We start from the raw sequence: 230686 nt of genomic DNA on the forward strand, positions 1-230686 counted from the left end.
CGTTGCCGTCGCTGCCCAGGGCCAGGGAATGAGAGCCTCCGGCGCTGACCTGCAGGTAGGTGAAGTCCGCTGGCAGGTCCGGGTATGTCTTCCGGTCGGGCTTCCTCACCATGACCGGCGCATGCCGCTCGCTTGTTGTCCCGTCGCCGAGCCGGCCATGGTCGTTTAATCCCCAGGCGTAAACGTTGCCGTCGCTGCCCAGGGCCAGGGAATGATCGCCTCCGGCGCTGACCTGCAGGTAGGTGAAATCCTTGGGCAGGTCCGGGTACGTCTTCCGGTCGGGCGTCTTCACCCTGACCGGCGCAGACTGGCTGTAGCTGGTTGTCCCGTTGCCGAGCTGGCCATTGCTGTTGTGTCCCCAGGCGTAGGCGTTCCCGTCGCTGCCCACGGCCAGGGAATGCCAGGTTCCGGCGCTGACCTGCAGGTAGGTGAAGTCCGCTGGCAGGTCCGGGTACGTCTTCCGGTCGGGCGTCTTCACCCTGACCGGCGCATGCCGCTCGGTGGTTGTCCCGTCGCCGAGCCGGCCATACTCGTTGTATCCCCAGGCGTAGGCGTTCCCGTCGCTGCCCACGGCCAGGGAATGAGAGTATCCGGCGCTGACCTGCAGGTACGTGAAATCCTCTGGCAGGTCCGGGTAGGTCTTGCGGTCGGGCGTCCTCACCATGACCGGCGCATGCTTGTCGTCTCTCGTCCCGTCGCCGAGCTGGCCATACTCGTTGTCTCCCCAGGCGTAGGCGTTCCCGTCGCTGCCCACCGCCAAGGAAAAACCATAGCCGCCGTTTGTTGATGCGCTGACCTGGCTGAACCTGATGTCTCGGCTGGCGTTGTCGGGCGGGGTGATGGTGGCGGGTTCCCTGCCCAGCTGGCTGCCCTTATCAGGGCTGATGCTCCACTTGGTGTTCCGGCCTGCGGGTGTCCAGTGGGCGGTCAGGGTCAGGTCCTTGTCGACGGGCCTGCTGAAATCGTAGGCGACCTGACCGGTGAACCATCCGTCGAACAGGAAGCCTTCCCGCACAGGGTCGGGGGAGGGGCGTTTCGCCCTCCCGTACGGGGCGGGGACAGTCTGGTCCGCTGGTTTCGGGCTTCCGCCGCCCGTGTCGAAGCGGACGGTAAATGCGGATCCTGGTTCCGCAGCTCGTGCCAGCGGCTGGTCGACCGTGTACGCAAGGCTCCTGGCGAAAGGCTGCCCGTCCTGCCTGCCAGTAATAAGCATGGCGGCCTGTCCCGGCTTGCGGGCAGGCATGTCCGCCTGCCAGGAGCCGTTGCTCCTGCTGAGCGTCAATGCGTGGCCGTCCAGGCTGGCTGATTCCAGGATGGGCGCTGTGGCGGTGCTGACTCTTGCTGGTTTGTCTGGGTTGTTTTGAGGGTTCATGCTCCATGTGAGCATGCCGCCCTGCCTGCTGATGGCGGCGATCCCGCCGCCGGTGCTTGCAGCCTGCACGTACTGCTGTCTCCCGTCGTCCGCACGCTTGGGGGTTTCGCCGGGCTTCCAGGCCCAGACAAGACCATTGGAATCAACCAACGCTGCTTGTGTAGCGTCACTGCTTATTGCTGCGACGGCAGAATGGTCGGGCACAATCAGCAATTCTGGCTGGGTTTGTCCGTTATCCAGATAACTGGTCTGGCCGGTTGAGTCCAGAAGCACAAAGCCATGATCCGTGGCTGATATCTGAACAATTCGGTGAGCAATCTTGACGAGTTGGATCTGAGCGGTATCAATGGCATCCGGCTTCCAAGTCCAGATTCTGCCCTTGCTGTCCATGGCGAGCAGGCGATCAGCATTGCCAGCCACCGTGATTGCTGGGGCCTGCTTGGGCAGACTTATGGCCTTTCCTGTCGGCTTCCCCATGCTGGTCCATGTGCGTATACGGCCATCCTGATTCACTGCTATGAGCTGGTCAGAAGCCATGGCAATGCTGGTGTACGTCGTGGAATCTGCGTCAAGCAAGGCAGGCGTATCCCCGCCTTTGCTCCAGGTGTAGATGCGGTGGTCCCTGCTCAAGGCCGCGAAGCCGTTATGGCCAACTATTCCAGTCATGAATCGCACGTCACCGCGTTCGCCCTGAGGTGACGGCACCTGAACAGACATTTCAGCCTTTGATGTCCAGATGTACAGGCGGCCATCGCCGGTCACGCCGATCAGCTTGTCGTCATGGGCTTCCAAGGTGCTGAACGAGGGTGAGTCCGCACTCGGGGGTGTGATGGTGATGCTGGTGCCGCCGGAAGCCGGACCATGGTCGGGGCTGAGCGCCCAATCAGTCACCTGGGTCCACTTGGCCTTCAAGGTGATGTCCCTGGTGATCGGGGTGCGGAAATCCATCATCGCGTCATGCTCGGACCAGCCGTCGAAACGGTAGCCGGCGTGCTTCGGATTATCGGCAGGAGGCGACGCCAAGGAGCCATCCGGCACAGTTACACGTTCCGCTTTGCTCCCATTGGCAGGATCGAATACGACCGTGTGAGAATCAGCAGCAGACTGGGTCCCAGCAGGTGAATAAGAGCTGGATGGCGAGATTCCCAAGGGTTGGGAAGAACCTCCTGGGGTTTGAACAGGCGAGGGAGAAATAGATGAAGTGGTCAGCGGCGAGGGGGAAGGCAGGCTTGTTGGTTGTAGATGGCTCAGGGAACCGTTATCTGCCTGAGCGGTATAGCGACCCCCCCCCCCCTGTTGACATCTGAGCCGGAGGCGAAGACGGTGCCGGTGGCCATGCCGGTCAGCAGCAGGGGTATCAGCACCAATGCTGACATGAGCGACCGCAGGCCAAACCTATGCGTACGAGAATCGGCAGACGTCGACGACGAAACCACAACAAACCTCCCCAAAGGATTCAAAACGCTTGGCTGACCCAGTCCCCCGCAAACATGGGCAGCGCATGAGCAAATCCTATCACGGGGCCATATGAGCGTCGAATCCCCCGGCAATTCACCCAGGCTCAGCTGGCAGCCACGCCGCCTACTGCGGGCAGGGTGCCGACCATGAGCATGATGGCCACGAAGATGGCCAGGCCGATCCGGTAGATGACGAATCCCCGGTAGGAGAAGCGCGAGACGATCTTCAAAAAGGCGATGATGACGATGTATCCCAGCAGGAAGCTGACCACGGTGGCGCAGATGGTAGCGCCCCAGCCGGGGAAAGCGGCGTCCGCATTGATGTTCTTCAAGGATTTGACCGTCTCGAGGATGCCGGCGCCGAAGACGGCGGGGATGGCCATGAGGAAGCTGACCCGGGTGGCGGACTCGCGGGTGTAGCCCAGGGCGCGGCCGAAGGTCATGGTGCCGCCCGAGCGGGAGACCCCGGGGATCAGGGCCAGCATCTGCCCGATGCCGAAGAGCAGGGCGTCCCGGGCGCTCATCTGGCGGATCTCCTTGTTCTGGCGGCCGTGGCGGTCGAAGTAGTCCAGCAGCAGGCCGAAGACGATCAGCACCACCACGGTGATCCAGAGGTTGCGCAGCTTGGTCTCGATGATCTTCTGGAAGAGCAGGCCCGCCACCACGATGGGCAGTGTTCCCAGAATGATGTACCAGCCCAGGGCCGCGTCATGGTCCTTGGAACCCATCCGCTCACGCCAGGAGGAGCCGTCCTTGCCGGCCAGGCAGCGGAACCAGTGGGTCAGTATGCGGGCAATGTCATGCCGGAAGTAAAGCAGGACCGCCAGCTCGGTGCCGAATTGGATGATGGCTGTGAAGGCCGCGCCCGGGTCCTGGCCCAGCAGACCGCCCACAATGCGGATATGGGCGCTGGATGAGACGGGGAAATACTCCGTCAGGGCCTGCACCAGGCCGAACAGAATGGCTTCGAAGAAATTCATGGACCCCTCTTGCTATGTCGGACAACAATGGCAAGCATAGCCACCGCGCAGGGCAGGCAGAGCCAAGGGCCGGGCATGTCTCGCAGAATGCCCACAATGGGTCTTGTCGGAATCGACGACTCGACGAATAGGGGTGTGGATCATCATGGCCAAGACCTACAGAAAATCCAGGGGCGGGGCCCCGGCGGGATTCTTCGAGTGCGAGGGGCGCGGGCTGCAATGGCTGGGCCAGGCCCAGGCGCAGGGCGGTCCCCGGGTGGTGGACGTCTACGACTGGGGCCCGGACTACCTGGACATCGAGGAGGTGACCTCCGCCGCCCCTACGCCCGGCGCGGCCTACCGCTTTGGCGCCCAGCTGGCCCACATGCATGATGCCGGGGCCGACCACTTCGGTTCCGCGCCCGAGGGCTACACGGGCACCTGCTACTTCGGACCCCTGCAGGATCCGCTGCCCATGGACGTGGGCGCCTGGGAAGACCCGGCCACCTACTGGGCCAAGGGGCGGCTGGAGCCCATGGTGGGCATGGCCATGGATCGGCGCGCCCTGAACCGCGATGACATGAAGATGACCGAAGAGGTGATCCAGGCCCTGCCGGAGCTGCTGGGCGCTGCCGCCAATGACAAGCCCGCCCGGGTCCACGGGGACCTCTGGAGCGGGAACGTCATGTGGACCAGGAACGACGGGAACACCGAGGCCGTCCTGATCGACCCTGCGGCCCACGGCGGCCACCGCGAGGAGGACCTGGCCATGCTGCAGCTGTTCGGCATCCCCTACCTGGGGCAGATTCTGGACGGCTACCAGAGCGTGCATCCCCTGGCGGCCGGCTACCAGAACCGGACCACGCTCTGGCAGCTCTACGCCATCGCCGGGCACTGCGCCTTCTTCGGAGGCGGCTATGTGAGCGAGTACCGGGACATGTGCAGGTCGCTGCTAGGCTGACTCAGCCGACTCAGCTGAAGATGTCCTTGAGCTTGCCGAAGATCCCCTTGCGGCCCCCGACTCCGGCAGGCTTGGCACTCTGCGGGACCTGCTTGGCTTCGGAGTCGTGGCTGTTGGCGAAGTCCTCAATCAGGCGGCGCTGATCGTCATCCAGCTTGGTGGGGATCTGGACCAGCACGTGGACGATGATGTCGCCGCGCTCCTCCCGGTTGCCCAGCCTGGTGACGCCCAGGCCCTTGATGGTGATCTCCTGGTCAGGCTGGCAGCCGGCGGGGATGTCCACCTGGCGCTGGCCGTCGAAGGTCTCCAGGTCGACCTGGTGGCCAAGCACGGCCCAGGTCATGGGCACGGCGATCCAGCAGTGCAGGTCCTGGCCGCTGCGGGTGTAGTGCTTGTCGGGCTTGATGGTGATGTCCACATACAGGTCGCCTGCGGCACCGCCGCCCTCGCCCACCTCGCCCTGGGAGGCCAGCCGCAGCCGGGAGCCGTCAGCCACCCCTGCGGGAACGTTGACTCCCACCTCGCGGCGGGTGGGCACACGGCCGTGGCCGTTGCAGACCGGGCAGGGGTGCTCGATGATGGTGCCGTGGCCCTCGCACCGCTCGCAGGGGGCCTGACTCATCATCTGCCCCAGCAGGGTCCGTACCACCTTCTGGGCATAGCCCTTGCCGTTGCAGACCGGGCAGGTCACCGGGGAGGTCCCCTTCTGGGCCCCCGAGCCGCCGCATTCCTGGCAGAGGCCGTAGGTGCTGATGGGGGCGCGTACCACGCCCCCGAAGATGGCGGTCTTCATGTCCACGGAGACCTGGGCCAGGGCGTCCCGGCCCGGCTGGGTGCGCGGAATGGGCCCCTGGGTGGTGCCTCCGAAGCCGCCGCCGAAGAACTGGTTGAAGACGTCACCCATGTCGAAGGGGCTGCCCCCCTGGGAGGCCTGGGGATCGTTGGGGTCCACGCCCGCGTCGTACATGCGCCGCTTCTCGGGGTCGGAGAGCACCTCGTAGGCGCTGTTGACCTCCTTGAACTTGTCTTCGTATTCAGGCCCGGCGATGTCCGGGTGGTACTTGCGGCTCATCTTGCGATAGGCGCGCTTGATGTCCTGATCGCTCGCGCCGCGCTCGACTCCCAAAACCTCGTAGTAATCTGCCACCGATCATCCTTTTCGTTTGATGCCCTCTCGACCCATAGTTGCATGGGCCCACGATACCTATGACTTATGTCCTTGCCCTGACGGTCACGGCTCCCCGTCGCCGGCCAGGAAACCGGTCAGATAGGAGGCCACGGCACGAACCGCGCTCATGGTCGCCGGATAGTCCATATGGGTCGGGCCGATGGAACCCACGAAGGCCACGGGCTCGTCCGCTTCGGAGCCGTCCGTCTGCCTGGACCGGGCATGCCCGTATCCGCTGGTCACCACCGAGGCGTGGGCCAGCTCCGGGGTCCGGGTCTCGGTGCCGATGGCCACGCTGACTCCGTTGCTTTCACGTGAGAGCTCGCTCTGGGCCCGCATGAGCCGCATGAGCACCACCTGCTCCTCCAGGGCGTCCAGCAGCGAGCCCAGGTCCCCCAGGGAGACGGCCTGGCTGTGGGTCAGCTGGGAGGTGCCGGCCATGTAGAGGCCGCTGGTCTGCTCCCGCGTGGCCATCTCGTCGAAGACCGTGGCCACCAGGCGCAGCATGGACTTGTCTCGGCCTTCGGTCAGGGAGTCGGCCAGCATGCGGCAGCGGTCGGCGGCGCGGTCCAGGGGCAGGTCCTGGCATTGTCTGTTGATCTTGTCGGACAGGTCCGCCAGGGCGTTCGGGTCCTCCTGCAGGGGCCCGTGCAGGGTGCGCTGGACCACCCGGCCGGTGTCGGTGATGACCACCATAAGCACGGTCCCCCGGCTCAGTCCTATAAGCTCGGCCCTGCGGAGGTTCGAGCTGGCCAGGGAGGGCGAGGCCACCACGGCGATCTGCCCGGTGATCTGGGCCAGAAGCCGGGCGGCGTGCTGCAGGGTGTCCTCCAGATTGACCGACCCGGACAGGAAGGCGTTGATCCCCCGGCGTTGTGCGGCGGACAGGGGCACGATGGTGGCCAGCCTGTCGACGAAGTAGCGGTAGCCCTTCTGGGTGGGGATGCGGCCGGCCGAGGTGTGGGGCTGGACCAGGTAGCCCTCGCTCTCCAGGGCCGCCATGTCGTTGCGCACGGTGGCGGAGCTGACTCCAAGCTGATGATTTCTGGTGAGCGAACCCGACCCTACCGGCTCGCGAGAACGAATATAGTCCTCGACGACCGCGCGCAGCACCAGCATGCGTCTGGTATTAGGCAATGTCGCTCCTTCCGTCATGGTTTCATTATTAGCACTCGGGCCATGAGAGTGCCAAAACGTCGTGCGAAGAGCCGAATTGTGTCGTCTCAAACCGATACGATGGAAACGCATTGTGAAGGTAATCGAACATTTTCGACACAAGTCGAACATGAAGACCTCTAGATTGGAAGGAAACAGCACCATATGGCAGATTTCACATGGTCCGAACTCGATGAGCGGGCTGTCAAAATGGCCAAGGTCCTCTCGGCCGACGCGGTCGAGAAGGCCGGAAGCGGCCATCCCGGCTCCCCTATTTCGCTGGCGCCCATCGCCTACGCGCTCTACCAGCACTTCATCCGGCACGACCCCAACGACCCCGACTGGGTTGGGCGCGATCGGTTCATTCTTTCCGGCGGCCACGCCTCGCTGACCCAGTATGTGCAGCTCTACTTCTCCGGGTACGGACTTACCCTGGACGATCTGAAGCGCTTCCGCACCGCCGGCACCAGGACCCCCGGCCACCCCGAGTACGGCCTGACCCCCGGCATCGAGATGACCACCGGCCCGCTGGGCCAGGGTCTGGCCTCGGCCGTGGGCTTCGCCTATGGACAGCGTTACGAGCGCGGTCTGCTGGATCCGGATGCACCCGAGGGGCAGTCCCCCTTCGACCATAAGGTCTGGGTCATCTGCGGCGAGGGCGACGTCGAGGAGGGCGTCTCCTCCGAGGCCAGCTCCCTGGCCGGCGACCAGCGCCTGGGCAACCTGACCGTCATCTTCGATGCCAACCACATCCAGATCGAGGGCGACACCCGCATCGCCCTGGGCGAGGACATCCTCAAGCGCTACCAGGCCTACGGCTGGTACACCGACGAGTTCAGCTTCATCCAGCCCGACGGCTCCTACAAGGAGGACGTCGAGGGCCTGGCTGCCGTCCTGGAGAAGGCCGAGCAGGTCACCGACCGGCCCAAGTTCATCAAGGTGGACACCCTGATGGCCTGGCCCACCCCCGGCAAAACCAACGATCCTTCAGCCCACGGCTCAGCCCTGGGCGCCGAGGCCGTCGCCGGCCTGAAGAAGACCCTGGGCTACGACCCTGAGCAGAGCTTCCAGATCGACGAGGAGGCCCTGGCCCACGCCCGCGAGGTCGCCCAGCGCGGTCTGGCCGCCCACAAGGACTGGGACGAGAAGTACCAGGCCTGGCGCAAGGCCAACCCCGACAAGGCTGCCCTCTACGACCGCATCCATGCCGGCAAGCTGCCAGAGGGCTTCGACAAGGCCCTGAACGACCTGGAGGCTGGCTTCGAGCCCGGCTCCAAGGTGGCCACCCGCAAGGCTTCCGGCGCAGTCATCAACGCCCTGGCCCCCATCATGCCCGAGCTCTGGGGCGGATCCGCCGATCTGGGCGGCTCCAACAACACCAACATCAACGGTGCTGTCTCCTTCGCCCCGGAGGCCGACAAGACCGTCCAGTGGCCCAAGGCCAGCAAGTACGGCCGTCAGCTGCACTTCGGCGTGCGCGAGTTCGGCATGGGCGCCATCACCAACGGCATCCTGCTGGGTTCGGACACCAGGCCCTACAACGGGACCTTCTTCCAGTTCAGCGACTATGAGCGCCCCTCGGTGCGTCTGGCCGCCCTGATGGACATCCCCAACCTGTATGTGTGGACCCACGACTCCGTGGCCCTGGGCGAGGATGGCCCCACCCACCAGCCCATCGAGCACCTGACCGCCGTGCGCGCCATCCCCCAGATGGAGGTTGTGCGCCCCGCCGATCAGTACGAGACCGCTGAGGCCTACCGCGCCTTCTTCGAGAAGGACAACACCCACCCCACGGCCATGATCCTGACCAGGCAGGGCGTACCCACCCTGGAGGAGACCAAGGCCAAGGCCCGCGAGGGCGTGCGCAAGGGCGCCTACGTGCTGGTCGACACCGAGGGCCAGCCGGATGTACTGATCATGGCCACCGGCTCCGAGGTGCAGCACGCTGTGTCCGCCTCCAAGACCCTGGCCGAGCAGGGCGTCAAGGCCCGCGTCATCTCCGTGCCCTCGCTGGAGTGGTTCGAGGAGCAGGACGACGACTACAAGGAAGCCGTTCTGCCCGCCTCCGTCAAGGCCCGCGTCTCCGTTGAGGCCGGACTGGCCACGCCCTGGTACAAGTACCTGGGCAGCTATGGCAAGCCCGTCTCCATCGAGCAGTTCGGCCTGCAGGGCAGCGGCGACGAGAACATGCGCGACCTGGGCATCACCGCCGATCATGTGGTCGAGGCAGCACAGGCCTCCCTGGAGGAAGTCCGTCGGGCCCGCTGAACCCGGCATCGTGATCAATCGGGGGCCGTCCGCGACGCCGGCCCCCTCCCTTGCAGGCACGCCCGAAACGCGGGTCTGCGGGAATACAGCAACAGACTTCCCGGTAGTGCATAGTGAATGTGATTCCATCGGGAACCCAAATAAGGAGTGACAAGATGGCAGAAAATGCAAACACCCAGCGCACCAGCGATTCAGGTGTCTCGATCTGGTTGGACGATCTGAGCCGCACCCGCATCGAGTCGGGCAATCTGCAGCAGCTGATCGCAGAGCGCAATGTGGTGGGCGTGACCACCAACCCCTCGATTTTCCAGAAGGCCCTGAGCCAGGTGGGTCCCTATGACGAACAGCTCAAGCAGCTGGGCCGCATCCCCGTCGAGGAGGCCGTCCGCGAGCTGACCACCACCGACGTGCGCAACGCCACCGACATCTTCCGCGAGGTTGCCGAGAAGACCGACTATGTGGATGGACGCGTTTCCATCGAGGTCGATCCTCGTCTGGCCCACAACACCGAAGAGACCGAGAAGCAGGCCGAAGAGCTTTGGAACAAGGTCGATCGTCCCAACGCCATGATCAAGATCCCCGCCACCCTGGAGGGCCTGCCTGCCATCACCGCCACCCTGGCCAAGGGCATCTCGGTCAACGTGACCCTGATCTTCTCCCTGGAGCGCTACAAGCAGGTCATCGATGCCTTCATCGAGGGCATGGTCCAGGCCGACAAGAACGGCCATGACCTGAAGCGCATGGGCTCGGTCGCCTCCTTCTTCGTCTCCCGCGTGGACACCGCGGTCGACAAGCTGCTGGAGGCCAACGGCTCTGACGAGGCCAAGTCCCTGGAGGGCAAGGCCGCTGTGGCCAACGCCCGCCTGGCCTACGAGCTCTTCGAGAAGGCCTTCGACAGCGATCCCCGCTGGGCCGACCTGGAAGCCAAGGGCGCCAAGCGTCAGCGTCCGCTCTGGGCCTCCACCGGCACCAAGAACGCCGCCTACTCCGACTGCAAGTACGTGGACGAGCTGGTGGCCCCTGACGTGGTCAACACCATGCCTGAGAAGACCCTGAACGCCCTGGCCGACCACGGCAACGGCGCTCCCTCGGTCAAGGGCACCTACGAGGAGAGCCACCAGGTGATGCAGAAGCTGGCTGACCTGGGCATCAGCATCAAGGACGTGACCGACAAGCTGGAGGCCGATGGCGTCGCCGCCTTCATCGACTCCTGGGATTCGGTCCTCGCCGACGTGCAGAAGGGCATCGACCGCGTCAACGGCTGAGCGCCTGACTGTCAGTCGCTGATTGACAGTCGCTGCCAATAAAGATTGTGCCCCCGTCCGGCTCAAACCGGACGGGGGCACAATTTGTATCAGTTACTCGGCCTTGGTCTCCTCGACCACCTGCTGCAGGGTGGCAATCAGGGCTGGGCTGTCGTTGGGCATGTTCAGCCTGGTCAGGGTGCCGCCGGCGGACTCGATGGCCTTGGCCAGCTCCATGTCCACGTCGTAGCAGATCTCCAGGTTGTCGGCGATGAAGCCGATGGAGGCGGAAACAATGGTCTTCATGCCGCTCTTGGTGATCAGATCCTTGGCCACGGTGACGAAATCAGGCCCGATCCAGGGCTCCTCGGTGCGGCCTGCCGACTGCCAGGCCAGTACGTACTGGTCCTCATTGAGACCGGCTGCCCGGGCCACGGCATTGGACAGACCGATGACCTCATCCTTGTAGGGGTCCCCTCCCTGGATGATGCGCAGGGGCAGGGAGTGGGCGCTGAAGATCACCTTGGTGTCCGGCCGGTCGGTCAGATCCTTCTTGGCCACCAGCTGGTCGCTCCAGAAGTGGATCAGCTCCTGGTGGTTCCACCAGGACCGGACCGGCAGGTATTCCATGCCCGGATGGGCCTCGATGGCCTTGCGGGCGCGGTTGTGGTAGTCCTCGCTGGAATAGGAGGAGTACTGCGGGGCCAGCGGCAGACCGATGACCCTGGTGATGCCATCGGCGGCAATCTGGTCGACCGCATCCTTGATGAAGGGGGCGATGTATTTCAGCCCCTCGTAGACCTTATAGGCGCCGGGATGGGCCTTGTCCAGCGCAGCCTGGAGACCGTCGCGCTGGGCCGTGGTGATCCTGGCCAGGGGCGAAGGCAGGCCGATGGCCTTGTAACGGCCGACCAGCTGGTCCATGAGCGGCTTGGGCGGCTCCTGCCCATGGCGGATGTTGGTGTAGTACCCCCTGATGTCGGACTCCTGGTAGGGGGTGCCGTACGCCATGAGGAGGACTGCTGTAGGTTCAGTCATTAGCAACTTCTTTCTGTGAAAATGGAATGCAGTATGTCAGGCCGATATTGACCAGGGCTATGACGATGACCACCAGGAACATGTTCCTGTAGGAGGCCAGCCCGGCCTGTCCGCCCACCTTGCCCAGCTCAATGGCTGAGGCGAAGAGCAGCGGGGCGATGGTGGTGCCGATCTTCTTGCAGGCCGACAGCCCGCCGATGGCCTGCATACGGTTCTCGGGCCCGGCCAGCCTTCCGGCGATGACTTGGAGCGGCGAGGACATCATGGAGCCCATGCCCACCCCCATAAGGAAGGACAGGACCATGAAGAGCTGCAGGTTGTGCAGGGTCAGGGTGATCACCAGGGCCATCAGGCCTATCAGCGACGACGAAAAGACCAGCGTGGTCCGGTAGCCGAACTTGTCGACCAGGAGACCGCCCAGCCAGGACCCGACCACGGAGCCGAGCCCGACGCCGACCATGACCATGCCGGCCGAGCGGACCGGGAGCCCGAAGACGGAGTGGACATAGGTCGGAATGTAGACGAAGAGGGAGAAGAACATGCCTCCCAGCGTTCCCAGCAGCAGGGTGAGCCCGTAGGAGGGCAGCTTCAGCAGGCGGATGGGCAGGAAGGGCATGGTTTCCTTTGAACCGCCCAGATTGCGCTCATGCACCAGGAAGACCGCGCCGGCCACCACTGTGACCAGGAGGCACCCGATGATCAGGGCCAGATAGGCGGTTCCGTACTGGAGGAAGGTGATCGCCACCATCAGCAGGGCCAGGGCGATGCTGAAGGAGCCCAGGCCCAGGTAGTCGGTCTTCCAGGCGCGGTCGGTCTTCGAGTCGCCCATCATGAACCAGGCCAGAACAAACAAAATGGCCAGGAAAGGCAGCATCATGAAGTAGTAGGCCCGCCATCCGTGGGTGATGCCCAGGAGCATGCCCGAAAGGACCGGGCTGACCATGGCGGAAAGGCCGGCGATGATGCCCACCGTGGAGACCTTCCTGCCCTGGTTGTTCCTGCGGGCGCGCTGCAGCAGGACGTTCATGGACAGGACCATGATGCCGCTGTCTCCCAAGGACTGGATGAACCGGCCCAGCAGCATGACCGCGTAGTTGGGCGAGACCGCCGTCATCAGACATCCAAGGAACCAGAAGGCCAGCTCCCAGAGGAAGACCTTCCTGGTCCCGTGGGCGTCGGAGAGGTTGGAGGTGATGGGGGTGCCCACCACCAGGCCCAGGGTGTAGAGTCCGACCACCCAGGAGGAGCCCATGGTGGTCAGGCCGAAGGTCCGTGTGATGGACGGCAGCATGGTCGGCACCGCTCCCCCATCCAGCTGGGTGATGAAGACGATGACCATGAAGAACCATATGGGCGTGGAAAGGATCGATCTTCTCTCTCTTGTCGACATGTGTTACTGTCCCAACTGGTCCGTGAGCAGCCTGTCGATGCGCTCGGGATCGGTCTGGGTGCCCACCAGGAAGTAGGGGAATTCGCCGTAGATGGAGCTGGCTTCGATGTAGCGCATCTCGGTGACGATCTTCTTGAATTGGACAGGGTCGTCGGCGAAGAGCGTGACGCCCCACTCATAGTCGTCCAGGCCGATGGAGCCCGTCAGGATGATGGAGACCTTGCCGGCATAGGAGCGACCGATCTTGCCATGGTCGTGCATGTAGGCCTTGCGCTGGTCGTAGGGCAGCGTGTACCAGTTGGCGCCGGGGACGCGGGTCTTCGACATGGGATAGAAGCAGATGTAGGGCTTGTCGGGCGTCTTGGGCTGCAGGCTGGCGTTGACGTAGGACCAACCACGGTCTGTTGTCGGTTCGCCCGAATAGAGGCCCACCTCGGTGACCGATACATAGGAGATGGTCGGCTCAAGATAATCGGAGATGCGCAGCTTCTCCAGGGAGGTCTCGACCTCCTGCAGTTGATCCAGGGTCTCCCTGAGGACCATCAGGCCCAGGTCGGCCTTCTGCCCGTTGACCTGGCACCAATAATGGCTTCCCTTGCCCTGGGACTGGACCTCGACCAGTTGTGCGGCCAGGGTCTTGAACCCATCCAGGCATTCCCGGCGCTCGTCCTGGGGCACCCGGCGCCACTTGCCCCAATCGATCTTCCAGAAGAGGTGGAGGCAGAACCAGCCCTCCAGGCTAGGTGCAGCTTGCTCAGCCATGAGCACATCCTTTCGCTTGCTTAGCTTGCACGACAACGTGTGATATGCCGCTAATTCGGCACACAATTACCCACTCTATCCGTCAGCCGGCTGAATCGCTGGATTATCCATGCATTGTGAATGACATATTGTGGTAATAGTCAAGGACTATGAGCATTGCACCAAAGTGGCCCGGATATGAAAGACCCCGGTCGATGCCGGGGTCAGGTATTTTAGATATTGGTTGCCGGAATCAGGCCAGCTTGTACTTGGCAATGAGGTCCAAGGCGATGATGATGGCCACCCAGATCAGGGCCACGATAATGGTCAGCCTGTTCAGGTTCTTCTCGGCTGCGCCCGAGGTACCGGCATTGGAACCGATTCCGCCACCGAACATATCGGACAGGCCGCCGCCCTTGCCCTTGTGCAACAGAATCAGCATGGTCAGCAATATGCTGGCGAGGATGACGACGACTTGAAGCACGATCTTGACAATGGTCACGGCACATACCTCCATGTAAGGAACTGGGAACAAGTATACATACACCCGTCGAAAAGCGCATCAGCCTTTGGCGGCCAGTCGCACAATACGTGCGAACTCCTCCACATCCAGGGAGGCGCCGCCCACCAGGAAGCCGTCCACGTCCGGCTGGGTGATCATCTGGGAGGCATTCTTGGAGGTGACCGAGCCGCCGTAGAGGATGCGTACCGCTTGGCCGGCAGACTCTCCGAACTTGCTTGAAATATGGTCGCGGATGGCCCGGGCGGCCTGCTGGGCGGTATCCGGGGTGGCCACCATGCCGGTGCCGATGGCCCAGACCGGTTCGTAGGCCACGATCAGGTTTTCCATGTCCTCCTTGGCCAGGTCTCGGGTGACGTCGTTGACCTGACCCACGGCGAAGTCCAGCTGGATGCCCTGGCGACGCTCCTCATAACTCTCTCCCACACAGAGGATGGGCTTCATGTCCGCAGCCAGGACGGCCCGGACCTGGTCGACGATGTTGGCGTCGTCCTCAGGATGGTACTTGCGCCGTTCGGAGTGGCCCACGATGACGTAGCTGCAGCCCAGCTGAGCCAGCATATCCGCGGACACATCCCCGGTGAAGGCCCCCTGGGCGGTGACGGAGACGGCTTGGGCCCCATACTCGATGGGCAGGTTGTCGGCCTCCACCAGCACCTGGACGGAACGCAGGGCGGTGAAGGCGGGCATCAGAGCCACCTGGCAGCGTCTGCGATCGAAGTGGGCGTCGCGCAGGAGCCAGGCCAGCTTCTGTACGAAATAGGTGGCTTCCAGGTGGTCGAAGTTCATCTTCCAATTGCCGGCCACCAGGGGAATGCGTGCCATACCAGACCTTTCCATCCGCGCAACAACAATGCCGGGCCGCCGGATGCGAAACCCGGTGACCCGGCATTGCACGTCTGTATGCCGATTTTACTCCAGCACCTTCAGGCCCGGAAGCTCCTTGCCCTCAAGGAACTCCAGAGAGGCGCCGCCGCCGGTGGAGATGTGCGAGAAGCCGTCCTCGGGGAAGCCCAGGTTGCGCACCGCCGAGGCGGAGTCGCCGCCGCCGACGATGGTGAAGGCTCCGGCCTTGGTGGCGTCGACCAGGCCCTGGGCCACAGCCCGGGTGCCATCGGCGAATGCCGGGAACTCGAAGACGCCCATGGGGCCGTTCCAGACCACGGTCTTGGAGTCCACGATCTTGTCGTGGAAGAGCTTCTGGGAGTCGGGACCGATGTCCAGACCCATCTTGTCTGCGGGGATGCCGTCGGCAGGAACCACCTGGTGGGGCGAATCCGCCTTGAACTCGTCAGCCACCACGATGTCGGTGGGCAGGACCAGCTCCACGCCCTTCTCGCGGGCGGTCGCCATGTAGCCCTTGACGGTGTCGACCTGATCCTCCTCCAGCAAGGAGGAGCCGACCTCATAGCCCTCGGCCTTGAGGAAGGTGAAGACCATGCCGCCGCCGATGACCAGCCGGTCGGCCTTGCTGAGCAGGTTCTCGATGACGCCCAGCTTGTCGGAGACCTTTGAACCGCCCAGGACAACGGTGAAGGGCCGTTCGGGGTTCTCGGTCGCCTTGGACAGGGCCTTGACCTCCTTCTCGACCAGCAGACCGGCTGCGGAGGGCAGGAACTTGGCCACGGAGTAGTTGGAGCCCTGGGCGCGGTGGACCACGCCGAAACCGTCGGAGACGAAGACATCGCCCAGGTCAGCGATCTTGCGGGCGTAGGCATCACGCTCGGCCTCGTCCTTGCTGGTCTCCTCGGGGTTGTAGCGCACGTTCTGCAGCAGGACCACGTCGCCGTCGTTCATGGCGGCCACCTTGGCATGGGCATCGGGACCATAGGTGTCCTCGGCCAGAGGAACCTGCACGCCCATCAGCTCGCCCAGGCGGGCGGCCACGGGGGCCAGGCTCAGCTCGGGAACGACCTTGCCCTTGGGGCGACCCAGGTGGGCCATGAGGATGACCTTGGCGCCCTGGCCACGAAGCTGCTCGATGGTTGGCAAGGCGGCGCGGATGCGGCCGTCGTCCGTGATGGTGGTGCCGTCCAGCGGCACATTGAAGTCCGCGCGGACGAGCACGCGCTTGCCCTTGAGATCACCGAGGCTCTTCAGTGTTTTCATGCGTATCCTTTCTGACTGCGGGTCCATGCGCCCGCTCCCCTGCCATGGTACTCAGGCAGACCGACCTGTGTGAGCTATCTCACTCTTGTTTGGCCTCTTCCTCGGCCTTCTTCTTCTCGACCTTGGTGGCCAGCTGCAGCAGACGGCGAATGCGTCCGGCGATGGCGTCCTTGGTGACCGGCGGATCTGCCAGGCGACCCAGCTCTTCAAGGGAGGCTTCACGGTGGTCCAGACGAAGCTGGCCGGCCGCACGCAGGTTCTCGGGGATGTCGTCGCCCAGAATTTCGAAGGCCTTGGTGACCTTGGCGCTGGCCTCGACGGCTGCCTTGGCCGACCGGCGCATGTTGGCATCGTCGAAGTTTGCCAGGCGGTTGGCCTTGCCGCGGGACTCGCCATCGCTGCGCTTACCTGTCCACTCCCTGGAGGATTTGGGGGCGCCCATCAGATTGAGCATGCGTTCGATCACATCCGGGTCACGCAAGGTGACGCGCTCGGAGCTACGCACCTGGCGGGCCTTGGCATTGATGCCCAGACGGCGGGCGGCGCCTACCAGGGCCAGGGCGGCTTCGGATCCGGGGCAGACGATCTCCAGGTAGGAGGCCTTGCCTGGGTCGGACAGCTCGCCGTGGGCCAGGAAGGCCCCTCTCCAGGCGGCCTTGACCTGGGCGATGTTGCCGGAGACGATGTCGGCGGGAAGACCACGAACCGGATGCTTGCGGCGGTCCAGCAGACCGGTCTGCAGGGCCAGGGCACCGCCCGCCCGCAGCACGCGGACCGAGTAGCGGGTCAGGTTGCCGGTGGGGGCCTGACGATTGACCTGGATCAGATCGGAATCATGTCCGTAGACGTCCCTGATGGTGTTCTGCAACCACTGCGCTGCCGGCAGGGAATCGAATTGCGCTTCCACCACGATGTGACGCTGAATGATGTGCAGACCGCCGCCGAAGCGGATCATCGCCGCCGATTGTGCTTTCTTGGCAGAGGGGGGTTCGTTGTCAATCGCGGCCAGCTCGCTTTTGACATCATCAAGTAGGGCCAAGAGCCGTCCTCCTACGAAAAAATACTGAAAAATGAATACTTCCAGGCCGCGCGACACACCTGCCGTGCAAACCACCGGATTACTGTGATACCGAATATCTTGGACAAATTGCGCCTTTGGCTATCCGCGGGAACGGTGCGGCAGCTCGCGGGCCGAGACGGTCACCTCCATTCCCCGGGACCGCAGACGGGCGGCCAGAGCGTCGGCCATGGCCACCGAGCGGTGCTGTCCGCCAGTGCAGCCAAAGGCGATGGTCACATAGTGCTTGTCTTCGCGTGCATAGCCGCTGAGCGCGGTCAGAATGGCCCTGGTATAGGCATCAAGGAACTCCTTGGCACCCTTGCTGGCCATCACATAGTCACGGACCGGGCCGTCGTGGCCGTTCAGGTCGCGCAGCTCGGGGACCCAGTAGGGGTTGGGCAGGAAGCGTACATCGGCCACGAAGTCGGCATCGATGGGCAGGCCGTACTTGAACCCGAAGCTCATGATGTGCACGCCCACGGTGGTTGGGCCGGAGCCCAGGACCATTTCGTACAGGCGGGTGGAGAGCTGATGGATGCTCAGGTTGGAGGTGTCGATGACCATGTCGGCACGCTCCTTGAGCCCGGCCAGCAGGCGGCGCTCCTCCCGGATGCCGTCGATCAGGCGGCCCGAGCCCTGCAGGGGGTGGGGACGGCGGACGGACTCATAGCGCTTGACCAGCACCTGGTCGGAGGCATCCAGAAAGAGGATGCGGCAGCGCACGCCCAGGTCGTCCAGGTGGCTGAGCACGGCCGACAGGTCGTCGAAGTAGGAGCGGGAACGGACGTCGATGACGGCGGCCAGGCGGTGCAGGGAGCTCCCTGCCGAGGTCATCATGTCGACCAGGGGCACCAGCAGGCGCGGGGGCATGTTGTCGACCACATACCAGCCCATGTCCTCCATGGAGTCGGCGGCGCGGGAGCGGCCTGCGCCGGACATGCCCGTGATCAGCAGCACCTCGAAGCCTGCGAAGGGCGGTTTTTCCGTCGTCATCGTCATGCCTCCCTCAAGGCTTGGTCCATCGCGGCCACCGGAACAGCGGCCAGGGGTCGGTCGGTCATCAGCGCCACCTGACGCACGGCTTGATAGAGCAGCATCCGTTCACCACTGATGGCCCGGGCGCCCGGCCGGCGGCAGAAGGCCTTCATGAGCGGGGTGGGCCGGGGGTCATAGACCACATCCAGCAGGACCGGGCCCATGCGACCGTCGTCATCAGCCGTATTGAGCAGATCGGCCAGGGGGTCGGCTGCACCCGAAGGCAGGGTGGAGACGACAGTCCGGGCCCCGATCAAGGCCTTTTCGGCTGCCTCGACCTGATCCATGGCGGTGACGGTGGGCTCAGGCAGGTCCAGCCGGGAGGCGAGATCCAGCATGTGGTCGCAGTGCTTTGGGTTGCGGGCCAGCAGGTCCACACGTTCGATCCCCAGCACCTTCAAGGCACAGAAGGCGGACTCGGCTGTGTTCCCGTTGCCGATGACCAGGGCCCGCGCTCCCCCATACGGTTGGTCGGGAAGCTGGTCCTGTCGCCCCTGACCGGCTGCCTCCAGCAGGGCGGCCAGATCATCAGGGTTTTCATCGACCCGGCAGCGGTCGGCTGCCTCCAGCAGGGCGGCAACAATCCCCTCCACATCGGTGTTGTACAGGGACAGCCCATTGGCGGGGCCGCCCTGCCCAAAGACTGCGGTGTTGGCTACGCCCAGGGTCCTGGACCAGTGGTCGCTAAAACCACCCAAGGGGCCGACAGCGCTCTTCAAGGGCATGGTCAGGCTGAGACCGGACCAGGAGGGGTCCAGGCCATGGATAAAGTCCGGCAGGCCGTCAGCGTCCATGCGCACACGGTCGTAGCGCCAGCCGTCCAGGCCCAGTGCTGCATAGGCTGAGCGATGCAGGAGGGGCGAAAGGGAATGGCTGATGGGGTCGCCCAGGACGGCACAACGACGATCAGGCCCATTCATATCTGCAATCACGCACCAATCAAGATCAGGGCATGGCCCTTTGCCAGCCTCCCGAGCCATTTTATCGCTGGCTGTCCCCGGCCTGATCCTGGCCGCTGTGCAGGGCCTGGTAGATGGCCTCGGCCTTGGCGGAGCCGATGCCCTTGACGGCCTCCAACTCCTCCTGGGTGGCCTGGCGCATGCGCTTGACCGAACCGAAGTGATTGAGAAGCTTCTTCTGATAGGTGGGGCCGATGCCCGGAATCTCGTCCAGGGCCGACCGGAGAGCACCCTTGCGCCGGGTCTGCCGGTGGTAGGTGATGGCGAACCGGTGGGACTCGTCGCGCACACGCTGCAGCAGGTACATGCCCTCGGACTGGCGTTTGAGGATGATGGGATAGTCGTCGTCAGGCACCCAGACCTCCTCCAGGCGCTTGGCCAGCCCGCACAGGGCCACATCGTCCACCCCGCAGTCGTGCAGGGCCCGGGCAGCGGCGGTCACCTGGGGTTTGCCGCCGTCGACCACGACCAGGTTGGGCTTGTAGGCGAAGTGGCGGGCCGCGGTGTTCTGCTGGACGATGGCACCCTCCTCCTGCTCCACCAGTTCGGGTGCCTTGTCGCTGGCCTTTCGCTCGGCCTCCAGGCTGTCGCCGCTGTCACCCGCAATGTTGCCGTGGCGGAAGCGCCTGGTCAGGGTCTCGTAGATGGCGCTCATATCGTCCACAGCGCCCTTGCCGTCCTCGCCGCGGATGGCGAATCGACGGTATTCGGACTTCTTGGGGACAGCGTCCTCGAAGACCACCATGGAGGCCACCTGGAACTGGCCGCCCACGGTGTTGGAAATGTCGTAGCACTCGATGCGCAGCGGGGCGCGGTCCAGTCCAAGGGCCTTGGCCACATCGTTCATGGCCTGGGTGCGGGTGCCCATGTCGCTCATGCGGCTGAGCTTGCTGCGCTGCAGGGCCTGGCGGGCGTTGGCATTGGCCCGGTCCATCAGGGACTTCTTCTCCCCCCGGCTGGCCACTCTGATGGTCACCGAGGACCCGCGCAGCTCCCGCAGCCACTCCTGCAGGTCGCCGGTCCGGTCGGGCTGGATGGGGACAATGACCTCCGGGGGCACCGGCGAGATGGGGGCCAGCAGGTCAGCACGTCCGGTCTGGTCCTGATGGCGATGCCGGCTCCTGGTGGCCTTGGCCCGCGCTTCGGCATCCAGGGCCGTGACCTTCTGGGTGGAACCCATGGCGTCCCTGTCCTGGCTGATGGAGACAGGGATGTCGGAATTCTCTGGAAGCTTGTGTAGCTCGCTGTCATTCTCATTCATAAGATCCGAGTAGACCTGCACCAACAGGTCGCTGATCAGCTCGCTGTCGGAGACGTCCTCGACCCGCTCCACGCTCCAGTTGCGTTCGCCGCGGATGGCTCCCGAGCGCACGAAGAAGGCATGGACCGAGGCCTCCAGTTCGTCCGAGGCCACACCGAAGACGTCCACATCCACGTTGGAGGCGAAGGCCACGGCATTCTGCTCGATGACCGTGTCCAACATGGCGATCTGGTCGCGCAGGCGGGCGGCCTTCTCGAAGTCCAGCTCCTTGCTGGCCTTCTGCATGCTCCTGGTGAGCCCGGCCCGGTAACTTTTGCCCAGCCTGCCGGTGATGACCCCGGTCAGCTCCGTGCACAGACGCCGGTGGTCGCTGGCGCTGATCCGGCCCACACAGGGTGCCGAGCACTTGCCGATGGAGGCCAGCAGGCAGGGGCGGCCGCTGAGCTTTGCCTTGCGGAAGACGCCGGGGGTGCAGGTGCGCACCGGGTAGGTCTTGAGCAGGGCGTCCAGGGTGTGCTTCATGTCCCAGACCTTGGCGTAGGGGCCGAAGTAGCGGGTGTCGTGCCGCTTGCGCACGCGAGTCATCCATACCCTGGGGAACTCCTCCCCCACGGAGACGGCCAGGTAGGGGTAGGTCTTGTCGTCGCGCAGCTTGACGTTGAAGCGGGGATCGAACTCCTTGATCCAGGTGTATTCCAGGGTCAGGGACTCCAGGTCGGTGCCCACCACGGTCCACTCCAGGCTCCGGGCCGTCAGCACCATGGTCTGGGTGCGCGGATGCAGGTTCTCCAATGGCTGGAAGTAGTTGGTCAGACGGTTGCGCAGGTTCTTGGCCTTGCCCACGTAGATGACCCGGCCGTCGCCGTCCCGCCACTTGTAGACCCCAGGCTGGGCGGGGATGTCCGAAGTCTTGGGGCGGAAGAGGTCACGGCTGTCTCCCAGCAGGGGCGCGCCGTTCTTGTTGACGCCCGTCGTGGTGCCGGTGGCGGACTCCTCCTCCAGAGCCTGGGCGGTGCGTCGCCATACCTGCGGCGTGTGCCGCTCGAAGCAGCTGCGGGTCATGATCGAGTGGCCCTGGCTACCTTGGCGGGATCCAGCATGGGCTTCAGATACTTGCCGGTCCAGCTGTCCGGATTGGCGGCCACCTGCTCGGGAGTGCCCTGGGCCACCACGGTGCCGCCGCCGTCGCCGCCCTCGGGGCCCAGGTCGATGATCCAGTCGGCGGTCTTGATCACGTCCAGGTTGTGTTCGATGACGATGACCGTGTTGCCTTTGTCGACCAGACCGTGAAGAACCTTGAGCAGCTTGCGCACATCCTCGAAGTGCAGGCCCGTGGTGGGCTCGTCCAGGATGTAGACGGTCTTGCCGTCGGAGCGCCGCTGTAGTTCGGTGGCCAGCTTGACCCGCTGTGACTCGCCTCCGGACAGGGTGGGCGCCGGCTGGCCCAGGCGGATGTAGCCCAGGCCCACGTCAACGAGAGTGTCCAGATAGCGGGCGATGGAGGGATAGGCCTTGAAGAAGTGGGCGGCCTCCTCGATGGGCATATCCAACACGTCCGAGACGGTCTTGCCGTTGTAGGTGACCTCCAGGGTCTCCCTGTTGTAGCGCTTGCCGTGGCAGGTCTCGCACTGCACGTAGACGTCGGGCAGGAAGTTCATCTCGATCTTGATGGTTCCGTCACCGTGGCAGGTCTCGCAGCGGCCGCCCTTGACGTTGAAGGAGAAGCGGCCCGGACCATAGCCGCGCACCTGGGCCTCGGGGGTCTTGGCGAAGAGCTGGCGGATCTTGTCCCAGACGCCGGTGTAGGTGGCCGGGTTGGAGCGCGGGGTGCGGCCGATGGGGTTCTGGTCCACGTGGATGACCTTGCGCACCTGGTCCACACCCTCCACCCGGGTGTGCTTGCCGGGCACGATGCGAGCGTTGTTGAGCTGGTCGGCCAGGACCGGATAGAGGATGGAGTTGACCAGGGTGGACTTGCCGGAGCCGGAGACGCCGGTGACCAGGGTCATGACCCCCAGCGGGAAGGAGACCTTGAGGTTCTTCAGGTTGTTCTCGCGAGCCCCCACCACGATCAGCTGCCGGGTCTTGCTGGTCCTGCGGCGGCGCTTGGGCACCTCGATGGAACGGCGACCGGCGATGTAGTCGGCGGTAATTGAGCGGGAGGCCTTGACCAGGTCCTGCGAGCGCCCGGAGAAGATGACCTCCCCGCCATGCTCGCCGGCCCCCGGGCCGATGTCGACCAGCCAGTCGGCCTGGCGGATGGTGTCCTCGTCGTGCTCGACCACAATCAGGGTGTTGCCCAGGTCGCGCAGACGCTGCAGGGTCTTGATCAGCCGGTCGTTGTCCCGCTGGTGCAGGCCGATGGAGGGCTCGTCCAGCACGTACATGACGCCCACCAACCCGGAACCAATCTGGGTGGCCAGGCGGATGCGCTGGGCCTCGCCGCCGGAGAGGGTGGCCGCCGCCCGGGACAGGGTCAGATAGTTCAGGCCCACGTCGTTGAGGAAGCGCAGACGGGAGCGGATCTCCTTGAGGACCTCCCCGGCGATCTTGGCCTGTGCGCCCTCCATGTGCAGGCCCTCGATCCACTTCAGGCTGGCGGACACGGCCATGTCGCAGACCTGGGCGATGGACAGGCCGTCCACGGTCACGGCCAGGACCTCGGGCTTCAGGCGCTTGCCCTGGCAGACCTGGCAGGGCACCTCGCGCATATAGGACTCGTAATACTGCTTCATGGGCTGCGAGTCGGTCTCGTCGTGGCGGCGCATCAGGGTGCGGACCACGCCCTCGAACCCGGTGGTGTACTCGCGCAGGCGGCCCCAGCGGTTCCGGTAGGAGACGTCCACCTTGAAGTCGTGCCCGTACATGACGGCATGGCGGACCTCCTCCGGCAGATCCTTCCAGGGGGTCGAGGTGGAGAAGCCCATCTCCTTGGCCAGGCCGTCCAGCAGATGGCCGTAGAAGCGCTGCTGGCTCTTGGTGCCGCTCCAGGGCTCCACGGCCCCGTCCTTGAGGCTCTTCTCCGGGTCGGGCACCACCAGCTCGGGGTCGATCTCCAGGTTGAATCCCAGCCCGGTGCAGGCCGGGCAGGCCCCGTAGGGGGCGTTGAAGGAGAAGGTTCTGGGCTCAATCTCGTCCAGCTCCAGCTCGTGGCCGTTGGGGCAGGACCGCTTCTCGGAGAAGGGCTGGCGGCGCTCGGGGTCCTTGGCGTTTAGATCCACGAAGTCAGCAACTACAGTCCCCTTGGCCAGTCGCAGGGCGGTTTCCACGGAGTCGGTCAGCCGCTGGCGCATGCCCTCGCGGATGACCAGCCGGTCCACCACCACCTCGATGGTGTGCTTCTTCTGCTTGGTCAGCTTGATGGAGTCGGACAGCTGGTGCATGTCCCCGTCGATGATGGCCCGGGAGTAGCCGTCGGAGCGCAGGAGCTCAAGGGTCTCCACGAACTCGCCCTTGCGGCCCTTGACGATGGGGGCCAGCAGCTGGAAGCGGGTCCCCTCCGGCCTGGACATGAGGGTGTCGACGATCTGCTGCGGCGACTGGGCGCGCACCTCGGCCCCGCAGACCGGGCAGTGGGGGATGCCTGTCCTGGCGAAGAGCAGACGCAGGTAGTCGTAGACCTCGGTGATGGTGCCCACGGTGGAACGGGGGTTGCGGTTGGTGGTCTTCTGATCGATGGAGACGGCAGGGCTCAGGCCCTCGATGAAGTCCACGTCGGGCTTGTCCATCTGGCCCAGGAACTGGCGGGCATAGGCGGAGAGGGACTCCACGTAGCGGCGCTGGCCCTCGGCGAAGAGGGTGTCGAAGGCCAGGGAGGACTTGCCGGAGCCCGACAAGCCGGTGAAGACCACCATCCGGTTGCGGGGTATGGACAGGTTGACGTTCTTGAGGTTGTGGGCCCGGGCGCCTTGGATGACGATCTTGCGGTCGTTGGGCACCATGGACAGGTCCGCCACCAGGGACCCCTTGGATTCGATCATGCGCGGGTTTTCGATGGCCGCGTCCACTGTCGACTTAGGCTTGTTCTGCTGCTTCACGTGCTTCCCATCCGCTTCCCTGAAGACCCATGGCCAAGGCTGAGGCCAAAGCCTGACCATACTATCGCCGGGACCGAATAATTCGAACAGGTGTTCGATGACGGCTTAGATGGACGGGCCGGGCGAATCCAGGGGCGGACGGCCGCAGCCGTTGAGGAAGCAGTCGTGCTGGTGGTCGTTGATCATGCCGGCCGCCTGGAGGAAGGAGTGGACCGTCACCGGTCCCAGGAAGCGCAGGCCCAGGTCGCGCATGTCCTTGCAGACGATGGCCGACAGGTGGTCGTAGCGCGGTATGGAGGGATCGTCCGGATAGTCATGGTTGATGGTCTGGCCGCCGGTGAAGGACCAGCAGTAACGGTCGAATTCCTCCCCAGGAAATTGCCGGGCGATCAGGGCGGCATTGGCCACGGTGGCTTCAATCTTGCGTCGATTGCGAATGATGGCCGGGTCGGCCACGAGACGGTCGATCCGGCCTGCGTCGAAGGCGGCGACCGCTTGAATATCAAAGTTGTCAAAATCCTTGAAGAGGGCCTGGCGGCGGTGCAGGACCAGCTGCCAGCTGAGCCCGCATTGGAAGATCTCCAGGGAGAGCATGGCGAAGAGCCTCTGGGACCCATGCAGAGGGCGGCCCCACTCATGGTCGTGGTAGCTGCGCATGAGCGGGTCGTCCACCTGTGCCCAGTCGCATCGATATAAGGGTTCGGTCATTCGCACTCCCCTATCCAGTGTTTGGGTTCAGGCTAGCACCGACGGACGCCCGGACCGGGTGGTCAATACCACTGAGTCGGGTGGGCCGATTTAGAGTTGGAGCAGAGGCCGGTCGCCCATGCCCGGGGCAATCCCCACGGCGGCAGTACGGTTGCGGCCGGCAAGGAGAGGAAGCATGTGCCATGACTGACAAGGACAATCCGCGCAGACTCTGGACCGACGACGAGGACCCGGTCGAGAGGGCCAAGCGCACCTCCCCTGCCATGCAGGGCAGCCAGTCGAATTCAGATTCGTCGTCCAAGTCTTCCACAGCGGCGGGGTCGGCAACGGCAGCTGGGAATTCGGGGAATAGCAGTTCGGCATCTTCGGCTGCAACAACTCCAAATTCATCCAACTCAAATTCATCCAGCTCAGGTTCATCGCCTTCGGGTGCGGCAACCAAGCAGTCCGGTGATTCGTCGAAGAAGTCGTCGGCTGGGGATACCGGTGCCAAGGAGACCGTCAACGGAGGCGGGACTCGTTCTGATCGCAGCGGCAATGAAAATGAAGCAGCGCAGGGATCCTCCAAGGGACGCGGCTGGAAGCTTTTCGAGGACATCCTGCTCTGGGTGGCCTGGGTGGCCATGGTGGGCTTCAACGGCTATGCGGAGGTCTACCACTTCAATGGCACGACCGTGGGCGGCCTGGCCCGCAAGGTCGACCTGTGGATCATGCCTGCCGGATACGTCTTCGCCATCTGGGGGGTCATCTACATCGCCCTGGCCATCTGGCTCTTCCGCTTCTGCCTGGCCGGCCCCAGCCGCAAACGCCTGGGCTTCCTGCCCTTCACGCTGAGTGGACTGTTCTTCGTAGCCACCTGCTGCCTGAACATCGCCTGGCTGGCCCTGTGGCACATGGAGCGCAACTTCTGGGCCCTGGTCATCATCCTCATTCTGACCGTGCTGGCCTGGATGCTCTACGCCCTGGTGCGCAGGGATGCCACCGAGGCCGGGACCCCCACCGCCGCCAAGGCCCTGGACTGGATTCCGCTGTCCATCTACGCCAGCTGGCTGAGCGTGGCAACACTGGTCAACGCCGGATACATGGTGGTCGCCGGGCATAGGGTCGGCAATGCCGTGCAGGGATTCGCCACCATCATCGTGGTCGGCGCCCTCCTGGCTGTCGCCTACCTGATGAACAGGCATGGCAAGGACTGGGTCTTCGGCCTGGTGGTCATCTGGGCCTGCCTGGGCATCGGCATCAGGATTTTCTCCTTCGCGGCCGCCATGGGCGTGCTGGTCATCGCTCTGACCGCCGTGGGCGCCTTCCTGGTCTACTTCCCCTGGAGCAGGTTCAGGCTGGTCCGCCGCTGATCCGTCCATGATTCATTCTTTGCCCCGTCAGCCGAGACGCACTGGCGGGGCTTGCTTCTTGCTACCATGGTCCCTTGCAAGTTTTGAATCCAAGAGGAAAGCGGGGTCGGAGGCGGCATGGCTATTGAGGCGCAGGGACTTGAGATCCGGATAGGTGCCCGACTACTCCTGCAAGCCACCGACTTCCACGTGACCAAGGGTGATCGGATCGGCCTGGTGGGCCGCAACGGCGCAGGCAAGACCACACTGACCCGGGTCATTACCGGCGACATGCTCCCCTCGGCCGGCAAGGTGCGGGTGACCGGACAGCTGGGATACCTGCCCCAGTCAACCCATGCGGGAGACTCCGAGCAGAGCGCCCTGGACCGGGTCATGAGCGCCAGGGACATCGCCTCCATCATCCAGCGGATGCGCAAGGCCGAGACCGAGATGACCAGTCCTGATCCCAAGATCATGGAAAAGGCCATGAAGCGTTACGACAAGGCCCAGCAGGACTTCGAGAACGCCGGTGGTTATGCGGCCCAATCCCAGGCCATCGTCATGGGCGAGAGCCTGGGGCTGAGCCAGGAGACCCTGCAGCAGGCACTGGGCACCCTCTCCGGCGGTCAGCGCCGACGGGTCGAGCTGGCCAGAATCCTCTTCTCCGATGCCGACACCCTGATTCTGGACGAGCCCACCAACCATTTGGATGCCGACTCCATCGAGTGGCTCAAGGGCTACCTGCGCCGGTTCGAGGGCGGCTTCCTGATCATCTCCCACTCCACCGAGCTGTTGGACGAGACCGTCAACCGCATCTGGCACCTGGATGCCCAGCGTTCCTGCATCGACATGTACACCATGGGATGGAAGGCCTATCTGCACCAGCGGGTGGTGGACGAGGAACGCCGACGCCGCGAACGCGAGGTGGCCGAGAAGAAGGCCGATCGCCTGATGCGGCAGGGCATCCGCCTGCATGCCAAGGCCACCAAGGCCGTGGCCGCCCAGAACATGATGCGCCGCGCCCAGCGCCTGCTGGCTGACACCCAGGAGGCGGAAAAGGCCGAAAAGGTGGCCGACCTGCGCTTCCCGGATCCCGCCCCCTGCGGCCGCACGCCCATCACGGCCGAGGACCTGTCCAAGGCATACGGATCCAACATCGTCTTCGCCGGAATCAACCTGGCCATCGACAAGGGCTCCAGGGTGGTCATCCTGGGATACAACGGCGCCGGCAAGACCACCACCCTGCGGCTGCTGGCCGGCATCGAACAGCCCGACACGGGCAAGGTGACCTTGGGGCACGGGGCCAAAATCGGCTACTTCGCCCAGGAGCACGACACCCTGGATAACGATGTCAGCGTTCTGGAGAACCTGCAGCATGTGGCCCCTGACCTGGACAACACCCAGGCGCGGACCATCCTGGGCTCCTTCCTCTTCTCAGGGGACGACGCCATGAAGCCCACCAAGGTGCTTTCGGGCGGCGAGAAGACCCGTCTGGCCCTGGCCACCCTGGTGACCAGCCGGGCCAACGTCCTTCTGCTGGACGAGCCCACCAACAACCTGGACCCCGCCTCGCGCGACGAGATACTAAAGGCCATCGCCAAGTACGAAGGGGCCATCGTGCTGGTCACCCACGACGAGGGGGCGGTCAAGGCGCTCAACCCAGAGCGGGTGCTGCTCATGCCCGACGGGGATGAGGACCTCTGGAGCGACGACTACCTGGATCTGGTGGCCGAAGAGTAGGTAGCCACAATGGCGAAAAGCGGGTCAGTCGTCCTCCCCCAGGACCTCCACGCCCTTGACCCCTGGAGTCTGGCCGATGGATTCCACCAGCTCGGTCACATCCCCCTTGCCCAGCAGGTTGACGGTGACATCGGCCCCCTTCCAGGTGTCCCGGTGCAGCTCATGGATGGTCAGCACCCTGGACTCGAAGCCCATGCGGGTGGCCAGCAGCAGGGATTCGCGCAGACAACCGTGGCCGTCCTGGTATACGATGCGCAGGACCGTGTTCTGCCTGTTGCGCAGGAACCATTTGAGGATGGGCGCAATGACCAGGACGGCCAGAAAGTAGAAGACGACCGCCAGGATGGCGATGGCGAAGAGCTGGACACCGCAGGCCATGCCCACGGCCGCGGCCACCCAGATGGCGCTGGCCGTGGTCAGACCCTTGACCGAATCGTGGTTGAAGAAAATCACTCCGGCGCCGATGAAACCGATGCCCGAGGCCACTCCAGCCGCGATTCGCGAGGCATCCCAGGAGTAGTTGCCCACAGCGGCCTGGATGCCGTAGAGGGAGACCATGGTGAACAGGCAGCTGCCCAGGCCAACCAGAATGTGGGTGCGGATGCCGGCGTCGTGTTTGAGGAACTCGCGCTCGAAACCGATCAGGCCACAGAGAATCACAGTAAGGACCACCGCCATAATCTGGCCTTGATTCGGCATTGCGAATCCCTGCATGATTTCCTTCCCTGCCCTCGTAAATAGGCAGACTTTATAACGCTTGCAGGACAAGGCCATCGGATAGAGTGGAGCCAGCACGTGGCCGGCCGCGCCGCCGCCGCACGTGGACCTTTTGAATGAGGGGTGTGATGCCATGAAGCCGTCACCAGATGAACGCCGCGAAGCCCGGCGGACCCTGGCCACCAGCGCCTATTCCGCTGACATGATCCGATCCCTGGAGCAGCCGTTTTTGGATGACGGGGTGCCCCTGATGCGCATTGCCGCCGGATCCCTGGCCTCCGTGGCCGACGTCATGCTGACCCAGGCCGGGCTGGAACCGGCAGGAGCCAGGATCGTCCTGCTGGCAGGGGCCGGCAACAATGGCGGCGACGGGCTCTATGCCTCGGCCGACCTGGCCGGGCACGGGGCCGATGTGACTGTGGTGGCCACCGGGCGCAGCCTGCACCAGGGTGGGCTGGATGCCCTTCTGCGCGCCGGCGGGATGGTCACGGCCCTGGATCCCCAGGCAGTCATCCCCGGCTGCGAGGCACCGGCAGGACCGGACCAGGCTTCCGAGGAGCTGGACCAGGCCCTGGAGCTGTGCCGACAGGCTGATCTGATCATCGATGCCATGACCGGTATCGGTCTCAAGGGGGCGCTGCGCGGCATTCCCGCCGCTCTGGCTGCAGACCTGGGCATGGAGGGCGGTCTGCCCGACAGACCCGCCTGGCACGATCCCGCCGGACAGGATGGGCCCCTGGTGCTGGCTGTGGATACGCCCTCCGGCGTGGACATTGATGAAGGCACCCTGACCGGGGCCTACATACCGGCGGATGTGACCGTGACCATGGGGGCCATGAAGCCCTGCCTGATGCTTCCCCCGGCCGCCTACGTCTGCGGCAGAATCGTCCTGGTGGACTTCGGCTTCGACACCTCGGCCCTGGTCCCCAGCGTCTCCTGCATGAGCGTTGAGGACTGCGCCGGACTTTTGCGGGCGCCCAGGGTGGATGACACCAAGTACACCAGGGGCGTGGTCGGTCTGGTCACCGGGTCCGCCCTCTACCATGGCGCGGGGCTGCTCTCCAGCAAGGCTGCGGCCAGCGGCAACGTGGGCATGATCCGTTACTGCGGCCCCGAGCAGGTGGGCGACCTGATCCTGCAGGAGCTGCCCGAAACGGTCCTGGGCCGTGGACGGGTCGAGTCCTGGGTGCTGGGCTCGGGCGTGCCCACCCGGCAGGCCCAGGAGGCCGCCGGTCCTGAAGGCCAGGACGGTCAGCGGGATCTGATTGCCGACATACTCAATCGACAGGCCGCGGACCTGGACGAGGACGAGGCGGCAGCCGACCCGCCGGTGGTGGCCGATGCCGGAGCCCTGGATCTGCTGCCGGACCGGCTGGGACCGCGCACCGTACTGACCCCGCACGCCGGCGAGATGGCCGCCCTGCTCAACTCGCACGGTGAGAACGTGGACGGCGACCAGGTCATGGCCGAACCCCTGCGCTGGGCTGTCCGCGCCTGCCAGCTGACCGGAGCCACCATTTTGCTCAAGGGGGCCATCACATTGGTCGTCGGCGAGGACGGCACCGACCGCCCTCGGGTCATGACCACCGGCTTTGGCCCGGCCTGGCTGTCCACGGCCGGATCAGGGGATGTACTCTCCGGCACCATCGGAGCCATGCTGGCCCAGAACGCCGGACCAATCCAGGATGATGCCACGCTGATGGTGGATCTGACGGCTGCTGCGGCCTTCCTGCACGGGCTGGCCGGTTCCCTGGCCAGTGGCGGCAGGCAGACCGGCTGGGAGCAGCCGCTGATCTTCGACCCCCGCAAGCCCCAGGACTTTGCGGATCTGGTGGCCGAGGACAATCGACCGGGGGGCCAGGGGACCCTTACAGGACGCATGGGGCAGCCGATCCGTGCCGGGCAGGTGGCCGATGCCCTGCCCAGGGCCATAGGGCTGGTCATGTCCAGAGCCGACGGGGTTGCCGAACAGTTCGACCGATCCATCCAGGATGGGGACGATGCCTCTCTCTTCTTCGAGAACAGCTCGCTTTGGTTCTAAGCGCGTCATCGGGAAAGGAGTCGATTCGATGACCTCGCAGCTCATTGTCATGCGTCACGGGGAAAGCGTCTGGACCCAGAAGTCGGTCAACCGTTTCGCCGGTTGGGTGGACGTGCCCCTGACAGATCGCGGACTGAAGCAGGCCCGTCATGCCGGACAGCTGCTCAAGGAGTCAGGCCTGCTGCCCGACCTGGTCTTCACCTCCCTGCTGACCCGCAGCATCGTCACTGCAAACACAGTGCTGGATCTGGTTGATCGGGCCTGGATTCCGGTGGAGCGCACCTGGAGGCTGAACGAGCGCCACTATGGTGCCTTCCAGGGACAGACGCGACCGGCCATGCTGGAACGCTACGGCCAGCAGCAATTCAATATCTACCGGCGTTCCTACGATGTTCGGCCGCCGGCCATCGAAACCGATTCACCCTATTTTCAGGGACGGGATCCTCGCTATGCCCCGACCATGGGCGACGGGCTGGACAGCCGAAATCCGGCCGAGATCCGTGCCGAGTGCCTCCAGGACCTGCTGACTCGTCTGCATCCCTACTGGCGCAGCCGGATAGCCCCCAACCTGGCCCAGGGTCGGACTGTGCTCATCGTCACCCACGGTTCCGTGGTCCGCAGTCTGATCAAGGTTCTTGAGCACGTTGACGACAAGGACATAAGATCCATCAATGTGCCCACCGGTGTGCCCATGGTCTATAGCTTCGAGACCGATGGGGACGGCAACCCCCAAGTCCAGGGTCCGGGTCGCTATCTGGATCAGGAGGCTGCGAACCAGGGCATGGCTGAAACCGCGGCTCTGGGCCGATAGGGCCTTGGGTATAGATTGGCTTGTATGACACTGCTCCAACTGCGCTACATCGTCAAGATTGTCGAATGCGGCTCCATGAACGAGGCCTCGCATGAGCTCTACATCTCTCAGCCGGCCCTGAGTTCATCGGTCAAGGAGCTGGAGAACGAGCTGGGCATCGAAATCTTCACCCGCCATTCGCAGGGGATTGCCCTGACCGTGGACGGAGCGGAATTTCTGACCTACGCCCGTCAGATTCTGGACCAGACCGACCTGCTTGAGGCCCGCTACCGACAGGTCAGGCCCCGTAAGCAGCTCTGCCGGGTCTCCACCCAGCACTATATGTTCGCAGTCGAAGCCTTCGTGGAGATGATCAACTCCATCGATTCGGACGAGTACGAATTCACCATACGGGAGACGCGCACCAGGGACATCATCGACCAGGTGGCCACCCTCCAGTCCGAGATCGGCATCATCTACGAGTCCGACTTCAACAAACGGGTGCTGTCCAAGATGCTCCGGGAGAAGCACCTGGACTTCCATCCGCTCTTCAGGGCGGACCTGCATGTCTTCATCGCACGAACCAACCCCCTGGCCGATCGGGCCATGGTGACCATGAAGGACCTGGAGCCCTACCCCTTCCTGCAGTACGAGCAGGGCGAGGAAGGTTCCTTCTATTTTGCCGAGGAGGCGGTCTGGCCCGACTACTCCCCCAAGCAGATCACCGTGAGCGACCGGGCCACCATGCTCAACTTCATCGTGGGGCTGAACGCCTACACGGTCTGCACCGGCATCGACAACGAGGACCTGAACAACGAGAAGATCGTCAGCGTTCCCCTGGAGTCGGACGAATCCATGCTGGTGGGCTGGATTGTCAACAGCCGGACCAAACTGTCCCATGCCGCTGAACTCTACTTGGCCAAGCTGCGCCAGGTGGTCTCCAACCACGGATATTCGCTGATTGAACAGGAGTCAGGCGAGTAGCAGCAAGGCAAGCATCAGCCGCTTCTTAGCGATAATTATTGAATTTCGTTGCTGGTTGCCAGTTGCTTGTGACAGCTATCTCAGTGGTCGTGGCTTACTCTATTTTCAGCGCTTTCCCTTGTGCTCCTATAGATGGCATCTTCCCCTTGTTGCCCACATCCTGCGATTTGAGTCCCAGGGCCTTGAGCAAGGCCCGGTCCAGATGTTCGAGTCCGCCCTGGCTCTTTGCGGCTGCGGTCAGATCCCAGACCTTGCCGTTGATCATGATGGTGGGTGTCGAAAACTCCCCCTTGGCGTCCTTGGCGTCCTTGCGGGTGATGGCGTAGGCGTTGACCCTGTCCACCCATGGCCTGTAGGTGCCCTGGGCGAAACGGTCCGCCAGGGATCTGGGCACGCCTACCCCCACGGCCTGGTCTGCCAGTCGTGCGTCGGAGACGGCCTGATAGGAGCTCTCATCGGGCTGGAAGTCGGCCGCAAAGACGGCGGCGGCGAAGGCCGGCAGATGATCCGGATCCTCCTGGGCCACCATGGCCAGGGCGTTGTCCACGCGGCTGGAGTACTGGTCGCTGGATGCCGAATCCAGGAAGTTCAAAAAGTTGTAGGTGACGTTGATCTGACCGGCGCCGATCATGCGCTGCAGCTGGGGATCGATGACCCGGCCCACCTTGCCGCACCAGGGGCACATGGGATCCATGAAGATCTCAAGGGTCGGCGCATCGGCAACCTTCTTCCTGCTGCCGACACCCTTGGCTGAAACGGTCAGCCCTCCCTGGTCGTCGGCCACCGATGGCTTGACTGTGACCTCTTGCAGGGCCTTGTATGCCTTGGCATCCCCGCTGGGACCCTGGCTGACCTGCGCACTAGAGGCTCCGGATGAAAGCTCTTGGGCTGACTGGTCGCCTGCTGAATGATCAGCCCACAGCATGTATATGCCTGCAGCAAGCACCAGCACAAGGGCCACCGCCACCAGTATCAAAGGAACCCTCCGTGAGCGCTGCGCAAGCGCAGTTTCTTCAGGCTCGCTCACCTGAGGCTGGCCTGTCTCTGCCGGCTTCTCCTCAGTCGAAATTCGTCCGCCGACAGGCTCCGCGGCATCCGAAGATTTCACCGTGTCGGTTCTTGTGGCCGAGACGGCAGGCTTGGCCGCATCCACCGCGTCGACCCCAGTCTGGCCCGGTTCCTCATGACCGTTCTGCTCCAGCGGTTTCGTCATGATCCATGGCCTTCCTTGCGATGATGATCCGTCGGCCTGCCCGTCGGACCTTTACCAATCTACACGAGGGTCGGCCGACAGAATGGCCGTCCGAAGATTGTGCGCCAATGTGGCCTGCTTGTACAATCGGCACGCTGAATATGAGCCGGTCCCTTGTCTAGGCCCCGTAACGCTCCAAGTAGTCCCTGGCGGCATCGGTCGTGTGCTGGTCCAGAATGGGCGACCCGTCCGGGCCCTGCATGGAGGCAGCGGCATCGAAGATCTGGCGGACATTGACGATGCTGATGACCGGGAAGTGGAATTCGTCCATGATGGACTCCACAGCCGAGCCCTGGCCCTGCCCGGTGCGCTCCATCCGGTCCACGGAGAGCACCAGGCCGACGATGGTCACCTTGGCCTGGGACATGATCTTGGGCACCACCTGGCGGACCGCGGTCCCGGCGGTCATGACGTCATCCACCAGCAGCACCCTCATGCCATCCCTTAACTGGGTGCCGACCATGAGCCCCCCGTCGCCATGGTCCTTGACCTCCTTGCGGTCAAAGGTGTAACCGACCGGCATGCCGTGCGCCCCGCTCAGAGCGATGGCGGTGGAGACGGCCAGGGGAATCCCCTTGTAGGCCGGACCGAATACCGTGTCGATGTCGGCGGGCAGGGTCCCCTGGCTCACGGCCTGCACGATGGTCCGGGCGTAGAACTCCCCCAGCAGGGCGATCAGCCGTCCGTCGTTGAAGGCTCCGGCGTTGATGAAGTAGGGCGAGCGCCGTCCCGACTTCAGGGTGAAGTCACCGAACTTGAGGGCTCCGCTCTGGAGCAGGAAGCTGGTGAAACCCTCCTGGATGCGGCGGGTCTGTTCCTGGGCATCCCCGTCATGCTCGGCTGTGTTTTCCGCTGCGAATGCGCTCATCGCCAGCACTCCCCTTTCCTGAGCAAATCGGCCAGATCGGGCCGCTCGTCCAACAGATCGTCCAGCTCCCGGGCCACCCGCATGGGCGCCACAGGATCCACCAGGGCCGCAGCCCCCACCTCCACGGCGTTGGCACCCGCATATAGGAATTCCAAGGCCGTGCGTCCCGAGTCGATGCCCCCGATTCCGATGATGGGAATCTCGGGCAGTGCCTGACGCACGCGCCAGACGAAGGACAAGGCTATGGGCAGGATGCAGGGGCCTGAGACGCCGCCGGTGCCCTGGGCCAGAATGGGCCTGCCCGTATTGATGTCGATGCGCATGCCCACCAGGGTGTTGATCAGGCTGAGGGCATCCGCTCCCCCATCGACGGCCGCCCGGGCCATCTCCACGATGTCGGTGACGTTGGGGGTCAGCTTGACCACCATGGGCTTGTCGGTCAGAGCCCGCAGCCGGGTGATCAACCGGTTCAGGGCCTTGGCATCGGTGCCCACGGACATCCCCCCATGGGAGACGTTGGGGCAGGAGACGTTGATCTCCAGCATGTCCGCCGGGGAGTCGGCCAAGCGTTCCACGACGGTGGCGTAGTCCTGGTCGCTGTGGCCGGCCACATTGGTGACCACGTTGGCTCCCAAAGCCTTGAGCCTGGGAAGCTCATCCACCAGGTAATGGTCCACACCCGGGTTCTGCAGGCCCACGGAGTTGACCATGCCTGCTGGACTCTCGGCGGTCCTGGGCGTGGGGTTGCCCTCCCAGGGAACCGGCGAAACCCCCTTGGTGGAGATGGCGCCCATCTGCGAGACGTCGTAATAACCCCCGCAGGCATCCAGGTTGAAGGTGCCCGAGGCAGTGCCCACCGGGTTCTTCCAGGGCAAGCCGGCCACAACGGTGCCATGACGCCAGGTGTGCGGCTCAAGAGGATCCATGATTGTCAGCCCGCTCATCGTGTCTCCTTCTTGCCCTCGCCTGCATCCCAGATCAGACGGTCGGCGGCAAAGACCGGGCCGTCCTTGCAGACCTTGAGCCTGCCGTCCAAGGTGTCGACCACGCAGGCCACGCAGGTCCCATAGCCGCAACCCATCCGGGACTCCATGCAACACTGGCCAGACAGGCCGGCCTTACGTGCCCAGGCGGCCACGGCACGCATCATATGCAAAGGTCCGCAGGTCAGGATGATGGTCCGCTGGGGATCGATGCCGCCGCGAACCCGGTCCAAGAGGGTTATGACATCCCCGGACGCATTGTCGATGGACTCAAGCCGGTCGGTCAGCGAGCCCATGATGGCATCGGCGAACCGGTGGTCCCTGTAGCCCAGCAGGGCGGTTGTGCGCACACCGGACCGGCCTTTCAGGCACTGGGCTGCTCGGATCAGCGGGGGGACGCCCAGGCCGCCGCCCACCAGCAGATAGTCGGCCGGCTTCCCCAGGTCGAAGCCATGGCCCAGGGGCCCCAGCAGGTCCACAGCCATGCCTGGCTGCAGGCGGGAGAATTCATCGGTCCCCTGGCCCACGACGGCAAAGATGATCTCGATCTGCCCGCCCTCCAGGACCCGGCTGATGCCGAAGGGCCTGGGCATCATGGTCATGCGGTCTGCCGGGTAGAGGTTGATGAAGGCTCCTGCCGGGGCGTGGGCTGCCAGGTATGGGTCGCGGATGGTCATTCGCCATACCTGCCGGTCCAGGGGCTCCATGCCGGTGACCTGGGCGGTACGCCGTCCGGGCAGCCGGCCTGCCTGTTGGGCCTGCTCCTCCACCTGGCTGGTGGATATGAAGAGGTTGGGTTTCATCGGGCCTCCTTGATCGCCTGATTGAGATCGTCCTTCATGGCCTGCGCTGCTCGGCGGGCATCGCGGGTGACCATGCCCAGGGCCGCCTGCACGCTGAGCTGTGGGCTGTAGTCCGGATCCTTCCGCCAGGCTGCGATGATTCCCCGGGAGGAATTGACCACAGCGCCGCCACCTGACCGGTCGAACATGGGCGCCACGTCGGCCGCCGAACCGCCCTGGGCTCCGTAGCCGGGGACCAGGAAGAAGGTGTGGGGCATGGACCGGCGCAGAAGGGCGCCGTCCTCGGGGTGGGTGGCGCCGACCACGGCTCCAAGCCGGGAGTAGCCCGATTGGCCTATGGAATGCTGCCCCCAGGATTCGACCAACTCGCCCAGGCGCTGATAGATGGTGACGCCGCCTGAGTCGGTATCCAGGCCCAGCTCCTGGATCTGGCTGCCCGAAGGGTTGGAGGTGCGTACCAGGGCGAAGAGGTCGCCTTGGATGTGCTCGGCCGCCTGCAGGAAGGGTTCCACCCCGTCGGAGCCCAGGTAGACGTTGATGGTCAGGGCATCCTCGTACCAGGGGAATCTCCCACCTGTCCGGGCCGACCCGTCCGCATCCTGCTCAGGGGCGAAGGGCAGGGGAAGCCCGTCCAGGTGGGCGGCATAGGCCTGAGCCGTGGAGCCGATGTCACCGCGTTTGACGTCCCCGATGACGTAGAGGCCACGGTCGGCAGCGGCCCGGCAGGTGCCGGTGTAGGCCCTGACGCCCCAGGGTCCCAGGGCCTCGTACATCGCGATCTGGGGCTTGACTGCGGGTACCAGGTCGGCCACCCCCTCCAGAATGGCCAGGTTGAAGCGCAGATAGGCGCTGGCCAGGTGGTCCGCCCAGACGGCCTGGGCCTGCTCCTCCTGGTTCTGCTGCGGATCCTTGGGGGCCAGACCCATCTGGGCCATGCTCCCAGCGGCACGTTGTCTGGCCTGTTCGATCAGCTGGCTGGGCAGCAGTTCCGGTCGCGGATCCAGGCCGACCACGGTCGGATTCTGCTTGTCCTGAATGAGCGCAGTCAGTCGGTCCATGCTCGGATCCTTTCCCTGGTGCTGACGCGGCTTGCGGGGAGGCGGGAGAAGACCAGACGCCCCGCCTTGATGGTGGCCATGACCCGTCCGGCCAGTTCCGCGCCGGCGAAGGGGGTGTTGCGTGCCTTGGAGTGGAAGCGGCTGGGATCAACCTCCCACTTGGCCTCAGGGTCCAGGATGACCAGGTCGACAGGCGGTTGGCCGGCCTCGCTGTGCTGATCGACCTCCAGTTGAAGGTGACCGGTGTCGGCCTTATTGACCTTCTTGGCCATGTGCGAGGGCAGGTCTTCGGGCAGGAGCCGCCGCATGCCCATGAGCTCGGCCGGGGCCAGGGACATGAGCTCGATCAGGCGGTCGTGGCCGATGAGCCCGCTTTTGACCAGGACCTGGTTGCAGACCGCGTAGGCAGTCTCCAGGCCGATGATGCCGTTGGGGGCGTCCTTGAGCCCCAGCGCCTTCTCAGCGGCGGTGTGCGGGGCATGGTCGGTGGCGATCATATCCACAGTGCCATCGGCCACGGCTTCCAGGGCCGCCTGTTGGTCGGCGCGGAAGCGCAGCGGAGGGTTCATCTTGGCCATGCTGCCGCAACGCAGCAGATCCTCGTCGCAGAGAGCCAGATAATGGGGCGCGGTCTCGCAGGTGACCGGCATCCCACGGGCCTTGGCGCGGCGGACGGCCTCGAACCCGCCGGCGGTGCTGACATGCTGCAGATGCACCCTGGTGCCGGTGCGTTCCGCCAGGGCGATGTCCCGATTGATGATGGCGGTCTCGGTTGAGGCGGGGATCCCTTCCAGCCCCAGTTGGCGGCTGACCGCCCCCAGGTTGACCTGCCCGCACTCGTGGTGCTCACAGTGATCCAGGATGGGCAGGTCGACAGACCGGGCATTGGCGGCCACAGCCTCCAGGGTCCGGTCGGTCACGGCCGAGCCGTCATCGCTGATGGCCACTACAGGGTGTACCCATCCGTGACCAGGCAGGTGCCCCGACCAGTCGTCTGGGTTTGAGGCCTGACGGCCGGCCCGGTCCAGAGTGGCCGCCACGCAGAGGGCGTAGTCCACCGGCAGATGCAGTCCGTGGTCCCGCTCATAGGATTCCAGATAGTCGATGACCGTGCGCCCATCGGCCATCCGTGCTCGGCCGTCCATGGCGGGCTGGGTGTTGGGCATGAGCAGTATCAGCCCGTAGCCTCCGGCCGCTGCGGCAGCTGTGCCGGTCACCATGTCTTCCTTGTCGGTCTGTCCAGGGTCGCGCAGGTGGACATGGGGGTCGACCAGGGCCGGAGCCAGCACCAGCCCCGAGGCGTCCATCCGATCCACCTCTGCCGACATGGCACCGGTCTCGTCGATCAGCGCGCTTTCGACGGCCTGGGGAAGCACCAGATCGACCGTCCTGCCGCTGCGCCAATCAGTCAACCCCAGCAACCGCATGTCAGTCTTCGGCCTTCTCGTCGCAGTAGTCGCAGCGGTAGACCCCGGCAGCATCCAGGTGGAAGCGCTGGTCCACGCCGGTCTCCACCGTGGTCACACAACGGGGGTTGACGCAGGTGATGACGTTGACCAGGTGGCTTGGGCGGTCAGGCTGATGCTTGCTGACGATCCTGCCCTGCCGGACCACATCGACGGTGGCCTCGGGCGCGATGAAGCCCAGGGCGGTCAGATCCAGGTCCCCGGTCTGCTCGATCTTGATGATGTCCTTGGACCCGTACTTGCGGCTGTCCGTATTCATGATCAGGGCCAGCCGGGTCTTCGCCGGGTCCACACGCAGGTAGTGCAGGACCTTCAGGGCCGTGCCCGCACGAACGTGATCGATGATGATGCCGTCAACAATGCTGGTGACCTTCATGCCGCCACCTCCTTCCGCTCGCGGTAACCGGGCAGCTCGTCGCCCAGCAGGGCGCTCTCCAGGGCCATTCTGACCAGCATGCCGTTGCGGACCTGCTGGAAGTAGGCCGCACGCGGATCATCGTCCACTTCCACGGCGATCTCATTGACCCTGGGCAGGGGATGGAGGATGGCCATGTCGGGGCGCGCACCCCTAAGCTTGTCGGCATCCAGAATGTAGGTGTCGCGCAGACGCAGGTAATCGTCCTCGTTGAAGAAGCGCTCCTGCTGGACACGGGTCATGTAGAGCACGTCCAGGTCCCCGATGACCCCGTTCAGGTCCCCGGTCTCCCGGTAGGTGCAGTCGGCCGAGGAGCGGATCCTCTCCAGGACGTATTCGGGGGTGCGCAGCTCGTCGGGGCTGATCAGGACGAAGTCCACGTGGCCCAGGCGGCAGAGGGTGGTGATCAGGGAGTGGACCGTGCGGCCGAAGGTCAGATCCCCGCACAGGCCGATGGTCAGGTGGTTCAGCCGACCCTTTCGGGCGCGGATGGTGGCCAGGTCGGTCAGGGTCTGGGTCGGATGCATGTGCCCGCCGTCACCGGCGTTGATGACCGGGACCGTGGCTGCCTGGGAGGCCACCAGGGCGGCACCCTCCTTGGGGTGGCGGATGGCCACGATGTCGGCATAGTTGGAGACGGTCTTCAGGGTGTCGCTGATGGACTCCCCCTTGGAGACGCTGGCCAGCTGGGCACCGGCGAATCCGATGACCTGGCCGCCCAGACGGAGCATGGCGGTCTCGAAGCTGAGCCGGGTGCGGGTGCTGGGTTCATAGAAGAGCGTGGCCAGGACCCGGCCGTCGCAGGTATGGGCCACCTGACGGCGATGGGTGTCGATGTAGGCCGCCCGATCCAGCAGATCCAGGATCTGGGTCATGGGAATGTCGTCGAGGGTTACCACACTTCGCCCACGAAGCGGAACGACGGCGGAAGAGGTGTTGGATGCGTGATCAACTTGTTGGGACAACGGCTCACCTTCCTCAAGGTGGCCACCTTATGTGACCTGAACAAGCATACGACCCCGGATGGACCCAGGGTCAACCGCCGTAGAAGAGCCGTTCCATGACCTGCCTGCAGCGGCGCATGGCCGCCAGCAACTCGTTGACGAAGTGCTGGCCCCGGTGGGCCGGGTAGCCCAGGCAGACCGCGATGCCTCCCAGCACCTGCCCGTCGTCAGGCAGGATGTCCGCCTGCGATACCCTTCCGGACCAGAGGAAGTTGGCGTTGCGGGCTGCCGTGCAGAGCACCCAGCTGCGGCGCAGTGCCTTGGCATCCTTGGCCTCGATAAGTCCCGACGCCTCCAAGGCACCCAAGGCGGTCAGCGTGCCGGTGACCTGCAGCTCAGGCAGGTCGTGGGCGTGACGCAGCTGGAGGAGCTGGACCGTCCATTCCACGTCAGACAGCCCTCCCCGGCCCAGCTTCAGGTGTCGGTCCCGGCGCACGCCACGCGGCAGCCGCTCAGCCTCCATCCGGGCCTTGAGACGGCGGATCTGCCCCAGCTCCTCCTCGTTGGGCGGCTGCTGAGGGTAGCGCAGCGGATTGGCTGTACCCTCCAGAAAGTCCTTGGCCAGGCCGACATTTCCGGCTGCGAATCTGGCCCGGATCAGGGCCTGATGCTCCCAGGTCTCCGACCATTCGCGGTAGTAGCGCTGGTAGGAGTCCAGGGAACGCACCAGAGGCCCCTGGCGTCCTTCGGGGCGCAGGTCGAAGTCCAGGTCGATGCCTGGTTCCAGACTGGCCGGCCCCGCCAGAACGGCCCGCAGGTCAGCGGTCACTCCACGCGCGAATTCCGCCGCCTGGTCCTGGCCGGCACCCGAGGCCGGACGGTAGATCAGCATGATGTCGGCGTCCGAGTTGAAGTTGACCTCCCTGCCCCCATAGCGACCCATGCCGATCACGGCCAGATCGGCTGGCGCGCTAGCCTGTTCCGAACGGTGGTCCACGGCCCAGTCCAGGGCGGCATTGATGGCCGCATCGTAGACATCGGACATGCCCGCCAGGCAGGCCTGCTGATCGTCCACCCCGCTCATCCAGCCCAGCCCGATCCGCTCGATCTCCTGGCGGCGCATGGCACGGACCGCAGTGGAGAACTCCTCCAGCGAATCCGCATGGCGGGTCCGATAAGCTGCGGCGCGCTTGTCCAGGGTGGCCCGATCACGGGGGATCATGTCCTGGTCATGGCCCAGCCAGGTCACCGATTGGACGGAGCGGGCCAGGGCGCCGGACAAATAACGTGAGTTGGACAGGACGTGGCAAAGGCGGCGGGCGGCCGAGGTGGAGTCACGCAGGAAGCCCAGGTAGGTGCTCTTGCCCCCGAAGTGCTCCTCAAGGGTTCGCCAGCCCAGGAGTCCCATGTCAGGGTCCTGTCCCTCCCCCAGCCACTGGAGGACGGCGGGCATGAGAATACGGTTGATTCGCGCCGACCGGGTGACCCCTGTGGTCAGGGCCGTGACGTGGCGGATGGCTGCATCGGGATCCGCAAAGCCGATGGAAGCGAACCTGGCCCGGGCCGCCTGGGGGCGCAGGCTGACCTCGTCCTCGTCCACCTGGGCGTTGATGGGCAGCATGGGACGAAAGTAGATGGCCTGGTGAAGGTTGCGGACTTCGATTCTGGTGGCCTGGTATTGGGCCAGCATCTGGTCGGCATGCAGGCCGAAGGCCCGGGCCAGCCGCCGCAGATCGCGGTTGCTCTCCAGCTCCTCCAGACTGGGCGGCCGCTGGCCGAGGGTGCCTGAACGGTAGATTTTCGGAAAGAGGTGGGTGCGGCGCAGCTGCCACATCTGCAGACGATGCTCCATGACCCGCTCAAACCGATAGTCATGGTCCAGTTGGTCGCCGTGCTTGCGTGAAATGTAGCCGCCGAGTGACAGGGCCTGCAGGGCATCCAGGGTGGCCGGGCAACGCAGGTCCTCGTCGCTGGAGCCATGGACCAGCTGGAGCATCTGGACGGTGAATTCCACGTCCCGCAGTCCGCCCTGGCCCAGCTTGATTTCACGCTCCTTGCGCCCTTCGGGTATCAACCGTTCCACCCGCTGGCGCATCCTCTGGCAGTCGTATACGAAGTTGGGCCTCTGACAGGCTCCCCAGACCAGCGGCTCGATCATGGCCGAATAGTCCTGTCCCAGGGCCTTGTCGCCGGCAACCGGACGGGCCTTGAGCAGGGCCTGGAACTCCCAATTCTCGGCCCATTGGGCATAATAGTCGGCATAGGAGGCCAGACGGCGCACCAGGGGGCCGTCACGACCCTCGGGTCTCAGGGCGGTATCGACCTTCCAGAGCGGCGGCTCGGTCGATCCGGGGATGACCGCCTGGCAGACCCGCTGCAGGAGGACGGCCATGGCAGTGCCCACGGCGATGGGATCGATCCGGCTCGTGTCCGCTCTCGATGCCGGCTCCACCAAGTACATGAGATCCACATCGGATACGTAGTTGAGTTCCTGGGCGCCCAGCTTGCCCATGCCGATGACCGTCAGACGACATGAATCCGCGTCGGGAATCTGCCGGCAGGCAATGCTCAGGGCCCCTTGCAGTGCAGCGTCGGCCATATCGGACAGGGCCCGACTGATTGCCGGCTCCAGCGCAAGGGGATCCTCGGCTGCCAGGTCTCGGGCCATGACGGCAGCCAGCTGCAGCCGATATTCGGACCGCAGTGCATCGGCATAGGCCACAAGGGTAGGTGAGGTTTCCGAATCCTTCTCCACCCTGTCCAAGGCATCCAAGACCCGCTTCTGCCTGGTTTCCGCCGGGCAGTCAGCCAGGTGATCGGGGTCCAGGGCGGCCGCCTCCACCAGGTCCGGTCGCGAGCGCATCAGTCGGCCCATGGCCTCCGAGGCTCCCAACACCCTGATCAGCGACTGGGCGGACCCTTGGTTTCCCTGCGGGGATCCGGAAAGAAAGTTCGGCCGGGCTACCTGTGGATACTGCTCCATAATTCGTATCAGCCCTGCCAGGGCTTCATCGGGATCGCAGGCCCGTCCCAGGGCTTGGACCAGGGTTTGCGCCAGATTCTGGTCGTCCACGAGGCGGGCAAGCCGATCCAGCCGAACCCGGGCCTTGTCCAGGTCGTGCAACCCGAGGTGGATCAGGGTCGAAGTGGTCGGTCGCACCGGATCTTCCATGAATTATCCCCTGCCTTTCCTCAGGCTCCGCGACGACTCTGATATCTGCGGAACCGGTACAGGCATTATAGGGGTGACGGTCGTCAGCCCCAGTTGGACCAGCATGGCAATTCCGAGTTTGTATGAATAATGGCTTATTCGTCAGCTGGCGATTTTGTCGATTCTTTAACAACAACGATGCGCCGGTTTCCCGCAAAATCGATAAAATCTTGTGCGTAAGGAGAATCAGCCGAAGGTGTTCCATAAGCACCCGTGCCCTCCGCTTCCAAGGAATTACGCCACGGAAGGCACCATAGCATTCGAGTAGTGAACTGATTCGCTTCCAAGGCGGAAAGCAGATAGCCTGTCCAAGGACGGGAATCGTATAGATCTTCCCCATCTCTTCCATTGTTAAGTCTTGAGGCAAAAGCTCCTGGAGAACCGATTTCCGTAGCAGCCGCAAGCTTTCCCCGCTCTTCGGCGAGACGTCCGACCAGGGTGAGCATAGTAATAAGCTCCTCATGCTGCTTTGTTGGACTTTTGCTTGAATGATGCTGATCCATGTCCCAATAATCGTCGATTCCGAGCACATCGACATAGTCGTCTCCCGGATACCCGTACAGATATTCCTCTGTCCTAGCAGTTTCATTGGTTAGGTCTATTCTGCTGCGATCCGGGGAATAGGCATACAGCACATGGTGAATACCGCAGCTATTCCTCAAATAATCAATACTCATTCGCCATAATTGCCTGAACTCCTCTTCTGAGGTGTCAGTTGCTTGCATGGGGGAACCGAGGGACCACCAGAACCAGGTGCCATTGTGCTCATGAAAAGGCCTAAACACCACAGGAATCGGTAAGTTGTCGTCATCGGTCAAAGAGTTGAGCATCGTAGCCACACGGTCAAGCCAGTCAAGAAAGCGCCCATGGCAATCGCCTCCCGGCAGCACTGCACGAACAGAGCCTGGAGCTATATTGCTACCGTATCCACCGCCGGTGACCGGGTTTACCGAGTGCCATGTGAGGGTGGGAATTGCACCGATATTGTTTGCATGCAAAACCTCTTGATGAATATGGGCAAAAGAAACATCATCGATATTCTTTTCCCAACCCAATTCAATACGCCCCAGATCAAACCCCCAAATGGCGGGGTATGCTCCCGTAAGAGTCTCAACATCACTGTCGCATTCGTGCATGCGTCGGCATAGTGTGGTGTCCTGGTGGCCGAGCATTGTTTTCTTCCCGGTCAATCGCCTTAAACGCGAGTACAGACTTAGTAATTGATCTGTTGGATGGCTATCGATGGGCGACCCTATATGATGCATATCTCCTCTTTCCAGGCAGTTGCTTTATCGATTAGAGCCTCTGAACCGACGCCATGACTAAGGTCATAACAAGAACAGACATCCAACTATGGCAAAGTCGCACAGATGAATCGGTTCAGTTATACTGAAATATAGCATCGTAACCAGTGATTTACCTATTTGACTTCTTATTGCTGAGTCTGCCGTGACTCCTGAGAAGCTACAGAAAGGAGGATTGCATTGACTGCACCGAAAGAGCACCGTTCCAAAGCTGTGGATGCCTTGACATCGTCTCGAGTGAGGACTGGAGGCCGGATCGCCGTTTTGCAATCGCTTTCAGGGAAAAAACGCTGGTCTTACTTTGTCGATCATTTTTTGATTCTAATTATCGCGATCATCACCATATGCTGCTTGTTAATCTGGCTGATCATGCACATTCTGAACCCGGCTCCCGGCCCCAAGCTATACGTAGCTCTTGTTGATCATCCCATAGAGAGTGCAGAAGCAGATGAAATGAGCTCGCAAGCAGCAATGACCCTGCATATGAAAGCAGATGATAATTCCGGTTTGGTTGTCGATGACGGGTTTGATTTTTCGCGTGATGGTCTTCCTAAACTTCAGACCATGCTCAGTGCCGGTACTGTCGATGTGATCATTGCACCAAAGAGCACCTTCGCTCGGTTGGCCAGTTATGGATATATGAGTGATTTGAGCCAAATTTTCCCGGATAAGCAGTTTGGCAAACAAGCGCTTTTGCCCGGTCCGACAGATGACGGCCAGGACGACGACGCAGAAGCCTCAATGAACAAAGGCCCGGTAAAGCCTTATGGTTTAATGTGCGATTCCATTCAAAATCAGCGCTGGCAACCACACCAGGAAAAGAAAGCGAAAAGCACGGATTTGCAAAGGCCAAACAGCGCATCGTCTGATCAAGCAGTCATTGGACTGGCAGTGAATAGTCCTCACATGCATGATGCTGCACGGTTCGCGAAGTTTGCGTGTGGAAGGTGAACTGATGGCATCTATGTTTCGACAGGACAGCCCATATAATACCGTAATGTCAACCCTCGGAGACTTAGCTATACTCAATATTTGCTGGATCATATCCTGTATACCCCTGGTTACCATAGGTGCAGCCGACACAGCCTTGTACACCCAGATCGACCAACTTCAAACTGGCCGCGGAAGCCATATGATCAGACACTTCTTCCGTGGCCTGATTAAAAATAAGTTACGATCATTCAAATTGACGATCGTGATGGTATCCCTAGTCTTTTTGACCGGCTTTGACCTATGGTATTTTTCCAACGGAATGATTGGCTCTGATTTGTCTTCACTGGCTTACGGCATCGTTGCGACAACTTCTTTTGTGTTAATGGCGGCTGGTTCATTCGTGTTTCCGCTAGCCGCTCGGAGCGACGCAAAGGCTATGCAACTGATAACAGCATCAGCGCGGCTGGCCTTGCTGCATCCCTTATATGCATGCGCAATAGCCGCTTTGAAGCTATTGCCCCTGATACTCGTGATCGTTGCACCTGACGCGCTTCCTGTCATTGGGATTGTATGGAGCGTTGCGGGAACAGGTGTCACAGCGTATATTACGAATGCAATTTTACTCCGGGTTGCTCCTCGACCTGCACCATAATCGTAGAACATGTGATTGAATGACCAGTCTTGTGTCTAAAGAGTCAGTGGATTCTCAGGGGGCCACTCGACTGGCGGAAAATGAGACTGCTATCATCCTCTCTTTGAGAACGGACTGTGTCTCCGGCAATCAAAGCCAGCATCATTTGAGCTGCTTTCCGACCTCGTGCCACAACGTCGCGGTCCAGTGCTGTGATACTAGGCAGGCCGACCTCGCACATAAAGGAATTGTTCCATGAAATCACCGAGAGGTCGTCAGGGATGCGCAGCCCCATATCCGCAATGGTCTTGAGCGAAGAAAGCGCCATTACATCGCTGTCATAAACGATGGCAGTCGGCCTTTCAGGTAATTGCAAGAATCGTTTCGTGCTTGCTCGTGCTTCATCAGGCGAATAATCAGTGTGAAAACAACTATACTGCAAACCTAATTCCGCTACTTCCTCGACAAAGGCATTATCTCTGATGAAAGTATGCTCCAAAGTCTCGGGTCCAGCTATTCTTGCAATCTTGCGATGACCTATTTCATGCAAATAATCAACAATAAGATGAGCTGCACTCTGAGCATCGTCAGACAAAGACGGCAACCCATCAGCAATTGAGACATCGCACAAAGCCAGCACAGGCATATCAGGGTGACGCTTGAATAAAGCCATCCGTGGGTCGCCCAGCTCCAGGTTCATGATCAACGTGGCGTCAACTGCACCGGCACTGATCCATTCTTTGAGAATAGCCACCTCCTGTTGCCGACTTTGCGAGGATCGCAATAATAAGGAATAACCCTTCTTCTCCAGCTCTGTCGTCAACCCGGCGATAAGTTCCATTGTGTAGGACTCGACTGAAAGGATACCGGTATCGTACGTAAGCACGAGTCCCACATTGTGGGTCTTGGCATCGGAAAGCGCCTTGGCCGCGCTGTTAGGCCGCCATCCGAGATGTTCGGCTACGTCCAATACCTTTCGCCGTGTTTTGCTTGAAACACCAGGTTTGCCGTTGAGAGCATAGGAGACAGCACTGTTGGAGACGCCAGCCTCGTGGGCCACATCAGAAATAGTCACTTTCGACTTCGGCAATACCATGCTCTGTTCTCCCGTCAATGCATAGTTTGGAAAGGAGGGCGAATGCAGACCCGTGCACTTAATGCAGCACGTACGAAGATATTCTAGTAGCCCAAGATTCACCGATGGCATTCTCGCAAATCATTGGCGCAACACAGCACACGTTTTTGGACGAAAACCCGGGGATCCACTTTCTTTCGCGAAGCTATATGCCAGTTCAGACTTTCTCCCGGAAGCAAAGACACCATTCCACCATCGATTGAAGCTGAAGAATCAATTTTGTCAACCATGCAGAAGATATCGCGAGCGTACGCATTGGCCGTAATCTTCAAAAGATATCCATCTGTGCACTTTTTTGCCTCTACTGATAGAGGATTGGGATTCAAACGCTGATCGATCACTTCAGCAAAGTCGTAAACGGTTCTGGCAAATGTCGTATCACAGAACTCCTGACCATTCGGCGCAGCCACAAGCAGCTCATTATATGGATCGGAGCAGGTTGCCACTTCGTCGTTCAGCAAGAGGGTCCTTTTACTCAGCCGTTCTGAATCGACGTGGAAAACCTGCTGCGCTAATACAGTTCCCCCTAAGGTACGTCGTTCAACCTTCCAAGTCATATGGCGGTCACAGATGCTGTCGTTGATCAGCACGAGAGCGAGGCTGTCTGGATCCACCTGGGAACCCTCCCAGCTCCGATCCTGTAGCCTCTGATCGGAAGTCCATGGCTGAATTGTCGCAAGGCAGGGAGCGAAGCATGAGCGCGCCACAAACCAAAGCGGTTTTTTGTGCCCGTCGTAGTCTATCGCCGACCAGGAAATAACCGGCCAATCATCGTTGAGCTGCCAAATCAGTGTTCCAGCATTAAGCGGTTCCAATGACCTCATGTGTTCCAGCCCGAAACGAATTGCCTGCCCTTGTTGCAACTGGCAGGCCCAGTGCCAATCCTCCAGATCACTCCAACGGTCACTGGGGATTAACCAATTTCGTGAGCCATCCGAATCGTAAGCGATGTCATCAAATTGTCCTGGAGTCAAATGGGACCGCATGCCCTTTGCCAGTTTTTCATTACCGGACGAGGCTTTTTGGTGGGCCAACATCTGAGGAGAGGACGGCCCAGGCTGAGGATCGTGGATTACTCTCATCAAAGTGCTCCAGGCAGGAGGGGCTTGGTATCCAAATTCATCAGCGAAACGAGGACGATAGGCGCGGTATCGATGGTAATCAGCATTGTTCCATACATCCCAGATATGCATGGTGCCATCCGTATCGGCATTGGCGTCCACAAATGGAGTGAAACTCATGGGAGAACTTGGTAGATAAACCCGAGTATTATCCAGTCTCTTCAGCAGTTTGGGCAGTAGCGTAGAATAGTAATAATCTCCCCACCCCTTTTCGCCATAGCCGTATGCGTTCTTCGGTTCTTGATCGTCGTTCAAGGCCTGTTTGAAACCACCCCATTGCGCATATGCGACATAGTTTTCATTAGAACCATTCCATACAACCAGACTCGGATGCGGGCATAATCTGCTTATCTGCTGTATTGCCTCAGTTTCGACTTCTTGCCGCATTTCGGCTGTTTCTGGATAAGCGGCGCAGGCAAAAGCGAAATCCTGCCAGACCAGGATTCCATACTCATCTGCTAGATCATAAAATTCATCTGTTTCGTAAATGCCACCTCCCCATGCTCTGACCATGTTGGCGTTTGATTCGACAAGATCTTGGAATCGGGCTCGATATGCCGCTGAATCCGCCCTCGAAATAAACGCATCCAGAGGCACCCAATTGAATCCTCTTGCATGAATTGGAAGCCCGTTGATATATAAGCGGAAAGGACGTCCATTCTTATCTGCCCTGGTATCCACCGTAACCGTACGAAAGCCGATTCTTCCCTTCCATTCGGCCGTTCCGACACGCACACACAGATCGTATAGAGGCTGTTCCCCGTACCCGCGTGGCCACCACAGCATGGCTTCAGGAACCTTCAAAGTCGAAACCAGTTCAGAAACTCCATAGGCAATGGTTCCCCCCACAGCCTTTCTCGTCCCATGACCTTCAACCGTCAGTTGATATTCCATCGGAACATTCTCCGAAGGCGGTTGCTTGTCTGACAGAGACGTAGAAAGTCCAGCCCAGTCGAGATCCACATGAACCTCAGCAACGCCGGTGCCATCATCCTGCACCTGAATGGACGGACGCACGGCTCGGATTCTTGTCTGTGACCAAGAATCAATGCCGATTGGCCTCCATATACCAACTCCGGCCACATCAATGCCCCAATCCCAGCCAAATTGGAAAGCCGGCTTGCGCAGTTGATTGAATGCGTGATGCTCCGTATGCGGATAATACCCGATAAGCCTTTCGCGCTTTTCAGACTCTCGAACAGGCGAATTCAGAGTAACGACCAACGTATTTATGCCTTGTTGCAGAAAACCGTCAACATTCCACCGGTAGACGCAATGGAAATTCCTGCCGGTCCCCAGAACACGGCCATTGAGTTGCACCAAAGCCACGGTGTCTAATCCGTAGGCCGCCAAATCATGACATTGCTGATCATCTTCATGCCATGAAAAATGACAAGTGTATTGCCAATCAATATCGCCAATCCACTGTTGCATCCGCTCATTGTCGCCATCAAATGGATCGGGTATCAGCCCCGCCCTCAGAAGGTCCAGGGTAACCTCCCCCGGTACTTCTGCAGGAAGACCCTCACGCAGTCTTTCTCGAAGATTGGTAGGAGCCTTTTCGGGATTGAGTGCCCGCACGATCCAATCTTTGTCGAGTGATAGGAAACGCGCAGAATCACCTGATGAGTGCAACTGTCCAGACGTCATTATTTTCCTTTTCCACGGCTAGCCGGTTTATACCCGGCCACTGAAATTTTCATAACCGAGGCACAAATTAATTGATCTCGTCGCCTCTGCATCAACATCTATGTTTTGTTAGGGAGAGTGATTTACTCCTTGACTGCTCCAGCTGCTATACCGGTGTATATCTGCTTTTGGAAAAGCAGGAACAACACAAGCATCGGAAGCAGAGTCAGAATCACTCCTGCGCAGATAAGATTGTATTTGCTCCCCTGCGGACCAGTGAAAGTATACAGCGCTATGGCAACGGTCTTCAAATGCGCACTTTGCAGATACAAGTTTGCAGCATAATACTCGTTATAGACCCCAACACCTTTCAGAATGACGCAGGTAACGATTGCAGGCTTAAGCAACGGCAACAGGATCTTTGAGTAGACGGTGAAATATGAAGCACCATCCACTATCGCGGATTCATCCAAAGAAATTGGAATATTCTCAAAATACTGTATAAAAACGTATATGGAGATCACATCAGTGCCCATCGACATGATGATGTATCCCCACAGCGAATTGACTGCGTGCATGCCAACCATCATTTTATACAGGGCCACCTGCATTGCAATGCCGGGCAAGAGAGCAGCCACAGTAAACAACCCCCTGATAAGAGTATTGCCCGGAAAAGTGAATCTGCTCAGAACGTAGGCAAGCTGCGTGCCAATCAAGGTAGTACAGACTAAAACGACCACAAGAATAATAAACGAGTTCTTAAAGGCGTTACCCATATTGGAGAGATTAAAAGCATTGATATAGCTTTGTATATTGAACCAGTTCTTTGGCAACTGCGTAACTGTGGTTGTGGCGTATTCCTTATCTGTCTTGGCCGCGGTGATCACACAGCTTATCAAAGGCAGCATAAACCAGAAAGCCAGGAATATCAGTATTGCATATTTGAGCACATTGAAGACGGCATCCTTGAGGACCGGTGGATTCGCTCGGGATCGACCTAGTTTGCCGATGGTCGCGGTCATCTTTTTCATCTGCATCACTGCCCCCGTTCCAGGCTGTAAGCCCTCTGTCTTCTACCATTTGTAAGCAACGGCGCCTTTCCTGCAGCGATGCGGTTCCTTTGACGCTTGGCACGGCGGGCACGCCTTTTCGCTGCTTTAACCCCATCATCCTGATTGCGGAAAAGGAATTTGAACAGAATCTGCTGTAAAAGGGCGAATATCAAAATGACAATCAACAAGACAACAGCCATGGCCGAGGCCAAACCTACTTTTTGATTTGTATGTGCTATGCGGTCCATAAGCACGAAATAACTTCCTGTGCCGTTGGCCCCAGTGGTTATAACGAATGGAATCTCAAAAACGCTCAAGGCTCCAGTAACCGACAGCACGACATTCAAAACCAGGATTGTTTTGATGCTCGGAAGAATTATATGTAGAAATTGCTGAAACTTATTGGCCCCATCTATTTCGGCAGCCTCATAGAGCGTCTGATCGATTGACATGATCGCTCCTATGAACAGGATCATGGTTTGGCCCATATACCGCCACACAGAGGCACCCACCAATGACCAGTTGTTTATGGACTGATCCTTAAGCCAATATGGCAGGCTGTTCAAGCTGAAACCGCACCATTGAAGAACGCTGTCGAATATGAAACCCCTTGTGTAGAAGAATTTGAATATAAAGCCGACAGCTATCCCATTAATGAGGTAAGGAAAGAAGAACAAACCCTTAAAAAGATTGCCGCATCGTACCCGAAAACTCAGTATGGTTGCAAGATACAATGCCAGTGAAATATGAAGTACTGACCCCGCCATGTAATATAAGCTCAGTTTCAGAGAGGGCAGTATGTCCGGCCTTGTCACAATCTGGCGATAATTCTGCAACCCTACCCAATGGGGAACACCAATATACTTCATGCGATAGAAACTGAAGCCAACCATTTGCCCGAAAGGCAGATAAGTGAAAACAACAAGAAGCGTCAATGGAATGGCGCAAAAGGCCACGATAATGATGCCCTTTCGCCAATCAAAGGGCCGCTTGTTGTCCGGAACTTCAGGAGACAGCGAAGATCCAACCATTGTTGCTGTCATAACTCCTTCTTCCTCGATCTGTCCGGACTGCCGACGGTAAAGTGCCGTCGGCAGCCTCTTGATCAGCATGGATACTTACTTGCCTGCTGTGTCATACTGCGCTTCGATACCTTCGGTCTCCAGAGCATCATTCCACTTGGAATTCCAATCCTTGACCAGGTCATTGTATGGTTTGTCATGCTTGGAAGCATGCTCAACAATGGCTTGAATTCGCGCATTGCCGCCCGCATTAACAGCGAGCTCCGAGTCAGAATTCAAAGTATTGAACAGGTCCTCTTCGCCTTTGACAGCTGGCTGGTCCTCGACAAAACGAACATCAGCGAATTCCTTGTAGGCATCAGGCATGCTCTTGTCAGATTGCGCTGTAGGTATGCCTCCCTCGTTCTTGGCAAAGCCGGAAAGCTCGGTCATCCATTTGATGAAGATCATGGATGCCTCTTGGCGAGTCTTGGACACATGGCTATTGATGCCGTATGCATAATCCCCGGCAGAAACGGTGTATTGCTTGTTTTTGACGCTGATCGGGAATGGCATATAACCGATATCGTCCGGATGGTCTGCAGCATTCTTGCATTGTGAAACCGCCCAGGCACCTAGAACCATTGTGGCTATCTCGCCTCTGTTGATTTTGGCTTTGCTTGACTCCCAGTCGGTCGTAGAATAATCATCTTCGGTCAAGCCGTCTGAAACAGCATCATAAAGAATCTTATAAACATTGTAAGCGTGGGTGTCATCTCCCGGATCAGAGAACGGATTTTTGGTGTGCAACAGCTTCTGGTTCATATAACGCCCATCTCCAGTGGCGTTGACGCCAATGTAGCCGTCCCAAGCTGCCATGGTCCAACCTGCGGCATAATTAGTATAAAGTGGTATAGCCTTTGTCTTCTCTTTGATAGCTTTCAGGGCCTGTATAAATTCCTGAGGCGTTTTTGGATTCTCACTAACCCCAGCTTCTTTGAAGATTCGTTTGTTGTAGACGATCCCCAGACCGTTTCCATTGCTCGGCACGCCATACACTTTCCCGCCATATTCAGATGCATTGGACCAACGAATCAACTTTGACATCTCCTCTTGAGCGCCAAAGGGTAGGAAATATGTACTCAGATCAGAACGATCCACTGCAGGTATCATCATCATGTCGCCCCAATCCTTGCCCTGCAGCCTCGTCAGGGCATCGCCGGCATAATTGGTATCGGTTTCAACTTCAACGGAGATGTTTGGATACAGCTTGTTGAAATCAGCGACGTACTGCTTCCAGTTTTTCCCAGGATAAGTATCAACAGACATGTCTGTTTTGTGATTAAAAAGCTTGATTTTGGTGTGAATATCCTTTCCGGTAGTACCGAGTTTGATGGATGAGTAATTCAGTTTTGTCGCTTGGGCATTTGAATCATCAGCTCCGTTTCCTCCGCATCCGGACAAGGGCCAAAAACATAAGCCGGCCATGGCTACTGCAATCAACTTGCGTGCATTCTTCATTGAAATCTCCTCGTTGAAATCCACTGATATTCACTTATGCGACATTTTGAGCGGTTCCGATAAAGGCCACCTATTGGCCTTATTGGAAATAGTTCAGCATCGATTCATTCCTGAATCACATGAATGGAGTCGATACTTGACAAAATATCAACCCATGGTCTTTTTGTCAACCGGTTAAGTTCATTTCTGCAAACCTGCTTATTGCTCGGTTATTGCGCACTCTAAAATCATCCCCAGCAAAATCGCTGCAATATGGTGCAAACAGTGAAAACATCCAGCCGTTCATTTCCTGGCATTCAGTTATAAAATGCCGGCGATCCTACCTTATTGCATTTTGCTACAATGAATCGGTTCAGTTATTATTTAATTGATAAACACAAACAGTGAGGTTGCATGCCGTTCGACCTCGAGACGAACACGACGGTTGCTGTCTGTCATCGTCGAATGGCGTTGGGATGAGAGGCGTTGTCATTGAGTGATAGCTATGCGAAGCCAAACGAGGCGAACACACTTCGACTTATAAAGCCAGCAAACAAGTCTTTAACATACATGGGCAGGGTGGACTGGAAGGCTGATCAGTGCCCATTATGGGTCTTTCCCTATACGCAGGTCAGGTTCAGATTCACTGGCAAGTACCTTGGTGTCCGGCTGATAAACGCACGCCAATATGGAACCAGCTGTCTGGGCGCATTCATAGATGGATTTGAATATCGAATAGACCTCGTGCATTGTCCTTCACAAAGGAACGTGCCTGTCGCAGATCAAGATTTTGTCTGGCCTGACTCAGCTGTATCGCCATATTCGGTTGAAGTAACCATAGCTGACAACCTGCCTGACATCGAGCATGAAGCAGTAATATTCAAACGTCAGGATGGACAGCATTATCTTAAGTTAACCGGAATCATGCTTGAACAATCAGCAAAACTGTATCCTGATAAAGAACAGCCGTCAGAACGAAGAATGGAGGTCTTCGGAGATTCAATCGCTTGCGGAGAGCGCAATGAAGCCAGCCTGTATACAGGCCGCGAGGATCCATCAGCAGATCTTAGTTCATATAGTAATGCTTGGTATTCCTTCGCCGCTATTGCCGCAAGATCGCTGGGGGCACAGCTCCATGACGTTTCACAGGGCGGGGCCGCTCTGCTTGATGGCATTGGCTGGTTCCAGGCACCACAATCCATTGGCATGGAGAGTATCTGGAATAAAATTGAATACAATTCGTTTATCGGTCCTTGCAAACCCTGGGATTTTTCACAATACCAGCCGCAAGTGGTTATTGTTGCTCTCGGCCAGAATGATGCTCATCCAAGAGATTTCATGGCTCAAGACTACTCAGGATCGCAGGCTGAACATTGGCGGCAGAGCTATGCAAAGTTTCTTCGGACTCTTATGGAGATTTATCCTCGAGCACAAATCATAACCGCTACATCCGTCCTGGCCCACAATGAGCATTGGGACCGGGCCATAGAGGAGACATGCCGCGAGTTAGGCCGATCTTGTATTCACCATCTTGTATATCGTCGCAATGGCATTGCCACAAGCGGTCATCCGCGTATAAGCGAACAGCAGGAAATGGCTGATGAGCTTGTGGCTTTTATTCAGGATTTGGGCAGCAGAATTTGGTGACAGAAAAGGCTCTGATGACAAACGAGCATTACAAAAATACAAGTGGTCCGAAGGGATGGAAAGTGTCTGCAACCGACTTCAACCATCATAAATTACAGCTTGCTGCCATCTTCACTGATGGTGCAGTCCTCCAAAGTTCCAAACCAATCCCGATTTTCGGATGGGCTTGCCCGGAAGACACAGTCCACATTGAATTAACTCCGACCAATTCGGATCGATTGAGCGGATCAATCAGCGCAACCTGTCGGGTCGAAACCAGCGGAAAATGGCTGGTCGTTCTTCCACCATGCCACTCTGGTGGGCCGTACAGCCTCTCCGTTCGCACTGAAAAAGAGTGCGTTAATCTGAAGAATCTGATGATTGGTGAAGTATGGCTGGCTTCGGGTCAGAGCAATATGGCATTCAACCTGGCGGATAGCGCCGACGGAGCAACTGTTGTGGCTGAAAGCCAGGACCCATTGATGAGGTTTTATCAGGTTCCTCAGACTGGTCGTATTGACAGGCAGGCAGAAGCCCAGGCATGTTGGAACTGCTGCGATCCGAAAACAAGCGGACAAATGTCTGCAGTGGCCTACTACTTTGCCCACAAGCTTCGCAAGAGTCTCTCTTCAAAGACCGCAGTGGGAATCATCGATTGCTATATAGGCGGTACTTCAATAGCCGTCTGGCTTGATCAAGAAACCTTGCGATTCTGTCCGGAAGGCCAGGAGTATCTGGATCGTTTCAGTAGGACAGTATCGGGCCGCACTGACGAAGAGCTGGAAGCTCAAGCCGAATCGTGGCAATCAAGCTTTGATTCGTGGAACAAACGGGTATCGGGAATACGGCAGGCATATCCCGGGATATCAGACGAAGAGATCACCTCGGCATGTGGCCAATGCCCGTGGCCGCCCCCAATGACCCGACATTCTAAATATCGTCCAACAGGGGCTTTCTCCTCTATGCTTGAACGGATAGCCCCCTATGCTCTAGCAGGTATCCTTTGGTACCAGGGAGAAGAAGATGGGCCATTTAGCTCGACTTACCAAACTTTGCTTGGATTGCTTATAGACCGATGGAGGTTGTTATGGCAGCTACCGGATCATACGATAAGCACATTTGATAGTGCTGCGCAGAAAAAGCTGCCGTTCTTTATCGTCCAATTGCCCCAGTGGTCGCCCTCACAAAGTGAAGACCAAACAGTAACAGACTCCGATTGGCCTTGTATCAGAAAAGCGCAATTGTCAATGAGTCAGGCCAGGGGTGCTGTGCATACAATTTGTTTGATTGATTGCGGAGAGGAACATAACCTGCATCCGAAGGACAAGCGCACTCCAGGTGAGCGTTTGGCAGTTCATGCCCTTCATTGGGTGTACGGTCAACAGGCACTACCGATAAATGGGCCGAGTCCACTCACGCCGAGAAAAATTGATCCAGTCCATCTGTCTCTGACCATGGTTCACGCTGCTGGTCTGCGCTTTAGTGCGACCATTCCAGGGTTGCGGCATGCTGAGATTGCTCATCCCTCTGATTGGAGAGAGGCAGGAGAATCTGGTTTTGAAGTGGGAGGACCTGATAGACGATTTTATCCGGTTGCGGCGAAGATTCTACCGTTTTCAGGAAAGCAATCCTGCGTGCCATTAGGGCAATCCCGTCAACCAATCTGCAGACAAGACGACCGCAGAATCATCATATTGCCATTGAACAAGGTCAGAAATCCACGATGGCTTCGTTACGCCTGGCATGGATGGGGGCCGGCACCATTGATGAATGATGCCGACCTTCCTGCTCCGCCCTTTTTTAAGGCAATATCTGTAGCTGATGAATAGACCAAGGCGACTTCAATAGAAGGAATTCATCACCGCTGAGGGTCTGCCGCCTCCTCCTTGGCCCCCGCCTGATGGAAGAGGTGACGGACGTTGTGCCAGATGCGCCGGGTGACACCGGAGTGGTTCATGGAGTAGAGGTGGATGCCGTCCACCCCGTGGGCCACCAGGTCGGCGATCTGCTGTGAGGCGTAGATGATGCCCGCCTCGCGCAGGCTGGCCCGGTCGTCGCCCCAGCGTTCCAGTATGGACTCGACAGCCGCCGGGATCCGCGCCTTGCAGACCTCGCTCATGTGCCGGACCTGGCCCTCGTTGGTGATGGGCATAATGCCGGCCTCGATGGGCACCTGGATGCCGGCTGCCCGTGCCCGGTCCAGGAAGTCCAGAAAATCGGCGTTGTCGTAGAAGAGCTGCGAAACAAGGTGGTCCACACCGGAATCCACCTTGATTTTCAGATTCTCAATGTCCTCCTCGGGCGAGGCGGCCTCCGGATGGGTCTCCGGATAACAGGCTCCGTATATCGACAGGTTGGGCCGACGCGACCGGATGTAGGCGGCAAGGTCGCTGGCATGGTCGAAGACTCCGGCGGGCTCACGGCCCTCCACGCTGTCGCCGCGCAGGGCCAGCACCGCTGCCACCCCGGCGTCGTCGAACATGTCCAGGGCCTGGTCGATCACCTCGCGGTCCGCATACTGGGCCGTCAAGTGCGCCACGGCAGGGATGCCGTACTCGGTATGGATGGTCTTGGCTATGCGGGCCGTGGCTGTGCGGTCCGAGCGCCGACCGGTCCCGTAGGTCACCGAGATGAAGTCGGGCATCAACCCTTCAAGCCCATCCAGAGTGTCGTAGATAGTGCCCACCGGGGCATCACGCTTGGGGGGAAAGACCTCCAGGGAAAAGATAGGCTCATGCATGATCCGACTCCTGACTGGACGATAGTTCCGCACGCACCTGATGGGCGGCGGCCACCATGTGCTCCAGGCTGGGCCAGGTCTCCTTGTCGCCTCGGGTCTTGAGTCCGCAGTCGGGGTTGATCCAGACCTTGGCCGCGTCCAGCTTCTTCAGGATGGCATGGATCCGGTCCACAATCTCCTCGGTGGAGGGGATGCGCGGCGAGTGGATGTCGTAGACGCCGGGGCCTGCCTCGGTCTCGAACTTGGCCTCCTGGATGGCATCCAGAACGGTCAGGTCGGAGCGGGAGGCTTCGAAGGAGATCACATCGGCGTCCATGGCATCAATGTCCTTGATGATGTCGTTGAACTCCGAGTAGCACATGTGGGTATGAATTTGCGTCGTTGGTTTGACGCCGGAATGCACCAGCCGGAAGGCGGGAATGGCCCAGTCCAGGTATCGGCTGTGCCAGTCGGAGCGCCTCAGTGGCAGCTTCTCGCGAAGGGCAGCCTCGTCGATCTGGATGATGCGGATGCCCGCGGCCTCCAGGTCCAGGACCTCGTCTCGGATGGCCAGGGCCAGCTGGCGGGTCTGCTGCTTGTGATCGATGTCTTCGCGGGGCCAGGACCAGTTGAGAATGGTCACCGGCCCGGTTAGCATCCCCTTGACCACATGGTTGGTGCGGGACTGGGCGTAGGAAGACCAGCGCACCGTGATGGGCCGGGCGCGGGAGATGTCCCCCCAGACGATGGGAGGCTTGACGCAGCGGGTGCCATAGGACTGGACCCAGGCATTCCGGGTGAACAGGTAGCCCTTGAGGTTCTGGCCGAAGTACTCGACCATGTCGTTGCGCTCGAACTCGCCATGGACCAGCACATCCAGGCCGATCTGCTCCTGGTGGTCGATGACCTGGTCAATCTTTCGGGCGATGAAGTCGTCGTAGTCCTCCTGGCTGATCTCCTTCTTGCGCAGGCGGGCACGCTCGGCGCGGACCTCGGCGGTCTGGGGGAAGGAGCCGATGGTGGTGGTCGGCAGCAGGGGCAGACCCAGCTCCTGTGCCTGGATCCTCTGGCGCTCGGGCCGGGCCGGGGTACGCACAAAGTCCTCGTCCTTAAGGCCGGCCAGGCGCTGCTGCACCTGGGGGTCGGGCTGGACGCGGCTGCCGTCGAAGAGCTTCTGGTTGTCGGCAAGGGCCTTGCTGGAGCGGCGCTGGTCCTCATCGGCATCGGCCAGCCGGGCCAGGTCGTGCAGCTCGCCCAGCTTCTCCAGGGCAAAGGCGAAGTGAGGGCGCACGGTGTCGGCATCCAACCCGTCCTCGTCGGCCACGGTATAGGGCACGTGCAGCAGTGAACATGCGGTGGACACCACCACGTTCGGGGTCACCTGGTGCAGGGCATCCAGCAGGCCCAGGCTGACTGCGTAGTCGTTACGCCAGATGTTGCGGCCGTTGACCAGGCCGGCGAAGATGGTGGTTCCCTCCGGCACGCCGTGCTCCTTGAGGGCGGCCAGATTCTCATCCCTGCCCTCGACCAGATCAAGGCCGATGCCGTCGAAGCCCAGGTCAGCCAGCCGGGCATAGCAGTCGCCAATATGGCCGAAGTAGGTGTTGAGCAGAATACGGACCTTGCCCTGACCGCTCTGGCGGGCCTTGAGAATGGGCCCATAGAGGGTATCGAAGAGGTCCTGGTCGCCCGGTTCCTTGTCCAGGACCAGATAGGGCTCGTCCAGCTGTATCCAGTCGGTGCCAAGGCCGATGAACCGCTCCAGTATGCTCGAATAGGCCTTGGCCAGGTCCTGGACCAGTGCCGGGTCAGGATCCAGCAGCTCGCCCTGGGGGCCGCGTGCCAGCTTGAGGAAGGTGTAGGGGCCGATCAGCACGGGCTTGGCGGCGATGCCCTGCTCGCGTGCCTCCTGGAACTCCTTGAAAGGCTTGTCGCCCTCAAGGGCGATTTTGGTATCCTGGTCGATCTCGGGCACCAGATAGTGGTAGTTGGTGGTGAACCACTTCTTCATGGGCAGGGCGGTCACGTCACCCTGCTCCCCCTGGTAGCCCCGGCCCATGGCGAAGAGGGTGTCCTCGGGGCCCAGGCCCAGCTTCCGATAGCGCTCGGGCACGACGCCCAGGAGGATGGAGGTATCCAGGACCTGGTCGTAGTAGCTGAAATCGTTGACGGGAATCAGATCGACGCCGGCCTTCTGCTGAAGCTGCCAGTGCCTGGCCCGCAGATCGGCGGCCGTGCGCCGGACCTCGTCCAGATTCCGTTCGCCCTTCCAATAGCCCTCGATGGCCCTCTTGAGTTCGCGGTGCGCGCCGATGCGCGGGAATCCGGACACGGATGTAATCGCTGCCATGAAACCTCCCAGTTTCGTCCTGATGTCTTTGGTCAGCCTATCAGCGGCGCAGGGAGGCGGGTAATTGGTGCAAATAAGGTGTCGCCATAACCTGAATCGATAACGACATGACAGCAGCCACGGGATTACTGGTCGCTAAGACTGCCTAAGGAGGATTGCCAACGGCTTGTTCTGCCGGTCAGTCTTCAAGATCCTGGGGGCCCAGAATGCCAAGCAAACGGGCCTGGTGGGTTCCCCAGTCGGTCAATGGTCGCTCGGAGCCCAGCAGGACCATGGTGGCCGGCGGCAGTCCAAGATTGAGCAGGTCCAAGAGGTCGGGGTCGGAGTTGTCCTCGGCCAGCCACTGTGAGCAGATAGACATGGTGGGCTCATGACCCAGGATCAGGACCCGGCGGTCACGGTCCTCGGTCTGTGCCAACTGGTCGAAGACCGCCTGCATGCCTGATTCATAGAGGGATTCCCGATAGTCGACACGCGGCCCGTCCCCCAGGGGCTTGAGCATGGCGTCCAGGGTCTGACGGGCCCGTGGCGCACCCGAGCAGATGATGCGGTCTGGCACCAGGCCCAAAGCAGTCAATCCACGGCCCATGATCCGGGCCTGCCGCTGGCCACGGTCGGTCAGCTGGCGGCTGCGATCGCCCTGTGCCCCCTGGCGTTCGGTCTTGGCGTGACGCATGAGCATGAGGGTTCGGCTGCACCGCCGCAGATCCTCGGCCTTCAGACCCTTTCGCAAACCCATGCATGCTTCCTTTCCCGACGATCTCATCAGTCGCCCTTCCATTATGGCAGAGCCCAGAGGATACGCCGGTCATGGGCGGTCAGTCTTCCTGATCCTGTCCGCCCTGCAGGGTGCGCACCTGATGGTCCAGGTCACGCAGCACCTTGCGCAGTTTGCGATCGGAGACCCGGCGCAGCTCCAGATCCTCCAGATCCACCAGGTCCACCATCTCGCGCTCATGACCCAAGCCGTTGCTCTTGGCAGGCGGCCGGCCCTGATCCACGTCGGTCTGGTAATCCTTGGTGGCCCGGACATGCTTGCGCAGAGCCTGCCGGCCGGGAGCCATGGCCCTGCTGGTCAAAAGGAAACCGGTGTGCCCGATCATCTCATGTTCGGGTCGGACCGCCAGACCGTCGGCCTTCCAGGAGCGCTCCAGGCTCTCCATGGTCTCGGGCTCGGTCCACCGCCCGTCGGCGCGCAGGGCCTCGGCCAATCGGCTCAACTGGGTGGTGGTGGTCACGTAGGCGGTCAGCACGCCGCCGGGGGCCATGACCCGGTAGGCCTGCTCCAGACGGTTCCAGGGGTCCAGCATGTCCAGAACAATACGGTCGAATCCGTCCTTGGGCAGGTCGGCGGCAACGGTATCGAAGTCGCCGGTACGTAGGTCCCACTGGGCAGGGCGCTGTCCAAAGAAGACCGTGGCGTTGCCCATGGCCACCCGTGCGAACTCCTCCCGTCGCTCGATGCTGGTCAGCTTCCCCTCCGTGCCGATGGCATCCAGCAGGCCCAGACTCATGGCCCCTGATCCGGCTCCCGACTCCAGGACACTCATGCCCGGACGGATGTCGCCCAGGAGGATGACCCTGGCCACATCCTTGGGGTACATGATCTGGGCACCGCGCGGCATGGAGAGTATGTAGTCCTCCAGCCGGGGGCGCATGACGGTGAAAGCCCATCCGCCGATGCCCCGCGAGGACTTCCAGGGTTTGGCCCTGTCAGGCGCCTGTGTGTCGGTATCGACATCCTGCTTGTGGCGCATCCGCCGCCACTTGTCAGCAGAAATCGTGACGACCACGGATCCCTCGGGCAGGCCAATCATGGCCTCGTGCGGCAGAAGGCCATGGTCGGTCTGGGTCAGGCCGCCTGGCTCAAGCATGACCGTCAACCTGCGGCCACGCCGGTCGGTCAGCTGGACCCGCTCCCCTACGCTCAGCGGACCGCGTTTAAGGCTCATGCCTCCTCAGTCCTCCTCGCCCTTGGTGAACTGGGAGTTGTAGAGGGAGGCATAGGCGCCGCCGCGCTCCAGCAGCTGGTCGTGGGTTCCCTGCTCGACCACCGAGCCGTGGTTGACCACCAGGATCAGGTCGGCGTCGCGGATGGTGGACAGCCTATGTGCGATAACGAAGGAGGTCCTGCCCTTGCGCAGGGTGTTCATGGCCTGCTGGACCAACAGCTCGGTCCTGGTGTCCACCGAGGATGTGGCCTCGTCCAGGATCAGGATGTCCGGGTCGGACAGGAAGGCCCGGCAGATGGTCATCAGCTGGCGTTCGCCCTGGCTGAGCTCGCTGCTGTCCTCGTTGAGGACGGTATCGTAGCCCTGGGGCAGCTTGCGGATGAACTCGTCCACGTGGGTGGCCTTGGCGCCATCGATCATGGTCTGCTCGGGGATGGTCTGCCCCTCGTCCAGCCCATAGAGCAGGTTGTCGCGGACGGTCCCGTCAAAGAGCCAGGTGTCCTGCAGAACCATGCCGAAGTGGCTGCGCAGGTCGTGACGGGTCACCCTGGAGGTGTCCACGCCGTCGATGGTGATGTGTCCGCCCTGTATCTCGTAGAAGCGCATGAGCAGGTTGACCAGGGTGGTCTTGCCCGCCCCGGTGGGTCCCACGATGGCGATGGTCTGCCCGGGCTTGGCCTCGATGGACAGGTCCTTGATCAGCGGCTCGGCCGGATCGTAGGAGAAGCGAACGTGGTCGAAGCGGACGTGGCCCTCGACCTTGCCTCCGGTCTCCTGGCCCAGATGGTCGGGATGCTCGATGTCCGGCACCTCCTCGGCCTCGTCCAGGAAGTCGAAGACCCTGCGGCAGGAGGCCAGGGAGGACTGGAGCATGGTGCCCATGGAGGCCAGCTGGCCGATGGGCTGGGAGGCCTGACGGGTGTACTGGGTGAAGGCCTGCAGGCCGCCCAGGCTCATGCTGCCGTTGAGCACATGGACGCCGCCGACGATGACCACGATCACGAAGCTCAGGTTGCCGAAGAAGGTTGACATGGGCGTGACCAGTGCCGAGAAGAAGGAGGCCTTGAAGCTGGCCTGGTAGAGCTCCTGATTGCGCTCCTCGAACTCCTCCTCCGCCTTGCGCTGGTGACCGAAGGCCCGGACCACCATGTGGCCGGAGAACATCTCCTCAACGTGGCTGTTGACCTGACCGGTGCGGATCCACTGCCTGGTGAACTGCGGCTGGGTCTTCTTGAGGATGACGCCCGCGCACAGGGCCATGACCGGGATGATGATGAAGGCGATCAGGGTCAGCAGGGGCGAGATGGTCAGCATCATGATGAAGGCGCCGATGATGGAGAAGACGGAGAAGAGCAGCTCGCCCAGGATCTGCTGCAGGGTGCCCGAGATGTTGTCGATGTCGTTGGTGGTCCGGCTCATGACCTCGCCGCGCGGGGTCCGGTCGAAGTATTGCAGGGGCAGCCGGTCCAGCTTGTCCTCGATCTGCCTGCGCATGGTGTAGACCGCGTCGGAGACCAGCCGGGTCATCAGGAAGTTCTGCACCAGCCTGACCAGGATGGAGATCAGGTAGATGCCGATGACGAACATGAGGATGGTGCCGAAGCGGCCCCAGTCGATGCCCACGCCCACCTGGACGTTCATGGAGTCGATCATCCGGGCGAACTTGTCCTGGCCGCGGGACTGCAGGTAGGTGACCACAGCCTGCTTGGGGGTGCCGGGCTTGGCGCCCATCTTGACCAGCATGGAACCCAGCAGACCCTCGAAGAGTACATTGGTGGCCTCGCCCATGACCTTGGGGCCGATGACGATCATGGCCACGGCGGTCATCCCGGCGAGGACCATGACGATGACCCTCCAGGGGCTGGCCAGCAGATAGTGGACCAGCCGGCCCACGGTGTGACGGCGGTCGCCAACGGCCTGCGGGCCTGTATTCGTGCTCAAGTCCTTGGCCATCTACTCGGCCCTCCCCTCGTCAATGCTGAGCTCTTCCACGTCGGGACCCTGCCCGCCCTGGGATTGGACGATCTCCTGGTAGGTGGGGCAGTCCTCCATGAGCTGGTCGTGGGTGCCCCGGCCGACGATGCGGCCCCGGTCCAGGACCAGAATCTGATCGGCCTGGCGGATGGACGCCGCCCTCTGGGCCACGACGATCTGGGTGGCCTGGCGGGTGACCGGCACCAGGGCCGCATGCAGGGCGCGGTCGGTGGTCATGTCCAGTGCGGAGAAGGAGTCGTCGAAGGTGTAGATGCAGGGGTTGCGCAGGATGGCCCTGGCCATGCAGAGCCGCTGCTTCTGCCCGCCGGAGAAGTTGGTGCCGCCCTCGGCCACGCGGGCATCCAGGCCCTCGGGAATCTCACGGACAAAGTCCTCGGCCTGGGCGATGCGCAGGGCCTGCCAGATGCGGTCGTCGTCAGCCTTGGGGTCCCCATAGTGCATGTTGTCGCGGATGGTGCCGGTGAAGAGAGTGGCCTTCTGCGGGACCGGCCCGAAAATCAGCGCCAGCTGGTCGGGGTCGTACTCGCGCACGTCGTGGCCATCCACCAGGACCTGACCGTCGGTGACGTCGAACATGCGGTTGGCCAGCCGGATGATGGTGGACTTGCCGGATCCCGTGGCCCCGATGATGGCCGTCGTGGTGCCCGGCCGGGCGGTGAAGGAAATGTCAGAAAGGACGGGATCCTGGGCACCCGGGTAGCTGAAGTCCACGTGCTTGAACTCCAGCAGTCCCTGGGGGTGCTCGTTGCGGTAGGGGTGCTCGGGAGCGGCGATCTCGCTGGTGGCCTCCAGGACCTCGTTGATCCTTCGGGCGGCCACAGCGGCCCTGGGCAGCATGACCGACATCATGGCGGCCATCATCAGGCCCGACAGGATGATCATCAGGTACTGGATGAAGGCCTGCAGGGCGCCGATCTGCATGGCTCCGGAGTCGATGCGGCGGCCGCCGAACCACATGATGGCCACATTGGACATGTTCAGCAGGAACCACATGAGCGGCACCATCATGCTCATCAGCCTACCGGTGGAGATCAGGACACCGTAGACATCGCGGTTGGCCTTGTCGAAGCGGGCAGCCTCGGTTTTCTCGCGAACGAAGGCGCGGATGACCCTCACACCGGAAATCTGTTCGCGGACCAGGCGGTTGACCGAGTCCAGCATGTTCTGCAGGCGGGTGAACAAGGGTCCCATCCTGCCCATGAGCACCAGGGCCACCAGAAGAATCAAGGGGACGATGACCGCCAGGGACCAGGTCAGGGGGCCGTCCTGGCGCAGGGCCAGAATCAGTCCGCCGATCAGCATGACCGGGGCCTGCAGGATGATCATCAGGGTCTGCATGGTGGTCATCTGCATCTGCTGGACGTCGTTGGTGGTGCGTGTGATCAGGGAACCGGCCGAGAAGCGCTCGATCTCGTTGAGGCTGAAGCCCTCCACAGAGGCGAACAGGTCCCTGCGCAGCTCGTAGCCCATCCTCATGGCCAGCCGGGTGGCGCAGTAGACGGCGACCACGTTGGCCACAATCTGGATGGCGGTGATGCCCATCATCTGCCAGCCGATCCGATAGATGGCATCCTGGTCGCCTACGGCCACGCCCTTGTCGATGATGTCCGCCTGCAGGTTGGGCAGGTAGAGGTTCAAGGCCGTCTGCGCCACCTGAAAGAGCACCAGAACGGCCACCTGGAGCCAGTAAGGCCGCAGGTAGCGAGTCCATATTTTGATCACGTCAACATCCTTCACGCATACAGGTCTGCCGCGGTCCCCGGGCAGACAAACCACCACAGTCTATACCTGCGTCTGGGCTGATGAATTTGCTATTCCTTGAGCTGATACGGGCATGTCAGAACAGGTCCGCAGGCATTGGCGTTCAGACGGCGAAGGCACCCCAGCGGCCGTCGCGGTGGACCACGGTCAGGTCCAGGCCGAAGAGCTCGCTCAGTCGCGGACCGGTCAGTCCACCCTCCAAGGGTCCCTGATAGACGATGGTGCCCGGATCCGGGTCGCCGGTGTCTGCAGTGTCGGCAGGACGCCGGCCCATCATGGCTATCCGATTGAAGCCAAGGGGAATCTCTTCAAGCCGGTGGGTGACCAGGATGACCGTGCGGTCCTTGTCTTCACGGCCGATGTCGCTCAGGGCCCTGAGCACCAGCTCCCGGCCGCCCAGGTCCAGCCCGGTGGTCGGCTCATCCAGGATGAGCAAATCGGGATCGGCCATCAGCGCCCGGCAAATCAGCACCCGGCCGCGCTCCCCCTCGGAGAGCCGGTACATACGCTTGCCCTTGAGGTAGGCGATGCCGAACCGGTCCATCAGGGCCAGGGTGGCCTCCTCCTGTTCGGCCGTGAAGGTCTCCCTCCAGCGGCCGGTGGTGTCGCTGAAGGCGGTCAGCACCACGTCGTAGGGATCCTCCTGGGGACTGATGGTCTTGGCCAGGCCGGCCGAGGCCAGACCTATCCGATGCCGGTAGGAGAAGACGTTCACCTTACCCAGCCGGTTGCCCAGGATCTCCACGCTGCCGGTGCTGGGGAAACCCCGGGTGCTCATCATGGCCACCAGGGTTGATTTGCCCACGCCATTGGGCCCGAAGAGCACCCACTTCTGCCCCTGGCCCACCTCAAGGTTGACATCGTCCAGTATGACCCGGCCCTGACGGCGGAATCCCACGTGCTGCATGAGCACGGCCTGCTTTTCTGCCACGCTTTCGCTCATGGTCACAGGGCCGTTCCGTAGGAGTCCAGACGGGGATTGTCCCGGTTGCCTCCCACCAGGAAGAGTCCCAGCACACCCAGGCAGAAGACCGCCGCGATGGCGATGGTGGCCCAGATGGGAACATGAGGCAGCCACATGCAGACCAGGAAGGCCAGGCCTGAGCAGATGATCAGGGCCCAGACCAGGATTCGCAGCCACTGACGCAGGCCGCTGGGAGCCTTCAACAGACGGGGGTTGCGGTCGTTGGGATCCACGGAGTCCTTCTGCACCAGGTCATCGGTGTGCCCGGTGGGCTTCCACTCGGCTCCCTGGCCAGCCTCAAGCCGACGGGAGCGCTCCTGCAAGGCCCGTTCGTCCATCACTCCGGCCCTGCCCTTGGCCGTCATCCTCCGGTCGTCACTGCCGCCACGGCGGCTCCGCTTGGCCTGCGCCCTACGTTCAGCGCGGTTGGTCATATCCCACTGCCTCCATCCCTTCGATCGGCACCATTCCTTTTCATATTAGCGTGGGTGCCGGTCGGCCGCTGGCAGGGTCATGGCGCGCTCATCGGCTCGAATGGGGGCGGGCAGTTCGGTGGCGCCTGTCAGATACCGATCCACGGCCGCAGCGCAGGAACGACCCTCGGCCAGGGCCCAGACCACCAGGGACTGGCCACGTCCGGCATCGCCGCACACGAAGATCCCATCACGGTCGGTGGCATAGTCGGCATCCCGGGCCACGTTGCCGCGAGGGTCCAGGCCTATGCCGGTCTGTCCGGTCAGGGTAGCCGTCTCCGGATGGGCGAATCCAATGCTGATCAGCACCAGGTCGGCAGGCAGGACCCGCTCGGTTTCGGGATGGGGGACGATCCGGTCCTGGTCGTCCCGGCTGACGTCCACCACGCGAACACCGCGCACCCGTCCCTCATGATCCCGATCGAAGCCGGTGGGGGCGCTGGTCTGATCCAGGTTGATCCGGTCATCGGAACCGTCGCCCAGGTACTCCAGGCTGTCCACCGCGTACTCGTAGCGGCCGCCTTCCTCCATGGAGGAGGTGGGATTGTAGAGCCGGGCGTAGGTCGGCCAGGGCCGGTTATCAGGCCTGGAAGAGGGCTCCCGGGGCCGGATCTGCAGGACGGTGACCGACTTGGCGCCCTCTCGCAGGGCCGTGCCCAGGCAGTCCGACCCGGTGTCGCCGCCGCCGATGATGATGACGTCCTTGCCGGCCGCATCGATGTTGTTGATGGGCTCGCGGCCCATGAGTTTGCGGGTGGGGTCGGGCAGGAAGTCCATGGCATAGTGGATGCCCTTGAGCTCCCGCCCTGGCAGGTCCACCCGTCGTGGCTCAGTGGAACCGATGGCCACCACCAGGGCGTCATAGCGGGCCCGCAGCTGATCCCAGCCCAGGTCTCGGCCGATTTCGACACCGGTACGGAATCGGGTCCCCTCGGCCTCCATCTGCTCCAGCCGGCGGTCCAGCAGCGACTTCTCCAGCTTGAAGGCGGGAATGCCGTAGCGCAGGAGCCCGCCAATGGCATCGGCGCGCTCGTAGACCACGACCGTGTGCCCGGCCCGGGTCAGCTGCTGGGCGCAGGCCAGCCCCGCGGGACCGGACCCGACCACGGCCACGGTCATGTCGGTCAGCCGCTGCGGAGGCCTGGGCTTGACCAGACCCAGGGACCAGGCCTGGTCGATGATGGTCTGTTCATCCAGCTTGATGGTGGTGGCCGGCTGGTGGATGGACAGCACGCAGGAGGACTCGCAGGGAGCCGGGCAGATCCGTCCGGTGAACTCCGGGAAGTTGTTGGTCAGGCTCAGCCGCTCGTAGGCCTCCTCCCAACGGCCTCGGGACAGCAGGTCGTTGAACTCGGGGATCAGGTTGCCCAGGGGGCAGCCGGTCATGCAGAACGGGGTGCCGCAGTCCATGCAGCGGGCGGCCTGCTCTGCGGTCCAGGGCCCGGGGCCGGTTGACTGGTGCACGTCCCGCCAGTCCTTCAGGCGTTCAGCGACCGGGCGCTCGGCGAGCTCGTGCCGGGTGCGTACCTTGAGGAATCCCTTGGGGTCGACCATATCAGTGCGCTCCTTCCATGACCTGGGCGTAGGTGGCGTCCCAGACACCGGGCGCGTTGAAGTCCACCTGCTCACGCTCGGCATCTTCCATGGCCTTCTTCATGGCCAGATAACGACGGGGAACCAGATGGGTGAACCGGGCCAGCGCGCTCGGCCAGTCCTCCAGCAGGGCGGCGGCAGCCTTTGAGCCGGTCAGACGGACATGCTCCTCTATCAGTCCCTTGAGCATGGCAGCCTGGTCCTGGTCGGGCTCCAGGGCCATCAGGGAGCCGTTATTCCAGGCTTCAGGATTGATCCGGGAGGCATCCATGTCCAGCAGGTAGACGTCGCCTCCCGAGAAGCCGGCGCCGAAGTTGCGTCCTGTGGGTCCAAGCACCACCACCAAGCCGCCGGTCATGTACTCGCAGCCGTGATCGCCCAGGCCCTCGACCACGAAGCGGCCGCCACCATTGCGCACGGCGAAGCGTTCCCCGGCCCGGCCTGCCACAAACATATCGCCCGAGGTGGCACCGAATCCTGCCACATTGCCGCAGATGACGGTCTGATGCGGATCGAAGCGGACACCCTGGGCGGCGTGGAGGACCAGACGACCACCGGACAGACCCTTGCCTGCATAGTCGTTGGCCTCGCCGATCACCCGGATGGTCTCGCCCCTGGGGATGAAGGCGCCCAGGGATTGACCGGCAGAACCTGTCAGCGTGATGTCCACGGTGTTCGCAGGCAGGCCGGCCGCACCGTATTCGCGGGTGATCCTGTAGCCCAGCATGGTGCCCACGCTCCGGTTGACATTGCGCACGGTTGTTTTGATGGCCACCGGCCGACCCTCGTCCAGGGCGTCGACAGCCTGGTTGATCAGGTCCACATCCAGGGACTTGTCCAGTTCTTGATCCTGGGCCTGGGTGTGGTGCAGCACAGTGCCCGGGGTCGGGCCCGGCTTGCGCAGGATGGCATCCAGGTCGATGCCCTGGCTCTTCCAGGTGCGCACGGATGGGTCCCGGCGCAGACACTCCACGTGGCCGACCGCCTCCTCCAGGCTGGCGAAGCCCAGGGAGGCCAGGATCTCCCGCACCTGGCGTGCCATGAACATGAAGAAGTTGATCAGATCCTCGGGCCGGCCGGTGAAGCGCGATCGCAGCTCCGGATCCTGGGTGGCTATGCCCTGGGGACAGGTGTTCTTGTGGCAGGCACGCATCATGACACAGCCCTCCACCTGCAGCGCCGTGGTGGCGAAGCCGAACTCCTCGGCCCCCAATAAGGCCGCTACGACCACGTCGCGGCCGGTCTTGAGCTCCCCGTCGCACTGGACCACGATCCGCGAGCGCAGGTCGTTCATGACCAGGGTCTGCTGGGTCTCGGCCAGGCCCAGCTCCCAGGGGGTGCCCGCGTGGTTGATGGCGTTGAGCGGGGCCGCCCCCGTACCGCCGTCCTGGCCGGAGATGAGGACCACGTCGGCATGACACTTGGCCACGCCTGCGGCCACGGTTCCCACCCCGTGCTCGGAGACCAGCTTGACGTGGATACGGGCCCTGGGGTTGGCCATCTTAAGGTCGTGGATGAGCTGCTTGAGGTCCTCGATGGAGTAGATGTCGTGGTGGGGCGGAGGCGAGATGAGCTCGACCCCGGGTGTGGAACGCCTGACCTGGGCGATCCAGGGCGGAACCTTGGCGCCGGGGAGGTGGCCGCCCTCCCCTGGTTTGGCCCCCTGGGCCAGCTTGATCTGCAGGTCGGTGGCCGAGACCAGGTAGTCGCTGGTCACCCCGAACCGTGCCGAGGCCACCTGCTTGATGCGGCTGGTCCGGGCCGGGTCTGCAATCCGGTCCGGGGATTCACCGCCCTCACCCGAGTTGGACCTGGCCCCCAGCCGATTCATGGCCAGGGCCATGGTCTCATGGGCCTCCTGGGAGATGGACCCGTAGCTCATGGCGCCGGTGGAGAAGCGGGTGACGATGGACTCGGCGGGCTCAACCTGATCCAGCGGTATGGGTGCCCTGTCGGAGTGCAGCTCCATGAGGCCGCGCAGGGTCATACCGCGCTTGGCCGCCGCGTTCACATGGTCGGTGTAGGCCCTGAAGAGTCCATAATCCCCGCGCTTGGTGGACTGCTGGAGCAGGAAGATGGACTCCGGGTCGTTCAGGTGGTCCTCTCCGGTGCGACGCCAGTGGTAGTTGCCGCCTGTCTCCAGGTCATGTCCGGATCCGGCGGTCCACTCGATGGGGTAGGCCACCCGATGGCGCTGGGCCACCTCGGCGGCGATCTCGTCCAGGCCTATGCCGCCCACCAGGGAGGTGGTGCCGGTGAACCAGCGGTCGATGACCTCACGGCTCAACCCAACGGCCTCGAAGAGCTGGGATCCCCGGTAGGACATGATGGTGCTCACACCCATCTTGCTCATGATTTTCAGCACCCCGGTGCTCAGGGCCCGGACCAGGTTGGCGGAGGCCTTTTTGGCGTCCACGTGCAGGTCCCCGCTGTTGGCAAGGTTCTCCACGGACTCCAGGGCCAGGTAGGGGTTGACGCAGGCGGCTCCGTAGGCAATCAGCAGTGCCACATGGTGGACCTCGCGCACATCGCCGGCCTCCACTGCCAGCGAGACCTGCGTGCGGGTGTGCCGACGGAGCAGGTGGTGCTGAACGGCCCCGGTCAGCAGCAGGGAGGGTATGGGCCCCCAGATGTGGTTGGAGTCCCGGTCGGACAGGACGAGTACATTGCAACCCTCTTCAATGGCCTGATCCACCTCCCCTTCGATGGCCTCCAGACGCTCCTCAAGGGCCTTGCCGCCCCCGGCCACCTGGTAGAGGCCGCGGATCAGACGGGGGCGGAAGCGGCCTTCCAGGACCGGTGCCCGGTCCAGGCGCTTGATCTGGGCCATCTGCACGGAATCCACCACAGGCAGGTCGATGTGGATCTTCCAGGCGTGCTCGGGGGTGTCCTCCAGAAGGTTGGGCTCGGGGCCGATGGCCGAGGCGATGCTGGTCACCAGCTCCTCACGCTCCCAGTCCAGGGGCGGGTTGGTGACCTGGGCGAACTTCTGGGTGAAGTAGTCGAAGAGCATGCGCGACCGGCGTGAGAGCACGGCAATGGGCGCATCATTGCCCATGGAACCGATGGGCTCGCCGCCGGTTTCGGCCATGGGCCCCAGCAGCATGGTAAGGTCCTCCCGGGTGTAGCCGAAGGCCTGCTGTCTGCGGTGGACCGAGATGCGCGAGTAATTGACGTGTTCACGCTCGGGCAGGTCGTCCAGGCGGATGGTCCGTTCGGCAATCCACTTCCTGTAGGGGTGCAGCCCGGCCAGCTGGCGTTTGATTTCGCTGTCGGGCACGATCCGGCCCTCTTTGGTATCGGCCAGGAACATGCGTCCCGGCTCCAGCCTGCCCTTGGCGACGATGGACTCCTGGGGCGTATCCTCCAGGACGCCGGCCTCCGAGGCCAGGACCAGGTGCCCGTCCTCGGTCAGCTGCCAGCGACCCGGGCGCAGGCCGTTGCGGTCCAGCTGGGCGCCCACCAGGGTCCCGTCGGTGAAGACGATGGCCGCCGGGCCGTCCCAGGGCTCGATCAGGGCGTCGTTGTACTGGTAGAAGGCCTTCAGGTCCGGGTCCATGTCCGGATCCTGCTGCCAGGCCGGAGGCATCATCATGGAGACGGCGTGGGGCAGGGACCGCCCGGCCAGGTGGAGCAGCTCCAGTGTCTCGTCGAAGGTGCCCGAGTCCGAGGCTCCGGGGGTGTTGACCGGCAGCAGCGGGGCCATGTCGCCCAGCAGCTCCGAACTCAGCTTTCCCTCGCGGGCCGACATCCAGTTGCGGTTGCCCTGGATGGTGTTGATCTCCCCGTTGTGGGCAATCGTCCGGAAGGGCTGGGCCAGGGGCCAGGAGGGGAAGGTGTTGGTGGAGAAGCGGGAGTGGACGATGGCCAGGCGGGCCTTCATGGCCGGATCGCTCAGGTCGGGGAAGAAGCCCTGCAGCTGCTTGGTGGTCAGCATGCCCTTGTAGGTGACGGTCCTGCAGGACAGGGAGGCGAAGTAGACGCCCAGCTCGTGCTCGGCCCGCTTGCGGACCCGGTAGCCCAGCCGCTCGAGGTCCAGTCCCCCTCGGCCTTGAGGCCCGGCGTCGCACATGATGGGCATGAGGAAGCGGGGCATGAAGGCCAAGGCCTGCAGACCCAGTCCGTCAGGATTGGTGGGCACCGCCCGCCAGGCCAGAACGCGCAGCCCCTCCTGGCCCGCAATCGAGGCGATGGCCTCCTCCTGGCTGGCAGCCTGTGCCGGATCCCTGTCCAGGAAGGCCATACCCGCCAGATAATGGCCGGCTTCAGGCAGATCCCGGTAGACACGGGTGCGCATGAACTCGTCAGGCATGGAGAGCATGAGGCCGGCACCATCGCCGGTGTTGGGCTCGGCACCCACGGCTCCTCTGTGGTCCAGGTTGACCAGGACGCGGATGCCCTGCTCGACGATCAGTCTTTCATCCCGTCGGTTGAGGGTGGCCACCATGCCGAAACCGCAGGCATCGTGTTCCGTATCAGGGTCATAGAGCCCTTGCGGGCCGTGAACGTGCAGATCGAGAGGGGCCGTGAATGACACCGCAATCACCTCATTCGTGGACGCGGGCGGGGCCGGCATGCTCCACCCTTGAAGAGCCTGGTCATTGGTGACTCAACAGGATAATGCATCCACAGGTGACATCCGTGTAACGTTCCGCGGTGTCTAACGAATTCCTACCGCCTCCAGGACCTGATCGATGACCAGATCGTTGAGCAGGCGGCCCCGACGGGTCACCTGGATTCTGTCACGCACGGGCAGTAGGAGGCCCTGGTCGACCAGATCCTCAAGGATCTTCGGGTCGGCCGGACGGCCCGCCTGTCTGGTCAGCCGGTCCAGCCCCAGGCCTTCGGGCAGTCGCAGGGCCAGCATGACCGTCTCCTCCAGGTCCTGCCTCCAACCCAGAAGCTCCGCATCCTGCCAGGGCACGTGTCCGGCATCCATGGCGGCGGCCCAGTCCCTGGGGTGGGCGATGTCCCAGGAGCGAACGGCCCGGGCGTGCCGCTCCCCCGGACCGGGCTCCGGCGAAAGCCACCAGTGTGCCCCGGAATCGGCCTCCTGTGCTGCCGCTGTTCCTGTGGCCCTGAACCCGGGCGAGACGGAGCGACCGGGCTCCTGCTCCCGGGCCTCTTCCACCGGCGCCATGCCTGTGTCCTGGCCGTCCAGGCCCCGATAGTGGGAGTGGGCGCCGGGCCCGATGCCGGCCCAGTCCACGTTGTGCCAGTAGCCCAGGTTGTGACGGCTCTCCTGGCCGGGGCGGGCCCAGTTGGAGATCTCGTACCAGTTGAGACCTGCCTGGGAGAGCATGTCGTCGGCCATCTCGTACTTGGCCGCCTCGTCATCGTCATCGGGGGCGGGCAGCTGGCCCCGGCGCACGGCTCGGCCCATCTTGGTGGTCGGTTCCAGGGTCAGGGCATAGGCGGAGACATGGTCCACGCCCAGGTCCAGGGCCGCCTGCAGACTGGTCCGCCAATCCTCGAGCCGCTCCCCCGGCGTTCCGTAGATCAGGTCCACACTGGTCCTGAGCCCCAAATCCTGGGCGGCGGCCACATCAGTGGTCACATTGGCCGGAGTGTGGGTGCGGTCCAGGGTGGCCAGGACGCTGGGCACCGCCGATTGCATGCCGAAGGACACCCGGTTGATGCCGCCCTTGAGCAGCTGCTCCAGGTAGGCCCGATCCACGGTGTCGGGGTTGGCCTCGGTGGTGACCTCGGCCCCAGGGGACAGACCCCAGAGGTCGGCCACGGCCTCGACCATGCGCACCAGATCCTGGGCAGGCAGAATGGTCGGCGTGCCACCACCGAAGAAGATGGTGGACACGGGCGGCTCTATCAGACCTCGGGAAGTCTGCCAGTCGCGGACCATGCGCATCTCCTGGATGGCCAGGTCGGCGTAATGCTCCCGGCTGGCGCCCCCGCCCAGGTCGCGGGCCGTGTAGGTGTTGAAGTCGCAGTAGCCGCAACGGCGCATGCAGAAGGGCACATGGATGTAGACCTGGTAGGATCCCACCCGTTCAGCCCTCCTTCTTGGCGGCGGCCCGGATCTTGTCCTTGGTGTCCCGATCCTGGGTCTGGCCAGTGCTCAGGGCGGCGATGAAGGCCTCCTGGGGCACTTCGACATGGCCCAGCATCTTCATGCGCTTCTTGCCGGCCTTCTGCTTCTCCAACAGCTTGCGCTTGCGGGTGATGTCTCCGCCGTAGCACTTGGCCAGCACGTCCTTGCGCAGGGCGCTGATGGTCTCCCGGGCGATGATCCGCGACCCTATGGCGGCCTGGATGGGGATCTCGAACTGCTGGCGGGGAATAAGTTTGCGCAGCTTCTTGGTCATCATCACCCCGTAGGCGTAGGCCTTGTCCTTGTGAACGATGGCAGAGAAGGCGTCGATCTTCTCCCCCTGGATGAGGATGTCCACCTTGACCAGGTCTGCGGACTGGGTGCCGTCGGGCTGGTAGTCCAGGCTGGCGTAGCCCTTGGTCCGGCTCTTCAGCTGGTCGAAGAAGTCGAAGACAATCTCGGCCAGGGGCATCCGGTAGTGCATCTCGACGCGCTCTGGGCTCAGGTACTCCATGGTCCCCATCTGCCCGCGGTGGTCCTGGCAGAGCTCCATGACCGGCCCGATGAACTCCTTGGGGGTGATGATGTCGGCGCTGACCACGGGTTCCTGAATCCGGCGAACCTTCCCGTCGGGGAACTCGCTGGGATTGGTCACCGTGTGCTCGCTGCCGTCCTCCATGGTCACCTGGTAGGTGACGTTGGGGGCTGTGGCGATCAGGTCCATGCCGAACTCCCTGCTCAGGCGCTCGGTGACGATCTCCATGTGCAGCAGTCCCAGGAAGCCGCAGCGGAAGCCGAAGCCCAGGGCCACCGAGGTCTCCGGCTCGTAGACCAGGGCGGCATCGTTGAGCTTGAGCTTGTCCAGGGCGTCGCGCAGCTCGGGGAACTGGGCGTTGTCGATGGGGAAAAGCCCGGAATAGACCATGGGCTGGGGGTCCTGATAGCCGGGCAGAGGCTCCTTGGCCGGGTTTGCCTCGGTGGTGACCGTGTCGCCCACCTTGGATTGGCTGACGTCCTTGACGCCGGTGATCACGTAGCCGACCTCGCCGGCGCCCAGGGCCTTGGTGGGGGTCATGTCCGGGCTGATCACACCCAGCTCGATGGGGTCGTGCACGGTCGCCCGACCCATCATGCGGATCTTCTGGCGCTCCTTGAGCTCGCCGTCCACCATTCTGATGTAGGTGACGATTCCCCGGTAGGAGTCGTAGACCGAGTCGAAGATCAGGGCCCGGGCCGGAGCCTCGGGGTCCCCCTTGGGGGCCGGCACCTGGTCCACGATGCGGTCCACCAGTTCGCGGATACCTTCGCCGGTCTTGCCCGATACCCGCAGCACCTCGTCCGTGGAGCAGCCGATCAGGTTGGCTATCTCCTCGGCATGCTTGTCGGGCTCGGCCGAGGGCAGGTCGATCTTGTTGAGGACGGGGATGATGGTCAGGTCATCCTCCAGGGCCATATAGAGGTTGGACAGGGTCTGCGCCTCGATGCCCTGGGTGGCATCCACCAGCAGGACAGCGCCCTCGCAGGCCTCCAGGGCCCGGGAGACCTCGTAGGTGAAGTCCACGTGGCCGGGGGTGTCAATCATACCCAGGGTGTATTCGACGCCGTCCTTGACCCAGGGCAGGCGGACGGCCTGGGACTTGATGGTGATGCCGCGCTCCTGCTCGATGTCCATCCTGTCCAGGAACCGGTCGTGCATCTCGCGCTTGGGCACGATCCCGCTCAGCTGCAGGATCCGGTCGGCCACCGTGGATTTGCCGTGATCGATGTGGGCGATGATGCAGAAGTTGCGGATCAGCGATTGGTCGGTGAATCCTGGTTGGTTCTTGGCTTCCTGCACCGGTCTGCTCTCCTCACGTATGTCTGGTCTAACGATTCTAGACGATGCCCTGGGCCGAAGCGCCCGCCCCTGGCGGATTCTTCTCCCGGTCGGGTGCTACTATGGTGGGTTGTCTGTACAGATACATTCATCGTTTGGAGCAACATTGGCAAACATCAAGTCGCAGAAGAAGCGGGTCATCACCAACGAAAAGGCGCACCTGCGCAACAAGGAGGTCAAGAGTGCAATCAAGACCTCCGTGCGTTCCGTGCGCAAGGCCGTGGATGCCGGTGACAAGGAGGCCGCTCAGGCTGCCTACCAGGTGGCCGCCCGCCGTCTGGACAAGGCCGCCGGCAAGGGTGTGATCCACCGCAACCAGGCCGCCAACCGCAAGTCCGGTCTGGCCAACGCCGTCAACGCCCTCTGAACCGGGTGCCCCATTGGGGCCGGTGATCCAAGCGCTTGGGTCACCGGCCCTTTTTCGTATCCGATTTCCTGTCCGGGTCCTCGCCGGTGTGCTTGATGGTGACGCTGATGTTCGACCTGCCGCGCATCAAGTGACGGATGGCCCTGGCCAGCTGGGCGTCGTTGAGCGGCAGCCGGGCCGAGCGACGGTCCACTGCCCCGGGCACCAGGATGTCGAATTTCACCGAGATGATGCGCAGGACGACCACCAGGGCCACAATGGCCAGGTCCAGGATCATGTCGACCCGGGCCGGATAGAGCCCATGCTGCTGGGCGCGCGTGGAGGCCAAGGTCAGCAGACAACCGATCAGGGAGGGCAGCGCGTACCAGTGCTGGTCCTGGATGACCGCCGGCACCTGGTTGAGGAGGATGTCGCGCAGCAGGCCGCCGACCAGGGCCGTGGCCATGCCCATGAAGATGGCCGTCATGCCGCCGGTTCCGCACATCAGGGCCTTGGCGGTCCCGTTGACGGCGAAGGATCCCAGGGCCATGGCATCGGTGACCAGCATGGACCAGGTCATTCGGCTGATTTCAGGATGGGCGACAGCCACCACCAGGCCGGATGCCAGGGTGACGATGACCGAGCCCTTGTCGGTGATGCCACTGGGCGGTACCTGTCCCAGCAGGACGTCACGAACCACCCCACCGCCCAGGGCGCTGATCCAGGAAACCAAGAGGATGGCGATGATGTCGTAGCCCTTGCGCACGGCAGCCAGACCGCCCGAAAGCCCGCAGCTCAAGATGCCCAGGTACTCGATGACCATGAAGATCAGGTTCCCCTCCAAGGCCGTCTTCATCCCGCGCTTCTCCTCCCGGAATCGTCCCGCACTCAAATCTGTCTATAGATTAGCCAACCCCAAGGCTGAACAGGCCGGGGATGTGTCCAAGGCCACAAAGATGAGGGAAGGCGGCCCAGGGCAAAAAGTTGCCCTGAAGCCGCCTTCCTTTCAAGACCTGTCAGGCAGGAATGGGGTCAGTGCTCAGCAGACCTTCCACATCCAATCGTGCGGATCCTCAATCTCGCCCAGCTGGATGCCCAGGAGCTCGTTGCGCAGGTCCATGGTGACCTTGCCTGAACCACCGTCGGCCACCTGGACGTCGAAGTTCTCGGACTTGAAGCGCCCGATCGGGGTGATGATGGCGGCGGTCCCGCAGGCGAACACCTCGGTGACCTTGCCCGAACGGATGTCGTCCAGCAGGGTGTCCAGACGGATCATGGTCTCCACCACGTCACGACCGTGGTCCTGGGCCAGGGCGATCAGGGAGTTGCGGGTGACGCCGGGCAGAATGGTCCCGGTCAGGCTGGGGGTCTCCAGGTGGCCGTCCTTATGGACGGTGAACATGTTCATGCCGCCCAGCTCCTCCAGGTAGGTCTTGGTGGCCGCGTCGACGAAACAGACCTGCTCGCAGCCATGCTCGGCACCTCGGTTCTCACCAAGCAGGGAGGCCGCATAGTTGCCGCCGCACTTGGCGAAGCCGGTGCCGCCGGGGCCGGTGCGGAACCACTTGTCCTCCACCCAGATGCTGACCGGCTTGACACCGCCGGCGAAGTATGGTCCCGAGGGCGAGGCGATGACGCAATAGTCGACCGCATGTGGGGCGCGCACGCCCAGGAAGGGCTCGGAGGCGAACATATAGGGGCGCATATAGAGCGTGTACTCGCGCCGCCTGGGCACCCAGGCCGCGTCACGGCGAACCAGGGCCGCAACCGAACCCAGGAAGTCATCGGGCTCAAGCGGGGGCAGGGCCAGACGCTTGGCTGAGTTGTAGAAGCGCTGGGCGTTGGCATCGGGCCGGAAGAGCCAGATAGAGCCGTCGTCGTGGTAGTAGGCCTTGAGCCCCTCGAAGGCCTCCTGGGCGTAGTGAAGCACCGAGGCCCCCGGATCCAGGCTGATCGGTCCGTAGGGCTCAACCCTGCGATCCTTCCAGCCGTCATCCGAAGTCCATCCCATGTGGGTCATGTTGTCGGAGAAGAGCTGACCGAAGGCGGGCTTGTCAATCAGCCGGGCACGTTCCTCGTCAGAGGCGGGATGATCGTTGGGAATGACCTTGAAAGCGTCCGCCAACTCATTGAGTGCCTTCGGGTCGTGATGTGATTGCTCTGCCATTGTCTACCACTTCTTCTTGCTACTGTATTTGGTTGCTCGGGTGCAATGCTTATGGCGATGCCCGGTACCCGAACTATCGCATAGGCAGGCGCCGACCTGTTCATCCCATTTCGCATAGTGACCGTCATACGCAAAAAGGCCACAGGATCCTGATGATCCCATGGCCTTGCACAACAAACCTCTAAGCTCACTCGCTCTGGGCGTCGGCCTCCGGAGCGGCTTCCGCATCGGCCTGCTCGGTCTCCTCGGTGGGGGTCTCCAGGCTCTCCTCCTTGGGGATCTCGACGGAGACAATGGATTCCTCCATATCGTCGATGACCAGCTCGGAGCCCTCGGGCAGCTTGATGTCCTTGGCCAGGATCTTATCGCCCTCGGCCAGGCCCTCCACGCTGATGTCGATGCGCTCGGGCAGGTTGGACACATCGGCCCGGACCTGCAGGTTCTGGGTGTCGATCAGGGCCACGGCAGCGCCCTTGGTCTCGCCGCTGACGAAGACAGGCACCTCGACAGTGACCTTCTCGCCGGCGCGGACCTCATAGAAGTCGATGTGCTCCACCTGGCGCTTGACCGGGTTGCGCTGCACGTCCTTGACCACGGCGGTCTTGGTCTGCCCGCCGAAGCTGATGGAGAAAAGTGCGTTGGCGCGGCGCAGGGCCAGTGTGGTCTCTCGCATGGGCAGCTTGATGTAGTCGGGCTGGGCGCCGCCGGCGTAGATGGTGGCGGGAATCTGCTGGGCCACGCGCATGCGGCGTGCCGCTCCCTTGCCGAATTGGTCGCGGACTTCGCCCTCGAGCTTAATTGTGTTGGCCATGTTGGCTTCCTTCCTTGTCTGGTTCCTCAAGACCGACCTGGGCCGGTCCTGGCGCATCGCCGCGTCGGATTCCGGACCGCCCATAAGGAATGGCCGCCGATGATCCAGCCGAGTCGATAACGGAGGCCGTGAAGCCTCCCTCGCCAAAGCAACGTGCCCACTTTAGCACCGGGCCCGCCCTTCTCCAAGTAGGCGGCTATTCTGGACATATCCCGCGATTATTGAAGGAGACAACGTGTCGTTACTAGCATCGGTCAAATCTTTTGTGGCACACCAGGTGGGTCATGGGGAGGGACCGACTGGCGAGGAGAATGAGGATCCGTCGCAGGCTACCCCCCGGGCCGCCGAGGAGTCACTCGCCCTGCCCAACACGCATTTCTGGTCTGCCGATTACGCCACCACCACGCGCATGGATCCGGCCTCGGGACTGCTTTCGGCCACCACCGCCGGCATGGGACCGGTGCCAGACGACATGACCGTCTATGACATCTACGCCGACCGGGCCCGCCGCACCCCCGATCAGCCGGTTCTGCACTTTGTGGAGAACGGCAGCTGGACCTACCGGACCGGCCGGGAGATCCTGCACGATATCAGGACCACCGCCAAGGGCTTCCTGCACTACGGGCTGAAGAAGGGCGATGCCGTGGCCTTCATGTGCAGGACCAGCTACGAGTGGGACATCGTGGATGCCGCGGTCCTGTCCATCGGCGGGGTCATCGCCACCATCTACGACACCGATTCGGCCGAGCAGATCCGATTCATCGTCAACAACTCCGATGCCAGGCTGCTGGTGGTGCAGACCGCTGAGATGCGGGCCAAGGCCGAGGGGGCCGACAAGGAGTGCCCCACCCTGGAGCGGATCGCCTGCCTGGAGTCCGGGGCCCTGCAGGAGCTGCAGGCCTACGGGGAGTCGGTCAGCGACGCCGAGCTTGACGAGCGGATCAACTCCATCCATAAGACCGACCTATGCTCCATCGTCTACACCTCGGGTTCCACGGCGGCGCCCAAGGGCGTCGAGATGACCCATGAGCATTATTGCCAGCTGGCCAGGAACCTGAACGCCTTCATCCCCAATCTGACCCACGACCCGGATGGATCCATCCTGCTCTTCCTGCCCCAGGCACACACCTTCGCCCGGGCCATCAGCTACGGGGTCGTCTACGGAACCATGCACGTGTACATCTCCTCCGGACTGGCCACCCTGCTGTCCGACCTGCAGGAGTCCAAGCCCACGGTCATCATCGGCGTGCCCAGGGTTTTCGAGAAGGTCTACAACGCCGCCTCCCAGAAGGCCGGGCACGGCATCAAGGGCAGAATCTTCAATGGAGCGGCACGGGCGGCACGCACCTACATGGAGGACATCTCCCGCCAGGGCTGGCCTACCAGGCGCAGCGCCCTGCGGCGTGCTCTCTACGACCCGCTCGTCTATTCTTCTTTGCGCCAGGTCCTGGGCGGACGGGCCAAGTGGATCGTCTCAGGAGGCGCTCCCCTGGACCCGGAGCTGCTGGGGTTCTTCCGCGGATCCAATGTCCCGGTCTATGAGGGCTACGGCCTGACCGAGACCACCGCGCCCTGCGCCTTCAACCCCCTGGGCACCCCCTACCACAGGGGTTCGGTGGGCATCCCCTTCCCGGGGTTCACCATCCGCATCGCCTCGGACGACGAGGTGCAGATCAAGGGCGTCTGCGTATTCCACCGCTACCACAAGAATGAGGAGGCCACCCGCGATTCCTTCACCGAGGACGGCTGGTACGCCACCGGCGACCTGGGACGGCTCTCCCGAGACGGGTTCCTCTTCCTGACCGGGCGCAAGAAGGACCTGATCATCACCGCCGGCGGCAAGAACGTCTCCCCCAGGCCCATCGAGGAGGTCATCGAGCGTTCCGAGATCGTCTCCCAGGCCCTGGTTCTGGGCGATAAGCGGCCCTTCATCTCGGCCCTGGTCACCCTGAACGAGTCCGCCCTGCGGCCCTGGCTGGCCTCCAAGGGACTGGATCGGAACATGTCCCTGCAGGAGGCTGCGCAGAACGCCGTGGTCCGGGCCGAGGTCCAGGAGTATGTGGACCGGGCCAATGAGGGCGTCTCCCGGGCCGAATCGGTACGCAAGTTCATTATCCTGCCCGAGGAGTTCACCCAGGACAACGGGCTGATGACACCATCCATGAAGGTGATCCGGCCCAAGGTCATCGAGCGCTACGCCGACCTGCTGAACAGCCGGATGTACACGGCCAAGCGCACCCCGGCACCCCGCCGCTGAGCACGATCAGAACCCCAGGCGCTCCAGCTGCTTGGGGTCGGTCTGCCAGTTGTGGGCCACCTTGACGTGCAGATCCAACCGGACCTTGCGTCCCATGGTCCGGTTGACTGCGGTACGAAGTTTCTTCTTCACCCGCACCAGGTGCTCGGCCCCCCGCCCGATGACGATGGGCTTCTGGGAGTCGCGCTCTACATAAATGCCTATATGTACAGTGTCGCGCCCGCCATCCGGATCCGGCTCTATGGACTCCACGCGGACGGCCAGGGAGTGGGGCAGCTCGTCGTCGAGCTCCTCCAGGTAGGCTCCACGGACCAGCTCGGCGATCATGTCCTCGGGACGCTCCTCGGTCAGCTGGTCGTCAGGGTAGAGTTGAGGGCCCTCGGGCATGGCATCCATCAGCACCTGGGCCACCTCGTCCACGTTGTCGGCCTCCAGGGCGCTGACCGGAACGATCTGGGAGAAGTCGGCGAAGGCGCCGATCTCCAGGAGCTTGTCCACCAGTTGACCCTTGCTCAGCTGGTCAATCTTGGTCACTACGGCAATCAGGGGCTTTCGCCAGATCCACTTGCCGTCCTTGTCCTTGCGGGCGAAGTCGGACCGCAGCCGGCTCAAAATGCGACGGTCGCCTGGGCCTATGGCCTGGTCGGCCGGCAACAAAAAGGCAATGGCATCCACATCCGACAGGGAGGCCTCCACCACGTCGTTGAGCCGCTGGCCCAACAGTGTGCGCGGACGGTGGATGCCCGGGGTGTCGACCAGGACCACCTGGGCCTCGGGACGGGTCATGATACCCCGGATGGCCTTGCGGGTGGTCTCCGGCCTTGAGGAAGCTATGGCGATGGGTCTGCCCACCAGGGCGTTCATGAGCGTGGACTTGCCCACATTGGGTCGGCCCACTACCGCCACGAAGCCCGATCGGTGGACCGGCGCCTTGGCATCGCTGTGTTCTTCCTTGGTCATGAATTCTCCTGACTGTCCTGCTCGGGTTGTTCCCCGTCGGTCTGTTGGTCTTCCTCCACATCGTCCTCTAGGGCGATGCTGGATCCGTTGGCCGGCTCGACCACGATGGTGGCGATTTTCTTGCGACGGCCAACCGCTTCGCCCGCAGTCAGCCTGATGCCCCGGGTCACCGCCGATGAGCCTGAGACCGGCACGGAACCCAGCAGCTTGGTCAGCAGGCCGTAGACCGTATCCACATCGTCCTCGTCGATGGTTATCTCGTAGAGCTCCTCCAGGTCGGCGATGGGCGTGCGGACTGGCAGCTGCCAGGTATGCGGGCCAATCTGCTTGGGATCGTCGTGCTGGACCCGGTCATGCTCGTCCTCCAGCTCTCCCACGATCTGCTCGATGGCGTCCTCAATGGTGACCAGGCCTGCGATGCCCCCGTACTCGTCCACAACCACGGCCAGGTGGTGGCGGGAGCGCTGCATGTAGTGGAAGAGGTCGTCCACCGGCTTGGACTCAGGCACCAGAACGGGCCGACGGATGATGGAGGCGACCGATCTGTCGCCCTTATGGCTGAAGGCCAGGGCCCGGACCACATCCTTCAGGTAGACGATGCCGACCAGGTCATCCACGTCCTCCCCAATGGCGGGTATACGGGAAAATCCCGACCGGGAGAAGAGCTTCAGGGCCGAATCGAGACTGGCGTCTTTGGAGATGCAGATCATGTCGGTGCGAGGGACCATGATCTCTCGGGTCAGCGTGGTCGACAGGGTCAGCACGTTCTTCAGCATCTCGGAGATCTCCGGATCGAAGGCGCCGGCCTCCACCAGCTGGTCGACCATGGCACGACCCTGCTCGATCTGGATCTTCTCCAGCTCCTCGTCGTCGGAAAGGTCACCGCGATGGTTTATGCGGGAACGGGCTTGGGCCTGCCGCCGACGCTTGAAAGGCGTCAGGAGGACAGCCAGCCCGACCAGACGGACGTGCTTGAGCAGTGCTTCCATGGGCTGGCGGGAGCGGCCATGAGGACCCAGGGTGACGGAGACGGCGGCCACCAGGATGGCCATGACCACTCCGCACAGCAGTTGCTCCCAGAAGGGCAGGCCGCCAAGAGCAGCCATGCAGGCCACCAGGACGCCGACCATGATGTCGCAGATGATGCGGAAAAAGGCACAGGCGCTTCCGGTCACCTGCCGTTGGGAAATCAGGCTCTGGGCCCGGTGGATGCGGTCAATCCGCTTCATCCTGGAGAACTGGCTGAGTTCCTGGTCGGTCTGCAGGCCCAGGATCAAATTGTTGAGACTGGATCGGGTCACCCGGTTGAGCGCCCCCTGGGCCTCGGCAAGCGCCAGGGAGAGCACGACCAGGGCGATGACGGCCAGAGCCATGACCACCAGGGCGGCGATGGTCCGCTCACTCATGGGATCTGCCTCTCCGGTGGGCATCACGGCCGTACCGCTCGTAGATTTCCAGCGCATTGGTGGCCCCGGCCGGCAGCGCGGCATCCGCAATGGGCCCCTGGCGCAGCGCCAGGAAGGTCAGCAGGAGTTGGCGCTGCAGTCCGAACATCTGCGCCTCCTGCTCCCTGCTGGCATGGTCGTATCCCAGCAGGTGCAGGGTGCCATGGATGGCCAGCAGCAGCATCTCCTCCATGGTGGAATGACCGGCAGCCAGAGCCTGCTGTGCCGCCACCCAGGGGCAGATGACGATGTCGCCCAGGATGCCCTCCTGCCGATGGTTCTCGTCCCCGGGGCGCAGCTCGTCCATGGGAAAGCTCATGACATCGGTTGGCCCGGCCAGGTTCATCCAGCGCTCGTGCAGCACCGCCATGGGCTCGGGATCATTGAAGATGATGGTCATGTCGGACTGGGTGCTCACCCGCATCTGGTCCAGCACCCACACACCCAGGTCGGAGAAGGTCTTGGCGTCGATCAGCCACTGGGTCTCGTTGGTCACCTCTACGCTCATGCCTGCTCCCGTCCCCGGCTGCGGGCCTGATCGGCGCGGTCGTAGGCCCGGACAATCTGCCCGACCAGCCGATTGCGCACCACGTCGGCCGCCTGCAGGTGTACGAAGGCGATATCGTCGATGCCGTACAGAATCTGTTCGATGGTGGCCAGACCGGATGCGGGTCCGCCCAGATCCACCTGGGTGACGTCGCCGGTGATGACCATCTTGGTGTTGAAGCCCAGACGGGTCAGGAACATCTTCATCTGCCTGCGGGTGGTGTTCTGCGCCTCATCCAGGATGACGAAAGCATCGTTCAGGGTGCGTCCGCGCATGTAGGCCAGCGGAGCCACCTCAATGGTCTCATCGGCCAGAAGTCGGTGGAGCCGCGAGGTGCCCAGCATGTCAGCCAGGGCATCGTAGAGGGGCCGCAGATAGGGATCGACCTTCTCATTGAGGGTGCCGGGCAGGAAGCCCAGGCTCTCTCCCGCCTCCACGGCAGGCCTGGTCAGAATGATTCGCCCGATGCGCCCGGCCCGGAATTCCTGAACGGCCTTGGCCACCGCCAGATAGGTCTTGCCTGTGCCGGCCGGACCGATGCCGAAGGTGATGGTATGCGTTTCAATGGCCGCCACATAGGCGGACTGGCCAGCCGTCTTGGGCCTGATCGGACCCTTGGAGGCCTGGGTCAGGGGGCGGCGACGAACTGCAGCAGGAGCTGCCTGACCCGGATACTTGGTGTCTTCTATGGCCTTGGCCCTCTCCGGCTCTGCAATGGCTCTTCCCCGATGATTGCGGTCTACAGAAGTACTGTCTGTCGTATTGCGATCCTGCGATTTGTAGTTTACGAAGGTTTGGTATGGCGTATTGCTGCCCGTGATTTTTTGCTCTGCTGGACGGGAGTAATCGGCTGCGTCGACGGCCCCCAAGCGACGGTGATCCAGTATTCGCCCCACCTGATCGGCATCCAGGGGAACCTGATCGGCGGTCTGCATGAGTTCGGTCAGCAGGTCCCGGATCTGGGCCGCCTGAACATCGCCCTTCCGGTCCTGGGCCCGCAGCACGATCCGGTTGCCCCGAACCAGGATGGATACTGCGGGGAAGGCGCGCTCGATCCTGTCGATGACTGCATCCTCCGGCCCCAGCACCTGAACCGGGTCGATCCCCTCCGGAATCTCCAGGGTTCGCGTAGTTACCGCCACGGGTTCCCTTCCTGCACGATGACGATGGTGAACATGGGCCTCACTCGGGCAATACCTGTCCGGTCAGGACATGGGCGTGGACGTGGAAGACCGATTGGCCGGCATCCTCCCCCGTGTTGAAGATCAGTCGGTAGGCTCCGTGAAAGTCCTGGTCGGCGATCTGCTGCGCCACCTGGACGATGTGGGCCAGAGTCTCAGGATCAGCCTTGGCCAGTTCGGCCACCGATGCGTAGTGGCGGCGCGGAACGATCAGGACATGGACGGCGGCCTTGGGGTTGGCATCCTTGAAAGCGTAGACGGTCTCATCCTCATAGACCTTCTCGCTGGGGACCTCCCCTGCCACGATTCTGCAGAAGATGCAGTCCTCCTGTCGATCGTCATCGCTCATGACCACTCCTTACTGTTTGCCGACATTGTTGTTTTTGGTGTTTTCGCTGTTTTCCATCTTATTGTCGAGGTTGTATATTGTGCGCGACTTCATGCGCTGGGCTCAGGGGCTTCCGACTGCCAGCGGCCCAGCATGTCCGCCAACAGGGTCAGGGCCACAGGTCCGGCAAGAGCGGCCCGGAGGATGTTGCCGCCCAACCGAACTGCCAGGGCTCCCTCCCTCATCATGGTCTGAACCTCCTGGTCGGCAATCCCTCCTTCCGGGCCCACAACCACGGCAACAGGCGAGCTCGCTGGAAGCTTGTCTACGCGCTTGCGGACCGCATCCCACCCAAGGTCGGCATCCTGGTGAAGGACCAGGACCAGGCATCCCTGATCAGTCGCCTTCCGGCACCAGGAGGCAAGACCACGGCTGTCCACCTTGTCCAGCAGTCGAGGACGGTAGGCCCTCCGGCTCTGCTCAGTGGCTGCATCCAATGTGGCCTGCCAGTGCCGGTCGTTGCGGCCCGGCCTCCATTTGGCTATGGACCGATCAGCCTGCCAAGGCATGACTTGATCAACTCCAATCTGGGTAGCCATATCGATGGCCTGCTCGTCCCTGCCGCCCTTGGCCAGGGCCTGAACAAGAATCAGTTCCTTCTCGGGAGGCGCCTGCCGCCCCACAGCGGTGACCTCCACGAGACCGGTCGAGGCATCCCTTACCAGGGCGCTGATGCGCAGTCCGCCCCCGTCAGAGAGATCCAGCTGGTCCCCGTTCTTCAGCCTCATGGAGCCCAGGGCATGGCGACGGATGTGCTCGGGCAGGGTCAGGCGCCAGCCGGTATGGAGCTCGTCGCTGGCCAGCGGGGAATCATCGTGGTCGGGATCCAACAGGAAGAGGGGTGCGGTCATGGTGTTAGGCTACAGCCCGCCGCCGAAAAGCACTCACTGCGACGACACGCTCCCCTGATCGCCCAGTGCACGATGTCGCCTGAGATGCTATGATTGTCTCCGTTGCGATTACGCACCTGTCCGGGTGGCGGAATGGTAGACGCGCTAGCTTGAGGTGCTAGTGCCTATATATATACAGGCGTACGGGTTCAACTCCCGTTCCGGACACTCGATTCCACATCGTTGGGGACTTCTACGATTCGTACCTTCCCTGCTTTCCGTATTTGATCAACACGGCTCTTTCTGACCTGTTATCCATGCTCTCCGTCGAAAATGACTCATGTTCGGTTTTCGGTTGCTTTGCCTATGCTGTTGACAGAACCAGAAGGAGGTATGGCAGACGTGCTCAAGGTGAGAATCGGCTCCATCGACGATGACAGGATCGAGGCCTATACCAGGCTGACCGAGCCGCAGCTGCGCAATCGTCTGGAGCCCGCCAAGGGCCTGTTCATCGCCGAGTCCCCCAAGGTCATCGCCCGCGCCCTTGATGCCGGGGTTGAGCCTATCTCCTTCCTGGTGGAAGAGCCCTGGCTGGAGGGAATGCGCTCCATGTTCGACCAGGTGGACGCAGCCTTCGGACCCAACATTCCCGTCTACGTGGCCAGCCCAGCACAGCTCAAGACCATCACCGGCTACCGGCTGCATCGGGGCGCACTGGCCGCCATGAGACGCTGGCCTCTGCCCACCGTGGAGCATCTCTGCCGCTCGGCAAAACGGATAGCCGTCATGGAGAACATTGTCGACCACACCAACATCGGCGCCCTGATGCGTTCGGCGGCAGCCCTGCAGGTGGATGCGGTCCTGGTCACCCCCTCCTGCTCCGATCCCCTGTACCGCAGGGCCGCACGGGTCTCCATGGGCACGGTCTTTCAGGTTCCCTGGACCAGGATCGGTGGCGACGACGTCCACGCCTGGCCCGACCAGGGCATGAAGCAGCTGCATGATCTGGGCTTCACCACAGCTGCCATGGCCCTGGACCGGAATGCCATCAGCCTGGATGAACTGACAGAGCGTTTAGAACCCGGGCCCGACCGGATCGATCGCCTTGCCTTGATATTCGGTACCGAAGGCGACGGGCTGAGCCGCAGGACCATCGCCCGGGCGGACCTGACCGTGCGCATCCCCATGAGCCATGACGTGGACAGCCTTAATGTGGCTGCCTCAAGTGCCGTGGCCTTCTACGCGACCAGACCCGAGCGTGCTAGCTGACTAATTCGGCCAAGATGAGCCCAGCTGAGCAACTGACCAAGCAATCCAAATCAGCCAGTCAATCAACCAACCGAGCCAGTCAGTTGACTAAGCCAACGACTGAACCCTCAGATATGTAGCAAATTCCTACTGCCATCCGCCGCCTCGCTTCATAACCGGGCACCTAATATCGGAGAACCATTGACATCAGTTAATTTTCTGCATCGAGCCAACCTTGACATCAGACGACCCTTGGCATCAGGCGATATCTGACCGCAGACAACGTTCGAGTATCGAGTAACTATCGCGGGTCGGGCGACTCTGGCGCAATCAGCTCTCCTGGGAGACGGCCTGCGAATCCTCATGGATGTAGTCGTCCGGGTCGATGGTTCCCCGCCAGCGGCCGATGGCCTTGAGACCGTGGTACATGACCAGCGTGGCCACAGAGCCAATAGCGATGCCATTGAAGCTGACCCCGGCCACCGCGAAGGTGAAGTCCGCGATACCCACGATCATGACGACGGCGCCCACGGTCATGTTGACGGACTTGCCGAAGTCCACCTTGTTCTCCACCCAGATGCGGATGCCCAGCATGCCGATCATGCCGTAGAGCATGGTGGTGACCCCGCCCAGAACCCCGGTGGGGATGGTGTTGATGATGGCCCCGAACTTGGGGCAGAGGGAGAGCAGGAAGGCGAAGATTGCGGCGCACCAGTAGGCGGCCGTGGAGTAGACCTTGGTGGCGGCCATGACACCGATGTTCTCCGCGTAGGTGGTGGTGCCCGAGCCTCCGCCCAGTCCGGCCAGAGTGGTGCCCAGTCCGTCGGCCATCAGGGCGGTGCCGATCTGATCGTCATAATCGCGTCGGGTCATCAGGGCCACGGACTTGACGTGACCGATGTTCTCGGCCACCAGGACCAGGACCACGGGGATGAACATGGCCAGGACGGACGGGTCGGCCTGAGGGGTGTGGAAGTGAGGCAGACCGAACCAGGCGGCCTTTTCCACAGCTGCGAAATCTACCTGGCCCTGGGTGACCGCAAAGATATAGCCGACGATGACGCCCAAAAGGATGTTGAGTCGGCCGATCAGACCTTTGAAGAGCACGGCTATCAGCATGACGGCCACCAGGGTGACCAGGGCGGTCAGCGGGGCCGACTTGAAGTTCTTCCAGGCCGAGGGGGCCAGATTGAAGCCGATGATGGCCACGATGGCACCGTTGACCACCGGTGGCATGATCATATCAATCCATCGCGAACCGGCGAAGTGGACGATCAGGCCGATCAGGAAGAGCAGGGCGCCGGTGACCATGATCCCGAAGGAGGCCACGGCCAGACCCTTGTGGGCGGTGGTCACTGCCAGGACCGGGGCGATGAAGCCGAAGGAGCTGCCCAGGTAGGAGGGCAGACGGTTGCGGTTGATCAGCAGGAAGAGGGCCGTGGACATGGCCGTGAAGAAGAGGGTCGTAGAGGGGTCGAATCCGGTCAGAATGGGGACCAGGAAGGTGGAGCCGAACATGGCTATGACATGCTGGGCACCTATGCCAGCCGTACGTGGCCATGTGAGTCGCTCATCGGGTTCCACCACTTCGCCCGGAGCCAATGTTTTCCCGTCGCCGTGCAGTTTCCAGCCCATGGACAATGCCATTTCACTGTGCTTTCTCTCGTGCGCCGTGCCGGTCACGGCGGACCGGAATCATCAGTATATTCGCACGGGAGGACCCGAAATGGCCTAGAGGACGGAATGCCTCACTGATAGGTAGGCATGTTCTCGAAGTTGAAGCCGATGGCGGCCAGCTGCTCACGACCCTCAGGAGTGATCATGTCCAAGGTCCAGCGCGGCGACCAGGTCCAGTCGATGCGGAACTCCTCGACCAGGCCCGCCAGGACGCTGGCGCACTGGTCCTCGATCAGGTCAGTCAGGGGGCAGGCCGGCGTGGTCAGGGTCATGGTGATGATGGCCCTTCCCAGTTCGTCGATTTCAATGCCATAGACCAGCCCCAGGTCGACCACATCGATGCCCAGCTCGGGGTCGATGACCTGGTGCAGGGCCTCCCTGACATCCTCCGCGGTGGCCCGGCCGATGTCGTCGACGGCCTTGAGAGGGATGGCCTCCTCAGCGGCAGCCTCAGCATCAGCGGCATTCTGGTCTGCAATCTTCTCACCATTGACGGCCGACGCACTGGCCGAAGTCTGGGCACTCGAGCCTTGGTCCGCTGACAGGCCTTCAGGGGAGCTTTCAGAGTTAGCTGTGTTGGCAGGCTGATTGTCAGACTTAGCCAAACCGGACTTCTTGTCCGCCTGACCGTCGACCTGCCGCATGGAACCGCCCTCGGCCGACTTCAGAACCGTTTCCGCGCCCAGGGGATTGCTCGCCAGAGCCTGTGCCGTGCCAGGATCGCTGATGGCCCTGCCCACCGAGGCCAGGATGGAGTCCTGGGGTTCGGGCACCAAATTCGTATTGCCACTCATACCTGCTCCTCCTTCTCACCTTTGTCGCTCTCTCGCCCAGCTGACAGGGCCTGGGCCACCGAGGCCTTCATACCCTCCCAGCCCAGCAGGGCGCACTTGATTCGCATGGGATACTTGGACACGCCCTGGAAGACCATGGCATCACCGAGGGCTTCCTGCGCCTTCTCGTCCTCGATTCCAGCTCCGCGCGATTCCATAAGCTTACGAAAGTCGGCGGCCAGATCCATGGCATGGTCAACGGTCTGCCCCTGGACCAAATCCACCATGATGGACAGACTGGCCTGGCTGATGGAGCAGCCTGAACCCTGCCAGACGATTCGCTGGATGAGGTCGGGACCTCCCTGCTCGCCAGGCGCCACCTCCACATGGATGGTGGCCTGATCCCCGCAGGTGGGATTGAACTGGTGGGACTCGGCAGCCAGGCAGGCCTCGTGCTCAACCCTGATGGTCACGCCGTCACCGTCAGAGTCTTCTCCCCCATCAGCCTGATCCCCTACACGCCCGTGAGGATCGCGGGCTGCGTCCAGGATCACCTCCTGGTACATCTGCTCCAGTTCCTCGTCATCCATCCCGAAATCCGCCATGTCCTTAAACCTACCAGTATGTCTTTGTCAAAACCGTCAATGTGCTGCCGGTGAAGACCCTCAGGCCACCCGGAAGAACTTGCGGACTCCGGAGACGGCGTCCAGCAAGGCATCCGTGTCGGCCACGGTATTGTACACGCCGGTCGAGGCCCGGTTGGAGGCCATCAGACCGAAGTGTCGATGGACCGGCTGAGCGCAGTGGTGTCCAACGCGGATGGCAATGCCGCGCGAATCCACATACTGGCCCACGTCATGGGGATGGACCCCCTGCACGTCGAAGGCGACCGTGCCGATCCGGCCCTCAGGAGTGGTCGGCCCGAGGATGCGTACCCCGTCCAACGCCCCCAGCCTCAACAGACCAGTGGTGATGGCTTTCTCGTGTTCGGCTACGTTCTCCATGCCCAGATCCATCAGCCAATCGGCGGCTGCGCCAGCACCTATCATCTGGGCCACCGGCTGGGTGCCGGCCTCGAACCGGGCCGGAGGATCCATATAGCTGGCCGGACGGTCCAGATAGGCCAGTTCCACCATGGATCCGCCGAACGATGCCGGAGGCAACGCCTCAAGAAGTTCTCGGCGGCCATAGAGGAAGCCCACGCCAGTGGGGCCATACATCTTGTGCGCACTCCAGGCGGCGAAGTCCACATCCATGGCGTGCAGATCGATAGGCAGGTGAGGCACCGACTGGCACACATCCAGCACCACCAGGGCACCCACCTGATGGGCACGGCGGACGATGGGCTTGATGTCAGTGATGGCACCGGTCACATTGCTGACGTGGGTGACGGCGACAACCTTGGTCCGTTCGGTGATGACCTGGTCGGCGGTATCGGCCAGAATACGGCCCTCCGGGTCCAGATCGAAGTACTTGAGGACTGCTCCGGTCCGGTAGCAGAGCTCCTGGAAGGGTAGGAGGACCGAGTGGTGCTCGGCCTTGCTGACCACCACTTCATCGCCAGGCTTCAGGGCGAACCGACCTGCCGCCTTGCCTCCGCGGCCCATGCTGGCGTTGCCGAAGGCGGTGGCCAGCAGGTTCAGAGCAGCCGTGGCCCCGGCTGTGACGACAATCTCCTCGCCGCCCTCCTGGCCCTCTGCGCCGACCAGGGCGGCCACGCGTGAGCGAGCATGCTCGAAGGCCACGGTGCTGCGGGCGGCCAGTTCGTGGGCGCCCCGGTGCACCCCTGCGTTGTCCTTCAGGTAGAAGTCCCGAACGGCATCGATGACCGCCAGTGGCTTCTGGGCAGTGGCAGCCGAATCCAGATAGACCAGGGGGTGGCCATGCACCTGCTGGTCCAGAATCGGAAACTGCTGCCTAATGCTGTCATCAATGACCATTGCGGGCCTCTTCCCTTATCCTCAGGCCAGGGCTGATTCCGAGTCGGCGCCCTCGGGCAGGTACTGGTCGTACCCGGTCTCCTCCAGGGTGTCGGCCAGCTCGGGGCCGCCGGTCTTCACAAAGCGGCCGTCGGCGAAGACATGGACGATGTCGGGCTTGATGTACTTGAGGATCCTGGTGTAGTGGGTGACCATGAGCACGCCCATGCCGGTGTTCTCCTTGGCCCTGTTGACCCCCTCGGAGACGATGCGCAGGGCGTCCACGTCCAGACCGGAGTCGGTTTCGTCCAGAACGGCGAACTTGGGCTTGAGCAGCTCCAGCTGCAGGACCTCGGCCCGCTTCTTCTCGCCGCCCGAGAAGCCCTCGTTGACCGAGCGCCGGGCGAACTTGGGATCCATGCGCAGCCGCTTCATGGCATCGTTCAGATCCTTGGTCCACTGGCGGATGGCCGGGGCCTTGCCGTCGACCTCGGTCTTGGCGGTACGCAGGAAGTTGGTCATGGACACGCCGGGCACCTCGACCGGGTACTGCATGGCCAGGAAGAGCCCTGCCTTGGCCCGCTCGTCCGGGGTCATCTTGAGCAGATCCTGCCCATCCAGCAGGGCCTGGCCCGAATCCACCTCATACTTGGGATGGCCGGCCAGGGTGTAGGCCAGGGTGGACTTGCCGGACCCGTTGGGCCCCATGATGGCGTGGGTCTCGCCGGAGTGGACGGTCAGCGTGGCCCCCTTGAGGATCTGTTTGCGACCCTCCTTGGTCTCCACTGAGACGTGCAGATCCTTGATTTCCAATGTGGACATGTCAGTTCTCCTCCAAAACGTGCTGCATCTCTTGATCCTCGCCGGCCGCCAGTCTGCGGTCGATGACCCCCATCAGGTGCCCGGAGACGCTGGGGACGTCGATCTCCTCCACAAGTTCGCCGAAGAAGCCTCGAACCACCAGCTTGCGGGCCTCCTGCTCGGGGATGCCGCGGGACTGCAGGTAGAAGAGCTCCTCGTCGTCGAAGCGTCCGACCGAACTGGCATGGCCTGCCCCGATGATGTCGCCGTTCTCGATCTCCAGGTTGGGCTCGGAGTCGGCGATGGCCCCAGGGGTGAGCACCAGGTTCCGGTTGAGCTCGTAGGAGTCGGTTCCAGGCGCGGTGGGCTGAATGAGCGCGTTGCCCACCCAGGTGGTGTGCGCGCCGATTCCGTCCAGGGCCCCCTTGTATACCACACGGGACTTGCAGTTGGGATGGTTGTGCACCACCATGGTCCGGTGCTCCATGTGCTGGCCGGGATCGACGAAGTAGATGCCCAGCATGTTCAGGTCGCCCTGCTCGCCACCGAAGTCCTGATCCATGCGCAGCCGCACCACATCGCCGCCCAGGCTGACCACCGAGTGACGCAGGGAGGCCTCGGCACCAAGGTGAATGCGGTGGTTGCCTATATGCTTGCTGCCCTTGTCCCACTCCTGGATGAAGGTGGTCGACATCTGCGAATTGTCACCGATGTCGATTTCAACCCCTTCAGCCAGACGTGCCTGGCCCTGGTGCTCGACCACCAAATCGGCCTTGGTGCCCGCCTCGGCCTTGATGACCAGGTGGAAGGCGTCCAGCTCGGGGCCACCGCCGATGACGCGAACCAGCACGGGCTGATCCAGGGTGCCCTTAAGGTTCACCACCGTCGCCTGCTTGCCGCTGGCCCACTCCACAGCGGCTGCTCGGTCGCTGGGCTTGAGGACGGTGCCGCAGGGGGCCTGATCCATGGGAATCCGGCTGACGCTGACCTGATCCGCGGGCGGTTCGGACCCGTCGATCATGGTGACCGAGACCTTGGTCAGACCGCTGGGATTGAAGACGGTGAAGAACTCCTCCATCCGGTCGATGGGGGTGAACCGCCAGTCATCCTGCTTGCGGGTGGGCATGGGGAAGTCGTCAGGATTGAAGGATCGGGGCTCCTTGTCGGCGCTGGACGGCATGGTGGCCGGGAAAGCATAGGGATCCTTGGGATCCGCATGCGGAATGGTTATTTCGCTCTTCTGTGACATCAGCCTACCGAACCCTCCATCTGCAATTCGACCAAGCGGTTGAGCTCCAACGCGTACTCCATGGGCAGCTGCCGGGAGATGGGCTCCACGAACCCGCGCACGATCATGCCCATGGCCTCCTTCTCCTCCAGGCCGCGGCTCATCAGATAGAAGAGCTGGTCCTCGGAGACCTTGGAGACGGTGGCCTCGTGGGCCATGGAGACGTCGTCCTCGCGAACATCCACATGCGGGTAGGTATCCGAGCGGGAGTAGTCGTCCACCAGCAGAGCGTCGCAGACCACCGAGGAGGAGGACTTCTCGGCGCCCTTGATGATCTTGACCAGGCCTCGGTATGCGGCCCTTCCCCCGTTGCGGGAGATGGACTTGGAGACGATGGTGGAGGAGGTGTGGGGTGCCAGGTGGATCATCTTGGCGCCCGTGTCCTGGTACTGGCCCTTGCCGGCGAAGCCCAGGGAGAGGGTCTCGGCCTTGGCATAGGGCTCGGCCAGGATGCAGGCCGGGTACTTCATGGTGGCCTTGGACCCGATGTTGCCGTCCACCCACTCCATGGTGCCACCCTCACGTACGTAGGCACGCTGGGTGACCAGGTTGTAGACGTTGTTGGACCAGTTCTGGACCGTGGTGTAGCGCACACGGGCGTGAGGCTCGACTACGATCTCCACGTTGGCCGCATGCAGGGAGTCGGTGGAATAGATGGGTGCGGTGCAGCCCTCCACGTAATGGACGTAGGAACCCTCGTCGGCGATGATCAGCGTGCGCTCGAATTGGCCCATGTTGGGCGTGTTGATACGGAAGTAGGCCTGCAGGGGGATGTCCACATGGACCCCCTTGGGCACGTAGACGAAGGAGCCGCCCGACCAGGCCGCCGTGTTCAGGGCGGCGAACTTGTTGTCGTCCGGAGGGATGACCGTGGCGAAGTACTTGCGGAAGAGGTCCGGGTACTCCTTGAGGGCCGTATCCGTATCGAGGAAGATGACCCCTTGCTTGCGCAGGTCGTCGCGGATGGAATTGTAGATGACCTCGGACTCGTACTGGGCGGCCACTCCGGAGACCAACCGCTTCTTCTCGGCCTCGGGGATGCCCAGCCGGTCATAGGTGGTGCGGATGTCGTCAGGCAGGTCCTTCCAGTCCTTGGCCTGCTCCTTCAAGGGCTTGACGTAGTACTTGAAGTCGTCGGCATCGAACCCGCTCAAATCCACGCCCCACTTGGGCATGGGCTTCTCCATGAAGGCCCGATAGCCCTTGAGACGCATCTGCAGCATCCAGTCAGGCTCGCCCTTGTCGGCCGAGATGGCCCGGACCACGTCCTCGTCGATGCCCTTGTGGGCGTTGCGCCCCGCATCGTCGGAGTCGTGCCAGCCATAGGTATAGTCGCCGAACTCGGAGATGATCTGGTCGTCTTTTTTGATTTTCTCTTCATTTACGCGGGAGCGGTCGGCCACATACTGGCTCATTTCCACATCCCGCGATGTGTCTGTCCGCTGCGAGGTGCTGTCCACGAGCTGAGACCTCCTAACACACGCACGGCCGCCATATGCGGCCGATCACACCATTACAGGATAACCGGGGCACTGGTGAACCGCCAGACCCGGGCTTACGCTCTCTAAGGAATCCGACCCCTCCTCTTGACAAAGCGCCGATATGGACAATCGCCCGCCTCCCTATGAGAGGGAAACGGGCGATCATAGCGAAAGAGTACGCAAGGAATCGACCTCAGGCCGCCTCCTGGCCTCCGTGCTCCAGGCTGGCCTTGACCAGGCCGGTGAAGAGGGGGTGCGGCTTGGTGGGCCGGGACTTGAACTCCGGGTGGGCCTGGGTGCCCACATAGAAGGGGTGCTGGTCCTGGGAGAGCTCCACGAACTCGGTCAGCTGCCCGTCCGGGCTGGTGCCCGAGATGTGCAGGCCGGCCTTGTCCAGCCGCTCCTTGTAGGCCACGTTGACCTCGTAGCGGTGGCGGTGACGCTCGGAGATCTCGGTGGAGCCGTAGAGCCGGGCCACCAGCGAATCGGGCTTGAGCACTGCCGGGTAGGCGCCCAGCCGCATGGTGTGGCCCATGTCGCCATGGCCGGCCACGATGTCCTTCTGCTCCTCCATGGTGGCGATGACCGGGTTCTCGCAGTCGGGCTCGAACTCCGAGGAGTTGGCATCCTCCAGCCCGAGGACGTGGCGTGCGAACTCGATGACCATGGACTGCAGTCCCAGGCAGAGACCCAGGGCGGGCAGGCCGGTCTCACGGGCGTAGCGCAGGGCGCCGATCTTGCCTTCGATGCCACGAATGCCGAAGCCTCCGGGGACCACGATGCCGTCGACACCCTCCAGGGCCTTCCGGGCGCCATCCATGGTCTCGCAGGTGTCGGCCGCCACCAGCTTGACCTGGACCTGGGACCGGTTGGCGAAACCGCCGGCCTTCAGCGCCTCGATGACCGACAGGTAGGCGTCGGGCAGATCGATGTACTTGCCCACGATGGCGATGGCCACCTTGGTGCGGGGGTTGTGGACCCGGTCCAGCAGGTCCTCCCACTCGTTCCAGTCGACGTCGTGGAAGGGCAGACCAAGCTTGCGCACCACGTAGGTATCCAGACCCTCCTTGTAGAGGATCTTGGGCACGTCGTAGATGCTGGGCGCATCCACGCAGTTGACCACGCCCTCGGCATCCACGTCGCACATCAGGGAGATCTTGTCCTTGATGCCCTGGTTGAGCGGCCGGTCCGAGCGCAGCACCAGGGCGTCGGGGGCGATGCCCAGCTGGCGCAGGGCCATGACCGAGTGCTGGGTGGGCTTGGTCTTGAGCTCGTGGGCGGCGGCCACGTAGGGAACCAAGGAGACATGGACGAACATACAGTTGTCCGGGCCGATGTCCCGACGCACCTCGCGGGCGGCCTCCATGAAGGGCTGGGACTCGATGTCGCCCACAGTCCCGCCGATCTCGGTGATGATCACATCCACGTCGTCGCTGGCCTGGGCCCGCATGCGGCTCTTGATCTCGTTGGTCACGTGAGGAATGACCTGAACACACTGGCCCAGGTACTCCCCCGCCCGCTCCTTGCGCAGCACGGACTGGTAGATCTGGCCGGTGGTCACGTTGGCCTTCTGGGAGAGGAAGACATCGGTGAAACGCTCATAGTGGCCGATGTCCAGGTCGGTCTCGGCCCCGTCCTCGGTCACGTAGACCTCGCCGTGTTGGAAGGGGTTCATGGTCCCCGGATCGACGTTGATGTAGGGATCCAGCTTCTGTTGAAGAACGCGGATTCCGCGGCTTCTCAGCAGTCGGCCCAGAGACGATGCGGTCAGTCCCTTGCCCAGTGAAGAGACCACGCCGCCGGTGACGAAAATGTGTTTGGTGATATGCCCTTGCGAATTTCCATGTTCTCTGACCATGGAACTTCAGCCTATCAGGCAGGAGCGACCAGAAACCGGCCAACACTCGAGAAGGAAGGTCGGATTCAGGGACGGCTCAGATGCAGGTGGTCGGCCAGGTAGCGACCGGTCACCGAGCGCGGGTTGCGGGCCACGGATTCGGGGTCGCCCTGGGCCACGATTCCTCCACCTCGATCACCGCCGCCCGGGCCCATATCGACCACATGGTCGGCGTTGGCGATCATGTCCAGATCGTGCTCAATGAAGACCACGGTGGCCCCCTTACTGACCAGGCGCTCCAGCACGCTGATCAGGACACGCACATCCAGGGGATGCAGGCCGGTGGTCGGCTCGTCCAGGACGAACATGGAGCCATTCTGCCTGCGGCCCAACTCATTGGACAGCTTCAGCCGCTGGGCCTCCCCGCCCGACAGGGAGGGGGTGTCCTCCCCCAGGGTCAGGTAGTCCAGGCCCAGGTCCTTCAAGGTCTGCAAGCCTCGGCGGATGGCTGTGTACTCTCGGCCCTGTGCGAAGACCTCCAGGGCCCGGCCCACCTCCATGGCCAGCAGATCCGGCAGGCTAAGCGGCTCAGGGTGGGCCGGGGTGGACAGACGGTAGTGCTCGGCCTCCGGACGGTACCGACGACCATGACAGCTGGGGCAGGTGATGGGGATGTCGGGCAGGAACTGCACATCCAGACTGATCTGGCCGGTTCCGTCGCACTGGGGGCAGCGCAGGGAGCCGGTGTTGTATGAGAATGCCGAGAGGCCCAGCTTGTCCCTTTTCGCCTGGTCAGTGGCCGCGAAGAGGCGGCGCAGCCGGTCCATGAGCCCTGAGTAGGTGGCCACTGTGGAGCGCACGTTGATACCTATGGGCGAGGAGTCCACCAGGCGTACCCTGTCAATGCCGGCCGGGTTCAGACTCTGCACGTGCTTGGGCATGGGGTCGCCCTGGATGCGGGCCTGCAGGGCCGGGACCAGCGACTCCAGGATCATGGTGGTCTTGCCGGAGCCGGATACGCCGGTCACAGCCGTCATGCATCCACGCGGAATGGCCAGGTCCAGGGGATGGACCGTGTGAATGGGTCCTGACTGCATGCGGATCCACTCATTCCCTGCAGGCATGGGATGCCGGTCCCGTACCAAAACGGACTCGCGGCCATCCAAAAAACCGGCGATGCGGGAATCCTGATCAGCGGCGATTTTTTCAGGGGTCCCCTGGGCAAGTATCCTGCCGCCGCGCTCCCCTGCTCCGGGACCCATTTCGATCAGATAGTCGGCTGATTGCAGAACCTTGACGTCGTGGTCGACGAAAACCACCGAATTACCGTCGGCCAGCAGGTCGCGCATGACCCCTATCAGCCCCTCAAGGTTGGCAGGATGCAGGCCGGTCGAGGGCTCATCCAGCACATAGAGCACGCCGGTTGTCTCGTTACGCACGGCCCTGGCCAACTGGGCCCGCTGCCGCTCCCCTGTGGACAGGGAGGCGCTGGAGCGGTCCAGGGTCAGGTAGCTCAGTCCCAGCTGGATCAACCGCCTGCCCATCTCGTCCAGGGTCTTGCAGAGGGCCGAGGCCATGGGCCGCATGGGTTCGTGTAGCGTGGGCGGCAGCTTCCGACCCCAGTCCAGCACCTTATCCAGGGGCCATGAGGTGACCTCGGCCAGGTTGTCCCCGTTGATCTCGGGCAGACGCGCCCGCTGGTTGAGCCGGGTGCCCTTGCAGTCCGGGCAGGTCCGTTCGGTCAGGAACTTGGCGACCTTGGCCAGGCGCTTGTCATCGTTGGCCCTCTTGAGCTCCTCGGTCACTGTCAGCCGTGCGTTGCGGAAGGTGAAGTCCAGCTCGTGGACACCCTTAATCGAAGTGATGGTGATGTGCTTCTTCTCGGCCGGCCCCTCGAAGACGATCTTCCGCTCCCGATCGGTCAGATCCCGCCAGGGCACGTCGGTGCGGACTCCGAATTCGCGAACGATGTCGGGCTGTACGTTGAAGCCGAAGGTCCGCCAGGGCACCACGGCCCCCTGGTCGATGGTCAGGCTGTCGTCGGGAACCAGGGTGGCGTCGTCCACCTCGCGCACCGTCCCGGTCCCCTGGCAGGTGGGGCAGGCTCCCAGGGAGTTGAAGGCCAGCTCCTCGGCGCTGGGAGGCTCCACCGTAGCACCGCAGATCGGGCAGGTGATGGGCATCTCGGCCGCCACAGCCAGGGTGGGCTCCTGGCGATGGCCATTGGGGCAGACGTGGCTGGCCAGCCGGGAGAACATCAGCCTGAGCACGTTGAGCAGCTCGGTGGCGGTGCCGAATGTGGAGCGCATGCCGCCCACGCCCGGGCGTTGACGCAGGGCCAGTGCGGGGGGCAGGAAACGCACCGAGTCCACCTGTGGGCGCTGGGCCTGGGTCATCCGCCTCCTGGTGTAGGTGGACAGGGATTCCAGGTAGCGCCGGGAACCCTCGGCATAGAGGACCCCCAGAGCCAGGGAGGACTTGCCGGAGCCCGAGACACCGGCGATGCCCACCAGGTGATTCAAAGGAATGTCGACATCCAGATTGCGCAGGTTGTGGACCCTGGCGCCGCGGACAAGGATGGCCTTGGGCGGTGCGGGGAGTTTCCTGCCGGTCTCCCCGCTGTCACTCATGCGTTCTCCAGCAGGTGGGCCACAGCTTCCAGTGCCAGCCTGTAGCCGTAGAAACCCAAGCCGGTGATGGTGCCGGTTGCCACCGGCGAGATGACGCTGCGTCGGCGGAAGGCCTCCCGGGATGAAGGATTGGAAATATGGACCTCCATCAGCGGCAGCCCTGCCTGGGTGACCTGGACGGCGGCATCGGCAAGTCCATAGCTGTAGTGGGTGAAGGCGGCCGGGTTGAGTACCACCGCGCTGCCCTGGTCCACGGCCTGATGCATCCAGCGGATGACCTGGCCCTCGTCGTCCGATTGCAGCACCTGGACATCCAGACCCAGCTGCCGACCCCAGTCTTCGCAGTCCCGGGTCAGCGTCGCCAGATCCTGACGACCGTAGACATCGGGGTCGCGCACACCCAGCCGACCCAGGTTGGGTCCGTTGACCACCAGAACCTTCCGCCTGCCCTTGTCGGCATCCGCCATCTGTCATTCCTCCTTGCGTATGGCCTGGAAGGCCTCCTTGATCGCCGAGACCGGCGGGTCGTCCAGGTGGGTGGGTTTGCCCAAACCATCAAGAATGATAAACCGCAACTTGTTGCCACGGGCCTTTTTGTCCCGATGCATGAGGGCCAGCACCTGGTCGAAGTCACCACCATTCCACCAGGTTCTCAGTCCCAGCGAAGACAGAAGCCTCCTGTGGTAGTCGACCGCCTCCTGATCCAGGTGGCCGGTGATCCTGGCCAGCTCGGCTGCGAAGACCATGCCCACGGACACGGCCTGACCATGCCGCCAGGTGAAGTGTTCGATCTTCTCAATGGCGTGGCCAAGCGTGTGACCATAGTTGAGGAACTCCCGCAAGCCGGATTCCTTGAGGTCCACTGAGACGTGCCGGGCCTTGACCTCTACCGTACGTTCGATCAGTTCCTGGACAACCGTGCCCAACCACTGGTCGGACTCCCGTCCGTCGAAGGCGCGCAGGGACTCAGCCCGCTCCTCCAGCTCACGCAGGATGCCGCCGTCCATGATGAAACCGGACTTGGCCACCTCGCCCAGCCCCTCTACGAAGATCTCATTGGGCAGGGTCCGCAGGGTCCGCAGATCAGCCAGGACGCCAGCAGGAGTGTAGAAGCTGCCGACCAGATTCTTGCCCTGCTCCAGGTTGATGCCGGTTTTGCCGCCGGTGGAGGCATCTACCATGGCCAGTAGGGAGGTGGGGCAGTTCACATAACGGATGCCCCGCATCCAGGTGGCGGCGATGAACCCGGCCTGGTCTGTGGCCGCTCCCCCGCCCAGCCCCACCACGGCGTCGGAACGGGTGAAGCCTTCGGTTGCCAGGCGCTCCCAGATACCCTGGCTGACCTGGATGGTCTTGCCGGCCTCCGCGTCGGGAATGGTCAGATCCACCACCTGATACCCGGCCTGGCGGAGCAGGGCCCGCGCATGGTCGGAATGGCGCTGGACAGGCTGGGTATGAATCAGGGCCACACGCATGGTCTGGTCGCCAAGCAGCTCATGCAGTCGACCGGTCACCCCGGCGCCGATCCTCACATCGTAGGGATCGGGACCGCTGACGTGAACCACCCGCTCAGTCAGGGCATCGGCCAGCCGTCTGGCCAGGGCCCGGGGGGTGGTGTTCCTGGATTTGAGGGTGATGGTGGCCAGCTCCTGGTAGACGCTGCGACGCTCGCGATAGAGAGCCATCCAGCGCTCCGATGCGCCGCCGCGAAGAAGGGGGCGATGATCCGACCGTGCCGCCCGGCTGACCCCCTCCTCCGGGTCGATCTGCAGGTAGACCACAGCACCGCCTGCCCGCCGATAGTCCTGCAGCGCCTGGAAGACCTCAGTGCTCATGGGAGCCCCTCCCCCCAGGGACAGGATGCCGCCAGGGAAATCCTTCAAAAGGTCAAGGATCGCCCGGGTCTCCATTTCACGGAAAGCCTGCTCGCCCTGAGTGTCGAAGATCTCGCTGACCGACCGACCTGCTTCTTGTTCGATGCACTGGTCGGTATCCCGGAAGGGCGCCTTGATCAGGGCGGCCGTCTCCCTGCCCAGCCGGGTCTTGCCCGCACCCGGCATGCCGATGACGACGGCCCTGGGCATACTGCTGCTTTCAATCATGCGATTCCGCCCCTCACCGCAGATGCTCGGGCCAGGACTGGAGGTAGGCCTGGGCGTTGCGCCGAACCTCCTCGAGCGAGTCACCGCCGAACTTCTCCAAGGCGAAGCGCGCCAGTGTCAGATTCATCATGGCTTCGCCGATCACCGCGGCGGCAGGCACGGCGGTCACATCGGAACGCTGATGGATGGCCTGGGCTGGCTGGCCGGTGGCCACATCCACCGTGCGAAGGGCCCGGGGCACCGAGGAGATGGGCTTCATGGCGGCCCTGACCCTGATGGGCTGGCCATTGGATGTGCCACCCTCCAGACCGCCTGCATGGTTGCTGAGTCTGCGGATGGTACCGTCAGGACCGGGCTCCATCTCGTCATGGGCCTGTGATCCCGGGCGGTCAGCCTCCCTGAATCCATCGCCGATTTCCACGCCCTTGATGGCCTGAATGCCCATGAAGGCGCTGGCCAGGGCCGCATCCAGACGTCGGTCGTCCTCCACGTAGGTGCCCAGCCCCGCAGGCACACCATAGGCAATGACCTCGAAGACCCCGCCGGCGGTGTCGCCGTCCTTCTTGATCTGGTCGATTCTGGCCATCATCCGCTTCTCGGCATCCTTGTCCAGGGTCCTGACCGGAGAGGCATCTAGGGCGGGTCCGTCCTCAGGGCCGGGCGTGACCTCATGCCCCTCCAGGCCGACCCCGGCTATGGAGATGACATGGGAAACGGTCCGTATCCCCAGGGCCTGCTGCAGGAAGTCGGCGGCCACCGATCCCAGTGCCACTCGGGATGCGGTCTCCCTGGCAGAGGAGCGCTCTAGGACCGGACGCGCATCCGTAAACCCGTACTTGCGCATGCCGGTCAGATCGGCGTGGCCGGGCCTGGGCCTGGTCAGGGGGGCGTTGCGACCGGTCGCCGGGGACTCCTGATCGGCGGGCAGCTCGTCCACGCTCATGATGCGCTCCCACTTGGGCCACTCCGTGTTGCCGATCTCGATGGCCACCGGTGAACCGAGCGTGCGTCCATGCCTGACTCCGGTCAGCAGATGCACCTTGTCCTGCTCAAAGCCCATCCTAGCCCCGCGACCATAGCCCAGCCGACGACGGGCCAGGGCCGATTCGATATCCTTAGTGGATACGGCGACCCCTGCGGGCAGACCCTCCATCATGGCCACCAGGGCCTCTCCGTGGGATTCCCCTGCCGTCTGCCAGCGTAACATATTCAAGCTCCTCGTTCGTTCCTCGTTTGCCAGGTTAGGGCTACCTATGATTATCTTAGAAGATGGTCTACCTCATCCCAGCGCCGGGACTGCTGACCGCCCTCCTCCTGGCCCTGATCGACATCCGCTCCCGGCGAGTCCCACGTCTTCTGGTGCTCTTGGGACTGGTGCTGCAGGCCGTGACCCTGCTGGGCTTCTCCCTGATCCAGGGTCGTCCGATGCTGCTGGTGCAGTGCCTGCTGCTGACTCTGGCATGTACAGGCCTTCAGCTCCTGCTGGCCCTGGTCCGACCCGGCGCCCTGGGACTGGGCGATGTGACGGCAACGGGTCTGGTGGCCCTGAGCCTGTCTGTTCTGGGATGGACGGCCATCCTGGTCTGGTGGCTGATGATGGGCCTGCTGGGGCTGGCTGCCCTGGCTCTGGTCTGCTTGGTTCGTCGTCGCGGGTCGGCCAGGACAGACAGCCCTCTCTCGCTGGCCTATGTCCCGGTCATCCTAACCGCAGCGGTGGTGGCCCTGATCATCGAAGCCCTCTAGGACCGACAACTGGGATCCAGGGACAAGGCGCTACCTGCCCTGCTCGTTATGTTGGGACTCCCAGGCCTTGTACTCCTTGACGTCACGGTTGAACTGATCCGGGTTGTCGCTGAACCTGGTCTCTCCCGTGTCCATGTTGACGGTCACGAAATAGAGCCAATCGCCTGACTCGGGGTGCATGACAGCCTGGATAGCCTCGTCTCCCGGGCTGCCGATGGGGCCTGGTGGCAGACCCTGATGGACCCTGGTGTTGTAGGGGTCGTTGACATTCTTCAGCATGGCATCGGTCAGCTTCAAGGCGGAGACATTGTTGGAGTAGGCCACGGTGCTGTCCATGCCCAGGGGCATTCCCTTGGCCAATCGGTTTTCGATGACCCGGGCCACCTTGCTGTAGTATTCCGACTTGTTTACCTCGGCCTCGGTGATGGAGGCCGTGTTGAGTATGGTCTGCCGCTCCTGGCCACCTGGCACGCCCAACTGGTCCAGGTGCTCGATCCGCTTGGAGACCAGGTTGCCCAGGATGGCCTTGGCCGAACCTGCCTTGCGCACGTCGTACTCGCCAGGCTGCAGCCACCCCTCGAAGTTGCCCTGCGCCTCCTGGGGCAGGATATCCTCGCCCTTGGCCTGGATCAGGGCGTCGAATTCGCTCTGCGGAACCCCGGAGAGCTGGGCGGCCCGGGCGACCACATCGCGGACCCGCTCGCCGGCCCTCACCTGCAGGAAGCCTCCGGCCTTGCTTCGGTCGGTCAGAATGGCCACCACGTCAGAGGCCTTCATCCGCAGACGCAGATCGAAGGTGCCGGGCAGGAGCCTGGATTCGGACTGGGTGCTGGTGATGGCATGCAGGAAGGCAGCCGTGGACTTGACCACCCCGGCCTTGACCAGGTTGGCACCTACCTGATCAGCACCCTGACCGCTCTCGACCGTGAACTCCAGGGGCTGTCCGCCGGGACCTGGATAGTCGGGGGCGACCTCCTTGGTGGCTACGATCCGTGGGGCGCCATGGCGCAGTCCGCCCACCAGGATCACCACGCAGGAGGTGGCCAGCACAACAGCCAGGGTGACGATGACGATCATGATCTGCTTGCGATGTTTGCGTCTCTCCCGCCGACGGCGCATCTCACGACGTGAACGAGGAGGACGCGGCGGCATAGCGGAAACCGGGGCCTGCCCGTCGGCAACCCACTGGACCTTGTCCTGGAAGAAATCCTGCATGTCATCGGCCAATTAGCACTCCTTGTCGGCACGTTGGTCGTCCAGGGCCGACTGCAACAGCACAACAGCGGACTGCTGATCGACCACGGGACGATGTCTTCGCCCGTCCACGCGGGCATCATACAGCTGACGATGGGCGCTGACGGTCGTCAGTCGTTCGTCTCGCAATACTACACTGGGCAGCCGCTCAGGGGCAACGCCAGCATCGTGTGCATCCTCCTGCAGACGACCGGTCAGGGCACGCACCCAACGAGCCGCCTTTTTGGCGCTGCGACCAGCCTGGCCGCTCAGAAGCAGAGGGTGTCCGACCACGACTCGGGACACGCACTTGTCCATAATCAGGTTTTCCACCTGGTCCAGGGCCTGAAAGTAGTCGCCCTGAACCCTGATATTGCCAGCGGGAAAGGCCAGGGTCAGCTCCGGGTCCGACAGGGCCAGACCCACCCTGGCTTCGCCAAGATCCACCCCCAGCCACACGGCTGTCTGTGATCCCACGGGAGAGCTCAGCCCTCTCGGACCTGATCACTCAGGTCTTTCAAGGCCCGATCGATGGCCGAAGCATCCTGGCCGCCGCCCTGGGCGAAGTCAGGCTTGCCGCCGCCTCCTCCTCCCAGGACCCTGGAGGCTGTCCTGACCAGGTCGCCGGCCCTGAGACCGCGGTCACGGGCCGCCTGGTTGGTAGCTACGAAGATGACTGGCTTCTCATCCTCGCTGACTCCGGCCAAGGCGACCACAACGGGATATTCATCGCCCATGCGGGCCCTCAGGTCTGTCACCGCCTTGCGCAGGGCATCGACCGAGCCGAAATGCCCCATATTCCGGGATGCGATCTTGACTTCGCCCGGAGCATGCAGGGCCTGGTTGGCCAACTCGGGCACAGCCTGGGCCATCTGCTGCTCATAGGTGGCCGCCAGTCGGCGGTCGGACTCCTTGAGCTTGGCCAGCAGGGCAGAGATCCTGGACTCAAGTTCGTCAGGGCGGGCGTTGAGCTTGTCGGAGAGCTGAGAGACCAGGGCGTGCTCACGGGCGTTGTATTCGTAAGCCCCCTGGCCCACCACGGCATCGACACGACGAACGCCGGTGCCCACCGAGGCCTCGGACATGATGGAGACCGCGCCGATCTTGCCCACGTGGTCCACATGGGTTCCCCCGCAGAGCTCACGGCTCCAGCCGTCCTCGCCGATGGAGACCACACGGACCACATCGCCGTACTTCTCCCCGAACAGGTGCATGGCGCCCAGGGCGATGGCGTCGTCGTACTTCATCTCCTGCGCGGTCACAGCCAGGTTGTCGCGCAGCCGGTCGTTGACACGGGCTTCCACAGCATCCATGGCCTGGCGGCTGGGGGCCTGCGACCACTGGAAGTCGAAACGCAGCCTGTTGGGTGCATCCTCGGAACCACGCTGCGTGGCCTGGGGACCCAGTTCCTCTCGCAGGGCCTTGTGGACCATGTGCGTGGCGGTGTGCGAACGGGCGATGGCACCGCGCCGGTTCCGGTCGATGGTGGCCGTGACCTTGGCCTGCAGGGTCAGCGTTCCTTCGGTCAGTCGGCAGCGGTGGATGGTCAGCCCCTTGATGGGCCTCTGCACGTCGTCCACTTCCAGTACGGCCCCATCGTCGGTCAGTATCTCTCCCTGGTCGGCCAGCTGGCCGCCGGCCTCGGCGTAGAAGGGAGAGCGGTCCAGAATCACCTCAACCTGGGCGGGCGCCTTGACGGCCGGAACCGCTCCCTTGCCTTCCTGGATGATGCCCAGGACGGTCGAGCGGCTGGAGAAGTCGGTGTAACCCAGGAAGACCTGAGGCTCGTCAAGGTTCTTGCGCATATCGTCGTAGACGCTCAGATCCACGTTGTGCCGCTTCTTCATGGCATCGGCGCGGGCCCTGGACTTCTGCTCGTTCATGAGCTTCCGGAACTCGTCCTGATCCACCTTGACGCCCTGCTCGGAGGCCATCTCCAGGGTCAGTTCGATGGGGAAGCCGTAGGTGTCATGCAGGGTGAAGGCATCCTTGCCGGAGACCTCGGGTTCGCCCTTCCCGCTCTTGGCCTTGTTTACGGCCGTATCCAGAATGGTGGTTCCCTTGTCCAGGGTCCGACGGAAGGCCAGCTCCTCGCCATAGGCCGATTCGGCCACCTCGGAGAAGGTGTCGTTGAGCTCTGGGTAGCTGGGTGCCATGGCATCCTTGGAGACCGGGAAGAGTTGGGGCAGGACCTCCTGGTCCACGCCCAGCATCTTCATGGAGCGGATGGTCCGGCGCAGCAGACGGCGCAGCACGTAGCCACGGCCGACGTTGCTGGGACGGACGCCGTCGCTCATGATCATCAGGGCCGAGCGGACATGGTCGGCCACCACGCGGAAGCGCACGTCATCCTGGGCGTCATCGCCGTAGTGCCGGCCAGACAGGCTCTCGGCAGCCTGGATGACGGGATAGACCTCGTCGGTCTCGTAAATGTTCTGCTTGCCCTGGAGCAGGTAGGCCAGACGCTCCAGTCCGGCGCCGGTGTCGATGTTCTTGTGCTCTAGCTCGCCCACGATGTGCAGGTCGGTCTTGGAGCGTACGTTGTCCACCTCGTAGTTCTCGAAGACCAGATCCCAGATCTCGATGTACCGGTTCTCGTCGGCCGAGGGGCCGCCCTCCTTGCCATAGGCAGGGCCGCGGTCCACATAGATTTCGGAACAGGGGCCGCCGGGGCCGGGGCCGCCGGTGGTCCAGAAGTTGTCCTCCATGCCCAGGATCTCCATGTGCTCGGGGTCGAAGCCCTCATTCTTCCACAGGGATCGAGCCTCCTCGTCATCGGTGTAGGTGGTCACCCAGATCGTTTCGGGGTCGAAGCCGTAGCCGCCCTGGTCCTGGGGCTTGGTCAGCAGGTCCCAGGCATAGTGGATGGCCTCCTCCTTGAAGTAGTCCCCGAAGGAGAAGTTGCCCAGCATCTGGAAGAAGGTGCCGTGACGGGTGGTCTTGCCCACCTCGTCGATGTCCAGGGTGCGCACGCACTTCTGGTTGCTGGCCATACGGCTCCTGGGCGGGGTCTGCTCCCCCAGCAGGTAGGGGATGAAGGGGACCATGCCGGCGATGGTGAAGAGCGTGGTGGGATTGGGCGAGATCAGGGAGGCGGAGGGAACCACCAGATGATCCTTGTCCTGGAAATAATCGAGGAAACGCTTGGCGATTTCCGATGTGCGCATGCTGCTTCTGCTCCTTCAGACCCGGTGAACGCCGAGGGGATAACGGGTCGTCCAAATGACTCGGTTGTCCGGGGTGCGAACAGGTCGCCCGCACTCCGGACTCTTAGCTGAATATGGTGATTTTACACCGGCCAGGCGCATCTGTCCTGGCCTGTCCGCCCCAGGCTCAGCCCTGGAAACGGTCCAGATAGCGGCGGTCCAGCTCATCCTGCCGCTGGTGCATGGTCTGGGTGAACTGGCGTACCAGGCCGGACAGGGTCCGTGAGGCCACCTGGTCCTGGTCCTCGCCCAGCACGAATTCCCTTGCACGCTTGGGGGTATTGGCCCTGACATAGGCCTCGGCCTTGGTCACCAGGACTACGCCTGCCGTGACGCCCAGGCCCATCCAGAAGATCCGTTTGAACATCAGCGGGTACCCCCCTCGTTCCCTTGGCCGTCATTGGCCTTTTTTGCTGTGGAGGACTTGGATTCGGCGCTGTTGCGGCCACCAGAAAGGAATGACGAGATCGTCTTGCGCAGGGCATAGAGGAAGGCTGCCACTTTGATGACCGGCTTGCCCAGCATCGATCCGTACAGGTCGGTCAGGGCGCCGAGGTTGCCTGCCGTGGTCGAGGCCGCTGCGGAGATGCGATTGACGTCGGTCAGGGTCTGGTTGAGCTGGGTGACCGTGCTGGTGGACTCGTCCAGGGTGGGCACGACATGGTCGCCCGCCTGCTTGATGGTCTGTGCCAGCTGGTCGAAGAGCTTCCCTAGACGAATCAGGGGATAGATCAGAAACCCTGCCAGGATAGCGAAGGCAATGGCCGCTATCAGGCCGGCAATCTGTCCTACGTCCATCTGCTACCTCTCTTCCATTGGTACGATACTGGGGACAACGCTAGCACGCGCCGTCTATCAGACCAGGCCATGACCGGCCGGTTGAAGCCGGTTCAACGGTTGAAGGACCGAACCTGCAGGGCGCGCTCAAAGGGGGCCTCCGTATCGAAGTCGAATATGGTGACGCTTCCGTTGCTCGGGCGGCTGCTGGTGTCATAACGCCCGCCGCCGAATCGGTTGACCAGACTGAGCAGGGTGTTGCCGTGCGAGATCAGCAGGACACGGTCGCCATCTTTCAGATGCGGGTCAGCGGCAATCAGTGCGAATCCGCCGGCAATGCGCGTCCAGTACTCGCTGTCGGACTCCGCGTCACCGAAGGGATCGGCCTCCTTGAGGAAGTCCCTGGTAGCCGCAAGGCCGAACTGATCCACAATCTGCTGGTAGGTTCCCGCCCCATGAGGCGCGCCTGCGGCCCACCAGGCCATGGCCATGTCCTGCCCCTCGAAGTAGCCGTAGAACTGCTCGCGGAAGTGGCTGTCGCTGACCGGCTCAGGCTTCTTCTCCGACTGGTTCTGGTCCAGGATTCTGCGGACTGTCTCCTGGGCGCGTGTGGTGTCCGAGCAGTAGGCTGCAGCAAAGTTCACCTTGCTCAATTTATGGCCCGCACGGTCGGCATCCTCCAGCCCCGATGCAGTCAGCGGCGAGTTGGACCAGCCTTGAAGACGGTTGTAGCGGTTGAAATAGGTCTGCCCATGGCGGACGGCATACAGATGGAGCAACATGCCCCCATTATCCCACCCATGTCCCAGCAGGCTCGGCAGATCCTGACATGCAAAAGGCCCCGGACGGACCGGGGCCTCAAAGTTACTAGTGGAAGTTCCTAGTGGTCAGCGAGCGTAGAACTCGACCACGTACTGGATGTTGATCTGAACCGGGATCTCCTCCGGCTCGGGCTTGCGGACCAGGCTGGCCTTCAGGGAGGCCAGGTCCACGTCCAGGTAGCCGGGGACTGCGGGCAGCACATCCCGGTGGACGCCTTCGGCGGCGATCTGGAAGGGGACCATGGTCTGGCTCTTGGGCTTGACCTGGATGGTCTGGCCGGGCTTGACCCTGTAGGAGGGACGGTCCACGATGTTGCCGTCGACCAGGATGTGGCGGTGAACCACGTACTGACGGGCCTGGGCGGTGGTGCGGGCGATGCCGGCGCGCAGGACCAGGTTGTCCAGGCGGCACTCCAGCTCGCGAAGCATGGCGGCACCGGTCTGGCCGGACTCATGGGTGCCCCGCTCATAGGCGGCACGCAGTTGCTTCTCGGAGACGCCGTACTGGGCGCGCAGCCTCTGCTTCTCGCGCAGACGGACGGCGTAGTCGGACTCGGTGCGACGGCGGCTGCGGCCGTGCTCGCCGGGGCCATAGGGGCGCTTCTCGAACAGGCGCTGGGCCTTGGGGGTCAGGGCGATGCCCAGAGCGCGGGACAGGCGGACCTGGCGACGCGCACGCTGAATGTTAGTCATTGATGCAATCCTTACTTGCTTCTGTCGTTATCTGAACGAAGACGGCCGGAACCGTCGAGTCAGGCCTCTCCAATGCTTCACCGTGCCAAGCACGAACGACCTTGCGGCCGCCGACCCATTGATGGGCTGAGACTCCAGATAGGTCCGCGCACAAATGCGCAAACCAAGTGTTCATTAAACCACATGAGCCCGACCGGCGACAGTAGGTATGTTGTGATATATTCATACCAACGGTCGGTATGATATTCAGTCAAGGCTGGCTGACTCCCCCCAACCGATCAGCGACGACTCGTCTCAGCGACCTGAAAGGAAAACGGCCATGGCCCGCAACGCACATCCTGAGCTGACGCAGGAACGAATCATCAAAGCCGCCACGGAGCTCTTCACCCGTCAGGGCTACGACAAAACCAGTATGCAGGACATCATCGATGCGACCGGAGGCCTGAGCAGAGGGGCCGTCTACCACCATTTTCGATCCAAGGAAGACCTCTTCGACGCCGTGGCCGACAGGTTGATGAAGGCGATGAGTGAGACGACCGGCAAGAACCATGCTCGCTCGAAGCAAGGCACGGCTTTGGAGCAGCTGCAGTCCCTCTTCTCCACCAAGCGAGCGCAAAAGAGACTGGATGCCGCGAATCTGATGTTCCGCAAATTCAACCCAAAGGCCAATCCCAAGATGATCGGCATGGAATTCACCGCCTTGGTGGACGAGCGGGACGACTTTGTCGACCTGATCACACAGGGCAATCAGGACGGATCAATGCATGTGAACCAGGTCGAACAAGCCGCGGAGATCCTCCGCCTGCTGGCCAACATGTGGCTGCTGCCCTTCTTTCGCCAAGGCACGCAAGCTGAGCTGCGCACCAGAGCCGCCTGTTTCTTCACGATCATGCAAAGCTTGGGCATCCCCCTGCAAGATCAGGGATTCTCGGACCTTCTGGCATCCTTCGGCACCGACGCCAAAAGCAACGACCATGAGAAGACTGAAAGCGAAGTCGCGATATGAACCCGCCCGCTCACGACCAAGCTCCAAGTAGAGACCGCTCCAAGGGCAGAGGGCTGCTGACACTGCCCTTCATTGCTCTTCTGACGACTGAGATTCTCTCCAATCTGGGGCAAACATGTTTGGTCTTCGCCCTTCCGCTTCACCTGCTCAACATCTCAGGATCGGCATCCCTCTATGGCATGGTCTCTGCTCTGGCGGTCCTTCCATCCATACTCCTGACCCCCCTGGGCGGAGCTCTGGCCGACCGGCTGCACAAGCAGTCCACCATGGCGGTGCTGGACATTCTGTCAGCATTGACCGCCTTCTTGTACATCCTGATAAGCCAGAAGATTGACCCGGTTTTTTTGACCGTGGCCTGCATGATGCTGGTCAATGCCTACAGGGCCTGTTACAGCCCAACCGTGCAAGCAGCCCTTCACTGCCTGGCGGACAGCAAAGACCTGACCCGCGCCTCAGCCCTGGTTTCCCAGGCGATCTCCCTGGTGGGAATGATCGGGCCAGTGTTGGCTGGCATGGTCATGGGCTTCTTCGGAATCATGCAAGTGGTCGGGGTTGCCGCCTTGGTCTGTCTTCTCTCTGCCGTCTGGATCAGAATTGCCGTCAGGATTCCTGAACCAGCACAGGACACCTCCCAAGGTCCGAGAGCACTGGTGGGCCATCTGGTCGCGGACACCAAAGCCGCTGCACAATTTCTGGTCAGGCACAGCAACCTCAAAGTGGTCATAGGACTCAGCCTGGCGGCCAACCTGATCTTTGCCTCGTACATCAACGTGGCCCTGCCATATATGATCACTCGGACACTGGGTCTGAGCAATGCCATGCAGGGGCTGGCCGAAGGGATACTGGCCTGCGGGAGCCTGCTTGGAGCCATCCTGGTGTCCATCCGCCCAACCTGGTTCTATCTGCAACGGATACCCATGCTGCTCTCGGGCAGCGCCCTGGTCCTCCTGCCCATTGCAGCAGGACTGCTTCTGCATTTGCCGGCTTATGTCCTCTTCGCCCTGGTAACCGGATGCATGGCTCTGGCTGCGGGAATGGTGCAGACGGTCAACATCACTTCCATGTCCTACGAGCAGATTCATACCCCTGCAATGCTGATAGGCAAAGTAATAGGGCTGACCAACAGTCTATGCATGTGCGCGATTCCGCTGGGACAGGCCGCCTTCGGCCCGCTGATCGACCACTGCCCCATGACCCTGATCATCACTGGGGTGGTCACGGTGACACTACTGACATGTCTGATTGCCAGACTGGCCATGAAGCCGGATGAATGATCAACGAAGTGAAGGCCTTTTGAATGCCGCGCCGGCGCTTTTTCGCCATTGACGACCAGGGACCCATCGCTTAGCGACATAGACACAAAAGCGTCTCAATAAGGCTGACAGGCCTTACTTTGCTGAGGGGACTGTCTCGCAAATCCTCCGAGTGAAGGCGTCGCGGCGTTCAGGTGTATCAATCTTCGAATCTATGCAGCCCAGAATGCTGGCCCCGGTGAATTTGATACCGCAGAATTTCAGGATGGAGTACTTCCATCGGGTCACGGTGGAGCCATACATCTTGGAGACGAAGGCCGGCCCATGGCTGCTACTGATAATTTGCGCCGTCTTGCCTCTGAGCAGCCCCTCCGACTTAAGGCTGCTCTCATATCTGTAGGCAAATTGGGGCGTGAGTACCCTATCCAGCCAGCCCTTGAGGATGGCCGGTTCGCCCGCCCACCAAATGGGGAAGACGAAGACCAGATGATCGGCTCGTGCAACCATGTTTTGATAACGCTTAGGCGCTGATTCGTCCTCCATGTGCTTGACATAGCCGTAGCGAAGCACTGGGTCAAAGTCTTCCTGGCTGAGGTCGATCATTTCGACCGTGTGGCCTTTACGCCGGGCAGCTTGTGCATAAGCCTGGGCGTTGGTGTGGCTGAAACTACCTCCATAGGGTGATCCTTGAATAACGAGTATGTTCATATCATTTACTTCTTCAGTTGTGCTGCATTCGGTTTTGGCTCTATTCTCCAAAATTATTTTATATTCGGTAGATTACCATAAGCAAAACCGTTGACAGAAAGATGATATGAATGCGGAAAAACTACCCGATCATGCTGGGGTCGGAACTGACAGGAGCGACCAGGGTGGCCCGCGTGCGCATCAGGCGGGAGACCATGAGACCGAGGCAGGCATAAGCCAGTGCAAACAGTGCGACCACGGTCAACGGAAGACCCCAGGAGGCCGGACCTGCTGCGCTGGAATCCATGATTGATTGGACTGCTGTGTTGTACCACCAGCCCGGCGTCAATTTGCCGATGGTCTGCATGACCGGAGGCAGGGGGCCTCCCGAACTTGACCCGGAGGTGAACATAACCACCAGGCCGAAGATGACCCCTACCGAGTTTATGAGAGAAGAGGAAGGATTGAACTGAGCAAGCATGAATCCAAAGGAGGCCGCCGACACAGCGAATATCAGCATGACGAAAAAGCTCAGCAGCACCCTCCCCCAGCCAAGCGAAACCAAGGACACCCCTGACGCCGCCATGCTGAAAGCGACGAGTGCCACGTAGTATAACCAGGAGAAGCCCGCCAGGATGAGGGCTGCTGTGAGCTCCTGTCCGTTCAGGCTGCTTGATCGCATTGGAGAGGCAAGCAGGCGGCGATGTCGGTCGGGAGAACTGAAGGCTCCGAAAAGCGTAGCAACACAGACCGTCAGCGCTGTCATCAGGGGAAAGGCAGCCAGGCCGACGGTGGTGGCGAAGCCTTCCAAGAGGGCGCCATGGTCATCATCCTTTGGGCTGGCATGGATGCCCACATGTGGCTGGCTGCTGGCATAGTGCGATACTGCATAGGCAGCCGCATCCTCGATCGCTGCAGACGAATGCAGCTTCATGGGACCGTTTTGACCCAGATCTGGTAGCAGAGCAGTACGAAGAGCATCGAAATAACTGTCCACCTGCAGTTGTGCCAAACTGCCGCGGCTGGAATTATAGGAGGCAGCTGTTTCAACTTTAGGGAAATCAGTGGCTTTGCTACCGCTGTGAGCTTGGGCAGCAGTATCTTCAAGCGCATCAAGAAAGCGTTGGCCATATCCCGCTGGAATGATGACGGTCAAATCGCTTTTGCCGGATACATTGGCGTCCTGCAGGGCTTGAGGCTTATCTTCGACTGTCACCAGTTGGGCCGACTTGCCCAGGTACCGCTCCAGACCTTGGCCCAGCTCACAACCGACCTGGTTGCCACGGTCCCTGTTGATAACGACTATTTTCGCCTTCGCGGGTTCAAAGCGCCCAACCGAGCTTGAGGCATTGGCACGTACCGCGGCCTGCATGTTTGTGGAACCGATGACGATCATGATGAGGCTCATCCCCACCAGGTACAGGAGGAGGTAGAACTTATGCGCCCAGATGACGCGCAGTGCCGTTTTACAAGTATTCATAACGTTGTTTCCTTAGGAACAGACCACAGATGGCCAGGAAGACGGCGGCCATGATAGCCAGGATGCCGCAGGTCCGGGCGAAGGGTGCCAGGCTGTCGTAGTAGACGATGTCGTAGAAGAGGTTGGAGACCTGCTTGACGGGGTTGATCAAGTGAAGGATCGGAGCGTGCTCCTGGATGGCGTTGTTGAGGTCCATAGCCAGGCTGCCGTAGAGACCGATGAAGGCGCTCAGCGTGCAGTCGATGCCTATGACCAGGCCAACCTTCGTTTCGGTGGAAAGTTTGGGAATGGCGCCCATCATAGAACCGAAAGCAGTGGCCATGAAGGTGCCCACGGCGATGGCTATGAGGGCTATCGGGTCACGGCCGCCGGTTTGCACGCCGCAGACTGTGCGGACGAAGATGTAGGCGACCAGGAGGCTGACTGCGGAGAAGAGCCAGGAGGCCAGGAAGGCACCTGCTGCCTGCCGCCACTTGGGGCTGGGAGAACTGGCCCGTCGGGCTCCCAGGGCTGAAAGGTTGGGCTGGGTCCTGGCAATCATCTCTGCTGCGGTGCTGGCGCCGATAAGGCAGGCCATAGCGAGCACGGCAAAGAAGTAAGGTGCGGTCATCGAAGGATTGATATGGGTCAGACGGATTTGCTTAGTGTAGGTCTGTTGGCCGGATTGCAGCAGTATTTGAGTATTTGGCAAGGCCAAGGTTGAGCTTGCCGAGTTGGCCTGATTGAAGCTGACTAGCGAGGCGGAGAGAATAGAGACCGTTATGCCTTCTGAGGCAGTTGAGTCGGATTGGATGTTGGCGGCTTCACGATCGGACAGGACCATGTTGACCCGTCCGTCAGAACCCGCGTACAGGTAGCCGATGTCCTTCTGACTATCCAGACGCGCGTTCGCTTCATCCCTTGAAGCCACTGTCGTCGGGATAAGCAGCTGAGTTTCATCGGACCCTGCCTTGGGTTTCTTCGATAGTGATGAAACCAATTCGTCAGCACCCAGGCTGGCTTTCCAGTTGGCGTCAGAGACTATGGCGAAATGTTGCGCCTCGGCAGAGTAACCGTCTTGCAGGTTGCCCATGATGCCCAGCATCAGAGCGGCCAATATGACCGGAAATGCCAGTACCCAGAAGAGGGAGGAGGTGTTGCGTATCGAGGTCTTGACGTTGATCAGGAATGAGTTCCACATGAATAGGTGCTCCTTACGGCAATTGAGCCTGGGACCGCGCTCAGTCGCGCAGTTCCTTGCCGGTCAGTTCCAGAAACACGTCGTTCAGGGATGGCGGACGGCTGGTCAGGTGGCCGTAGCTGGTCTGGGTGGATTCCAGGACCGTCAGCACATCCTGCAGGTTGTGCTCGCCCTGCCGGCAGTGGATGACCAGCTCCTTGCCGTCATAGTCGACGGACTGGGTCAGAGGCAGGGCGCGGATCTTGGCCAGAGTGGACTCCTGCAGGTCCAGGGTCTCGACGGTGACCTGCTCGCCGGCCTGGACCATGCCCTTGAGCTCCTCAGCAGTGCCTAGGGCGATCTGTCGGCCGTGGTCCATGATCATGATCCGCGTGCAGATCTGCTCCACCTCCTCCATGTAATGGCTGGTGTAGACCACAGTGGCCCCCTGGGCGTTCAGCCGTTCGATGCCTTCCAGGATGGCGTTGCGGCTCTGGGGATCCACGGCGACGGTGGGCTCGTCGAAGAAGATGAGGTCGGGCTGATGGGCGATGCCACAGGCGATGTTGAGCCTGCGCAACAGACCGCCCGACAGCTTGCCGGGACGGAACTTGCGGAAGTCGCCCAGCCCTACGAAGTCTATGGCCTGTTCCACCAGCTCCTTGCGATCGGCCTTCCTGGGCACATAGAGGGAACAGAAATAGTCAATGTTCTCCTGCACGTTCAGTTCGTTGAAAACAGCCACATTCTGTGGAACCACGCCGATACGACTTTTGAGGTCATAGGAGGTCGGGGTCATCTCCTGCCCGAATATCCGAACCGTCCCCGATTCAAAGCTGAGCAGTGCCAATATGCAGTTGATGGCGGTTGACTTGCCTGAACCATTGGGGCCGAGCAGTCCGAATACCTCACCTCTGCTGACTTCCATGTCGAAGTGGTCCAAGGCCACCATGTCACCGTAGCGCTTCACCAATGCGCTGACCTGCAAGGCCGGCTCTTGCTCATCTGAACTGTTCATGATTCCATCATCCCAGCTACGGCTGGCCCAACACCGTGACAGCCGTCATCGATATTGTGGATGTTCGAATCAGATCAGTGACATTTGTCATGGGTGATTCTGCCTGCCTGCTGTCAGGCTCAGGAAGGGGTAGCCCGACAATTACTATTTAGACAATAGGGCAACTGGGCGAGGAGATAGTCATGGGCAGGATAGCTGGATGGCTGGTCCTGCTTGCCCTTGGGACCTTATGCGGATCATGGTCTGGTTCAGGGGTTTCAGGAACCCTGATCGCCGGACTCCTGGCCTCGCTGGCCGCAGGAGCCCTGTGTGAATGGCTGCTGCCGGCGCCAGGCTCCATGTGGGTCAGTGGCTTGGTGTCGATTTTGGCAACGTTCATACCAGATTGGCTTTTCTTCTTGCCGGCCCTGGCCTTCGAGGCGGGAGTCGGGCTCGGAAGCATGGTCCCGGCTACAAGATCAGCCAGCCTGAAAGACTCCCAGGCCAAGGATTCTGGACTGGCCTGGCCCAGGCTACTCTCGGCCTTGCTTCCGGCATTCCTTTGGTTGATACCTGCCATGGCCGACCTCATCCTGTTCACAGGCCTCACCCAACGCTATGCCCTGTTAACTTTGTTGACATCAGCACTGGCGCAAGGCGGCGGGCTGACGTGCGCGCACTTGGCCGTAGCCAGGGGGCGTGTATGGCAGATCGAAGACACCGAGCGCTACAGGATCCGCCAACTGCACGGCCGCATCAACGACCTGGACGAGGAGCGGGCCCAGGCGACCCGAATGGCGCACTTATCCGAGCGGACCCGGATCGCCCGAGATATTCACGACAATGTGGGCCACCAGCTCACCCGCGCCATCATGCAAGTCCAGGCTGGCCGGGTGGTTGCGCAGAGCAAGGGCGATCAAAGTACCGAGCAGATACTGGATGATGTCGGCAAGACCCTGAATGAGGCCATGACCACAATTCGTCGTTCGGTGCATGACTTGGAGGATGAGGGCACCGACTTCGCATCCCAGATGGAGGAAGCCAGCTCCGAGGCTTCTATGGGGCGGCTGAAGGTCGATCTGAACAACGGCATCGAGACAGCGCCTGCACCAGTGTGCCGTTGCCTGGCCACCATTGTTCGTGAGGCCCTTACCAATACGATCCGCCATTCTTCAGCCAAGTCAGCGCAGGTGGTTCTGCGCGACCTCCCGGCCTTCTGGCAAATGGTGGTGCAGGATGACGGCGGGAGTCAGCAGTCGCAGCCTGACGGCACGCACCCAAAGGAGCCAGAGCTCCAGCGCGGCATGGGGCTGGCTGATATGGAGGCCAGGGCCAGAGCCTTGGGCGGCACGGCCAACAGCGGTCCCAACCGACAAGGATGGAAGGTCTTCGTATCCTTGCCTAAGGAACCCTGGTCCAACGAGAGTGCAGCTGAGCATGTAGAGGATAGGAAGGTCATGGCATGAAAGTCGCTATTGCTGATGACGATCCGATCGTCTGCTCATCCCTGTCAACGATTCTGACGGCAACCGGTACTGCAGACGTGATCTGGACAGCCAATGACGGCCAGTCAGCCCTCAAGTGTTTCCAGGCGGCTGGCGGCAGGCCTGACGTGCTGCTGCTCGATGTGCAGATGCCCGGCATGGACGGCCTGGAGGCGGCGGAGCGCATCATCGCCGTGGATCCGGCTGCTCGGGTGCTCTTTCTGACCACTTTTGCCGACAAGGAATATATTTCCCGCGCCCTGGCCCTGGGAGCCAAGGGGTATGTGATCAAGCAGGACGTGACCTCGGTGGTGCCGGCCCTCCAGGCCGTCATGGCCGGGCAGACGGTTCTCGGAGCCGAGGCCGTGGCTAATCTGTCGCTTGGCAAGCAGGAGGAGCAGACGCGAAAGGACCCGTCCAAGCCTGTTCCCCGGCGCTTCCAAACCCTGACCGACCGCGAACGTGAAATCGTCGCTCTGGTGGCCGATGGCCTCGATAACCAGGCCATCGCCAGGCGGCTCTGCCTCAGCGAAGGCACAGTCCGCAATCACATCTCCGCCATCCTGGCCAAGACCAACCTGGCCAACCGCACCCAGCTCGCCGTTGAATGGCTGTCCTCGCAAGAGTCATGAACGCATAGATTCTGTGGTCCCGTCCGTGGGTAGGCCCTGAGTCTCGATCGTTCAGAGCTTTTCGATCGGCGCCAAGCGCAGCATCAGCCGCTTGGTCCCCTCGGAACCGAAGTCCACAGTCAGGACCGAGTTGTGCCCCTTGTCCTGAATGTCGACCACCTTGCCCAGGCCATACTGGTCGTGGGCCACCCTGTCTCCCAAGGAGAAGTCCTGAATGGATAGGCCGTTCGACTTGGGCTGGGCCGAGGCCCTGCCAGCGTGTGAGATTGACGACGGGCTTGTCGTGCTCCGCCGGGTCGTGACCCTTCCATTTCTGGAGGAGGAGCCGAACGACCGCTGCGAGGAGGTCCGCGAGCGCCCGTATCCGTTGCGGGAAGAGCCAAGGCCGGAGCCGAAGCCGCCGAATGAACGATGGCCGAATGCACGGCCGTCGCTTTCATCCTCGAAGCCGCCGAATTCGTCCTCGTCGTCACCCAGGTCCCAGCCTGCGCGCATCCGCTCGTTGCCGGCCTGCCTACGCTTCCAGTCGATCAGCTCGTCAGGGATGTCATCCAGGAACTGGCTGGGCAGCATCTCATTGACCTGCCCCCACTGGGAGCGGACGGCCGCCCGGGTCAGGTAAAGACGCCGCTTGGCACGGGTCACGCCCACATAGGCCAGCCGACGCTCCTCCTGCATCTCGTCGGCATCCTCCAGGCAGCGGGAGTGCGGGAAGGTTCCCTGCTCCATGCCGGTCAGGAAGACCACCGGATACTCCAGGCCCTTGGCCGTGTGCAGGGTCATCAGTGTCACCTTGCCCGAGTCGTCGCCCAGGCCCGGCAACTGGTCAGAGTCGGCCACCAGTGCCGTGGTCTCCAGGAAGCCCGCCAGCGTGGCGTCGGGGGTCTTCTGCTCGAACTCGGCGGCCACTGACTGCAGCTGGCCGAGGTTCTCCAACCGGGAGGCATCCTGCGGATCGACCGACTTGCGAAGCTCGTCCAGCATGCCGGATTCCTCGAGCACTTTTTCAACGATCTGGGAGGGTTTGGTATCGTGCTCTGCGGCAAAGCCGGTCAGGGAGGTGATCAGATCCCTGAAGGCCTTCATCCGCTTGACCATCAGCGTGGAGGCCCCGGGCACCTCCTCGATATGCTGCACCCCCTCCCAGAAGGAGACCTGATGCAGATCCGCATAGGAGGTCGCCGCCGCCTCGGCACGTGCGGCCAGGCCGCGCTTGGGCACGTTGAGTATCCGGCGCATGTTCACGTCGTCCTGGGGATTGGCGATGGCGTGCAGATAGGCCAGGGCGTCCTTGATTTCCTTACGCTCGTAGAAGCGGGTCCCGCCCACCAGCTGATAAGGCAGACCGGCGTTGATCAGCCCCTCCTCCAGTGCGCGGGACTGGGCGTTGGCCCGGTACATGATGGCCATGTCGGAGTAGGGAATGCCCTCCTCGCTGCGCAGTCGGGCGATCTCGGTGGCGATCCAGGCGGCCTCCTGCTGGGCGTTGTCGGCGGCATAGCCCACGATGGGCTCCCCCTTGCCCAGGGCGGTCCAGAGTTTCTTGGGCTTGCGGCCCTCGTTCTTGACGATGATGGCATTGGCCGCATCCAGAATGGTCTGGGTGGAACGGTAGTTCTGCTCCAGAAGGATGGTCCGGGCTCCAGGGAAGTCCTTCTCGAAGTCCCTGATGTTGCTGATATCGGCCCCTCGGAAGGCATAGATGGATTGGTCCGAATCGCCCACTACGGTGATCCAGGCCTGGTCCTGTTTGCCGGCATCGGCACCGGCCAGCTCGCGCATGAGCACGTACTGGGCATGGTTGGTGTCCTGGTACTCGTCCACCAGCACGTAGCGGAAGCGATGGTGGTAATACTGCGCCACCATCGGGGACTGCTGGAGCAACTGGACCGTGCGTACGATCAAATCGTCGAAGTCGACCGCGTTGGCCTGAGCCAGCCGGTGCTCGTACTCGGCGTAGACCACGGAGTAGAGCTCCTCCTCGTTGCCGAAGCGGGCCGTGATCTGCTGGCCGCGCTGCCCGGGCCGGTAGTCGGGGGCGTACTCCTGCAGCTGGGTGCGCCAATCCTGCAGGTTGTTCTTGTAGTCGGATATGTGGCCCAGAATGTTTCTGGGGGTGTAGCGCTTCAGATCGATGTTGAGATCCTTGCCGATCAGCTTGATCAGACGCTCGGAATCGGCCGTGTCATAGATGGTGAAGCCCGATCGCAGGCCGATCTCCTTGCCATCCCGCCTCAGAATGCGCACGCAAGCCGAGTGGAAGGTGGACACCCACATGCGGTCGGCCACGGGCCCGATCAGCCGACGCAGACGCTCGCGCATCTCGGAAGCCGCCTTGTTGGTGAAGGTGATGGCCAGGATCTGGCTGGGCCAGGCGCCGAACTGACTGAGGATCCAGGCGATTCTGCGGGTCAGCACCCTGGTCTTGCCCGAGCCTGCGCCTGCCCCGATCAGCAGGGCCGGCCCCTGGTATTGCACCGCCTCGGCCTGCCGATCGTTGAGCCCCTTGAGCAGCTCCCTGGCGCTGCGCTGGATCAAGTCCGGTTCCTCGTTCACAAGCCACCTCTTGCCATCTGGTCTCGGTCACCGTCTCAGGCCGGATGGCGCACACCCGGCAAACAACCATTTCTACCACAAAGCGGTGTCATCGATCTTGGCTCATGGGTTAGCCAGCAAGCATACCAACAGAAATAAAGACCCCGTCCGCCTTGAGAATAGGGAAAGCGAACGGGGTTTAGTCGGGGAAGTCGAGATGACCCGGTCAGTTGCGCACTTGGTCCTTGGCGTTGTTGACAGCCTCGGTGGCGCCCTGCTCAGCCTTGGCCTTGCCGACCTTGGCATCGGCCTTGGCCTGGTCCATCTTGTCGGAGGCGGCGTCCTTGGCGTCGCCCATCTTGTCCTGGGCAGCGTCCTTAGCGTCGCCCATCTTGTCGGCAACGGCGTCCTTGGCATCGGATGCCTTGTCCATAACGGTGTCCTTTACATCGCCAGCGACATCGGAAATCTTCTCGCCGGCAGACTTCATGGCATCCTTTGCATCATCCAGAATCCCCATATGGTCCTCCTTAGGTCCTTGAACGCACCGTGACGATGCGTGACCATTGCGGTCAATTTTCACTGTAACAGTCAGGGCCTTGAATCCGCGGATTGACGGGCTGACACGCCAGGAAGACACTCCAATCCGCTGGAGGTGAAACCTGGCGGATCAGGGCGGCCGGACAACAGTCCCAGAACCGGGTTATCTTGGTGTCTATCCGTCGGGACCATAGGGGCCCCGCATTGATGACGACAAGGACGATGACATGCAGGAACTTGAGGAGCGAATCCGCCGCCAGGGCACGGTCAAGCCTGGCAATGTACTCAAGGTGGACGCCTTCCTCAACCATCAGTGCGACGTGCGGCTCTTCGACCACATGGGCGCTGAATGGGCCCGCCTGTTCGCCGGTCACCAAATCGACAAGATTCTGACCATCGAGGCATCCGGCATCGGCATCGCCTGCCTGGCCGCCCGCCACTTCGGGGACGTGCCGGTGGTCTTCGCCAAGAAGACCCAGTCCATCAACCTTGACGGCGACCAGTACACGACCCGCATCTACTCCTTCACCAAGCAGCGTGAGTACCCCGTCATCGTGGCCAAGCGCTTCCTCAAGGAGGGCGAGCACGTGCTGATCCTTGACGACTTTTTGGCCAAGGGCAACGCCTTGCACGGTCTGATCGACATCTGCCATGATGCCAAGGTCGTCATCGAGGGTATCGGCATCGCCGTGGAGAAGGGCTTCCAGGAGGGCGGCCGCACCCTGCGCAAAGAGGGCTACAACCTCAAGTCCCTGGCCATCGTGGAAAGCATGGACCCGGACCGGGGCACCATCACCTTTGCTCACAATCCTGCCTGAGTAGGTCGGCACCCGGTCCGGGTCGCATAAACGATGGACTCAGTCCACCTGATGCTCGCTGGTGCCACCCTCCAGAATGGTCTTCACGTCGTTCAGCGAGATGTTGACCATGGCGGTCACGGCGGCATCGGTGTAGAAGCCGATGTGGGGCGAGACCTCCACATTGGGCATGACCTTGAGGGTCTCCAGGGCCTGGTTATCGACCTTGGTTCCGCTCAGATCATTTTCGAAGATGCCGGCCTCACCCTCGATGGTGTCGATGGCGGCACCGGCAATGGACTTGGTCTGCAGGGCCTTGATCAGGGCCGGGGTGTCCACAATGGGGCCACGGGCGGCGTTGATCAGGAAGGCCGAGGGCTTCATGGCTTCCAGGGCCTGCGCGTTGATCAGATGGTGTGTTGTCTCGTCAAGCGGCGTATGAACGGTGACGATGTCGGCCCGTTGCAAAAGGGTGGGCAGGTCCACGTAATCCAGGGTGTCTGCCAGCTCGGGGCGATGAACCGGATCGTTGGCGATGACGGTGGAGCCCAGGGCCCGGAAGATCCTGGCCACTGCCGATCCGATCTTGCCGGCTCCGATGATCCCCACGGTCAGATTGTGGATCTCGTGGGCCTGAAGCCCAGCCCAGGTATAGTCGTCCTTGGCCTCGCGAGCGCTGGCCTCCCCCAGATGCCGGACCAGACGCATGACCTGGGCCAGGACCAGTTCGGAGACCGACCGGGGCGAGTAGGCAGGCACGTTGGTGACGACCAGCCCGTTCTCCCGAGCGGCCTGCAGGTTGACGATGTCATAGCCGGTGATCCGCAGGGTCAGCTGCTTGAGGCCATACTCCTTGAGCCGCTGGTAGAGCTCGGGCTCGGGCAGGGCCGCGTGCTGCTGGATGACGATGCCGTCGTATCCCTTGATCATGTCCACGGTCTTCATCCCCAGATCGTGGTCGGTGGTGTCCACCTGAATGTCATTGGCTTGCGCCCAGGCCTGAATGGCCTCCTGCTCGTCGGGGCGTACTGAATACATGAGAATGCTGGTCATTTTCTAGTCCTTGGTAACTGTCCTCGTTGATTTTGTTACTAGATGATGGTTGTGATGATCGCCGAGTGAATCGCCGGAGGGATCAGCCGCGATTTTGAGCGAGCATATAGTCGCCGATCCGCTCCACGGCGGTATGCAGATCCTCCATGGAGGCAGCATAGGAGATGCGGACGTAGCCTTCTCCCCCAGGCCCGAAGCTTGCTCCGGGGATTACAGCCACCTTGGCCTTTCGAGCCAGGTCGTAGACGAAGCTCCAGCTGTCGCGCATGCCCTCGGGCAGCCGGGCGAAGATGTAGAAGGCGCCCTTGGGATCGATGACGTCCAGACCGACCTCGGGCAGGGCCTTGACCAGATAGTCCCGCCGCTTGCGGTAGGCCTCGCGCATAGGATCCGTGTCATTCATGCCCTTGGTCAAAGCCTCCTGGGCCGCATACTGGGCATTGGTGGTCACCGAAGTGATGGTGAACTCGTTGACCTTGCTGATCTGATCAATGACGTCGGCCGGGCCAGCGGCGATGCCGACCCGCCATCCAGTCATGGCATGGGACTTGGAAACCCCGCCAAGAACGACCGTCTGTTCGGGCAGGATGGTGCCCATGGACACATGGGTGCCCTGATAGGTCAGCTCGGCGTAGATTTCATCGCTGAGCACGAAGAAGCCGTGCTTGCGCGCCACCTGGGCCAGAGCCTCCAGATCCTCACGGGCGTAGGTCACTCCGGTGGGATTGGTCGGATAGTTGAGCACCAGGGCCTTGACCGGACCATCGCTGTGTTCGATGGCGGCCTCCAGCTTGTCCGGCCTGAGAATGAAGCCGTCATCGGAGGTGTCGACGAAGACTGTCCTGGCAACGCTCAGCTGGGCGATTGGAATATAAAGGGGGAAGATGGGCGTGGGCAGAATGACCGTATCACCCGGGTTGATCATGGCGGTCAGGCCCGAGAAGATGCCCCCAGTGGCCCCTGCCGTGATCACAATCTGGCTGTCAGGGTCGTAGTCCAGACCGTACTTGGCGTGTAGGTAGCCGGCCGCCGCCTTGCGCAGACTGGGCATGCCGCGACTCTCGGTGTAATGACTGTGGTTGTCCCGGATGGCTTGGATGCCCGCCTGCTTGACGTGCTCAGGGGTGAAGAAGTCCGGCTCCCCCAAGGTCAGCTTCACGATGCCGTCTATTCCGGCGATCTCCTTGTTGAACTCGAGAATGTCGCTCGGTGCCAGGGCTTTGACCCTGGCATTCATATGATCCGCCAATGTCATTGGCTTGTCCTTTCCCATGCGGTTACTACAACCATTGTCGCTGGTGCCGCCCTACCGACTATGCGGTGACGATGCACGGGAAATGCTGTCGACGACTGCAGGGCCGGTGGGTTCCGATCCATGCAACCGTTCCTACAAGGCACGCGGCGTCACAGATCGAATCCGTGCCACCAATAGGTAAATCGTGTGCCCTGCATGCTGAAACCTCCTGCGGAATCTACAATCAGCATTGTTAAGAAGCGTACAGCGAAGTTTCGGCAATCCTATAAACGCGACCATTATTTGACCAAACTCTTCCATTTTGCGGACGCGACTGGCATCCAAAAAACTTGCTAATGGCAGGTGGCATAATGACAGACCGGTTCAATCTCTAAATTTCCGGGATCTATCTTGACATTCCCTGGAAGGTTTCCTCGAATCAGCCATTCACCAGGCTGGCAAATCGCGGCCTGCGGATCTTTATCAGCACATTGAGATAGCCCCACCCTCATCCACACATAAGCTCTCATCTCATTCCAACCCATCCCACCCCACGCATTGATCGGTTGCGTGCTGAGCGCAATCTTTTCGCTATGATCGGCAAGAACGAATCAGGGTGATGAACCATATCTAAGTGGTGTCGTACTGCCAAACTTGATCACGACACCGACCTTGCCTGACTGTCAGGCCTCTGCTTTGGGATCTCTGTCATATACTTTCCTTCAAAGACAGGCAAGAAAAGAAACTCTTGGATGTCGGTCAAAAGCGGTGAGGGAATGACCAATCGAGTAGCGCTGGTCACTGGGGCAACCAGCGGCATCGGGTACGAAACCGCTCGAATGCTCGCCGATCATGGATACCGGGTATATGCGGCAGGACGACGAGTCGAGCGACTGAAGCCACTGGCCGACAAGGGGGTGACGGCCCTGCAGATGGACCTGACCGACTCTGCCTCCATCGAGAAGGCAGTCGGTCGAATTCTGCAGAAGGAGAAGCGGGTCGATCTGCTGGTCAACAACGCCGGCTACGGGTCCTATGGGCCGGTCGAGCAGGTCTCCATTGACGAGGTTCGTCGACAATTCGAGGTCAACCTCTTCGGACTTGCCCGATTGACCCAGCTGGTACTGCCCGCCATGCGCCGGGCCAGACGCAGCCGAATCGTCAACACCTCATCCATGGCAGGCCGGATGGTCACCTATATGGGTGCCTGGTACCATGCCACCAAGTATGCCCTTGAAGCCTTCAGTGACGCCCTGCGCATGGAAATGCGTCCCTTCGGCATCGACGTGGTCCTGATCGAGCCCGGAGCCGTTGCCACCAACTGGGGCGCAATCGCCGCCGACCATCTCCAGATGGTTACTCGGAAGAGCCCCTATCAAGAGTCAGGATCCCGAGCTGCTGCTGGATTGCGCAAACTGTACTCCAGCAGGCATTTGACCCAACCATCAACCATCGCCAAGGCCATCGTCCGCGCTTCGACGGTACGCCATCCCCATCCACGCTACCTTCTGGGCTTCGGCGCCAAACCTCTGGTCGCCCTTCATGCCCTGCTCCCCACCCGTGTCTGGGACTTTCTGATGGTCCATGCCAAGGACTTGTAGGCAATAAACGAGGTATCAAACGATACCCCACGGTCGAATTCAAATAGAATAGGGGCATCGAGGGCATGCTCATTCAGATGAACCCGTCCACAGCCTATTAGATTCACAGCTGCTGAACACAAAAGCTCGCTCTTGAAAGCCGCCAAGCTGTGCAAAATGAAGTAGACATGTAGCAAGGGATTCTGTAAAGCAGAATCAGCGTCCTTACGACAGGGTCCCTCACTAATTGGCAGAATTCCGACTCCTCAAGCCTCCAAAGCTCGCGCTCCCAAGAGCGCCTGCTCAGCCGCCATAGGCACGCGTCCCAGGCCATCCAGACCGACATTGAGCAGGTAGTTGATGCCGTACTTGTTCAGATGGACCTTGTAACCGTGAATGGTCCGTGGGCTCTTCCAGTTTTGGTCATGGTAGGAGAATCCCCAGGAATCGTTCATGGTCCCGGCGGTCTCATAGAGGCCGAGCTTGGAGGGTTTGAATCCTTCGACGGAATTGTAATCGACATCTTCCACCGAGGCGGCCTTGGCGCTGGCATCCGAATCTTCAGGGATCTCATTGTCTCCCAAAGAGACATAGTCGTAGCGGCCGTTGCCCAGTCTGGAATTGATCAGACAGTTGGGTTGAAGACGCTTGACCGTATCGTAAATGGTCTGGCTCTGCTCGTCGCTGAGAGTCATGGGCATGTCGAACCAGGCGACCGATATTTCCCCGTAGTTGCTCATGATCTCTTCGATCTGCGGCATGATCTTGTGCTTGAAGGCCCGATTGTAGTTCTTCTCCCCTGTGAAGTCCCAGCTATTGTCCCAAGTGGTGCCTGCCGTCTCGATATCATTTGACAGGTATCCGCCGCCATCAGGTTCATGCCAATCCAGATCCTGGGAATAGTAAATGCCAAATCGCAGACCAGCCTTGCGGCATGCCAGGGACAGCTCGCCAATTACATCCCTGTGGAATGGCGTCGCATCATAGACATTGTAGGGATCCACCAGTGACCTGTACATGGCGAACCCGTCATGATGCTTTGCGGTGACGACCAGATATTGCATGCCACAGCGCTTTGCCAGGTCGACTATGGCATCGGCATCGAAATAAATCGGGTTGAAAGCTTGGGTCAGGCGTTCGTACTCCTTGTTGGGGATCTGGAGCTTGGATTGGATCCACTCTGCATAATTGCTTGACGACTTCCCCTGGTACTCCCCTGCCAGGAGTGAATAGAGACCCCAGTGGATCATCATGCCGTACTTGGCCTGCTTGAACCATTCCACGGTATCGCTCATTATTATTTACCTCTGTTCTGCTGATTAACACGACACGTCCGAGCCGGACCTCAATTGGTCAGCTTGCCCCTCCTGACAACGAAAATATCATCAAGGGTCAGGCGCACGTAGCAGACTGCTACACACGTGATCTTGAAGCCGGTTTTTCATGACAAGTATCCAAACCAAGACAAGGAGACAAGGCTGATCGGAACGATCAGGAGGAGGAATGTCAGGTAAGCGAAATTCCAGGAGATGTTGGAAAAGTGCCGCTTCATCAGTGTGGCGGTCGCTAAGACAGCATTGCCGACCGACACCAGAAATGATGTAGATGAGACGCCTGGCATCAAAATCGTTGGACCGCCCTTCACTGTATCCCTTTTGACTTCATGAAGGTCCCTTCTTCGGGACTGTCGTCGCTCTCCCATTCACAATGGCGAATGATCGTTTCACTCATGTACTGCAAACAACTAGATTCCATGAACCATCTTGGTCCTCAGGTACTTCGACAGATGATATTTTGTTAGCAGTATATACATAATTAAGAATTGTACATGCCGAAGACGTTACGCCAGTCTGAGTTAACGGAATCTGCCATCCGGCGATCACCAAGTAATTTGTTGGGACGCAGACTTCAAGGCGAACTTACCGCATGTAAGCAAAAGTTGATGCCAGTCAAACTATTAAGAGCACCCATATGACATTACGAAAACAAGAAGTATCTCTAATAATTGTTATTACCGGAAGGCTTTGGTAGTTGACAGCAACCAAGCCGTGACAGTCTGCCGGCCGCAACGTGAAACTAGTAGTGGAATGTTGTTATACAATTACTGGACAATTGAGTCACAGGCGATTCATGGAAGCGTTGGGTTTCGGCGGGTTCTGTGACGACGACTTTCTAGGTTGGATTCTTGAAGTGGTCAGCACTTCAGCGGCCAGAAAATGAGCACCAGGAACTTTGAGAGGAAAAGCCATGAGCTTGACGAATGACAACAATCCGAGGGTTGAAGTCACAATGATATTTGCTGGCTACGAAGACCCAATGGCTGCTGCAGTGGAATGGGCTCAAAGCATCGCTACATCTAGGCGAATAGATCCCCGCAAGAATCAAGTTGTGTTTATCCGTGAACTTAGGCGTGCAGAGCCGAGTCTAAGTCTGAAATCAGTCGTGTATCTTGCCCAGATGACAGCGCGAGATTACCGAACTGAAGGCAACACAGATGGAACAGGCATCAAGAGTCTGCTGGACACCGATCGCAATATTCCATGAGCCCCACCAGTCCCATTCAAGCGAACTGGGCATATGGGTATTCCTCGAAGTCATCTAAGACAATATATTCGGCTCACTGTGATTGAGACTCTTTTGTTTTGGCCTACCTTCTGTCCCAAGAGGACAATGCTCCTCGCCTTCTCCGCTGCTTTGCGGCAATGAGCCGCCTGCCCTCTGACCAGGTGTAACACCAGTATGGCCATACCCTGGTCTTGATGATTCTGATGGTGCTTGCCAGAACGCTTGCGTGGATTGCTGAAGATCTCGGTCCGACTTGACTTAGAGCGCTTGCCAACCTTACCAACGCATTATTCGGAGCCAATGAAGCATTCCCCAATTGCGCTATACAAGACTTCGAATCATCTCGTGTCTTTCCTGCAGGATTGATCTCATCGGCAATATGTCGATTTTTGTTTTGCCACAGCTACTGTAGGGCTATGCCATTGGGCATTCATATAAACCAAAGAATATTGAAATTCGGTCAAAGAAAATACAAGCTATAGGCCCCAGTACCAACAAGCGCGTCAGCGGCACTGATGTCGGTGTTACTAAAACGGCTAGCACCCCAGAACCCACTACAACTGCGCAGAAGCCAATAATTGAACAGGTTCCAACTAGAGAAGATGCCCCCAATGTACTGTTGGGAATAATTGGGATTTGACTGCCTAATACGGTGGTGCTTCAGCTGATTTATGCTCTGAACATTTGCAATTCTGGCAAGGACTGACATTAAAAATGTTGGCAGTCGCCAACTTTACTTATAATTAAAGAGTATCGAATGAAACCAGGAAGAGAAGCGGAACGGTTTCGACCTTTATTTATAGATATCTGGATTGGTAATATCATCGTTAGCGGTGTTGAAGGGGTGATATTTACACTGATCTTTCTCGTTGTAACAATTTTTTGGAAAACTGCGCATACTAGTTCAACAATTCTCGTGACTACCCAGCTGGTACTCGTATTCCTGATCGGTTCCCTGAAAGCCCTGAATATATTCATTCAATCAAAAAATCAGAATACGGAGAGTGCTTCAAGGCAAGCAGTGTCAGTTGGATACGTAATTATTACACTGGTCATCACTCCTCCTATCGCAATTTATGCTCGGGTGGGGGTCATCTTCATGGCTCACAATTCTTGTGTTCATTACCGGTAGCTTAACCAGCGAATTACTATTCCCAGCACCGACAGCTTCCACAAAGAAGAAACGATATTTGTGGGTAAAAATACCGTTTATCATTCTTGACCGTTTAGTCAAATAATGCTATCTTGACGAGTATGGGTCGCAAGAGAAGTTTTGATGATGATGAGGTACTTGCCCGTGCCCGCGAGGTTTTCCTGGAACATGGCTATGAGGGCACGTCGATTGATGCCCTCGTCAAGGCTACGGGTCTGCTCCGGGGCAGTCTCTACGGTGCCTTCGGCAGCAAGCGTGGCATGTTCGTGGCTGCGCTTCGTGATGCAACGGATTCGGAGTCGCGCGATTCAGGAGTGCTCAATCTGGTATTGGTGGCACTCATGGAGCTGTCAGATCATGATCTTGAGGTTCGTGGTCTGCTCAGGGATTACCTTGCAAAGCTGTCCTGCTCGGGATCAGGAGAGACCAATGCTGTGACCGTTGATGTCGTCAAGCTCCTTGGTGAGACGCTGTTGCAGCGTGCACATGTTCGGTTGCAGTCCGATGATGAAAGAGGCAAGTCATGAACAACAAGGTGGCAATTGTCGGGCGGACGCTGGAGGTTGAACCGCAGGGCTTGGATAAGATGTGGTCATTCAAGGGGAAACTGGTGGTGCCGCTCGAGCATGTTCTGGGTGCGAGCGAAGATCCGGGCATTCTTGATGATACCAAGGGGCTGCGTGCGCCCGGCCTTCATGTTCCCGGTAAATGGGCCGGCACATACATTGAGCATGGGGAAAAGACATTCTGGAATGTCACCAGACCGGAAATTCCCATTGTCATCCAACTCAAGGACGAGCACTATGACCGGTTGGTGCTCGGGGTGGAACATCCCCGCGAGCTGGTTGACCGGATCAACGCGGCCATCACCAAGCAGTAAACGACGGATTACAGCACCCAAGCTCTTCAATCGACCATCGGCGTTCGAGTAGTCAGAAGATAACCGGATAAGCCGACATGCCATATGACCATACTGTTTTTGACGTATTGCCGTACGACTTGTCGGCCCAGATGCTCACTCCCACTCGATGGCAGCAGTTCTGATGTCCCGTCATTCCAGTTGCATCCAGTTTTCGGTGCCGTCTCGAATCGAGTGCCGCCAGGTAACGCCATGTCGCGCTTCGTCGGCTTCGGGGACAAAAGTCGGGACAACTTCAAATACTTTTTTCGAACTCAGGGCTTTGAGTTTTTATTTTTGTCCCAAAGAGTGCAGCGGGCCGACTTTGGAGGCTCAATAGCGCCGAAAGCGCCCGTTTTGAAACTCAACCGCCCTTTAACCCGCAAGCCGCCAGCTGCAATCGTAAGTGAATCAGCGCGGGTGGTTTGCGCGCCATTTGCAAAACCCCAGGTCGCGACCCTTCGCCATTCGTGGGAAAAGTGAGTAGTCTCAGGTGGCTTACTCATGAGTTGAACCGCTTTCGCGATTAGGGGCCTAATAGCGGCTTCTCCACTAACTGCCCCTGGGTTTGCCTTTGTCCGCCGCACGGGATGGCTCCCGAGGCAACGCGGTGAGATAATGCCATCCAACGCAGGCAATGGAGCCTGAAAATATAGGTGACGGCGGCATGGCCCGAGCCAGCACTTTTGGCCCGCCTCCGTAGCCTCCTTTTTCATATGCGGTCCGCGATACGCCTATGGGAGCGATTCGCTCGTGCAAGGCTGTAAACACGCAGAGAAAACGAGGTATTGGATGAATAGCGAACCGATCTACAAAGAATTCCTTCTTGGAGAAGGCTTAAGCGAGTTGAAGAAAATTCGAGATGGCTGGAGGGATGAAAGCGGCTATTCCGAGTCGAGGGGAGGAACCTCTTTAATACCTGAAAATCTATGCAATGTCTCAGGGTCCGAACGGCTTAACTATACCTTCATCATGGACAGAGCCAATGAGTGCATGTATCGACTGATTTGCGAGTCGATTTCCATGCTTCTTACAGAATATGGATACATAACACTACGTGCCCGCGTTCGCAGAAGCGATGCTTACCAATATCTCCCAAAAGACGGCCTAGCCGGGCCGACCGTCCTCAAAGCGAGCAAGAGGGTGGTCCGCATAATCAAGGTGGATGTCGATGGCTCCCCGAGCGTTTTTGTATTCAAGGAACCTGGATTAGACCAGAGTCTCCCGAAAGAGCTTGAGGATTCGCTGAGGGAAAACTTTGGGGTATCGAAAATCACCTACGTCTCTTTGGTTATGGACGGAGCGAAGAGGGAGGTTCTCAATTACGAGTCGGTGAAGGACGCTACGCCCTACATCTCGGTTAAAGAGTTCTTCCGCCTGTTCTTTCCACAAGAGGAGTTCGACAAATTCGAGGAGGCTGTGGTTGAGCTTAGGCAGAAAGCGCGTTCCTACTATGGCTTGAGCATAACCAAATCGCTTAACCATTTGCGCATGGGCCATTTCAGGAGAGACATCCGAGACCGTCTGATCGGCTACAAACCAGACGTGGAATTGGGGTCCGAACAGAGAATGGCCATAGACAAGAGCTTTGTCGTAGACGGCAGATACTCGGCGTTGACCGGTGACACGGATTTCGCAGTAAGCTTCCAGACCGCAGAATGGCTAAGGGATTCTTTAACGCATGCAGGATGCATAGATTTCGCCCCCATCGCGTTGGAGTACTTCAAATCGCTCGAACAATTCCTGTACAGATTTCTTTACGCCATACATAAGACTTCGAAATCGAAGAGTAGGCGTATTTACTACGGCAAAAAGCTCGGAGAAAACCCTTACTACCTGCCTGCGAAAAGAGATGGCGTTCCCGACAAATCGCGACACATAGAAGTCAAGGACGGAGAAATCGAAATCAACGATGAGCTTTTCACGGATGGTTTCGAATATGTCTTAGACCTCGGTAGGCTCACAAGGTTCTTCGGCGACTATGTTTGCGAGAAGCAGCAGCTGTACAGCCGCAATGAAGACCTTCTCGATACGGCGATAAGCGAGGATACGTACGAGTCGATAATTCGCGCACTCCAAAGCGCTCGAACGATGAGGAACGGCATTGCTCACAAAGACAATCTCTACGATTGGACCGAGATGGAAAGCGCCCGGTCGTCAGTCCTCTTGGCTTTCTACTTAGTCCTAGGTTCTTACAGCATCGATACTGAAATGCGAAGCCTCCTCGGCATCGAAAGCGATTGCGTGCAGAAAAGCGAGGAGTGGAAGCTCTGCAACTACGTGGCATCGGCGGCCGTTCCTAAAGGCAATCCTCTTGAGTTTCCCGTTTTTTATCTCGATGGCGACGATTCCCCCGAGGCCGCCTTGTTTGCTTGCCCCGACGACGAAGAATCCGATCCCGACCGATATGGAAAAGCCCAATCGTTCTCGGGTGTGTACTTCAAGAGAATCGGATCGCATAAGCGTTACGATATCTCGTACCCAACTGACCGTCTTCCCTCATTGGTTGAACAAGGGATGCTGATTATCTGCGGTGAGGGGCTGAAGCTCATGGGGCCTCAAAAGGTCATCTACAGAGACGGAAATTACCTTGGGGACACGAGCGCAGAGTGACTTCGAACCCAGGGCGTGGACCTCGCGCTCCCGCCCTAAAGACCATCGTGGCCGGTTTTAAGGGCGGGAGCGCGAGGAATGTCCGTAGGGTTCATGCCTTCCCGGGCGCAAGCCACCAGTCCGTAACCGCAGGTGAGGCAGCGCCGTGGCTTGCACGCTGGTGGCAAATTCGCAGGTCAAACATCTCCGTCATCTATCGACGAAACGAGAAGCCCCACGTTGACGCGTCTATGAGTTGATGACCTGAACGACGGTCGTCCTAGTTGCCAGCTTCCGCATCAGAGAAACCACTTGGAGCAGAAGCCGATCTGGAAGACCGAATGGACGAGCATCGAGATTCCGAGGCAGACCATCATCGCGCAAAACCCGATTCCGGCCCATTTCAAGAAAGGGTCTTTTTCTTGCTTGTCGGAAGCTCGCTCCATCCAGTCGCGCGAATACGTATCGCCGTACTCGTCGCTCTTTGAGGCCTCTTTCGAAAGCAGCTCGAGAGCTTCGTCGAGGTCATCAGCAAGCTTGTTTCCGTCGATTCCGACCTTGAAAAGATGAGTCTCATCATGCTGCTTGAGCGCCGATTGGTTCTGCAAAAGGTAGAACCTCTCGCCGTTCACCCCGTTCGCCAGAGCGGTCCTCTCGCTCGAAAACGACCGAATCTCCTTCTTGAGCCTTGAGAAGGCCCCCCTTGCCCTCGATTCCGAACTTCTGCGCGAGCGACTCAAGCTGCCAGAGCAGGTCGTACAGCCCCACCGCGGGCAGGAGCCCGGCCCCGTACGCCTTCTCGAGCATCGACCGCTCGAAGCGATCGTAAACGGGGATCGCCTCCCCGTACGTCAACCTGGTGCCAACTTCGGGGAAATCATTGCATTCCATATCGTCTCCTATCATTCGAATCGAGAGTTAATTCCTTGGGGCGCGTCACGCGTCGACGACGCCGCGTCCCACAACAGCGGTTGTTGCTTCCGCGTGGGCGCATCGCCTAGCACGCAGGGCGCAGATCAAGCCTGAAATCACCTTTGGCGATAGAGAGGCTGTAGTTCGACCCGACTAAAACAGCGATGCCCATCAAGGCCAGACCGCAAGCGGCGATCAGCTGCTCCGGCGAAAAGCCGAGGATCCTCCTTCCGTTATCGCACGCCGCCTCCGCTACGGCATCGGCTGACGAAATCGTCGGGGCGTTCACCGCCCGTCCGGCGTCGTTCATAGTTGGCTCCCTACTCTCTCTTCCATTGCTTCGACCCTTATTTTCAACCGTCATCGGAATTTCGTCTCCTCTGACTGGTTTGGATTGCCTACAATTTCATAGGCAATAAAGCTGTTTATGGAGGACCTGCAATGTCTAGGACATTCACCGAGGAGGAGATCTCCGAGTTAAAGGAAGCCGGATTCGCGGCGAGCGGCACATCGAGAAGCAGGATCCTGTCCGTTCTCGACCTCCTCGTCCGCTTCACCGATGAGAGGACGGGCATATCCGCATCGGAAATCGCGCGCGTCATAGGCATTTGCTCCGAGAGGCCGACGTCGGAGAATGCCATTCTCAAGGACCTCCACCAGATAAGCGAAAGCATGCCAATGGGAATCCGCGTAGCGATACCAAGCCACGGTGAGAACATTGGGTTCAGAGCTATAAACAAGCCCTTGTCATCCGAGGAGGCAATCCTGATTTCCGACGTAGTGGGGACAAGCTCCTTCATCGGCGAGGCGCAGAAGGAAGCAATTTCCTCGAAGGTGCTCGTTTTCTCCTCCGACTACGACGTTGACGAAAGCATAGAAACCGTGTTTGTCGACCGCAAAGCCGGTAAAGACACTGATATGTTTTTTGGCGTCCTCCATGCCGTATCCCGAGCAATCCGGATGAACGAAAAGGTCGCCTTCAAGAAGCAGGTTCACCTGATGAGCGGACCCACCGTAAAAGTCGGGTTCTATGAGGAGGACCCGGTTGCGATCGTGTTCAGCTTCGGCCGTTACTATCTCGAGAGTATGCATCTCGATGAAAGCGGCTTTCCCATCCCCCACTTCCATCGACTAGACGACATCACAGACCTAGTTATCACAGGAAAACCGGTGTCGGATCGGGATAAGGTAGAGGCGCTGAGGACGCGCGTGGTCGCGGACACGCGCCAGCGGGTCGACATGTTCGGCTCGGGCACCGCCAGAAAGCTGTTCCTGGAAGTATCCGGCACTCATGCCAAGTACGTTTACGAAAGGTTCGGCCACGACCTCAAATTCTGTCACATCGACGAGAGCGACGAAAGAAACGTCATCGGCTACGCCTGCGTCAGCGTGATGCCGTCTCCGACCTTTTACAGGTGGCTATTCGGGATGGACGGCGCGGTGAGGCTGGCGAAGCCTAAGGGGAAACGGTGGGTCGAGAGCTTCCCGAATGCCGTCGCCTCCGACCTAGAATCCTATATCCAAGATTACGAAGCAGCATCAGAGGGCTACAAAGCCGCACTGGATGCAGCTATTTCACGATTGGACTCGAAGAGCTGCCGGCAATGAGGCAATCCCAATCGGTCCGATTCAAAAGCCAATATTGACTAACTCGAATTCGGCTCGCATCCTCGCGCCGTTCGTCTGCTCCCATTCGTCCGAAATGACAACCACAGCAGGTCGTGTCCCAACGGATGGGTACCATTTATCCGGGTGCACCTGGGGCAACGGGTTGAAGAACCTGCACAAGGTCGCTCGCAGAACACGCAACATCAAACACGACAGAAGAGGCGAACGACAGATGCCGGACCCCGGACGACAGCACCGCGGAAGACGAGCATTCCGACCACAACCGAACAACTCCAGCTACTAGGCAGGCGCCCGCATGGGTGCCTTTTACTTTTCAGGGACTTAGCCGCGAGCTAAGGCACGCGGCTCATGGCCGTTTCGTGAAGGCACGACCAGCTCGACCCACTTCGACCCGTTTCCGCTCCTGCCGTGCTCACCAATCGCCATCAGGCGGTTCAATCGTCGTGCAGACGAAAAGGCACACGGTGTCGTGCGGTGTCCTCGCGCGGTGCCGCACGGGAAGATTGGAGGAACCATGGCACGCACAGCCGAATGCGCCGCGCCCGAGGGAAGCCGAGATCGGGACGAATGGATGACGGTGATCGAGATGCAGGAGTACATGAGGGCGAGCCGAAACAAGGCGTACGACCTCATCTGGTCGGGAGAGATCGACTCGTACAGGCTCGGAAGGAAGCTCCTGGTGTCGAGGGCGTCAGTGGACGCCTACATCGAGTCGAGGAGCGGCAGGAAATGACGGCGGCGACCGCCCCGGGAGCCGCCCGCGGCCGGGCACGCGAGGGAGCCTCGAGACGAAAGGAGCTCGAGGACGACCATGACCAAGAGCATTAGCAGGAGCCAGGTGAGGCTCATCGCATCGACCAACGCGATATTCGGCGCCGACGAGGCGTGCGCGATGCTGCGCATCAGCCGCGACGCAATGTACCGGCTCGCCAAGGACCCCGACGACCCGTTCCCGATCCGCTACATCGGCGGCAAGACGCGCGACGGCATCGTTCTGCACGACGAGCTCGTCGCATGGGTCGAGCGGAACAGCATCGTCGGCTCGCCCAGAAGGGATTAGCGCCGATGGCAGCCGCAGGCCCGAGGGGACGCGACGGCCCCTCCCCGCGCGAGTTCACGGCGGTACGGCACTTCATGATGGCGGACCTGGGCCTCTCCGGCCTTCCCCTGCTCGTCTACGCGCGCATCTTCGGCTTCTGCGACGCCGGGTGCGGCTACTTCGAGAGCAAGGGTGGCCTGGCACGATTCCTCAACGTGCAGGAGCGCAGCGTCCACCGCGCCATCCGCGACCTGCTCGACCGGGGCCTCATCGAGGAATGCGGCGTGCACGCCCCGGCGCGCGGGCACGCCACCAAGCGGTACCGCATCGTGCGCGAGAGGCTGCCGCCCGGAGCGCTGGCAACCCCTGACGATTCGTCAGGGTTCCCGGCGCGAAAGGGTGACGAAATGACAGGGTTCGCCGAGAACAAGGGTGACGAACCGTCAGGGTTCGCAGCCCGAACCCCTGACGAGATGACAGGGAAACCCCTGACGATATGCCACCCAATAAGCAAAAGGGACAACAAGGACTTCAGAAGATAAGGAAGGGGCGCCCGATGGACCGAGCGGGACTCATCACCCTGGAGCAGGCCCGTGCGGCCGGGCTCTCCTTCGACGAGCCGGAGCCGAGGGCGTGCCCGCACTGCGGCGCCGCCCTCGATCCGCTCGGCGCGGCGCTGGCGGGCAGGGTCGCCTGGGTCTCCGCCGCCCCCTGCCCGTGCGAGGGCGCAGCCAGCGAGCGGGAGTCCGAGGCGCGAAGGCGCGCGGCCCTCGCCGCCAAGGAGGAGGCCGCCCGCCGGGAGAAGGCGCTCTCGCGCGCGGGCATCCCCAGGCGCTACTGGGCCGCCGAGGCCGACCGCCCCGAGTTCGCCGAGTACATCGCCTCGTTCGCGGGCAACGGGGGCGCCGGGCTCTACATACACGGGGGCGTCGGCGCCGGCAAGACGCACGCCGCCTCCGCCATGGCCAGGCTGTTCGCCGAGGCCGGCTACGACGTCGCCTTCACGACGGCCAAGGGCATGCTCGAGCGCGTGAAGGCCACGTTCGACGAGGGCGGCACCGAGGCCGCCGTCGCGCGGTACGCCAAGTGCGACGTCCTCGTGCTCGACGACCTCGGCAAGGAGGACGCGACGGAATGGTCCGTCGGCACCGTGTTCAGCGTGCTCGATGCGCGCTACGAGGACATGCGCCCGACCATCGTCACGTCGAACTACGCGCCGGGCGCGCTGGCGGACAGGCTCGCAAGGCGCGGCGAGCGCGTCACGGCAGAGGCGATCGCGAGCAGGATCTCCCAGACCTGCAGGACCGTCTACCTGGGCGGAAGGGACAGGCGCCGCCTCGGCTAGCTTGTGCGCTTCCCGTGGAGGCGCGGACGGCTCGACCCAGCTCGACCCATCGCAGGCGGCCCCGATGCCCGCCGCAATCGAAATCGCTATACACGTCTTGGGCGGCGCCGACGCGCCGGCACGCACGCCTGCTCCGACTCGCACCGTGCCCCCATCGCGAGGACGCCGCCCGCCAAGCAACAAACGAAAGGCGGAGGGCCCATGGACGGCTTCGAGAGGATAACCGGCCGCGAGCACGACGGGCTCGTGGAGAAGTGCCAGGAGAACGGCTGGCTCAAGGTCGGCGGCTTCGACTGGCAGGACGACCCGTTCCTCGAGGAGTACCCCTACGAGTTCTCCCGCACGGACAGCGTCGACAGGCTCCGCGAGGCGCTCGGCTCGGGCAACTGGGCCATACGCCAGGGGTTCTGCTACCGCGACCTCGCGTTCATCCAGCAGGTGAACGGCGGCGACGAGTGGTGGACGCTCAAGCGCGACGGCGACGCGTGGACCGGCTTCGAGAGCTGGAGCTTCGGCGCCATCGCCCAGGAGCCCGAGCGGTTCGAGCGCGCCATGCGCGACATGTGCGAGGCGACGCCGGAGCAGTGCCGCAGCGGCGAGTGGGCCCATCTGCACGAGAAGGCTCCCGAGCCGCTGGCGCAGCGCGCCGCGTCCGCCCGCGAGGCGAGCCGCGCGCACGCCGGGCAGGAAGCCCGCGCCCCAATGGCGCGCGAGAGGGCCGTCGGGGTCGAATAGGGACGACCGGGGCGCGAAGGCGCCCTTTTTCATCTCGACTGGAAGGGAGGCGCGGGATGGCGAGCGACTACGGGGACGAGGCGGGCGGCAAGCTGCTCGACTGGATGCTGAGGATCGGCCAGGAGGCCGGCGCCGAGGCAATGGCGCGCAGCGCGAGGGAGCTCTCCGAGCGCCTCGCGGGAATCCGCGGGACCATCGCCGGCGGGCGCGCCGAGCCCATCGCGGCCGACGGCGTGCCGGCCTACGCGAAGCTCAGCCTCGAGGAGCTCTCTGGGCTTCCCGAGTACGCGACGATCAAGGAGGTCGTCTCCGACAAGCTGCGCGCCGCGTCGGTCGAGCACCACATCATCCCCGGCGAGGGCCGCGACTGGCTGCTCTTCAAGGTGGAGGACGCCCCCGAGGTCGACGAGGCCTTCCGCCAGCTGGAGCAAGAGACGGGAAAGGCCGCCGATCGCGCAAGGGAGCGGCTCTCCGAGATCGCCGAGAGGCGCCAGGCGCCCGAGCGGCTGGCGGAGCGCGCCGAGCGGGCGCGCGAGGCGTCGAGGGCCCACAGCCAGGGCATCGGCCGGGACCGCGGCCCGCGCCAGATCGAGGGGCCCGAGAGATGAGGTGGCAGGCGGCGGCCGCGCTGGCCGCGGCGGCGTTCGCCGCGGGAGACTTCGCGGCCGCGGCAATCGCGGCGTCGGGCACGAGCCCGATCCTCGACCCGGAGGCCGCCATGGCGGCGATCCCCGCGGCGCTCCGCGCGGGGCGCGTCTTCTCCGCGGAGGCGGTTCCCCTGTGCGCCGGGACCGCCTGCGCGTGCGGCGCGCTCCTCGCCTGGGCCCGCTCACTGGGGACCAAGGGGGCCCGGCGCGACGGCGAGGAGCACGGTAGCTCCAGGTGGGCCACGCGCAAGGACATCGCGCCCTTCGGCGACCCCAAGGACCCCGACAACAACATCATCCTCACCGACAACGCGCGCATCCGCCTCGTGAGCCGCAGGTTCGACCTCTCCACCGACACCAACGACAACGTGCTCGTGGTGGGAGGACCCGGCACCGGCAAGACGCGCTACTACGTCAAGCCGAACCTCCTGCAGGCCAACGCCAGCTTCTTCGTGACCGACCCGAAGGGCACGCTCATCCGCGAGATGGGCAGCGCGCTGGCGGAGCTCGGCTACGAGATCCGCGCGTTCGACACCATCGACTTCACGCGCTCCATGCGCTTCAACCCCATAGCCTACATACGCGACGAGGCGGGCGTCATCCGCTTCGCCCGCGGCATCGTCGCCAACACCGAGGGCGACGCCGACCACAAGGGCGACCCCTACTGGGAGAAGGCCGAGCGCCTGGTCTACACCGCGCTCACGGCCTACCTCGTCATGCACTGCGAGCCCGCCGACCGAAACCTCGACGGGCTGCTCACGCTGCTCTCGCTCGCCGACGCCCGCGACGACCCGGGCTACATGAGCCCGCTCGACATGGTGTTCCGCGAGCTGGAGACCGGCGAGCGCTACGTCAGGCGCGGCGGCGCCTCGGCGGAGGGCGGATCGCTGCGCGGCTTTTCCGAGGAGGACGGCGCGTGGGAGTGGGTCAAGGTCCGCGAGCCCGCGCCGCCCGACGACTTCGCGCTCGCGAGCTACCGCGAGTTCCGCGTGGCCGCCGGCGACACCATGAAGTCGATGCTCTCGAGCTGCAACGTCCGCCTGAAGCCGCTTTCCATCCGCGCCGTGCGCGACCTCACCTCCAAAGACGAGCTCGACCTCGCCCACATGGGCGACGAGGGCGCCAAGGTCGCGCTCTTCGCGTCTATGAGCGACACCGACTCGACCTTCGACTTCCTGTTCGCCCTGCTCATGGATACGGCCGTGAGCGCGCTTTGCGCCGAGGCGCTCGAGGCGCACGGCGGCTCGCTGCCCACGACGGTGCACTTCGTCTTCGACGAGTTCGCCAACATCGGGCGCATACCCGACTTCGAGCGGACCATCGCCGTCACCCGCAGCAGGAACATCGCCGTCTCGATGATCGCCCAGTCGCTCTCGCAGCTGAAGGAGACCTACGGCGACAACAACGCCGAGACCATCGTGAACGCCTGCGACACGCTGCTCTACCTGGGCGGCAAGGCGAACGAGACCAACGAGGAGATCAGCAAGATGGCCGGCAAGCAGACGGTGGCGAGCGAGACGCAGAGCGACTCGCGGGGCGCCGGCTGGACCCGGACCGTGAACCGCGGCATCTCCGAGCGCGACCTCATACAGCCCGCCGAGGTGGCGCGCATGCCGCGCGAGGACGCGCTCGTGCTCGTGAACGGGTGCATGCCGCTCATGGACCGGAAGTACCGGCTCGAGCGCCACCCGCGCTCGCGCCTGCTCGAGGAGGCCACGCGCCGCGGCCCGTTCGACTTCGCGGAGTACCGCAGGCGGAAGGACGGCGCCTCGTGACGGGGCCGCGGAGGGCGCGGGCCTCCCCCGCCGCGGGGGAGGAGCAGCAAGGAACATCGTCAACCGAAAGCAAAGGAGAGCAGCATGCTCGCAAACGTCATCAAGCTCGTGTCGGGCTGCGTGACCTTCCTCGGCGGCTTCCTGGTCGTGTGGGGAGCGGTCTCGCTCGGCCTGGCCATCAGGGAGCAGCAGGGCGGCCCGCAGATCGCGACCGCCATTTCCACCATCGCCGGCGGCGCGATCATCATCGCCGCGTCGGTCTACTTCGGGCAGCTGGACACGTCCTGGCTGCCGGCATAGGGGGCGTCGCGGATGGCGCTCCGGATACCGGTGCAGAAGGACATCGGGGAGTACGAGGAGAAGATCGTCGGGAAGATGAGCCTGCGCACGCTCGCATGCGTGTCGCTCGGCTTCGGCAGCGCGGTCGGGGCGGCGGCCTTCGTCCACCTGGGCCTGCACGCCGACGTCGCGGACGCGGCCTTCCCGATCATGCTCTGCAGCATGCCGTTCTGGCTCGCCGGGTTCTGGCGGCCCTTCGGCATGCGCGCCGAGGAGCTGCTGCCGCTTTTGGCGGCACACGAGCTCTCCCCGCAGCTGCTCGCGTACGAGCCCTGCCTCGCCGGGAGCCTCCCCGAGGGCTCGCCGCGCCCGGGCCGCCCGGGACGTCGCGCGAGGCGCAGGGCAAGGAAGAAAGGAGCCGAGCTCTATGAGCCGAGCAAGAAGCAACAAGGAGAATAGGCCGAAGCGCCCGAGCACCCTCGGGCTGCTCCTCGGCGGCACGGGCGGGCGCAAGGACGCCTCGAAGGGCGCGGAGGCCGAGCGGCAGAGGCGCCGCCGGGAGCGCGACCGCTCGCGCGAGATGGCCGCCTACGTCGGCTACGACGCCATGTACAGGGACGGCATCGCCCAGGTGATGCCCGGGGTGTTCAGCCAGACGGTCGAGTTCTCCGACATCAGCTACCAGTCCGCGCGCAAGGAGGCGCGCGAGACGGCCTTCACCGTGATGAGCTCGCTGTTCAACTACTTCCCGGCGGACTCCCACGTGCAGCTCCAGGTAGTGAACGCGCCCATCCCCGCCGACGAGGTCGGCCGCAAGGTCTTCTTCGAGCCCGGGGAGCGCGCCACCGCCGGGCTCGCCGAAGAGTACAACCGGATCCTCAACGACAAGATGCGCGAGGGCGTCTCGAACCTCGTGCGCCACCGCTACCTGACCTACGCCGTGGGCGCCGACGACGTCGACGCCGCGGTGCCCAAGCTCGCGCGCATCCGGGGCGACGTGGAGCAGACGCTCGCGCGCATACGCTGCTCGTCGCGCGCCCTCGACGGCGTCGAGAGGCTCGAGCTTTTGCAGGGGCAGCTGCGCCCGGGGTCGCGCTTCGAGTTCTCCTGGGACAAATTGTCCCCGACGTCGGGAGCGCGCACGAAGGACTTCGTCATGCCCTCCACGCTCGACTTCAAGCCCGAGGGCAGGTCCGACTGCTTCCGCAGCGACGGGCGCTACGGCGCGGTGCTCGCGGTGCGCAGCTTCGGGTCAGTCATCGAGGAGACCTACCTCGCCTCCATCATCGACCTGCCGCTGCCGCTCAACGTGACGCTGCACGTGCAGCCCATCGCGCAGAGCGAGGCGCTCGCGCTCGTGAAGCGCCAGATCGACTGGATGGACAAGGAGATCATCGACGAGCAGATGAGCGCCGTGAAGAAGGGCTACGACTACCAGATCCTGCCGCCCGAGCTGCGCTTCTCGAAGGAGGAGGCCGAGGAGCTGCTCGACTTCCTGCGCAACAAGTCCGAGCGCCTGTTCGTCTACACGGGCCTCGTCTACACCTGGGCCGACAGCCTCGAGGAGCTCGACCGCCGCGTCCAGCAGGTGACGAGCGTCGCGCAGGGCTGCACGATCGGCCTCGAGCCGCTCCACTTCCGGCAGCGCCAGGCTCTCAACTCGGTGCTCCCGCTCGGGGACAACCACGTCACCGTGAGCCGCTACCTCACCACGGGGCAGGTGGCCATGCAGATGCCCTTCGCCAGCCAGAGCCTCGACGAGGCGGGCGGAGGCTACTACGGGCAGTCCAGGGAGAGCGGGAACCTGGTGCTGTGCGACCGCAAGCGCCTGGCGAGCCCCATGGGCTTCGTGTGCGGCAAGCCCGGATCGGGCAAGAGCTTCTCGGTGAAGCGCGAGATAACCAACACCGTGCTCGCGCACCCCGAGGACGAGGTCGTGATCTTCGACCCGGCCGGCGAGTACGGCAACCTCGTCGGCGCGCTCGGCGGTGCGAACGTCGAGCTCGCCCCGGGATGCTCGGCGGTGCTCAACCCCCTCGACACCGCCGACGTCGCGGACCGCGCCGACGCCGCCAAGCTCGCGTACAAGACCGACGCGGTGCTCGCGCTCTCGAGCGCGCTCATGGCCGAGGGCCGCGAGGGCCTGCCGGAGCGCGACCGCTCGATCATCGCCCGCTGCGTCGGCGAGGCGTACCGGGAGTGCGCGAGGGACGGCCGCCTGCCCACGCTCGGCGACTTCCACGCGGCGCTGCTCGCTCAGCCCGAGCCCGAGGCCGCCGACATCGCGCTGCGCTACGAGCGCTACGTGAAGGGCGCGTTCTCCTTCTTCAACGGCCAGAGCAACGTGGCGCTCGACAACCGCATCACCAACATCGACATGCACGGCCTCGGCCAGAACATGCGCGTGTTCGGCATGATCACGGCGCTCGAGATGGTGCGCAACCGCGTGATGGTAACGCCGCCGCGCCCCAACTACACCTGGCTCTACATCGACGAGGTGCAGAGCCTCTTCGCGCACCCGACGGTGGTCGAGTACTTCGCCCGCCTGTGGCGCGAGGGGCGCAAGTTCGGCCTCATCTGCACCGGCATCAGCCAGAACACGAGCCACATGCTGGCCAACGCCGAGGCCCGCGACATGGTGCTCAACTCCGAGTTCTTCCTGCTGCACAAGCAGTCCACCGCCGACCTCGACGCATGGGCGGAGATGCTCCAGCTCTCCGCCACGGAGCGCGGCTACATCGGCGACGCCGTCAAGCCCGGCGAGGGCCTGCTCATCAGCGCCGGGATCCGCGTGCCCATCACCGACGACTTCCCGAAAGGCCCGCTCTACGACCTGTGGAACACCAAGCCCGCAGAGGTCGCCGAGCGCGAGATGCGCCGGGCGGCGCGAGAGGCGGAGGAATAGGAATGGCCGGCCCGAGCGAGGGCGGCGGGATGCTCGAGGTGGTCGGGGCGCAGCGCCGCGACGTGCTCACCGCGGGCGACGTCGCGGAGACCGAGCGCGACGCCCTGGGAAACGTCTCGGAGGGTGCCGGCCCGCTCGACGAGGCGGGAGGCCCCGCCGCAACGGCGAAGGGGCGCCCTTCCAGGCCCGACGCGCCGGAAGGCGGGCTCGGGGACAAATTGTCCCAACCAGCCGGCGACCGGCGCGCGGCGGCCGCGATGCGCTCGCGCGTCGATGCGGCGAAGCTGGCGATCGCCCGGGAGGCCGTCTCCCAGCTCGACGACTCGGAGGAGCTCGAGGGCGCCTCGGGCATGTACGACGCGGGGCGTGCGGCCAAGAAGGCCGCGGGAAGGCTGCGGCAGAGGAAGGCGAAGAAAGCAGCCCAAGGCAGCCGCAAGGCGGCGACCGCGCTCGGCGCCCCAAAGGGAGGCGCGCGCGGCCCCGAGGCAGCCGGCGCGACCGCCCCGGCCAAGCACCAGGCGGCCCAGGCGGCCGCGCAGGCGTCGGGCGAGGCGGCCCGAGCCGCGGGGTCGAAGGGCGCCGCCTCCGCGATCGCGGGCGCGGTCTCGGGCGCAGCGCCCGCCCTGCTCGGGGCGGTGGCCGGCATCGTGGCCTTCGTCGCCTGCGCGCTCGCCGTCGCGCAGCTGCTGAGCGCGCTGTTCGGCTTCTGGGACGACGCGGCCTCCAAGCAGGGCCTCGAGGGGCTGCCGCCCTACATCACCTACGAGATGGTCGAGGCGGCGCTCGAGTGCCAGGAGGAGTACGGGCACCCGGCGGGCTGCACCATCGCGCAGATCATCCAGGAGTCCGGCCAGGGCGACCGCATGAGCCAGCTCGCAGAGCGCGACCACAACCTCTTCGGCATGAAGTGGTGGTCGGGCTACGCGGGCTGCCCCGAGGTGGCCGGCAAGGCGAACTGGGCCACCAGCGAGGAGTACGTGCCCGGCGAGCACACCCAGATCACGGCGAGCTTCATCCGCTTCACCGGCGACGCCGAGTGCATCCGCTTCCGCAGCAGGGTCTTCCTGCAGGCGGAGCGCTACTCGGGCAACGCCCTCATCCGGGAGGCGATCGAGAGGCACGACTCGGACAGGATGGCCGAGGGGCTCAAGGACGCCGGCTGGGCGACCGACTCGTCCTACGTCGAGTCCCTGAAGTCGATCATGGCGCAATGGGGCCTCTACCGGCTCGACTCCATGACGGTCGAGGACCTGAAGGACTCGACCGCGAACGGGAACGCGATCGTCGAGGCGGCGTACAGCCAGCTCGGCGTGCCCTACGTGTGGGGAGGCTCGACCCCCGGCAAGGCGCTCGACTGCAGCGGGCTCACGCAGTACTGCTACGCGCAGGCGGGCATCCGCATAAGCCACTACACGGGTTCCCAGTACGAGGAGCTCAGGCGCATACCGCTCTCGGAGGCGAAGCCCGGCGACATCCTCTACCGCTCGGGCCACGTGGCCATCTACATCGGCGACGACAGGTACATACACGAGCCGCGAACGGGCGACGTGTGCCGCATAGCGAGCGGCATCGGCAGCTTCAGCTGCGCGCTCACCGCGAGATAGGAGAAACCAATGCAGGGAAAGTCAAGGGTCATGGCCGCCGTCGCGGCAGGCGCGCTCACCGTGGCGCTCGGCGCGGGCGCGGCGCGCTGCGCCATCGCCCCGCAGGAAGGCGCGCAGGATAGTCCCCAGGAGCAAGAGCAGCCCGCGGCTGCAGGCGCCGACGCGGCAACCGGGAAGGCCGCCTCGGGCGCCGAGGCGCTCTGGAACACCGCATGGACGGGCGCCGACGACCCGACAGCCACGCTGCGGATCGTCGAGGGCGCCATGGTGGAGAGCGCGGGCGGCACCGAGCGCGCCTGGTTCTTCTCGGCCGAGGAGCCCTCCGAGGCCGGCGGCGTGCTCAGCGTGCCCATCGAGGTCAAGGGAACCGGCGACAAGGCGGGAGGGCTCTCGCTCATCCAGGTCTCGGGCGACGGGGACGCCCGCACCCTGGCATGCGACCTCCTGACGCAGGCCTACGTGCCCCAGAAGGCGCAAGACGGAGCGTTCTCCGTGACCGGCACCGACGACCGCCTCTCCGAGGCGCTGGGCGCGGATGCCGCCGCCATCGAGGAGGCCGTCGCCGGGAAGGCGGCGGAGGTGTCCCCGCAGGCGGCGGGAGCCACCTGGGACAAGGAGGTGTGGCTCGACTACGCCGGGAACGTCGCGTCGACGACCTTCACGCTCGACGACCCCGCCTCGACGGTGGTCACCGTGGTCTCGCGCGGCGGCTCGCTGGAGGCGATGTAGCCGTGCGGGCGCTCAAGGCGCAGCGCCGCAGGGCGTTCGCCATCTCCGCCGCGGCGGCGTTCGCCCTCTGCGCGCTCCTGCTCGTCCCCGCGCAGCCGGCATACGCCGACATAGCCGGGGACGTCAACGATTGGCTGTGCGGCCTTCTGCGCGACTGCTGCAACTGGATGTTCAAGGCTCAGACGGGCGTGCTCGGGTCGATCGGCGCGAACGGGATCCTCTCGGCCGACTTCGCGCACATGCTCACGAGCTCGAGCGACCTGACCATGCACGACGTCGCCCGGGGCGTATGGCAGGTTGCCATCCTGCCGATCGGGTGCGGGGTGCTCGGCCTGGTCTTCACCCTGAAGCTCGTCGAGATCTCCCAGCGCATGGACGGCAGCCAGAGCCTTCCCGGCGTCAAGGAGGTCGTTTTCCTCCTCGTGTTCTTCGCCGTGTTCCTGTTCCTCATACAGAACAGCTTCGACCTGATGGCGTCGATCTACGAGGTCTGCGGGCTCGCCATCGACCGAGTCGAGGCGCTCTTCGGCGCCGGAGGCGCGCTCGACCTGCCCGAGGTGTCCGTCGTCACCACCGACGACGACATCCCGTCGCTCATCGCCATGCTCGTCGTGAGCCTCATCAGCTGGGTCGTGGTGCTGGCGGCCTACGTCGTCGCCCTCGTGGTCTGCTGGGCCCGCGCGCTCCAGCTCTACATCATGGCCGCGTTCGCCCCGATCCCGCTGGCGTTCCTCGGCATGGACGCCACGCGCCAGATAGGCCTTGGCTACCTGAAGAGCTTCGGGGCGGTCTGCATCGCCGGCGTCATCATCCTCGTGCTGCTCATATCGTTCCCGCTCGTGCTCGGCGGGCTCACCGGGGCGAACCCCGGGACGGGCACCCCGGCCGACGCGGTCGCAAACGGGCTCACCTACGCGCTGCAGTACCTGGCCATGTGCGTGCTGCTCATCCTGGCCCTCGTGAAGAGCGGCTCCTGGGCGCGCGACATCGTGAGCGGCTTCTAGCGGAAAAGCGAGGAAGGGGGCGGTCGCCATGAGATAGGGGCACCGCGCCGGGGCACGCGTCCCGGCGGATGAAGACAAGGACCGATTGAAAACGAAAAGGAGGAAAGACATGGAAGAGAGGAAGAACGTGTACCTCTCGCTGCACAAGAGCTTCGTGCGCGAGGGCATCGAGTACACCGACCGCGCGACCGGCGAGACCAGGACCTTCAACTCGGCGACCCTTCCCAAGGGCACCGTCGTCGACGGCGTGGACGTGGGAGGCTACGAGTTCAGCCCCATGTTCGTGAACGAGAGCCGCTTCAAGGGGGCCGACTTCCGGGACATACCGCTGCTCGCGAACCGCGAGGTGTGGCTGAGGAAGACGGTGATGGGCCCGGACGGCCAGCCCGAGCTCGACGAGGACGGCCGCGCGGTCAAGGACACCGTGAAGGTCATGCCCGCGCAGCTCAAGGAGGCCGTTGACGCAGGGCGCTCGCGCTACCTCGCGGAGCGCGCCGAGCACGCCCGCCAGGCGAGCCGCGCCGCCGAGCACGAGGCGCCCCGCGCACAGCGAAGCGTCGAGAGATAGGGAGGCGGAAAGATGAACGCAGCGAAAGACTGCACCCTGCAGGAAAAGCTCCTCCGATGCGCCATGGCGCTCATCCTGGCGGCGGGGGCGCTGCTCGCCTCCGTGGCGGCCTCGCCCGCCTACGCCGCGCCGAGCACGGTAGACGTGTCCATCGGCGGCAAGATCCCCTACGGCGGCTTCGCCACCACGTGGATGAGCGCCGACGGGAACATCGCCTACTGCGCCGAGCCCTCGTCCCCGACGCCCGCGCCGGGCTCCTACTCGACGAGCCCCGTGCCGAGCGGCGACGTGACAGCGGCGATCTGGTACTCGTTCGGCTCTCCCGGCTTCGACGCGTCGATGTTCCCGGGCAGCTGGTACGACGGCGGCGGCTGGGACGACGCGAAGTACGCCGCGGCGAGCCATGTGCTCATCGCCTACGCCTACTCTGGGTCCGAGTCGGCTGCCACGCACGGCACGAGCGCCGAGTTCGCCTCCTGGGCGAAATCCGAGCTGATCGGCGGGACCTTCGCCAAGATGAAGGCGGGCGCCGGCAAGGTATCCGCCGGGTTCGAGGCATTCTGCGTCAGGACCGGCGGCGGCTCTCAGACGCTCGTGAGCTTCAGCTGGTCCACGGGCGGAGTCAAGGTCGCCAAAACGGACTCCGAGGCGGGCGCGGAGCCCCAGGGCGACGCCTCGCTCGACGGCGCGAGCTTCTCCGTCGTTAACGAGACCGGCCGCTACGTGCTGGTCGGCGGCAAGTACTACGCCGACGGCGAGGTATGCGCCACGATAAAGACCGCGCCCGAGGACGGGTCGCACGTCGCCGCGACCGGCGCCGACACCCTCCCCGCGGGCAATTACCGCATCGTCGAGTCCGGCGCGCCCGAGGGCTACGACGCCAGCGACGCCTCCGTCACGTTCACCGTGAAGGCCGACGAGATGCGCGACCTCACGGGCGACCCCGTGACCGACGAGGTCTTCCGCGGCGGCGTGCAGGTGACCAAGTCCGACAAGGAGCTGCAGGCGTCCGAGGCGCTCGCGGGCAGCGGCCACAAGGAGGCGCCTGGCGAGCACCCCGGCCTCGACGGGATCGAGTTCACCGTCACGAACCGCTCGGCGCACAAGGTCCTCGTTGACGGCGAATGGCGCGAGCCGGGCGAAGCCGTGGCCACGCTGACCACCGCATGGAACGACGAGGCCGGCGCCTACACCGCGCAGACCGCGGCCGACGCACTGCCGTACGGGACCTACGACGTGCGGGAGACGGCGACGAACGGGAGCTACCTGCTGACCGACGGCGAGCCCCGCACCTTCGAGGTCCGCACCGGCGGCGAGATCGTGAGCGCCTCCGCGGACGGCGCCGCGCTCGAGTTCCGCGACCAGGTGGTGCGCAACGACCTCGAGCTCTCCAAGAAGAGCGAGTCCGACAACGCCGGCCTCATGGTCCCGTTCGCCATCGAGAACGCGGCCACCGGCGAGACTCACGTGCTGGTCACGGACCGCAACGGCGACGCGTCGACCGCGAGCAGCTGGAACAGGCACTCGAGGGACACCAACGCCAACGACGCCCTGCTCGGCCATGAGGGTCCGATCGAGCCCGCCGAAATGGACCCGAAGGCCGGCATCTGGTTCTCGCTCGGCGAGGACGGCTCCTCGGCGCCGGTCGACGACTCGCTGGCGGCCCTGCCGTACGGCGCCTACACCATGACCGAGCTGCGCTGCGATGCCAACGAGGGCCTCGAGCTCATCACGAGGAGCTTCTGGGTCGATCGCGACTCGACGGTCGCGAAGGCCGTGTGGATGGGCCTCGACGACCAGGAGGGCCCGCGCATCTCCACCACGGCAAAGGACGGGGCGGACGGCGACAAGGACGTCTCGGCCGACGCCGAGGCCAAGGTCGTCGACACCGTCGCCTACGAGGGCCTGAAGGCCGGCGAGGAGTACGAGCTCTCGGCCACCCTCGTCGACAAGGCGACCGGCGAGCCCGTGGCCGACGCCTCGGGCGTGCCCGTGGAGGCCAAGGCCGAGTTCGCCCCCGCGCTCTCGACCGGCAGCCAGGACGTCGAGATCGCCTTCGACGCGAGCCTGCTCGGCGGCCGCGACCTGGTCGCGTTCGAGAGCCTACGCAAGGACGAGGCCGAGGTGGCGTCGCACGCGGACCTCTCCGACGAGGGCCAGACAGTCCACGTCGCCGTCGAGGTGGGCACGCAGGCGGCCGACGCCGCCGACGGCGACCAGGTCATCGAGGCCGGCAAGGCCAAGGTCATCGACACGGTGGCCTACAAGGGCCTCGTCCCCGGCGAGACCTACATCGCCGTGGGCACGCTCATGGACAAGGGCACCGGAGAGCCGTTCCTCGACAAGGACGGCAACGAGGTGACCGCGCGCACGCCCTTCGAGCCCGAGGCACCCTCCGGCACCGTCGAGGTGACCTTCGAGTTCGACACCGAGGGCCTGGCCGAGGGAGACGAGCTCGTCGTCTTCGAGAAGGTCCTGGACTCCGCCGGCAACGTCGTGGCGGCCCACGAGGACATCGACTCCGCCGAGCAGAGCGTCGTCGTGGACAACCCCGGCACGCCCGAGGTCCCCGAGGAGCCCTACGCCAAGACCGGGGCCGACGCCCCCGACGGCACCGGCTACGCCGTGGCCGCGGGCATCGCTCTGGCAGCTGCGGCGGGTGCGGGCGGGGCGCTCGCGTACCGCAAGCGCAAGACGGCCGGCGCAAGCAAGGACGCGGCAGACGAAGAGCCGGAAGAGTAGCGGCGCCGCATCGATACCGAACCGGAGGCCCTGGGCGCTCGCCCGGGGCCTCCCCTGCGAACGGGGGAGGACATGAACAAAGGGAAAGCCGCCACGGCGCTCGCCATTGCCGTGGCGTTGCTGGCGATGGGGGCGCTCGCCGTCCTGCCGCTGTCCGAGAGGAACCCTTACGAGGTGCACGAGGTGCCTACTGCGGAAGAGGACGCGACAATGGAGGCTCAAGAGACGGGAGGCGGCATCGACTGGGACGCCCTTCCCGCCTCCGTCGTCGCTTGGGTGCGCGTGCCGGGCACGACCGTCGACTACCCGATCGTCCAGGGCCGGCCCGAATCGCCCGACTTCTACCTCACGCACGACGCCGGCGGCGAAAGATCCGCGTGGGGCGCTCCCTACATAGATGCCGGGTGCGCGCAGGGTGCCGAGAGCCCGCTCGTCATCGTCTACGGGCACCACATGTCCGACGGCACCATGTTCGCGCCGCTCGCGCAGTACTCGTCGCGCGACTTCGCCGAGGGGCACCGCACCATCCGGATCTACACCCGCGAGAAGGCGATCGAGCTCAAGGTCTTCGCGGCCGACGTGGTCGACGCGAGCTCGGAGGGCAAGCGGACCGACTTCGCCGACGCGGCGGAGCTCGCCGCCTACCTCGGGGACAAATTGTCCCGGTGCGAGGTCGTCCTGGAAGAGCCGGCGGACATCGCGCAGGCCTGGGCCTTCGTGACGTGCAGCTACCAGACGAGCAACTCGCGCACCGTCGTCTACGCGAAGGAGGTGGAAGGATGGGATTCGCGCCCTTCGGAATAGGGCTCCTCATGGGGCTCCTCACGCTCACGGCCTACGCCTGCTGCGCAGCCGGCGACGACGACCGGGACTAGCCGTGGGAAATCGAAATCGCACAACGGAAAGAGGCGGGCAATTGCCCGCCTCTTCTCACATCACCCACTTGAACACGGCACGGAACAGCCAGACGAAAAAGCCCAGCGTGACCTTAAGCGCCGCCATGAGGAACCTACCAAGCCTCTTCATCGACGTCACCCCAATCTTCCTTGACCTTGCGGGCGCCCTCGTCGGCGCCCTCCTCCTTCTCTTGCGCGAGCAGCCTCGCCAGCTCGTCGGGCACGCCCGGGACCTCTGCCCTCCCCAGAGCGCGCTGCAGGTCCCTTATCTGCGATTTCAGCGGTTTTGAGGGAGGGCCCACGTGCTCGCGGTAGCAGGCGCCGATCGCGGCCGCGTCGCACAGGAAGCCCCGCACCCGGGCGAACGCCTCGTCGCCGTCGAGCAGGACGCGGCGGGCTCGCCCCAGCTCGGCCTCCGAGGCCAGCATGAAGCGCCAGCCACGGGACCTGCGCGCGGCCGGTATCCCGTCCGCGGGCGCGTCGGCGCGCCAGTCGTCGCGCACCTGGTGCCAGTTCGCCGTGAGCCAGAGCCCCTTCTCGGGCTCCTCCCGCATCTCGAGCTCGAACTCCGTGAGCATGTTCGCGCCGGAGAACGGCGACCCCTCCGTGAACGAGAGCGTGTCGAACAGCGTCGTCCTGCCGCCCTCGTACTCTATCCTCACCATCATCTCCGGCCCCTCTCCCTGCGCTGGTCCTGCTGGGCCCGCTGCCGCTCGGCGGCGAGGATGCGCTGTTGCTCGTCCGCTCGGTGGCACTGGCGCGAATTGCCGCTGGCATCGTCGCGCCCTTCACCGTCCCCGTAGCGGGTCTTGAGCGGCATGAGCCCGTTCTCGGCCATGTAGGCGCGGGCGGCCTCGAGGCGACGGTATCCCTCGCCGCCCGCCTGGCCGCGCCGCTCGAGCGTCGCCATCCTGAGCCCGAACTCCTCGATGGACTCGACGTCGAACTTCGCGCACGTCTCGAGCGCCGAGGAGAGCCTGCTCAGCTCCGAGAGGTCGTTGAGCTCGAGGGCTCGCTCGGCGGCCTCGCGGATCCGCGCGGCGCTCGCGTCCGTGGGGCGGTAGGCGCCTTCGCGCTCGAAGCGCCGGCGCAGCATCTCCTTGCCGTAGACGAACCCCAGGCGCTCGCCGGTTACCTTCTTGGACGGTTCCTCCGCCAGGCTGAACACCCAGTCGTCCCGCCGCGCCTTGGCCGAGTTGTCGGCGACGTGCACGCCCAGGGCGTCGAGGATGCCGAAGAACTCCGCCTCGTCGCGCGCCGTGGTCTTGGCGAGCGCGACGCGGGCGCGGATGTCGCCGACCCACGAGTAGCCGCCCGAGCGCATGATCTCCTTCTCGGCCCGGCCCAGGTAGACGCTCCTGCGGCTCCTGGGCCCGCCCGCACCTGCCCGCCCGCGCGCCTTCGACGGAGATTCGGGCGCCCGGTCGTTGGAGAGCCCCGACAGCCCGCGCTCGCGCGCCATGTCCTGCAGGTCTCGGTTGAGGTCCTCGGGGTGCTGGGTCTGCATGCGGTAGCCGGTGCGGAGGTTGGCGTTGTTCACGACGATGTGCGCGTGCGGTATGCCGCGGGCGTTGTCGTCGTGGTAGACGATGGCGATCTCGTGGTCGTCGAAGTGCCTGAGCGCCCACGAGCACGCGAGCTCGCGCAGCGTCGCCAGGTCGATGTCGTCGCCGGGGTCCGGCGAGAGCACGAAGTGCTTGAACGTGCGCGCGGGCTTGCCCCTCCAGGGTGCGTCCGTGCCGAACGCGGCGCGCGTGGCGTCCATCTCGGCGTCCCAGGCGCAGGCCTCCTTGGCGTCTTCCCCCAGCGCGCCGGCGTCGCGCTCGTCGTAGCTCAGGTTGAACAGGTCGCGCGCCAGGGCGCGGCCTCCCTTCTCGAGGTAGCGGCGGATGCCGCCCGTCGAGCCGTGGCCGCTTATCGGCTTCAGGATCGGCATGGCGAGCCCTCCACGAGCGAGTCGGCGCCGATGCGACCGAGCTCCGCCGCCATCTCTCGGGCCGCGGCGTTCACGTCGGCGAGCTCGCGCTCGATCGTCGGGATGCTATCCGCGACGAGGTCGCGGTCGACGTGCCCGTGGCGGGCGTGGAAGTTGATGAGGTTCATCGCGTGCACGGCCTGGTTGTAGTGGTAGCCCCACTTCGTGAGCTCTCGCGACATCGCCCACAGGGCTCTGCGGTCCACGAGTATGCGGTGCTCGTCTCCCGCGTTGGCCTCCGTCGACAGCGGTATGCGAACGAGGTAGCGCAGGTACTCCGACTTGCTGAGGCCGGCACGCTCGCACCGCTCGCAGAGCGCGTCGTAGTCGCCTCCCTCCATGCGGAACGTGACGCGGCGCTCCTTGCCTTTGGCGGCGCCGGCTTCCTCTTCCATGGCGGATTCCTTTCCTCGGGCCCGCCGCGCGGCGGGCGCGTCTCTCTAGGGGTGCGGGGGATCCCCCGCAGGCGGCGGCCCGGCTCGGGCGCCGCCTCTGGGACCGGGCCTCGCGAAAGCGGGCTCCCGAACGGCCCGCGGCATGACGGGTCCGAGGCCGCCCGGTCCCCAAGTGCTATGGACGCCCGACGCGATGTCGGACGCCATAGGCTACTTGCTGGATTTCGGGCCTGAGGCCCTTCTGCGGCGCTTTCGGGCATCGGTGCCCGCATCCGTGTAGGGCGCGGTCATGAGCGCCATCTCCCGCAGCAGCGAGAGGTCGGCCGGGCTCGGGCTCTCGGGCGGGCTCTCCAGGAAGTCGGCGACGAGCCTCGCGGCCTTCGCGATGCGGCCGTCGGGGCCTGCCTGCGTCTTGCCCTCGCTCCTCACGTAGTCGGAGAGCTCGCGCTTGGTGCGCCGCCAGGGCTCCATCGCGGCGTGCATCTCCGCCTGGCGCTCCTTCGGCATGCCCGCGAGCGTGCGCACCGCCTCGGCGCTGAGGTTGCCGCGGTCGGCCTCGGCGGCCCACTCGGGCGAGAGGTCCTCGGCGATGCGGCGGGCAAGCCTCTCCTCGCGCGCGATGGTCTTGCCGGAGACCTTGCGGCCCGTCTGCCGCTCGATGATGGCGGCCTTCACGTCGTCGACGCGCATGCCGGAAAGCGACGGGTCCTCGGAGCGCAGGCGCACGGCGTCGCCCCTGAGCGCCTCGGTCGCTGCGGCGCGCTCGGTCACGGTGAGCGCGCGGGTGAAGTAGTTCGCGGCGTGGAGCAGCGTCACCGCCCGCTCGTCGTCGATGCCCTCTATCACGCGGCAGGGCATCTTCTCGTAGGCGGGGTCGTCCTTGGCGAGCAGCGCGTAGGCGGCCTTGCGCCGGTGCCCGGAGACCATCTGCCACGAGCCGTCGCCGACCTTGCGCACGAGCGGCAGGTCGGTGAGGCCGTCCTCGCGTATGGACTCGGCGAGCTCGGCTATCCCCGTTGGGTCCATGGAGTAGGCGGCGTTCGCCGGGTGGTCGGCGATGTCGGCCACCGCTATCTCGGACACCGGGTAGCGCCCGCGGGTGCGCGACGCGCCGTCGAGAAGCCCCGTGATGGTGAAGCCCGCGGCCACCTGGCTAGGCGAGCTCACGGGACACCTCGTCGGCGAGAGCTTCGTAGTCGCGTGCGGGGCGGCTCCCCGGCTCGAAGGCCGCCACCGGCTTCCATTGCCAGCTGCCCTCGCAGACCTTGCTGCTCGCGTGGATGACCGTCTCGAACTGCTCGCCCGGGAAGAACCCGTCGAGCACGGCCGCGCCCGTGGCCTCGGCGTTGGTCATGCGGCCGGGCACGCAGGTGCGCAGTATCTTCCATCTGGGCGTGGACATGCGCAGAGCGTCCGCGATGGAGCGCGTCGCCTCCACGGTGAGCGCCGTGCCGCGCATCACGGTGGAGTCGAGCTTCACGGGGATGACGACCATGCCGCCCTCCGTTGCGGCGAGGTAGGCGTTGAAGGCGAGCCTGCGCATCACGGGGCTGCAGTCGATGAGGCAGACGTCGTAGGAGCCCGAGGCGTCGTCGAGGGCGAACTTGAGGCGCTGCTCGCGCAGGAGCATCTCGTTCTGGTCGACGAGGTCGATGGTCGAGGCCACCACGTCGAGGCCCTCCCCGGCGGCGTAAGCGACCTCTTCCACGGGCGCGCCGCCGTAGAGCAGCTCGACCGAGGTGCGGCGCTCGGAGGCGGCGCGGTCGTAGAGGCCGAAGAAGTCGGTGGCAGACGCCTGCGGGTCGAGGTCGACGAGCAGGGTCCGAAGGCCCCTGGCGGCGAAGATGGCCGCCAGGTTGACGGCGGTCGTCGTCTTGCCGACGCCGCCCTTGTAGTTGGAAATGGCTATCGTGCGCATGGGTCGCGTCCTCTCTAGCGTGGGGCGCGCCTCGCCGCATCCGGTCCGGCGCGCCCCGAGTCTCGGAGCGTCGGGACAAAACCGTACGGATTTGTCCGACAAGCGGAGTGTACCACGAAAACGTACGTATATGTACGTTTTCGTGGTACAGGGGCCGGTTTCGGGGGAAAGCCCGGCCCCGGGAGCCCGGGGCCGGGCGCGCCGCCTAGGAGAGCGGCTCCATCTCGCCGAAGCAGTTGATGTGGTGGCGAAGGAGTGCGCGGTTCTCCTTGACGACCATCATCGCCACCTCGTCGAAGCGGACCGGGGTGTCGGCGTAGTCGTCGCCGTTGCCGGCGAGCCACCTCGCCGCCAGCGCCTCGCGCAGCCCGCGCGCCCTGTGGGCCTCGGGGAAGCCGTCCGTCCCGATCCGGACCGTGGCGTCGACGAAGACCAGGGTCCCGTCCTCGTCCACCGCCACGAGGTCGATCCCGCCGATGCCCTCGGGTCCCTGCCAGGCCTCGTCGACGATCTCGTAGCCCTTGCGCTCGAGGAAGGCCTTGACCGCGCCCATCGCCTTTTCCTTCATGTCGTTCATGTCTTGCTCCTTAGACTCTGAGGCCCGCCCCTGTGGCGTGCCTTGCGCCGCGTGAGTCGCATGCAGCGCGGGCGTGCCTGCAAGGGAGGAAGCGAAGTCGGGCATGGAAATAGAAGTCTCCCGACGGCAGTTTTTCGCGTTGTTCGCGCGCGGAGCGCATGGGGCGAAGAACCCGAAAAAGTGTCGCGGCCCTTGCTGGCCGCCTGCCGGCGTGCGACCCTGCGCGTCCAAGGAGCGCCGGGGCGGGTATTCGGATCAAAGGGGCGCAGGCGTGCGGCATGGAATCCGGCGTGGGCGCCGAGACCCTCCGGGCATGGGATGCGGCCCATCGGCGGTTGCTGGGCTCCCGCGGGGATTGACGACGACGTCGTGGCGGGGACGGAGGCGGGTTCCCGAGTCGCGGCGCCGCGGCATGAGTCGGGACGGACGGCTTTCCCGTGCCGCTTGCGGCCGATATGCGCACGGGACCGCGGGCGGCGAGATGGTTCTCCGCATGGAACGGCTACGGTGCTGCGCGACACGTCCGTTGAGAGAAGGAGGCGAGCTGATGTTGAGCCACGAAGAGAAGTTGGAGCGCATCGAGCTCATCGATGCCGTGTGCGATGCCGGGAGGCTGGCGAGGGGCCTGGACCAGCTGCTCGAGTCCCTGGCGCATGCCGACCAGCTGGACCCGCTCGACGTCGAGGGGATTCTGGCCCTGAAGTCGATAAGTGAGAGGTGCGCCGAGCGCATCGGCGACGCCGCGCGAATCTTGGAGGCTCAGAACGAGGTTCTCTACGCCGAGGAATGGGCAAACGCCAAACCTCGCGAAAACGAGAGATGAGGACCCGAACGAAAGCGGCCATCCAAGCCCGATCAGGGCGTCCATCGCCGTCCGCGCTCATATAAAGCCTGGACATCGGCTGTCCTCGCATTCCCAGTGCCGCCGCGTGCCGTCGCGTTATAATGCTGCAAACGCATTTGTATTGCATTTCGAGCGATGGGAGCGCAGATGCCCGACAGCTACAAGGAGCTCATCAAGAGCAATCCCGACGAGACCGAGATCAGAAGCTTCCTGGTGGACGGCGACCAGGTCTCCGTGACCCTGCGCATCCCCGACACCCTGCGCGACGCGGCGAAGGAGGAGGCGGCCCTGCGGGGCATGAGCTTCTCCGCCTTCGTGCGCACCTGCATGATCGAAGAGCTCGCGAAAAAGGGGGCATAGAGGCGTGAAGTCGCTAAGCAACGTCGGCGCGGAGCGCCTGGGAGACGCCCTCGGCGAATCCATCGACGACGGCGCGAAGTTGTCGATAATCAGCTCGTATTTCACCGTGTTCGCCTACGGGGAGCTCAAAGAGGAGCTCTCCAAGGTCGACGAGGTGCGCTTCCTGTTCAGCGAGCCCACCTTCATCAAGCGCATGGCCGACTCGAAGGAGCCGCGCGAGTTCGAGGTAGCCCGCCGCGCGCGCGAGGTCGGCGTCGGCGGCTCGGGGCTCGAGCTCACGCTGCGCAACAACCTAAACCAACGCGCGCTCGCCCGCGAATGCGCCGAGTGGATCCGCGAGAAGGGCGTCTTCAAGTCCGCCAAGACGTCCGGCGCCATTCAGCCGGGCGGCACCTACGTGGTGGAGAACCCATCCGGCGACGACCACGCCTTCATGGGCGCCGCCGCGAACTTCACGCAGGAGGGCCTCGGCTACGAGCGCCGTCCGGGAACCGTGACCTGCGTGAGCCATTTCGAGAACGCGACCGAGGCCGTCGGCCTCAAGATGATGTTCGAGTCGGTCTGGGACAACCCTGCCATGGTCGAGGAGGTCACCGCGCAGGTGGCCGCCCAGGTCGAGACGCTCTACCGCGAGAACCCGCCCGAGTTCATCTATTTCCTGACCCTGTACCACCTGTTCCGCGACTTCATGGAGGACGACGAGGACAACGGCATCCGCCCCGGCCTCAAGTTCGAGGAGTCCGTGGTCTGGAGCAAGCTCTACGACTTCCAGAAGGACGCCGTCGTGGGCGCCATCCGCAAGCTGGAGAAGTACAAGGGCTGCATCATCGCCGACTCGGTGGGCCTGGGCAAGACCTACGAGGCGCTCGCCGTCATGAAGTACTACCAGGAGCGCAACGACCGCATCCTCGTGCTGTGCCCGAAGCGCCTGCGGGACAACTGGACCCTGTGGACGCAGGACAACGACGACCGCAACCCGCTGGCCGACGACCGCTTCAGCTACACGGTGCTCAACCACACCGACCTGTCGCGCTACCACGGCATGAGCGGCGAGGTGGACCTCGAGCACCTGCGCTGGGGCCACTTCGACCTCCTCGTCATCGACGAGAGCCACAACTTCAGGAACAAGAGCACCGACGCGGACAAGACCGACCGCTACACGCGCCTCATCGAGGACGTCATCAAGTCGGGCCAGCGCACGAAGGTGCTCATGCTCTCTGCCACCCCGGTGAACAACCGCCTGCTCGACCTGCGAAACCAGATCGAGCTCATCACCGAGGGAGACGACGCGTACCTCGCCGATACCGATGGCATCCCGTCGATCACCCACGTGACGCGCGTCGCCCAGCAGAGGTTCAACGAGTGGAGCAAGCTCTCCGACTCCGAGCGCACGACCGAGAGCTTCGTGAACGCGGTGAACGCCGACTACTTCAAGCTGCTCGACGTGCTGACCATCGCGCGCAGCCGCAAGCACATCACGAAGTACTACGGCGCCGCGAGCGGTACCTTCCCGGCGCGCCGGCCGCCCCTGTCGTTTCAGACGCCCATTGACCTAGAAGGCGAGCTGCCGCCGATTGCCGTGCTCAACGACATGATCGCCCAGCTCACGTTCGCCCAGTACCAGGTGCTCTCCTACGTGCGCGCCGACCAGCGCCGCAAGTACGAGGACCGCTACGGGGACACGTGGGGCAAGGACTTCGAGAGCCAGGTCCACCGCACGACGGCGGTGGCCAACCTCATGCGCGTCAACGTCCTCAAGCGCATGGAGTCCTCCGTGAACAGCTTCCGCATCACGCTGCGACGAATCCTCGACGGCTGCGTCGACCTGCGCGCGAGGCTCGACGCCGACGCGTCGGGGGTCGCCTACGGCACCGAGGGCCTCGAGGACGGGTTCGACGACGACGATGCCGAGGAGTTCGAGGCCGGCGGCAAGGTGCGAGTCGACCTGCGAGACGTCGACGCCCTGCGCCTGGGCCAGGACCTCGACTTCGACATCCAGGTGCTCCGGGCCCTGCTAACCTATGCCGACGCGGTGACGCCCGAGCGCGACGCCAAGCTCGTGAAGCTGCGCGACTTCATCGCGGGCAAGGTCAGCGAGCCGTACAACCCCGGCAACCGCAAGGTGCTGGTGTTCAGCGCGTTCGCCGACACGACGGCGTACCTTTTCGAGCAGCTGGCGCCCTGGCTGAAGCGCGAGCTCGGAATCGAGTGCGCCGAGGTGGCGGGCAGCTCCAACCGGACCTACTCGCTGAAGCTTCCCAGGACCACCTTCGAGAACATCCTCGCGAGGTTCTCTCCCGTCTCAAAGGAGCTGCCGGAGAGCCAGCGGGAGCTCGGCGAGATCGACGTCGTCTTCGCGACGGACTGCATCTCCGAGGGCCAGAACCTGCAGGACTGCGACTGCCTGGTGAACTACGACATCCACTGGAACCCCGTGCGTATCATCCAGCGCTTCGGCCGCATCGACCGCCTGGGATCGAAGAACTCCCAGATCCAGCTGGTCAACTTCTGGCCGGACATCGCGCTCGACGAGTACATCCAGCTCGAGGGCCGCGTGAAGGGGCGCATGGCGCTGCTCGACGCGTCGGCAACCGGCGAGGAGAACGTGCTGGAGGCCAAGGGCAATGGAGAGATGAACGACCTCAAGTACCGTCGCCGGCAGCTCCAGCAGCTCAAGAGCGAGGTGCTCGACCTCGAGGACATCTCGGGCGGCATCTCGATCACGGATTTCGCCTTCGACGACTTCCGCGTGGAGCTCCAGCGCTACGCCAAGGAGCATCCCGGCGCGTTGGAGAACTCGCCGGCGGGACTGCACGCCGTGGCCCCCATCCCCGACGAGCTTCGCAGCGACGTGAAGCCAGGCGTGGTCTTCTGCCTCAAGCAGAACGACGAGGGCAACGATCCCAGGGACACGAACCCTGTCTTCCCGTACTACGTGGTGTACGTGTCGGCCGACGGCGAGGTCATGACGAAGCACACCCAGCCCAAGCCGGCGCTCGACATCATGCGCGCCGTCTGCTCTGGGCATCCCGAGCCCATCGCTAAGCTGTGCCGCGAGTTCAACCGCGAGACCCGCGACGGGACGAGGATGGACGCCTACACCGACCTGCTTGACGATGTCGTTGCGGCCATCACCGGAACGCAGCAGGACAAAGGCATCGAGAGCCTGTTCAGCCTGGGAGAGGTCGGCAGCGGCACCGTCATGGGCTTCAACGACTACTCGTTGGTATGTTTCGCGGTGCTGCGATGAGCGGCATCGACTGGAACGGAATCCTGCGCCTGCCCGAAGCGGCGCTCGCGGGATGCCGCCGCATTCCCAAGACGGTGCTCGTCAAGCAGGCCATGCTCACCAAGACCGAGCAGAAGAGGCTCGACAAGGTCGCGCGCCTCGAGCACTTCGCCACGGTCCAGAAGTCCACGACGCGCATCCCGCCGTACGAGGACGACGAGCGCAACGTGCAGAGCGTCGTCTTCCTCCGTTGCGAGATGACAGCCGGGACCATGGCGGTGGCCGAGGTGGCGGAGCTCGTGCACAAGTGCTTCCCGAACCCGACGGTGCTCCTGGTCGAGGCGGGCGGCTGCGCGTGCATATCGGTCGCCCTCACGCGGAGGAGCCAGGCCGAGCAGGGCGCGACGGTCGTCGACCGAGTCGAGTCGACGGGCGCGTTCGATCCTGGCCGTTCAGAATACGCGGACTTCCTAGGCGCGCTGGCATTCGGGCGGCTCTCGCAGGGCGACCTCTGGGAGTACCTGGTCGACCTGTCGCGCACCGTAGCGCTGTCCCGCGCGATTGGCGGCCTGGGGTTCTACCCCGTATGCCCCGCTCGAGACCGGGAAAAGCTGATCGCCCTCACGTCGCGCTACGATGAGATGGGAGCCTCCGTCAAGCGGCTGAAGGAGCAGCGGCGGTCGAAGGACATAACGCTCAACGAGTCCGCGAAGCTGAGGATGGAAATGAAGGAAGAGGAGCGACGCCTGAGGGCGGTCGCCGATGAGATAAAGGAGATCTGCAATGGCCGTTCTAGATGAGTATATTTTGCGAGCGGCGCGCCTTTTGAGTGATGCTGCAGATGAGGATGTTGATGCGCTCTGCCGTGAAATCATGCAGGTCTTCGACCTCGACTACACTAACCCCGAGGCTTTAAAATATATCAATTCCTCAAGCTCATTTCGCTACTCGAAAAGCGACCTAGGGATGATTCTCCAGAAGCTGCGCCTAAAGCGGGAAGACTCAGACGACAAAGCGTTCGGTGCCGCATTCTGCGCAACTATAACGCAGCATATCAGGAGACTGGAGCAAGCTCTTGAAGAGGGCGTGAAAGACGACGAGCTCAAAGCCGTATACGACTCAATCGACTACGTCTACGCAAACGCGAGGGGCTACGACTCCTACACGGACGGACTAGCCTCCTATTCCTATGGGTCTTCCAATCGCAATGATTTCAACGATGAACAGACGCAACTACGTATCGACAAACTGAAGCATTTCCGTGATGAGGAGCTCCGTAAGCTGAAAATCGCCGAAGCGCAGGGCGCTAGCGTCAGCCTCACGGCATCCGCCACGAGCAACGTACAGGTCACGTTAGAGGCAACCTTTGAACAGATTGACAAATTGCCAGAGACAACGCTTTCCGATGACGAGAAGACGCTGCTCAAAGGGATGATGGGCGATCTCAACACAAAAGATAAAAGCAAACGGGGCAGCAAGCTTGACAAACTCCTGAGCTGGCTTGCCGGCAAGGGCACCGACGTTTTTATTGCCGCCATGCCCTACATAGTTCAACTAATCAAATCTCAACTTTCCTAGGAGGAGACCTCATGGGCGAGATAGAAAAGATGACTCTTGAATCGGAGAGTCTTATTGACGACCGCCTGAATAAGCTCAAGGAGCTGATGCCCGAAGTGTTCTCCGAGAGCGGAATCGACTTCGACAAACTGCGGCTGGAGCTTGGCGACGAGGTAGACGAGGGCCTGGAGCGCTATGCGTTCACGTGGCCCGGCAAGGCCGATGCCATCCGCCAGTCGCAGATGTCCAGCACTGCTACTTTGCGTCCCCGTATCGAGAAAAGCCGCAGCCGCGATGGAGAGGATGGGTCCTTCGACTCGGACAACATTTATATCGAAGGCGACAATCTCGAGGTGCTGAAGCTCCTACAGCGCGGCTACCACGGCAAGGTCAAGATGATCTACATCGACCCACCCTACAACACGGGTCACGACTTTGTCTACAAGGACAATTTCGGCAACTCTGTCGATAACTATAAGGAGCAGGCGGGACTCGCCGGCCAGTCCAACGCCGACACAAGTGGCCGCTACCATAGCGACTGGTGCTCGATGATGTACCCTAGGTTGAGACTGGCTCGAGAGCTCCTAACCGACGATGGCGTCATTTTCATTTCGATTGACGATAACGAAGACCGCAATTTGCGCATCCTCTGTGACGAGGTGTTCGGAGAGGCAAATTTCGTTTCTCAGCTAATCTGGGAACGAGCTTACTCGCCCAAGAATGACGCCAAATACGTTTCAAATAGCCATGATTATGTTCTCGTATACGCCAAATCCATTGAGCGCTTTGTGATTGGACGCCTGCCGAGAACAGACGAGGCAAACGCCCGCTACAAGAATCCAGACAACGACCCTCGAGGCGTTTGGAAGCCAAGCGACCTCAGTGTAAAGACTTACAGCCCAGATTCCGACTATCCAATCACAACGCCCTCGGGGCGTGTTGTAGAGCCTCCAGCAGGACGCTGCTGGAGGCTCTCGCGAAACGCGTTTCGCGAGAGACTCCAGGATAACCGCATTTGGTTTGGCCCAAACGGCGACAGCGTCCCTTGCATCAAGCGTTTCCTAACAGAGCTCAAATATGATGGAATGGCTCCAACTTCAATCATGTTTTACAAAGAAGTGGGTCACAGCCAGGAAGGCGCCAAGGAGCTCGTATCTCTATTTGACGGAAAGGGCTATTTCGATGGACCGAAACCGACGAAACTACTTCAGCGCCTGATAACCCTTGCGAATCTGCTAATGTGCGATAAAGAAGTAATAGAAGTGTAAAAAATTTTGCCGTTCCTATCCGGCACTTAGGGCTGTGTCGGATAGGTCAGGCGTTAGGCTTCCGGCAAGTCTATCTTGCCGACAAAGCTGTAATAAATCTCAATGTCCTGCCTGCGGGTGCCGTTCTCGTCATAGCTGCACTCATGCACGACGATTTTCTCAATCATTTCCCGCAAGAGGGTGGGGGTCAATTCTTCAAAAGCAAGGTGCTTTCTCACAATCCCCATGAATTTCTCGGCGTTGACGGTGGCGGCCTGCGACTTGGAAAGTTCCTCCTGCAAAGCGGCAGCCCGGTCTTTCAGTTCCCGCTGCTCCTGCTCATAGTCCGCCGACAGCTCCATGAAACGCTCGTCGCTGATTTTGCCGCTTACATTGTCCTCATACAGCCGCTTGATAATGCGGTTCACTTCGGCAATGCGTGTCTGGGCCTGTTCAAGCTGCTTCGTGGCTGCGGCGGTCTTTCTCTTGCCGCCGATTTCGTTCTGCTGGATGAGCAGCTTTACAAAGCGGCTCTCATGCCTGGCGGCGTATTCCGTCACTTGCCGGAGATTGGAAAGCACGCCCGCCGTCAAAAGGTCGGTGCGGATAAAGTGTGCCGTACAGTCACGGGTACGCTTCTTGTAGCTGCCGCAGATATAACAGTCCTGCTTGCGGTTCTATTCGTCTGTTCCTGGTTCAAAATAGTTTCTCCTCTCTGATACTGATTTTATCAATGATATTTCGCAATAGCCAGCAATGAACGCTTGCATTGCGCAAGACGTTACATTATCTTCTGAAACATATAGCGCACCTTGTCCAGGCGGCTGTTTGGACGGCGGGGCTGGATGACTGGCTTGCCGACAGCGGCCTGATACCCTTTCAGTTCTGTAAGGCATACGCTCTGCCCGTTGGTGTAAAAGGCCAGATCAGTACGGTATGCCTGTATACAGCGGGCGGGAATCTCGCCAGTAAAGACAACTTCATCCTTTTTTACCTGGACCGTTTCGATGGTGGCACAGTATTTCGGTGCATCATGATAAGCCCTGGAAAGATATTCCCGGGGCGCATAGAGGGTGAAGGAGAGATAAGGTTCCAGCAGTTGCGTCCCTGATTCCTTCAATGCCTGTTCCAATACAATCGGGGCCAATGAGCGGAAGTCCGCCGGCGTGCTGACCGGACTGTAATAAAGCCCGTATTCAAAGCAAATCTTACAGTCCGTTACGTTCCAGCCGAACAAGCCCTGCTCCAGCCCGTAACGGATACCATCCCTGACAGCGTTTTGAAAACTCTGGTTCAAGTATCCCAGCGAAACCCGGCTCTCGTATTGTACACCGGAGCCAAGCGGGAGTGGTGTAACAGACAGTCCGATGGATGCCCAAAACGGGTTGGGCGGCACCTCGATATGGATGGTGTGGCTGGCTGCTTTGAGCGGCCGCTCCATATAAATGACGGTGGGTTCCTTTACCACTGTTTCAAGCTTGTATTTTTCCGACAGCAAAGCGGAAACAACCTCCAACTGCACCCGGCCCAAAAAAGAAAGAATGATCTCATGGGTGATGGAATCCACCTCGCAGCGCAAAAGCGGGTCAGTATCCGCAAGTTGCGTAAGAGCGTCCAGCAGCCGTTCTCTTTGCGCTGCCGTTTTCGGCGCAATCGACGTCCGCAGCATGGGGAGGGGGTCCTCACGCCACCTTTTACGAGGGAGCCGGGTTGGGTCCCCTAATACATCGTTTAACCTCACGCTGTCGCTGGGAAGGATAACAATTTCACCCGGATAAGCGGTGTCTGTCCGAACAATTTCCCCTTTGGATGGAATACGCATCTCTGTGATTTTCAGCTTTTCTCTCCCGGCCAGGGCCACCGTATCCCGCAGGCGCAGCGTTCCGCTGTATAGCCGTAGATAGACACGCCGCTGGCCGCAATCTGTATACTCCACCTTGAAAACGCTGCCGCATAGGGCGGCGCTCCCCTGTTCCCCAATCGGTTGGAACAGCCCTGTCACCGCATCCATCAACGGTTGAATGCCAAGGCCCTTTTTGGCGCTGCCATAATAGACCGGGAACAGGGAGGCGTCTTGAACCCGCCGCTGTTCCTCCCGCACAAGTTTTTCCCGGCTGATTGGTTCTCCTGCGATATACTTTTCCAATAATTTATCGTTATTTTCGATGACCGCATCCCATGCTTCTATGTCGGTATTTTCCTCCAGGACTATTTCCGGGGACAGCGACACCGTCTGCTTGATGATAATATCGGCGGAGAGCTTATCCCGAACAGACTGAACCACGCTCTGCAAATCAACGCCAGCCTGGTCGATCTTGTTGATAAAGATAACGGTGGGAATGTTCATTTTCCGCAGGGCATGGAACAGAATACGGGTCTGGGCCTGCACGCCATCTTTAGCGGAGATCACCAAGATGGCCCCATCTAAAACAGCCAAAGAGCGGTACACCTCCGCCAAAAAATCCATGTGGCCGGGCGTATCCACAATGTTGACTTTACATCTGTGCCACTGGAAGGAAGTGACTGCCGCTTGAATGGTAATCCCACGCTGCCGCTCCAAAAACATGGTGTCCGTCCTCGTTGTCCCTTTTTCGACGCTCCCCGGTTCTGAAATGGCTCCGCTGGCATATAGCAGGCTCTCCGTCAAGGTCGTCTTTCCAGCGTCTACATGGGCAAGAATTCCAATATTGATTATTTTCATGTGATTGTCCTCCCTTTACTGCCCCGAAGGGCATAAAAATCCCCAGCAGTAAAATACTTTTACCACTGGGGATGATAATTTGCGGACATACACATATGCAGCATACACCTGTTTGTGAGTGCTGTTTTTGGGGATATGTCAAAATTGATAAGGCAAAAGTATTCTTAAATTGGGTACAAAAAACTAAGCCCCTACAAAATGGACTATCATAATCCTTTGTTCCCACTATTTGATTATAGTTTTATTTAAGAATACCTTGCCGCATATTTTTTACTCCTTTTCTGGACTTGAATTATTATATCACATCAGTTTTAGGAAAACAAGTATCTAAAAGAAATTTTTCTTCCCCTTATATGTAACAATCATACCGGCTTCCTAACGTTCAGAATGGTTTCTACTGTCTGCTGCGGTGTTTGGTTGGAATTGTCCAGCCAAAAGCCGATCCGTGGTGTTGTCTGCATTTTACTAAATACAAATTCAATGTATACAGAAAGAAATATATAAGGAGTGGGAGGGATTCCGCCGTAGTCGGCATTGTAGGAAAATCCAAAAGTTTAGATTTTCTCAAAATGCTTATCTTTTGGTCTTTGGTTCGGAATAGTGTAGTGCTGGCGGTCTATCTATTGTTTTCGGTTGCTTGCTTCTTTACCGTACATGAGCATTTAAGCACGGGTGATATTGTGCTTGATTTTTTCTCAGGCTCAGCATCGACCGCCCATGCCATGTTCCTGCAGGAGCTCGGAAAAGATGATCGCTATCAGTTTATCCTTGTCCAGCTTCCAGAGCCTTGTGACCCGAAACGCGACGCCTACAAGGACGGGTATGAGACTCTCTGCGACATAGGCGAAGGACGCATTCGCCGCGCAGGCGACAAAATCAAAACCGAGCTCGAGGAATCCAACCGTCAACTCAAGCTTGGCGAGGGACCCAAGCAGCTTCCCGACATCGGCTTCCGTGTGTTCGAGCTCGATGAGTCCGGCATTGAGAAGCCCGAGCCCGGTCAGCTCCTCTTCGACGTGGTCAAGCCCGATCGCTCCGATATGGATATCGTCTTCGAGATGATGCTCAAATGGGGCCTCGAGCTCACGCTGCCCGTCGAGAAGTCTGAAGCCGCGGGCTATCCCATCTGGTCCGTCGCTTGCGACGAGCTCGTCTGCTGCATGTCCCGAGGCCTCACCATTGAGGCGCTCGAGGCCATCGCCGACATGGAGCCCAGGCGCGTTCTCATCCTCGATTCCGTCCTCGACGACACCCTCAAGCTCAACGCCGTGCAGATCTTCAAGCACGCCGGCGAGCGCATGGGCTGTGAGATCGAATTGAGGACGGTCTAGCATGGCGGCGCTCGAGTTCAAGTTCTCATCCGACCAGCAGCACCAGCTGGAGGCCATCGAAGCAACCTGCGACCTGTTCCGCGGACAACAATTTATTGGCAGCGTATTCTCCGCCGATTCCGGCCGCAAAGGCCAGACGGCAATCGGCGAGCTCATGGTCGGCCACGGCAACGAGCTTCGCGTGGCGCCGGGCCAGCTCCTCGACAACCTGCACGCCGTGCAGGAGGAGGGCTGCCTCCCGGCAACCGACGTCCTCACCGATGGGCGCCTGCGAGACTTCACCGTCGAGATGGAGACCGGCACCGGCAAGACCTACGTCTACATCCGCTCCATCTACGAGCTAAACCGCCGCTACGGCATCACCAAGTTCGTTATCGTCGTGCCGAGCGTGGCCATCCGCGAGGGCGTCCTCAAGAGCCTCCAGACCACCCGCAGGCACTTCGAGACGCTCTACGACCGCACGCCGCTCGACTACTTCGTGTACGACTCGAAGGACATGGGGCCGGTGGGTAACTTCGCCACGTCGAGCTCCATCCAGGTCATGGTCATCAACATCGACGCGTTCAACAAGGGCCTCGAGAAGGATGGCACCGCGAAGGAGGGCAACCTCTTCCACCGTCCCAGCGAGAAGCTCACCGGCGGCTTCAGCCCTCGCGAGCTCGTGAGCGCCTGCAAGCCCGTCGTCATCATCGACGAGCCCCAGAGCGTCGACAACACCAAGCAGGCCAAGGCCGCCATCAAGAGCCTGAACCCGCTGTTCGTGCTGCGCTACTCGGCCACGCACAAGCAGGCCTACAACATGATCTACCGCCTCACGCCGGTCGACGCCTTCGAGCGCCACCTGGTGAAGGGCATCTGCGTGGACTCGATCAAGGCCGAGGCGAACCTCAACGGCGCGTACGTGAGGCTCGAGTCCGTCAAGTCCGACCCGTTCTCCGCCAAGGTGTCCATCGACGTGCGCCAGGCCGACGGCACGCAGAAGCGCAAGGCCGTCACGGTGAAGACCGGCAACGACCTCTACCAGAAGAGCGGCGAGAACAGCGACTACGAGAGCGGCTGGGTGGTCAACAACATCGGCGCCGCAGTGGGCGACGAGTTCATAGAGTTCCAGAACGGCGAGGTGCTCGAGCTCGGCGAGGCGCTGGGCGACGTCAACGAGGAGGTCGTCAAGCGCGCGCAGATCCGCCGCACCATCGAGGACCACCTGGCCCGCCAGTTCGAGCTGTGGCCGCGCGGCGTGAAGGTGCTCTCGCTCTTCTTCATCGACCGCGTCGACCGATACCGCGTCTACGAGCCCGAAGTCCACGGCGGCCTGTACGCCCTGATGTTTGAGGAGGAGTACGCAGGTGCCCTGAACTCGAAGGCGCCTCGTCGCATCGCAAAGGCGGCGGGGATCGGCAAGGGCACGTGGCTCGAGTGCTACGAAGCCGTCGGCGCCCCGCTGGTGCGCGACCCCCACGCCGTGCACCAGGGATACTTCGCCAAGGACAAGAAGGGCAAGTTCAAGGACTCCAAGGGAGCCGCCGGCACCGCCGACGACGCCGGGGCCTTCGAGCTCATCATGCAGAAGAAGGAGACGCTCATCTCCTTCCCGGACGGCAAGGACGCGGACAAGGACGTCTCTTTCGTCTTCAGCCACTCCGCGCTCAAGGAGGGCTGGGACAACCCCAACGTGTTCCAGATCTGCACGCTCGTCGAGACAAAGGACAACCTGACCAAGCGCCAGAAGATCGGCCGCGGTCTGCGCCTGTGCGTGAACCAGGATGGCGAGCGCCTGTACGACCCAGAGGCGAACGTGCTCACCGTCATCGCGAACGAGAGCTACGACGACTTCGCCAACGGCCTGCAGAAGGAGCTTGAGGCTGAGGACTTCAAGTTCGGCGTCATCACTCCGGAGAGCTTCACGAAGGTCACGGTCAAGGGCGATGATGGCGTCGAGGAGCGCCTGGGCTACGAGAAGTCCAAGCAGGTCTACGACCACCTCGTCGCGACCGGCATGGTCGACGACAAGGGCGCGGTGACGCCCGAGCTGAAGGCGGCCGCCGAGGAGGGCAAGGTCGAGCTCCCCGCCGAGCTCGAGCCTGCCAAGGAGCAGGTCGAGGCGATCATCATCCACAAGTCCCAGAGGGTCCAGATCCGTGACAAGGCCAAGGAGGTCTCGGTCGAGCTGCAGAAGGACGTCACGCTCGACCCTGCGTTCCAGGCCCTGTGGGACCGCATCCGCCAGCGCACGCGCTTCCAGGTCGAGGTCGACTCCGGCAAGCTCATCGAACATGCCATCGAAGCTGTCGACGGCATGCTCGCCGTGCGCCCGCCCCAGGTGACGAGCGAGCGTGCCTCGCTGGGCATCGACGACGCGGGCGTGAGCGCCGAGGGCACGGGCACCTCCGTGGTGTCCGTTTCGGGAAAGGTGAAATACGACCTTCCCGACCCGATCGCAGAGCTGCAGGACGCCGTCGGGCTCACCCGCGGCACCATCAAGGCGATCCTCGAGGGCTGCAGCCGCCTCGACGAGTTCGAGATCGACCCCGCGACCTTCCTCGCGCAGGTCGGCGACAAGATCAACCGCGTGAAGAACGACCTCATCGCCCAGGGCATCAAGTACGTGCGCCTTCCCGAGGACGAGTGGTACACCATGCGCGACCTCGAGCTTGACGACTACACGGCCTACCTTGGGCAGAACGCGTGGAAGCCGGACATGACGAGCAAGAGCCTGTACAACTACGTGGTCTACGACTCGGCGGGGGTCGAGCGCTCCTTTGCCGAGGCTCTAGACAAGCAGGAGGAGGTTCTCGTGTTCGCGAAATTGCCCTCGGCGTTCAAGATCGACACGCCGCTCGGCAGTTACAACCCCGACTGGGCGTACGTCGAGGAGGCCGACGGCGAGCGCCGCGTGTACTTCGTGACCGAGACCAAGGGCGGCAAGAACGGCGAGCCCGCCCTGCGCGACGCGGAGAAGATCAAGATCGGCTGCGCCAAGAAGCACTTCGAGGCGCTGGACCTCGGAAACGACTTCCATTACAACGTGCGCACGACCTACCAATACGAGGCGGTGAAGGCTTAGGATGTCGAAGCTGCCCGGAAAGATGACGCGAAAGCAGCACTGGGTGCCGCGGTTCTACCTGCGCCATTTCGCGGATTCCTCCGGGCAGCTTCATGCCTACAGCAGACAGAAGGGCTCCTTCTTCCGCACGAATTGCGAGAACCTTTGCAGCATGCGCGATCTTTATGAGGTCGAGCATGCCGATGCGACAGGCGATGCGACAGACAGATTCTATGCGCAGAACCTCATCGAGGTTAAGCTATCTGAGCTCGAGAGCCGCATCGCGCCGCTTTACGATCGCTTTTTGGAACGCCAGAAAGAAGACCAGTGCGAAGACGAAGGGTATTCTGATGGGAAAGCCGCCGTTTGCGAGCTGGCAGCAAATATCATCGTCCGGCACCCTATCAGTATGCGCGTCGACAAGAAATGGTCACGCGAGACTGCCGAAGAGCTGCTCAGAAACGTTCATCTGACACCCTATGAGCTCGGCTTGCTCGATTGGTCGGATTGGCGCGGGGATTCCCAAGCGGTGGTCGAGCTTGCCGCCGCCGCAACCATGCTCTTCTCCAACGATGATATTGTGCCAGTTAACCGTATTCGAAAGGCTTTTTTTGAGAAGAGCTTCTCCATCCTTAGGGCACCCGTCGGCTCAGGGTTCGTTACGACGTCGATGCCTATGTTCATCATCGGGCCCGAGGACGACTCGTACGATTTTCATCTCGCGTATATGCCGTTGAGCAGTGAGTATGCTGCGGTCTTTTCAGATGACCCTCTATTTCCGCCGTTTGCGAGACTCGGTTTTTCGGGCGTCGAGTTCATGAACCGACTTCTTCTGCTTAACTGCGAGCATTGGGATGTCGCCATATCGAGGGGAAGCGGCCCGCTCGAGCACGCGGTACGCGATTGAAGTCAAGCGAACAGTGCCGAATTCATGCACGAGATGTTCACGCGCGACGGCAGGGAGCTATCCCTCGACACAGTGATCTACGACCGCTCGAAGAAGAAGGGGCAGACGATGATCGATACCATCGACCGTGGCTGCCTCGAGGGCGGCTGCCTTGATGACGAGGACCTGCGCATCATCTTCGAGCACCTTCTGGGGAGAAGACGGCAAGGACCGGGAACATTAAAGGGTCAAGCAGCGTATTGATAAAATTGACCCCGCCAGCAATAACCGCAAAGGATAGATAGGGCTTTAAGGACGGATGCAGGAAAAGCAACGATAAGCGGCGTGTTCAACGGATCGCGCCTGCTCGAAATACCTTTTTACCAAAGGGCGTACGTCTGGGGAGAAGAGCAATGGGAGCGTTTCCTCGGCGACATGGAGTTCGTCACGGCCTCGAAGCGGCCCTATTTCCTGGGCTCCATCATCCTGAAGCAGGCCTCCTCCGGCAACACCTGGTCCGAGGTCTCCGAGGTTCGCACCGTCATCGACGGCCAGCAGCGACTCACGACCATGGTCATCTTCTTCAAGGCACTCTGTGCAAAAAACGGCACCAACAATTTGTTTGAGCGAGATTTCGTCCTGGAGACCGGCGATGTCGCCTTGCGGCACGGCAAGTACGACCGGCAGGATTTCGAAAAGGTCGTCAGCGCCACGGGCTGCGAACCCCTCGAGGGCTCCTCGGCCATCGTCCTTGCCTACAACTACTTCCTCAAGAATATCGACCCGGAGAAGGTCGACAGGAACACGATCAAGTCGAACGTCCAGTTCGTCTGCATCGATCTTACCGAGGGCGAGGACGAGCAGCAGATATTCGACACCATCAACTCGCTCGGGGTGCGCCTGACGACGGCGGAGCTCCTTAAGAACTACTTCTTCAACCGCGAGAACGAGCAGGCGTTCAAGGAGTGCTGGGAAGACGTCTTCGAGCCCACGGCTGAGAAGAGGGAGTATTGGGAGCAGGAGATCGTTACCGGGCGCATCAAGCGCACGCTCGTCGACCTCTTCTTCGACGCGTTCCTCCAGATTCTGGTCCAGGACAAGAGGCGTGGCGTCACGACCGAGGACAAGCTCTTCTATTCGCGTACTTCGAACCTCTTCCAGTCCTACAAGGATTTCATCGGCAGGTACTGCAACGGCGACAAGGTCGAGATTCTCGACAACATGAAGGCGTATGCCGAGGCGTTCGAGTCCACGTTCGACCCTGGCTACTGCGACGCGGACATCCCCTCCGCTTCCGGCGTCGAGCGCCTGAACGTGCTGATATTCGGCCTCAAGAACTCGACGCTCATCCCGTACGTGCTCTACGTTCGAAAGAACGCGGAGTCTTCGAGCGAGGAATCTAAGATCTACGCCCTGCTTGAGAGCTACATCGTCCGCCGAATGCTGGTTCAGGCGACCACGAAGAACTACAACAGGCTGTTCACCTCGCTGATCTTGAACGAGGTGAAGGACGCGGAGGCGCTGAGGAAGGCTCTCGAAGCCAATGACGAGGCGACGACGTACATGCCCGGCGACGCCGAGGTTCGAGCGGCATTCGAGGAATCGTGTCTGTACAACCTCCAGTCCAAGGGCGTCCTCTATCTGCTGGAAAGCGCCATTCGTCCGGGCATGAGCAGCACGGCCCTGCTCGGGTTCAACCAGTACACCCTCGAGCACATGATGCCCAAGAAGTGGCGCAACAAATGGGGAGCCCTCGACGATGAGGCTGCCACGCGAAGGGACCGGAAGCTCCTCACGCTCGGCAACCTCGCCATCATCACGCATTCGCTCAACGCCTCCATCCGCGATGCCGATTGGCCCACCAAGAAGCAGGGAAAGGGATACAAGGACGGCCTTGCCCTCTGCGCCGCCGGCCTTGCGACCATGGCCGGCGCCCTAGAGAAGGAGTCTTGGAACGAGGGCGATATCGCCGATCGCGCCGAATGGCTTGCGGACAAGGCGTTGGAGGTCTGGCGCTAGGCCCTACCTGCGTCCCATCTCGAAGATGCTTGCGGTGTCGGAACCCGCATCGATGACGGATGGAACCGGCTCTTCCAAAAACGTAGTTCGTGGCGATGTCTCTTCCGTCGGCGCGTCAAGAGGCTCGCCGAGCGCTAGGAAGAACCTCATCACGTGCTCAATTCTCTGTTGCAGGGACTCGCTCAGCTCGCCGTAGGAGGCCGCCAGCCGCACCTCCTTGGCCAATTCCGCCATCGAGTCCCTCAGTGCCTTCTGCACGCTCACGGAGGGCCTCACCTCGACCTGGGTATCGGTGAGCTTGGCGATGATGTAGTCCTGCCTGTTCATGCCGCTCCAGGCTGCCATCTCGCATATGAGCTTGCGCTCCTCGGGCGTGCAGCGGAACGCCATCGTCTTGCTGCGCTTGCGGGCGCTGTTCTCGCACGGCATCCTTCTTACCCCCTCGCCCCGTCGAGCGCGGCGGCCATCTCGTCCTGCTTCGTGGGGAACAGGTGCGCGTAGCGGTAGGTGATGTCCACCGCCTCGTGGCCCATGCGCTCGGCGATGGCCAGCGCGGAGAAGCCCATCTCTATCAGCAGGCTCACATGGCTGTGGCGTATGTCGTGTATGCGGATGCGCTTCACGCCCGACGCCTTGCACCCGCGCTCCATCTCGTGGGCCAGGAAGTGCTTGGTCACGGCGAACAGGCGCTCGTCGGGGGCGACGTCGTCGCGCATCTCGATGAAGTCCGCCATCTCGTCGCGCAGGAAGGCGGGCATGACGATCGTGCGCACGGACTTGGGCGTCTTGGGGTCGGTCACGGTGTCAACGCCGTTGAGGCTCTGGTACTACTTGTTGATGCGCAGCCGCGAGCTCTCCAGCATGAAGTCGGACGGCGTGAGCGCCAGGAGCTCGCCGCAGCGTATGCCCGTCCAGTAAAGCAGCTCGAAGGCGTGGAATGAGAGAGGCTTGTCCATGACGGCCTCGCTGAACCTCAGGTACTCGTCCTTGGTCCAGAACTGCATCTCGCCGCCCTTCTTCGAGCCTATCTTGTCGACCCTGCGCACCGGGTTGTCGCTGAGGCCGTAGTAGCGCTCGGCGTGGTTGAAGATGGCGTTGAGCTGGTTGTTCACTGTGCGCAGGTACGTCGGTGCCCAGGGCTTCCCGTCGGCGTCCCGGTGCTCGGTGAGCTCGTTTTGCCACCTGATGACGTCGATCGGCCTCACGTCGCACATGCGCATGTCCCCGAAGAACGGCACGAGCTTGTCGTTGATGATGTACTCCTTGGTGATCCACGTGTGCTCGCGTATGCGCGGCTTCACCTCGGAGGCGTACACCTCGACGAACTCGGAGAACGTCATGTCCATGGCCCCGCCGTTAAGGCTCTTGAACTGGCTCTCCCACACTGCGGCCTCCACCTCGGAGGAGAAGCCGCGCTTCGTCTTGTGGCGCTTCGAGCCGCGGGCGTCGCGGTAGTAGCACTGCACGTAGAACGTGCCGTTGCCGTCGTCCTTGTACACGGGCATGTCAGTCCACCTCCGGGAAGTACAGGGCGTCGAAGACGTCGCTTCGAACGCGCCCGCGGATGACCACGCGCCCGCGCGCCTCCTGCTCGGCGTTTATCTTCCTGATCACCTCGTAGGCGCTGCCTTTCTTGATCCTCAGCAGCTCCGCGACCTCGTCGGCGTCCAGCATGTGCGGCCTCGGCGTCTTCGCCACCTTCTCGTCCATGGCTCCTCCAATCAATGGCGTACGGATACGTACGTTTCACAGATTCAGAGTAAACGTACATATCTGTACTGTCAATAGAATTGCGTACATTTGCGTACGCTGATAAGATGTGCTGGTACGTAATTCCAGGAGGAGGGCTCATGTCCGTAGGCGAGAACATAAGGCGGTACCGCAAGTCGCGCGGCATGACGCAGGCGCAGCTCGCCGAGGCGGTCGGCCTGACCGAGGGGGCCGTGCGCCACTACGAGAGCGGCATCCGCGCCGTGAAGCCCGAGCTGCTCGAGTCCATCTCCGCGGCGCTCGGCGTGTCCGTCAACGCCCTCAAGGATTACGGCGTCGAGACTGCGGGCGACCTCATGTCGCTGCTCGTGCGGCTCGAGGACTCCTTCGGCATCGTGCCCGCAGCCGACGGCACGGGCCTCTCCCTGAACCCCAAGGCGCCGCACGCGCCCAAAGCCGCGATGGCGATCGAACTGTGGGCAGAGAAGCGCGCGCAGCTCGAAAACGGCAAGATCGACGCCGACGAATACGAGGACTGGAAAGCCTCGCTGTAGCGGCTCTCCGCATTTCGCGATCAACGCAACCGAATCAGGACGGTGGACCAGGCGGCGAGCGCCGCTCGGGCCTGCGTAAGCTGAGTTTTTACTCCCCATTGCATGCCAAGGCATTTCCGGCGCACCTGGGGAGTAAATGACGCGGTGGCTTACACGGCGGCACGCGGCAGTACGCCGCGGCATTTCCCCTGGTTACTCCCGTTTTCATTGAGGCGGCGAGATTCTTTACTCCCCATTAACCACCTGGGAAAACGCTGTGAGAAGACCGCCGAAAAGCCTATTGAGTTCGATTTGAGTTTCACAGGCCCCGAAACGGCCCCGTTTGGCTCTCGGAGACAAAAATCGCGCGTCTACTCACTTGGGATGAATCCTTACTCCCGTTCCTCCGAATGCCGCACCGTGCCTTGCCGTCTTGAAACACGGGGGAGTAAATTGCGAAATCGCAGGTGAAAGGGAGTAAAACGACAAAGAAAAAGCCTCCGTCCCAACGCGGGAACGGAGGCTCGGTTATCGTATTTACTCACCAACATCGCTGGCGGCTTTGCCATGACTCTCGTACGAAACGAAACTCAGCGGCACAGTGCGGCACTCAAAAATGCAGGTCAAAACCCTATCAGCCTACTCCCACTCGATGGTTGCCGGAGGCTTGGAGGTGCAGTCCAGGACCACGCGGTTGATGCCCGGGCACTCGTTGGTAATGCGCGTGGAGATGGTGGCCAGCACGTCGTAGGGCAGACGGGTCCAGTCGGCAGTCATGGCATCCTCGGAAGAGACCGGACGCAGCACGATCGGCGAACCATAGGTACGCTCGTCGCCCTGCACACCTACTGAATGCACATTGGCCAGCAACACCACCGGGCACTGCCAGATCTGCCGATCCAGCCCAGCCTTGGACAGCTCTTCACGGGCAATCGCATCGGCCTCACGCAAGGTCTCCAAGCGTTCCTGGGTGATCTCGCCGATGATGCGGATGCCCAGACCGGGGCCCGGGAAAGGCTGACGCCAGACGATCTGGTCAGGCAGGCCCAGTTCGGTGCCGATGGCCCGGACCTCATCCTTGAAGAGGGTGCGCAGGGGCTCGATCAGCTTGAACTTGACATCCTTGGGCAGACCGCCCACGTTGTGGTGGGATTTGATATTGGCCGCTCCGTCTCCGCCGCCGGACTCGACTACGTCCGGATAGAGCGTGCCCTGCACCAGGAACTTGACTTCCTTGCCGGTCTTGCCGGCCTCCTCGATCACCTGCCGCTGGGCCTTTTCAAAGGTGCGGATGAACTTCTCCCCGATGATCTTGCGCTTGCGCTCGGGCTCGGAAACGCCCTTGAGGGCGGTCAGGAAGTCCTGCGAGGCATCCACAGCGATCAGCTTGATGCCAGTGGCTGCCACAAAATCATGCTTGACCTGCTCGGCCTCCCCCTTACGCAGCAGACCATGATCCACGAAGACGCAGGTTAGCTGGTCGCCGACGGCCCGGTGGACCAGAGCGGCCGCCACGGCTGAATCGACGCCGCCCGACAGGCCGCAGATGACCTGGTCGTCACCCACCGTGCGACGGATCTTCTCCACCTGCTGCTCGATGATACCCGAGGCGTTCCAATCCGACGGCAGTCCGGCGCACTGATGCAGGAAGCAATCGATCAGGTCCTGCCCCAGAGGGGTGTTGGTGACCTCGGGATGCCACTGGACCCCGTACAGCCCCCGGGAAGGATCCTGCATGGCCGCCACCGGAGCACCCTCGGTATGCGCCAAAACCTCAAAGCCTTCGGGCGCACGGTTGACGGCGACGCCATGGCTCATCCATACATCCTGCCGCGCCGGCGAATCCTGCAGTATTCCCTTGGCGCTGTCGATGAAGGCCTCGGTCTTGCCGTACTCCCCCAGGGCCGCCTTGTCCACCTCGCCGCCCAACTCATGGGCCATGACCTGGAAGCCGTAGCAGATGCCCAGCACAGGCACACCCAACTCGAAAATCCTCTTGTCGATGGTAGGCGCCCCGTCCACGTAGACGGAGGCCGGGCCGCCTGAAAGGATGACCGCCTTGGGATCCTTGGCCAGCATCTGATCCAGACTCATCGAATGAGGCACCAGCTCGGAGTAGACCCCCGCCTCCCTGACTCGACGAGCGATTAGCTGGGCGTACTGCGCACCGAAATCGACCACCAGGACGGGACCCTGTGCCATAAAACTCCTTATATATATGCTGTATCTGCCGTGGATGCCCGAGAGCGACGAATCAACGCACGCGGACAAGTCCAGTATGGTTCCAGTTTTCGACAATGCTACCGTGATTGAGCCCTCACCGGCACCCCCGGCGGAAATTCCTGTCTGCAAGCAGACAATTCCCTCGCATTTTCTCACAAGAGCGAACACACACTGCAAGAAAACGTTCAGAAAAGTCTGCTCGTTCACGTACCATGTAGGCATTGGGTACGAACCCGACGGATGCCTGAAATGACACCGTACGAGCCCGTAACCGAAGTAAATAAACAATCGCACTATAGTGCAGGAGTACACATGACGAATCCTGTTATCGGCACCCCTTGGGCGAAGCTGGAGACCCCAATCGCCGAGGAGACCCTCGAGGCCGTCGACAAGTATTGGCGGGCGGCCAACTATCTTTCCATCGGACAGATTTATCTTCGCAGCAACCCCCTGATGAAGGAGCCCTTCACTCGGGAGGATGTCAAGCATCGTCTGGTCGGCCACTGGGGCACCACCCCCGGCCTGAACTTCCTGCTGGGCCATATCAACCGTCTGATCGCCGACCATCAGCAGAACACCGTTATCATCATGGGCCCCGGCCACGGCGGACCCGCCGGCACCTCGCAGTCCTACCTGGACGGCACTTACAGCGAGTACTACCCCAAGATCACCAACGATGAGGCTGGCCTGCAGAAGTTCTTCCGCCAGTTCTCCTACCCGGGCGGTATCCCCTCCCACTTCGCCCCTGAGACCCCCGGATCCATTCACGAGGGCGGCGAGCTGGGCTATGCTCTCTCCCACGCCTACGGCGCCATCATGAACAACCCCAGCCTCTTCGTGCCCTGCATCGTGGGTGACGGTGAGGCCGAGACCGGCCCTCTGGCCACCGGCTGGCAGTCCAACAAGCTGGTCAACCCCCGCACCGACGGCATCGTCCTGCCCATCCTGCACCTGAACGGCTACAAGATCGCCAACCCGACCATCCTCTCGCGCATCTCCGACGAGGAGCTGCATGAGTACTTCCATGGCATGGGTTATGAGCCCTTCGAGTTCGTTGCAGGGTTCGACGACGAGGACCACCTGTCCATCCACCGTCGCTTCGCCGACATGCTGGAGACCGTCTTCGACAAGATCTGCGACATCAAGGCCCGGGCCGAAACCGACGACATGACCCGGCCCTTCTACCCCATGATCATCTTCCGCACACCCAAGGGATGGACCTGCCCCAAGTTCATCGACGGCAAGAAGACCGAGGGATCATGGCGCGCCCACCAGGTGCCGCTGACCTCCGCCCGCGACACCGAGGCCCACTTCCAGATCCTCAAGAACTGGCTGGCCTCCTACAAGCCCGAGGAGCTCTTCGACGAGAAGGGCACCCTGCGCCCCGAGGTCACCAGCTTCATGCCCAAGGGCGACCTGCGCATCGGCGAGAACCCCAACGCCAACGGCGGGCGGCTGCTCAAGCCGCTGGAGCTGCCCGACATCCACGACTACGAGATTGACATCAAGAAGCACGGCCACGGCTGGGGCGCCACCGAGGCCACCCGCGTCCTGGGCTACTACACCCGCGACGTGCTGGCCAAGAACCCCACCGACTTCCGCATCTTCGGACCTGACGAGACGGCCTCCAACCGTCTGGCCGCCGCCTATGAGGTGACCAACAAGCAGTGGGATGCCGACTACCTGTCGGAGCTGACCGACGAGCATATGGCCCACACCGGCCAGGTCATCGAGCAGCTCTCCGAGCACCAGATGGAAGGCTTCCTGGAAGGTTACCTGCTGACCGGACGCCACGGCATCTGGAGCTCCTATGAGTCCTTCGTGCACGTCATCGACTCCATGATCAACCAGCACGCCAAGTGGCTGGAGGCCACCGTCCGCGAAATCCCGTGGCGCAAGCCCATCGCCGGACTGAACCTCCTGGTCACCTCGCACGTCTGGCGTCAGGACCACAACGGATTCTCCCACCAGGATCCCGGCTTCGTCGACATCCTGCTGAACAAGAACTTCAACAACGATCACGTGGTCAACATCTACTTCCCCGCCGACGCCAACATGCTGCTGAACGTGGGCGAGCGTTGCTACAAGTCGACCAACTGCATCAACGCCATCTTCGCCGGCAAGCAGCCCGCCGCCACCTACCAGAGCGTGGACGAGGCCGCCGCCGAGCTGGAGAAGGGGGCCGCCCGCTGGGATTGGGCCTCCAACGCCAAGAATGCCGAGGATGCTGATGTCGTCATCGCCACCGCAGGCGACATCCCCACCCAGGAGGCCCTGGCCGCCGACGACATGCTGCAGAAGCTGGGCGTGAAGGTCCAGTTCGTCAACGTGGTCGACCTGTTGAAGATCCAAGACACCGAGGAGAACGATCAGGCCCTGTCCGACGAGGAGTTCACCGAGCTCTTCAGCAAGGACAAGCCGGTCCTGTTCGCCTTCCACGCCTACCCCGGCTCCATCTACCGCCTGATTCACGGACGTCCCAACCACGACAACTTCTCCGTGCACGGATACGAGGAGCAGGGCTCCACCACCACGCCGTTCGACATGGTGCGCGTCAACGACATGGATCGCTGGTGCCTGGCCGCCTCCGCCCTGAAGCTGGTGGACGCCGGCAAGTACGCCGACCAGATCGACAAGTGGACCAAGTTCCGCGACGAGGCCTTCCAGTTCGCCGTGGACAAGGGCTACGACCACCCCGATTACACCGATTGGGTCTGGCCCGATGCCAACCGCGCCGGCCAGGAGACCATCTCCGCCACCGCCGCGACCGCCGGAGACAACGAGTGATACGCTGATCCGACCCTGGAACCGCCCGTCATGCGCAGCCCGCATGGCGGGCGGTTTCTGTATACTGGACAAGGTTGTGCACAAAGCAGTCATCAAGGCAACCACGTCCGGACAGGAGAAGACACAGTGAGTCTTGCAAGCATCACCATCATCAGCCCAGAAGCCGCCAACGGTCGCAATGTCGTGGCCTACGGCCTGACCAAGGCCTTGAGCGCCAAGGCCAAAACGGCGGTATTCAGACCAATCGCCTGCAGGAAGCACCCGTTGACCCCGGAACTGGTTGCAGCCAGCTCATTCCCTGACACGGACCCTGAAATCTGCCGTGGCAAATGTCCTGGGCACGCCACTGAGGACCCCATGCAGACCCGGGCCGATGTCCTCAACGCCTATGACGGGCTGATGGAAGCCACCCATCCCGAGCGCGTCCTGATCGTGGGCAGCGATGCCTCGAAACTCTTCGACCCCGGCCTGTTTGCTCTGAATGCACAGATCGCCGCCGACCTGAGGTCCCCGGTCATGCTGGCCGTCTGCACCATCGGCAGAGAACCCGGCCAGGTCATGAAGACCGTGGCCGCCTGCCGCAGGACCATCGAGGCCCAAGGAGCCGTGCTTGCCGGAGTCTTCATTACCGGATGCCAGCCAGAGCAGAAGGCACCTCTTACCCAGGCCTTCCAGGAGTACGACCTGCCGACCTGGACCGTCTCCAAGATGGACTTCGACACGGATCCGTCCGCCGATCAGGCCCGCCAGACCACCAGCCAGACATTCCAGCAGGAGGTGGACGTCGACCAGGTGCTGAAGGCCGCCGACGCCGCCAGCCCCAAGGCCACCACACCTGTAGCATTCCAGAACGATCTGCTGGCCAAGGCCAAGGCCAACAGGAAGACCATTGTCCTGCCCGAAGGCGGAGAGGACCGCATCATCAAGGCGGCCGACTACCTGCTGGCCCGCAACATTGTCGACCTGATCATTGTGGGCGACAAGGATTCCATTCTGGCGCGCGGCAAGGAGCTTGGCCTCAACAACCTGGACAAGGCCTCCTTCCAGCCCATGGACGACGAGCAGGTGCTGGCCCCCATGGTCGATCGCCTCTGCCAGCTGCGTGTCAAGAAGGGCATGACCCCGGAGCAGGCGCGCAAGCAGCTGGCCGATCCCTCCTACTTCGGCACCATGCTGGTAGTGCTGGGCAAGGCCGACGGCCTGGTGTCCGGCTCCATCAATTCCACCGCCAATACGGTCCGCCCAGCCCTGCAGGTAATCAAGACCAAGCCGGGCGCATCTCTGGTATCCGGAGCCTTCCTCATGTGCTTCCCCGACCATGTGGCGGTCTTCGCGGATTGTGCCATCAACCTCAACCCATCGTCCGAGCAGCTGGCCGACATCGCCATCCAGTCGGCCCAAACCGCTCGCTCCTTCGGCGTGGACCCGCGCGTGGGCATGCTCTCCTACTCCACCCTGGGATCAGGCAAGGGCCCGGATGTCGACCTAGTTGAAGAGGCCACCCGCCTGGCCAAGGAGAAAGCGCCGGAACTGCCCATCGTGGGCCCCATCCAGTTCGACGCGGCCTGGTCCCCCACTGTTGCGGCCACCAAGGCCAAGGGTGATCCGGTCGCCGGGAAGGTCAATGTCTTCGTCTTCCCCAGCCTGAGCGCCGGCAACATCGGCTACAAGGCCGTACAGCGCACCTCGGGCGCCCTGGCCGTCGGACCGGTCCTGCAGGGTCTGAACAAGCCCGTCAACGACCTCTCCCGCGGTGCCTTGGTTGCCGACATCATCAACACCGTGGCTCTGACCGCCGTCGAAGCCCAGGACTGATCGCCGTCCATCTAATGTCCCTATAAACCTCAGGGGTTGTTGCTGATTCATATCTCCGACACAGATTCAGCAGCAGCCCCAAAACCATGTCGGCCTGGCAATATACCGCGCCTTGTAAGGGCCGACGAGTAATCTTGAGGACTGATTGAGGAGCGCAGGCTCTATACAAGCACATCAGGAGGATGCCCCAATGGCGAAAACCGTCCTAGTCATCAATTCGGGTTCAAGCTCGATCAAATACCAGCTGGTCGATCTGGAGACCAGCCAGAGCCTGGCCTCGGGTCTGGTCGAGAAGATCGGCGAGCCCACCGATGGCCATTACAAGCACGAGGTCAACGGCGAGAAACATGAGCTTGAGGAACCCATACACGACCATGAGACCGGACTCAAGCGCGTCCTGGGCTTCTTCAAGGAGTATGGCCCTGATCTGGACAAGGCGGGCATCATCGCCGTGGGCCACCGTGTCGTCCAGGGTGGAGCCATCTTCCCCAAGCCTGCCCTCCTGACCCAGAAGACCCTGAGCCAGGTCAAGGATCTGGCCGTGCTGGCCCCCCTGCACAACGGACCCGAGGCCGAGGGCGCCGAGGTCATGAGCCGGCTGATGCCGCAGACCCCGCAGGTCTTCGTGTTCGATTCTTCCTTCTTCTTTGAACTGCCCAAGAAAGCCTCCACCTACGCCCTCAACAAGGACATCGCCAAGCAGTACCATATCCGTCGCTACGGCGCCCACGGCACCAGCCACCAGTATGTGGGCCAGCTGGTTCCCGGTCTGCTGGGCAAGCCTGCAGAGGGCCTGCGGCAGATCGTCCTGCACATCGGCAATGGGGCTTCCGCTTCTGCTCAGGTCTCCGGGCATCCCGTCGAGACCTCCATGGGACTGACCCCCCTGGAGGGCCTGGTTATGGGCGGCCGCACCGGCGACATCGACCCGGCCGTTGTCTTCCACCTGATCCGCAACGCCCACATGAGCGTGGATGAGCTGGACACCCTATTCAACAAGCGCTCCGGCATGACTGGGCTGACCGGCCACGGCGATATGCGCGAGGTCCACAAGCTGATCGCCGAGGGCGATGAGGATGCCAAGCTGGCACTGGACATCTACATCCACCGCATCGTCGGCTACATCGGCAACTACACGGCCCAGATGGGCGGCCTGGATGCCATTACCTTTACGGCAGGCGTGGGCGAGAACGACGAAATCGTGCGTCGCCGGGTGATCGAGCAGCTGGAGCCTTTCGGCGTGAAGCTGGACCAGGAGAAGAACGACCAGCGCTCCAAGGAGGCCCGGATCATCTCCACCCCCGACAGCACGGTAGCCGTCTGCGTCATCCCCACCAACGAGGAACTCTCCATCGCCCGTCAGGCCGAGGTCGTCGCCAGCCAGGGCGATGCCTACGGCAACAAGTTCCAAGCCTGACCGCTGACCGGGCCTGCCCCCTCAACCCAACTGATGGTCGAATGAGGGATGATTGAGATAAGGGTTCGGTCCTGAGAACTTGGTCCTAAGAACCAAGAAGGCTGGTGATCACATGCATTGCTGTGGTCACCAGCCTTCTTCTATAAGTCATATGCTTCAATCGCCCAAGGCCGCCAGGGCTTCCTTGTGCAGAAGACCGTTGCTGGCAAGGCCATTGCCACCCCAGGGACCCGGGTTGCCTGCCAAGTCAGTGAAGCTGCCCCCTGCCTCGGTCACGATGGGAACCAGCGCACCCATGTCATAGAGGTCAAGCTCCGGCTCTGCCGCCAGGTCGATAGCCCCCTGAGCCAAGAGCATGTATTGCCAGAAGTCGCCGAAACCACGCAGGCGCCAGATCCGATCGGTCAAGTTAAGAAGCCGCTCCCGACGTCCTATGGCCTTCCACCCAGTCAGCGACGATATGGACATGGATGCGTCTTCCATCCGGTTCACATTTGATACGTGGATGGCCTTGGGGGCTTCGCCCTGACGCGCCATGTAGGCTCCCTGACCCCGTGCAGCGTACCAGCGGGTGCCCAGCATGGGGGCCGATACCGTGCCGACCACCATCTGATGGTCTACCTCCAAGCCAATCAGAGTCGCCCAGACGGGGACTCCGCGCACATAGTTCTTGGTCCCGTCAATCGGATCGACGATCCACCGTCTGCCGTTGGACTCCTGCTTTCCCAGCTCTTCGGCATAGATGGTATCGTTGGGCCTTGCTCGGGCCAAAACACGACGAATCACTGCCTCCGCCTCTTTGTCAGCCTGGGTGACCGGGGTATTGTCCGCCTTGCGTTCCACCTTAAGATCTGGCGACTTGAAGTAACCCACGGTGACCTGATCGGCCTGATCGGCCATGGCGATGGCCAGATCCAGATCCTCCTGCCAGGTCTGCCTTTCATCCTCGATGCTCATAACACGGCTCCTTTCGCTTGAATCGCTCTGGTTCAGCCTTGAACCTCGCCTGCCAGCATTCGCTTCCACATACCCGGGAAGTCAGGCATGGTCTTGGCCGTGGTACCGATGTTGCGCACCCGGATGCCGGGTATCCTGAGCCCGATCATGGCGGCGAAAGTAGCCATGCGATGGTCGGCATAGGTCTCCATGACGGCCCCGTGCATACGCTGAGTCGGCACAGGCTCAATGGCCAGGCCATCATCCAGTTCGCGGGCTCGACCTCCTATTCTGGCGATTTCGGTGGCCAGCGCCTTCAGTCGGTTGGTCTCATGACCACGCAGGTGGCCAATGCCGTGCAGGCGACTGGGCCCGTCCGCAAAAACCAGGATGGCTGCAATAGAGGGCACAATCTCCCCCGCGGGAGACAGATCGAAGTCGCCAAGTCCATGGATGGCTTCCCCGCTGGTCACCCTACAGGTGGCGCCACCCTGACCGTCGGGAACCATGTCTACCTTCGCGCCCATAGTCTTCAGATACCCGGGCAGCAAGCCACCTGGCTGTGTTGTCCGATCTGGCCAGTTGGGCACGCTGACTTGTCCGCCACCTATCAGGGCCGCTCCCAGGAAGGGGGCCGCATTCGACAGGTCGGGCTCCACCCGGACCCGATCGGGCAGCTGCGTCCCAGCAGATCCCTTGCCTTCAACACTCCACCAGCAACGGTCAGGATTGGCCTGAACCTGGACTCCGGCCTGACGCAGATCCTCAACAGTCATGGCGATGTGCGGAAGACTGGGAAGATGCTGGCCGGAGTGGACGATGGTCGTCGAGCCATCAGCCCTGGCCGCCAGCAGCAGGAGGCCGGAAATGAACTGCGAGGATGCCGAGGAGTCTATAGTCACCTCTCCGCCCACCAGGCGGTCCGGCGGTGTGAGCACAAAGGGCAGGAAACCTTCCTGGCCCAGGTAATCTATCTTGGCTCCCAACTGGGTCAGGCCGTCCAACAGGGGCCTCATAGGTCGCCGATAGGCCTGCTGGTCCCCGTCGAAGTGTGTGGGACCATCAGCCAGCATGGCCAGACCCGGCACGAAACGCATAACGGTTCCAGCCAGTCCGCATTCTACCCGGGCGCCGCCACGGAAACGTCCGCCTGCCGGTGGAGCAACTGCCACTTCTGTGGGACTGTTCGGGTCAACCCGACAGCTCACGCCAAGGGCCTCCAGAGCCTGAATCATCAGGTCCGTATCACGCGACCTGAGCAGACCAGTCAGCCTGACGGGTCGACTTCCCAAGGCCGCCAGAATCAGATACCTGTTCGAGAGGGACTTGCTCCCTGGTATAGTCACCGTTGCATCCAAGGGGCCACCCGCCTGCGGCGCCGCCCATGTCTCTTCCACTGTCATGGTCACCATGGTAACCGCAGGCGCAGAGCTGTTCCCACTCCCTGTTCACCCGCCAAGGGTCCAGCGGGGACCTGGCCCTGTGCTATATTGATACATTGTGCTCATACGTTGATACTTATGAGCGCCGGGCTATAGCGCAGCTTGGTAGCGCGCCTGCTTTGGGTGCAGGATGTCGCCGGTTCAAATCCGGCTAGCCCGACTTTTGCTTTCGTCCCATTTCGGGAGTCGGATCCTTGACATTCATGCCCAGCAATCCTGTAAGGAGAATCGTAAGAGCCAGAAGGCCCGTCAGACTCGCATAAATCGACATGGTGATGGCGATGCCGACCAGATTTCCCAGCGTTAGAAAAATCATCTGCCCCAGAGGCGCCCCTATCATCATGACAGTCTGTACCACTCCCATAGTTGCAGCCAGGTGGTCCTCGCCCACTGTGCTGATGAGCATGGTCATGAACCGGGGGTTGATCTTGCCCAAAAGATAGTTCATGACCAGGAGCGGGAGGAACAGCAGGGCAGGAATGTGCAGCCATACCAGGTTGATCCCTACCATGGCGGCTGCGGCCATGACTCCGGTCAGCAAATGGGCCATGGGCAGCCGCCTGAGCGGATCTGCGGCAAGGAGTGCGCCAAGGATAAGTCCCAGCGAGGAGATGCCGTTGATTACGGCTATGGTTGTGCCGTAGCTTCCCCACCAGACCTCGGGCATGGAAATCAGCCCCAGATTGAGCAGGGGCTGCAGAGCCGTCCCCAGAAGGTTGACCAGACAGCCGAAGTCCACCATCAGGACCAGGAATGTAGAGCTGCGGAACTCCCCCAAGGCCATACGGAGGCTGGAGGACAGGCCCACATGCTTGCCCACAGGTGAACCATTGCCCGTGACCTCCGCCCTGGCGAATGCCTTATAGCCAATGGCCACCAAAATTCCCGCCAGCAGAAAGGTGGCAGCATTGATCAGCGCGAATACAGCGAATCTGTTGCCCAGGATAGCGATCAACACCGCACCTCCGCCTGCACTGATGACAGCCGCGACATTGGATGCAGCGGAGGTGATTGAGGTCGCCTGATGGAGCTGGCCTGGCTGGACCAGGTGTTTGAGGACCGGCATCCACAGACTTCCTGCATATCCCTCCAACATGGAAGATGTCATGTCCATGGCTACCAGCAGCAGAAAGACGGGCAAACTCTTGGACCTGCCGATTGTCATGGCCATAGCCAGGTAAATACACACCTGAATCAGCTTGATCACAACTTGCATCCGCGTCTTGTGCGCGGTGCTGTCGGCCAGGTATCCGGTCAGGATGGCCGTCAGAGCTGGAGCCACCCAGGCAATTGAGGCTACGGAGACGGCCAGTCCGGCAAAGGGCATGGTCTGGGCATAGACAATGAAGACGATGTTGAAGAGCTCGCCTCCGACCGTATTCAACAGACTGGCCAGAACCATGGTCACGAAAGGCTTGTTCTTCAGAAGTTCCTGCATGGTCGGCAGCCGTTCAGGGCAGTTCGATCTTCATGAGAGTCCGGTGAAGCAACCACCAAGCCGGCAGGGAGGCCAGGAAAATGATCAGAAGCACCAGCGCCGACAGCAGCGGGGAGAGGGAGAGCAGGTTGCCCACTACAGCGTCCAGCAGGAGCAGGACCGCGAACATGATGGGCAGCGAACGCTTCCAGAAGCCTATAGAGAGGGCGATGCCAACCAACCCCACCAGTCCGGCAAGGCTGGTAACCAGCATGAGGAGAACCTGTTCAAGCAGACTGCCTGGCGAGCCCGTTCCAAGCGAACCCACAAGACGGTCGATTAGTAGCATGACGGTCAGGGTGATGGCCGTCCCAGCCAAGTAGGAGAGCGCAGTGAAGAGGCCGACGAAGATCAACTTGGCCAGCAGGATTCGGCTTCGCGATATGGGGAATGAGAGGGTGAGCGCCAGGTTCCTCCCCATATAGGGCTCAATGAAGACCAGGTTGCAGAGGGCAGCAGCCACCAGGGAGAAGCCCACCAGAAGGATGACCATGGCCATCTGCAGCACGAAGGCCAGGCTTGACAACCGAGGATCTGACCGTCCGCTAGTATGGCCAATGGCCAGGAACATGCCTCCGATGGCCAAGGCTGCGGCCACTACTGCCAGCCCTCCGAAGATGCAGGGCCATAGCCTGGTCTTTTTCAGTTCTAATTTCAGCAGCATCTTCATATCAGCCCTCCATGGCCTTGACCAGGGTTCGCTCGGCGACCTCCTGGCCCTGATTGAGGAGCTCCGGCACGCTGGCCCGCAGGCTGACTCTGCCGTCCGCCACGACCATCACGTGGTCGGCCGTGCGCAACACTTCGGAGAGAATGTGGCTGGAAAAGAGGATTGCACTCCCCTGAGCTGCCAGGCTGCACAGGCTATCTCGCAGCTGTCCGATGGCCACAGGATCCAATCCGTTGAGCGGCTCATCCAGTAGGTAAAGGTCAGGATGATGGCCCATGCACCTGGCCAGGGCCAGCCTCTGCCTCATGCCCATGGAATACCTGCCGACAGGCGTGGCTGAATCGGCGGCCAAACCGACCTTGTCCAAAAGTTGGCTGATCCCGGTAGGCTCGGCATCCCTATGCTCCCGGTCTGCCAATGCCAGGTAGGTCAGGTCAATCTCAAGATTCTCCCTAGCGCTGAGGGACTCATAAAAGACCGGCTCGTTGATGAACACTCCCATCCTGGCCAGATTGCCCGGGTAGTCTTCGCTCAGAGGCCTCCCCAGAAAACAGACTCTGCCGCCGACAGGCCTCTGCATTCCGGTCAGGATCTTCAACAGCGTGGACTTGCCAGCCCCGTTGGCACCTAGCAAGCCCAGAATCTCGCCCTGTCCCAGGGTCAAATCCAGTCCGGACAGCACCTCCCTGCCTTCAAACACTTGGACAATTCCGTCCGCCTTCAGCACCTGCATAAAACTCCTTTCAAAAATACCGATGGTATGTTTGGTGGAAACAAAAACCATTACTCGTTGAGTGCCCGAATCTTGCTAGTAGACAGAGCCCTCTTGGCCTTAAGATATCTATCGGCTCTAAGAGACCCCTTGATCCTGATTCTTGTCAGATTCCTCTTGCGTGGACTCCCCGCTGGTGGCAGTCAAAGGATTGCTCTTCAGATGTGCGTGCAAATGCACGGCCGCACGAATAACCCGATCATCGATGACAGGCGCCCCTATTCCCTTGAGCATATCCGCCAACAGGGAGAACTTGGAGACCACCTGGTCCCGGGTCATGGTCGAGAATCGAATCCCTATCCACATGTTGAGCAGGATATAGAGCACCTGGGCCAAATCCTCGGGATTGCAAGGGGCAATGGAGCCGTCCTCCACGCCTTCTCGAACGTAGGGGGTGATCACGTCCACAATCCTGTCCATGGATTTCAAGTACATCTCCCCGACCATGCGGGGGCTCTTCAACAGGGTTCTGGCTGAAAAGGTCACATCGAGACGCGAGTAAGCCGACAGGGAGGCAATCAGCTCGTTGCGCAGTTTGTCAAGGCCAGTTTTTCCGGGCCATTCCCCCAGCCAGTCCCCCTGGGATGAGGACGAAGCCATGCGCTCAGTGACCGCATGGAAAATGGCCGTCTTGGAAGGAAAATGGTAGTAGACAGCTCCCTTGGTCATACCGCCCAGACCATCGACGATGTCCTGGATGCTGGTTCCGTCGTAACCCTTTTCCAGGAAGAGCCGCTGGGCTACATCAAGGATCTGATTACGATGCCCTTCGGGATCCTTCGGCGTGCCCATGCGGTGCTCCCCTCCTTGTCAACGCATCGACGTCTGACCATCATGGCCCGACGACCTCTTCTTACAGGAAGCTATCATACCACTGGTATGTTATGTCTACCTATTCATAGCACTTGCCAACTCGACATTAATTCTTCTGCAGGCGACGAATGGCCTCATGCTGGATGGCCACCACCGCCTTGGCATCGGCGACTCCCGCTGCACAGAGCTCCTGCCAGGAGACCCAGGCCGACTGGATATGCTCACCCGGGTCGAAGTCGGTGGGCCCCTGATGCCAGCGACGCAGATGCAGGACCACGATTTGGCCGAGCTCGTCGCTCATGCCTAGGGATGAGTAGACATCGGGAGCGGCATCGATCCAGCCGTCCTCCGGATCCAGATTGCTTTCGGAGCCTCGAGCGCCCTCGGGCCCGGGGACCAGACCCGTCTCCTCACGCAGCTCGCGCAGGACGGCCTTGACCGGGCTCTCCCCCGGGTCGATGAAGCCGGCTGGCAGGCCGAATACGTAGGCCTGGGCGCCCACCCGGTACTCGCGGGTCAGCAGATAGGCATCGGAAGCGCAGTCGTGCACCAGCATGACCACACAAGGGGCGTGACGGATAAGCTGCCGGTCGATGGTTTCCTTGGAACCATCACGCCGGAAGATGGCCACCTGCTGCTGGTCAATAACGAATATCGGGCCCCGGAAGACCTCCCTGTCATCCACCAGCTCGGGGGCGCGGGTCATGTCGATGCCCTTGGGCCCCTGGCCATCCCGGTCTGCCAGTCTGGCGGCCAATCGTGCCTGCAGATCCTGCGCTTCATCGCTCATGAAATCACTCCTCCTCAACCATCAATCCTCAGCCGTCAACGCACCACCATGGTCCAGGGATCGGTGACGATGGGCGAAACCCCCACCTGCGGGCGAACACTGGTAGCCGTCTCCAGGGCCCTGGCAATGTCTCCCTTGGCGTAGCGGAACCAGAGGCTCTCAATTGCCGAGTGCGGGGTGTTGATCAGCATGGGTCTGGGCTGATTGGGCTGACCGGCCATCTGGGCCTCATAGAGGGCTTGCTGGTAGGCATCCGTGGCAGGGTGATGGCGCAAATCGCTGGTGATGTAGACATCGGCCCCCGTAGACCGGACCAGGTCGAATTCGAAGTCCCCTGAGCCGGGCAGCAGGGCGACTGTGGAGACCATGGCCTCGGACGGACCGACCGCCTGAACACCCAGAGCCGTCCTGGGCAGGAGGCCCGCCACGGTATGGACCAGATCCTCAAATGGTACGGGCCTCGGAAGCCGGCCCCAACGACCCAGGCCTACCTGAATTCCCTGATCAGCGTGCAGGTCACGGTTTGAGAGCGGCTGAGGGGCCAGTGGTCGTGCATCCTGCAGGTCCAGGGCATCGGCAGCCGCCTGGGACACACCACGGTAGGCGGCATCAGCGTTGGTATGCCCCACCCAGAGCCCGCAGTGGCCCTCGATCAGCCTGGTTATCATGTCCCCCCGGAAGTCCAGGCCGGAGACCTGGTGGACCGACCTGAAGAAGAGCGGATGATGGGTGATCAGCAGGTCGGCCTTGTGATCCAGAGCCTCCTGAACCACATCGGGCCGAGGGTCCACAGCGCACCAGATCCGCCTGACCGGCCAGGACGGATCCCCCGCCACCAGGCCTGGATGGTCCCAGTCCTCCGCGTAGTCCAGAGGATAGAGTCCCTCAAGCAGATCAACCACCTGGCCCAGGGGCACCGAAGACCTCTGAACCTCATTCTGTTCATCAGGCATGACGATCCCTCCTCGGATCCTGCTGGGCCCAGTCCACTCCATGTCAGGTCAGTGAGCAGCCAGCTCCCAGTCCTGGCCGATGCCGGTGGACACGTCCAGGGGCACGGCCAATTCAACGGCATGTTCCATGGAATCCTTGACCAGCTTAGTGGCCTTGTCAGTCTCTCCGGGAGCGATCTCCACCAGCAGTTCATCGTGTATCTGCAGGGAGATGCGGCTCTTCAGCCCCTGGTCGGACAAGGCACGGCTGGCCTTGATCATGGCGATCTTCATGATGTCGGCAGCCGACCCCTGGATGGGCGCATTCAGAGCGGCCCTCTCGGCGGCCTCACGGGTGGGACGCCGCTTGGAGCGCAGCCCAGGGAAGTAGCGCCGCCGCCCGAACATGGTCTCGGTGTAGCCCTTCTCCCGGGCATCGGCCACCAGGGACTCCAAGTACTCATGGACCTTGCCAAAGGTGGCGAAGTACTTGGCGCGCAGCACATCAGCCGCGGCCGGACTGATCTTGAGCTGCTGGGCCAGGCCATAGGTGCTCAGTCCATAGGCCAGGCCGTAGCTCATGGCCTTCACATGGGAGCGCTGGTCCCCGGTGACCTCCTCCATGGGGATGTCGTAGACCAGGCTGGCCACGTACCGGTGGAAGTCGGCACCCGACTTGAAGGCGTCGATCAGGGCCTGGTCCCCGGAAAGGTGGGCCATGATCCGCAGCTCCACCTGGGAGTAGTCCGAAGAGAGCAACGCCTCATACCCGCTGCCAGGCACGAAGGCCGAACGGATCTCACGGCCCCGGGCATCCCGGTTGGGGATGTTCTGCAGGTTGGGATCGACCGAGCTCAGCCGACCAGTGGCGGCCACGGTCTGCTCGTAGGTGGTGTGCAGCCGCCCATCCCGGGGGTTGACGGCCTCGCGCAGGGTCTGCACGATCTGTTTGAGCTTGTTGGTCTCCCTGTGTTTGAGCAGGGCGCCCAGGAAGTCGTTGGCCCGCTCGTTGTTGACTGATTTGATGTAGAGGTCCTGCAGGACCGAGACGTTGGTCGAATAGGACCCGGTCTTGGTCCTGTGGGTGGGCACCAGGCCCATGTCATCGAAGAGCACCTTGCTCAGCTGCTTGGGGCTCTGCAGGTTGACACGGCTGCCGGCCCTATCCCAGGCGATTTCCTGAGCCTGGCGGGCCTCGGCGGCGAACCGGTCGTGCATATCCTTCAGGCGGGCATCGTCCACCTTGGCGCCCTCGGTCTCCATCTGCGCCAGGACTGCGGAGGTGGGCAGCTCTATAGTGCGCAGCAGGCCGTATTGGTGGCGCTCGTCCATCAACTCCTGCAGACGCTCGGAGACCATCATGACGTACTGCGCCTGGCGAAGGATCCGAGTCCCACGCCTACGTTCGTCCTCATCCTCTCGCCCGTCCAGGGCCAGGGCTCCCTGTGTGGCCTCGGGCTCCTCCTCTATGGGGATGGCCAGGAAATGGGCGACGGCCTGTTCCAGATTGTCGGCATGGAAATCAGGCTCAGCCAGATAGCCTGCCAGCTTGGTGTCGAACAGGGGCAGGGGCATGTGCAGCCCCTGGCTCTCCAGGAAGTGCAGATGCTCCTTGTAGCCGTGGACCACGCAGGTGCCGATCCGCTGGTCAATCAGCTCCTGGATGGCCACACGCATGTCTTCGTCAATGTCTTCCGCCATGAGGACCAGACCGTGGCCATCCATGGCGAGAATGGACAACTCCTCCAGGCCGTAGTCGCCGTGCTTGGCCCAGCCGATGGCGTGAAGCACCCAGTGCTCCTTCATGGCCTCACTGCAACGCATGGCATTCTGGTCGGTGTCGCCGATGTCCTTGATCTTGTCCAGGGAATCGGCCATGGCCTTGACATGGTCCGCCGAGCGCCGACAAAGGGCCTTATCCGGCAGATGCCTCTCACACCAGTCCCGCAGCTGGTCGGCGGAATCCGCCTTATCGCGCTCAGGCTGGGTGAACTCCTCCTGCTTGTTGCTGACATCGACCAGTGCCGAGGCTGAAGAGTAGTCATAATCGGCGACCGTGTTGAATCCGCGTAGGATCTTCTTGCGGGTCTGCGGTCCGAACTGCAACTGCTCGAATATGGGCAGGACCTGATCTGTATGGATGGTGCCGAAACGCAGGTCCTCCACCTTCACGCCCAGGTCCAGGTCGCGTACCAGAGCGTTGACCTTCCGGTTGAGCCGCACCTGGTCGGCGTTCTCCGCCAGGGCCTGACCCTTCTTGCCGCCGATCTCGTCGGCGTGCTCCAGAATGGAATCCAACGATCCGTACTTGTTGATCCACTTGGCGGCATAGCCGTCGCCCACGCCCGGCACACCAGGAATGTTGTCGGCTCCCTCGCCGCGCATGGCGGCCAGATCCGGATACTGCTGCGGGGTCACCTTGTAGCGGTCCATGATGGCCTGGGGCGTCATGTGCTTGAGGTTCTTGAAATGGTGGCCCGGGTAGAGCACGGTGATCTCGTCGTCCACCAGCTGGAAGGCATCCCTGTCCCCGGACAGGACCAGGGTCTTGAACCCTGCCTGCTCCCCCATGGTGGCCAGTGTGCCGATGATGTCGTCGCCCTCATAGCCGGGTTTTTCGATATAGGTGATGCCCAGGCCCTTGAGCAGGTCCTGGATCAGGGGTAGCTGGGTCAGCAGTTCCTTGGGGGCGGCTTCACGGGTACCCTTGTACTGGGGCAGCATGGTGTTGCGGAAGGTGCCGCCCTTGACATCAAAGGCCACGCCCATATGGGTGGGCTTCTCCTTGGCCATGACATCCGCCAGCATGGTGGCAAAGCCCCATACCGCGTTGGTGGGCTGCCCGGTCGAGGTGGTGAAACTTTCGACGGGAAGGGCATAGAAGGCCCGGAAGGCCAGCGAATGTCCATCGACGACCAGCAGGGTGCGGCCGTCCTTGTCCTGCTTCTTCGTCTGGTCTTCCATAGGCGGGCTAACGGTCGTTCTGGTTGGCCACGTTGTTGATGACCACGTCGGCCACCTCCTGCATGGTCAGCCTGCGGTCCATGGAGGTCTTCTGAATCCAGCGGAAGGCCTCGGACTCGGTCATGCCCATGCTCTCCATGAGCAGCCCCTTGGCCCGGTCCACCCGCTTACGGGCCTCGAAACGGGCCTTCATGTCGGTGACCTCGTCCTTCAGGGCGTTGATCTGGTCAAAGCGGGAGATGGCCACCTCAAGGGCCGGAAGCAGCTTTTCCGGAGCGAAGGGCTTGACCACGTAGGCCATGGCTCCGGCATCGGCCGCCTTCTCGACCAGGCTTTGCTGGGAGAACGCCGTCAGCATAACCACCGGGGCCAGATTCTCCTTGCCGATCTCAGTGGCGGCGGTAATGCCGTCGGTGCCGGGCATCTTCACATCCATAACGACTACATCGGGTCTCAGCTCGCGGGTCAGATCAATGGCCTCCTGGCCGCTGGCCGCCTGGCCGACCACGTCATAGCCGGCATCCTCGAGAGCTTCGACGGTATCGAGCCTGATCAAAGCCTCATCCTCCGCCACAACCACGGTCCGCCCCTCGGGAGAATCGCTGCGGTTCTTACTCTCTGAAGCCACTTTCAACCTCGTTTCCTGAAAGTCCATCCGAGCTTCACCGGAAATCGATGAGGGACGGCTGGGGTTCGCTTTATCGTGCCCCCGGTGAGACTCGAACTCACACTGCACGGATTTTGAGGCCGTTTCCTCTACCAATTGGGATACGGGGGCTTTTCATCACCACAGAGAATCTACCATACTTTGGCGACGACGCAAGGTTATTCGTGTTGAATCTGCCCTAGAATGAAGACAGTTATGTATACAGGCACATCAGCAGTCGAAGGAGAGCATGATGACCACTCATATCTATCGACGGTTCGATCCTTGGCGCACCTCCCCCGTCCAGGAGAAGGCCCGCAAGCAAATTATGGACAGCCACTACTTCAGCGTCGACAGGGTCACCTTTGAATCCAGTGACAATCAGACCTTCGACCGCAGCATCGTCAGCGAGAAGCACGGAGACACCATCGCGGTCCTGGCCATCACCGACGACGGAAGGATACCCCTGGTCGAGCAGTACCGACTCCCAACTCACCGTTGGACCCTTGAGCTGCCGGCCGGCCATCCGCTCAACGACAAGGAGGCCCCCATCGATGTAGCCACCAGACGACTGCGCGAGGAGGCCGGATACAAGGCTGCCTCCTTCAACCAGTTCGCCAGGTTCATCAACACCCCCAGCTTCTCCACGCAGCACACCACCCTCTTCTATGCCGAGGGCCTGACCCCGGTCCAACCTGCCAGCCTGGCACCGGAGACCCCCCACCAGAATGTGCGGCTCTTCACCGTGGACGAGGCCTATGACATGGTGATCGCAGGGACCATTCTGGATGCCAAAACCACCATCGCCATCCTGCGGGCCAAGATTGGACTGTCGGACCTGCACTGAGGCAAGAACCCTCGCATAGCGAACCGGTGGCCTCTCCCCTGCCTTGGCAGGCGGGAAAGACCACCGGTTCCTTGCTCTATCAGTGCCGAATGAACCTGACGGCCACCTGCCCGGCTGACTCAGTCGACAGCCAGGCGGCAGTCCGGAGAATCAGTCGTTGGCACCAACCGTATGCACGTAGATGCAGTCGGTGTTTCCTGGCTCATACTCGCCCTGGGCGCTGCTGAGCACCACCAGGCAGTCGCCGTCGGAGACCTTGCCCTGCTTCTTCAGGGTGGCGTCCACGAAGGCCATGAGACCCGCGCGGTTGAAGTCGTGGTAGTCCTGCTCGCACATGAAAGCCTCGGTGCCCCAGCTCAGGGCCAGCCAATGATAGGTGTGCTCATCGGTGGTCAGCGCATAGATGGGGGCGGCCGGACGCTCACGGGAGACGCGGTGCACGGTGTTGCCGGTCTGGGTGAAGGCCACGATGGCCTTGGCGTTGATCTTGTCGGCCAAATCCACAGCGGCGGAGGAGACGGCACCGGAGTTGGACATGTCCAGGTCGTGCATATCCGGGATGCGGTCGAACCCGTGGGTGGTGGCGTACTCGGAAATCCGGGCCATGGTGGAGACCGTGGTGTCGGGGTAGTCGCCCACGGCGGTCTCGTTGGAGGTCATGGTGGCATCGGCACCGTCCAGGACGGCGTTGGCGCAGTCGGAGGCCTCGGCGCGGCTGGGGATGGGCGAATGAACCATGGAGCCCAGGACCTCAGTGGCGACGATGACCGGCTTGGCATACTGACGGGCCAGTTCGATGCAGCGCTTGGTCACCAGGGGGACCTGCTCGAAGGGCATCTCCACGGCCATGTCACCACGGGCCACCATGATGCCGTCGAAGGCCTTCACGATCTCCTCCAGGTTCTCAACCGCCTGGGGCTTCTCGATCTTGGCCACGATGGGAATGCGGCGACCCTCCTCGTCCATGATCTCATGAGCGCGGTCGATGTCAGTGGCGAAGCGGACGAAGGACATGGCGATGATGTCGGCGCCGGTGCGGATACCCCAGCGCAGGTCCTCCTCATCCTTGGGGGTCAGTGCCGGCAGGCTCACGGCCACGCCGGGCAGGTTGATGCCCTTGTGGGAGGAGACCGGACCAGCCACGACCACCTTGGTGTGGACCTGGTTGCCCTCGACCTTGGTGACTTCCAGACGGACCTTGCCGTCATCGATCAGGATGGGATCGCCGGGGTGGCAATCCCCGGGCAGACCTTTGAAGGTGGTGGAGGTCATGTGCTCGTCACCCTCGACATCGTCGGTGGTGATGGTGAACTCCTGGCCCTCCTTGAGGATGACCTTGTCCTCGCCCTGCTCGTTCTTCTTGAACCAGCCACAACGAATCTTGGGACCCTGCAGATCGACCAGGGCCGCCACGTTGCGTCCGGTCTCCTTGCTGGCCTGACGCACGTTGTTGTAAACCTTGAGGTGATCTTCGGGGGTGCCGTGGGACCGGTTGAGCCTGGCCACATCCATGCCGGCCTTGACCAGCTTGGTGATGTTTTCCAGCGACTCCGAAGCCGGCCCGATGGTATCGACGATCTTGGCTTTGCGCATATGCTACCTGCCTGTTCTTTTTCTTACTTACCGTTCTATTGTACAGACTCAGGCCGCAGGGAACCACTATTTCCCGTTAGCGCTAACAACCCTTGTGCTTCAACGCTTCCCTTATTGCTTTGCTCCCTGGGGAGCGGCTGCAGAGGACATATGGCGGCTCTTGAGCACCGAAGCCAGGGCCGCGATGCCCACGGCCAAAACGATGACGAGCAGAGATGCCCAGGTCGGTATCTCCGGCACGACAGTCAGGGGCCGCCCGCCGTTGATGAAGGGCAGCGTGTTACCGTGCAGAGCCTCCATGATCAGCTTGACCCCGATGAAGGCCAGGACCACGGCCAGCCCCAGGGGCAGATACTCCAGCTTGTCCAGCAGGGATCCCAGCAGGAAGTAGAGCTGCTGAAGGCCCAACAGGGCGAAGACGTTGGAGGTGAAGACGATGAAGGGGTCCTTGGTCAGTCCGAAGATGGCCGGAATGGAGTCAAAGGCGAACATGACATCGGTGGTGCCGATGGCCAGGAAGACCACCAGCATGGGCGTGAAGTAGCGCTTACCCTCGAAGGTGGTCCGCAGGTGCTCACCGTCATAGTGGCTGGTGATGGGGATAACCCGGCGCAGGACCCTGATCAGCCCGTTCTCGTGGTACTCCTCCTGCTTGCCTCGGCTGGAGACCATGTTCCAGGCAGTGTAGAGCAGGAAGAAGCCGAAGATGAAGAAAACCCAGGTGAAGCGGGTGATCAGCGCCGTTCCGGCCAGGATGAAGACGCCGCGCAGCAGCAGCGCGATGGTGATGCCGACGCTGAGCACATAACGCTGAAGCCGCAGGGGCACGGCGAAATTGCCCATGATGATGACGAAGACAAAGAGGTTGTCGATGCTGAGCGAGTACTCAGTCAGCCAGCCCGAGTAGAACTCGATGGCTGGCTTGGAACCTGCCACCTTCCAGATCAGCGCCCCGAAAATCAGGGCCATGACCACAAAGAAGCCGATGTGCCTCACGCATTCGCCGGTCGAAGGTACGTGTGGCCGCCGCCCGATCACCAGAAGATCAACCACGAAGAAGACGGCCAGCACAACCAGGCTCACAACCATGAACGGCAGAGGTGTTTCGGACATATCACCTGACTTTAGCGGCAAGATATGACGTGCTCATCTGCCCCTCCGCATGTCAGAACATCCTCACAGAGAGTTGTCTGCTGGTCCGGCCTGTGATGACTTGCCTCGCATCACAGGCCCGCAACATGCATGGTCGGGGTTGGGACCACCGGCCAAAGGCCAGACTTACTTTTTGGCCTCGGTCATCTGTCGCAGCTCTTTCTTCAGGTCCTTGATTTCGTCGCGCAGACGGGCTGCGAGCTCGAACTGCAGCTGTTGCGCAGCCGTGTGCATCTGGTCGCTCAGCTGACGGATCAGGTCGGCAAGGTCCTGCGCCGGCAGACCGGCCTGGAGGATCTCCTGATGCCGCTTGTCGGCCTCCTCCTTGTCGTAGAGGGGCACGCCCAGGTGGGAGTTGCCGGCCTTGTTGGCATTGCGGTAGCCGCCCGCCAGCAGGGTCTGGGTGTCCACATCCTCCTTGGCCAGCATGTCGTTGACATCACTGATCTTCTTGATCAACGGCTTGGGGTCCACCCCATGCTCCTTGTTATAGGCTATCTGCTTGGCACGGCGACGGTTGGTCTCGCTGATGGCCTTCTCCATGGAGTCGGTGACCTCATCCGCGTACATGATGACCTTGCCGGACACGTTCCTGGCCGCACGGCCGATGGTCTGGATCAGGGAACGGTAGGAACGCAGGAAGCCCTCCTTGTCCGCATCCAGTATGGCCACCAGGGAGACCTCGGGCAAGTCCAGCCCTTCACGCAGGAGGTTGATGCCCACGATGACGTCGATCTTGCCCTCGCGCAGCTCCCGCAGGAGCTCCACCCGCCGCAGGGTGTCCACATCCGAGTGCAGATACTCCACCTTGATGTCGCGCTCCAGCAGGTAGTCGGTCAGGTCCTCGGCCATCTTCTTGGTCAGCGTGGTCACCAGGACCCGCTCGTGACGGGCCACCCGGGCCTTGATCTCGTCCAGGAGGTCGTCCACCTGGCCCTTGACAGGCCTGACCTCCACCTCGGGATCCAGCAGACCGGTGGGGCGGATGACCTGTTCCACCACCCCGTCTGACAGACCCATCTCATAGTCGCCCGGCGTTGCCGACAGATAGACGGTCTGGCCCACCTTGTCCAGAAACTCGGGCCACTTCAGCGGACGGTTGTCCATGGCCGAGGGCAGACGGAAGCCGTGCTCGACCAGGGTCCGCTTGCGGCTAGCATCCCCCTCGTACATGGCTCCGATCTGGGGGACGGTCACGTGGGATTCGTCGATGACCAGCAGGAAGTCGTCGGGGAAGAAGTCCAGCAGGGTATGGGGCGGCGTCCCGGGTTCGCGCCCGTCGAAGTGCCTGGAGTAGTTCTCCACTCCGGAGCAGGTGCCGATCTGGGTGAGCATCTCCAGGTCGTAGGTGGTGCGCATGGTCAGCCTCTGGGCCTCCAGCTCCTTGCCCTGCTTGCGCAGCTGGCCCACACGCCAGTCCAGCTCCTCCTTGATGGTCTTCAGCGCCCGCTCCATCCGCTCAGGACCGGCCACGTAGTGGGAGGCGGGGAAGATGTGCACGGAGCTCTCATGGGCGATCTCGTCCCCGGTCAGCGGGTGCAGGGTGGAGATGCGGTCGATCTCGTCGCCGAAGAATTCGATGCGGACGGCCAGCTCCTCATAGACGGGGATGATCTCGACCGTGTCGCCTCGCACGCGGAAGGTGCCTCGGGTGAAGGCGATGTCGTTGCGCTTGTACTGCATGTCCACGAACTTACGCAGCAGGTCATCCCGGTTGATCCGGTCCCCCTCGTGCAGGAAGAGCATGCGCCCGGCGTACTCTTCGGGCGTGCCCAAGCCGTAGATACAGGAGACGGTGGCCACCACCACGCAGTCGCGCCTGGTCAGCAGGTTGGCCGTGGCGGCGTGACGGAGCCGCTCCACGTCGTCGTTGATGTTGGAGTCCTTCTCGATATAGGTATCCGTCTGGGGAATGTAGGCCTCAGGCTGGTAATAGTCGTAGTAGGAGACGAAGTAGGAGACCGCATTGTCGGGCATGAGCTCGCGGAACTCGGCGCAGAGCTGGGCGGCCAGGGTCTTGTTGGGCTCCAGAATCAGGGTGGGCCGCTGCAGGCGCTCGATCAGCCAGGCCGTGGTCGCGGTCTTGCCGGTGCCGGTGGCGCCCATGAGCACCACGTCGTTCTCGCCGTTCTCGATCCGCGTGGCCAATTCCTCGATGGCCTCTGGCTGGTCGCCGGAGGGCTTGTAGGGAGACTTGACCACGAAGGGCTTATTGGTCCGCTCAATGTTGAACCCCATGAAACTCCCTTCCAGGATGCGTCATTCACCAAGGCCCGTCAGTCGCTGCGCGAGGATCCCTTGGCCAAGGCCTTTAACTCTTCATATATTCTATCAACAGACTCGAACATTTGTTCGATAGGCTGGGACCCGTCCACCAGCAGATCGGCCTGGGCGCGTCGCGAACTGCTGCTGGTCTGGGAACCGATGCGCTCAACAGCCTGGCTTCCAGTCATATGCCGCTGATTCACCATACGCGCAATCCTCACCTGGCTGGGGGCCTCCACCACCAGGACCCTGTCGAAATGAAAGGGAATTGCCGACCTAACCTCGGTCAGCAGGGGCACCTCATGGACCACCACCTCGGAACCCTCCAGCCAGGGCTGCTCGGCCTTGGCGGCCAGGTCATAGACCAGCGGATGGATGATGTCGTCCAGGTCCCTGCGATCCCGGTCGGCCGTCGGCCCGCCGAAGACCCTTGCCGCCAAGGCTGACCTGTCCACACCACCATGACCGTCCCCGCAGTCCGAACCGAAGCGCTCCAGGACCGGTCCCACGCCGGGTCCGCCCGGGGCGATGACCTCATGGGAGAGCCGGTCGTAGTCGATGACCCTGGCCCCGTCCTGGGCCAGCCGAGCCGCCACCGTGCTCTTGCCAGCCGCTATTCCGCCGGTCAATCCCACACGTATCATCCCGACCTCCCGCATATACCTTATGGCAGCAGATACAAATGGAGGGGCCCGACCGAGGCCGGACCCCTCCATTCACCGCTTGATGCTCACTTCTTTTCCTTGAGCAGCTGCTCGCGCAGAGCGGCCAGCTGGTCGTCGGAGGCCAAGGTGCCCTCGGAGCTGGACTCCGAGCTGTAGTTGGTGGTCTCCTCGGAGCTCTGACGACGAGAGCGCGAACCGGAGGCGGGCGCCTGGGAGGACCGGCTGTCCTCGGCGGCCGAAGCCTCGGCGTTCTCCAGCTCCTTGGCCACGAAGGCCTTGTGCTGCTCCCAGAGGTCGTGGGCGGCCGCATACTGGGACTCCCACTCCTCCCGCTGCTTCTCGTAGCCGGCGATCCACTCGTTGCTCTCGGGGTCGAAGCCCTCGGGGTACTTGTAGTTGCCCTCCTCGTCGTACTCGGCGGGCATGCCGTAGATGGCCGGATCGAAGTCCTCGGAGGTCGGATCGACGGAGTCGTCGGCCTGCTTGAGGGACAGGGAGATACGGCGGCGATCCAGGTCGACGTCGATGACCTTGACGAAGATCTCCTCGCCCTGCTTGACCACGGTCTCGGGGTTCTCCACGTGGCGATTGGCCAGCTCGGAGATGTGGACCAGGCCCTCGATGCCGTCCTCGACGGAGACGAAGACGCCGAACTGCACGATCTTGGTGACCTTGCCCTTGACGATCTGTCCGGGCACGTGGGTCCGGGCGAAGCGCTGCCAGGGGTCTTCCTGGGTGGCCTTGAGGGACAGCGAGATGCGCTCGCGGTCCATATCGACATCCAGCACCTCGACGGTGACCTTGTCGCCCACCTTGACGACCTCGCTGGGGTGATCGATGTGCTTCCAGGAGAGCTCGGAGACGTGGATCAGACCGTCCACACCGCCCAGGTCGACGAAGGCGCCGAAGTTGACGATGGAGCTGACCGTACCCTCGCGGATCTGGCCCTTCTTGAGCTGGGCCATGAAGGTCTCGCGCACCTCGGACTGGGTCTCCTCCAGGTACTGGCGGCGGGAGAGGACCACGTTGTTGCGGTTCTTGTCCAGCTCCAGGATCTTGGCCTTGATCTTCTGCCCGATGTAGGGAGACAGGTCGCGCACGCGGCGCATCTCGACCAGGGATGCGGGCAGGAAGCCACGCAGGCCGATGTCGACGATGAGTCCGCCCTTGACGGCCTCGATGACGGTGCCCTCAACGACGCCGTCAGCCTCCTTGATCTTCTCGATGTCGCCCCAGGCGCGCTCGTACTGGGCACGCTTCTTGGACAGGATCAGACGGCCTTCCTTGTCCTCCTTGGTGACGACCAGGGCCTCGATGGTGTCACCGACCTGGACCACATCGTCGGGATCGACATCCTTCTTGATGGAAAGCTCGCGGGAGGGAATCACGCCCTCGGTCTTGTAGCCGATGTCCAGCAGAACCTCGTCATGGTCGATCTTAACGACCGTCCCCTCGACCAGATCCCCATCGTCGAAGTTCTTGATGGTGGAATCGACTGCCTTGATGAAGTCTTCCTCGGACCCGATGTCATTGACCGCGACCTGGGGGACTTCCTTCTTGTTCTCTGCCATTAATTGAATTGTTTCTTGTATAGTTGGTGGATATTTTTCCGTATTGAGTTATGCGTTCCCGCCGGCGGGCGCGAACATTCTCCATGATAGGAGACACCACGGTCATTGTCGCCGGGGAGCCTCGGGCGTGTCGCAGGCAGGGATTCCGGCGGCCCGCTCAGCGGATTCGACCACGTTGACCAGGAGCATGGCCCGGGTCATGGGTCCCACCCCGCCGGGGTTGGGCGTATAGGCGGCTGCGGACAGCCTGGCGGCCGGATCGATGTCGCCCTTGATCCGCCAACGCCCCTCCTGCTGATCCCGGATTCGCGAGACGCCCACATCCACCAGGACGGCACCCTGGCGAACCTGGTCCGGGCCAACCAGCCCGGCCTGACCCACAGCTGCGATAATCACGTCAGCCCTGCGCAGGTGGGCATCGATATCCCTGGTGCGGGTATGGCAGAGGGTCACGGTGGCATCCACCCCACGGTTGGTCAGGAGCAGTCCGATGGTGCGGCCCACGGTCAGTCCTCGGCCCAGCACGCAGACCTCCTTGCCGGTCAGGTCAATCCCGTAATGGTCCAGCAGGTACAGGATCCCCCGTGGGGTGCAGGGCAGAGGGGTCCGCACCCGGCCGTCGGTATGCAGGACCAGCTGGCCCAGGTTGTATGGATGCATGCCGTCGGCGTCCTTGGCCGGATCGATATGATCGATGATCTCCGTGGTATCCACGCCCTCGGGCAGGGGCAGCTGGACGATGTAGCCGGTGCAGTCAGGGTCCTGGTTGAGCTGATCCACCGCAGCGAGAATCCGCTCCTTGCCGACGTCGGCGGGCAGATCGATCCTGATCGACCGGATGCCCACCTGGCTGCAGTCACGATGCTTGCCCTCCACATACTTGAGCGAGCCAGGGTCCTCCCCCACCAGGATGGTACCCAGGCCGGGAGTGCGTCCCATGGCCGTCAGCCTCGCCACGCGAGCGCGCAGGTCCTCCTTGAGTTCCGCAGCCGCCGCCTTGCCGTCCAGTTTCACTGCAGTCAATACATCTCCATCATCCAAGCGGGCGCAAACCCTTGTCGAAGTCGTCTGGGCCAGACTAGCGCAGATTCCTCCCCGACCGGAAGCATCGTCCAAGAGCCGGTACGGAAGACTTGGCGATGAAGTTGCGCGCTGTCCTCTCCCCAGCGATAATGAGAATCATGCTCAATAAGAGCAGGATCACCAATTGGGATGCCTCCGGGAAGGACGCCATGGACAAGGACACGGATAGAACATCCACGCAGGCCTGCATCGTCTTCGACCATGCCGCCATCCGGCGATCCGGGCGGCTGATCTGGTCGGAGGGGACCTTCACCATCCCCTCGGGAACCGTGACCGCCATCGTGGGCACCAACGGCACCGGCAAGACCAGCATGATGCAGGCCGAGCTGGGTCTGCTCCCCCTGGATGCCGGCAGTCTGCAGGTCCTGGGGCAGCCGGCCGGCCAGGCCAACGACCGCATCGGCTACGTACCCCAGAGCTACACCTCGGACATCGACTCCAACCTGACGGCCGAACAGTCCGTCCTGCTGGGGCTGACCGGCACCCGCTTCGGCATCCACCCCGTCACCCGGCAGGACCGCGAGCGCGCCAGAAAGGCCATGCGCTTCGTCGGCGTGGAGGACAGGGCCCACCTGCGCCTGTCCCAGCTCTCCGGTGGCCTGCGACAGCGGGTGGCCATCGCCCAGGCCCTGGTCTGCGATCCTGACCTGCTCATGCTGGACGAGCCCCTGGCCAATCTGGACCTGGCCGGTCAGCGAGCCACCGTCCACCTGCTGGCACAGCTCAACAGCCGTCTGGGCATGACCATCCAGGTGGTGGCCCACGACCTGAACATGCTGCTGCCTGTGCTGACCGGGGCGGTCTACCTGCTGGACGGGCATCCCCATTACGCCCGCATGGACGACGTGCTGGACTCGGACCTGCTCACCCACCTCTACGGCACCAAGGTGGAGGTGGTCACCACTCCCCAGGGGGACATGTTCGTGGCCCCCGACATGGACGAGCCGATCGGCCCCGTCCACAATCGCTACCAACCCAGCCAGGTGGCCCGCCTGCACGGGGCGGACCGGGAAAGGACCTCATGACCACGCCAGTCTTCGACCCACATTGGACGGAGATCCTCGCCGCCCCCTTCATGCGCAACGCCATGGTGGCCGGATTGTGCATCGCCGTGGCCGCCGGAGCCATGGGCTACTTCACCATCGCCAGACACTCCACCTTCGCCGCCCATGCCCTGGCCCACATCGGCCTGCCCGGCGCCACGGGGGCCGTCCTGCTGGGGCTGCCGGTCTCTGCCGGCATGGGGCTGTTCGCCCTGGGCGGGGCGCTGGTAATCGGAGCCCTGGGCAAGCGGGCCTCCCAGAGGGAGATCGCCACGGGCACGGTCCTGGCCTTCGCCACCGGTCTGGGGCTCTTCTTCGCCAGGATGTCCAGTTCGGCCTCCCAGCAGATGCAGGCCATCCTCTTCGGATCCATCCTGACCATCACCCGGGGCCAGGTCATCGGCTTCATAATCTTCGATGCAATCCTGCTGATCCTGCTGGCCCTGATCTACCGGCCCCTGCTCTTCAGCTCCCTGGATGAGCAGGTGGCCCAGGCCCGTGGCGTGCCCATCGGGCTGATGAACCTGACCTTCATGGCCATCATGGCGGGGGTCATCACCATCGCCGTGCCGGCGGTGGGGACCCTGCTCATCTTCGCCCTGGTCGTCACCCCGGCGGCCACGGCCAACATCCTGGTGGCCTCTCCCCTGCGGGCCATGCTCCTGTCGGGACTGATCTGCCTGGCTTCCATCTGGGGAGGCCTGGTGATTTCGGCCATGGTGCCAGCCCCTCCAAGCTTCGTCATCGTGACCCTGTCCACCCTCTTCTGGGCTCTGGCCAAGGGATGGGCCGCACTGCGCGCCTGATGCCGGTCAGTCCACCAGGGCGGTGGCCATGACGGCGATGCCCTCGTTGTGACCGGTAAAGCCCATGCCATCGGTAGTGGTAGCGGTCAACCGAACCGGTGCACCAACAGCCTGGCTCATGGCCTGCTGGGCCAGGTGACGACGGGAGGAAATTCTGGGACGCTGTCCGACGATGACCAGGGAGGCGTTGAGCAATCTACGACCGTGCCCATGCAGGCAGTCCATGGTCTTCTCCAGCATGGCCGCCCCATGCATGCCCGCTCCGGGGGACTGTGATCCCAGGCCGAACAAGGTGCCGATGTCGCCCAGGTCGGCGGCTGACAGGATGGCATCGATCAGCGCATGGGCGGCCGCATCGCCGTCGGAATCGCCCAGCAGGCCGGGGGTTCCGTCATTCCAGGACAGGCAGGCCAGCCAGAGGCGACGCCCGCCGGTCGGGTCGAAGCGATGGGCGTCAAAGCCCAGTCCGACGCTTGGATGGCCCATGACCGGATCCGGCCTCAGCGCTTGGCCTTGGTCTTGCCCTTGCCCTTGTTCTTGGCGGCCTCCTGGGCCACCCGTGCCAAGGTCTTGGAAGCCGGCTCCTTGGGGGACTTGGTATGGTGCTTGTCGTCGCCGGGCATGGGCTCCGCATAGCCCAGGTTGACGTCCAGCAGACGCTGGGCCTCGTCCTCGTCCAGCTTCTCTGACAGGGCGATCTCGGAGGTCAGAATCTTGCGGGCCTTGATCAGCATCCGCTTCTCGCCCGCCGAAAGTCCATGCTCGTCCACGTCACGCTGGGAGAGGTCGCGCACCACCTCGGCGATCTTGTTGACCTCGCCGGTGGCGATCTTCTCCACGTTCAGCTTGTAGCGGCGTGACCAGTTCATCTCCTTCTCCTCGACCACCGGGGTGCGCAGGATCTCGAAGACCTTGGCCACCGCCTTGGCGTCGACGATGTCCCTGACGCCCACCTTGGCCGCGTTCTCGACGGGGACGTTGATGACCAGCCCGTCAGAGGAGAGCACGGACAGCTGCAGGTACTTGCGGGTGACGCCCTTGACGGTCCGTTCGGTGATGGCATCCACCCTGGCGGCCCCATGACGCGGATAGACGACCATGTCACCGACCTTGTAACCCATATGTCCTCCAGAACGAGTCGATAAAATACCATATAATAATGTCATTGCGCATGGACTTGCCGATGGGGCTCGGAGGCGACGCGATTCTCTGCGAGCACACTTCCCCTGGAGGCTCTGGAGACTATTCTGGAAGAAACGACGGTGGTGGAACAAATGCCGGCAAGGCTCCACCCCGCATGACGAGCATCGTTTTGCGGATCAGTGATCGAAGACAGAGGTAGGCATGATCAAAAACACAAGCCGCTACACTACACCCAGCACCATCCTGGTGGTTGAGGATGAACCCACCCTGGCCACCGCCATCGCCCAGCGCATCACCGCCGAAGGGTGGACGGCACGGGTGGCCTCGGACGGTGCCAGCGCCGTGCAGGCCGCATCCCAGATCAAACCCGACCTGGTCATCATGGACATCATGCTGCCCGTCATGGATGGACTGGAGGCCACCAAGCGGATCGTGGCCGAGCGGCCGGTGCCGGTGCTCATCCTGACCGCCCGGGACGACGAGGCCGACAAGGTGACCGGTCTGGGCGCCGGGGCCGACGACTATATGACCAAGCCCTTCTCCATGCGCGAGCTGATCGCCCGCTGCAAGGCCCTTCTGCGCCGGGTGGAGCGGGCCAAGGTCATCGCCAAGAACTCCGAGAACGAGAAGGTGCTGGACTTCGGATCCCTGGTCATCGACCCGGCCCAGCGCATCGTGACCCTGCGCGGGGAGCAGATCCACCTGACTCCCACCGAATTCGACCTGCTGGCCACGCTGGCCCGTCGGCCCAAGTCCGTGCTCACCCGCGAGAAGCTGCTGGAGGAGGTCTGGGACTGGGTGGATGCCTCGGGCACCAGGACGGTGGACTCCCACGTCAAGGCCCTGCGCCACAAGCTGGGCTCCCAGATGATCCGTACCGTGCATGGGGTGGGCTACGCCTTCGAACCGCCCGAGGATCAGGAACAGGACCAGGATCAGCGGTAGCGGCCACGGATGCACGCCATGAGCAAGGACGGCAGAAGCCGGCGCAAGGGGCCCGGTCTGAGTGCGCGGGTGGACCGCGAACGGCCCATCGGATCCTTCGCCTCGTTGAAGGTGGAGCTGAGCGTCCTGATCATCATCTCCACAGCCATCGCCTTCGTCATGGCCTGGTTCCTGCTGAAGATGGGCTGGAGCGGCTGGATCGCCATGCCGCTGACCCTGGTGGTGGCCCTGGGGATCACCTACTTCTTCTCACGGGGGCTCACCGCTCCCCTGCGGCAGATGCGGGATGCGGCCGAGGCCATGGCCGACGGGGACTACACGGTCCGGGTCCACGCCACGACGACCAGCCATGACGAGGTGGGGCTCCTGGCCCAGTCCTTCAACGAGATGGCCGAGGAGCTCCAGCACGCCGACCAGATGCGCCGGGACATGGTGGCCAACGTCAGCCACGAGCTGCGCACCCCCGTCTCGGCCCTGCAGGCCATGGTGGAGAATATGGCGGACGGGGTGACCGAGCCCACGCCAGCCAACCTGGAGGGCATCCTGGAGCAGACCCACCGCCTGTCCGACCTGATCGCCTTCCTGCTGGACCTGTCGAGGATGGAGGCCGGGGCCGCCAGCCTGCAGATCGAGGACTTCGACTTCGGGGACTTCATCGACGAGACCCTCCAGCCACTGGCCATAGCCGACGCCGGGCACGCCCACGACATCCAGGTGGATCTGGAGAAAGGCCTGAGAATGGAGGGCGACCAGGACCGGCTGCGCCAGCTCTTCACCAATGTCATCAGCAACGCCCTGAAGCACTCGGCCGACGGCACCACGGTGCTGATCCAGGCCCACGAGGACCGGCAGCAGGAGGCCATAGTCACCAACGTAGTCAACTTCGGCTCGCAGATACCCCCCGAGGCCCGTACCGACATCTTCCGGCGCTTCGTCAAGGGCAAGGCCGGGCCTGGTACGGAGTCCGGCGGCACCGGGCTGGGGCTGTCCATCGCCCGCTGGGCGGCCCAGCTGCATGGAGGCCAGGTACAGGTGGTGGACGATCCGCGCGGAGCGGACTTCGAGATCACCCTGCCCAGATATCACCGCGACCCCGACGAGGACGAGGAGGACGGGAGCCACTCCGGCGGGCCCGACGCGCCGCATTGACGGGGAGGCGCACTTCGGCTCATAATGAAATCGAACATTTGTTCGAATGCCATCGAGTTCGAGGTGTGCCATGGTCGCTACCATTCATGGGTCGCCGGATGCGGCCCCTGCTTCCCTGCCGGAGTGCCGGGTCGATGCCCTGAGCCTCTTCCGAAGACACCCCAGCCCTGTCCCCCAGGCCCTGGAGGCCGTCCACGCCGGTTTCCCCTCAGTGGCCCAGGACTACTTCAGCGGCGACTTCAGCTTCGACCAGAACGTCATCGTCCACCCCGACTCCACTTTCATCATCCATGTGGCCGGCGATTCCATGACCGGCGCCGGCATCTTCGATGGGGACCTGCTGGTGGTCGACCGTTCCCTGGAGCCGCGCGAAGGGGACATCGTCATCGCCATTCTGGACGATGAGCTGCTGGTCAAGCGTCTGGCCAGGTGCAAGGGACGGACCATGCTGCGGGCCGAAAACCCCGCCTACCCCGACTTCATGCCCCAGGAGGGCGAGGAACTGGTCATCTGGGGGGTGGTCATCGGCAACTACCACTGGCAGCGGGTGAATACCAAAGGCGAATCCCGGAGCGGCTCTCCCCTGCCTCAGGTCACCTATCCCGGACACACCCCGCACGGGCGTGGGCGCACGACGGGAGGTCAAGGCCGGAAACCCGTCTACCCTTCCACGGGCTGGGGCTCGGCATGAGCGCGCAGAGACCGGCCTATCCTGCAGCCGGGACCGCTCTGACCAGTCAGGTGGTCCTGGCTGATGCCAACTCTTTCTTTGCCTCCTGCGAGGCTGTCTTCGACCCCTCCCTGGCTGACCGCCCGGTGGTCGTGCTGTCCAATAACGACGGCTGCGTGGTGGCCCGCAACCGCTCGGCCAAGGCCCTGGGCATCACCAACGGCACACCCTGGTTCACCATTCGCGAACGGGCCCTGCAGGACGGGGTGGTGGCCCGCAGTTCCAACTATGAGCTCTACGCCAGTCTCTCCAGGCGCATGATGGCCATCATGGCCCATTTCCTGCCCAACCAGGAGGTCTACTCCATCGACGAGTGCTTCATGGACAGCATCTGGAACGACAAACGCACCGTCGAAATCTGCCGGGAGCTGCGCGCCGCGGTCCTGCGATCGACCGGCATCCCCGTCAGCGTGGGTGTGGCGCCCACCAAGACCCTGGCCAAGGTGGCCAACCACTGGGCCAAGGACCATCCCTCGACCGAAGGGATCACCCTCTGGAGCCAAGTAGAGGCCCAGTACGGCGATCAGGCTCTGGCATCAGTGCCCGTCGACCAGGTCTGGGGGGTGGGCCGACGGCTGACCGGCAGGCTCATGGGCATGGGCATCACCACCGCCCTGGACCTGCGCGATGCCGACCCCTCACTGATCCGTCACCGGTTCTCCGTCATGCTGCAGCGCACCGTGCTGGAATTGAGGGGACGGCCCTGCATCGAGCCCGAGACGGATGCCGCCAGGGGCGTGCGCACCAATCAGATTCTGTGCTCGCGCATGTTCTCCCACCCCATCGAGGGCTACGCCACCCTGGCCCAGGCATTGAGCATCTACGCCCAGAAGGCCTGCCGCCGCCTGCGTCGGCAGCATGGTCTGTGCGGAAAAGTGCGGGTCTTCTGTTCCACCAGCCCTTATGCACCCCAGCAGTTCTGCGCAGCCAGCAGGACCGTCGTCCTGGAGGATCCCAGCGACGATCCCCTGGTCATCGCCGGCGCAGCCAGCCGGGCGCTCAAGGGCCGTGTGGATCCGCACGCCCGCTGGATCCGGGCCGGGGTGGTTCTACTGGACCTGACCGATGCTGACCACTTCCACACCCTGGAAGGCCTGGACGCAGCCCGGGACACCCATGGCCTGGGGGACGTCCTGGAGGATGCCACCCGCCGTTTCGGTCCCTTCCGGGTAGGCGTAGGCTACGGTGGCATCCGCGGCCAGGGCCGGGGCGATGAGGATACGGGTGCCGACTGGGCCATGAACCGGGGCATGCTCTCACCCCGGTCCACCACCCGCTGGGATGAGATGGCCGTGGCCCAGGCCCGCTAGAGATCCTCGTGACCTGGAGGAACGGCCGCCAGAGCCAGGGCGGCCAAGGGCAGGGCGCCTGCGGCCTCCAGGGCACGAGCGCACTGGCGGATGGTGGATCCCGTGGTGATGATGTCGTCCACCACCAGGACAGGATGGCCGACCAACCGCGATGAATCCGCAACTGTAATCCGGCCCGCCAGCCGACGCGAACGGTTCCGGCGGCCGCCCGCCTGGACAGACTTGGTTCTCACGGAGTCCATGATCAGTGCCGGCTCCGCCCGGGCGTCCAGACCCTGCCGCTGCAGGGCCTGGACCAGAGACAAAAGGATCGGCTGCAGATGAACCCTCCCCCGCCTCCGCAAGGAGGCAGCCGAGGAGGGGGCGGGAACCACCAGAATCGCCTTCGCGGGCTTGGACCGGAGCAGGGGATCGATCAGCCTGGACAGGACCGGGGCCAGTTCGGCCATGACCTGGCCCAAGGGTCCATCCAAGGGCCGGTTGTCATGGTCCTTCCATGCCAGAATGATTCGCCGGACGGGTCCGCGATATGGAGCGCATGCCAGGGCCAGACCAAGGGCATAGGCGGGCGCAGGCACCAACAGGGGCCGGAAGAGCAGAGATCTGCAAGAGGAGCAGAGCAGAAAGTCAGGGCGATCGCAGCCGGCGCAGGCCCGAGGAGCCAGCAGGTCCAGGGCCGAGCTGGCCACGGCTGAGGCAACAGCACAAACCGCCTGTCGGAGTCGGACGGATGCTAATGAAAGGTTGCGCATATAGCCCAGCCAACCCTCAAGTGCAGAGGATAGGCAAGCAGGGGAAGACCATGTGCATGAACGGGCCAGCTGTTCACAGAATCGCTGTTCACAGAATTGTCTGCAGACAGGTTCAGGCCAGGTCAGCCTCCAAGGCCCGGATCAGGTCCAGTGCATCGGCCGGATTGTGCACACGCAGAGCCATGGCCCCGGCCTCAGCCGCCGGATAGTCGTTGCCGTCCGGATCCATCCGGTCGCCCACGAAGGCGATCTGGCCGACTTCCACGCCCAGTATCCTGCCCAGGGAGGTCATGGCATAGGCCTTGTCGATGCCCTTGGCTGAGATGTCCACGCTGGTGGAGCCGCCGGAGCGCACCTGCAGGTGGGGCAGATCGGCGGCCACGGCCCGGGCCAGGGCATCCTTGCGGCTGTTGTCGGGATCCCAGGCCTCCTTGGCTTCCACGGGCGCCTGCTGACCCAGGGCGGAGAAGGTTATCTGGCTGCCGCGATCCTCGATGCGAGGCCCCCAGACCTGATCCTCCCAGTCGCCCAGCTGCTTGGCCCTGCGCTCCAGACTGGCCTCGGCGGCCTGCCGGTCCTGGGCACTCAGGTCGTGCGCGTAGACGCAATTCCAGCTTCCGTCCTGCCAGCGGTAGTAGCGGGTGCCGCTGGTGGGCATCAGATGCAGCTGGTCGAAACGGGTGTCGTCGGGCAGGGCATCCAGCACCTGGTCGCGGAACTGGCTGAACCGTCCGCCCGAGACGATGGCCACGGGCCGCAGCCGGGTCAGGGCGGCGAAATGGACTGCCATGGTCTGGTCCATACAGGTCTTGGACAGCGCCAGAGTATTGTCCAGATCGAAGGCCAGCACCCGTGCCCGTGCGCAGATGGACCCTATGTCCTGGCTGCCCCACCAGGCCACGTTCATCGCACCGTCCTCCGCCATGATTGCTCCCATCCGCTTGTCGATCATCGCTCCATGCTACAAGACACCCTGAATCGAAACTGCCACAGACCTGAGGGGCTATGGTGAGTGTCATGATCAACGATCAGCCGCCTTGGGCCCGCACCGTCTATCGGGACAGCCATGGCCGGGGGATTCGTCGGCCCACCTTCGGCACCCGCCTGCCCCGCTATCGCACCAGGTGTGGAATCTTCGACGATCTGACCGCAGCCCAGATCCGGCGGCTGGGCGCCGGCTGGCCTCAGCTGGTCAAACCTGTCCAATTCGCGGTCGAGGATGTGCCACCCTCCGACCCCACCCCCTGGGAGGACAGGTCGGACCTCTTCTCGCGCAGTTTCCCGGCAGGACGTGGCATCCCCGCCAGGATTGTCCTGTACCGAATGCCAATCCAAAGCAAGACCCGGGACCGCACCGAGCTGGAGCTGATCATCCGCGACGAGCTGGTCCTGCAGCTGGCAGACCTCTACGGGCGCGACCCCGAGGAGATCGACCCCATGTGGGGACGCTGAGGGCCGAATCTTAGGGCAGGACGGTGGAGTCGGGGCCGGAGCGGATCACGGTGGTGGTGGGCATGAGCCCGTCAGAGACCATGACCGCCAGACCGGCCAGGCCAGCCTGGTTGACCGCGTCCACACTCAGGCGGGCGTTCCAGATCAGCCGTGAGGAGCCATGCCCAGATTCCTCATTCAGCCGCACGGCGGCCACCTGATCGCCCAGATCGTGAGTCGAAAGCTCGCTGGCTCGACCCGCCTCAACAGTCAGTGAGCGCTCTTCCAATTTGTTGCCCTTGTCATCGAATCCAACCAGTTCGGCCTTGACCGGATTCGCCGATGGGTTGACCAGGGTCAGCGCAGCCTGGGCAGGCTGGGATATGGTCAGGGCCGAGGATGCTGCAGCAGTCCCCGCAGGAATCAGAGCCAGGTCGGACTGCGACTGGTCCTGACTGCCCTGGCCGGTCACCTGCAGGACCGCTCGCACAGGCCGGTCGGCATGCACGTGCAGAGCCAGCTTGCCATCGGGCACGCCGCCAAGATCCACCGCCGTGGCCTGAGAACCCTCCAGATCCACCCGTCGCAGGGATTGCTGACCGCCTTCATCCACCCAGGACAGGTCCACCGCCGTGGCATGGGAGCCCTGAAGAAGCAGGGTGGCCTGGTCTGCACCTCGCAGGCCGGCAATGACCAGATCACGGCCTGGAGCCGGCAAGGCAGCCATCTGATCCGACCCGCGTGGATCAAGCCCCGACATGACATTGACGGAGACCGACATGGCCACCGGGGCCTGGGAGCTGCGAGCCCGGACGTAAATGGCCTGCTGGCCAGGAGCCGCCGCAGACAGATCGTATGAGGCATGGCCGCCGGGAGCCACGGTCATGGTCTTCCCTGTCTCCAGGGACAAATGGCCCGAGGAGTGCGAACCCTGGACCTCAATACTGATCACCGTGGCTTTGGATGACGGATTGTAGGCCACCAGCCGTTGGGTGGTCCCTCTGCTGGTGGCGGGCAGCAGGAAGTCCGCATTCATGACGGCCCGGGGGCAGGCCAGCGCCTGAATCCCCCTAAGATCGCCCTTGGTGGCCCATGAGACCATGCCGACGGCAGCCCCTGTGCCCGGCTGGGACTTGAGCATCCGGGAATCGAAGGCTGTTGCCGAGGCACCGGGATCGAGCGATGCGGCCATGGCCTTCTGCCCGTCCAAGAGATCAGGATCAGTCACCGTGGTGCGTTGCCCACCCCCCATTGGAGTCAGGCTGGAACCGCCGATGGATCCGAAGGCGGCAGCAGTGACACGTGAGCTCAGATCGCCCTCCGATGCCTTGAACTGGTCATCGCCGACCTTGTCCTCGTCCGCTACCGCCAGGCGGGCCGGACAGTAGGCCGCCACCTCCCGCTGGCTGACCCGGCTGGCTACGACAGTCGAGCCCTTGGCCCCATCGGCCAGGGAGGCAGGAGGCGTCCAGATCAGCAGCGCTGCAATCAAAACCGCCACCAGGGGTGCCGTGACCAGAGCGGCCACCAGGGATCCCTTGCTTCGTCCACTCATAGTTGCTCCCCTCCGAAATAGCCCGGACGCGGCAGCGCCACCAGGCAGTATCCCAGCAGGATCAGACCCAGGGTCCACAGCCAGACCCTCCTCCAGGTGCTGGCCTCTGCTTGATCGACCCCGGCCATATCAACGCCCACATCCTTGCCGGACTGCGAGCTCAAACGGAAATAGGTTCCCTGGGCGTTGGCCACCACCAGCTGCGCGCCATCGCTGGCAGTGATGTTGGATACCAGGTCATCGTTGGGCGTGGACCCCAAGCCCGCTGCCCCGGAACGGTCGACGGGCACGTAGATTCCGCCGAAGCCCAGGTCGGTCACCGCGGCTACGGCCTTGGAGTCGGCATTGGCCATCAGAGACGCCGCCGAATGCGAGAGGACATCCTCGCCGGTCATCCGCCCGCCGTTCACCCGCTGGGCACGCAGGGCAGGCGAGGCATCGATCAGATCCCCTCGTGAAGTGTGCAGACCGGTGTAGGCCACGCGGCCATGGGAGGGCGAGGTCAGCACCAGCACCCGATGGGATGGGTCCTTGTCAAGGTAGTCCACCGCCACTGCCGGAAGCCGTCGGCCGTCAGCAGACAGGGGCCCGCCGGCAGGCGCAGCCAGACCGGCCACCGCCACGCCTGCAGTGACCAGGGTCAGGAGCAGGCCCAGAAGGAGCCTTAAAACCCTTCCGCCACCACCGACTGCAACCGCTGACGTCGGGGATGACTGCGCAGGAGGCAGGGGCGGACGATCGGCATCGTTGTCGGGGGCCTGGTCATGCCCGGGAGCAAGGGGCGAGAAGGGACGGACGGCCCTGCCTGCCAGGAGGCCCAGACAGGTCAGCAACCCCATGAAGGCCATCATCACACCGGGCAGGACCGAACCAGCCACTGGACCTGTTTCATCCAGACCTGTGCAGACCGCCTGCGAGACCAGCGCCAGGACCAGACCCAGCAGTACCGTGATCCACAGAATCCTGGCCGCCTTGAGCGCCCGAGGCACAACCAGGGCAACAAAGGCCAGCAGGGCAACCGCCAGCAGACAGCAGACCAGCGTGGCCGGCCGCCAGAGTTCAGCCCGCCACCTGATAGGCCACAGGGCCGAAGTATCCAGGCCCAGCAGGCGGGCCAGCAACTCCCCGAGGCTCCCGGTTCGAGGCTGGCCAGTCAGGTCTGCCGAAGGAACCATCAGGTCTGCGAAAAGCTGCCTCCAAAGCCCATCCTTGGCATGATGCAGGGAGTTGACCAGGGTGGGCGCCAGGGCCAGCACCGAAGGCAGGGGCATCAGCAGCAACATGATCCGATGGGAGGGCACCAGGCAGATCGCCATGATGAAGAGCGGAATCATGGCCAGTATGAGCTGAGGTTCGGCTGCCAGGACCGGCAGAAAGCAGATGGAGGCCAGAGCCGCCTGCTGCACCGAAGCCTTGGGGTGCACGGGAGCCTCGGTCTGATACAGCCCCACGGCCTTGAAAACGAAGGCAAAGGCGGCAGGCATGAAGGCCATGACCGTCAGCATGGGCAGCTGCAGACCATCCACCATGCCCAGGGCGAATGCCAGGCTAGCCCAGAGCAGCCCCAGCAGGACGCGGATGGGATTGGACCTGGTGACCACGCCGGCCAGCGCCCAGAAAGACAGAGCGGCCAGTCCCGTCTCCGCCAGGAGCATCAGGGCCATGGCCTGGGCCACATGACCGCCTGTGAGCAGAGCGAAGGGCAGAAGGACCAGAAGGAAGGGGGCAGGAACTGCGGGCTGTCCCACGCCCCCGGCCCAGGACCATGAGGTGGTTGCCGCCGCCAGCAGGCGGGACCAGTCGGCTCCCGACGAGGGCAGGGAGGGCGCATGGATGGCCCCTCCCGAGAAGATGGCACGACACAGGGGCCAGTGGGTGGCCACCAGGGGCACCAAAACGGCCAGGGTCATCCCTGTCGCCCAGGCCAGGCGACGCAGAAACTGCTGGCGCAGATGGGCCAGGGCCAGGTGGCTGAGCATGGGGTGCTCCTGCTGGTCGCGGAAGGCCTGCCTGCGCTGCCGCCACTGCCGGATCTGCTGACCGTTGGCCTGAAGAACGTCCAATCGACGGGGACCGCCATGGCAGGCGGAAGTCAGACGGCGACGCATGGTCAGCAAGGCTGCAGGACGAGCCAGGATCCGCCAGGGCGCACACAGACGGCAGAGGGCCCTGTAGGGCCGCTTGCCGATAAGATCAACGGCCGTGAACCACAGTGCCGCCAGGACCCGCCAGAGCCAGACCAGCAGCCACCAGGGCAGGACAAAATCGGTCAGCAGGTAACGCTCCCGAGCCATTATGGGGCCCATGGAGGCATCCAAGCGGTGGTCGGGCTGCACCGGCCGTCCATTCCGGTCGCGCAATCCGCTCAACCGGGCGCCGGCATGGGCCATCCGGGCGCCGGGCACCACCACCACACGTCCGCCTGACAGGCAGATGCGGCGGCAGAGATCGTCGGCCTGGCCGAAAGTGCCGGCCCAGGCACCCGGTCCGCCCAAGTCCTTCATGGTCTGCATGGGCACCAGGGCGCCGGCCAGGCTCACCGCGAAGACATCCTGGCGCGCGTCATACTGCTCCTGATCGGGCTCACTGTCCACTACCAGGCCAACCGTTCGGTGACGGTAGGCATACCGACCCACGTCCCGCAGGCCCTCGCCCTGCCAGTCATACTGCTTGGCGCCCAACAGGGAGGCAGTGGGATTGCTGTGCCAGGTGTCCACCAGCTTGTCCAGGCAATGATTGTCCAGTGGACGGCAGTCGTCGTGCAGAAGCCAAAGTGCGCGAACCCGACCAGGCAGACGGGCATAGCCAAGCGCCTTGTCCACGGCATCGCCGAAGGAGGAGGCACCCCGGGCGCGAACCACCTGCACCTCCATCCGCGCTGGCCCGTCCACAGGGAATTGCGCATAGAGAGGTTCCACAGTGGCCCCCGAGCAGTCCGCGATGATCAGAAGGCGCGGCAAGAGGCTCTGCCGCAAGAGGGCACGCAGGGTGTCAGGCAGGTAGGTCAGGTCATGCTCGACGGTGATCACCGCAGCCACCGCATCCTCAACATGAGGGCTGGCGGCAGGCGAACATTCGTTCATGACTGCAGAGAGTACCTGCCGGACATCCTGGGCTTGAGGCGCGACGAAACTCATGCGTTCCAGTCTACGCAATCCAGGTCACCGGATGCCTCGCTCGGGCACCTGCGGCGATTCAGACCTGACGCTGCGCGCGCATCCTCTTCTTGTAACGGCGGCGCTCCCGTTCGCTCATGCCGCCCCAGATGCCAAAGCGCTCGTCGTGTTCGACCGCCCAGTCCAGGCACTGCTTGCGGACGGTGCAGTCGGCGCAGACCCGTTTGGCCTCCTGTGTGGAGCCTCCCTTGCCCGGGAAGAACGCCTCCGGGTCGGTCTGTGCACAGAGCGCCTCGCTCCGCCAGGATGGTCCGATGTTGACCTCGAACCATTGCATCAGCGGCGTCAGCCTGTTTTTAGTTGTATTGCTGTATCGAGTGTCTACAAAACCACTCATAGCGACCCCCCAGTCCCTAGTGTGTTTACACACTTTTATTACAGACACTGCCGGGGTCTTCTGTCAACCCCTAAATGCCTGCAAGCGCAACTGAGCGACACGTTGAGGGATTCGTATCGCCCCAAGAGGAGCTGCGGATGGGGGGTCAGACTATACTGTGACTGGTTCAAGCACGCGCCAGCGCCATCCCGGTTCTTCCCGCCGGAATGACCCCTACAGCGACAGCCGATGAGGAAGGCATACCATTGACGTCCCCAACCAGAAAGATGGGTCTGCCCAACATCAAGGCGGGCAGGAACGGCAAACCCCAGCACAGCGACGGGTTCCGCAGCAGCCACTCCCTGCGCACGGGCATCTGTCTGGCCCTCACCTTCGTTCTTTGCTTTTTGGCCTCGACCGTGGCAGCCTTCTGGACAGACATCAATGGGCATATGCACGTGCTCGAGCCCATCAACCTGACCCAAGCCCACAAGGCCCCGGAAGACATCTACAAGGGCAAGACCCTGAACGTCCTGGTACTGGGCCAGGACACGCGCGACGGCAAGGGCAATTCGGAGGTGGGAGGCAGCGGGGACGGCCTGGAGGAGAACCACCAGTCCGACACGGCCATGGTGGTCCAGATCGCCGCCGACCGCTCCTATGTGAATGTGGTCTCCATCCCCAGGGACTCCATTGTGAACGCCCCGGCCTGCGCCACCAGCAAGGGCGAGACCATCCCGGCCCGCCGCCAGGTCATGTTCAACTCCATCTTCGCTGAGGGCTACAACCAAGGCGGCGATGCGAATTCGGCCGCCAGCTGCTCCCTTGCTGCGGTCCGCTCCCTGACCGGCCTGGACATCCAGCAGTTCGTGGTGGCCGACTTCAACGGATTCAAATCCATCATCGACGCCCTGGGCGGGGTCGACGTATGCATCCCCAAGGACACCAAGGACAGCTACACCGGCATTGATCTGAAGCGCGGCCTGCACCATCTGGACGGGACCCAGGCCACCGAGTACGCCCGCATGCGCCATGGCACCGGCGCCGACGGATCGGACATCATGCGCACAACCCGCCAGCAGTACTTGATCAAGAGCCTGGTCAACGAGGCTAAGAACGTCGACATTTATTCAGACCTTCCCAAGGCCTACCGCCTGGCCACCACCTCCATGTCCACCCTGCAGCTGAGCGAGGGTCTTGGTAGCTTCCAGACCCTGCTGGGCCTGGGCAACTCGCTCAAACACATCGACACCGCGCACATCTACGCCCGGACCATACCGGTCAAGGAATGGCCCCAGGACCGCTACCGGGTGGTATGGACCGAGCAAGCCGAAACCATCTGGCGTCTGCTGCGCCAGGGCAAGCCGTTGACACAGGCCAATGAGGAAGCCGAGACAGCCTCCTCGTCATCCACCTCCTCCTCGGACAATCAGACCCAAGGCACCCAAAGAGCACAGGGCAAGGCCCAAACCCGGAGCAGGAACTCCGAAACACAGTCCCCCACCCAGACCCCCTCCGCTTCCACCACCGCTCTGCCCGATCCGGATCCGCGCACGGGACTGATCACCATGCCCAATAAGACCCTGATTGATCCAAGCACAGGCGGAATCGTCGATCCGAACGACGGGACCATCAAGGACGCGAACACCGGACAGTACATCGGCATGGCCGACCGCTACCTGTTCGCCACGGTCTGTGCGGTTCCGGCGCAGAGATAGCGGATTGACTCTCTCGGGTCGTTCAGACATGCTATTGCTTGCCTAGTCGGCCAAAGCTATGGAGGTTGAAGGCATGCGGACTGGTTCAGACCAAGGCGGACAAGAGCAGGAGCCACCAAGCTTCATGCCCTCCAGGCATCGTCGTCCCGAAAGTGCTGCCAGCGCTCCCGCCGCCTCGTCCAGGCACAGCCGCAGACAGCAGGAGCTTCCAAGCTTCTCGCCTTCCTCAAGAGGCGCAACTCAGCCGACGCAAGTCGGCAGGACCCGAACAGCCAGACGCACCAGCGGCTCCTCGCGGACCACGCCCAGACCAGCGGCCCAGCCTGCTCCCAGTGGGAACGGCTGGGGTAACGGCGGTGGTCGAGGCAATCGGGGCTTGCGTTCCGGTACCGCCCTGGCCCATAAGCATCCAGTGCGCAGGTTCATAGGCATACTGCTGCTGATCATCCTCTTGGCTCTGGTCGTACTGGCGGGCGGCGGATGGTTCTGGATCAACGCCAGACTCAACCGCGAGCAAATGCTGACGGACGCCCCGGGCTCTGGAGCCACCACCTGGCTGCTGCTGGGGTCGGACCAGCGCGACGGCTCCCCGGGGGCCGGCCAGGATACCAGCATCACCGGTTTCCGGACCGACACCATCCTGGTGCTGACCAAGCCCCGGCACGGGGCCGCTTCCCTGATTTCCGTCCCTCGCGACTCCCTGGTCAAACAGGACGGGAGATACATGAAGATCAACGCCGTGGCCTACACCTCGGGCTATCGGTCCCTGACCAGCCAGATTGAGGACATCACCGGCCATAAGGTCGACCATGTGGCCCTGATCCGCTTCGGAGGCCTCAGTAAGGTGGTCGATGCCATGGGTGGTGTCAATCTCTGCTATGACGCCGATGTCAACGACGCCAGATCAGGCATGGTCTGGTCCAAGGGCTGCCATCAGGCCGATGGCGGCATGACCCTGGCCTTCACCCGCATGCGTTACTCGGATCCCAAGGGTGACTTCGGGCGGGCCGAACGGCAGCGTCAGGCCATCTCAGCCATTACCTCCAAGGCCTTGCAGCCTTCGGTCCTGCTCAATCCCGTCACGGCCGGCAAGGTCCTTTCTGCAGGTCTGGATTCCCTGGTGGTGGATGAGCGGGCCAACGCCATAGACCTGGTGCGCATGGTCCTGGCCTTCCGCAGCGCCAGCGGCCCAAAGGGCGTCACCGGAAGCCTGTATTGGACCAACCCCAACTACTTCCCCAACAGGCGAGTCGGTTCCACCGTCCTGCTGGATCAGGCCCGCAACACCGAGCTGTTCGACCAGCTGGTCCAGGGCAGTCACGACCCGGGCACCGTCGGCGGCAACTGACAGCACCACCTGGCAGGCACCGTCCACGTTCGACCACATGCCAGGTTCGCCCTGGCATTCAGGCACCGGACCTTTCATGCTGGAAGCATGACCAAGGTCCATTCGTTAGCATCTGCACGCCCTTCATCGGCGGCTGTCGGCCACGGGTCTGCAAACGATGCTGAGTATGACCATCCACGCTATGCCAACAAGGGCAGAGCCCAGGTCATTCTGACCGTGGTTGCCCAGACGGCTCCGGCCCTGGCCCAGGCGGGCATGATCTGGTACGTGGTCGACCAGGGCCGCTGGATGCTGCTTCTCCTTCTGTTGCCCAGCCTGACCGGTACCCTGGCCATGGTGCTTTTGAGCCTGCTGCGAGCGCACCGTCGGCCATCCCCCGCTTTCCCCGCTCGCGCGCAATTGGCATACAGCCCAGCATCGGATCGTGCATCACCGTTGAGAACCAGAGAGGACCAGACCCGGCAAGACCTGGCTCAACTGGTCTCCGACCCAGGCCCTGAACTAGAGTCCCGACTGTTGGCATCAGGGGCTCCGGGTGCACATGGCCTGCTTTGGCAGGGCATCGTCCATGCCTGGCTTGCCGCATCTGGTCCTACAGCGCCGGCAGTCATCGGCATCCGCCCCGATCACCGTCCGCTGGTCATCGACCTGCCCCGTGACGGACCCCACGCCCTGGTGGCAGGCACCACCGGATCAGGCAAATCGGTCTTTCTGCAGACCTGGTGCCTGGCCCTGGCCGCCAGCCAGCCGCCAGATCGGCTCAATCTTGTCCTGCTGGACTTCAAAGGCGGTGCCGGATTCGGCCTGTTGGCCCGACTGCCGCACACCGTGGGCTGCGTGACCAATCTGGATCTGGATCGAGCGGTGCGGGCGCTGAACGGCCTTCAGCGGGAGTTGGAGCGACGTCAGCGCCTGGTGGCCAAAGCTGGAGTGGGGGACACGGCCCTGATGGCCGACCCCCCGGCACGCCTGGTGGTGGTCATCGACGAATTCCAGGCCCTGCGCCAACTTCTGCCCGATTATCTGGACAGGCTGACCTCACTGGCCTCCCAGGGCCGGTCCCTGGGCATGAACCTGGTGGCCTGCACCCAGCAGACCATGGGGCAGGTCAGTGCCCAGATGCGGGCCAATATGAACCTGGGCATCTGTCTACGGGTGCGGGACCCACTGCAGTCCAGGGAGCTGCTGGGGTCCTCCTGCGCCACGACGATCGACCCCGCCTGTCCTGGTCTGGGCTTTCTGGAGCAGGGTCGGGGCCCACAAGCCTTCCGCACCTGCCCTGCGGTCGATCCGCGGACCCTGGTGGAACAGGTCATCAAAGCCAGCCGCTTCTGCGGCTGCCGTCCGCCAGCGCCGCTCTTCTCCCCTCCCCTGCCAGAGCATGATCCGGCCTGCGGAAAGATCCTCTGGCAGTCGGGACGGCCCTTGATACCCCTGGGACGCTCCGACGACGGGGTCCTGCTCCACCTCTATCGCCTGCCACTCAAAGGTCATACGGCCCTGATCGGACCGCCTGGCCGTGGTAAGAGCACCCTGCTGGCCCTGCTGGCTCGTTCCCTGATCCCCCTGATGCAGCCGGGGGCCCGACCAGGACCCAGCTTCGACCTGCGTATCACCCGCCGGACAGGCCACGGCTACAGCAGTAGGGATTTCCCCGGCCCGGTACCGGAACCGCCTAAGGGTCGCCACAATGGCAGCCGAAGGCTGGTCTGGATCCTTGACGATGCACAGGACCTGCTGGATCCGCTCTGCCGGGATCCTCTGGCCCCTCTTCTGCAGGAGGCTCTGGGGCAGGAGGGAACCACCGTGGTTCTGGCCGTGGAGACGGCCGGTGCCCTGCGCAGACCTGAGCGTTTCAGCCGTCGTCTGGTGTTCCCCTGTGGCGAAAGAGGGGCCGACCTGGCAGCTGGCATCCCCGCCGATCAGCTGGCCAACCTATCCTCCCGAGCCAGCGCCATTCCCGGACGGTGTCTGGTCCTGGAGGCAGGTCTCGCCATTCCGCTACAGGTGTTCTCTTTAGCCGTAAAACAATCGGACCCTTGAAAAAAGTCACTTATCGTGCTTATCTTGCATAGGGTAGTGATAAAGCACCGATAAAAACTTCTTGGAGGCTTAGGTAGATGAGTAATGCGTTCGATTGGCGCGCCAAGGCTGCTTGCCGAGACAAGGACCCTGAGCTGTTCTTCCCCGTCGGCAACACAGGTGCGGCCTATCAGCAGATCGAGGAGGCCAAGGCTGTCTGCCGGACCTGCAAGGTCATTGACGCCTGTCTGAAGTGCGCGCTGGACACCAATCAGGATTACGGCGTCTGGGGCGGACTGAGCGAGGACGAACGCAGGGCTCTGAAGCGCCGGGCCATGCGTGCACGCAGGTCCCAGGCCATGCAGATGCAGTCCTGAATCTTCTTGATTGCGCCAAACAGCAGAGGGGGCGATGGCTCGATGCCATCGCCCCCTTCTTTTTTCCGAAAAGCACTCCTCGCAAAAGGAGTCCGGACTGTAAGGTGTACGGGTTGCAAGATGCCCGGTATCACACGTCCTGGGCAACGCGCAGCTTGATGTTGATGACCACCCGGGTGCCGCCATCCCGGCGGGGCTCCCACTTGACCGTGCCGCCGAAGTCGTTGGTGACGAAGGTGTTGATGATCTGCGTGCCCAGTCCGGACCCGGTGGAACGAGCCTGGCCCTGATCCGACTCCGTGCTGTAGCCGTTGCCGTCATCCTCGACCACGACATTGAGGTTGTTGCCGCCCCGGCCTACCGATATGGTGATATGCCCCTCGTCACGGCCCTCAAAGCCGTGCTCGACCGCGTTGTTGACCAGCTCGGTCAGCACCAGGGACAGTGGCGTGGCATCCTGGGCGGGCATCATTCCGAACTTGCCCACGTAGGAGATGGTGATGTGCTGGTCGCTGGTGGTGGCCAGGTCCACGCTCATCTTCAGCAGGTTGGCGATCACCTTGTCGAAGTCCACAATCTCGTCGGCGGTCTGACTGAGGCCCTCGTGAACCACGGCGATGGTCTGGACGCGGCGCTGGGCCTCCTCGAGCTCCTTGCGGACCTCGTCGGACTTGGTCCGCCTGGCCTGCAGCCGCAGCAGGGCCGACACGGCCTGGAGGTTGTTCTTGACCCGGTGGTGAATCTCGGAGATGGTGGCATCCTTGGTCTGTAACTCCTTCTCCCGGCGGCGCAGCTCGGTCACGTCCCGGCAGAGCACGATGGCGCCCGTCCTTCCCTGCTTGCCGTACAGGGGCAGGGAGCGCATGGAGACGGCCGACCCGTTGGCGTCCAGCTCCGAGTCCACAGCCGCCTTGCCCGACAGGACCAGCGGCAGGGAGTCGGGCACCGGATCGTTCTCCTTGAGCAGGGAGGTGCCGATCTCGCTCAGATACTGACCGATCATGGTCTCCACCGAGCCAAGCCTGCGGAAGCAGCTGATGGCGTTGGGCGAAGCGTAACGCACCACGCCGCTTGCCGTCAGCACAAAGAAGCCGTCGGCCACCCTGGCGTTGTGCCGCTGGTTGAGCACCGAATCCGCATAGGGGAACTCGCCGCGGGTGATCATCTCGAAGAGTTCCTTGCCCGCGTTGATGCTCTCGCTCTCGTAGCGACCGTTGGACTCGCGGGTGGCCATGTTGGTCTCGCGGACCACCAGGCCCAGGGTTTTGCCCTGGTGGCGGATGGGAGCGTAGACATCGCAGACCGTGGCGCGGCCGATGGTGCGCAGCTTGTTGGACCGCAGCACACCCTTGGACCGCATGGCTGCTTCCAGCTCCTCACGTTGGTCCGCCGGGAAGTGCTCCCCCACCACATCCTCGGTGCGCAGGGACATGACCGTAGAGGGCCGGCACTGCTCGGCCACGGTGAACTCCCCTTCACCCGTGCGCAGCAGGAGCAGCAGGTCGGCAAAACTCAGATCGGCGATGACCTGCCAGTCGGCCACCAGGTGGTGGAGCCACTCGCGGTCCTCCTCATTGCAGTCGTCACAGGATGCCAGAATCTCGGAAAAATCAGCCATGCACTCCATCATACAAAGGGCCCTCGGAAGCAGACAGGCGGGTCATGCCAAGGGCGATGATGACATGCGCGCCCAATACATAGGTCTGGGGTAGGGTGGTTCACGGATGTTTCGCCCCGGCGACCGGACCCGACAGGCCCGGACCAGCCAAGGGGCCAAGGGAGGGCCATGGCAACCAGGACCAGCGAGAACGGCGGATCGCCCGAGAATCAGGAGGTCGATCCCGATCTCGAACGCCGCCGCCAGCAGCGCCGCCAGGAGCTGACCTACCTGCGCCGGGACGCGGAGGTGGCCCACGAGGCCCATCTGCAGGCCAGGGCCGACGCTGTGCGCGCCAAGGCCAAGGCCAAGGCTGCACGGATCATGACCAAGGCGGAGATCAAGGCTTCGCGGATCGAGGGCATCCCCGACATGGAAATCGAGCGCAAGGTCCGTCTGGACGTGCACGGACGCCCCAAGCCACTACTGCGCGGCTGGATCCACGCCGTGGCCGCCCCCCTGGCCCTGGCCGCCGGCATTGTGCTGATCTGCCTGGCCCACGGCACTGGGCTCAAGCTGGCCTGTGCGGTCTTCATGGTCGCCTCGCTGGCCCTCTTCGGCAACTCCGCCCTCTACCATCTGGGCGACTGGACCCCGGGGACCACGGACGTGCTGCGCCGCCTGGACCACGTCAACATCTTTCTGCTCATCGCCGGCACCTACACGCCGATCTCCTTCGCGCTGGACCCCTTCTGGCGG

190 protein-coding genes, 3 tRNA genes and 3 pseudogenes (1 of these 196 running past the window's edge) are annotated in these 230686 nt (G+C 62.4%); 74 read left to right on the plus strand and 122 right to left on the minus strand.

Annotation, left to right across the window (positions count from 1 at the left end; genetic code table 11):
* The 3 genes from H3V04_RS02365 to H3V04_RS02370 all read right to left on the minus strand — a co-directional run.
* The coding region (locus H3V04_RS02365; RefSeq protein ID WP_373564679.1) for an InlB B-repeat-containing protein at nucleotides 1-2410 on the minus strand (2410 nt) is incomplete at its 3' end.
* A gap of 209 nt (nucleotides 2411-2619) precedes the next feature.
* Complete coding sequence (locus tag H3V04_RS10395; protein ID WP_269748755.1) at nucleotides 2620-2748, minus strand: hypothetical protein; 129 nt, start codon at nucleotides 2746-2748, stop codon at nucleotides 2620-2622.
* Between the two features lie 185 nt (nucleotides 2749-2933).
* Nucleotides 2934-3809, minus strand: a complete 876-nt coding sequence (locus H3V04_RS02370; protein WP_198187078.1) for an undecaprenyl-diphosphate phosphatase — start codon at nucleotides 3807-3809, stop codon at nucleotides 2934-2936.
* Between the two features lie 145 nt (nucleotides 3810-3954).
* On the opposite strand from H3V04_RS02370, the gene H3V04_RS02375 reads away from it, so the two are divergent.
* Nucleotides 3955-4749: a fructosamine kinase family protein gene (locus H3V04_RS02375; protein WP_198187079.1), complete on the plus strand. Its 795-nt coding sequence runs from the start codon at nucleotides 3955-3957 to the stop codon at nucleotides 4747-4749.
* A 10-nt stretch (nucleotides 4750-4759) separates the two neighbouring features.
* Here the strand turns inward: H3V04_RS02375 and dnaJ are convergent, their stop codons facing one another.
* A complete protein-coding gene (dnaJ, locus tag H3V04_RS02380) occupies nucleotides 4760-5896 on the minus strand; it encodes a molecular chaperone DnaJ (RefSeq protein ID WP_198177784.1) in 1137 nt (378 codons plus the stop codon).
* Between the two features lie 84 nt (nucleotides 5897-5980).
* Nucleotides 5981-7054, minus strand: coding sequence for a heat-inducible transcriptional repressor HrcA (gene hrcA, locus H3V04_RS02385; RefSeq protein WP_144085722.1), 1074 nt, complete (start codon nucleotides 7052-7054; stop codon nucleotides 5981-5983).
* A gap of 183 nt (nucleotides 7055-7237) precedes the next feature.
* Between hrcA and tkt the strand changes: the two genes are divergently transcribed.
* Together tkt and tal are read left to right on the plus strand one after the other, a co-directional pair.
* Nucleotides 7238-9340, plus strand: coding sequence for a transketolase (tkt, locus tag H3V04_RS02390; protein WP_198187080.1), 2103 nt, complete (start codon nucleotides 7238-7240; stop codon nucleotides 9338-9340).
* A 155-nt stretch (nucleotides 9341-9495) separates the two neighbouring features.
* Nucleotides 9496-10605, plus strand: a complete 1110-nt coding sequence (gene tal, locus H3V04_RS02395) for a transaldolase (protein WP_198179656.1) — start codon at nucleotides 9496-9498, stop codon at nucleotides 10603-10605.
* Between the two features lie 93 nt (nucleotides 10606-10698).
* Here tal and hemH read toward each other — a convergent pair whose 3' ends face one another.
* The 12 genes from hemH to H3V04_RS02455 form a co-directional block, all read right to left on the minus strand.
* Nucleotides 10699-11622 (minus strand): ferrochelatase, encoded by a 924-nt coding sequence (gene hemH / locus H3V04_RS02400; protein WP_198187081.1) that lies wholly within the window; start codon nucleotides 11620-11622, stop codon nucleotides 10699-10701.
* Nucleotides 11615-13012: an MFS transporter gene (locus tag H3V04_RS02405; RefSeq protein ID WP_198187082.1), complete on the minus strand. Its 1398-nt coding sequence runs from the start codon at nucleotides 13010-13012 to the stop codon at nucleotides 11615-11617. The genes hemH and H3V04_RS02405 overlap by 8 nt, the downstream gene beginning before the upstream one ends.
* A gap of 3 nt (nucleotides 13013-13015) precedes the next feature.
* Nucleotides 13016-13774, minus strand: a complete 759-nt coding sequence (gene hemQ / locus H3V04_RS02410) for a hydrogen peroxide-dependent heme synthase (RefSeq protein WP_198187083.1) — start codon at nucleotides 13772-13774, stop codon at nucleotides 13016-13018.
* 232 nt (nucleotides 13775-14006) lie between these two features.
* Nucleotides 14007-14255, minus strand: a complete 249-nt coding sequence (gene secG / locus H3V04_RS02415) for a preprotein translocase subunit SecG (protein ID WP_198177778.1) — start codon at nucleotides 14253-14255, stop codon at nucleotides 14007-14009.
* 60 nt (nucleotides 14256-14315) lie between these two features.
* Nucleotides 14316-15098 (minus strand): triose-phosphate isomerase, encoded by a 783-nt coding sequence (gene tpiA / locus H3V04_RS02420; RefSeq protein ID WP_198177777.1) that lies wholly within the window; start codon nucleotides 15096-15098, stop codon nucleotides 14316-14318.
* A gap of 87 nt (nucleotides 15099-15185) precedes the next feature.
* On the minus strand, nucleotides 15186-16382 hold the full coding sequence (gene pgk / locus H3V04_RS02425) for a phosphoglycerate kinase (RefSeq protein ID WP_198187084.1): 1197 nt from the start codon (nucleotides 16380-16382) through the stop codon (nucleotides 15186-15188).
* A gap of 79 nt (nucleotides 16383-16461) precedes the next feature.
* Complete coding sequence (whiA, locus tag H3V04_RS02430; protein WP_198177776.1) at nucleotides 16462-17421, minus strand: DNA-binding protein WhiA; 960 nt, start codon at nucleotides 17419-17421, stop codon at nucleotides 16462-16464.
* Nucleotides 17422-17541: 120 nt separating this feature from the next.
* Nucleotides 17542-18435 (minus strand): RNase adapter RapZ, encoded by an 894-nt coding sequence (gene rapZ, locus H3V04_RS02435; RefSeq protein ID WP_198187085.1) that lies wholly within the window; start codon nucleotides 18433-18435, stop codon nucleotides 17542-17544.
* Between the two features lie 2 nt (nucleotides 18436-18437).
* Nucleotides 18438-19397, minus strand: a complete 960-nt coding sequence (locus H3V04_RS02440; protein WP_198187086.1) for a shikimate dehydrogenase — start codon at nucleotides 19395-19397, stop codon at nucleotides 18438-18440.
* Nucleotides 19398-19458: 61 nt separating this feature from the next.
* On the minus strand, nucleotides 19459-21759 hold the full coding sequence (uvrC, locus tag H3V04_RS02445) for an excinuclease ABC subunit UvrC (RefSeq protein ID WP_198187087.1): 2301 nt from the start codon (nucleotides 21757-21759) through the stop codon (nucleotides 19459-19461).
* On the minus strand, nucleotides 21756-24677 hold the full coding sequence (uvrA, locus tag H3V04_RS02450) for an excinuclease ABC subunit UvrA (RefSeq protein WP_198187495.1): 2922 nt from the start codon (nucleotides 24675-24677) through the stop codon (nucleotides 21756-21758). The genes uvrC and uvrA overlap by 4 nt, the downstream gene beginning before the upstream one ends.
* Nucleotides 24678-24839: 162 nt before the next feature.
* Entirely contained in the window at nucleotides 24840-25442 is a 603-nt protein-coding gene (locus H3V04_RS02455) for a DNA-3-methyladenine glycosylase I (RefSeq protein WP_198187088.1), read from the minus strand.
* A 182-nt stretch (nucleotides 25443-25624) separates the two neighbouring features.
* Here H3V04_RS02455 and H3V04_RS02460 point away from each other — a divergent pair, with 182 nt between their 5' ends.
* On the plus strand, nucleotides 25625-26794 hold the full coding sequence (locus tag H3V04_RS02460; RefSeq protein WP_198187089.1) for a TspO/MBR family protein: 1170 nt from the start codon (nucleotides 25625-25627) through the stop codon (nucleotides 26792-26794).
* 117 nt (nucleotides 26795-26911) lie between these two features.
* Nucleotides 26912-28513, plus strand: a complete 1602-nt coding sequence (locus tag H3V04_RS02465; protein WP_198187090.1) for an ABC-F family ATP-binding cassette domain-containing protein — start codon at nucleotides 26912-26914, stop codon at nucleotides 28511-28513.
* Nucleotides 28514-28537: 24 nt separating this feature from the next.
* Here H3V04_RS02465 and H3V04_RS02470 read toward each other — a convergent pair whose 3' ends face one another.
* On the minus strand, nucleotides 28538-29227 hold the full coding sequence (locus H3V04_RS02470) for an MgtC/SapB family protein (RefSeq protein WP_198187091.1): 690 nt from the start codon (nucleotides 29225-29227) through the stop codon (nucleotides 28538-28540).
* A gap of 136 nt (nucleotides 29228-29363) precedes the next feature.
* Here H3V04_RS02470 and H3V04_RS02475 point away from each other — a divergent pair, with 136 nt between their 5' ends.
* From H3V04_RS02475 to H3V04_RS02485, 3 genes are read left to right on the plus strand one after another with little or no spacing between them, the layout of a single operon-like run.
* Entirely contained in the window at nucleotides 29364-31271 is a 1908-nt protein-coding gene (locus H3V04_RS02475; RefSeq protein WP_198187092.1) for a bifunctional ADP-dependent NAD(P)H-hydrate dehydratase/NAD(P)H-hydrate epimerase, read from the plus strand.
* Between the two features lie 28 nt (nucleotides 31272-31299).
* The gene (locus tag H3V04_RS02480) at nucleotides 31300-32082 is read left to right on the plus strand and encodes a 2,3-diphosphoglycerate-dependent phosphoglycerate mutase (RefSeq protein ID WP_198187093.1); all 783 of its coding nucleotides are present in this window, start codon (nucleotides 31300-31302) and stop codon (nucleotides 32080-32082) included.
* Nucleotides 32083-32106: 24 nt separating this feature from the next.
* Nucleotides 32107-33045 carry a LysR family transcriptional regulator gene (locus H3V04_RS02485; RefSeq protein WP_198187094.1) on the plus strand — a complete coding sequence of 313 codons (939 nt, stop codon included), beginning with the start codon at nucleotides 32107-32109 and terminating at the stop codon, nucleotides 33043-33045.
* Nucleotides 33046-33139: 94 nt separating this feature from the next.
* Here the strand turns inward: H3V04_RS02485 and H3V04_RS02490 are convergent, their stop codons facing one another.
* From H3V04_RS02490 to H3V04_RS02535, 10 genes are all read right to left on the minus strand, one after another.
* Nucleotides 33140-34258: a thioredoxin domain-containing protein gene (locus H3V04_RS02490; RefSeq protein ID WP_198187095.1), complete on the minus strand. Its 1119-nt coding sequence runs from the start codon at nucleotides 34256-34258 to the stop codon at nucleotides 33140-33142.
* A 157-nt stretch (nucleotides 34259-34415) separates the two neighbouring features.
* Nucleotides 34416-35165: an orotate phosphoribosyltransferase gene (gene pyrE / locus H3V04_RS02495; RefSeq protein ID WP_232342428.1), complete on the minus strand. Its 750-nt coding sequence runs from the start codon at nucleotides 35163-35165 to the stop codon at nucleotides 34416-34418.
* On the minus strand, nucleotides 35162-36109 hold the full coding sequence (locus H3V04_RS02500; protein WP_198187096.1) for a dihydroorotate dehydrogenase: 948 nt from the start codon (nucleotides 36107-36109) through the stop codon (nucleotides 35162-35164). The genes pyrE and H3V04_RS02500 overlap by 4 nt, the downstream gene beginning before the upstream one ends.
* Nucleotides 36106-36951 carry a dihydroorotate dehydrogenase electron transfer subunit gene (locus H3V04_RS02505; protein WP_198187097.1) on the minus strand — a complete coding sequence of 282 codons (846 nt, stop codon included), beginning with the start codon at nucleotides 36949-36951 and terminating at the stop codon, nucleotides 36106-36108. The genes H3V04_RS02500 and H3V04_RS02505 overlap by 4 nt, the downstream gene beginning before the upstream one ends.
* The gene (gene pyrF, locus H3V04_RS02510; RefSeq protein WP_198187098.1) at nucleotides 36948-38009 is read right to left on the minus strand and encodes an orotidine-5'-phosphate decarboxylase; all 1062 of its coding nucleotides are present in this window, start codon (nucleotides 38007-38009) and stop codon (nucleotides 36948-36950) included. Before pyrF ends, H3V04_RS02505 begins: the two co-directional genes overlap by 4 nt.
* Nucleotides 37997-39436, minus strand: a complete 1440-nt coding sequence (locus H3V04_RS02515) for a dihydroorotase (RefSeq protein WP_198187099.1) — start codon at nucleotides 39434-39436, stop codon at nucleotides 37997-37999. Before H3V04_RS02515 ends, pyrF begins: the two co-directional genes overlap by 13 nt.
* Before the next feature lies 1 nt (nucleotide 39437).
* Nucleotides 39438-39851 (minus strand): aspartate carbamoyltransferase regulatory subunit, encoded by a 414-nt coding sequence (locus H3V04_RS02520; RefSeq protein ID WP_198187100.1) that lies wholly within the window; start codon nucleotides 39849-39851, stop codon nucleotides 39438-39440.
* A complete protein-coding gene (pyrB, locus tag H3V04_RS02525; protein WP_198187101.1) occupies nucleotides 39848-40855 on the minus strand; it encodes an aspartate carbamoyltransferase in 1008 nt (335 codons plus the stop codon). Before pyrB ends, H3V04_RS02520 begins: the two co-directional genes overlap by 4 nt.
* A gap of 70 nt (nucleotides 40856-40925) precedes the next feature.
* Nucleotides 40926-44006: a bifunctional [glutamine synthetase] adenylyltransferase/[glutamine synthetase]-adenylyl-L-tyrosine phosphorylase gene (locus tag H3V04_RS02530; protein ID WP_198187102.1), complete on the minus strand. Its 3081-nt coding sequence runs from the start codon at nucleotides 44004-44006 to the stop codon at nucleotides 40926-40928.
* Nucleotides 44007-44140: 134 nt separating this feature from the next.
* Nucleotides 44141-45310, minus strand: coding sequence for a glycoside hydrolase family 26 protein (locus tag H3V04_RS02535; protein ID WP_198187103.1), 1170 nt, complete (start codon nucleotides 45308-45310; stop codon nucleotides 44141-44143).
* A gap of 219 nt (nucleotides 45311-45529) precedes the next feature.
* On the opposite strand from H3V04_RS02535, the gene H3V04_RS02540 reads away from it, so the two are divergent.
* Both H3V04_RS02540 and H3V04_RS02545 read left to right on the plus strand, forming a co-directional pair.
* The gene (locus tag H3V04_RS02540; protein WP_198187104.1) at nucleotides 45530-46300 is read left to right on the plus strand and encodes a hypothetical protein; all 771 of its coding nucleotides are present in this window, start codon (nucleotides 45530-45532) and stop codon (nucleotides 46298-46300) included.
* Nucleotides 46301-46346: 46 nt separating this feature from the next.
* On the plus strand, nucleotides 46347-46934 hold the full coding sequence (locus H3V04_RS02545; RefSeq protein ID WP_198187105.1) for a YesL family protein: 588 nt from the start codon (nucleotides 46347-46349) through the stop codon (nucleotides 46932-46934).
* A 43-nt stretch (nucleotides 46935-46977) separates the two neighbouring features.
* Here the strand turns inward: H3V04_RS02545 and H3V04_RS02550 are convergent, their stop codons facing one another.
* The 5 genes from H3V04_RS02550 to H3V04_RS02570 all read right to left on the minus strand — a co-directional run bounded on the left by H3V04_RS02550 (nucleotide 46978) and on the right by H3V04_RS02570 (nucleotide 54372).
* Nucleotides 46978-48009: a LacI family DNA-binding transcriptional regulator gene (locus H3V04_RS02550; protein ID WP_045935402.1), complete on the minus strand. Its 1032-nt coding sequence runs from the start codon at nucleotides 48007-48009 to the stop codon at nucleotides 46978-46980.
* Nucleotides 48010-48107: 98 nt separating this feature from the next.
* A complete protein-coding gene (locus H3V04_RS02555) occupies nucleotides 48108-50819 on the minus strand; it encodes a glycoside hydrolase family 2 protein (protein WP_198187106.1) in 2712 nt (903 codons plus the stop codon).
* A 122-nt stretch (nucleotides 50820-50941) separates the two neighbouring features.
* On the minus strand, nucleotides 50942-51829 hold the full coding sequence (locus H3V04_RS02560; RefSeq protein ID WP_198187107.1) for a carbohydrate ABC transporter permease: 888 nt from the start codon (nucleotides 51827-51829) through the stop codon (nucleotides 50942-50944).
* A 5-nt stretch (nucleotides 51830-51834) separates the two neighbouring features.
* Nucleotides 51835-52893 (minus strand): carbohydrate ABC transporter permease, encoded by a 1059-nt coding sequence (locus H3V04_RS02565; RefSeq protein ID WP_198187108.1) that lies wholly within the window; start codon nucleotides 52891-52893, stop codon nucleotides 51835-51837.
* 75 nt (nucleotides 52894-52968) lie between these two features.
* Nucleotides 52969-54372: an ABC transporter substrate-binding protein gene (locus tag H3V04_RS02570; protein ID WP_198187109.1), complete on the minus strand. Its 1404-nt coding sequence runs from the start codon at nucleotides 54370-54372 to the stop codon at nucleotides 52969-52971.
* 549 nt (nucleotides 54373-54921) lie between these two features.
* Here H3V04_RS02570 and H3V04_RS10520 point away from each other — a divergent pair.
* The 3 genes and pseudogenes from H3V04_RS10520 to H3V04_RS02580 all read left to right on the plus strand — a co-directional run.
* Nucleotides 54922-55119, plus strand: a pseudogene (locus tag H3V04_RS10520) (hypothetical protein); the annotation flags it as partial.
* Nucleotides 55120-55998: a GDSL-type esterase/lipase family protein gene (locus tag H3V04_RS02575; protein ID WP_373564680.1), complete on the plus strand. Its 879-nt coding sequence runs from the start codon at nucleotides 55120-55122 to the stop codon at nucleotides 55996-55998.
* Entirely contained in the window at nucleotides 55995-57806 is a 1812-nt protein-coding gene (locus H3V04_RS02580; RefSeq protein WP_198187110.1) for a sialate O-acetylesterase, read from the plus strand. Before H3V04_RS02575 ends, H3V04_RS02580 begins: the two co-directional genes overlap by 4 nt.
* Nucleotides 57807-57835: 29 nt before the next feature.
* Here the strand turns inward: H3V04_RS02580 and metF are convergent, their stop codons facing one another.
* The 12 genes from metF to lepA form a co-directional block, all read right to left on the minus strand.
* Nucleotides 57836-58717, minus strand: a complete 882-nt coding sequence (gene metF / locus H3V04_RS02585) for a methylenetetrahydrofolate reductase [NAD(P)H] (RefSeq protein ID WP_198187111.1) — start codon at nucleotides 58715-58717, stop codon at nucleotides 57836-57838.
* Nucleotides 58710-61046: a 5-methyltetrahydropteroyltriglutamate--homocysteine S-methyltransferase gene (gene metE, locus H3V04_RS02590; RefSeq protein WP_198187112.1), complete on the minus strand. Its 2337-nt coding sequence runs from the start codon at nucleotides 61044-61046 to the stop codon at nucleotides 58710-58712. The genes metF and metE overlap by 8 nt, the downstream gene beginning before the upstream one ends.
* A gap of 178 nt (nucleotides 61047-61224) precedes the next feature.
* Nucleotides 61225-61785, minus strand: coding sequence for a histidine phosphatase family protein (locus H3V04_RS02595; RefSeq protein ID WP_198187113.1), 561 nt, complete (start codon nucleotides 61783-61785; stop codon nucleotides 61225-61227).
* Nucleotides 61786-61864: 79 nt separating this feature from the next.
* Nucleotides 61865-62998: a tRNA (adenine-N1)-methyltransferase gene (locus tag H3V04_RS02600; protein ID WP_198187114.1), complete on the minus strand. Its 1134-nt coding sequence runs from the start codon at nucleotides 62996-62998 to the stop codon at nucleotides 61865-61867.
* Between the two features lie 6 nt (nucleotides 62999-63004).
* A complete protein-coding gene (locus tag H3V04_RS02605; RefSeq protein ID WP_198187115.1) occupies nucleotides 63005-64951 on the minus strand; it encodes an ABC transporter ATP-binding protein in 1947 nt (648 codons plus the stop codon).
* Complete coding sequence (locus H3V04_RS02610; protein WP_198177865.1) at nucleotides 64952-66715, minus strand: ABC transporter ATP-binding protein; 1764 nt, start codon at nucleotides 66713-66715, stop codon at nucleotides 64952-64954.
* 142 nt (nucleotides 66716-66857) lie between these two features.
* Complete coding sequence (locus H3V04_RS02615) at nucleotides 66858-67697, minus strand: ABC transporter ATP-binding protein (protein ID WP_198177754.1); 840 nt, start codon at nucleotides 67695-67697, stop codon at nucleotides 66858-66860.
* Between the two features lie 2 nt (nucleotides 67698-67699).
* A complete protein-coding gene (locus tag H3V04_RS02620; protein WP_198177753.1) occupies nucleotides 67700-68152 on the minus strand; it encodes a tripartite tricarboxylate transporter TctB family protein in 453 nt (150 codons plus the stop codon).
* 45 nt (nucleotides 68153-68197) lie between these two features.
* A complete protein-coding gene (locus H3V04_RS02625; RefSeq protein WP_198187116.1) occupies nucleotides 68198-69745 on the minus strand; it encodes a glutamate synthase subunit beta in 1548 nt (515 codons plus the stop codon).
* 1 nt (nucleotide 69746) lies between these two features.
* Nucleotides 69747-74321, minus strand: coding sequence for a glutamate synthase large subunit (gltB, locus tag H3V04_RS02630; protein WP_198187117.1), 4575 nt, complete (start codon nucleotides 74319-74321; stop codon nucleotides 69747-69749).
* Nucleotides 74322-74444: 123 nt separating this feature from the next.
* The gene (hemW, locus tag H3V04_RS02635; RefSeq protein ID WP_198187118.1) at nucleotides 74445-75788 is read right to left on the minus strand and encodes a radical SAM family heme chaperone HemW; all 1344 of its coding nucleotides are present in this window, start codon (nucleotides 75786-75788) and stop codon (nucleotides 74445-74447) included.
* A 4-nt stretch (nucleotides 75789-75792) separates the two neighbouring features.
* Nucleotides 75793-77670, minus strand: a complete 1878-nt coding sequence (gene lepA, locus H3V04_RS02640; protein WP_198187119.1) for a translation elongation factor 4 — start codon at nucleotides 77668-77670, stop codon at nucleotides 75793-75795.
* A 145-nt stretch (nucleotides 77671-77815) separates the two neighbouring features.
* On the opposite strand from lepA, the gene rpsT reads away from it, so the two are divergent.
* Nucleotides 77816-78076, plus strand: a complete 261-nt coding sequence (gene rpsT, locus H3V04_RS02645; RefSeq protein WP_015021872.1) for a 30S ribosomal protein S20 — start codon at nucleotides 77816-77818, stop codon at nucleotides 78074-78076.
* Between the two features lie 40 nt (nucleotides 78077-78116).
* On the opposite strand, the gene H3V04_RS02650 is transcribed toward rpsT, so the two are convergent.
* From H3V04_RS02650 to H3V04_RS02660, 3 genes are all read right to left on the minus strand, one after another.
* Nucleotides 78117-78911 carry a TRIC cation channel family protein gene (locus H3V04_RS02650; RefSeq protein ID WP_198187120.1) on the minus strand — a complete coding sequence of 265 codons (795 nt, stop codon included), beginning with the start codon at nucleotides 78909-78911 and terminating at the stop codon, nucleotides 78117-78119.
* 183 nt (nucleotides 78912-79094) lie between these two features.
* Nucleotides 79095-80222 (minus strand): branched-chain amino acid aminotransferase, encoded by a 1128-nt coding sequence (locus tag H3V04_RS02655; RefSeq protein ID WP_198187121.1) that lies wholly within the window; start codon nucleotides 80220-80222, stop codon nucleotides 79095-79097.
* Nucleotides 80223-80409: 187 nt separating this feature from the next.
* Nucleotides 80410-81033 carry a 50S ribosomal protein L25/general stress protein Ctc gene (locus H3V04_RS02660; protein WP_198177747.1) on the minus strand — a complete coding sequence of 208 codons (624 nt, stop codon included), beginning with the start codon at nucleotides 81031-81033 and terminating at the stop codon, nucleotides 80410-80412.
* A 235-nt stretch (nucleotides 81034-81268) separates the two neighbouring features.
* On the opposite strand from H3V04_RS02660, the gene H3V04_RS02665 reads away from it, so the two are divergent.
* Entirely contained in the window at nucleotides 81269-83290 is a 2022-nt protein-coding gene (locus H3V04_RS02665) for a long-chain fatty acid--CoA ligase (RefSeq protein ID WP_198177746.1), read from the plus strand.
* 6 nt (nucleotides 83291-83296) lie between these two features.
* Here the strand turns inward: H3V04_RS02665 and era are convergent, their stop codons facing one another.
* The 6 genes from era to H3V04_RS02695 all read right to left on the minus strand — a co-directional run bounded on the left by era (nucleotide 83297) and on the right by H3V04_RS02695 (nucleotide 88662).
* Nucleotides 83297-84250 (minus strand): GTPase Era, encoded by a 954-nt coding sequence (gene era, locus H3V04_RS02670; protein WP_198187122.1) that lies wholly within the window; start codon nucleotides 84248-84250, stop codon nucleotides 83297-83299.
* Nucleotides 84247-85656 carry a hemolysin family protein gene (locus H3V04_RS02675; protein WP_198187123.1) on the minus strand — a complete coding sequence of 470 codons (1410 nt, stop codon included), beginning with the start codon at nucleotides 85654-85656 and terminating at the stop codon, nucleotides 84247-84249. Before H3V04_RS02675 ends, era begins: the two co-directional genes overlap by 4 nt.
* The gene (gene ybeY / locus H3V04_RS02680) at nucleotides 85649-86203 is read right to left on the minus strand and encodes an rRNA maturation RNase YbeY (protein WP_198177743.1); all 555 of its coding nucleotides are present in this window, start codon (nucleotides 86201-86203) and stop codon (nucleotides 85649-85651) included. Before ybeY ends, H3V04_RS02675 begins: the two co-directional genes overlap by 8 nt.
* Nucleotides 86200-87384 (minus strand): PhoH family protein, encoded by a 1185-nt coding sequence (locus H3V04_RS02685; RefSeq protein ID WP_198187124.1) that lies wholly within the window; start codon nucleotides 87382-87384, stop codon nucleotides 86200-86202. Before H3V04_RS02685 ends, ybeY begins: the two co-directional genes overlap by 4 nt.
* Nucleotides 87385-87424: 40 nt before the next feature.
* Nucleotides 87425-87772: a histidine triad nucleotide-binding protein gene (locus tag H3V04_RS02690; RefSeq protein ID WP_198177741.1), complete on the minus strand. Its 348-nt coding sequence runs from the start codon at nucleotides 87770-87772 to the stop codon at nucleotides 87425-87427.
* 89 nt (nucleotides 87773-87861) lie between these two features.
* On the minus strand, nucleotides 87862-88662 hold the full coding sequence (locus tag H3V04_RS02695; RefSeq protein ID WP_198187125.1) for a 16S rRNA (uracil(1498)-N(3))-methyltransferase: 801 nt from the start codon (nucleotides 88660-88662) through the stop codon (nucleotides 87862-87864).
* A 118-nt stretch (nucleotides 88663-88780) separates the two neighbouring features.
* On the opposite strand from H3V04_RS02695, the gene H3V04_RS02700 reads away from it, so the two are divergent.
* Both H3V04_RS02700 and H3V04_RS02705 read left to right on the plus strand, forming a co-directional pair.
* Nucleotides 88781-88869: transfer RNA gene (locus H3V04_RS02700), tRNA-Leu, on the plus strand.
* 165 nt (nucleotides 88870-89034) lie between these two features.
* On the plus strand, nucleotides 89035-89910 hold the full coding sequence (locus H3V04_RS02705) for an RNA methyltransferase (RefSeq protein WP_232342431.1): 876 nt from the start codon (nucleotides 89035-89037) through the stop codon (nucleotides 89908-89910).
* A 309-nt stretch (nucleotides 89911-90219) separates the two neighbouring features.
* Here the strand turns inward: H3V04_RS02705 and H3V04_RS02710 are convergent, their stop codons facing one another.
* From H3V04_RS02710 to aroC, 12 genes are all read right to left on the minus strand, one after another.
* Nucleotides 90220-91536, minus strand: coding sequence for a uracil-xanthine permease family protein (locus H3V04_RS02710; protein WP_198187126.1), 1317 nt, complete (start codon nucleotides 91534-91536; stop codon nucleotides 90220-90222).
* 101 nt (nucleotides 91537-91637) lie between these two features.
* Nucleotides 91638-92360 carry a metal-sulfur cluster assembly factor gene (locus tag H3V04_RS02715; RefSeq protein ID WP_198187127.1) on the minus strand — a complete coding sequence of 241 codons (723 nt, stop codon included), beginning with the start codon at nucleotides 92358-92360 and terminating at the stop codon, nucleotides 91638-91640.
* A complete protein-coding gene (gene sufU / locus H3V04_RS02720; protein WP_198187128.1) occupies nucleotides 92357-92944 on the minus strand; it encodes a Fe-S cluster assembly sulfur transfer protein SufU in 588 nt (195 codons plus the stop codon). The genes H3V04_RS02715 and sufU overlap by 4 nt, the downstream gene beginning before the upstream one ends.
* 60 nt (nucleotides 92945-93004) lie before the next feature.
* Nucleotides 93005-94279, minus strand: coding sequence for a SufS family cysteine desulfurase (locus H3V04_RS02725; protein WP_198187129.1), 1275 nt, complete (start codon nucleotides 94277-94279; stop codon nucleotides 93005-93007).
* Nucleotides 94280-94300: 21 nt separating this feature from the next.
* The gene (sufC, locus tag H3V04_RS02730) at nucleotides 94301-95080 is read right to left on the minus strand and encodes a Fe-S cluster assembly ATPase SufC (protein ID WP_198177736.1); all 780 of its coding nucleotides are present in this window, start codon (nucleotides 95078-95080) and stop codon (nucleotides 94301-94303) included.
* Nucleotide 95081: 1 nt separating this feature from the next.
* Entirely contained in the window at nucleotides 95082-96308 is a 1227-nt protein-coding gene (gene sufD, locus H3V04_RS02735) for a Fe-S cluster assembly protein SufD (protein ID WP_198187130.1), read from the minus strand.
* A complete protein-coding gene (gene sufB, locus H3V04_RS02740) occupies nucleotides 96308-97762 on the minus strand; it encodes a Fe-S cluster assembly protein SufB (protein ID WP_081581024.1) in 1455 nt (484 codons plus the stop codon). Before sufB ends, sufD begins: the two co-directional genes overlap by 1 nt.
* 259 nt (nucleotides 97763-98021) lie before the next feature.
* A complete protein-coding gene (locus H3V04_RS02745) occupies nucleotides 98022-99686 on the minus strand; it encodes a CTP synthase (protein WP_198179751.1) in 1665 nt (554 codons plus the stop codon).
* 65 nt (nucleotides 99687-99751) lie between these two features.
* Complete coding sequence (locus H3V04_RS02750; protein WP_198187131.1) at nucleotides 99752-102295, minus strand: excinuclease ABC subunit UvrA; 2544 nt, start codon at nucleotides 102293-102295, stop codon at nucleotides 99752-99754.
* A complete protein-coding gene (gene aroQ / locus H3V04_RS02755) occupies nucleotides 102292-102762 on the minus strand; it encodes a type II 3-dehydroquinate dehydratase (RefSeq protein WP_198177732.1) in 471 nt (156 codons plus the stop codon). Before aroQ ends, H3V04_RS02750 begins: the two co-directional genes overlap by 4 nt.
* Nucleotides 102763-102765: 3 nt before the next feature.
* The gene (locus H3V04_RS02760; protein ID WP_198187132.1) at nucleotides 102766-104397 is read right to left on the minus strand and encodes a bifunctional shikimate kinase/3-dehydroquinate synthase; all 1632 of its coding nucleotides are present in this window, start codon (nucleotides 104395-104397) and stop codon (nucleotides 102766-102768) included.
* A gap of 13 nt (nucleotides 104398-104410) precedes the next feature.
* Nucleotides 104411-105604, minus strand: coding sequence for a chorismate synthase (gene aroC / locus H3V04_RS02765; RefSeq protein ID WP_198187133.1), 1194 nt, complete (start codon nucleotides 105602-105604; stop codon nucleotides 104411-104413).
* Between the two features lie 62 nt (nucleotides 105605-105666).
* Here aroC and H3V04_RS02770 point away from each other — a divergent pair, with 62 nt between their 5' ends.
* Nucleotides 105667-106140: a peptidase A24 gene (locus tag H3V04_RS02770; RefSeq protein ID WP_198184319.1), complete on the plus strand. Its 474-nt coding sequence runs from the start codon at nucleotides 105667-105669 to the stop codon at nucleotides 106138-106140.
* Between the two features lie 30 nt (nucleotides 106141-106170).
* Here H3V04_RS02770 and mltG read toward each other — a convergent pair whose 3' ends face one another.
* The 7 genes from mltG to rpsD all read right to left on the minus strand — a co-directional run bounded on the left by mltG (nucleotide 106171) and on the right by rpsD (nucleotide 112870).
* Entirely contained in the window at nucleotides 106171-107367 is a 1197-nt protein-coding gene (gene mltG / locus H3V04_RS02775) for an endolytic transglycosylase MltG (RefSeq protein ID WP_198184320.1), read from the minus strand.
* On the minus strand, nucleotides 107368-107850 hold the full coding sequence (ruvX, locus tag H3V04_RS02780) for a Holliday junction resolvase RuvX (protein ID WP_198184321.1): 483 nt from the start codon (nucleotides 107848-107850) through the stop codon (nucleotides 107368-107370). It lies immediately after the preceding gene.
* 8 nt (nucleotides 107851-107858) lie between these two features.
* On the minus strand, nucleotides 107859-110540 hold the full coding sequence (gene alaS / locus H3V04_RS02785) for an alanine--tRNA ligase (protein ID WP_198187134.1): 2682 nt from the start codon (nucleotides 110538-110540) through the stop codon (nucleotides 107859-107861).
* Nucleotides 110541-110706: 166 nt separating this feature from the next.
* A complete protein-coding gene (locus H3V04_RS02790; protein ID WP_024627396.1) occupies nucleotides 110707-110946 on the minus strand; it encodes a hypothetical protein in 240 nt (79 codons plus the stop codon).
* Entirely contained in the window at nucleotides 110946-111377 is a 432-nt protein-coding gene (locus H3V04_RS02795; protein ID WP_198187135.1) for a DUF948 domain-containing protein, read from the minus strand. Before H3V04_RS02795 ends, H3V04_RS02790 begins: the two co-directional genes overlap by 1 nt.
* Before the next feature lie 92 nt (nucleotides 111378-111469).
* On the minus strand, nucleotides 111470-112138 hold the full coding sequence (locus H3V04_RS02800; RefSeq protein WP_198187136.1) for a histidine phosphatase family protein: 669 nt from the start codon (nucleotides 112136-112138) through the stop codon (nucleotides 111470-111472).
* 105 nt (nucleotides 112139-112243) lie between these two features.
* Nucleotides 112244-112870, minus strand: coding sequence for a 30S ribosomal protein S4 (gene rpsD, locus H3V04_RS02805; RefSeq protein ID WP_015021916.1), 627 nt, complete (start codon nucleotides 112868-112870; stop codon nucleotides 112244-112246).
* A gap of 319 nt (nucleotides 112871-113189) precedes the next feature.
* Between rpsD and H3V04_RS02810 the strand changes: the two genes are divergently transcribed.
* Nucleotides 113190-113876, plus strand: coding sequence for a TetR/AcrR family transcriptional regulator (locus H3V04_RS02810; protein ID WP_198187137.1), 687 nt, complete (start codon nucleotides 113190-113192; stop codon nucleotides 113874-113876).
* Nucleotides 113873-115150 (plus strand): MFS transporter, encoded by a 1278-nt coding sequence (locus H3V04_RS02815; protein ID WP_198187138.1) that lies wholly within the window; start codon nucleotides 113873-113875, stop codon nucleotides 115148-115150. Before H3V04_RS02810 ends, H3V04_RS02815 begins: the two co-directional genes overlap by 4 nt.
* Nucleotides 115151-115264: 114 nt before the next feature.
* Here H3V04_RS02815 and H3V04_RS02820 read toward each other — a convergent pair whose 3' ends face one another.
* The 4 genes from H3V04_RS02820 to H3V04_RS02835 form a co-directional block, all read right to left on the minus strand.
* Nucleotides 115265-115888 (minus strand): NAD(P)H-dependent oxidoreductase, encoded by a 624-nt coding sequence (locus H3V04_RS02820; RefSeq protein ID WP_232342432.1) that lies wholly within the window; start codon nucleotides 115886-115888, stop codon nucleotides 115265-115267.
* Between the two features lie 70 nt (nucleotides 115889-115958).
* The gene (locus H3V04_RS02825; protein ID WP_198187139.1) at nucleotides 115959-117296 is read right to left on the minus strand and encodes an ABC transporter permease; all 1338 of its coding nucleotides are present in this window, start codon (nucleotides 117294-117296) and stop codon (nucleotides 115959-115961) included.
* Complete coding sequence (locus H3V04_RS02830; protein ID WP_198179785.1) at nucleotides 117283-118476, minus strand: ABC transporter permease; 1194 nt, start codon at nucleotides 118474-118476, stop codon at nucleotides 117283-117285. Before H3V04_RS02830 ends, H3V04_RS02825 begins: the two co-directional genes overlap by 14 nt.
* Nucleotides 118477-118516: 40 nt before the next feature.
* A complete protein-coding gene (locus H3V04_RS02835; protein WP_198177720.1) occupies nucleotides 118517-119473 on the minus strand; it encodes an ABC transporter ATP-binding protein in 957 nt (318 codons plus the stop codon).
* Nucleotides 119474-119655: 182 nt separating this feature from the next.
* On the opposite strand from H3V04_RS02835, the gene H3V04_RS02840 reads away from it, so the two are divergent.
* Complete coding sequence (locus H3V04_RS02840) at nucleotides 119656-120918, plus strand: sensor histidine kinase (protein WP_198187140.1); 1263 nt, start codon at nucleotides 119656-119658, stop codon at nucleotides 120916-120918.
* A complete protein-coding gene (locus H3V04_RS02845) occupies nucleotides 120915-121568 on the plus strand; it encodes a response regulator transcription factor (RefSeq protein WP_198187141.1) in 654 nt (217 codons plus the stop codon). Before H3V04_RS02840 ends, H3V04_RS02845 begins: the two co-directional genes overlap by 4 nt.
* Nucleotides 121569-121619: 51 nt before the next feature.
* Here the strand turns inward: H3V04_RS02845 and H3V04_RS02850 are convergent, their stop codons facing one another.
* Nucleotides 121620-124124: a UvrD-helicase domain-containing protein gene (locus H3V04_RS02850; protein ID WP_198187142.1), complete on the minus strand. Its 2505-nt coding sequence runs from the start codon at nucleotides 124122-124124 to the stop codon at nucleotides 121620-121622.
* Nucleotides 124125-124329: 205 nt separating this feature from the next.
* Entirely contained in the window at nucleotides 124330-124623 is a 294-nt protein-coding gene (locus tag H3V04_RS02855; protein WP_045924523.1) for a hypothetical protein, read from the minus strand.
* A gap of 247 nt (nucleotides 124624-124870) precedes the next feature.
* Between H3V04_RS02855 and H3V04_RS02860 the strand changes: the two genes are divergently transcribed.
* A complete protein-coding gene (locus tag H3V04_RS02860) occupies nucleotides 124871-125461 on the plus strand; it encodes a xanthine phosphoribosyltransferase (protein ID WP_198187143.1) in 591 nt (196 codons plus the stop codon).
* Between the two features lie 39 nt (nucleotides 125462-125500).
* On the opposite strand, the gene H3V04_RS02865 is transcribed toward H3V04_RS02860, so the two are convergent.
* Complete coding sequence (locus tag H3V04_RS02865; RefSeq protein ID WP_198187144.1) at nucleotides 125501-126493, minus strand: D-2-hydroxyacid dehydrogenase; 993 nt, start codon at nucleotides 126491-126493, stop codon at nucleotides 125501-125503.
* Nucleotides 126494-126575: 82 nt separating this feature from the next.
* A complete protein-coding gene (locus H3V04_RS02870) occupies nucleotides 126576-127748 on the minus strand; it encodes an aminotransferase class I/II-fold pyridoxal phosphate-dependent enzyme (RefSeq protein ID WP_198187145.1) in 1173 nt (390 codons plus the stop codon).
* 755 nt (nucleotides 127749-128503) lie between these two features.
* Between H3V04_RS02870 and H3V04_RS02875 the strand changes: the two genes are divergently transcribed.
* Nucleotides 128504-129328: an oxidoreductase gene (locus H3V04_RS02875; RefSeq protein ID WP_198187146.1), complete on the plus strand. Its 825-nt coding sequence runs from the start codon at nucleotides 128504-128506 to the stop codon at nucleotides 129326-129328.
* A 245-nt stretch (nucleotides 129329-129573) separates the two neighbouring features.
* On the opposite strand, the gene H3V04_RS02880 is transcribed toward H3V04_RS02875, so the two are convergent.
* A complete protein-coding gene (locus H3V04_RS02880) occupies nucleotides 129574-130602 on the minus strand; it encodes an alpha-L-fucosidase (protein WP_198187147.1) in 1029 nt (342 codons plus the stop codon).
* A 952-nt stretch (nucleotides 130603-131554) separates the two neighbouring features.
* Here H3V04_RS02880 and H3V04_RS02885 point away from each other — a divergent pair.
* The 4 genes from H3V04_RS02885 (at nucleotide 131555) to H3V04_RS02900 (ending at nucleotide 136536) form a co-directional block, all read left to right on the plus strand.
* Entirely contained in the window at nucleotides 131555-131851 is a 297-nt protein-coding gene (locus tag H3V04_RS02885) for a hypothetical protein (RefSeq protein WP_198187148.1), read from the plus strand.
* Between the two features lie 1275 nt (nucleotides 131852-133126).
* A complete protein-coding gene (locus H3V04_RS02890; protein WP_198187149.1) occupies nucleotides 133127-133552 on the plus strand; it encodes a helix-turn-helix domain-containing protein in 426 nt (141 codons plus the stop codon).
* Complete coding sequence (locus H3V04_RS02895; protein ID WP_198187150.1) at nucleotides 133549-133905, plus strand: hypothetical protein; 357 nt, start codon at nucleotides 133549-133551, stop codon at nucleotides 133903-133905. The genes H3V04_RS02890 and H3V04_RS02895 overlap by 4 nt, the downstream gene beginning before the upstream one ends.
* 810 nt (nucleotides 133906-134715) lie before the next feature.
* The gene (locus H3V04_RS02900) at nucleotides 134716-136536 is read left to right on the plus strand and encodes a hypothetical protein (protein ID WP_123649856.1); all 1821 of its coding nucleotides are present in this window, start codon (nucleotides 134716-134718) and stop codon (nucleotides 136534-136536) included.
* Between the two features lie 278 nt (nucleotides 136537-136814).
* Here H3V04_RS02900 and H3V04_RS02905 read toward each other — a convergent pair whose 3' ends face one another.
* From H3V04_RS02905 to H3V04_RS02915, 3 genes are all read right to left on the minus strand, one after another.
* On the minus strand, nucleotides 136815-137123 hold the full coding sequence (locus H3V04_RS02905) for a hypothetical protein (protein ID WP_096227033.1): 309 nt from the start codon (nucleotides 137121-137123) through the stop codon (nucleotides 136815-136817).
* Nucleotides 137092-137406 (minus strand): hypothetical protein, encoded by a 315-nt coding sequence (locus tag H3V04_RS02910; protein WP_123649857.1) that lies wholly within the window; start codon nucleotides 137404-137406, stop codon nucleotides 137092-137094. Before H3V04_RS02910 ends, H3V04_RS02905 begins: the two co-directional genes overlap by 32 nt.
* A 106-nt stretch (nucleotides 137407-137512) precedes the next feature.
* Nucleotides 137513-137737, minus strand: coding sequence for a hypothetical protein (locus tag H3V04_RS02915; protein ID WP_096227031.1), 225 nt, complete (start codon nucleotides 137735-137737; stop codon nucleotides 137513-137515).
* 131 nt (nucleotides 137738-137868) lie between these two features.
* On the opposite strand from H3V04_RS02915, the gene H3V04_RS02920 reads away from it, so the two are divergent.
* The 17 genes from H3V04_RS02920 to H3V04_RS03000 all read left to right on the plus strand — a co-directional run bounded on the left by H3V04_RS02920 (nucleotide 137869) and on the right by H3V04_RS03000 (nucleotide 155232).
* Nucleotides 137869-139035 carry a WYL domain-containing protein gene (locus H3V04_RS02920; protein ID WP_096227030.1) on the plus strand — a complete coding sequence of 389 codons (1167 nt, stop codon included), beginning with the start codon at nucleotides 137869-137871 and terminating at the stop codon, nucleotides 139033-139035.
* Between the two features lie 535 nt (nucleotides 139036-139570).
* Nucleotides 139571-139789, plus strand: a complete 219-nt coding sequence (locus H3V04_RS02925) for a helix-turn-helix domain-containing protein (RefSeq protein ID WP_096227029.1) — start codon at nucleotides 139571-139573, stop codon at nucleotides 139787-139789.
* A 78-nt stretch (nucleotides 139790-139867) separates the two neighbouring features.
* Entirely contained in the window at nucleotides 139868-140116 is a 249-nt protein-coding gene (locus H3V04_RS02930; RefSeq protein ID WP_096227028.1) for an AlpA family transcriptional regulator, read from the plus strand.
* A gap of 5 nt (nucleotides 140117-140121) precedes the next feature.
* Nucleotides 140122-140637: a hypothetical protein gene (locus H3V04_RS02935; protein WP_096227027.1), complete on the plus strand. Its 516-nt coding sequence runs from the start codon at nucleotides 140122-140124 to the stop codon at nucleotides 140635-140637.
* A gap of 14 nt (nucleotides 140638-140651) precedes the next feature.
* On the plus strand, nucleotides 140652-141440 hold the full coding sequence (locus H3V04_RS02940; protein WP_033500214.1) for an ATP-binding protein: 789 nt from the start codon (nucleotides 140652-140654) through the stop codon (nucleotides 141438-141440).
* Between the two features lie 201 nt (nucleotides 141441-141641).
* On the plus strand, nucleotides 141642-142175 hold the full coding sequence (locus H3V04_RS02945) for a peptide ABC transporter substrate-binding protein (protein WP_198187151.1): 534 nt from the start codon (nucleotides 141642-141644) through the stop codon (nucleotides 142173-142175).
* 56 nt (nucleotides 142176-142231) lie between these two features.
* Nucleotides 142232-142783: a hypothetical protein gene (locus H3V04_RS02950; RefSeq protein ID WP_051923562.1), complete on the plus strand. Its 552-nt coding sequence runs from the start codon at nucleotides 142232-142234 to the stop codon at nucleotides 142781-142783.
* Nucleotides 142780-144597, plus strand: coding sequence for a VirD4-like conjugal transfer protein, CD1115 family (locus H3V04_RS02955; RefSeq protein ID WP_096227025.1), 1818 nt, complete (start codon nucleotides 142780-142782; stop codon nucleotides 144595-144597). The genes H3V04_RS02950 and H3V04_RS02955 overlap by 4 nt, the downstream gene beginning before the upstream one ends.
* An 84-nt stretch (nucleotides 144598-144681) precedes the next feature.
* On the plus strand, nucleotides 144682-144897 hold the full coding sequence (locus tag H3V04_RS02960) for a hypothetical protein (RefSeq protein ID WP_006234636.1): 216 nt from the start codon (nucleotides 144682-144684) through the stop codon (nucleotides 144895-144897).
* Between the two features lie 12 nt (nucleotides 144898-144909).
* The gene (locus H3V04_RS02965; protein ID WP_073293314.1) at nucleotides 144910-145335 is read left to right on the plus strand and encodes a PrgI family protein; all 426 of its coding nucleotides are present in this window, start codon (nucleotides 144910-144912) and stop codon (nucleotides 145333-145335) included.
* Nucleotides 145304-147781: a VirB4-like conjugal transfer ATPase, CD1110 family gene (locus H3V04_RS02970; RefSeq protein ID WP_073293312.1), complete on the plus strand. Its 2478-nt coding sequence runs from the start codon at nucleotides 145304-145306 to the stop codon at nucleotides 147779-147781. Before H3V04_RS02965 ends, H3V04_RS02970 begins: the two co-directional genes overlap by 32 nt.
* Before the next feature lie 2 nt (nucleotides 147782-147783).
* Nucleotides 147784-149385, plus strand: coding sequence for an NlpC/P60 family protein (locus H3V04_RS02975; RefSeq protein WP_198187152.1), 1602 nt, complete (start codon nucleotides 147784-147786; stop codon nucleotides 149383-149385).
* A 30-nt stretch (nucleotides 149386-149415) separates the two neighbouring features.
* Complete coding sequence (locus H3V04_RS02980; RefSeq protein WP_198187153.1) at nucleotides 149416-150114, plus strand: hypothetical protein; 699 nt, start codon at nucleotides 149416-149418, stop codon at nucleotides 150112-150114.
* A 2-nt stretch (nucleotides 150115-150116) separates the two neighbouring features.
* The gene (locus H3V04_RS02985) at nucleotides 150117-151118 is read left to right on the plus strand and encodes a hypothetical protein (protein ID WP_198187154.1); all 1002 of its coding nucleotides are present in this window, start codon (nucleotides 150117-150119) and stop codon (nucleotides 151116-151118) included.
* Nucleotides 151119-151227: 109 nt separating this feature from the next.
* Entirely contained in the window at nucleotides 151228-151686 is a 459-nt protein-coding gene (locus H3V04_RS02990) for a DNA gyrase (protein WP_073293310.1), read from the plus strand.
* 12 nt (nucleotides 151687-151698) lie between these two features.
* Nucleotides 151699-154428, plus strand: a complete 2730-nt coding sequence (locus H3V04_RS02995) for a VaFE repeat-containing surface-anchored protein (RefSeq protein WP_096227024.1) — start codon at nucleotides 151699-151701, stop codon at nucleotides 154426-154428.
* Between the two features lie 72 nt (nucleotides 154429-154500).
* The gene (locus H3V04_RS03000; protein WP_071128194.1) at nucleotides 154501-155232 is read left to right on the plus strand and encodes a class B sortase; all 732 of its coding nucleotides are present in this window, start codon (nucleotides 154501-154503) and stop codon (nucleotides 155230-155232) included.
* Between the two features lie 205 nt (nucleotides 155233-155437).
* Here H3V04_RS03000 and H3V04_RS03005 read toward each other — a convergent pair whose 3' ends face one another.
* The 6 genes from H3V04_RS03005 to H3V04_RS03030 all read right to left on the minus strand — a co-directional run bounded on the left by H3V04_RS03005 (nucleotide 155438) and on the right by H3V04_RS03030 (nucleotide 160189).
* Nucleotides 155438-155992, minus strand: a complete 555-nt coding sequence (locus tag H3V04_RS03005) for a hypothetical protein (RefSeq protein ID WP_073293304.1) — start codon at nucleotides 155990-155992, stop codon at nucleotides 155438-155440.
* Entirely contained in the window at nucleotides 155989-157260 is a 1272-nt protein-coding gene (locus H3V04_RS03010) for a relaxase/mobilization nuclease domain-containing protein (protein ID WP_096227023.1), read from the minus strand. Before H3V04_RS03010 ends, H3V04_RS03005 begins: the two co-directional genes overlap by 4 nt.
* Nucleotides 157248-157694: a CopG family transcriptional regulator gene (locus tag H3V04_RS03015; protein ID WP_015540324.1), complete on the minus strand. Its 447-nt coding sequence runs from the start codon at nucleotides 157692-157694 to the stop codon at nucleotides 157248-157250. Before H3V04_RS03015 ends, H3V04_RS03010 begins: the two co-directional genes overlap by 13 nt.
* A 210-nt stretch (nucleotides 157695-157904) precedes the next feature.
* A complete protein-coding gene (locus tag H3V04_RS03020; RefSeq protein WP_096227022.1) occupies nucleotides 157905-158861 on the minus strand; it encodes a ParB/RepB/Spo0J family partition protein in 957 nt (318 codons plus the stop codon).
* Complete coding sequence (locus H3V04_RS03025) at nucleotides 158848-159612, minus strand: ParA family protein (protein ID WP_198187155.1); 765 nt, start codon at nucleotides 159610-159612, stop codon at nucleotides 158848-158850. Before H3V04_RS03025 ends, H3V04_RS03020 begins: the two co-directional genes overlap by 14 nt.
* Before the next feature lie 205 nt (nucleotides 159613-159817).
* Nucleotides 159818-160189, minus strand: a complete 372-nt coding sequence (locus tag H3V04_RS03030; protein ID WP_096227021.1) for a YraN family protein — start codon at nucleotides 160187-160189, stop codon at nucleotides 159818-159820.
* A 547-nt stretch (nucleotides 160190-160736) separates the two neighbouring features.
* On the opposite strand from H3V04_RS03030, the gene H3V04_RS03035 reads away from it, so the two are divergent.
* The 6 genes from H3V04_RS03035 to H3V04_RS03060 all read left to right on the plus strand — a co-directional run bounded on the left by H3V04_RS03035 (nucleotide 160737) and on the right by H3V04_RS03060 (nucleotide 167447).
* On the plus strand, nucleotides 160737-161012 hold the full coding sequence (locus tag H3V04_RS03035) for a hypothetical protein (RefSeq protein ID WP_052118776.1): 276 nt from the start codon (nucleotides 160737-160739) through the stop codon (nucleotides 161010-161012).
* Between the two features lie 156 nt (nucleotides 161013-161168).
* Nucleotides 161169-161393 carry a YlcI/YnfO family protein gene (locus tag H3V04_RS03040; protein ID WP_006720139.1) on the plus strand — a complete coding sequence of 75 codons (225 nt, stop codon included), beginning with the start codon at nucleotides 161169-161171 and terminating at the stop codon, nucleotides 161391-161393.
* A 4-nt stretch (nucleotides 161394-161397) separates the two neighbouring features.
* Nucleotides 161398-164643 carry a helicase-related protein gene (locus H3V04_RS03045; protein ID WP_033499418.1) on the plus strand — a complete coding sequence of 1082 codons (3246 nt, stop codon included), beginning with the start codon at nucleotides 161398-161400 and terminating at the stop codon, nucleotides 164641-164643.
* Nucleotides 164640-165422 (plus strand): DUF4391 domain-containing protein, encoded by a 783-nt coding sequence (locus H3V04_RS03050; RefSeq protein WP_033499419.1) that lies wholly within the window; start codon nucleotides 164640-164642, stop codon nucleotides 165420-165422. The genes H3V04_RS03045 and H3V04_RS03050 overlap by 4 nt, the downstream gene beginning before the upstream one ends.
* A complete protein-coding gene (locus tag H3V04_RS03055; protein WP_033499420.1) occupies nucleotides 165406-166200 on the plus strand; it encodes a hypothetical protein in 795 nt (264 codons plus the stop codon). The genes H3V04_RS03050 and H3V04_RS03055 overlap by 17 nt, the downstream gene beginning before the upstream one ends.
* An 11-nt stretch (nucleotides 166201-166211) precedes the next feature.
* A complete protein-coding gene (locus tag H3V04_RS03060) occupies nucleotides 166212-167447 on the plus strand; it encodes a site-specific DNA-methyltransferase (RefSeq protein ID WP_197702168.1) in 1236 nt (411 codons plus the stop codon).
* A gap of 53 nt (nucleotides 167448-167500) precedes the next feature.
* Here the strand turns inward: H3V04_RS03060 and H3V04_RS10115 are convergent.
* Together H3V04_RS10115 and tet(W) are read right to left on the minus strand one after the other, a co-directional pair.
* A pseudogene (locus H3V04_RS10115) lies at nucleotides 167501-168100 on the minus strand (DUF4368 domain-containing protein); the annotation flags it as partial.
* Between the two features lie 107 nt (nucleotides 168101-168207).
* The gene (gene tet(W), locus H3V04_RS03070; RefSeq protein ID WP_000691721.1) at nucleotides 168208-170127 is read right to left on the minus strand and encodes a tetracycline resistance ribosomal protection protein Tet(W); all 1920 of its coding nucleotides are present in this window, start codon (nucleotides 170125-170127) and stop codon (nucleotides 168208-168210) included.
* Between the two features lie 605 nt (nucleotides 170128-170732).
* On the opposite strand from tet(W), the gene H3V04_RS03075 reads away from it, so the two are divergent.
* The 5 genes from H3V04_RS03075 to H3V04_RS10525 all read left to right on the plus strand — a co-directional run bounded on the left by H3V04_RS03075 (nucleotide 170733) and on the right by H3V04_RS10525 (nucleotide 177406).
* On the plus strand, nucleotides 170733-171458 hold the full coding sequence (locus H3V04_RS03075; protein ID WP_197702167.1) for a hypothetical protein: 726 nt from the start codon (nucleotides 170733-170735) through the stop codon (nucleotides 171456-171458).
* A 1-nt stretch (nucleotide 171459) separates the two neighbouring features.
* Entirely contained in the window at nucleotides 171460-174522 is a 3063-nt protein-coding gene (locus H3V04_RS03080; RefSeq protein ID WP_033499421.1) for a type III restriction-modification system endonuclease, read from the plus strand.
* A 1-nt stretch (nucleotide 174523) separates the two neighbouring features.
* Nucleotides 174524-175408 (plus strand): DUF4238 domain-containing protein, encoded by an 885-nt coding sequence (locus H3V04_RS03085; RefSeq protein WP_022349656.1) that lies wholly within the window; start codon nucleotides 174524-174526, stop codon nucleotides 175406-175408.
* A gap of 24 nt (nucleotides 175409-175432) precedes the next feature.
* A complete protein-coding gene (locus H3V04_RS03090) occupies nucleotides 175433-175651 on the plus strand; it encodes a hypothetical protein (RefSeq protein ID WP_022349657.1) in 219 nt (72 codons plus the stop codon).
* Between the two features lie 81 nt (nucleotides 175652-175732).
* Nucleotides 175733-177406, plus strand: a complete 1674-nt coding sequence (locus tag H3V04_RS10525) for a DUF262 domain-containing protein (RefSeq protein ID WP_197702166.1) — start codon at nucleotides 175733-175735, stop codon at nucleotides 177404-177406.
* Nucleotides 177407-177409: 3 nt separating this feature from the next.
* Here H3V04_RS10525 and H3V04_RS03100 read toward each other — a convergent pair whose 3' ends face one another.
* From H3V04_RS03100 to H3V04_RS03110, 3 genes and pseudogenes are all read right to left on the minus strand, one after another.
* Nucleotides 177410-177835 (minus strand): hypothetical protein, encoded by a 426-nt coding sequence (locus H3V04_RS03100; RefSeq protein WP_022349659.1) that lies wholly within the window; start codon nucleotides 177833-177835, stop codon nucleotides 177410-177412.
* A 5-nt stretch (nucleotides 177836-177840) separates the two neighbouring features.
* Nucleotides 177841-178911 (minus strand): annotated as a pseudogene (locus H3V04_RS10445) (tyrosine-type recombinase/integrase).
* A 1-nt stretch (nucleotide 178912) separates the two neighbouring features.
* Entirely contained in the window at nucleotides 178913-179116 is a 204-nt protein-coding gene (locus tag H3V04_RS03110) for a hypothetical protein (RefSeq protein ID WP_006681531.1), read from the minus strand.
* Between the two features lie 140 nt (nucleotides 179117-179256).
* Between H3V04_RS03110 and H3V04_RS03115 the strand changes: the two genes are divergently transcribed.
* The gene (locus tag H3V04_RS03115) at nucleotides 179257-179670 is read left to right on the plus strand and encodes a helix-turn-helix domain-containing protein (protein ID WP_022349661.1); all 414 of its coding nucleotides are present in this window, start codon (nucleotides 179257-179259) and stop codon (nucleotides 179668-179670) included.
* 618 nt (nucleotides 179671-180288) lie between these two features.
* Here H3V04_RS03115 and guaA read toward each other — a convergent pair.
* A complete protein-coding gene (gene guaA, locus H3V04_RS03120) occupies nucleotides 180289-181851 on the minus strand; it encodes a glutamine-hydrolyzing GMP synthase (protein WP_198187156.1) in 1563 nt (520 codons plus the stop codon).
* Between the two features lie 333 nt (nucleotides 181852-182184).
* Here guaA and H3V04_RS03125 point away from each other — a divergent pair, with 333 nt between their 5' ends.
* From H3V04_RS03125 to H3V04_RS03135, 3 genes are all read left to right on the plus strand, one after another.
* A complete protein-coding gene (locus tag H3V04_RS03125) occupies nucleotides 182185-184659 on the plus strand; it encodes a phosphoketolase (RefSeq protein WP_198187157.1) in 2475 nt (824 codons plus the stop codon).
* Nucleotides 184660-184785: 126 nt separating this feature from the next.
* Entirely contained in the window at nucleotides 184786-186474 is a 1689-nt protein-coding gene (pta, locus tag H3V04_RS03130) for a phosphate acetyltransferase (RefSeq protein ID WP_373564651.1), read from the plus strand.
* Nucleotides 186475-186664: 190 nt separating this feature from the next.
* Nucleotides 186665-187891: an acetate/propionate family kinase gene (locus H3V04_RS03135; protein WP_198177705.1), complete on the plus strand. Its 1227-nt coding sequence runs from the start codon at nucleotides 186665-186667 to the stop codon at nucleotides 187889-187891.
* 156 nt (nucleotides 187892-188047) lie between these two features.
* Here H3V04_RS03135 and hisN read toward each other — a convergent pair whose 3' ends face one another.
* Nucleotides 188048-188848: a histidinol-phosphatase gene (gene hisN / locus H3V04_RS03140; RefSeq protein ID WP_198187159.1), complete on the minus strand. Its 801-nt coding sequence runs from the start codon at nucleotides 188846-188848 to the stop codon at nucleotides 188048-188050.
* A gap of 32 nt (nucleotides 188849-188880) precedes the next feature.
* Nucleotides 188881-190236: a 3-phosphoshikimate 1-carboxyvinyltransferase gene (gene aroA, locus H3V04_RS03145; protein ID WP_373564681.1), complete on the minus strand. Its 1356-nt coding sequence runs from the start codon at nucleotides 190234-190236 to the stop codon at nucleotides 188881-188883.
* A 119-nt stretch (nucleotides 190237-190355) separates the two neighbouring features.
* On the opposite strand from aroA, the gene H3V04_RS03150 reads away from it, so the two are divergent.
* Nucleotides 190356-190429, plus strand: a tRNA-Pro gene (locus tag H3V04_RS03150).
* Here H3V04_RS03150 and H3V04_RS03155 read toward each other — a convergent pair.
* The 9 genes from H3V04_RS03155 to H3V04_RS03195 all read right to left on the minus strand — a co-directional run bounded on the left by H3V04_RS03155 (nucleotide 190421) and on the right by H3V04_RS03195 (nucleotide 199465).
* Nucleotides 190421-191707, minus strand: a complete 1287-nt coding sequence (locus tag H3V04_RS03155) for an MFS transporter (RefSeq protein ID WP_198187161.1) — start codon at nucleotides 191705-191707, stop codon at nucleotides 190421-190423. The two genes, H3V04_RS03150 and H3V04_RS03155, sit on opposite strands and share 9 nt — an antisense overlap.
* A 13-nt stretch (nucleotides 191708-191720) precedes the next feature.
* Nucleotides 191721-192416 (minus strand): ABC transporter permease, encoded by a 696-nt coding sequence (locus H3V04_RS03160; RefSeq protein WP_198187162.1) that lies wholly within the window; start codon nucleotides 192414-192416, stop codon nucleotides 191721-191723.
* A gap of 1 nt (nucleotide 192417) precedes the next feature.
* Nucleotides 192418-193149: an ABC transporter ATP-binding protein gene (locus tag H3V04_RS03165; protein ID WP_198187163.1), complete on the minus strand. Its 732-nt coding sequence runs from the start codon at nucleotides 193147-193149 to the stop codon at nucleotides 192418-192420.
* A 117-nt stretch (nucleotides 193150-193266) separates the two neighbouring features.
* Nucleotides 193267-193980: a TetR/AcrR family transcriptional regulator gene (locus tag H3V04_RS03170; RefSeq protein WP_198187164.1), complete on the minus strand. Its 714-nt coding sequence runs from the start codon at nucleotides 193978-193980 to the stop codon at nucleotides 193267-193269.
* Between the two features lie 127 nt (nucleotides 193981-194107).
* The gene (locus H3V04_RS03175) at nucleotides 194108-194791 is read right to left on the minus strand and encodes an NUDIX hydrolase (RefSeq protein ID WP_198187165.1); all 684 of its coding nucleotides are present in this window, start codon (nucleotides 194789-194791) and stop codon (nucleotides 194108-194110) included.
* A gap of 35 nt (nucleotides 194792-194826) precedes the next feature.
* Nucleotides 194827-195744, minus strand: a complete 918-nt coding sequence (locus tag H3V04_RS03180; RefSeq protein WP_232342437.1) for a Nif3-like dinuclear metal center hexameric protein — start codon at nucleotides 195742-195744, stop codon at nucleotides 194827-194829.
* A 48-nt stretch (nucleotides 195745-195792) separates the two neighbouring features.
* Nucleotides 195793-198687 carry a DNA polymerase I gene (polA, locus tag H3V04_RS03185; RefSeq protein WP_198184350.1) on the minus strand — a complete coding sequence of 965 codons (2895 nt, stop codon included), beginning with the start codon at nucleotides 198685-198687 and terminating at the stop codon, nucleotides 195793-195795.
* A 7-nt stretch (nucleotides 198688-198694) separates the two neighbouring features.
* The gene (locus tag H3V04_RS03190; RefSeq protein ID WP_015021953.1) at nucleotides 198695-199342 is read right to left on the minus strand and encodes an ANTAR domain-containing response regulator; all 648 of its coding nucleotides are present in this window, start codon (nucleotides 199340-199342) and stop codon (nucleotides 198695-198697) included.
* A gap of 49 nt (nucleotides 199343-199391) precedes the next feature.
* A tRNA-Leu gene (locus H3V04_RS03195) sits at nucleotides 199392-199465 on the minus strand.
* Between the two features lie 121 nt (nucleotides 199466-199586).
* Between H3V04_RS03195 and H3V04_RS03200 the strand changes: the two genes are divergently transcribed.
* Complete coding sequence (locus tag H3V04_RS03200; protein ID WP_198177861.1) at nucleotides 199587-200180, plus strand: NUDIX hydrolase; 594 nt, start codon at nucleotides 199587-199589, stop codon at nucleotides 200178-200180.
* Between the two features lie 150 nt (nucleotides 200181-200330).
* Here H3V04_RS03200 and pyk read toward each other — a convergent pair whose 3' ends face one another.
* The 6 genes from pyk to H3V04_RS03230 all read right to left on the minus strand — a co-directional run bounded on the left by pyk (nucleotide 200331) and on the right by H3V04_RS03230 (nucleotide 208449).
* Nucleotides 200331-201773, minus strand: a complete 1443-nt coding sequence (gene pyk / locus H3V04_RS03205) for a pyruvate kinase (protein WP_045935465.1) — start codon at nucleotides 201771-201773, stop codon at nucleotides 200331-200333.
* Nucleotides 201774-201884: 111 nt separating this feature from the next.
* A complete protein-coding gene (locus H3V04_RS03210) occupies nucleotides 201885-202886 on the minus strand; it encodes a TerC family protein (RefSeq protein WP_198187166.1) in 1002 nt (333 codons plus the stop codon).
* A gap of 165 nt (nucleotides 202887-203051) precedes the next feature.
* Complete coding sequence (gene uvrB, locus H3V04_RS03215) at nucleotides 203052-205163, minus strand: excinuclease ABC subunit UvrB (protein WP_198184351.1); 2112 nt, start codon at nucleotides 205161-205163, stop codon at nucleotides 203052-203054.
* 38 nt (nucleotides 205164-205201) lie between these two features.
* A complete protein-coding gene (coaE, locus tag H3V04_RS03220; RefSeq protein WP_232342439.1) occupies nucleotides 205202-205849 on the minus strand; it encodes a dephospho-CoA kinase in 648 nt (215 codons plus the stop codon).
* A 71-nt stretch (nucleotides 205850-205920) separates the two neighbouring features.
* Complete coding sequence (gene rpsA, locus H3V04_RS03225; protein WP_198177695.1) at nucleotides 205921-207426, minus strand: 30S ribosomal protein S1; 1506 nt, start codon at nucleotides 207424-207426, stop codon at nucleotides 205921-205923.
* 102 nt (nucleotides 207427-207528) lie between these two features.
* Nucleotides 207529-208449, minus strand: coding sequence for a bifunctional methylenetetrahydrofolate dehydrogenase/methenyltetrahydrofolate cyclohydrolase (locus tag H3V04_RS03230; protein ID WP_198187167.1), 921 nt, complete (start codon nucleotides 208447-208449; stop codon nucleotides 207529-207531).
* A 209-nt stretch (nucleotides 208450-208658) separates the two neighbouring features.
* Here H3V04_RS03230 and H3V04_RS03235 point away from each other — a divergent pair, with 209 nt between their 5' ends.
* Nucleotides 208659-209534 (plus strand): ABC transporter ATP-binding protein, encoded by an 876-nt coding sequence (locus H3V04_RS03235; RefSeq protein WP_198187501.1) that lies wholly within the window; start codon nucleotides 208659-208661, stop codon nucleotides 209532-209534.
* Nucleotides 209531-210358, plus strand: a complete 828-nt coding sequence (locus H3V04_RS03240; RefSeq protein ID WP_045935470.1) for a metal ABC transporter permease — start codon at nucleotides 209531-209533, stop codon at nucleotides 210356-210358. Before H3V04_RS03235 ends, H3V04_RS03240 begins: the two co-directional genes overlap by 4 nt.
* A 6-nt stretch (nucleotides 210359-210364) precedes the next feature.
* Here the strand turns inward: H3V04_RS03240 and H3V04_RS03245 are convergent, their stop codons facing one another.
* Both H3V04_RS03245 and H3V04_RS03250 read right to left on the minus strand, forming a co-directional pair.
* Nucleotides 210365-210844 carry a 2-C-methyl-D-erythritol 2,4-cyclodiphosphate synthase gene (locus H3V04_RS03245; RefSeq protein ID WP_198187168.1) on the minus strand — a complete coding sequence of 160 codons (480 nt, stop codon included), beginning with the start codon at nucleotides 210842-210844 and terminating at the stop codon, nucleotides 210365-210367.
* 14 nt (nucleotides 210845-210858) lie between these two features.
* Nucleotides 210859-211479: a CarD family transcriptional regulator gene (locus tag H3V04_RS03250; protein WP_045935472.1), complete on the minus strand. Its 621-nt coding sequence runs from the start codon at nucleotides 211477-211479 to the stop codon at nucleotides 210859-210861.
* 223 nt (nucleotides 211480-211702) lie between these two features.
* Between H3V04_RS03250 and H3V04_RS03255 the strand changes: the two genes are divergently transcribed.
* The 4 genes from H3V04_RS03255 to H3V04_RS03270 all read left to right on the plus strand — a co-directional run bounded on the left by H3V04_RS03255 (nucleotide 211703) and on the right by H3V04_RS03270 (nucleotide 215635).
* Nucleotides 211703-212446, plus strand: a complete 744-nt coding sequence (locus tag H3V04_RS03255; RefSeq protein ID WP_198184355.1) for a response regulator transcription factor — start codon at nucleotides 211703-211705, stop codon at nucleotides 212444-212446.
* Between the two features lie 9 nt (nucleotides 212447-212455).
* Nucleotides 212456-213595 (plus strand): sensor histidine kinase, encoded by a 1140-nt coding sequence (locus tag H3V04_RS03260; protein ID WP_373564652.1) that lies wholly within the window; start codon nucleotides 212456-212458, stop codon nucleotides 213593-213595.
* A gap of 70 nt (nucleotides 213596-213665) precedes the next feature.
* Nucleotides 213666-214286, plus strand: coding sequence for a LexA family transcriptional regulator (locus H3V04_RS03265; protein WP_198187169.1), 621 nt, complete (start codon nucleotides 213666-213668; stop codon nucleotides 214284-214286).
* On the plus strand, nucleotides 214283-215635 hold the full coding sequence (locus H3V04_RS03270) for a Y-family DNA polymerase (RefSeq protein WP_198187170.1): 1353 nt from the start codon (nucleotides 214283-214285) through the stop codon (nucleotides 215633-215635). Before H3V04_RS03265 ends, H3V04_RS03270 begins: the two co-directional genes overlap by 4 nt.
* Here the strand turns inward: H3V04_RS03270 and H3V04_RS10450 are convergent.
* Complete coding sequence (locus H3V04_RS10450; RefSeq protein WP_198187171.1) at nucleotides 215632-216324, minus strand: ComF family protein; 693 nt, start codon at nucleotides 216322-216324, stop codon at nucleotides 215632-215634. The two genes, H3V04_RS03270 and H3V04_RS10450, sit on opposite strands and share 4 nt — an antisense overlap.
* Before the next feature lie 175 nt (nucleotides 216325-216499).
* Nucleotides 216500-217339 carry an HAD-IIB family hydrolase gene (locus H3V04_RS03280; protein ID WP_373564653.1) on the minus strand — a complete coding sequence of 280 codons (840 nt, stop codon included), beginning with the start codon at nucleotides 217337-217339 and terminating at the stop codon, nucleotides 216500-216502.
* Nucleotides 217340-217404: 65 nt separating this feature from the next.
* Here H3V04_RS03280 and H3V04_RS03285 point away from each other — a divergent pair, with 65 nt between their 5' ends.
* On the plus strand, nucleotides 217405-217839 hold the full coding sequence (locus tag H3V04_RS03285) for a metallopeptidase family protein (RefSeq protein WP_029678500.1): 435 nt from the start codon (nucleotides 217405-217407) through the stop codon (nucleotides 217837-217839).
* A 10-nt stretch (nucleotides 217840-217849) separates the two neighbouring features.
* Here the strand turns inward: H3V04_RS03285 and H3V04_RS03290 are convergent, their stop codons facing one another.
* The 3 genes from H3V04_RS03290 to H3V04_RS03300 are packed head-to-tail and all read right to left on the minus strand — an operon-like array spanning nucleotide 217850 to nucleotide 222826.
* Nucleotides 217850-219373 carry a DUF5719 family protein gene (locus tag H3V04_RS03290; RefSeq protein WP_198187172.1) on the minus strand — a complete coding sequence of 508 codons (1524 nt, stop codon included), beginning with the start codon at nucleotides 219371-219373 and terminating at the stop codon, nucleotides 217850-217852.
* Complete coding sequence (locus H3V04_RS03295; protein ID WP_198187173.1) at nucleotides 219370-222510, minus strand: glycosyltransferase; 3141 nt, start codon at nucleotides 222508-222510, stop codon at nucleotides 219370-219372. The genes H3V04_RS03290 and H3V04_RS03295 overlap by 4 nt, the downstream gene beginning before the upstream one ends.
* A gap of 58 nt (nucleotides 222511-222568) precedes the next feature.
* Nucleotides 222569-222826 (minus strand): WhiB family transcriptional regulator, encoded by a 258-nt coding sequence (locus H3V04_RS03300; protein ID WP_029678496.1) that lies wholly within the window; start codon nucleotides 222824-222826, stop codon nucleotides 222569-222571.
* A 305-nt stretch (nucleotides 222827-223131) separates the two neighbouring features.
* Between H3V04_RS03300 and H3V04_RS03305 the strand changes: the two genes are divergently transcribed.
* The 4 genes from H3V04_RS03305 (at nucleotide 223132) to H3V04_RS03320 (ending at nucleotide 228330) form a co-directional block, all read left to right on the plus strand.
* On the plus strand, nucleotides 223132-224583 hold the full coding sequence (locus tag H3V04_RS03305) for an LCP family protein (protein ID WP_198187174.1): 1452 nt from the start codon (nucleotides 223132-223134) through the stop codon (nucleotides 224581-224583).
* 73 nt (nucleotides 224584-224656) lie between these two features.
* On the plus strand, nucleotides 224657-225931 hold the full coding sequence (locus H3V04_RS03310; RefSeq protein WP_232342441.1) for an LCP family protein: 1275 nt from the start codon (nucleotides 224657-224659) through the stop codon (nucleotides 225929-225931).
* A gap of 87 nt (nucleotides 225932-226018) precedes the next feature.
* Complete coding sequence (locus tag H3V04_RS03315; RefSeq protein ID WP_198187175.1) at nucleotides 226019-227974, plus strand: ATP-binding protein; 1956 nt, start codon at nucleotides 226019-226021, stop codon at nucleotides 227972-227974.
* A gap of 77 nt (nucleotides 227975-228051) precedes the next feature.
* Nucleotides 228052-228330 (plus strand): WhiB family transcriptional regulator, encoded by a 279-nt coding sequence (locus tag H3V04_RS03320; RefSeq protein WP_015021978.1) that lies wholly within the window; start codon nucleotides 228052-228054, stop codon nucleotides 228328-228330.
* A 130-nt stretch (nucleotides 228331-228460) separates the two neighbouring features.
* Here H3V04_RS03320 and H3V04_RS03325 read toward each other — a convergent pair whose 3' ends face one another.
* Complete coding sequence (locus H3V04_RS03325; RefSeq protein ID WP_198177681.1) at nucleotides 228461-229948, minus strand: sensor histidine kinase; 1488 nt, start codon at nucleotides 229946-229948, stop codon at nucleotides 228461-228463.
* Between the two features lie 168 nt (nucleotides 229949-230116).
* Here H3V04_RS03325 and H3V04_RS03330 point away from each other — a divergent pair, with 168 nt between their 5' ends.
* Nucleotides 230117-230686, plus strand: the 5' portion of a protein-coding gene (locus H3V04_RS03330; protein ID WP_198187176.1) for a hemolysin III family protein. The gene runs 351 nt beyond the window's last position; the window shows 570 of its 921 coding nt (coding positions 1-570); it begins with the start codon at nucleotides 230117-230119; its stop codon lies off the right edge, out of view.

It is taken from the genome of Bifidobacterium sp. M0353, from assembly GCF_016100645.1.
Taxonomy (GTDB): Bacteria; Actinomycetota; Actinomycetes; order Actinomycetales; family Bifidobacteriaceae; genus Bombiscardovia; species Bombiscardovia choladohabitans.

Excerpts from the sequence above, each read along its gene's own strand:
- H3V04_RS10395 (WP_269748755.1), bottom strand. The coding sequence starts at position 2,748 with ATGTCAGCATTGGTGCTGATACCCCTGCTGCTGACCGGCATGGCCACC.
- H3V04_RS02370 (WP_198187078.1), bottom strand. The coding sequence starts at position 3,809 with ATGAATTTCTTCGAAGCCATTCTGTTCGGCCTGGTGCAGGCCCTGACG.
- H3V04_RS02375 (WP_198187079.1), top strand. The coding sequence starts at position 3,955 with ATGGCCAAGACCTACAGAAAATCCAGGGGCGGGGCCCCGGCGGGATTC.
- tkt (WP_198187080.1), top strand. The coding sequence starts at position 7,238 with ATGGCAGATTTCACATGGTCCGAACTCGATGAGCGGGCTGTCAAAATG.
- tal (WP_198179656.1), top strand. The coding sequence starts at position 9,496 with ATGGCAGAAAATGCAAACACCCAGCGCACCAGCGATTCAGGTGTCTCG.
- hemH (WP_198187081.1), bottom strand. The coding sequence starts at position 11,622 with ATGACTGAACCTACAGCAGTCCTCCTCATGGCGTACGGCACCCCCTAC.
- H3V04_RS02405 (WP_198187082.1), bottom strand. The coding sequence starts at position 13,012 with ATGTCGACAAGAGAGAGAAGATCGATCCTTTCCACGCCCATATGGTTC.
- hemQ (WP_198187083.1), bottom strand. The coding sequence starts at position 13,774 with ATGGCTGAGCAAGCTGCACCTAGCCTGGAGGGCTGGTTCTGCCTCCAC.
- tpiA (WP_198177777.1), bottom strand. The coding sequence starts at position 15,098 with ATGGCACGCATTCCCCTGGTGGCCGGCAATTGGAAGATGAACTTCGAC.
- pgk (WP_198187084.1), bottom strand. The coding sequence starts at position 16,382 with ATGAAAACACTGAAGAGCCTCGGTGATCTCAAGGGCAAGCGCGTGCTC.
- rapZ (WP_198187085.1), bottom strand. The coding sequence starts at position 18,435 with ATGACGACGGAAAAACCGCCCTTCGCAGGCTTCGAGGTGCTGCTGATC.
- H3V04_RS02440 (WP_198187086.1), bottom strand. The coding sequence starts at position 19,397 with ATGAATGGGCCTGATCGTCGTTGTGCCGTCCTGGGCGACCCCATCAGC.
- uvrC (WP_198187087.1), bottom strand. The coding sequence starts at position 21,759 with ATGACCCGCAGCTGCTTCGAGCGGCACACGCCGCAGGTATGGCGACGC.
- uvrA (WP_198187495.1), bottom strand. The coding sequence starts at position 24,677 with ATGATCGAATCCAAGGGGTCCCTGGTGGCGGACCTGTCCATGGTGCCC.
- H3V04_RS02455 (WP_198187088.1), bottom strand. The coding sequence starts at position 25,442 with ATGACCGAACCCTTATATCGATGCGACTGGGCACAGGTGGACGACCCG.
- H3V04_RS02460 (WP_198187089.1), top strand. The coding sequence starts at position 25,625 with ATGACTGACAAGGACAATCCGCGCAGACTCTGGACCGACGACGAGGAC.
- H3V04_RS02465 (WP_198187090.1), top strand. The coding sequence starts at position 26,912 with ATGGCTATTGAGGCGCAGGGACTTGAGATCCGGATAGGTGCCCGACTA.
- H3V04_RS02470 (WP_198187091.1), bottom strand. The coding sequence starts at position 29,227 with ATGCAGGGATTCGCAATGCCGAATCAAGGCCAGATTATGGCGGTGGTC.
- H3V04_RS02475 (WP_198187092.1), top strand. The coding sequence starts at position 29,364 with ATGAAGCCGTCACCAGATGAACGCCGCGAAGCCCGGCGGACCCTGGCC.
- H3V04_RS02480 (WP_198187093.1), top strand. The coding sequence starts at position 31,300 with ATGACCTCGCAGCTCATTGTCATGCGTCACGGGGAAAGCGTCTGGACC.
- H3V04_RS02485 (WP_198187094.1), top strand. The coding sequence starts at position 32,107 with ATGACACTGCTCCAACTGCGCTACATCGTCAAGATTGTCGAATGCGGC.
- H3V04_RS02490 (WP_198187095.1), bottom strand. The coding sequence starts at position 34,258 with ATGACGAAACCGCTGGAGCAGAACGGTCATGAGGAACCGGGCCAGACT.
- pyrE (WP_232342428.1), bottom strand. The coding sequence starts at position 35,165 with ATGAGCGCATTCGCAGCGGAAAACACAGCCGAGCATGACGGGGATGCC.
- H3V04_RS02500 (WP_198187096.1), bottom strand. The coding sequence starts at position 36,109 with ATGAGCGGGCTGACAATCATGGATCCTCTTGAGCCGCACACCTGGCGT.
- H3V04_RS02505 (WP_198187097.1), bottom strand. The coding sequence starts at position 36,951 with ATGAAACCCAACCTCTTCATATCCACCAGCCAGGTGGAGGAGCAGGCC.
- pyrF (WP_198187098.1), bottom strand. The coding sequence starts at position 38,009 with ATGGACCGACTGACTGCGCTCATTCAGGACAAGCAGAATCCGACCGTG.
- H3V04_RS02515 (WP_198187099.1), bottom strand. The coding sequence starts at position 39,436 with ATGCGGTTGCTGGGGTTGACTGATTGGCGCAGCGGCAGGACGGTCGAT.
- H3V04_RS02520 (WP_198187100.1), bottom strand. The coding sequence starts at position 39,851 with ATGAAGGTCACCAGCATTGTTGACGGCATCATCATCGATCACGTTCGT.
- H3V04_RS02530 (WP_198187102.1), bottom strand. The coding sequence starts at position 44,006 with ATGGAAGATCCGGTGCGACCGACCACTTCGACCCTGATCCACCTCGGG.
- H3V04_RS02535 (WP_198187103.1), bottom strand. The coding sequence starts at position 45,310 with ATGCATCATATAGGGTCGCCCATCGATAGCCATCCAACAGATCAATTA.
- H3V04_RS02545 (WP_198187105.1), top strand. The coding sequence starts at position 46,347 with ATGTCAACCCTCGGAGACTTAGCTATACTCAATATTTGCTGGATCATA.
- H3V04_RS02550 (WP_045935402.1), bottom strand. The coding sequence starts at position 48,009 with ATGGTATTGCCGAAGTCGAAAGTGACTATTTCTGATGTGGCCCACGAG.
- H3V04_RS02555 (WP_198187106.1), bottom strand. The coding sequence starts at position 50,819 with ATGACGTCTGGACAGTTGCACTCATCAGGTGATTCTGCGCGTTTCCTA.
- H3V04_RS02560 (WP_198187107.1), bottom strand. The coding sequence starts at position 51,829 with ATGAAAAAGATGACCGCGACCATCGGCAAACTAGGTCGATCCCGAGCG.
- H3V04_RS02565 (WP_198187108.1), bottom strand. The coding sequence starts at position 52,893 with ATGACAGCAACAATGGTTGGATCTTCGCTGTCTCCTGAAGTTCCGGAC.
- H3V04_RS02570 (WP_198187109.1), bottom strand. The coding sequence starts at position 54,372 with ATGAAGAATGCACGCAAGTTGATTGCAGTAGCCATGGCCGGCTTATGT.
- metF (WP_198187111.1), bottom strand. The coding sequence starts at position 58,717 with ATGCATGAGCCTATCTTTTCCCTGGAGGTCTTTCCCCCCAAGCGTGAT.
- metE (WP_198187112.1), bottom strand. The coding sequence starts at position 61,046 with ATGGCAGCGATTACATCCGTGTCCGGATTCCCGCGCATCGGCGCGCAC.
- H3V04_RS02595 (WP_198187113.1), bottom strand. The coding sequence starts at position 61,785 with ATGGGTTTGCGAAAGGGTCTGAAGGCCGAGGATCTGCGGCGGTGCAGC.
- H3V04_RS02600 (WP_198187114.1), bottom strand. The coding sequence starts at position 62,998 with ATGAGCCTTAAACGCGGTCCGCTGAGCGTAGGGGAGCGGGTCCAGCTG.
- H3V04_RS02605 (WP_198187115.1), bottom strand. The coding sequence starts at position 64,951 with ATGGCCAAGGACTTGAGCACGAATACAGGCCCGCAGGCCGTTGGCGAC.
- H3V04_RS02615 (WP_198177754.1), bottom strand. The coding sequence starts at position 67,697 with ATGAGCGAAAGCGTGGCAGAAAAGCAGGCCGTGCTCATGCAGCACGTG.
- H3V04_RS02620 (WP_198177753.1), bottom strand. The coding sequence starts at position 68,152 with ATGACCAACCGCGCTGAACGTAGGGCGCAGGCCAAGCGGAGCCGCCGT.
- H3V04_RS02625 (WP_198187116.1), bottom strand. The coding sequence starts at position 69,745 with ATGGTCGACCCCAAGGGATTCCTCAAGGTACGCACCCGGCACGAGCTC.
- H3V04_RS02650 (WP_198187120.1), bottom strand. The coding sequence starts at position 78,911 with ATGAAGACGGCCTTGGAGGGGAACCTGATCTTCATGGTCATCGAGTAC.
- H3V04_RS02655 (WP_198187121.1), bottom strand. The coding sequence starts at position 80,222 with ATGGCAGAGCAATCACATCACGACCCGAAGGCACTCAATGAGTTGGCG.
- H3V04_RS02660 (WP_198177747.1), bottom strand. The coding sequence starts at position 81,033 with ATGGCCAACACAATTAAGCTCGAGGGCGAAGTCCGCGACCAATTCGGC.
- era (WP_198187122.1), bottom strand. The coding sequence starts at position 84,250 with ATGACCAAGGAAGAACACAGCGATGCCAAGGCGCCGGTCCACCGATCG.
- H3V04_RS02675 (WP_198187123.1), bottom strand. The coding sequence starts at position 85,656 with ATGAGTGAGCGGACCATCGCCGCCCTGGTGGTCATGGCTCTGGCCGTC.
- ybeY (WP_198177743.1), bottom strand. The coding sequence starts at position 86,203 with ATGAGCGTAGAGGTGACCAACGAGACCCAGTGGCTGATCGACGCCAAG.
- H3V04_RS02690 (WP_198177741.1), bottom strand. The coding sequence starts at position 87,772 with ATGAGCGATGACGATCGACAGGAGGACTGCATCTTCTGCAGAATCGTG.
- H3V04_RS02695 (WP_198187125.1), bottom strand. The coding sequence starts at position 88,662 with ATGACCGCACCCCTCTTCCTGTTGGATCCCGACCACGATGATTCCCCG.
- H3V04_RS02705 (WP_232342431.1), top strand. The coding sequence starts at position 89,035 with ATGGCAGACGTGCTCAAGGTGAGAATCGGCTCCATCGACGATGACAGG.
- H3V04_RS02710 (WP_198187126.1), bottom strand. The coding sequence starts at position 91,536 with ATGGCATTGTCCATGGGCTGGAAACTGCACGGCGACGGGAAAACATTG.
- H3V04_RS02715 (WP_198187127.1), bottom strand. The coding sequence starts at position 92,360 with ATGAGTGGCAATACGAATTTGGTGCCCGAACCCCAGGACTCCATCCTG.
- sufU (WP_198187128.1), bottom strand. The coding sequence starts at position 92,944 with ATGGCGGATTTCGGGATGGATGACGAGGAACTGGAGCAGATGTACCAG.
- H3V04_RS02725 (WP_198187129.1), bottom strand. The coding sequence starts at position 94,279 with ATGGTCATTGATGACAGCATTAGGCAGCAGTTTCCGATTCTGGACCAG.
- sufC (WP_198177736.1), bottom strand. The coding sequence starts at position 95,080 with ATGTCCACATTGGAAATCAAGGATCTGCACGTCTCAGTGGAGACCAAG.
- sufD (WP_198187130.1), bottom strand. The coding sequence starts at position 96,308 with ATGTCACAGAAGAGCGAAATAACCATTCCGCATGCGGATCCCAAGGAT.
- sufB (WP_081581024.1), bottom strand. The coding sequence starts at position 97,762 with ATGAGCCAGTATGTGGCCGACCGCTCCCGCGTAAATGAAGAGAAAATC.
- H3V04_RS02745 (WP_198179751.1), bottom strand. The coding sequence starts at position 99,686 with ATGGTCAGAGAACATGGAAATTCGCAAGGGCATATCACCAAACACATT.
- H3V04_RS02750 (WP_198187131.1), bottom strand. The coding sequence starts at position 102,295 with ATGAGTGACAGCGGGGAGACCGGCAGGAAACTCCCCGCACCGCCCAAG.
- aroQ (WP_198177732.1), bottom strand. The coding sequence starts at position 102,762 with ATGGCGGATGCCGACAAGGGCAGGCGGAAGGTTCTGGTGGTCAACGGA.
- H3V04_RS02760 (WP_198187132.1), bottom strand. The coding sequence starts at position 104,397 with ATGATTGAAAGCAGCAGTATGCCCAGGGCCGTCGTCATCGGCATGCCG.
- aroC (WP_198187133.1), bottom strand. The coding sequence starts at position 105,604 with ATGTTACGCTGGCAGACGGCAGGGGAATCCCACGGAGAGGCCCTGGTG.
- H3V04_RS02770 (WP_198184319.1), top strand. The coding sequence starts at position 105,667 with ATGGTCTACCTCATCCCAGCGCCGGGACTGCTGACCGCCCTCCTCCTG.
- alaS (WP_198187134.1), bottom strand. The coding sequence starts at position 110,540 with ATGCGCACATCGGAAATCGCCAAGCGTTTCCTCGATTATTTCCAGGAC.
- H3V04_RS02790 (WP_024627396.1), bottom strand. The coding sequence starts at position 110,946 with ATGTTCAAACGGATCTTCTGGATGGGCCTGGGCGTCACGGCAGGCGTA.
- H3V04_RS02795 (WP_198187135.1), bottom strand. The coding sequence starts at position 111,377 with ATGGACGTAGGACAGATTGCCGGCCTGATAGCGGCCATTGCCTTCGCT.
- H3V04_RS02800 (WP_198187136.1), bottom strand. The coding sequence starts at position 112,138 with ATGTTGCTCCATCTGTATGCCGTCCGCCATGGGCAGACCTATTTCAAC.
- rpsD (WP_015021916.1), bottom strand. The coding sequence starts at position 112,870 with ATGACTAACATTCAGCGTGCGCGTCGCCAGGTCCGCCTGTCCCGCGCT.
- H3V04_RS02810 (WP_198187137.1), top strand. The coding sequence starts at position 113,190 with ATGGCCCGCAACGCACATCCTGAGCTGACGCAGGAACGAATCATCAAA.
- H3V04_RS02815 (WP_198187138.1), top strand. The coding sequence starts at position 113,873 with ATGAACCCGCCCGCTCACGACCAAGCTCCAAGTAGAGACCGCTCCAAG.
- H3V04_RS02825 (WP_198187139.1), bottom strand. The coding sequence starts at position 117,296 with ATGAATACTTGTAAAACGGCACTGCGCGTCATCTGGGCGCATAAGTTC.
- H3V04_RS02830 (WP_198179785.1), bottom strand. The coding sequence starts at position 118,476 with ATGTGGAACTCATTCCTGATCAACGTCAAGACCTCGATACGCAACACC.
- H3V04_RS02835 (WP_198177720.1), bottom strand. The coding sequence starts at position 119,473 with ATGAACAGTTCAGATGAGCAAGAGCCGGCCTTGCAGGTCAGCGCATTG.
- H3V04_RS02840 (WP_198187140.1), top strand. The coding sequence starts at position 119,656 with ATGGGCAGGATAGCTGGATGGCTGGTCCTGCTTGCCCTTGGGACCTTA.
- H3V04_RS02845 (WP_198187141.1), top strand. The coding sequence starts at position 120,915 with ATGAAAGTCGCTATTGCTGATGACGATCCGATCGTCTGCTCATCCCTG.
- H3V04_RS02855 (WP_045924523.1), bottom strand. The coding sequence starts at position 124,623 with ATGGGGATTCTGGATGATGCAAAGGATGCCATGAAGTCTGCCGGCGAG.
- H3V04_RS02860 (WP_198187143.1), top strand. The coding sequence starts at position 124,871 with ATGCAGGAACTTGAGGAGCGAATCCGCCGCCAGGGCACGGTCAAGCCT.
- H3V04_RS02865 (WP_198187144.1), bottom strand. The coding sequence starts at position 126,493 with ATGACCAGCATTCTCATGTATTCAGTACGCCCCGACGAGCAGGAGGCC.
- H3V04_RS02870 (WP_198187145.1), bottom strand. The coding sequence starts at position 127,748 with ATGACATTGGCGGATCATATGAATGCCAGGGTCAAAGCCCTGGCACCG.
- H3V04_RS02875 (WP_198187146.1), top strand. The coding sequence starts at position 128,504 with ATGACCAATCGAGTAGCGCTGGTCACTGGGGCAACCAGCGGCATCGGG.
- H3V04_RS02880 (WP_198187147.1), bottom strand. The coding sequence starts at position 130,602 with ATGAGCGATACCGTGGAATGGTTCAAGCAGGCCAAGTACGGCATGATG.
- H3V04_RS02885 (WP_198187148.1), top strand. The coding sequence starts at position 131,555 with ATGAGCTTGACGAATGACAACAATCCGAGGGTTGAAGTCACAATGATA.
- H3V04_RS02890 (WP_198187149.1), top strand. The coding sequence starts at position 133,127 with ATGGGTCGCAAGAGAAGTTTTGATGATGATGAGGTACTTGCCCGTGCC.
- H3V04_RS02895 (WP_198187150.1), top strand. The coding sequence starts at position 133,549 with ATGAACAACAAGGTGGCAATTGTCGGGCGGACGCTGGAGGTTGAACCG.
- H3V04_RS02900 (WP_123649856.1), top strand. The coding sequence starts at position 134,716 with ATGAATAGCGAACCGATCTACAAAGAATTCCTTCTTGGAGAAGGCTTA.
- H3V04_RS02910 (WP_123649857.1), bottom strand. The coding sequence starts at position 137,406 with ATGGAATGCAATGATTTCCCCGAAGTTGGCACCAGGTTGACGTACGGG.
- H3V04_RS02915 (WP_096227031.1), bottom strand. The coding sequence starts at position 137,737 with ATGAACGACGCCGGACGGGCGGTGAACGCCCCGACGATTTCGTCAGCC.
- H3V04_RS02920 (WP_096227030.1), top strand. The coding sequence starts at position 137,869 with ATGTCTAGGACATTCACCGAGGAGGAGATCTCCGAGTTAAAGGAAGCC.
- H3V04_RS02925 (WP_096227029.1), top strand. The coding sequence starts at position 139,571 with ATGGCACGCACAGCCGAATGCGCCGCGCCCGAGGGAAGCCGAGATCGG.
- H3V04_RS02930 (WP_096227028.1), top strand. The coding sequence starts at position 139,868 with ATGACCAAGAGCATTAGCAGGAGCCAGGTGAGGCTCATCGCATCGACC.
- H3V04_RS02935 (WP_096227027.1), top strand. The coding sequence starts at position 140,122 with ATGGCAGCCGCAGGCCCGAGGGGACGCGACGGCCCCTCCCCGCGCGAG.
- H3V04_RS02940 (WP_033500214.1), top strand. The coding sequence starts at position 140,652 with ATGGACCGAGCGGGACTCATCACCCTGGAGCAGGCCCGTGCGGCCGGG.
- H3V04_RS02945 (WP_198187151.1), top strand. The coding sequence starts at position 141,642 with ATGGACGGCTTCGAGAGGATAACCGGCCGCGAGCACGACGGGCTCGTG.
- H3V04_RS02950 (WP_051923562.1), top strand. The coding sequence starts at position 142,232 with ATGGCGAGCGACTACGGGGACGAGGCGGGCGGCAAGCTGCTCGACTGG.
- H3V04_RS02955 (WP_096227025.1), top strand. The coding sequence starts at position 142,780 with ATGAGGTGGCAGGCGGCGGCCGCGCTGGCCGCGGCGGCGTTCGCCGCG.
- H3V04_RS02960 (WP_006234636.1), top strand. The coding sequence starts at position 144,682 with ATGCTCGCAAACGTCATCAAGCTCGTGTCGGGCTGCGTGACCTTCCTC.
- H3V04_RS02965 (WP_073293314.1), top strand. The coding sequence starts at position 144,910 with ATGGCGCTCCGGATACCGGTGCAGAAGGACATCGGGGAGTACGAGGAG.
- H3V04_RS02970 (WP_073293312.1), top strand. The coding sequence starts at position 145,304 with ATGAGCCGAGCAAGAAGCAACAAGGAGAATAGGCCGAAGCGCCCGAGC.
- H3V04_RS02975 (WP_198187152.1), top strand. The coding sequence starts at position 147,784 with ATGGCCGGCCCGAGCGAGGGCGGCGGGATGCTCGAGGTGGTCGGGGCG.
- H3V04_RS02980 (WP_198187153.1), top strand. The coding sequence starts at position 149,416 with ATGGCCGCCGTCGCGGCAGGCGCGCTCACCGTGGCGCTCGGCGCGGGC.
- H3V04_RS02990 (WP_073293310.1), top strand. The coding sequence starts at position 151,228 with ATGGAAGAGAGGAAGAACGTGTACCTCTCGCTGCACAAGAGCTTCGTG.
- H3V04_RS02995 (WP_096227024.1), top strand. The coding sequence starts at position 151,699 with ATGAACGCAGCGAAAGACTGCACCCTGCAGGAAAAGCTCCTCCGATGC.
- H3V04_RS03000 (WP_071128194.1), top strand. The coding sequence starts at position 154,501 with ATGAACAAAGGGAAAGCCGCCACGGCGCTCGCCATTGCCGTGGCGTTG.
- H3V04_RS03005 (WP_073293304.1), bottom strand. The coding sequence starts at position 155,992 with ATGATGGTGAGGATAGAGTACGAGGGCGGCAGGACGACGCTGTTCGAC.
- H3V04_RS03010 (WP_096227023.1), bottom strand. The coding sequence starts at position 157,260 with ATGCCGATCCTGAAGCCGATAAGCGGCCACGGCTCGACGGGCGGCATC.
- H3V04_RS03015 (WP_015540324.1), bottom strand. The coding sequence starts at position 157,694 with ATGGAAGAGGAAGCCGGCGCCGCCAAAGGCAAGGAGCGCCGCGTCACG.
- H3V04_RS03025 (WP_198187155.1), bottom strand. The coding sequence starts at position 159,612 with ATGCGCACGATAGCCATTTCCAACTACAAGGGCGGCGTCGGCAAGACG.
- H3V04_RS03030 (WP_096227021.1), bottom strand. The coding sequence starts at position 160,189 with ATGAACGACATGAAGGAAAAGGCGATGGGCGCGGTCAAGGCCTTCCTC.
- H3V04_RS03035 (WP_052118776.1), top strand. The coding sequence starts at position 160,737 with ATGTTGAGCCACGAAGAGAAGTTGGAGCGCATCGAGCTCATCGATGCC.
- H3V04_RS03040 (WP_006720139.1), top strand. The coding sequence starts at position 161,169 with ATGGGAGCGCAGATGCCCGACAGCTACAAGGAGCTCATCAAGAGCAAT.
- H3V04_RS03050 (WP_033499419.1), top strand. The coding sequence starts at position 164,640 with ATGAGCGGCATCGACTGGAACGGAATCCTGCGCCTGCCCGAAGCGGCG.
- H3V04_RS03055 (WP_033499420.1), top strand. The coding sequence starts at position 165,406 with ATGGCCGTTCTAGATGAGTATATTTTGCGAGCGGCGCGCCTTTTGAGT.
- H3V04_RS03060 (WP_197702168.1), top strand. The coding sequence starts at position 166,212 with ATGGGCGAGATAGAAAAGATGACTCTTGAATCGGAGAGTCTTATTGAC.
- H3V04_RS03080 (WP_033499421.1), top strand. The coding sequence starts at position 171,460 with ATGGCGGCGCTCGAGTTCAAGTTCTCATCCGACCAGCAGCACCAGCTG.
- H3V04_RS03085 (WP_022349656.1), top strand. The coding sequence starts at position 174,524 with ATGTCGAAGCTGCCCGGAAAGATGACGCGAAAGCAGCACTGGGTGCCG.
- H3V04_RS03090 (WP_022349657.1), top strand. The coding sequence starts at position 175,433 with ATGCACGAGATGTTCACGCGCGACGGCAGGGAGCTATCCCTCGACACA.
- H3V04_RS03100 (WP_022349659.1), bottom strand. The coding sequence starts at position 177,835 with ATGCCGTGCGAGAACAGCGCCCGCAAGCGCAGCAAGACGATGGCGTTC.
- H3V04_RS03110 (WP_006681531.1), bottom strand. The coding sequence starts at position 179,116 with ATGGACGAGAAGGTGGCGAAGACGCCGAGGCCGCACATGCTGGACGCC.
- H3V04_RS03115 (WP_022349661.1), top strand. The coding sequence starts at position 179,257 with ATGTCCGTAGGCGAGAACATAAGGCGGTACCGCAAGTCGCGCGGCATG.
- guaA (WP_198187156.1), bottom strand. The coding sequence starts at position 181,851 with ATGGCACAGGGTCCCGTCCTGGTGGTCGATTTCGGTGCGCAGTACGCC.
- H3V04_RS03125 (WP_198187157.1), top strand. The coding sequence starts at position 182,185 with ATGACGAATCCTGTTATCGGCACCCCTTGGGCGAAGCTGGAGACCCCA.
- H3V04_RS03135 (WP_198177705.1), top strand. The coding sequence starts at position 186,665 with ATGGCGAAAACCGTCCTAGTCATCAATTCGGGTTCAAGCTCGATCAAA.
- hisN (WP_198187159.1), bottom strand. The coding sequence starts at position 188,848 with ATGAGCATCGAGGATGAAAGGCAGACCTGGCAGGAGGATCTGGATCTG.
- H3V04_RS03155 (WP_198187161.1), bottom strand. The coding sequence starts at position 191,707 with ATGCAGGAACTTCTGAAGAACAAGCCTTTCGTGACCATGGTTCTGGCC.
- H3V04_RS03160 (WP_198187162.1), bottom strand. The coding sequence starts at position 192,416 with ATGAAGATGCTGCTGAAATTAGAACTGAAAAAGACCAGGCTATGGCCC.
- H3V04_RS03165 (WP_198187163.1), bottom strand. The coding sequence starts at position 193,149 with ATGCAGGTGCTGAAGGCGGACGGAATTGTCCAAGTGTTTGAAGGCAGG.
- H3V04_RS03170 (WP_198187164.1), bottom strand. The coding sequence starts at position 193,980 with ATGGGCACGCCGAAGGATCCCGAAGGGCATCGTAATCAGATCCTTGAT.
- H3V04_RS03175 (WP_198187165.1), bottom strand. The coding sequence starts at position 194,791 with ATGAGCGATGAAGCGCAGGATCTGCAGGCACGATTGGCCGCCAGACTG.
- H3V04_RS03180 (WP_232342437.1), bottom strand. The coding sequence starts at position 195,744 with ATGCCTGATGAACAGAATGAGGTTCAGAGGTCTTCGGTGCCCCTGGGC.
- polA (WP_198184350.1), bottom strand. The coding sequence starts at position 198,687 with ATGGAAGACCAGACGAAGAAGCAGGACAAGGACGGCCGCACCCTGCTG.
- H3V04_RS03190 (WP_015021953.1), bottom strand. The coding sequence starts at position 199,342 with ATGGACTTTCAGGAAACGAGGTTGAAAGTGGCTTCAGAGAGTAAGAAC.
- H3V04_RS03200 (WP_198177861.1), top strand. The coding sequence starts at position 199,587 with ATGACCACTCATATCTATCGACGGTTCGATCCTTGGCGCACCTCCCCC.
- pyk (WP_045935465.1), bottom strand. The coding sequence starts at position 201,773 with ATGCGCAAAGCCAAGATCGTCGATACCATCGGGCCGGCTTCGGAGTCG.
- H3V04_RS03210 (WP_198187166.1), bottom strand. The coding sequence starts at position 202,886 with ATGTCCGAAACACCTCTGCCGTTCATGGTTGTGAGCCTGGTTGTGCTG.
- uvrB (WP_198184351.1), bottom strand. The coding sequence starts at position 205,163 with ATGGGGTTCAACATTGAGCGGACCAATAAGCCCTTCGTGGTCAAGTCT.
- coaE (WP_232342439.1), bottom strand. The coding sequence starts at position 205,849 with ATGCGGGAGGTCGGGATGATACGTGTGGGATTGACCGGCGGAATAGCG.
- rpsA (WP_198177695.1), bottom strand. The coding sequence starts at position 207,426 with ATGGCAGAGAACAAGAAGGAAGTCCCCCAGGTCGCGGTCAATGACATC.
- H3V04_RS03235 (WP_198187501.1), top strand. The coding sequence starts at position 208,659 with ATGGACAAGGACACGGATAGAACATCCACGCAGGCCTGCATCGTCTTC.
- H3V04_RS03240 (WP_045935470.1), top strand. The coding sequence starts at position 209,531 with ATGACCACGCCAGTCTTCGACCCACATTGGACGGAGATCCTCGCCGCC.
- H3V04_RS03245 (WP_198187168.1), bottom strand. The coding sequence starts at position 210,844 with ATGGGCCATCCAAGCGTCGGACTGGGCTTTGACGCCCATCGCTTCGAC.
- H3V04_RS03250 (WP_045935472.1), bottom strand. The coding sequence starts at position 211,479 with ATGGGTTACAAGGTCGGTGACATGGTCGTCTATCCGCGTCATGGGGCC.
- H3V04_RS03255 (WP_198184355.1), top strand. The coding sequence starts at position 211,703 with ATGATCAAAAACACAAGCCGCTACACTACACCCAGCACCATCCTGGTG.
- H3V04_RS03260 (WP_373564652.1), top strand. The coding sequence starts at position 212,456 with ATGCACGCCATGAGCAAGGACGGCAGAAGCCGGCGCAAGGGGCCCGGT.
- H3V04_RS03265 (WP_198187169.1), top strand. The coding sequence starts at position 213,666 with ATGGTCGCTACCATTCATGGGTCGCCGGATGCGGCCCCTGCTTCCCTG.
- H3V04_RS03270 (WP_198187170.1), top strand. The coding sequence starts at position 214,283 with ATGAGCGCGCAGAGACCGGCCTATCCTGCAGCCGGGACCGCTCTGACC.
- H3V04_RS03280 (WP_373564653.1), bottom strand. The coding sequence starts at position 217,339 with ATGATCGACAAGCGGATGGGAGCAATCATGGCGGAGGACGGTGCGATG.
- H3V04_RS03285 (WP_029678500.1), top strand. The coding sequence starts at position 217,405 with ATGATCAACGATCAGCCGCCTTGGGCCCGCACCGTCTATCGGGACAGC.
- H3V04_RS03290 (WP_198187172.1), bottom strand. The coding sequence starts at position 219,373 with ATGAGTGGACGAAGCAAGGGATCCCTGGTGGCCGCTCTGGTCACGGCA.
- H3V04_RS03295 (WP_198187173.1), bottom strand. The coding sequence starts at position 222,510 with ATGAGTTTCGTCGCGCCTCAAGCCCAGGATGTCCGGCAGGTACTCTCT.
- H3V04_RS03300 (WP_029678496.1), bottom strand. The coding sequence starts at position 222,826 with ATGCAATGGTTCGAGGTCAACATCGGACCATCCTGGCGGAGCGAGGCG.
- H3V04_RS03310 (WP_232342441.1), top strand. The coding sequence starts at position 224,657 with ATGCGGACTGGTTCAGACCAAGGCGGACAAGAGCAGGAGCCACCAAGC.
- H3V04_RS03315 (WP_198187175.1), top strand. The coding sequence starts at position 226,019 with ATGACCAAGGTCCATTCGTTAGCATCTGCACGCCCTTCATCGGCGGCT.
- H3V04_RS03320 (WP_015021978.1), top strand. The coding sequence starts at position 228,052 with ATGAGTAATGCGTTCGATTGGCGCGCCAAGGCTGCTTGCCGAGACAAG.
- H3V04_RS03325 (WP_198177681.1), bottom strand. The coding sequence starts at position 229,948 with ATGGCTGATTTTTCCGAGATTCTGGCATCCTGTGACGACTGCAATGAG.